The 191,386-nt window shown below is 66.1% G+C and carries 173 protein-coding genes, 2 tRNA genes, 1 pseudogene and 1 riboswitch (1 of these 177 cut by a window edge); of the genes and pseudogenes, 95 read left to right on the top strand and 81 right to left on the bottom strand.

Translation table 11 applies throughout. From position 1 onward, the window contains the following. The first annotated feature begins 49 nt into the window (after positions 1-49). Positions 50-1,582 (top strand): lipopolysaccharide biosynthesis protein, encoded by a 1,533-nt coding sequence (locus HDC35_RS12375; RefSeq protein ID WP_184647167.1) that lies wholly within the window; start codon positions 50-52, stop codon positions 1,580-1,582. On the opposite strand, the gene HDC35_RS12370 is transcribed toward HDC35_RS12375, so the two are convergent. Then, positions 1,567-1,992, bottom strand: a complete 426-nt coding sequence (locus HDC35_RS12370) for a CBS domain-containing protein (protein WP_184647165.1) — start codon at positions 1,990-1,992, stop codon at positions 1,567-1,569. The two genes, HDC35_RS12375 and HDC35_RS12370, sit on opposite strands and share 16 nt — an antisense overlap. Positions 1,993-2,118: 126 nt before the next feature. Here HDC35_RS12370 and HDC35_RS12365 point away from each other — a divergent pair, with 126 nt between their 5' ends. After that, on the top strand, positions 2,119-2,427 hold the full coding sequence (locus HDC35_RS12365) for a hypothetical protein (protein ID WP_184647162.1): 309 nt from the start codon (positions 2,119-2,121) through the stop codon (positions 2,425-2,427). Next, entirely contained in the window at positions 2,417-2,803 is a 387-nt protein-coding gene (locus tag HDC35_RS12360) for an acyl-CoA thioesterase (protein ID WP_184647160.1), read from the top strand. Before HDC35_RS12365 ends, HDC35_RS12360 begins: the two co-directional genes overlap by 11 nt. A 54-nt stretch (positions 2,804-2,857) precedes the next feature. Here HDC35_RS12360 and HDC35_RS12355 read toward each other — a convergent pair whose 3' ends face one another. From HDC35_RS12355 to hisS, 6 genes are all read right to left on the bottom strand, one after another. Beyond that, entirely contained in the window at positions 2,858-4,450 is a 1,593-nt protein-coding gene (locus tag HDC35_RS12355; protein ID WP_260397697.1) for a DUF4139 domain-containing protein, read from the bottom strand. A gap of 10 nt (positions 4,451-4,460) precedes the next feature. Next, on the bottom strand, positions 4,461-5,846 hold the full coding sequence (locus HDC35_RS12350; protein WP_184647158.1) for a DUF4139 domain-containing protein: 1,386 nt from the start codon (positions 5,844-5,846) through the stop codon (positions 4,461-4,463). Positions 5,847-5,923: 77 nt separating this feature from the next. Continuing rightward, positions 5,924-6,757, bottom strand: coding sequence for a DUF4167 domain-containing protein (locus HDC35_RS12345; RefSeq protein WP_260397716.1), 834 nt, complete (start codon positions 6,755-6,757; stop codon positions 5,924-5,926). 245 nt (positions 6,758-7,002) lie between these two features. Continuing rightward, on the bottom strand, positions 7,003-7,818 hold the full coding sequence (gene prmC, locus HDC35_RS12340; RefSeq protein WP_184647414.1) for a peptide chain release factor N(5)-glutamine methyltransferase: 816 nt from the start codon (positions 7,816-7,818) through the stop codon (positions 7,003-7,005). Position 7,819: 1 nt separating this feature from the next. Beyond that, positions 7,820-8,887, bottom strand: coding sequence for a peptide chain release factor 1 (gene prfA / locus HDC35_RS12335; protein ID WP_184647154.1), 1,068 nt, complete (start codon positions 8,885-8,887; stop codon positions 7,820-7,822). Beyond that, positions 8,887-10,134, bottom strand: a complete 1,248-nt coding sequence (hisS, locus tag HDC35_RS12330; RefSeq protein ID WP_184647152.1) for a histidine--tRNA ligase — start codon at positions 10,132-10,134, stop codon at positions 8,887-8,889. The genes prfA and hisS overlap by 1 nt, the downstream gene beginning before the upstream one ends. A gap of 95 nt (positions 10,135-10,229) precedes the next feature. Here hisS and HDC35_RS12325 point away from each other — a divergent pair, with 95 nt between their 5' ends. Together HDC35_RS12325 and ppa are read left to right on the top strand one after the other, a co-directional pair. Further along, a complete protein-coding gene (locus HDC35_RS12325; protein WP_184647150.1) occupies positions 10,230-12,164 on the top strand; it encodes a M61 family metallopeptidase in 1,935 nt (644 codons plus the stop codon). Between the two features lie 40 nt (positions 12,165-12,204). Then, positions 12,205-12,741 carry an inorganic diphosphatase gene (ppa, locus tag HDC35_RS12320; protein WP_184647148.1) on the top strand — a complete coding sequence of 179 codons (537 nt, stop codon included), beginning with the start codon at positions 12,205-12,207 and terminating at the stop codon, positions 12,739-12,741. Positions 12,742-12,781: 40 nt separating this feature from the next. On the opposite strand, the gene HDC35_RS12315 is transcribed toward ppa, so the two are convergent. The 5 genes from HDC35_RS12315 to HDC35_RS12295 all read right to left on the bottom strand — a co-directional run bounded on the left by HDC35_RS12315 (position 12,782) and on the right by HDC35_RS12295 (position 19,217). Continuing rightward, complete coding sequence (locus tag HDC35_RS12315) at positions 12,782-14,083, bottom strand: mechanosensitive ion channel domain-containing protein (protein ID WP_311770764.1); 1,302 nt, start codon at positions 14,081-14,083, stop codon at positions 12,782-12,784. Then, positions 14,080-15,285, bottom strand: coding sequence for a cystathionine beta-lyase (gene metC / locus HDC35_RS12310; RefSeq protein ID WP_184647146.1), 1,206 nt, complete (start codon positions 15,283-15,285; stop codon positions 14,080-14,082). Before metC ends, HDC35_RS12315 begins: the two co-directional genes overlap by 4 nt. Before the next feature lie 21 nt (positions 15,286-15,306). Further along, on the bottom strand, positions 15,307-16,644 hold the full coding sequence (gene chrA, locus HDC35_RS12305) for a chromate efflux transporter (protein WP_184647144.1): 1,338 nt from the start codon (positions 16,642-16,644) through the stop codon (positions 15,307-15,309). Positions 16,645-16,804: 160 nt separating this feature from the next. Continuing rightward, positions 16,805-17,647, bottom strand: a complete 843-nt coding sequence (gene sseA, locus HDC35_RS12300) for a 3-mercaptopyruvate sulfurtransferase (protein ID WP_184647142.1) — start codon at positions 17,645-17,647, stop codon at positions 16,805-16,807. A 199-nt stretch (positions 17,648-17,846) separates the two neighbouring features. Beyond that, positions 17,847-19,217, bottom strand: coding sequence for a hypothetical protein (locus HDC35_RS12295; RefSeq protein ID WP_260397696.1), 1,371 nt, complete (start codon positions 19,215-19,217; stop codon positions 17,847-17,849). Positions 19,218-19,336: 119 nt separating this feature from the next. Here HDC35_RS12295 and queF point away from each other — a divergent pair, with 119 nt between their 5' ends. Together queF and HDC35_RS12285 are read left to right on the top strand one after the other, a co-directional pair. Beyond that, complete coding sequence (gene queF / locus HDC35_RS12290; protein ID WP_184647140.1) at positions 19,337-19,807, top strand: preQ(1) synthase; 471 nt, start codon at positions 19,337-19,339, stop codon at positions 19,805-19,807. A gap of 87 nt (positions 19,808-19,894) precedes the next feature. After that, on the top strand, positions 19,895-20,305 hold the full coding sequence (locus tag HDC35_RS12285; protein WP_184647138.1) for a thioesterase family protein: 411 nt from the start codon (positions 19,895-19,897) through the stop codon (positions 20,303-20,305). Between the two features lie 21 nt (positions 20,306-20,326). Here the strand turns inward: HDC35_RS12285 and HDC35_RS12280 are convergent, their stop codons facing one another. Further along, positions 20,327-20,557 carry a hypothetical protein gene (locus HDC35_RS12280; RefSeq protein WP_184647136.1) on the bottom strand — a complete coding sequence of 77 codons (231 nt, stop codon included), beginning with the start codon at positions 20,555-20,557 and terminating at the stop codon, positions 20,327-20,329. Positions 20,558-20,638: 81 nt separating this feature from the next. Beyond that, the gene (locus HDC35_RS12275) at positions 20,639-21,925 is read right to left on the bottom strand and encodes a cytochrome P450 (protein ID WP_184647134.1); all 1,287 of its coding nucleotides are present in this window, start codon (positions 21,923-21,925) and stop codon (positions 20,639-20,641) included. 125 nt (positions 21,926-22,050) lie between these two features. Here HDC35_RS12275 and HDC35_RS12270 point away from each other — a divergent pair, with 125 nt between their 5' ends. Beyond that, positions 22,051-22,677, top strand: coding sequence for a bifunctional 2-polyprenyl-6-hydroxyphenol methylase/3-demethylubiquinol 3-O-methyltransferase UbiG (locus tag HDC35_RS12270; protein ID WP_184647132.1), 627 nt, complete (start codon positions 22,051-22,053; stop codon positions 22,675-22,677). Positions 22,678-22,728: 51 nt separating this feature from the next. Here the strand turns inward: HDC35_RS12270 and HDC35_RS12265 are convergent, their stop codons facing one another. The 5 genes from HDC35_RS12265 to hflK all read right to left on the bottom strand — a co-directional run bounded on the left by HDC35_RS12265 (position 22,729) and on the right by hflK (position 28,743). Continuing rightward, positions 22,729-24,324 (bottom strand): helicase HerA-like domain-containing protein, encoded by a 1,596-nt coding sequence (locus tag HDC35_RS12265; protein WP_409437951.1) that lies wholly within the window; start codon positions 24,322-24,324, stop codon positions 22,729-22,731. A 287-nt stretch (positions 24,325-24,611) separates the two neighbouring features. Then, the gene (locus HDC35_RS12260; protein ID WP_184647406.1) at positions 24,612-24,980 is read right to left on the bottom strand and encodes a VOC family protein; all 369 of its coding nucleotides are present in this window, start codon (positions 24,978-24,980) and stop codon (positions 24,612-24,614) included. A gap of 124 nt (positions 24,981-25,104) precedes the next feature. Beyond that, positions 25,105-26,598 carry a trypsin-like peptidase domain-containing protein gene (locus tag HDC35_RS12255; RefSeq protein ID WP_184647130.1) on the bottom strand — a complete coding sequence of 498 codons (1,494 nt, stop codon included), beginning with the start codon at positions 26,596-26,598 and terminating at the stop codon, positions 25,105-25,107. A 136-nt stretch (positions 26,599-26,734) separates the two neighbouring features. Next, on the bottom strand, positions 26,735-27,586 hold the full coding sequence (hflC, locus tag HDC35_RS12250) for a protease modulator HflC (protein WP_184647404.1): 852 nt from the start codon (positions 27,584-27,586) through the stop codon (positions 26,735-26,737). Then, positions 27,586-28,743, bottom strand: a complete 1,158-nt coding sequence (hflK, locus tag HDC35_RS12245) for a protease modulator HflK (protein ID WP_184647128.1) — start codon at positions 28,741-28,743, stop codon at positions 27,586-27,588. Before hflK ends, hflC begins: the two co-directional genes overlap by 1 nt. 91 nt (positions 28,744-28,834) lie before the next feature. Here hflK and HDC35_RS12240 point away from each other — a divergent pair, with 91 nt between their 5' ends. The 7 genes from HDC35_RS12240 (at position 28,835) to HDC35_RS12210 (ending at position 36,554) form a co-directional block, all read left to right on the top strand. Then, positions 28,835-29,812 (top strand): Mrp/NBP35 family ATP-binding protein, encoded by a 978-nt coding sequence (locus HDC35_RS12240; RefSeq protein WP_184647126.1) that lies wholly within the window; start codon positions 28,835-28,837, stop codon positions 29,810-29,812. Continuing rightward, on the top strand, positions 29,812-30,234 hold the full coding sequence (locus HDC35_RS12235; protein ID WP_184647402.1) for a CoA-binding protein: 423 nt from the start codon (positions 29,812-29,814) through the stop codon (positions 30,232-30,234). The genes HDC35_RS12240 and HDC35_RS12235 overlap by 1 nt, the downstream gene beginning before the upstream one ends. Positions 30,235-30,300: 66 nt before the next feature. After that, the gene (locus tag HDC35_RS12230; protein WP_184647124.1) at positions 30,301-32,589 is read left to right on the top strand and encodes a xanthine dehydrogenase family protein molybdopterin-binding subunit; all 2,289 of its coding nucleotides are present in this window, start codon (positions 30,301-30,303) and stop codon (positions 32,587-32,589) included. After that, positions 32,586-33,581, top strand: a complete 996-nt coding sequence (hemH, locus tag HDC35_RS12225) for a ferrochelatase (protein WP_184647122.1) — start codon at positions 32,586-32,588, stop codon at positions 33,579-33,581. The genes HDC35_RS12230 and hemH overlap by 4 nt, the downstream gene beginning before the upstream one ends. A 94-nt stretch (positions 33,582-33,675) precedes the next feature. Continuing rightward, a complete protein-coding gene (locus HDC35_RS12220) occupies positions 33,676-35,328 on the top strand; it encodes a DUF1963 domain-containing protein (RefSeq protein ID WP_184647120.1) in 1,653 nt (550 codons plus the stop codon). Between the two features lie 116 nt (positions 35,329-35,444). After that, the gene (gene phbB, locus HDC35_RS12215; RefSeq protein WP_184647118.1) at positions 35,445-36,167 is read left to right on the top strand and encodes an acetoacetyl-CoA reductase; all 723 of its coding nucleotides are present in this window, start codon (positions 35,445-35,447) and stop codon (positions 36,165-36,167) included. Positions 36,168-36,305: 138 nt separating this feature from the next. Then, a complete protein-coding gene (locus HDC35_RS12210) occupies positions 36,306-36,554 on the top strand; it encodes a ribbon-helix-helix domain-containing protein (RefSeq protein WP_184647116.1) in 249 nt (82 codons plus the stop codon). Here HDC35_RS12210 and HDC35_RS12205 read toward each other — a convergent pair. The 3 genes from HDC35_RS12205 to HDC35_RS12195 all read right to left on the bottom strand — a co-directional run bounded on the left by HDC35_RS12205 (position 36,539) and on the right by HDC35_RS12195 (position 43,788). Then, positions 36,539-37,396, bottom strand: coding sequence for a RimK family alpha-L-glutamate ligase (locus HDC35_RS12205; RefSeq protein ID WP_184647114.1), 858 nt, complete (start codon positions 37,394-37,396; stop codon positions 36,539-36,541). The genes HDC35_RS12210 and HDC35_RS12205 overlap by 16 nt on opposite strands. 175 nt (positions 37,397-37,571) lie before the next feature. Beyond that, a complete protein-coding gene (locus HDC35_RS12200) occupies positions 37,572-42,290 on the bottom strand; it encodes an NAD-glutamate dehydrogenase domain-containing protein (protein WP_184647112.1) in 4,719 nt (1,572 codons plus the stop codon). A 175-nt stretch (positions 42,291-42,465) separates the two neighbouring features. After that, positions 42,466-43,788, bottom strand: a complete 1,323-nt coding sequence (locus HDC35_RS12195) for a hypothetical protein (RefSeq protein ID WP_184647400.1) — start codon at positions 43,786-43,788, stop codon at positions 42,466-42,468. 324 nt (positions 43,789-44,112) lie between these two features. On the opposite strand from HDC35_RS12195, the gene HDC35_RS12190 reads away from it, so the two are divergent. Both HDC35_RS12190 and HDC35_RS12185 read left to right on the top strand, forming a co-directional pair. Continuing rightward, positions 44,113-44,553: a DUF983 domain-containing protein gene (locus tag HDC35_RS12190; protein WP_184647110.1), complete on the top strand. Its 441-nt coding sequence runs from the start codon at positions 44,113-44,115 to the stop codon at positions 44,551-44,553. Continuing rightward, a complete protein-coding gene (locus HDC35_RS12185) occupies positions 44,543-45,910 on the top strand; it encodes a PLP-dependent aminotransferase family protein (protein WP_184647108.1) in 1,368 nt (455 codons plus the stop codon). The genes HDC35_RS12190 and HDC35_RS12185 overlap by 11 nt, the downstream gene beginning before the upstream one ends. Before the next feature lie 7 nt (positions 45,911-45,917). On the opposite strand, the gene HDC35_RS12180 is transcribed toward HDC35_RS12185, so the two are convergent. The 5 genes from HDC35_RS12180 to HDC35_RS12160 are packed head-to-tail and all read right to left on the bottom strand — an operon-like array spanning position 45,918 to position 55,729. After that, positions 45,918-47,966 (bottom strand): glycoside hydrolase family 97 protein, encoded by a 2,049-nt coding sequence (locus HDC35_RS12180; protein WP_184647106.1) that lies wholly within the window; start codon positions 47,964-47,966, stop codon positions 45,918-45,920. Next, positions 47,966-49,609 carry an alpha-amylase family glycosyl hydrolase gene (locus tag HDC35_RS12175; protein WP_184647104.1) on the bottom strand — a complete coding sequence of 548 codons (1,644 nt, stop codon included), beginning with the start codon at positions 49,607-49,609 and terminating at the stop codon, positions 47,966-47,968. The genes HDC35_RS12180 and HDC35_RS12175 overlap by 1 nt, the downstream gene beginning before the upstream one ends. Positions 49,610-49,621: 12 nt before the next feature. Next, entirely contained in the window at positions 49,622-51,415 is a 1,794-nt protein-coding gene (locus HDC35_RS12170) for an alpha-amylase family glycosyl hydrolase (RefSeq protein WP_184647102.1), read from the bottom strand. Next, positions 51,412-52,929, bottom strand: coding sequence for a tryptophan halogenase family protein (locus HDC35_RS12165; RefSeq protein WP_184647100.1), 1,518 nt, complete (start codon positions 52,927-52,929; stop codon positions 51,412-51,414). Before HDC35_RS12165 ends, HDC35_RS12170 begins: the two co-directional genes overlap by 4 nt. 49 nt (positions 52,930-52,978) lie before the next feature. Beyond that, on the bottom strand, positions 52,979-55,729 hold the full coding sequence (locus HDC35_RS12160) for a TonB-dependent receptor (protein WP_184647098.1): 2,751 nt from the start codon (positions 55,727-55,729) through the stop codon (positions 52,979-52,981). A gap of 318 nt (positions 55,730-56,047) precedes the next feature. On the opposite strand from HDC35_RS12160, the gene HDC35_RS12155 reads away from it, so the two are divergent. Beyond that, a complete protein-coding gene (locus HDC35_RS12155; protein ID WP_184647096.1) occupies positions 56,048-57,082 on the top strand; it encodes a LacI family DNA-binding transcriptional regulator in 1,035 nt (344 codons plus the stop codon). A gap of 180 nt (positions 57,083-57,262) precedes the next feature. Beyond that, positions 57,263-58,774: an MFS transporter gene (locus HDC35_RS12150; RefSeq protein ID WP_184647094.1), complete on the top strand. Its 1,512-nt coding sequence runs from the start codon at positions 57,263-57,265 to the stop codon at positions 58,772-58,774. Here the strand turns inward: HDC35_RS12150 and HDC35_RS12145 are convergent. The 11 genes from HDC35_RS12145 to HDC35_RS12095 form a co-directional block, all read right to left on the bottom strand. After that, entirely contained in the window at positions 58,771-60,180 is a 1,410-nt protein-coding gene (locus tag HDC35_RS12145; protein WP_184647092.1) for an efflux transporter outer membrane subunit, read from the bottom strand. The two genes, HDC35_RS12150 and HDC35_RS12145, sit on opposite strands and share 4 nt — an antisense overlap. 11 nt (positions 60,181-60,191) lie before the next feature. After that, positions 60,192-63,383: an efflux RND transporter permease subunit gene (locus HDC35_RS12140; RefSeq protein ID WP_184647090.1), complete on the bottom strand. Its 3,192-nt coding sequence runs from the start codon at positions 63,381-63,383 to the stop codon at positions 60,192-60,194. Positions 63,384-63,445: 62 nt separating this feature from the next. Continuing rightward, positions 63,446-64,720, bottom strand: coding sequence for an efflux RND transporter periplasmic adaptor subunit (locus HDC35_RS12135; RefSeq protein ID WP_184647088.1), 1,275 nt, complete (start codon positions 64,718-64,720; stop codon positions 63,446-63,448). A gap of 405 nt (positions 64,721-65,125) precedes the next feature. Beyond that, the gene (locus HDC35_RS12130) at positions 65,126-65,746 is read right to left on the bottom strand and encodes a TetR/AcrR family transcriptional regulator (protein WP_184647086.1); all 621 of its coding nucleotides are present in this window, start codon (positions 65,744-65,746) and stop codon (positions 65,126-65,128) included. A gap of 49 nt (positions 65,747-65,795) precedes the next feature. Next, positions 65,796-66,176, bottom strand: coding sequence for an OsmC family protein (locus HDC35_RS12125; protein ID WP_184647084.1), 381 nt, complete (start codon positions 66,174-66,176; stop codon positions 65,796-65,798). A 276-nt stretch (positions 66,177-66,452) separates the two neighbouring features. Then, entirely contained in the window at positions 66,453-67,412 is a 960-nt protein-coding gene (locus tag HDC35_RS12120) for an ABC transporter ATP-binding protein (protein ID WP_184647082.1), read from the bottom strand. Beyond that, positions 67,409-68,443, bottom strand: coding sequence for an iron ABC transporter permease (locus HDC35_RS12115; protein WP_184647080.1), 1,035 nt, complete (start codon positions 68,441-68,443; stop codon positions 67,409-67,411). Before HDC35_RS12115 ends, HDC35_RS12120 begins: the two co-directional genes overlap by 4 nt. After that, the gene (locus tag HDC35_RS12110; RefSeq protein ID WP_184647078.1) at positions 68,440-69,678 is read right to left on the bottom strand and encodes an ABC transporter substrate-binding protein; all 1,239 of its coding nucleotides are present in this window, start codon (positions 69,676-69,678) and stop codon (positions 68,440-68,442) included. The genes HDC35_RS12115 and HDC35_RS12110 overlap by 4 nt, the downstream gene beginning before the upstream one ends. After that, positions 69,675-71,720, bottom strand: a complete 2,046-nt coding sequence (locus HDC35_RS12105; protein WP_184647075.1) for a TonB-dependent siderophore receptor — start codon at positions 71,718-71,720, stop codon at positions 69,675-69,677. Before HDC35_RS12105 ends, HDC35_RS12110 begins: the two co-directional genes overlap by 4 nt. A 385-nt stretch (positions 71,721-72,105) precedes the next feature. Next, a complete protein-coding gene (locus tag HDC35_RS12100) occupies positions 72,106-72,894 on the bottom strand; it encodes an SDR family oxidoreductase (protein WP_184647073.1) in 789 nt (262 codons plus the stop codon). After that, the gene (locus HDC35_RS12095; RefSeq protein ID WP_184647071.1) at positions 72,891-73,265 is read right to left on the bottom strand and encodes a nuclear transport factor 2 family protein; all 375 of its coding nucleotides are present in this window, start codon (positions 73,263-73,265) and stop codon (positions 72,891-72,893) included. Before HDC35_RS12095 ends, HDC35_RS12100 begins: the two co-directional genes overlap by 4 nt. A gap of 99 nt (positions 73,266-73,364) precedes the next feature. Here HDC35_RS12095 and HDC35_RS12090 point away from each other — a divergent pair, with 99 nt between their 5' ends. Next, positions 73,365-74,267, top strand: a complete 903-nt coding sequence (locus tag HDC35_RS12090) for a LysR family transcriptional regulator (protein WP_184647069.1) — start codon at positions 73,365-73,367, stop codon at positions 74,265-74,267. 163 nt (positions 74,268-74,430) lie between these two features. On the opposite strand, the gene HDC35_RS12085 is transcribed toward HDC35_RS12090, so the two are convergent. Next, a complete protein-coding gene (locus HDC35_RS12085; protein ID WP_184647067.1) occupies positions 74,431-75,105 on the bottom strand; it encodes a TetR/AcrR family transcriptional regulator in 675 nt (224 codons plus the stop codon). Positions 75,106-75,177: 72 nt separating this feature from the next. Then, positions 75,178-78,105: a TonB-dependent receptor domain-containing protein gene (locus HDC35_RS12080; RefSeq protein WP_184647065.1), complete on the bottom strand. Its 2,928-nt coding sequence runs from the start codon at positions 78,103-78,105 to the stop codon at positions 75,178-75,180. A gap of 226 nt (positions 78,106-78,331) precedes the next feature. Between HDC35_RS12080 and HDC35_RS12075 the strand changes: the two genes are divergently transcribed. Continuing rightward, the gene (locus HDC35_RS12075; protein WP_184647063.1) at positions 78,332-79,954 is read left to right on the top strand and encodes a carboxylesterase/lipase family protein; all 1,623 of its coding nucleotides are present in this window, start codon (positions 78,332-78,334) and stop codon (positions 79,952-79,954) included. Beyond that, positions 79,951-81,090: a serine hydrolase gene (locus HDC35_RS12070; RefSeq protein WP_184647061.1), complete on the top strand. Its 1,140-nt coding sequence runs from the start codon at positions 79,951-79,953 to the stop codon at positions 81,088-81,090. Before HDC35_RS12075 ends, HDC35_RS12070 begins: the two co-directional genes overlap by 4 nt. A gap of 44 nt (positions 81,091-81,134) precedes the next feature. Here the strand turns inward: HDC35_RS12070 and HDC35_RS12065 are convergent, their stop codons facing one another. Further along, positions 81,135-82,772, bottom strand: coding sequence for a carboxylesterase/lipase family protein (locus HDC35_RS12065; protein ID WP_260397693.1), 1,638 nt, complete (start codon positions 82,770-82,772; stop codon positions 81,135-81,137). Positions 82,773-82,966: 194 nt separating this feature from the next. Between HDC35_RS12065 and HDC35_RS12060 the strand changes: the two genes are divergently transcribed. Together HDC35_RS12060 and HDC35_RS12055 are read left to right on the top strand one after the other, a co-directional pair. Then, positions 82,967-84,562: a carboxylesterase family protein gene (locus HDC35_RS12060; RefSeq protein ID WP_311770768.1), complete on the top strand. Its 1,596-nt coding sequence runs from the start codon at positions 82,967-82,969 to the stop codon at positions 84,560-84,562. Then, positions 84,559-86,052 (top strand): MmgE/PrpD family protein, encoded by a 1,494-nt coding sequence (locus HDC35_RS12055; RefSeq protein WP_184647057.1) that lies wholly within the window; start codon positions 84,559-84,561, stop codon positions 86,050-86,052. Before HDC35_RS12060 ends, HDC35_RS12055 begins: the two co-directional genes overlap by 4 nt. A gap of 386 nt (positions 86,053-86,438) precedes the next feature. Here HDC35_RS12055 and HDC35_RS12050 read toward each other — a convergent pair. Then, positions 86,439-86,512: transfer RNA gene (locus tag HDC35_RS12050), tRNA-Cys, on the bottom strand. Between the two features lie 248 nt (positions 86,513-86,760). Here HDC35_RS12050 and HDC35_RS12045 point away from each other — a divergent pair. The 4 genes from HDC35_RS12045 to HDC35_RS12030 all read left to right on the top strand — a co-directional run bounded on the left by HDC35_RS12045 (position 86,761) and on the right by HDC35_RS12030 (position 89,907). Beyond that, on the top strand, positions 86,761-87,423 hold the full coding sequence (locus HDC35_RS12045; protein WP_184647055.1) for a protein-L-isoaspartate O-methyltransferase: 663 nt from the start codon (positions 86,761-86,763) through the stop codon (positions 87,421-87,423). Between the two features lie 34 nt (positions 87,424-87,457). Then, positions 87,458-88,948 (top strand): TolC family outer membrane protein, encoded by a 1,491-nt coding sequence (locus tag HDC35_RS12040; protein WP_184647053.1) that lies wholly within the window; start codon positions 87,458-87,460, stop codon positions 88,946-88,948. Positions 88,949-89,052: 104 nt separating this feature from the next. Next, the gene (locus tag HDC35_RS12035; protein WP_409437950.1) at positions 89,053-89,445 is read left to right on the top strand and encodes a DUF2497 domain-containing protein; all 393 of its coding nucleotides are present in this window, start codon (positions 89,053-89,055) and stop codon (positions 89,443-89,445) included. Between the two features lie 63 nt (positions 89,446-89,508). Then, a complete protein-coding gene (locus HDC35_RS12030) occupies positions 89,509-89,907 on the top strand; it encodes a hypothetical protein (protein ID WP_184647049.1) in 399 nt (132 codons plus the stop codon). 58 nt (positions 89,908-89,965) lie between these two features. On the opposite strand, the gene nudC is transcribed toward HDC35_RS12030, so the two are convergent. The 3 genes from nudC to HDC35_RS12015 are packed head-to-tail and all read right to left on the bottom strand — an operon-like array spanning position 89,966 to position 93,185. Then, positions 89,966-90,838, bottom strand: coding sequence for an NAD(+) diphosphatase (nudC, locus tag HDC35_RS12025; protein ID WP_184647048.1), 873 nt, complete (start codon positions 90,836-90,838; stop codon positions 89,966-89,968). Beyond that, positions 90,838-92,124, bottom strand: a complete 1,287-nt coding sequence (locus HDC35_RS12020; protein ID WP_184647046.1) for a serine hydrolase — start codon at positions 92,122-92,124, stop codon at positions 90,838-90,840. The genes nudC and HDC35_RS12020 overlap by 1 nt, the downstream gene beginning before the upstream one ends. Next, positions 92,121-93,185 (bottom strand): A/G-specific adenine glycosylase, encoded by a 1,065-nt coding sequence (locus HDC35_RS12015; RefSeq protein ID WP_311770763.1) that lies wholly within the window; start codon positions 93,183-93,185, stop codon positions 92,121-92,123. The genes HDC35_RS12020 and HDC35_RS12015 overlap by 4 nt, the downstream gene beginning before the upstream one ends. A 26-nt stretch (positions 93,186-93,211) precedes the next feature. Between HDC35_RS12015 and HDC35_RS12010 the strand changes: the two genes are divergently transcribed. The 4 genes from HDC35_RS12010 (at position 93,212) to HDC35_RS11995 (ending at position 98,877) form a co-directional block, all read left to right on the top strand. Continuing rightward, complete coding sequence (locus HDC35_RS12010; RefSeq protein ID WP_409437949.1) at positions 93,212-93,796, top strand: DUF721 domain-containing protein; 585 nt, start codon at positions 93,212-93,214, stop codon at positions 93,794-93,796. Positions 93,797-93,806: 10 nt separating this feature from the next. Further along, complete coding sequence (locus tag HDC35_RS12005) at positions 93,807-94,520, top strand: thioredoxin domain-containing protein (protein ID WP_184647042.1); 714 nt, start codon at positions 93,807-93,809, stop codon at positions 94,518-94,520. Positions 94,521-94,557: 37 nt separating this feature from the next. Continuing rightward, positions 94,558-95,298 (top strand): thioredoxin domain-containing protein, encoded by a 741-nt coding sequence (locus HDC35_RS12000; RefSeq protein ID WP_184647040.1) that lies wholly within the window; start codon positions 94,558-94,560, stop codon positions 95,296-95,298. A 135-nt stretch (positions 95,299-95,433) separates the two neighbouring features. After that, entirely contained in the window at positions 95,434-98,877 is a 3,444-nt protein-coding gene (locus tag HDC35_RS11995) for a chromosome segregation SMC family protein (RefSeq protein ID WP_184647037.1), read from the top strand. A 133-nt stretch (positions 98,878-99,010) separates the two neighbouring features. Here the strand turns inward: HDC35_RS11995 and ubiA are convergent, their stop codons facing one another. The 4 genes from ubiA to HDC35_RS11975 all read right to left on the bottom strand — a co-directional run bounded on the left by ubiA (position 99,011) and on the right by HDC35_RS11975 (position 103,279). Beyond that, entirely contained in the window at positions 99,011-99,919 is a 909-nt protein-coding gene (ubiA, locus tag HDC35_RS11990) for a 4-hydroxybenzoate octaprenyltransferase (protein ID WP_184647035.1), read from the bottom strand. A gap of 86 nt (positions 99,920-100,005) precedes the next feature. Continuing rightward, complete coding sequence (locus HDC35_RS11985) at positions 100,006-100,680, bottom strand: hypothetical protein (RefSeq protein WP_184647033.1); 675 nt, start codon at positions 100,678-100,680, stop codon at positions 100,006-100,008. A 20-nt stretch (positions 100,681-100,700) separates the two neighbouring features. Continuing rightward, entirely contained in the window at positions 100,701-101,285 is a 585-nt protein-coding gene (locus tag HDC35_RS11980; RefSeq protein WP_184647031.1) for a TadE/TadG family type IV pilus assembly protein, read from the bottom strand. After that, positions 101,282-103,279 (bottom strand): pilus assembly protein, encoded by a 1,998-nt coding sequence (locus tag HDC35_RS11975; protein ID WP_184647029.1) that lies wholly within the window; start codon positions 103,277-103,279, stop codon positions 101,282-101,284. Before HDC35_RS11975 ends, HDC35_RS11980 begins: the two co-directional genes overlap by 4 nt. Before the next feature lie 205 nt (positions 103,280-103,484). On the opposite strand from HDC35_RS11975, the gene HDC35_RS11970 reads away from it, so the two are divergent. From HDC35_RS11970 to HDC35_RS11955, 4 genes are all read left to right on the top strand, one after another. Beyond that, entirely contained in the window at positions 103,485-104,234 is a 750-nt protein-coding gene (locus HDC35_RS11970) for a 16S rRNA (uracil(1498)-N(3))-methyltransferase (protein ID WP_184647027.1), read from the top strand. Between the two features lie 226 nt (positions 104,235-104,460). Further along, positions 104,461-106,371: a proprotein convertase P-domain-containing protein gene (locus tag HDC35_RS11965; protein WP_184647025.1), complete on the top strand. Its 1,911-nt coding sequence runs from the start codon at positions 104,461-104,463 to the stop codon at positions 106,369-106,371. 2 nt (positions 106,372-106,373) lie between these two features. Next, positions 106,374-108,731: a hypothetical protein gene (locus HDC35_RS11960; RefSeq protein ID WP_184647023.1), complete on the top strand. Its 2,358-nt coding sequence runs from the start codon at positions 106,374-106,376 to the stop codon at positions 108,729-108,731. Between the two features lie 51 nt (positions 108,732-108,782). After that, positions 108,783-110,156 carry a glutamate--cysteine ligase gene (locus HDC35_RS11955; protein ID WP_184647393.1) on the top strand — a complete coding sequence of 458 codons (1,374 nt, stop codon included), beginning with the start codon at positions 108,783-108,785 and terminating at the stop codon, positions 110,154-110,156. Here HDC35_RS11955 and HDC35_RS11950 read toward each other — a convergent pair. After that, positions 110,153-110,431, bottom strand: coding sequence for a hypothetical protein (locus HDC35_RS11950; RefSeq protein WP_184647021.1), 279 nt, complete (start codon positions 110,429-110,431; stop codon positions 110,153-110,155). The two genes, HDC35_RS11955 and HDC35_RS11950, sit on opposite strands and share 4 nt — an antisense overlap. Between HDC35_RS11950 and HDC35_RS11945 the strand changes: the two genes are divergently transcribed. Beyond that, positions 110,430-112,688, top strand: coding sequence for a TonB-dependent receptor (locus HDC35_RS11945; RefSeq protein ID WP_184647019.1), 2,259 nt, complete (start codon positions 110,430-110,432; stop codon positions 112,686-112,688). The genes HDC35_RS11950 and HDC35_RS11945 overlap by 2 nt on opposite strands. A gap of 39 nt (positions 112,689-112,727) precedes the next feature. Here the strand turns inward: HDC35_RS11945 and HDC35_RS11940 are convergent, their stop codons facing one another. After that, positions 112,728-114,134, bottom strand: a complete 1,407-nt coding sequence (locus HDC35_RS11940) for an isoprenylcysteine carboxylmethyltransferase family protein (RefSeq protein WP_184647017.1) — start codon at positions 114,132-114,134, stop codon at positions 112,728-112,730. 230 nt (positions 114,135-114,364) lie between these two features. On the opposite strand from HDC35_RS11940, the gene HDC35_RS11935 reads away from it, so the two are divergent. After that, entirely contained in the window at positions 114,365-115,576 is a 1,212-nt protein-coding gene (locus tag HDC35_RS11935) for a M23 family metallopeptidase (protein WP_184647014.1), read from the top strand. Further along, positions 115,506-115,973 (top strand): polymer-forming cytoskeletal protein, encoded by a 468-nt coding sequence (locus HDC35_RS11930; RefSeq protein ID WP_409437948.1) that lies wholly within the window; start codon positions 115,506-115,508, stop codon positions 115,971-115,973. The genes HDC35_RS11935 and HDC35_RS11930 overlap by 71 nt, the downstream gene beginning before the upstream one ends. A 31-nt stretch (positions 115,974-116,004) precedes the next feature. Here HDC35_RS11930 and HDC35_RS11925 read toward each other — a convergent pair whose 3' ends face one another. The 3 genes from HDC35_RS11925 to HDC35_RS11915 form a co-directional block, all read right to left on the bottom strand. Then, entirely contained in the window at positions 116,005-117,756 is a 1,752-nt protein-coding gene (locus HDC35_RS11925) for a GGDEF domain-containing protein (RefSeq protein ID WP_184647012.1), read from the bottom strand. A 63-nt stretch (positions 117,757-117,819) separates the two neighbouring features. Beyond that, positions 117,820-118,128 (bottom strand): DUF1905 domain-containing protein, encoded by a 309-nt coding sequence (locus HDC35_RS11920; protein ID WP_184647002.1) that lies wholly within the window; start codon positions 118,126-118,128, stop codon positions 117,820-117,822. Further along, complete coding sequence (locus HDC35_RS11915; protein WP_184647000.1) at positions 118,128-119,636, bottom strand: YifB family Mg chelatase-like AAA ATPase; 1,509 nt, start codon at positions 119,634-119,636, stop codon at positions 118,128-118,130. The genes HDC35_RS11920 and HDC35_RS11915 overlap by 1 nt, the downstream gene beginning before the upstream one ends. Before the next feature lie 163 nt (positions 119,637-119,799). Here HDC35_RS11915 and HDC35_RS11910 point away from each other — a divergent pair, with 163 nt between their 5' ends. The 24 genes and pseudogenes from HDC35_RS11910 to HDC35_RS11800 all read left to right on the top strand — a co-directional run bounded on the left by HDC35_RS11910 (position 119,800) and on the right by HDC35_RS11800 (position 134,738). Next, positions 119,800-120,504: a TetR/AcrR family transcriptional regulator gene (locus tag HDC35_RS11910; RefSeq protein WP_184646998.1), complete on the top strand. Its 705-nt coding sequence runs from the start codon at positions 119,800-119,802 to the stop codon at positions 120,502-120,504. 61 nt (positions 120,505-120,565) lie between these two features. Continuing rightward, positions 120,566-121,000, top strand: a complete 435-nt coding sequence (locus HDC35_RS11905; RefSeq protein WP_184646996.1) for a VOC family protein — start codon at positions 120,566-120,568, stop codon at positions 120,998-121,000. A gap of 24 nt (positions 121,001-121,024) precedes the next feature. Further along, positions 121,025-121,441, top strand: coding sequence for a DoxX family protein (locus HDC35_RS11900; protein WP_184646994.1), 417 nt, complete (start codon positions 121,025-121,027; stop codon positions 121,439-121,441). Continuing rightward, positions 121,438-121,656, top strand: coding sequence for a DUF4287 domain-containing protein (locus tag HDC35_RS11895; RefSeq protein ID WP_184646992.1), 219 nt, complete (start codon positions 121,438-121,440; stop codon positions 121,654-121,656). Before HDC35_RS11900 ends, HDC35_RS11895 begins: the two co-directional genes overlap by 4 nt. A gap of 30 nt (positions 121,657-121,686) precedes the next feature. Next, a complete protein-coding gene (locus HDC35_RS11890) occupies positions 121,687-122,643 on the top strand; it encodes an alpha/beta fold hydrolase (RefSeq protein ID WP_184646991.1) in 957 nt (318 codons plus the stop codon). Positions 122,644-122,674: 31 nt separating this feature from the next. Beyond that, positions 122,675-123,349, top strand: coding sequence for a glutathione S-transferase family protein (locus HDC35_RS11885; RefSeq protein ID WP_184646989.1), 675 nt, complete (start codon positions 122,675-122,677; stop codon positions 123,347-123,349). A 31-nt stretch (positions 123,350-123,380) separates the two neighbouring features. Next, positions 123,381-123,677, top strand: a pseudogene (locus HDC35_RS19665) (DUF1428 domain-containing protein); the annotation flags it as partial. 69 nt (positions 123,678-123,746) lie between these two features. Beyond that, on the top strand, positions 123,747-124,100 hold the full coding sequence (locus tag HDC35_RS19660; RefSeq protein ID WP_260397712.1) for a DUF1428 domain-containing protein: 354 nt from the start codon (positions 123,747-123,749) through the stop codon (positions 124,098-124,100). A gap of 156 nt (positions 124,101-124,256) precedes the next feature. Continuing rightward, positions 124,257-124,808 (top strand): GFA family protein, encoded by a 552-nt coding sequence (locus HDC35_RS11875; RefSeq protein WP_184646985.1) that lies wholly within the window; start codon positions 124,257-124,259, stop codon positions 124,806-124,808. After that, positions 124,805-125,530, top strand: a complete 726-nt coding sequence (locus tag HDC35_RS11870; RefSeq protein ID WP_221438231.1) for a DUF899 family protein — start codon at positions 124,805-124,807, stop codon at positions 125,528-125,530. Before HDC35_RS11875 ends, HDC35_RS11870 begins: the two co-directional genes overlap by 4 nt. A gap of 21 nt (positions 125,531-125,551) precedes the next feature. Continuing rightward, the gene (locus HDC35_RS11865; protein WP_184646983.1) at positions 125,552-126,370 is read left to right on the top strand and encodes a VOC family protein; all 819 of its coding nucleotides are present in this window, start codon (positions 125,552-125,554) and stop codon (positions 126,368-126,370) included. Between the two features lie 2 nt (positions 126,371-126,372). Further along, positions 126,373-126,885 (top strand): VOC family protein, encoded by a 513-nt coding sequence (locus HDC35_RS11860; protein ID WP_184646981.1) that lies wholly within the window; start codon positions 126,373-126,375, stop codon positions 126,883-126,885. After that, positions 126,875-127,324 (top strand): hypothetical protein, encoded by a 450-nt coding sequence (locus HDC35_RS11855; protein ID WP_311770767.1) that lies wholly within the window; start codon positions 126,875-126,877, stop codon positions 127,322-127,324. The genes HDC35_RS11860 and HDC35_RS11855 overlap by 11 nt, the downstream gene beginning before the upstream one ends. Then, positions 127,324-127,977: a glutathione S-transferase family protein gene (locus tag HDC35_RS11850; protein ID WP_221438230.1), complete on the top strand. Its 654-nt coding sequence runs from the start codon at positions 127,324-127,326 to the stop codon at positions 127,975-127,977. The genes HDC35_RS11855 and HDC35_RS11850 overlap by 1 nt, the downstream gene beginning before the upstream one ends. Before the next feature lie 85 nt (positions 127,978-128,062). Then, the gene (locus HDC35_RS11845; protein WP_184646973.1) at positions 128,063-128,845 is read left to right on the top strand and encodes an alpha/beta hydrolase; all 783 of its coding nucleotides are present in this window, start codon (positions 128,063-128,065) and stop codon (positions 128,843-128,845) included. 139 nt (positions 128,846-128,984) lie between these two features. Then, positions 128,985-129,122 (top strand): entericidin A/B family lipoprotein, encoded by a 138-nt coding sequence (locus HDC35_RS11840; protein WP_184646971.1) that lies wholly within the window; start codon positions 128,985-128,987, stop codon positions 129,120-129,122. 224 nt (positions 129,123-129,346) lie between these two features. Further along, complete coding sequence (locus tag HDC35_RS11835; RefSeq protein ID WP_260397690.1) at positions 129,347-129,655, top strand: PGPGW domain-containing protein; 309 nt, start codon at positions 129,347-129,349, stop codon at positions 129,653-129,655. A gap of 101 nt (positions 129,656-129,756) precedes the next feature. Continuing rightward, positions 129,757-129,891, top strand: coding sequence for a 50S ribosomal protein L34 (rpmH, locus tag HDC35_RS11830; protein WP_184646969.1), 135 nt, complete (start codon positions 129,757-129,759; stop codon positions 129,889-129,891). Positions 129,892-129,920: 29 nt separating this feature from the next. Then, positions 129,921-130,265, top strand: coding sequence for a ribonuclease P protein component (rnpA, locus tag HDC35_RS11825; RefSeq protein WP_184646967.1), 345 nt, complete (start codon positions 129,921-129,923; stop codon positions 130,263-130,265). A 151-nt stretch (positions 130,266-130,416) separates the two neighbouring features. Further along, positions 130,417-130,629: a membrane protein insertion efficiency factor YidD gene (gene yidD / locus HDC35_RS11820; RefSeq protein ID WP_058804967.1), complete on the top strand. Its 213-nt coding sequence runs from the start codon at positions 130,417-130,419 to the stop codon at positions 130,627-130,629. 189 nt (positions 130,630-130,818) lie between these two features. Then, positions 130,819-132,573 (top strand): membrane protein insertase YidC, encoded by a 1,755-nt coding sequence (yidC, locus tag HDC35_RS11815; protein WP_184646965.1) that lies wholly within the window; start codon positions 130,819-130,821, stop codon positions 132,571-132,573. After that, positions 132,570-133,229, top strand: a complete 660-nt coding sequence (gene yihA / locus HDC35_RS11810; protein WP_184646963.1) for a ribosome biogenesis GTP-binding protein YihA/YsxC — start codon at positions 132,570-132,572, stop codon at positions 133,227-133,229. The genes yidC and yihA overlap by 4 nt, the downstream gene beginning before the upstream one ends. Before the next feature lie 118 nt (positions 133,230-133,347). Then, the gene (locus tag HDC35_RS11805) at positions 133,348-134,019 is read left to right on the top strand and encodes a glutathione S-transferase family protein (protein WP_184646961.1); all 672 of its coding nucleotides are present in this window, start codon (positions 133,348-133,350) and stop codon (positions 134,017-134,019) included. Positions 134,020-134,087: 68 nt separating this feature from the next. Then, entirely contained in the window at positions 134,088-134,738 is a 651-nt protein-coding gene (locus HDC35_RS11800) for a hypothetical protein (protein ID WP_184646959.1), read from the top strand. Here HDC35_RS11800 and HDC35_RS11795 read toward each other — a convergent pair. Beyond that, a complete protein-coding gene (locus tag HDC35_RS11795; protein WP_184646957.1) occupies positions 134,735-135,202 on the bottom strand; it encodes a cupin domain-containing protein in 468 nt (155 codons plus the stop codon). The two genes, HDC35_RS11800 and HDC35_RS11795, sit on opposite strands and share 4 nt — an antisense overlap. 120 nt (positions 135,203-135,322) lie before the next feature. Here HDC35_RS11795 and dapE point away from each other — a divergent pair, with 120 nt between their 5' ends. Next, positions 135,323-136,450 (top strand): succinyl-diaminopimelate desuccinylase, encoded by a 1,128-nt coding sequence (dapE, locus tag HDC35_RS11790; protein ID WP_184646955.1) that lies wholly within the window; start codon positions 135,323-135,325, stop codon positions 136,448-136,450. On the opposite strand, the gene HDC35_RS11785 is transcribed toward dapE, so the two are convergent. The 3 genes from HDC35_RS11785 to HDC35_RS11775 are packed head-to-tail and all read right to left on the bottom strand — an operon-like array spanning position 136,447 to position 139,028. Beyond that, entirely contained in the window at positions 136,447-137,019 is a 573-nt protein-coding gene (locus HDC35_RS11785) for a Smr/MutS family protein (protein ID WP_184646953.1), read from the bottom strand. The genes dapE and HDC35_RS11785 overlap by 4 nt on opposite strands. 7 nt (positions 137,020-137,026) lie before the next feature. Then, entirely contained in the window at positions 137,027-138,361 is a 1,335-nt protein-coding gene (locus HDC35_RS11780) for a murein transglycosylase A (RefSeq protein WP_184646951.1), read from the bottom strand. Between the two features lie 4 nt (positions 138,362-138,365). Continuing rightward, positions 138,366-139,028 (bottom strand): Tim44/TimA family putative adaptor protein, encoded by a 663-nt coding sequence (locus tag HDC35_RS11775; protein WP_184646949.1) that lies wholly within the window; start codon positions 139,026-139,028, stop codon positions 138,366-138,368. Positions 139,029-139,278: 250 nt separating this feature from the next. Between HDC35_RS11775 and secB the strand changes: the two genes are divergently transcribed. The 4 genes from secB (at position 139,279) to HDC35_RS11755 (ending at position 143,290) form a co-directional block, all read left to right on the top strand. Continuing rightward, on the top strand, positions 139,279-139,800 hold the full coding sequence (gene secB / locus HDC35_RS11770) for a protein-export chaperone SecB (protein ID WP_184646946.1): 522 nt from the start codon (positions 139,279-139,281) through the stop codon (positions 139,798-139,800). Positions 139,801-139,827: 27 nt separating this feature from the next. Next, entirely contained in the window at positions 139,828-141,405 is a 1,578-nt protein-coding gene (gene murJ, locus HDC35_RS11765; protein WP_184646944.1) for a murein biosynthesis integral membrane protein MurJ, read from the top strand. A gap of 13 nt (positions 141,406-141,418) precedes the next feature. Further along, the gene (gene trpS, locus HDC35_RS11760; protein ID WP_184646942.1) at positions 141,419-142,417 is read left to right on the top strand and encodes a tryptophan--tRNA ligase; all 999 of its coding nucleotides are present in this window, start codon (positions 141,419-141,421) and stop codon (positions 142,415-142,417) included. A 183-nt stretch (positions 142,418-142,600) separates the two neighbouring features. After that, positions 142,601-143,290, top strand: coding sequence for a DUF4136 domain-containing protein (locus HDC35_RS11755; protein WP_184646940.1), 690 nt, complete (start codon positions 142,601-142,603; stop codon positions 143,288-143,290). Positions 143,291-143,458: 168 nt separating this feature from the next. On the opposite strand, the gene tadA is transcribed toward HDC35_RS11755, so the two are convergent. After that, positions 143,459-143,914, bottom strand: a complete 456-nt coding sequence (gene tadA / locus HDC35_RS11750) for a tRNA adenosine(34) deaminase TadA (protein WP_184646938.1) — start codon at positions 143,912-143,914, stop codon at positions 143,459-143,461. A gap of 153 nt (positions 143,915-144,067) precedes the next feature. On the opposite strand from tadA, the gene rpmB reads away from it, so the two are divergent. Continuing rightward, positions 144,068-144,361 (top strand): 50S ribosomal protein L28, encoded by a 294-nt coding sequence (gene rpmB, locus HDC35_RS11745; protein ID WP_058802198.1) that lies wholly within the window; start codon positions 144,068-144,070, stop codon positions 144,359-144,361. Between the two features lie 57 nt (positions 144,362-144,418). On the opposite strand, the gene HDC35_RS11740 is transcribed toward rpmB, so the two are convergent. Then, positions 144,419-145,429 (bottom strand): esterase-like activity of phytase family protein, encoded by a 1,011-nt coding sequence (locus HDC35_RS11740; protein ID WP_184646936.1) that lies wholly within the window; start codon positions 145,427-145,429, stop codon positions 144,419-144,421. A gap of 163 nt (positions 145,430-145,592) precedes the next feature. Between HDC35_RS11740 and HDC35_RS11735 the strand changes: the two genes are divergently transcribed. From HDC35_RS11735 to cobU, 14 genes are all read left to right on the top strand, one after another. Continuing rightward, complete coding sequence (locus HDC35_RS11735; RefSeq protein ID WP_184646934.1) at positions 145,593-145,994, top strand: glycine zipper 2TM domain-containing protein; 402 nt, start codon at positions 145,593-145,595, stop codon at positions 145,992-145,994. A 189-nt stretch (positions 145,995-146,183) separates the two neighbouring features. Beyond that, entirely contained in the window at positions 146,184-147,287 is a 1,104-nt protein-coding gene (locus HDC35_RS11730) for a Ppx/GppA phosphatase family protein (protein ID WP_184646932.1), read from the top strand. Further along, the gene (locus tag HDC35_RS11725; RefSeq protein ID WP_184646930.1) at positions 147,284-147,994 is read left to right on the top strand and encodes an RlmE family RNA methyltransferase; all 711 of its coding nucleotides are present in this window, start codon (positions 147,284-147,286) and stop codon (positions 147,992-147,994) included. Before HDC35_RS11730 ends, HDC35_RS11725 begins: the two co-directional genes overlap by 4 nt. Before the next feature lie 13 nt (positions 147,995-148,007). After that, entirely contained in the window at positions 148,008-149,477 is a 1,470-nt protein-coding gene (locus tag HDC35_RS11720) for a S41 family peptidase (RefSeq protein WP_184646928.1), read from the top strand. A 33-nt stretch (positions 149,478-149,510) separates the two neighbouring features. Further along, positions 149,511-149,696: riboswitch (cobalamin riboswitch) on the top strand. 142 nt (positions 149,697-149,838) lie between these two features. Continuing rightward, positions 149,839-151,791: a TonB-dependent siderophore receptor gene (locus HDC35_RS11715; protein ID WP_184646926.1), complete on the top strand. Its 1,953-nt coding sequence runs from the start codon at positions 149,839-149,841 to the stop codon at positions 151,789-151,791. Then, positions 151,791-152,333, top strand: coding sequence for a hypothetical protein (locus HDC35_RS11710; RefSeq protein WP_184646924.1), 543 nt, complete (start codon positions 151,791-151,793; stop codon positions 152,331-152,333). The genes HDC35_RS11715 and HDC35_RS11710 overlap by 1 nt, the downstream gene beginning before the upstream one ends. After that, positions 152,333-152,740 carry a DUF1636 domain-containing protein gene (locus HDC35_RS11705; RefSeq protein WP_184646922.1) on the top strand — a complete coding sequence of 136 codons (408 nt, stop codon included), beginning with the start codon at positions 152,333-152,335 and terminating at the stop codon, positions 152,738-152,740. The genes HDC35_RS11710 and HDC35_RS11705 overlap by 1 nt, the downstream gene beginning before the upstream one ends. Beyond that, the gene (cobT, locus tag HDC35_RS11700; protein ID WP_184646920.1) at positions 152,737-153,753 is read left to right on the top strand and encodes a nicotinate-nucleotide--dimethylbenzimidazole phosphoribosyltransferase; all 1,017 of its coding nucleotides are present in this window, start codon (positions 152,737-152,739) and stop codon (positions 153,751-153,753) included. The genes HDC35_RS11705 and cobT overlap by 4 nt, the downstream gene beginning before the upstream one ends. Then, positions 153,750-154,319, top strand: a complete 570-nt coding sequence (locus HDC35_RS11695) for a histidine phosphatase family protein (RefSeq protein WP_184646918.1) — start codon at positions 153,750-153,752, stop codon at positions 154,317-154,319. The genes cobT and HDC35_RS11695 overlap by 4 nt, the downstream gene beginning before the upstream one ends. Then, on the top strand, positions 154,316-155,035 hold the full coding sequence (locus tag HDC35_RS11690) for an adenosylcobinamide-GDP ribazoletransferase (RefSeq protein ID WP_184646915.1): 720 nt from the start codon (positions 154,316-154,318) through the stop codon (positions 155,033-155,035). Before HDC35_RS11695 ends, HDC35_RS11690 begins: the two co-directional genes overlap by 4 nt. Beyond that, positions 155,032-156,000 (top strand): threonine-phosphate decarboxylase, encoded by a 969-nt coding sequence (locus HDC35_RS11685; protein WP_184646913.1) that lies wholly within the window; start codon positions 155,032-155,034, stop codon positions 155,998-156,000. The genes HDC35_RS11690 and HDC35_RS11685 overlap by 4 nt, the downstream gene beginning before the upstream one ends. After that, the gene (gene cbiB, locus HDC35_RS11680; protein ID WP_184646902.1) at positions 155,993-156,931 is read left to right on the top strand and encodes an adenosylcobinamide-phosphate synthase CbiB; all 939 of its coding nucleotides are present in this window, start codon (positions 155,993-155,995) and stop codon (positions 156,929-156,931) included. Before HDC35_RS11685 ends, cbiB begins: the two co-directional genes overlap by 8 nt. Then, positions 156,919-158,376, top strand: coding sequence for a cobyric acid synthase (locus tag HDC35_RS11675; protein WP_184646899.1), 1,458 nt, complete (start codon positions 156,919-156,921; stop codon positions 158,374-158,376). The genes cbiB and HDC35_RS11675 overlap by 13 nt, the downstream gene beginning before the upstream one ends. Next, positions 158,373-158,933, top strand: coding sequence for a bifunctional adenosylcobinamide kinase/adenosylcobinamide-phosphate guanylyltransferase (gene cobU, locus HDC35_RS11670; protein WP_184646897.1), 561 nt, complete (start codon positions 158,373-158,375; stop codon positions 158,931-158,933). Before HDC35_RS11675 ends, cobU begins: the two co-directional genes overlap by 4 nt. A 121-nt stretch (positions 158,934-159,054) precedes the next feature. Here the strand turns inward: cobU and HDC35_RS11665 are convergent. Both HDC35_RS11665 and HDC35_RS11660 read right to left on the bottom strand, forming a co-directional pair. Continuing rightward, positions 159,055-159,128 (bottom strand) — tRNA-Gly (locus HDC35_RS11665). Between the two features lie 61 nt (positions 159,129-159,189). Next, the gene (locus tag HDC35_RS11660) at positions 159,190-159,660 is read right to left on the bottom strand and encodes an Lrp/AsnC family transcriptional regulator (RefSeq protein ID WP_184646895.1); all 471 of its coding nucleotides are present in this window, start codon (positions 159,658-159,660) and stop codon (positions 159,190-159,192) included. A 97-nt stretch (positions 159,661-159,757) separates the two neighbouring features. Between HDC35_RS11660 and putA the strand changes: the two genes are divergently transcribed. Continuing rightward, entirely contained in the window at positions 159,758-162,853 is a 3,096-nt protein-coding gene (gene putA / locus HDC35_RS11655) for a bifunctional proline dehydrogenase/L-glutamate gamma-semialdehyde dehydrogenase PutA (RefSeq protein ID WP_260397688.1), read from the top strand. A 202-nt stretch (positions 162,854-163,055) separates the two neighbouring features. Here putA and HDC35_RS11650 read toward each other — a convergent pair whose 3' ends face one another. Together HDC35_RS11650 and HDC35_RS11645 are read right to left on the bottom strand one after the other, a co-directional pair. Then, entirely contained in the window at positions 163,056-163,748 is a 693-nt protein-coding gene (locus HDC35_RS11650; RefSeq protein ID WP_184646891.1) for a hypothetical protein, read from the bottom strand. 19 nt (positions 163,749-163,767) lie between these two features. Further along, positions 163,768-164,694 carry a tetratricopeptide repeat protein gene (locus HDC35_RS11645; protein ID WP_184646889.1) on the bottom strand — a complete coding sequence of 309 codons (927 nt, stop codon included), beginning with the start codon at positions 164,692-164,694 and terminating at the stop codon, positions 163,768-163,770. Between the two features lie 157 nt (positions 164,695-164,851). Here HDC35_RS11645 and gdhA point away from each other — a divergent pair, with 157 nt between their 5' ends. Genes gdhA through HDC35_RS11620 form a run of 5 tightly spaced genes read left to right on the top strand, consistent with a single transcriptional unit; the run spans position 164,852 to position 175,921 of the window. Continuing rightward, entirely contained in the window at positions 164,852-166,207 is a 1,356-nt protein-coding gene (gene gdhA, locus HDC35_RS11640) for an NADP-specific glutamate dehydrogenase (protein ID WP_184646887.1), read from the top strand. A 49-nt stretch (positions 166,208-166,256) separates the two neighbouring features. Beyond that, entirely contained in the window at positions 166,257-167,720 is a 1,464-nt protein-coding gene (locus HDC35_RS11635) for a multiheme c-type cytochrome (RefSeq protein ID WP_184646885.1), read from the top strand. A gap of 5 nt (positions 167,721-167,725) precedes the next feature. Next, complete coding sequence (locus HDC35_RS11630; protein ID WP_184646883.1) at positions 167,726-169,693, top strand: heme-binding protein; 1,968 nt, start codon at positions 167,726-167,728, stop codon at positions 169,691-169,693. Between the two features lie 3 nt (positions 169,694-169,696). Continuing rightward, positions 169,697-171,628: a hypothetical protein gene (locus tag HDC35_RS11625; RefSeq protein WP_260397687.1), complete on the top strand. Its 1,932-nt coding sequence runs from the start codon at positions 169,697-169,699 to the stop codon at positions 171,626-171,628. Then, positions 171,629-175,921 (top strand): hypothetical protein, encoded by a 4,293-nt coding sequence (locus HDC35_RS11620; protein WP_409437947.1) that lies wholly within the window; start codon positions 171,629-171,631, stop codon positions 175,919-175,921. 110 nt (positions 175,922-176,031) lie between these two features. Here HDC35_RS11620 and HDC35_RS11615 read toward each other — a convergent pair whose 3' ends face one another. The 3 genes from HDC35_RS11615 to HDC35_RS11605 all read right to left on the bottom strand — a co-directional run bounded on the left by HDC35_RS11615 (position 176,032) and on the right by HDC35_RS11605 (position 177,668). Next, the gene (locus tag HDC35_RS11615) at positions 176,032-176,436 is read right to left on the bottom strand and encodes a GFA family protein (RefSeq protein ID WP_184646881.1); all 405 of its coding nucleotides are present in this window, start codon (positions 176,434-176,436) and stop codon (positions 176,032-176,034) included. A gap of 79 nt (positions 176,437-176,515) precedes the next feature. Then, positions 176,516-177,211, bottom strand: a complete 696-nt coding sequence (locus HDC35_RS11610) for a YafY family protein (RefSeq protein WP_184646879.1) — start codon at positions 177,209-177,211, stop codon at positions 176,516-176,518. A 16-nt stretch (positions 177,212-177,227) separates the two neighbouring features. Beyond that, positions 177,228-177,668 (bottom strand): DUF6265 family protein, encoded by a 441-nt coding sequence (locus HDC35_RS11605; protein WP_184646877.1) that lies wholly within the window; start codon positions 177,666-177,668, stop codon positions 177,228-177,230. Between the two features lie 282 nt (positions 177,669-177,950). Here HDC35_RS11605 and arr point away from each other — a divergent pair, with 282 nt between their 5' ends. From arr to HDC35_RS11590, 3 genes are all read left to right on the top strand, one after another. Further along, on the top strand, positions 177,951-178,388 hold the full coding sequence (gene arr / locus HDC35_RS11600) for an NAD(+)--rifampin ADP-ribosyltransferase (RefSeq protein ID WP_184646875.1): 438 nt from the start codon (positions 177,951-177,953) through the stop codon (positions 178,386-178,388). A 91-nt stretch (positions 178,389-178,479) separates the two neighbouring features. Next, positions 178,480-178,941 (top strand): glycine zipper 2TM domain-containing protein, encoded by a 462-nt coding sequence (locus HDC35_RS11595; RefSeq protein ID WP_184646873.1) that lies wholly within the window; start codon positions 178,480-178,482, stop codon positions 178,939-178,941. A 74-nt stretch (positions 178,942-179,015) separates the two neighbouring features. Further along, complete coding sequence (locus tag HDC35_RS11590; RefSeq protein WP_184646871.1) at positions 179,016-179,834, top strand: ThuA domain-containing protein; 819 nt, start codon at positions 179,016-179,018, stop codon at positions 179,832-179,834. Here HDC35_RS11590 and HDC35_RS11585 read toward each other — a convergent pair. The 4 genes from HDC35_RS11585 to HDC35_RS11570 form a co-directional block, all read right to left on the bottom strand. Next, positions 179,831-180,229, bottom strand: a complete 399-nt coding sequence (locus HDC35_RS11585) for a DUF1801 domain-containing protein (protein WP_184646869.1) — start codon at positions 180,227-180,229, stop codon at positions 179,831-179,833. The two genes, HDC35_RS11590 and HDC35_RS11585, sit on opposite strands and share 4 nt — an antisense overlap. A 275-nt stretch (positions 180,230-180,504) precedes the next feature. Then, complete coding sequence (locus tag HDC35_RS11580) at positions 180,505-180,933, bottom strand: DUF1801 domain-containing protein (protein WP_311770760.1); 429 nt, start codon at positions 180,931-180,933, stop codon at positions 180,505-180,507. A gap of 7 nt (positions 180,934-180,940) precedes the next feature. Continuing rightward, positions 180,941-181,798: a TauD/TfdA family dioxygenase gene (locus tag HDC35_RS11575; protein ID WP_184646867.1), complete on the bottom strand. Its 858-nt coding sequence runs from the start codon at positions 181,796-181,798 to the stop codon at positions 180,941-180,943. Between the two features lie 73 nt (positions 181,799-181,871). Then, positions 181,872-182,747 (bottom strand): arylamine N-acetyltransferase, encoded by an 876-nt coding sequence (locus HDC35_RS11570; protein WP_184646865.1) that lies wholly within the window; start codon positions 182,745-182,747, stop codon positions 181,872-181,874. A 203-nt stretch (positions 182,748-182,950) separates the two neighbouring features. On the opposite strand from HDC35_RS11570, the gene HDC35_RS11565 reads away from it, so the two are divergent. Beyond that, on the top strand, positions 182,951-183,805 hold the full coding sequence (locus HDC35_RS11565; RefSeq protein ID WP_221438229.1) for a hypothetical protein: 855 nt from the start codon (positions 182,951-182,953) through the stop codon (positions 183,803-183,805). 93 nt (positions 183,806-183,898) lie between these two features. Next, the gene (locus HDC35_RS11560) at positions 183,899-184,483 is read left to right on the top strand and encodes a 2'-5' RNA ligase family protein (protein WP_184646863.1); all 585 of its coding nucleotides are present in this window, start codon (positions 183,899-183,901) and stop codon (positions 184,481-184,483) included. A gap of 10 nt (positions 184,484-184,493) precedes the next feature. Here the strand turns inward: HDC35_RS11560 and HDC35_RS11555 are convergent, their stop codons facing one another. The 3 genes from HDC35_RS11555 to HDC35_RS11545 form a co-directional block, all read right to left on the bottom strand. After that, complete coding sequence (locus HDC35_RS11555; protein WP_184646861.1) at positions 184,494-184,922, bottom strand: OsmC family protein; 429 nt, start codon at positions 184,920-184,922, stop codon at positions 184,494-184,496. Between the two features lie 53 nt (positions 184,923-184,975). Continuing rightward, the gene (locus HDC35_RS11550; protein WP_184646859.1) at positions 184,976-185,179 is read right to left on the bottom strand and encodes a DUF2061 domain-containing protein; all 204 of its coding nucleotides are present in this window, start codon (positions 185,177-185,179) and stop codon (positions 184,976-184,978) included. 72 nt (positions 185,180-185,251) lie between these two features. Then, positions 185,252-185,599 carry a DUF962 domain-containing protein gene (locus tag HDC35_RS11545; RefSeq protein ID WP_184646857.1) on the bottom strand — a complete coding sequence of 116 codons (348 nt, stop codon included), beginning with the start codon at positions 185,597-185,599 and terminating at the stop codon, positions 185,252-185,254. A gap of 114 nt (positions 185,600-185,713) precedes the next feature. On the opposite strand from HDC35_RS11545, the gene HDC35_RS11540 reads away from it, so the two are divergent. Next, on the top strand, positions 185,714-185,935 hold the full coding sequence (locus HDC35_RS11540; RefSeq protein ID WP_184646855.1) for a hypothetical protein: 222 nt from the start codon (positions 185,714-185,716) through the stop codon (positions 185,933-185,935). Between the two features lie 105 nt (positions 185,936-186,040). Here the strand turns inward: HDC35_RS11540 and HDC35_RS11535 are convergent, their stop codons facing one another. The 7 genes from HDC35_RS11535 to HDC35_RS11505 all read right to left on the bottom strand — a co-directional run. Next, positions 186,041-186,226, bottom strand: a complete 186-nt coding sequence (locus tag HDC35_RS11535; protein ID WP_184646853.1) for a hypothetical protein — start codon at positions 186,224-186,226, stop codon at positions 186,041-186,043. A gap of 154 nt (positions 186,227-186,380) precedes the next feature. Further along, a complete protein-coding gene (locus HDC35_RS11530; RefSeq protein WP_409437946.1) occupies positions 186,381-186,833 on the bottom strand; it encodes a YaiI/YqxD family protein in 453 nt (150 codons plus the stop codon). Between the two features lie 19 nt (positions 186,834-186,852). Continuing rightward, positions 186,853-187,134 carry a DUF427 domain-containing protein gene (locus tag HDC35_RS11525; protein ID WP_184646849.1) on the bottom strand — a complete coding sequence of 94 codons (282 nt, stop codon included), beginning with the start codon at positions 187,132-187,134 and terminating at the stop codon, positions 186,853-186,855. 16 nt (positions 187,135-187,150) lie between these two features. After that, positions 187,151-187,909: a sulfite exporter TauE/SafE family protein gene (locus tag HDC35_RS11520; RefSeq protein WP_184646847.1), complete on the bottom strand. Its 759-nt coding sequence runs from the start codon at positions 187,907-187,909 to the stop codon at positions 187,151-187,153. Beyond that, the gene (gene ung, locus HDC35_RS11515) at positions 187,906-188,619 is read right to left on the bottom strand and encodes a uracil-DNA glycosylase (RefSeq protein ID WP_184646845.1); all 714 of its coding nucleotides are present in this window, start codon (positions 188,617-188,619) and stop codon (positions 187,906-187,908) included. Before ung ends, HDC35_RS11520 begins: the two co-directional genes overlap by 4 nt. 112 nt (positions 188,620-188,731) lie before the next feature. After that, positions 188,732-190,567: a M2 family metallopeptidase gene (locus HDC35_RS11510; RefSeq protein WP_184646843.1), complete on the bottom strand. Its 1,836-nt coding sequence runs from the start codon at positions 190,565-190,567 to the stop codon at positions 188,732-188,734. A 76-nt stretch (positions 190,568-190,643) separates the two neighbouring features. After that, positions 190,644-191,386 carry the 3' portion of an alpha/beta fold hydrolase gene (locus HDC35_RS11505; RefSeq protein WP_184646841.1) on the bottom strand. The gene runs 10 nt beyond the window's last position, so only the last 743 of its 753 coding nucleotides appear in the window; its start codon lies beyond the right edge, outside the window; it ends in the stop codon at positions 190,644-190,646.

Below are 191,386 nucleotides of genomic sequence, written 5' to 3'. Positions count from 1 at the left end.
TTCAAAAGTTGTTCGAGGCGCCGGGAAGGGCCCTGGCCGGAAGGACGAAATGGTGAGTGAAAGCGCGGAATTCAAGGGTTCTACCCTCGACGGAGAGAGCAAGGAGGCCTTTGGAAGCCGCGTGAGGAGCGCGGTTATCTGGCGTTCGGGCAGCCAGATTCTGGCGCAGATCATCACCTGGGCGTCGACCTTGCTCGTGATTCGCCTGCTCGATCCGTCGGATTACGGCCTTTTTGCGATGACGCAGGTGGTTCTCGCCTTCCTCGCCTTCCTCAACGGCTGGGGATTCGCGAGCGCGTTGGTGCAATCCGATTCGATCGACCCGTTCCGAATCAGGCAGGCATTCGGCCTCCTTCTCCTCCTCAATGGCCTGCTTGCCGCGATCCAGTTCTTCGGCGCCCCGATCGCCGCGGCCTATTATGGGCAACCCATGGTCGCCGACCTCCTTCGCGTGCAGGCCCTGCTGTTTCTCGCAACGCCGTTTATCGCTCTCCCCGAAGTGATGATGAGCCGCGCGCTCGATTTCAGGCGCCAAGCGGTCGTCAATCTGGTCGCAGCGCTCGCGGGCGCGAGCACCGCGCTTGCGTGCGCGCTCGCGGGATACGGGGTGTGGACGCTCGTCTATGCGCCGCTCGCGATGTTCTGGACGCGCGCGATCGGGCTGACGCTCGTCGCGCGGCTGCTCGTCTGGCCGAGCTTCAACTTCAAGGGCTGCGGCCAGATCATCGGATTCGGATCGGCAGTTCTCTTCAGCCAGCTCTTCTGGCTGGTGCAAAGCCAGTCCGATATCTTCATCGCGGGCGGCCGATTCGAGCCCCATGCGCTCGGCCTGTATGCCGAGGCCCTGTTCCTGGCGCAGATCTTCATGGCGAAGTTCGTCCCCCCGCTGAACGAGGTCGCCTTTCCCGCCTATGCGCGAATCAAGACCGACATGCCCGCGGTGCGCTGGAGCTTCCTCAAGACGGTGCGCGTATTGATGCTCATCGCCGCGCCCTTTTACTGCGGGCTCGCGGTGGTCGCCGCGCCGATGGTCGAAACGCTCTTCGGCAGCAAATGGCTGGGCATGGTGCCCTATATCCAACTCCTCTCGCTCGCACTGATCCTGATGACGGTGCAGATCCTCTTCGCGCCCGTCACCAACGCGCTCGGCAAGCCGTCGATTTCGATGTTCACCGCGATGAGCGGGGCGATTCTTTTCCCCGTCGCCTTTCTGATCGGCGCCGAGTGGGGCCTGATCGGCATGGCCTGGGCGTGGCTGTTCGCAGCGCCGCTCCTGCTGCTCGCGACCGCGCGCCTGTCGGCTCCGCTGATCGGCGTAACCCTGTGGGACATCGCGCGGGCGATGCTTCCGGGACTCGCGCCCGCGCTCGTGATGGCGATCGGCGTCGGTTTCGCGGCCGAGGCGATCGCGCCGCTCGGCCTTACCGCACCGGTGCAACTCGCCGCGCTCGCGGCGCTCGGCATCGCCTTATATGGAGCGCTGCTCTGGATGCTCGAACGCGAGGCGATCGACGAGATGGTCCGATTGGTGTTGCGCCGCCGGCCGCCGGCCGAAGAGGCGCCGAATCAGGAGGCGATATAGTCGCGCATGGCCGAGGCTTCGGCCTCGATCCGGTCGATGCGATATTTGACGAGGTCGCCGATCGACACGAATCCGACGAGTCGCCCGTCGTCGACGACGGGAAGGTGGCGGATACGGCGCTGGGTCATTTGCGACAGAGCCCCAATGACGGCGGTTCGCGAATCGCAGGTGATCGGCGATTTGGTCATCACCTCGTCGAGCTGGCGGTCGAGCGCCTCCGGACCATAGGAAGACATCAGCCGGACAAGGTCGCGCTCGGAAAAAATCCCGACGATCGCCTCCCCTTCCATCACCGGCACCGCGCCGATGCGATGCTGGGCGAGGAGGTCGAGGACTGCGCGAACCGTGTCATCCTTGCGCGCCGAAATTATCGGGCCCGTGCGCCCGTGCAGGATCGCTCCGATCGTCATTCCATGCCGCTCCCATGCCGATTCTCTGGAGAGCGAAGCCTATCATGATTCGGAGCAAAGCCGAAACGCGCCACCCGACCCCATTCGCGCTTGGCCTTCCCCGCCCGCTGGTCCATGGAGACGCCCATGGTCAAACGCTCCCCGCTCGACGACGGCGCTACATCGAAGGTCGCCTGGGCACGCTATCGCCGCCTGATGAAGGGTATGGCGCTGGTGTCGCTGTTCGCGGTCGTCGGCGCGCTCGGCTGGCTGCGTATTTCCATGGGTGATCGATTGACCATCCATATGATCATCGCGACCGCCGCGGGCGTCGGCCTGTCGGTCTTGCTCGGCGCCGCGCTGATGGGCCTCGTCTTCCTGTCGAGCGGCAGCGGCCACGACGAGGCGATCGAAGACCCTTTCGAAGACGACCCGGATATGAACCATGACCGATAAGCCAGATTGCCCGCGCGACCCGATATTGCGCGTCGTCCCCCGCCCCGCCGACATCAATGCCAACGGGCATATCTTCGGCGGCTGGGTGCTCTCGCAAATGGATATCGCGGGCGGCATCGTCGCGGGGCGCGAGGCGCAGGGTGCGGTCGCGACGGTCGCAATCGAATCGATGGAATTCATCGCGCCGATCCTGCTGCGCGACATCATCTCGGTCTATGCGACGCTCGAACGGCGCGGGCGGACTTCGATGGGCATCAGAATCGAGGTGATCGCGACGCGCGACGGCGGCCGGACCGAAGAAAAGGTTACGGGCGGCCTCTTCACCTTTGTCGCGCTCGACGAGAATCATCGCCCGCGCGCGCTGCCGCCCGCCTGACCCGAATCGGTCGCGCAGCCCCTTTCGGGCAATGGCCGGCGCGAGGAGCCCAGTTTACCCGTTCGTCAGCTTCTGCCGAAAGATCTGGACGATGCTGTCGTTCGCGGGCACGCGCACGCGCCACACCCAGTTCGACCCGCGTCGTTCCCACCCGGCGGGTTCGGGATCGAGCGCGAAGGGAATCAGCATTTCCACCTCTGCATCGAAAGATCGCGCGTTGGTGAGCGTGACCTCCCACGTCCGAGATTCGCCCTTGGCGTCGCGATCCTTGACCAGCGCACGGAATTGGACCGCCGGGCTGCGGCCGATATCATAATCGACGCGCTCGTCCTTCGCCTTGTCGCCGATCGGTGCCTCGCCGACGAGCAGGCGACGACCCGCGACCGTCTCGAACACCGCTGCGGTACCAGCGGGAAGTGCGAGGCCGAGCCCGTCCGATTCGCGATTCTGGACGCGCAGCCGCATCACCAGCGGTTGCGGCGATCCATTGTCGTGCAGCGTGCCGGCATAAAGTTGTTCGACCGCGACCTTGTCCTTCACGAGCAGCGCGACCTGCTTCTGTCCCTTCGCCGACACATCGACACGAAAGGGAATGCGATAGAATTTGAGGTCGCCGAGGTCTTCGGCGGGCGGCGGCGGCGCGGGCGGTGGGGGTGGCGGAGGCGGAGGCGGAGGGGCCGCCATGGCCATCGCGCGGCGATCCACCCGGCTCGCGGTCACGACCACCTCTTCGGCAGCCATGCCATAATCCTGTTCGATCTCGATGATCGGCGGCAATTCCCATAAAGGGTGCGTGCTGGTGATATCCATCGGCCAGCATTTGAGCACCAGCGGCCCCGGCGCGCCGCGCGGCAGCGGCGGGCTGTACATTTTGTTCAGGCGGCCCGCGATGACGTTGAGCTGCGCCCCGGGAAAGCTCGTCACGCCGCCGTTCGCCACGGTGATCCAGCCGGTCATGCCCAGCGTCTTTCCGTCGGCGCCGCGGTCGGCGACATAATTGGCGGCCCAGTCGAATCCTTCGGCCAGATAGAGAAGCTGGATTGTCACCGTCCGCGCGGTCTTGCTTTCGACCAGCACCGACAGGGTCGGCTTCGCTGACAGATCCTTCGGCATCCGGGGATAGAGCATGCGTTCGGGAAGCCCCGAGCAAGCCAGCGCCTCGACCCCCGCTGCGGTCTGGAGAATCACGCCGCCGTTCGGGCCCGACTGGATCACCGCTTCCTGCTCCACGGTTTTGCCGGTCGCGATGTTCGTGCGGCGCAAGGTAACGCTGCGCTTCAGATAGGCGTCGACGAGGCCCGCCGGCGACAAGAGCCGCGCATCGCGGTTCTTTTCGATCACCCCGTCGGGAAACCCGCCGACCACCGCGGTTTCGGGGAGCAGGCCTTCGGCGACGCCTTCGAATCGCACCACCGAGGTTCCTGCGGGCAGCGTGACGGTGCGCGTTTCGGTGATGAAGGCGAAGCCCCGTGGCCAGTTCGGATTGATCGGCCCCGCGCCGCGGCCTGGCGCGCGATAGACGGTGACCGCGGCATCGTCGATCCTGGCCGATACGACGATCGGCGATCCGCCTTGCGCCGATAGCGGCACGGGCGCCGACAGCGCCGCGAGCGCCAGAAGCAGGGCCGGCAGGAAGCGATCGCGCATCGCGCGGCGCTCAGTAACGCGTGTCGAAGGTGGCGGTCAGTTCGGCCTTGCCGTTGGCCGGCACCGGCACCTGCCATTCGACGCGATCGGCCGATACGCGCTCTCCCTTCAGGCTTTCGTCGGCAATCCGCACATCCCCCCAGAGCCCGTCCTGCGCCACGAGCACGGTCACGGGCCCCGGCCGCGCGTTGCTGACCAGATATTTCATCTTGGTCACCCAGCGCGAATCGCCCTTGCGCGTGCGCGAGACAACGGTCGTCTGGACTTTCACGTCGAAGGCGTCGCCGGTGCGCAGCGACATCGCCGACCCCATCGGCGTGTGGTCGATGCGATTCTCGCCGATGAACTGCGGATCGCCGCGCGCGTCGCGCATATAGACGCGGATCGTTCCCGCGGGCAGCTGGTCGCCGAGCCCGCCCTGCCGCGAGGTCGAGAAGCGCAGCACGCTGGCGGTGCTCACCGGGTCGGTGCTGCTGCCCATCCAGCGGTTGACGAATTCATAGGTCGACTGCGCCGGCGCGCCCTTCACGTCGAGGAAGCTGACCTGTTTCTGCTGCGCGTTGGCGATCGTCGTGCGCGCTGCGAGCGGATACAGATAATAGTCGCCGAGGCGTTCGCGATCGTTCGATTCGGTCCCCGCCGAATCCATCGATCCCGTCATCTGGCGAAACCCGCCTCCGCCGCCCGGGCTGCCCGCCACCAGCAGCGTGCGCGCATTGTTGAAGGTCGTGCCCGTGCTGTTGGTCAGCGTGACCCAGCCCTGGATATCCATCGCCCCTTTCGCCGCGTCGAACAGCGCAACATAATCGGCGGTCCAGCCGAGATTGGGGGTCAGGTACGACAGCCGTGCCGGGATGGTGCCCGCGCTTGCGGCATCGACCGTCACCGACAAGGTCGGGCGCGCGCGCAGGTTCGGCGGCAGGCGGTCGAACACCGCGCGCACCGGCAGGCCGTCGTCGCGCAGCACCTCGATCCGTTCGCCGATCTGGAGCACGATACCGCCGTTGGCCGCCAGCACCTTGGCGCGCTCGGTCCGTTCGGCGCCGGTCGCGGGATTGGTGCGGACGAGGGTGATCGACTGGCCGACCGCCTTGTCCATCAGCTTGTCGGGGGTGAGCAGGTCGAAATCGAAATTCTGCTCGACGATCCCGATACCGGGGCCCGACAGCGTAACCGTTTCGGGACGGATCCGGGCCGACACATCGGAGAATTCGATGCGGTTGCGCCCGACCGTGACGCTGAGCTGGCGGTCGTCCTGCACCAGCGACTGGCCGTTGTTATAGATGGTGACGGCGACGTCACCCTGCGCATTTCCGGACGCGGCATCCTGCGCAAAAAGAGCGGTCGACGCGCCGCCGACGAGCAGCGGCAGACAGGCCAGAGCCAACACGCGCATAAAAACCTCCCCGCAGGATATGTCCCGCGGAGAGGCTATGTCATGCGAATCGTAAAAACCAGCGTGAAATCGCTGGCTTATTCGGCGGCTTCGACATCGGTGCCCCGCGCTGCGAGCGTGCGGCGGGTACGGCGCGGCTTGGCGGCCGGCGTTTCTGCCTCGGCTTCGCCATCGGCGCCGCGTTCGGGGCGGCCGATCGCGGGCGGAAGAACCGCCGTGTCGATCCCGGCATCGCCGTCGTCCGGGCCGGCTTCCTGACGCGGGCGACGCGCCGGGCGGCGCGGAGCGCGGGGCGCGCGGGGCTCTTCGACAACCGCTTCGCGCGCGGTGGCTTCGCCGCCGCCATCGCCATCGGTGCGACCCTCGCCCTCGTCGCGATTGCGAGCCGCCCGACCGCGCGACGGCTGGCGGTTGCCGCGGCTGTCGTCGTCGCGATCGGCGCGCGCTTCGCGGTTGGCCCGCTGGCCGCGGTCGCTGCGATCATTCCGGTCGCTGCGCTCGGCGCGGTCGTCGCCATTGTCGCTGTCGTTGTCAGCATCGATATCGGTGTCGGTATCGTCATGACCGTCGAAATCCTCGACCCCGCGAATCTCGCGGCTGCGATCGTGGCTGCGTTCCTGTCCGTTCGCGGCGGCCTTTTCTTCCTGCCGGGCGCGAAAATCGCTCACGACGCGGAAATAATGGTCGGCGAACTGGAGATAATATTCGGTCTGGACGCGGTCGCCGGCAAGCTGGGCGTCGCGCGCAAGATTGCGATATTTCTCGATCATCTGGGCGCCGTTGCCGCGCGCCCGGCTGTCGATGCGGTTGGCCTGGTCGACGCCGCCGCGCCCACCGGACTGCGACCGGTTGTTATTGTTGTTGCTGTTATTGTTGCGGCCGCGACGGCGACCGCTCTGTCGGTTGTTCATGTTCAACTGAGACATCCTGATAAGCTAATAAGCTACGCCAACCCCATTTTGGCCGACCGCGATATGCGCGTCGCGCCCGCGCTTCCTGCGCGGTTCCCTTTACCGCTTGCGCCGGACCCCACGGTCCGCACCAGCATCGTAAGTGGGAAGCAGACCGGCCGGACCATCGAGGGACCCCGGTCGGGTCTGTGAGCCGCCCCTACCGCGCTTTCGGGCGTAAACCAAGCAAATTCTTGCGGGGCCGGTCAGGCGCGGGTCAGCAAAAGCGCCCTGTCGCGGCGGCCAAGGTCCTGTTTGCATGCCACGGAAAGGCCCGCCGCTTCGGCGAGGTCGGATACCGATATGCGTTGCCGGTACCCGATTTCAAGTATTGCGACCCCGCCGCAGGTCAATAATCGGCGCAAATCGGGAAGGATCCGGCGATAATCGTCGAGCCCGTCGGCGCCCGCGAACAGCGCCCCTGCCGGTTCGTGATCGGCTACGTCCGGCATCAGCGCTTCGCTGTCGGCGATATAGGGGGGATTGCAGAGAATGAGGTCGAATGGCCCGTCGACCCCGGCAGCCCAGTCTCCGACACGGAAACGCGCCCGGTCGCCCATCCCGAGATCGCCGGCGTTCGTTCTGGCCCAATCGACCGCCTGCTGGGATTCGTCGATGCCGAGGCCCTGCGCCGCGGGCCATTCGGCCAATGCCGCCAGAAGCAATGTCCCGGGGCCCGAACCGAGATCGAGCACGCGCTTGGGCCCGTTGGCCCCGAAATAATCGATCGCCGCTTCGATCAGCGTCTCGCTGTCGGGCCGGGGGATCAACATCCCGGGACCGACCTTCAACCGGATCGTCCAGAAGTCGCGATGCCCGACGATATAGGCAACAGGCTCGTGCCGCATGCGGCGGGCGACCAGCGCGCCGAAATCCTGCGGCAAGGCAAAGCGCGACGGGTCGAGAAGCAAGGCCGGCCGCTCGACGCCCAGCGCATGCGCCATCAGCAGTTCCGCATCGAGGCGCGGGGTATCTGACACCGCCGCAAGCCGCTGCGCCGCCGCACGCAGCGCAGTCGCGATCTCAGTCACCCAGCCCCGCCAGTCGCTGCGCCTGATCCTCGGCGATCAGCGCGTCGATCAGCTCGTCCATTTGCCCTTCGATAATCTCGGGCAGGCGGTGGAGCGTCAGGTTGATGCGGTGGTCGGTCACGCGCCCCTGCGGAAAATTATAGGTACGGATACGTTCCGACCGGTCGCCCGACCCGACCATCGACTTGCGCGCCGACGCCTCGGCGCTGTGGATCTTCTCGCGCTCCAGATCATAGAGCCGCGCGCGCAGCACCTGCATCGCCTTGGCGCGATTCTTGTGCTGGCTGCGCTGGTCCTGCTGGATCACGACCAGGCCCGACGGGATATGCGTGATGCGGATCGCCGAATCGGTCGTGTTGACGTGCTGTCCGCCGGCGCCCGACGCGCGGTAGATGTCGATCTTCAGGTCATTGTCGTTGATCGCGACGTCGACCTCCTCGGCCTCGGGCAGCACGGCCACGGTCGCGGCGCTGGTGTGGATACGCCCCTGGCTTTCGGTCGCGGGGACGCGCTGGACGCGATGGACGCCGCTTTCGAACTTCAATTTGGCAAAGACGCCCTGCCCCGTCACCGAAGCGACGACTTCCTTGTAGCCGCCGACCTCGGCCTCGTTCGCCGAAATAACCTCGACCTTCCAGCCCTGTCCGTCGGCATAGCGGCTGTACATACGGAGCAGGTCGCCCGCGAACAGCGCCGCCTCGTCCCCGCCGGTGCCCGCGCGGATTTCGAGCATCGCGGCGCGTTCGTCGGCAACATCCTTGGGCAGCAGCTTGATGGCAAGATCATGCTCGGCGGCGGGCAGCGCGGTTTCGATCGCCGTCATCTCTTCCTCGGCCATCGCCTTCATTTCGGGGTCGGCGAGCATTTCCTTGAGCGACACAAGCTCGCCGCGCAGCCGCGTCACTTCGGCGGCGGCGTTCGCGACGGGTTCGAGCTCGGCGAACTCCTTCGACGCCGCGACGAAATCGGCGGGTGCCATATCGCCCGTCGCCATGCGCGCCTGCAGCGCGGCGTGCCGCTCGATGATGGCGTCGATCTGCTTGGAGGAAACGGAGGTCATCAGAGTGCGCTAATGATAGCGCTGCCCGATATTGTCAGCTCATCGTCGCCGCGAATATTGACGTAGGGCTCGCCATCGCGCGTTCCGATCGAAATCAGCGCGCGCGCAGGAATCTTGCCTGCCTTGTCGAAACGTTTGCGCGGCGAACCCGTCGCCACGATTTCGGTTGCAAAGCCCTTATTGCGAAGTGCGGCCAGCGCATTCATCGCGAACATCAGGCGGCCGTCGTCCTCAAGAGCAATCACAAAGTCGAGCCGGGTGTCGATGAGGTCGTCGGCGAGCAGCATCGCCAGCCGCTCGATCCCAGCCGCCCAGCCAACCGCCGGGGTCGGCGGCCCGCCCAGATTTTCGATCAGCCCGTCATAGCGACCGCCGCCGAGCACCGTGCCCTGCGCGCCCAGCCGGTCGGTCACGAATTCGAACGCGGTGTGGCGATAATAGTCGAGCCCGCGCACCAGCCGTGCGTTGCGTTCCCATGCGACGCCCGCGGCGTCGAGCCCCGCGGTGACGGCGCCGAAGAAATCCTGTGCCTCGTTCGTCAGAAACGCATCGATGTCGGGCGCGCTGTCGGCGATCGGGCGGTCGCGCGGATCCTTGCTGTCCAAAATCCGCAGCGGATTCTTGTCGAGCCGCGCGAGGCTGTCTTCGCTGAGGTCGGCCTTACGCCCCATGAAATGCTCGACCAGCGCGGCGCGCCAGGCGTCGCGGCTCGCGGCATCGCCGAGGGTATTGAGCGTCAGCGTCACCCCCTCGGCGACCCCCAGCTCCTTCAAAAGCTGGTCGGCAAAGACGAGCAGTTCGGCATCGGCGAGCGGGCTGTCGCTGCCCAGCACTTCGGCGTCCAATTGGTGAAACTGGCGATAACGCCCCTTCTGCGGTCGCTCGTAGCGGAACAGCGGGCCGTGCGTCGCCACCTTGAGCGGCGCGAACTGCTGCCAGCCATTGCTTATATAGGCGCGCGCGATGCCCGCGGTAAATTCGGGGCGCAGCGTGATCGATTCGCCGCCACGGTCCTCGAACGAATACATTTCCTTCGACACGACGTCGGTCGTTTCACCAAGGCTGCGCGCGAACACCGCGGTCGGCTCGATCACCGGCACCTCGATCCGCTTGTAGCCGTAAAGGCGGCGGACCCGTTCGAACGTCTCCACGACATAAGCGAAACGGTCGGCGAAATCGCCGAGCATGTCCTGCGTGCCGCGCACGGGTTGCGGAGTCGGGATTTTCGCGCTTTTGTCCTTGCTCATGGCGGCGGCGTCTAATGCTTTTTCGTCGAAAGGCAAAGCGTGCGTGCAGCGCCTTGGCTGGACCTTCGCGACATTTGGCGGCAGAGGTGCTCCTCATGAAAAAAGCCTTGTTCGTCGCAGCGACCGCCATCGCCGCCCCCGTCGCCATTTCCCCCGTTTACGCGCAGGAAGCAGTCAGTCGCCCGCAGCCGGTCGTCCAGCCGCTGACGATCCCGCTGCCCGCCGACAAGCCTTATCCCGGCACGATGACGCTGAAGGTCGATGCGACCGATGTCGCGCGCGGCATTTTTCATGTCCGCCAGACGATCCCGGTGGCGAAGTCCGGCAAGTTGACGCTGCTCTATCCGGAATGGCTGCCCGGCAAGCACGCGCCGCGCGGCGCGATCGCCGAAGTCGCGGGGTTCAAGGCTAGCGCTGCCGGCAAGCCGCTCGCCTGGACACGCCAGCCGACCGACGTCTATGCCTTCGATATCGACGTGCCGGCGGGCACGAAGAACGTCGAGATCGCGTTCGATTTCCTGTCGCCGACGCGCACGAGCGAAGGCCGCGTCGTCGTCACACCGGCGATCATGAATCTGCAATGGGAACAGGTCAGCCTCTATCCCGCCGGCTATTTCACCCGGAATATTCCGGTGCAGCTCGATGTGATGCTGCCCGACGGCTGGACGGGTGCATCGGCGCTCGACGGGCTCAAGGTAACGGGCAACCGCTACAGCTTTGCCGCCACCAATTATGAGGTGCTCGTCGACAGCCCGATGTTCGCAGGGCGATATTTCCGCAAATGGGACCTTGGCAACAAGGTAACGCTGAACGTCGTTGCCGACGAGACGAAATATCTGGAGGCCAGCCCCGACCATATCGCGCGCCACGCCGCGCTGGTGTCCGAGGCGGTCGCTCTGTTCGGCGTTCGCCACTTCGACCGCTATGAATTCCTGCTCGCGCTGACCGACGAGCTCGGCGGCATTGGGCTCGAACATCATCGCAGCAGCGAAAACAGTCGAAACCCCGACTATTTCACCAAATGGAACGATAATGACGCCGAACGCGGGCTGCTCCCGCACGAGCTGGTTCACAGCTGGAACGGCAAATATCGCCGCCCGGATAAATTATGGACGCCCGATTACCGCACGCCGATGCAGGACAATCTGCTGTGGGTTTACGAAGGCCAGACGAGCTTCTGGGACCTTGTCCTCGCGGGGCGCTCTGGAATGCAGTCGAAGGAGATGATCCTCGCCGAATGGGCGACCAACGCCGCCAATTACAGTACGCAGCCGGGCCGCGAATGGCGGTCGGTCGAGGATACGACGCTCGACCCGGTCATCGCGGCGCGCAAACCCAAGCCCTTTGCAAGCTGGTCGCGGAGCGAGGATTATTACAATGAAGGCAGTCTCATGTGGCTCGAGACCGACATGCTGATCCGCCAGGCGACGAACAATGCGAAGAGCCTCGACGATTTCGCCAAGACCTTCTTCGGCGGGCGCGAGGGCGATTTTGGGCAGGATACATATGATTTCGACGATGTTCTCTCCGCACTGAACGCGGTGCATCCGTACGACTGGGCGAAATTCCTGCGCGAGCGCATGCAGGCGCCGGGGCGCCCCGCGCCGGTCGGCGGGATCGAACGCGCGGGTTACAAGCTCGTCTGGCGCGACACCCCCAACGTCTTCGATCGCGACCGGATGGCGCAGGCAAAGAACGCCGACCTGACCCACAGCCTCGGCCTCGTCATCGACAAGGATGGCGTCGCGGGCGGTATCCTGTGGGACGGCCCGGCGTTCAGGGCCGACATCGTGAACGGCACCAAAATCGTGGCGGTCGACGGGCTGAGCTATAGCCGCGAGCGGATCGAGACGGCGATTCGCGCCGCGACCGACGGCAAGACGCCGGTACGCCTGATCGTCGAGCGCGGCGGCCGCTATCGCAACATCGATATCGATTATCACGGCGGGCTGCGCTGGCCGCACCTCGAAAAAACGGGGAGTGGCCCCGACTGGTTCGATCCGCTATTGGCGCCGCGCCGCCAGCTTTAAAAGATTCGGCGGAGAACAGAACAAAGGACTGAATTCTCCCATGCGCATCGACCTGATCCCCGCCGGCGACAGCCCGCCCGACAGCCTGAACGTCCTGATCGAAGTCCCGATCGGCGGCGAGCCGGTGAAATATGAATTCGACAAGGCGTCGGGCGCCTTGTTCGTCGATCGCTTCCTCCACACGCCGATGCGCTACCCCGCAAACTATGGTTTCGTGCCGCACACGCTGGGCGAGGACGGCGATCCGCTGGACGCCCTGGTCGTCGCGCGGTCGCCGATCGTCGCAGGCGCGGTGGTCAAATGCCGCCCGGTCGGCGTGCTGAAGATGGTCGACGATGCCGGCGGCGACGAAAAGCTGCTGTGCGTCCCCGTCAACAAGACCTTCCCCTATTATGACAAGGTCGCGACCTACAAGGACATGCCCGAAATCGTGCTGCAGCAGATCGAGCATTTCTTCACCCACTATAAGGACCTCGAACCCGGCAAATGGGCAAAGCTCAACGGCTGGGGCGACGTCGACGAGGCGAAACGCATCATTGTCGAGTGCATCGAACGCGCAAAGAAAAACGGTTTTTGACACGGAGGGCGCCCCGGCGAAGGCCGGGGCCGCCCCTTGCTCAGCCTTTGGGCTTTGCGACCTTCGCCGGCTTGGCATCGGGCATATCGCGAAGATGCACGTCGCGCTGCGGGAAGGGGATTTCGATTCCCGCGTCCTGGAACTTGTCCCAGATTCGCAGGAACACATCGCCCTTGATGTTGCCGAGCCCGCCCTCGGGATCGGTGATCCAGAAACGCACCTCATGATCGACGCTGCTGTCGCCGAAACCGGTGATCCAGCATACGGGCGCCGGTTCGGCGAGCACGCGTTTCGATTCCTTCGCGGCCTCGATCATCAAGGCCTGCGCCAGGCGGAGGTCGGTGTCATAGGATACGCCGATCGCGATCTTCACGCGCACCGTCCGGCTCGAATAGCTCCAGTTCTCGACCTCCTGCGTCATCAGATTCTCGTTGGGAATCAGATGCTCCTTGCCTTCGCGCGTGATGACCGAGACCGCGCGCACGCCGATCTTGTTCACCCAGCCAAAGCTGTCGCCGACAACGATCACGTCGCCCGGCTTGATCGAACGGTCCATCAGCAGGATAATCCCCGCGATCAGATTGCCCACGGTTTTCTGCAAGCCGAAACCGATCGCAAGGCCGAGCGCTCCGGAGAAGACGGCAAAGGCCGTGAGGTCGATACCGAGCAGATCGATGCCGACGAAAAAGGCGGCGACGACGATCACCACCGCCGAAATCTTCTCGATCAGCAGCCGCTGCGTCGGGTCGAATTTCTCGTTGCCGCGGATCACGCGCTTCAGCACCCGGTTGGCAAGCCGGACGAGCGTGAACAGGATGATGACCGTCAGCAGGATATTGATCGCGGTCAGCAGCGAGAAATGGCGCGCGCCGATCGAAAAGCCGAAGGCATCGAGACGGTCCTGGAGCGATTCGAGCCCGCCGACCGCACGCGACAGCATGACGACCAGCGCGACGAACGCGCCCGTCAGCGCCGCGACGTCGCCAAGCCCGACCCCGATCAGGATATTGCGCACCAGCGCGGCGACGCTCACCGCCAGTACGGTGTCGAGCAGAAGCAGCGCATAGGGGTCCCACGGCCATACCGCACCAGCAACCCCGATAACCAGCAGGACCGAAAGCCAGCCGAGCATCGGGCCCACACGCTGCGTCAGCGGTCCTCTCGCTTCGAACTCCTGCCCATGCAGCCAGTCCGAAATGCGCGGCCCAAGACGCTGTTTGACCAACCAGCCGGCGCCGAAGCCCAGCAACGCCAGCCCTCCGGCCATGCCGAGTTCGACCAGCTGCGCGTCGGCGAACGCGGGAAAGCCCATCCGCGCGAGGAGGTCATCGAGGCCGTTCACGGCCGGATCGCCGCAAGACCGCGTTCCAGATCGGCGATCAGGTCGGCGGCATCCTCGAGCCCGATCGACAGGCGAACGAGCGGATCGGGGTCGGACCATGTCGTCGCGGTCCGGATCTCCGCCGGGTTGCTCGGGACGACGAGGCTTTCATAACCGCCCCAGCTGAACCCGATCCCGAACAGCGACAGCGCCTCGATAAAGCGCACCCGGCCGGCATCGTCGGCGCCTTTGAGCGTGAAGCCCAACAATCCGCTCGCACCGTGAAAGTCGCGGGTCCACAGCGCATGCCCCGGATCGCCCGGCAGCGCGGGATGCAGCACCCGGCCGACTTCGGGCCGGGCGGCAAGCCAGCGCGCGACCGCAAGCGCGCTTTCGCCGTGCCGCGCGAGCCGGACGTCGAGCGTGCGCAGCCCGCGGAGCATCAGGGCGCAGTCGTCGGGCGACACCGACAGGCCCAATTGGTACGTCGCGCTGCGCAGCCGGGGCCAAATCGCCTTCGGCGCGGTCAGCGACCCCATCATCGCGTCGCTGTGCCCGCCGACATATTTGGTGAGGCTCATCGCCGTCACGTCGATGCCCATAGCCAGCGCGGGAAAGAGCAGCGGCGTCGCCCAGGTATTGTCGAGCATCGTCAGCACGCCGCGTTCGCACGCGACCCGGACGATGGCCGGAATGTCCTGCACCTCGAAGGTCAGGCTGCCCGGCGATTCGAGGAAGATCAGCCGCGTTTCGGGCCGGATCAGCTCGGCGACACCCGCCCCGACCAGCGGATCATAATAGGTCGTCGAGACGCCCATGCGCGCCAGCATGCCGTTGCAGAAGCTGCGCGTTGGTTCATAGGCACTGTCGACCATCAACAGATGATCGCCGGGCGACAGCAGCGCGAGCAGCCCCGCCGAAATCGCGGCGACGCCCGAAGGATAGAGCAATGTCCCCTCGGCCCCCGGCTCGAGGCCGGTCAGCGCGTCGGCGAGCGCCCACACCGTCGGCGTGCCGCGGCGACCGTAATAAAGCTTGTCGTGCGTCGCATGGCCGCGCGCCTTCAGGTCGGCGATATTGTCGTAGAGAATCGTCGAGGCGCGCCAGACCGGCGGGTTGACGACGCCCCCGCCGAGCCGCGGATCGCCGGTCCATTCGGGCCGGCGCCCGCCCTGCACAAGCCTGGTCGCGGGGCGGAAATTCTTGTCGTCGCTGCTGTTCATCCCCACCTTGTTAGCGGAGCGCTACGCAAAATCCAGTAGCGGCCCGCCGAGCCCGAGGATGAGCCCACCCGCCGCGCAGATCGCGAGCATCGGGATGATCCCGAGCCTGAAGCGGAAGAGCAGCAGAAAGGCGAGCGCCGACAGCAGCAGCGCAGGCCGGTCGACGCTGGCGAGCACCGGCAGGTCGAGCCCCCACGCTGTCGGCTCCAACTGGCGGAACAGCACGTGCAGCGCGAACCACAAGGACAGGTTGGCGATCACGCCGACGACCGCTGCGGTCACCGCCGCGAGCGCGCCTTTCAGTCCCGCGGCGCGTTCGAATCGGTCGATCCACGGCGCCAAGGCGAAGATCCACAGGAAACAGGGCGCGAAGGTCACCCACAGGGTCAGCAGCGAGCCAAGCAGCGCCGCGACGAACGGCGTGAAGGGCGCGGCGTCGCGCCAGGCCGCGAGGAAGCCGACGAACTGCGTCACCAGGATCAGCGGTCCCGGCGTGGTCTCTGCCAGCCCCAGCCCGTCGGCCATCTCGCCAGGGCGCAACCAGCCGAAGCCCGACACCGCCTCCTGCGCCATATAGGCGAGTACCGCATAGGCCCCGCCGAAGGTCACGACCGCGAGCTGCGAGAAAAAGGCGCCGATGTCCCACAGCACATGATGGCGGCCCAAGGTAACAAGGATCAGCAGCATCGGCGCGGCCCAGATCGTAGCCCACAGCAGCACCGCCGTCAGCGATTCGCGCCACGCCGACCGGCGCGGCGGCGCGGCGCCATCCTTCGCGGGCGCCAGCTTCATCCAGCCGGGCCGCCAGCGCGCCGCGGCCCAGCCGATGGCCAGCGCCGATATCACGACGATCGGGAAAGGCGCCGCAAAGGCGGCGAGCGCGACGAAGGAGGCAACGGCAATGCCGCGCAGCAGCGGCGTCTTGAGCGCGCGGCCCGCGATCCGCAGCAGCGCCTGCACGACGATCGCCAGCACCGCCGCCTTGATCCCGACGAACAGCGCCGCGAACCAGTCGAGCCCGGCCGCCGTCACATACATCAGGGACAGGCCGAACATCACCAGCGCGCCGGGGATGACGAACAGCAGCCCCGCCGCCAGCCCGCCGCGAAAGCCGTGCAGCCGCCAGCCGATCCACGTCGCGAGCTGCTGCGCTTCGGGACCGGGAAGCAGATGACAGAAGTTGAGCGCGTGGAGGAAGGTCGATTCATCGACCCAGCGCCGCTCGTCGACGAACTCGCGATGCATCAGCGCGATCTGGCCCGCGGGGCCGCCGAAACTCAACCAGCCGATGCGCGCATAGGCGCGAACGGCCTCGCCGAAAGCGGGTGTCTTGAGGGGTGCGTCGGAGACATCGGTCATCGGTCATGCTTCTCCATCCGGCTGAGCCGGGCGAAAAAGCAACGCTTGGGCGGGTACCTGACCGGGAGGTTGCCTTGCCCCGATGCCGCGACACTGAAGCCGCGGACCGGAGCAGGACAAGCCATAAAAAGCTGCGCGGCCGCGAAGCCGTGCTTCACGCTCAGGCGGCGCCGGTTGCCTTGGGGGTCGCCGGGTCGGCGCCCCATTCGGTCCAGCTACCGTCGTAGACCGCGACATCGTCCTTGCCGAGGAGGTGGGCGCCGAACGCCACCACCGTCGCGGTCATGCCGCTGCCGCAGGTCGTCACCAGCGGCTTGTCGAGATCGACCCCAGCGGCGTCGAATGCCGCCTTCAGATCGTCGCCGCGCTTCCACGTGCCGTCGGCGTTGAACAGCTGGCCATAGGGCAGGCTGCGCGAATTCGGAATGTGCCCGGGCGCGAGGCCGGGACGCGGGTCGCGTTCCTCGCCGGTGAAGCGCGCCGCGCCGCGCGCATCGACGACCTGTTCGGCGCCGCTGGCGACATTGGCGAGCATCTGGTCCTTGGTCCGCACCGCCTTGGCATCGCGCCAGACAGTGAAGTGGCGGTGGCGCAGCGTCTGCTTGCCCATTTCGAGCGCACGGCCCTCGGCCTTCCATTTGGCGAGGCCGCCGTCGAGCAGCGCGACATCGTGCGCGCCGAACAATTTGAGCAACCACCAGGCGCGCGCCGCGCTTTTCAGCGGGCTGTCGTCGTACAGCACGATCCGGCTGCCGTCGCCAAGGCCGAGCGATTGCATGCGGCTGGCGAATTTCTCGGCCGGCGGCGCCATATTTTCGATGTCAGAGGACGCATCGGTCAGTTCGGCCAGGTCCATGAAGACCGCGCCCGGGATATGCCCCGCCTCATATTCGGCACGCGCATCGCGCCCTTCGTCGGCCAGAAATTTCGTCGCGTCGACGACCCGAAGGTCCGATGCCCCCAGTTCGCGTTCCAGCCAGTCGGTTGAGACCAAGGCGTCCATGTCATGCTCCTGTTACGACCGTCCGGGAACCTGTTTGCCTGTCCCTCGCCCGGCCATCCTGCTGTGGCTGTGGGGCCATAACCCCCTATTCTTTCCGGGGAACAGTCAGCCTATGCCCCGGCCTGCGCTTTTTCAAGCGCAGTCAGTCCTGCCTCAGCCGATGCTGCACCGCAACAGAAAAGCGTGTCTTTTTGGGCCGCTACTGCGCGCGCTTGAGCGCCGTCGCGCGCGCGCCAGGATGGTCGACCCGGTAGGATGCACGGTCGAGCGGGAGTGGGGCGAGCTTTTCGCTACCGCCGCCGCCCTGTTCGCGGCCGAGCACGAAACTGCCGGCATTCTGCCCAAAGGCTTCGCCTTCGCCGTCCCAATGATAGGTCACATCGAACGCGATCACCGGAACGAGCATGGGCTTGCCGCCGATCATCAGCGGTTCGATCGCCGCGCGCGGCAGCATGACCTCGGTCGACAGGTCCTCCCCCGCGCCCACCGTCAGCGCGATATCGTCGCGCAGCACGCTGCCGCCCGCGCCGTCGAAGAATCGGGCGAGCACCGCTTCGGGCATCGCCGAGCCCTGCCCCAGCGCGACGCGGACCATCAGCCCCGTGGCGGGCAAATTGCCCTGGTTTTGCAGGTGGAGCGTAAATCCGACCGCGACATGATCGGACAGGATTTGGATGCTGTGCATTGTCAGCGTCATGCCGACGATGGCGCGCTGTTCTCCCGAAGCTCGCGTGACGAGCGGCGAGGCCGCGCGCGGCGAGCCCACATTGGAAGCCGCCCGTGCAGGCGCCAGGTCGGGCTCCGGCGCGGGACGCGGGGCGGGCCGCATGGCCGGGGCGACGGCGCGCGGCGATTGCGGCTGCGGCGGCTCGCCTGCGCCTTCGTCGGGGGCGGGGGCGGGGGCGGGGGCCGCCGCGACGGGGCGGCGGCGCCAATACCAGAAACCCGCGGCAAGCGCGGCAAGCGCCGCCAGCAACCACGCCCAGAGCGGCGTTCCCGCGCTGTCCCCCGTGCTCACGGCGTCGGGCAAGCTCTCTGCGGGCGCGTCATCGACGACGCGCGTCGCCGTATCGGGGGGCGCGGCGGTACCGGCCGCCTCCTCTTCCAGCGGCGGCGATGCCGCGCCGTCCGAGGTCGCAGGTCGCTCGCGGGTATCGGGGCCGGCATCGGGCGCCGCGCGCCTGGCCGCGGGCGATGGCGTGTCACGCCGCGCCGGCGCGGCCGGTTCGGCGGACGTCGTCGTGGCGGGCCGGGTCGTGGCGGGCCGGGTCGGCGCGACGCGCGGCGGCGCCGGGGTGGGAGCGGGCGCGGGGGTCGGCTGCGCTCCGGGGCGCTCGCCCGGCGCGATCGGCGGCAGGCCATTGTCGGCCGGCCCCTGAACGCCGGGCGTGCGGCCGTCGTCGGCGGGCGGCAGGCGGAAGTCGATCGGGCGCGACGAGGATGGCGCAGGGGACGGGTTCCCGTTTTCCTGCGCACCGGCGAGCGGCGCGGCGGCGACGCTTGCCAGCGCCAACGCCGCCAGCGGCCATCGCGCCGCCCCATGTCCCTGCCCCATCTTGCTGTCCGTCATTCTGCTTTAGCGATCCCGAATCATTCCTGCTGGGCCGGGGCCGCTGAATCGACCCTGAACCCGGCCGAGTCCGATATGTCGGCGGTGACATCGGCCGCGCTGCGCACTAGAGGCTTTCCATGACCGATTCCAGCCCTACCCCGCTCGCGCCCAAACATCTCGGCCAATCGAGCGAACTGCCCGTCGCGCCCGAGGCCGCGGTGCTCGACTATGTTCCCAACCCGCGCGCCGGCGAGCTGTATCTCGTCCGCTTTGCCGCGCCCGAGTTCACTTCGCTCTGTCCCGTCACCGGCCAGCCCGATTTTGCGCATCTCGTCATCGATTATGCGCCGGGCGACACGATCGTCGAATCGAAGAGCCTGAAACTGTTTCTCGGCTCCTTTCGCAACCATGCGGGGTTCCACGAGGATTGCACCGTCGGCATCGGACGCCGCCTGTTCGACGAAATGCAGCCCCAATGGCTGCGCATCGGAGGCTATTGGTATCCGCGCGGGGGGATTCCGATCGACGTTTTCTGGCAATCGGGCGCGCCGCCCGCTGGCCTGTGGCTGCCCGACCAGGGCGTTGCCCCGTACCGCGGGCGGGGCTGATAGGACAAGCGGCACCGGCGGGTGCCGCCTTAACATGATCGATAATTCATCTTTCCGTCACAGAATATTGACATTAGTGTCAGCGTTATGACCGCTACATCGCTTCCGCACGACCATACTATCGCCGTTGGCGCCGACCAGATCGATTTCATGGGACATGTGAACAACGCCCATTATTTGAGCTGGGTGCAGGAAGCGGTGCTGTCGCACTGGCGCCACATCGCGCCACCCGACGCGGTCGCGGCGCATCTGTGGGTCGCGCTGAAGCACGAGATCACCTATCGCCGCCCCGCTTTCCTCGACGACGAGGTCATCGCGACCGTGATCCTCGAAAGGGTGCAGGGTGCGCGCGCCTTTTACGAAACGATCATCAAGCGCGGCGAAGAGGTGCTGGCCGAAGTGAAGTCGAGCTGGTGCTGCATCGACGCCGAAACGCTCCGCCCGGCGCGGCTGGCTAGCGAAGTCGTCGCGCGCTTCTTTCCGGGCGAAAAGCTTTAGCGTCCCGCCCTTTCAGCGGGGTCAGGGGCTGACCGGCTCGTCGTCGTTATCGTCGATCACCAGCCAGATTCCGCCGGCGATAATCGCCAAGCCGAGGACAATCGCAATCCAGCTTGCGCCTTCGAGTTCGCTCGCGTCTTCGGTCGCGCTTACCGCGCTCGCGTTGATGGCGGGGGCGGCCGAAGCAACCACCGGGGTGACGATCATAGAAGTCGCCGCGAACGAAATCGCGGCCTTTTTGAGGAGAGACATGGCAGGTTCCTTTTACAGTCGGATAGGGAACGCACGCGCCGCGCGCTATGTTCCATCATTCCACCTGCCAGAGGCGTCGGCCTATCGCACGTCGAACCGGATCGGCAGGCGCTTGAGCCCGCCGACGAACACCGATTCGACCCGCGCCGGTTCGCCGGCCATTTCGAGGCGCGCCAGCCGCGGGAGCAATTCCTCCATCAGGATGCGCATTTCCATGCGCGCGAGATGCTGGCCGAGACAAACATGCGCGCCGAAGCCGAAGGCGATCTGCTGATTCTTCTCACGGTCGGGGTCGAAGGCAAAGGGGTCGCCGAATACGCCCTCGTCGCGGTTGGCGGAAACATAGTTCAGCATCAGCCAATCGCCCGCGCGGATCGTCTGGCCGCCGATTTCGACATCTTCCTTTGCGCTACGCATGAAATGCTGGACCGGGGTGGTCCAGCGGATCGCCTCTTCGATCAGCCCCGCCTTGTCGCTTTGCGCATCGCGAAACCGCTCGAAAAGCGCGGGATTTTTCGCCAATTCCATGATGGCGCCCGCGGTCGATGCGCTCGTCGTGTCGTGCCCCGCCGTCGCGATGATCATATAATAGCCGGCGAGTTCGCGGTCGGGGATCTGTTCGCCGCCGACCATCGCGTTCGCGATCACCGTCGCGATATCCTCGCGCGGGTTAGCGCGGCGATCGGCGGTCAGGGCGCCGAAATAATTTTCGAAATCGGCGATGACATGATGGAGCATCGCGATCGCCTGCTCGGCGCTGGTGATCGCTTCCCTGCTTCGATTGAGCTCGGGGTCGGTCGAGCCGAACAGCTGCTGCGTCAGCATCAGCATGCGCGGTTCGTCCTCGGGCGGCACGCCCAATATGTCCATGATGACGCGGAGCGGATAATGCGCCGCGACGTCGCGCGCAAAGTCGCATTCGGGCCCCGCGGCGAGCATCGCATCGACCGTCTCGCGGGCCAGCGTCCGGATGCGATCTTCGACGATCTTCAGATTCTTGGGCATGAACCAGCTCTGGGTGAGCAAGCGGTATTTCATGTGGTCGGGCGCATCCATCTGCACCAGCGAGCGGATCAGATGGCCGTCGTTGTTCGGCGTCGCGGCGCGCGCGATCGCCTCGCCGTCGCGGTTGGTCAGCACGGTCGGACGGATGCCGTTCGCGAATCGCTGGGGGTCGCGGCTGATCGCCATGATGTCGGCGTGTCGCGTCACCAGCCAGAAGGGGTCGTGATCGGGATTCTCCGCGATTGCCAGCGGCGCGTTCGCGCGCGCCCAGGCGAGCTGGCGGTGCAGCGGGTCCCATTGGCCATATGCGACGGGGTCCACGACGGCGGCGGCTACCTCTCCAGGCAATATAGGTTTTGTCATGCAACGAAGCTGCCGCAACGCGGGGCGCTTGTCGAGCCACTACGGAGGGCGGTAATGTCCCGAGCCGATGGCGGAGAAACACCGTCACCCGCGACGTCACCAACCACCGGGAGAGGAGCGCCAGGATGAGCACCGATCGGGACACCGTGCGGTCCTATGATGCGGTCGCAGCGGAATATGCCGCGGAGGCCGCGGCGATGCCCGAATGGGTCGCAGCGGAGATCGATGCCTTCGTGACCGGGCTCGGGGGATCGGGCCGGGTGCTGGAGATCGGAAGCGGCGGCGGACGCGATGCCTTCGCGCTCGAGGAGCGGGGGCTGAGCGTCCGGCGCACCGACATTGCGCAGGGTTTCGTCGACCTGCTTCGCAAGGGTGGGTACGATGCCGACCAGCTCGACCCGCTGAACGACAACCTCGCCGACCCCGAGCATCCCGGTGCACCCTATGACGCGGTCTGGGCGTGCGCCTGCCTGATCCACGTCGCGCGCGCGGATTTCGGCACGTTGCTTGGGCGGCTTGCCGCGGCAACCCGCACCGATGGCCGACTCCACGTCTCGGTTCGAGAGGGGGACGGCGAGACCATATCCACGGAGGGCAGCGCGGCAGCACCCCGGCGTTACGTCGAAACCTACTGGCGCGAGCCCGCCCTGCGATCCGCAGTCACGGACGCCGGCTGGATCGTCGACGAGATACGCCGGTGCATCGGAAGGCCCGGCGATGAATGGCTGAGCGTTCGGGCACATCGGGCATGACGCAAGGGTCGGCGACAGCAGCGAGGCTCAGCGCTATCGTCGCTGCGTCGCTCATTTGAACAGGCTACCCAAGATGCCGCGCATCAGCTGGCCGCCGAGCTTGCCCGCGACCTGCCGCCCGATGCTCGTTGCCGCCGAGCGCGCCGCCGACTGCACCATCTTTTCGGTCATCGACGGCTTCGCAGCTTCGCGCGCCGCGGCCTTTTCCAGCCGCAGCCGCTCGCGCTCTTCAGCGGCTTTCACCTTCGCCGCTTCCTTGGCCGCGACCGCCGCCTGCTTGTCAGCCTCGGCCTGCGCCTTCGCCTCGATCGCCGCGGCCTGCGCCTGATCGGCCTTCATCGCGAGCAATTCCTCGGCGCTCTCGCGGTCGACCGCGGTGTCATATTTGCCCTCGACCGGCGAAATCGACTTGATGATCGCGCGCTCCTTGGCGTCGAGCGGCCCGGCGCGTGAGCAGGGCGGCTTGATCAACGTGCGCTCGACCGGCGACGGCGCGCCGTCGGGCATCAACAGCGACACCAGCGCCTCGCCGACCTTGAGCTCGGTAATCTCGCGCGCGACATCGATCTTGGGATTGGGGCGGAAGGTGTCGGCAGCGGCCTTGACCGCTTTCTGGTCGCGCGGGGTAAAGGCGCGCAGCGCGTGCTGAACGCGGTTGCCGAGCTGGCCCGCGACATCTTCGGGAATGTCGATCGGATTTTGCGTGACAAAATAGACGCCGACGCCCTTCGAACGGATCAGGCGCACGACCTGTTCGATCTTTTCGGTCAGCGCGGGCGGCGCGTCGTCGAACAGCAGATGCGCCTCGTCAAAGAAGAAGACGAGCTTGGGTTTGTCGGGGTCGCCAATCTCCGGCAGCGTTTCGAACATCTCGCTGAGCAGCCAGAGCAGGAAGGTCGCATAGAGCTTGGGGCTCGCCATCAGCTTGTCGGCGGCGAGGATGTTGACATAGCCGCGGCCATTGTCGTCGCAGCGGATCATGTCGTGGATGTCGAGCGCGGGTTCGCCAAAGAAATGCGCGCCGCCCTGGCTTTCGAGCGTCAGCAATTGCCGCTGAATCGTGCCCACCGTCGCCTTGGACACATTGCCATATTTGGTCGTCAGCTCGTCGGCATTCTGGGCGCACCAGACGAGCATCGCCTGCAAATCGCCAAGGTCGAGCAGCAGCAGATTCTGTTCGTCGGCGACCCTGAACGCAATCGCCAGCACCCCCTCCTGCACCTCGTTCAGCCCCATCAGCCGTGCCAGCAACAGCGGCCCCATTTCCGAAATCGTCGTGCGGACGGGATGCCCCTGTTCGCCGAACAAGTCCCAGAAAATCACCGGATTGTCACGGTACGCCCATTCGGTATCGCCGATTTCGGCGGCGCGTTTCGAAAAGGGTTCGTGAACCTTCGCCATCGGGCTGCCCGCCATCGCCATGCCGGCAAGGTCGCCCTTGACGTCGGCGACGAACACCGGGACGCCGACCGCCGAAAAACCTTCGGCCAGCCCTTGCAGCGTCACCGTCTTGCCGGTGCCGGTCGCGCCTGCGATCAGCCCGTGACGGTTCGCACGCTTGAGTACGAGCGACTGCCGCGGCCCGTCCGCCGCACCGCCCCCGCCAAGGCCGATATAGATTTCGCTCACCGCGCTGCCGTCGCTCACCCACTGTCCTCCACTTCTGGTTCCTGTGAGGTCTAGAGTGGCGGGGCGGGACAGGCAATTGGCAATGGGATCGGGGTTGTCGGCAGAATGGCGGATGGCGAGCGGTCGCGGACATCAATCCTCCCTGTCCCGCAGGCATGGGGAGGTGGCAGCCCGAAGCGCCGACTGAAGGGCTATGGCGCGAGGCTGCGGCCCCTCCACCATCGCCTGCGGCGGCGGTCCCCCTCCCATGGCTTCGCCACAGGGAGGATATTAGCGTCCCCTCCCAACCCCAATGCCGCCGGGCGTCATCCCATGACGAAGGCGTTGAGTTTGTTGCCGTCGGGGTCGCGGAAATAACCGGCGTAAAAGCCCTCGCCGCGCGGTCCGGGCGGGCCTTCGCAGGTGCCGCCATGGGCGAGCGCGATGTCGTAGAGGCGATGGACCTGGTCCTTGTCCTTCGCTTCCAGCGCGACCATCACACCATTGCCGACCGTCGCCTCCTTGCCGTCGAACGGCTTGGTCAGGCCGATACCCGCACCGCCGCCGGGCTTGCCCCACGCGATGAAGCCGTCGAATTCCATCATGCGCGGCGTGGCCAGCTCGGCCGCAATCGCGTCGTAAAATACCGCCGCCTTGGCAAGGTCGCGGGTTCCCAAGGTTACATAACCGATCATCATCGCATCTCCCGACTCGGTATCCGGGAACATAATATGAACATATAGCGTCTGGCGCAACAAAAAGGGCGCCGGACCCAAAGGTCGCGGCGCCCCTTTTCGTCGGGCCGGCCGGACGCCGAACCTATTTGATGCGGATCGCGATGAAGGCCGAGGGGCCCCCGCGACGCAGGATTTCGAGCAGCACCGCGTCGCGGCCCGCCTTCTTCGCATCGGCGACCACCTTTGCCAGCGCCTCGCTCGACGTCACCGGCGTGCGATTCGCGGTCAGGATCGCGTCGCCGCGGCGCAGGCCCTTGCGGCCGGCATCGCTGTTCCCCGACACGGCGCCGATCACCAGTCCCTTGCTGCTCGCGTCGATCCCGACGGCGCGCGCGATGTCGGGGGTCAGCGGCTGCACCGCCATGCCCAAGCTGTTCTGGATCGTCTCGTCGTGCGCGCCCGACGGATCCTCGGGCATCGTCTGTTCTTCTTCGGGGTCGAAATCCGTGCCCGAGAGTTCGCTTTCGGGCGGGCGCGTGCCGACGACGGCGTTGAGCGTCATCGTCTTGCCGTCGCGCACGACCTCGAGCGGGATGCGCGTACCCGGTTTGGTGTTGGCGACGATGTAGGACAGCGTCTGCTGCGGCGTCACATCCTTGCCGTTGACCTTGAGCACGACGTCGCCGCGCTTCAGCCCGGCCTTTTCGCCGGCCTGGCCCGGTTCGACGCGCTGGACGAATTCGCCGCGATCCTTGGGCAGGCCGAGCGCCGAGGCAAAGTCCTCGGTCACCGGCGCGATGCCGATACCCAGATAGCCGCGCTGCGGCGCTTCGCCGGCGCGCAGCGCTTCGATCACGGGGATCGCGGCGTCGGCGGGAATCGCGAAATTGACGCCGATGTTGGCGCCGACGGGCGAAATCAGCATGTTGTTGATGCCGACGACATTGCCCTGCAGGTCGAACAGCGGGCCGCCCGAATTGCCGCGGTTGATGGCGGTGTCGGTCTGGATATAGCGGTCATAGGCGCCGCCCTGGCCGATATTGCGCTGGACTGCCGAGATGATGCCTGCGGTCACCGTCGAGCCGAGCCCGAGCGGGTTGCCGATCGCGACCACCCAGTCGCCGACGCGCGCCGGGCTGCCGTCGGCGAATTTGACGAAGGGCATGCCGGTCGCGTCGATCTTGAGCAGCGCGAGGTCCGACGCGACGTCGCGGCCGACGATCTTTGCCTTATATTCGCGCTGGTTGGTGAGCGTGACGGTGACTTCGTTCACTGCCTCGCCGCGCGGACCGCCGGAAATGACGTGATTGTTGGTGACGATATAGCCGTCGGCCGAGATCAGGAAGCCCGAGCCGCCGCCCTGCTGTTCCTGCGTGATCGGCTCGCGCGTCCCGGCAAAGGGATTGAGCCGGACGCCGAGCGTCACTTCCTGCTTGGTCGAGATGTTGACCACCGCGGGCTGCAGCTGTTCGACAAGGTCGGCGAAGCTTTCGGGGGCGCCGGCGCGCGGCACGGCGCGTGCCATCTCGCTCTTTTCGTTCTGCGCGACCTGCGCGCCGACGGGAGACTGGGTGACCAGCGCCAGCGCGGTGCCACCCGCCAGCAAGGCCGAAGTGATGCCATATACATAACGCACGATCGGTAATCCTCTTCGTTCTTCCAAAAACTCGATAACCCCGGCTGCGGCGGTCTGCGGCGGGCTGGCTGAACGGCGATTGAACATGAACGGGCCTTGAAGGTTCCGTTCATCGCGCCGTCCGCCGGCCCGATCGTCAATTTCCGCGGAAACGCCTCAGATATTCATTATCCGCCGACATGATGATCGACGTCCCGCCCTGGTTGTTTTCGCCGAGGAAGGTCTGCCGATAGCTTTGCATCGCACGGTAGAAATCATAGAATTCGGGGTCCTTGCCGAAGCTGGCGGCATAGATGCGCGCCGCTTCGCCGTCGGCGTTGCCGCGGATGATCTGTGCTTCCTTTTGCCCTTCGGCGCGGATCGAGATCGCTTCCTGCTGCCGCGCGGAGCGCATGCGGTTATAGGCCGCGATCAGCGTCGCGCCTTCGGGCAGGTCGGCGCGCTTGATCCTGACGTCGATGATCTCGGCGCCATATTTGTTCGCCTCGCGGTTCAGTGCGACCTGGATATTGTCCATCACCGCGCCGCGTTCGGGCGACAGCAGGGTCGCAAAGGTCCGCTTGCCCAGTTCGTTGCGCAACGACGAGCCGAGGATCGTCGCGAGCTGTGCCTGCAGCTTATCCTCGGTGCGGATCGCGGTGTACATGCGCACCGGGTTGGTGATGCGGAAGCGCGCGAAGGCATCGACCTGCAGCCGCTGCTGATCGGTCGAGAGCACCTGCTGGCGCTCCATGTTGATGCCGAGGATGCGCTTGTCGATATACTGGATACCATCGGTGAAGGGCACGCGCAGGACAAGGCCGGCGCCCGAGCGGCCAAAATCCTCGTTCGCCTTGTACCGGTTCACGGTGCGCTCGATTTCGCCGAAGCGCAGGATCAGCGCCTGCTTGTCTTCGGGCACGATCGCGAGCGACTGCGACAGGATGACGAGGATGGCGACGGCCGCGACGAGCAGGCGCACCGGATTGCGGAAGAACGAACCGAACATCATTCGCCTCCCTTCTGGACGGCTTCGGGTGCCTTGACCCGTTTCTGCACCTCGTTCAGCGGCAGATAGGGGGTCACCCCGCGCGCCTCGACAATCGTCTTGTCGACGTTCGACAACACCGTCTCCATCGTCTCGTAATAAAGGCGCTGGCGGGTTACGCCCGGCGCCAGCTTATATTGCTCGTAAATCTTGTCGAACGCCGCCGTATCGCCGCGCGCGCGTTCGAGCACCTGCTGCTGATAGGCGCGGGCAAGGTTGATCGCCGATTCGCGTTCCTGCCGCGCCGCGGTGACTTCCTTGAACGCCTCGTCGACCTGACTCGGCGGGTCGACCTGACGGATTGCAATGCCCTGGATCATCACGCCGGCGCGATACTGGTTGAGCAGTTCCTGCATACGCTGCTGGACCTGCGTTTCGATCTCGACACGGCCGGGACCGATCGCCTGGACAAGGTCGAAATTCGCGACCGTGGCGCGCATGGCGCTTTCGGCGACTTCGCGGATCGTGCCTTGGGGATCGGCGAGCTGGAAGACGAATAGTTCGGGGTCGCGCACCGACCAGCGAACCTCATAAGCGAGATCGACGATGCTCTGGTCGCGCGTCAGCACGAAATTCTCGTCGGTCGCATTGGGCGAACCGATCGCCATCGTACGGATCGCGCGGACGTCCTCCATCCGCACGCGCTCGATCGGCGCGGGCCAGGTCATTTTCACCCCCGGCCCGACGGTGCGCGAATAGCTGCCGAGCCGCGTTACCACGCCCTCTTTTTCGGGGGGGACGATGTGAAAGGAGGAGAAGACCACCCAGGCGACCACCACCGCGAGAACGGCCCATTTCCAGAATTTCGCCGAATCGCCGAGATTGAACTGGCCGCCGCCGCCCGATCCGCCGCCGCCGAAGCCGCCGCGGCCCTTGCGCAGCAATTCGTCGAGCGCCGACGGGCCACGCGGCTTCTGTCCGCGCCGCTGATCGACCGGATCGGGAGTCACCCACGGGTTGCGCGGGCCGGGGCGTTTGCCATCGCCCTTGCCGTCGTCGTCGCCCTTGCCGGGTCCGCTGCCCCACGGACTGTTCGCCATCTGGCTGATCTGATGTAAAAATCGCCGCAATCCCCCCGGACCGCGGCCGGCCATGCTGCCTTCATTGTCATTGCTCATCCTGCTTTTATAGGGGGCGCGGGCGCGATTAACAGGGGGGACGCACGAAAATGGCTGGCAATCGCCTTCGGCATGCCTATCTGGCCCGGACATGATCGATACCGCACCCCTCGCCAGCATCGCGGGCGAACTCGCCGAAGGCCGCACGTCGGGCCTGCGCTTTCTCGACGACAAGGGAACGCTTGCGATCGTGCTCGACGTCACGGGCCTCGCGACCGATGCCCGCAAACCGCTCGAGGACAAGCTGCGCGCCGGCCTGCTGGAACAAGCGGGCGTGACCGAGGTCCGCATCGCGATGACCGCCGAAAAGAAGGCGATGACGATCATCGCGGTCGGCAGCGGCAAGGGTGGGGTAGGCAAATCGACGCTGGCCGCCAACCTCGCGGTCGCGCTGCGCCGGCGCGGCGTCAAGGTCGGGCTGGTCGACGCCGACATCTATGGTCCCTCGCAGCCGCGCCTGATGGACAGCGAAAATGTAAAGCCCGAGGCGCGCGGGTCGAAGCTCGCCCCCGTCCAGAGCGCCTATGGCGTGCCGATGCTGTCGACCGGGCAGATCGCCCAGCCCGGGCAGGCGATCGCGTGGCGCGGTCCGATGGCGGGGCGCGCGCTCGAACAGCTCGTCGATGCGAGCTGGGGCGATATCGACACGCTGGTCGTCGACCTGCCCCCCGGCACCGGCGACGTCCAGCTGACGATGATCCAGAAGCACAAGCCCGCGGGCGCGGTGATCGTGTCGACGCCGCAGGACCTCGCGCTGATGGATGCGACGCGCGCGATCAGCCTGTTCCAGCAGGCCGAGGTGCCGATCATCGGGCTGGTCGAGAATATGGCAGGTTACGCCTGCCCGCATTGCGGCGAGGTCAGCGATCCGTTCGGCAGCGGCGGCGCAGAGGCGGCGGCGGAGACGATGGGGCTCGACTTCCTCGGCCGCGTGCCGCTGTCGATGGGGATCCGTCTCGCGAGCGACGGCGGCGTTCCGCCCGCGGCCGGAACCGATCCAACCGGTGAACCATTTCACGCGATAGCGGCAAAGGTCGCCGAATGGCTGGATGCACGAAAGGGCAAATGATGGCGATCAACGACGAAGGCGAGATCCGTGAGCTTCTGGGCCAGCCGCGCCGTATAGCGGTGGTCGGCGCCTCGCCCAACCCGGCGCGCCCGTCGAACGGCGTGCTCGCCTTCCTCGTCGCGCAGGGCCACGACGTGATCGCGGTCAATCCCGGCCACGCGGGCAAGACGATTCACGGCGCGCCCGTCGTCGCGACGCTGGCCGATGTCGAGCCGCCCGCCGAGATCGTCGACATCTTTCGCAACAGCGCGGACGCGGGCGCCGCGGTCGACGAAGCTATCGTGCACGGCGCCAAGGCGGTGTGGATGCAGATGGGCGTCATCGACGACGCCGCCGCGAAGCGCGCCGAGGCCGCGGGGCTGACCGTCGTGATGGATCGCTGCCCCAAGGTCGAAATCCCCCGCCTCGGTTTGCTGCGATAACGGGCCGCGCGCGGCGCCATCGAAAGCCTTTGCCTCGCCGACTCGCGCCGACTATCAGCAGCGGGCATGGTGGGCATTCGCGACACGGTTGGAAAAAAGACATCGCGCGTGCCGCAGGTCAACCGCCGTTCGTTGCTGGTCGGCGCGACCGCGGCGGGTGGTCTCGCGATCGCGTGGAGCCTGTGGCCGCGCGACTATCGGCCCAATCTGACCGCCGCGCCCGACGAACATGTCTTCAACGCCTTCCTGAAGATTGGCGACGACGGGCATATCGGCGCGATCGTGCCGCAGTGCGAAATGGGACAGGGCGTCACGACGCTGTTGCCGCAGATCATGGCCGACGAGTTGGGTGCCGACTGGCGGACGATCGCGGTCGAGACCGCGCCGATCAACCCGCTCTATACCAATACGCTGCTGGTCGACGAGGATAGCGCCGTCTTTACGCCGCGATCGGGGGTGCCCGATTTCGTGTCCGACGTGCGCAGCTGGGCGCGGCGCGAATGGGCGGTGCGCCACGCGGTGATGCTGACCGCCAACAGTTCGTCGGTCCGGATGTTCGAGGGGCCCTGCCGCGCCGCGGCGGCGCAGGCGCGCGCGTTGTTGATGATGGCGGCAGCCCGGCGTTGGGACACCGACTGGGAGGAATGCGACACGCAGGACGGCTTTGTCGTCTTCGGCCAGAAAAAACTGCGCTTCGGGGAGGTCGCGGCGGTTGCCGCCACGCTCGAACCGCCTGCCGAGCCGGTCTATCGCGCCAGCAGCGCCGATCCGCTCTATGGCAAGGACCTGACGCGGCTCGATCTGCCGGCAAAGATCGACGGGTCGGCCAATTATGCCGGCGACATTCGCTTGCCCGACATGGTGTTCGCCGCGATCCGTCAGGGCCCGGTCGGCGCGACGCGGCTGAAAGGCATCGACCGCAAATTGGGGATGGCGTCGCCCGGCCTGCTCCATGTCGTCACCCACGAACGCTGGGTCGCGACGGTCGCGCGCAACTGGTGGGCGGCGAACCGCGCGCTCGACCGCTTCGCCCCGGTTTTCGAAACCGAGGGCACGCCGGTTTCGACCGAAGGCATCGACAAGGCATTGAAAGCCGCACTGAAGGGCGATGGATACCGGATATCGGCCACCGGCGACGTCGCCGAGGCGATGACCGGGCGGACGAAAATCGCCGCCGAATATGCGGTCGCCCCCGCGCTGCACGCGCCCATCGAAACGCGCACCGCGACCGCGGCACCCGACGGGGAGCGGCTGCGCATCTGGGTCGCGACGCAGGCGCCGGCGCAGTGCCGCGACGCGGTCGCCGCCGCCACCGGCCTGGCGCCGGCCAATGTCGTCCTGTTCCCGATGATGGCGGGGGGATCGTTCGATGCGTGCCTAGACCACAGCGTCGCGGTGCAGGCGGCGATCGTCGCGCTCCAGATCAAGCGCCCCGTCCAGCTCGCCTGGTCGCGTGCCGAGGAAATCATGCGGCTGCCGCCGCGCGCACCCGCGCGCGCAAAGCTGACCGCGACGCTCAACGCCGCGGGCGGAATCGACGCGCTGGTCACGCGCATCGCGGTGCCCGCGACCAGTCACGAGGTCCGCGACCGCCTGTTCGACAATGCGCCCGCCGACGTCGCCCAGCGCGCCGCCGCGGGACGCCCCGACGCCGTTGCGGTCGAGGGCGCGGCGAGCAGCTATGCGATCCGCCATGCGGCGGTCGATCACTGCCCCGCCGACATCGGCCTGCCAACCGGACGCTGGCGGGGCAATGCCGACAGCTACACCGCCTTTTTCACCGAATGTTTCGTCGACGAAATGGCGGCGCGCGCGGGCACCGACGCGCTGTCCTATCGCATGGCGATGCTCGGGGAGGCGCCGCTGCTCGCCCGCTGCCTGCTCACCGCGACCAGCCTCGGCGGCTGGGAAGGCGGGCTGCCGGGCACCGCCCAGGGGCTCGCCTGCCATTCGATGCGCGGCAGTCATATCGCATTGATGGCGACCGCACGGCAGAGCGAGCGCGGATTGCAGGTCGAACAGCTTGTCGCGGTCGTCGACGCGGGGCGGCTCGTCAATCCCGCGATCGCGCACCAGCAGGTCGAAGGCGGGCTGATCTTCGGCCTCGCCGCGGCGGTCGGGGCAACCACCGATTATGCGGGCGGCGTCGCGACCGCGCGCAAGCTCGGTCAACTCGGCCTGCCGCGCCTGTCGCAGACGCCGCAAATATTGGTCGAGTTCATCGACAGCGACCGCGAGCCCGGCGGGCTCGGCGAAATCGGCGTGCCGGTCGTCGCGCCCGCCCTTGCCAATGCGATGTTCGCCGCCACCGGACGGCGCATCCGGCGCATTCCGCTGTCGGGGCATCCGTCATGACCCTCCCTTCCGGTCATCTGCCCGTCGCGGCGCCACGTATCGGCGTGCTGCTCGTCAACCTCGGCACTCCCGATGCGCCCGACGCTACCTCGGTTCGGCGCTACCTTGCCGAATTCCTGTCCGACCGCCGGGTCGTCGAAATTCCCCAATTGCTGTGGCAGCCGATCCTGCGCGGGATCATCCTGACCACGCGGCCGAAAAAATCGGCCCATGCCTATGCGCAGGTGTGGACCGACAAGGGATCGCCGCTCGCCGCCATCACGCAGGCGCAAGCCGAGGCGCTGCAGGCGGCGTTGGGCGAAACGGTGCAGCTGGCGCATGCGATGCGTTATGGAAAGCCCGCGATCGGCCCCGCCCTCGATAGGCTGATGGCCGAGGGATGCCGCCGCATCCTCGTCGCACCGCTCTATCCGCAATATTGCGCGGCGACGACCGCGACGGTCGTCGATGCGGTGGGCGCGCATCTCGAGACGCTTCGCTGGCAACCCGCGCTGCGCTTCCTCCCCCCCTATCACGACGATTCAGCCTATCTGGAAGCGCTGAAAGCATCGGTGGAAACAGGTCTGGAAGCGCTCGACTTCACGCCCGACGTGCTGCTCGCGAGCTTTCACGGCATGCCCGAGCGCACGCTGCACCTGGGCGATCCCTATCATTGCCAGTGCCGGAAGACCGCGCGCCTGCTGTCGGAAAGGCTCGGCCGCCCGGTCGAGGTCGCCTTCCAGTCGCGCTTCGGCCGCGCCAAATGGCTCGAACCCGCGACCGACAAGGTGCTCGAGCGGCTGGGCAACGACGGCAAGAGCGTCGCGATCTTCGCCCCGGGATTTTCGGCGGATTGCCTCGAAACGCTCGAAGAGCTGGCGATTCGCGGCAAGGAGCAGTTCGAGGCGGCGGGCGGGCGGCGATTCGCCTATATTCCGTGCCTCAACGCGGACGGTCCCGGCATGGCGATGCTCGAGGCGCTCGTCCGGCGCGAAACCGCGGGCTGGCTCTGACCGCCGCCGCTTACCAACTGTTTAGGTCCATGCGCTAAATTGATCCGATGTGGCGCCGAAAAGGTGTGGCGCCGCGCGATTCCGGAGGTACGTCATGAACCAGCTTCAATCGGCAGCGCTGATGCTCGCCGGCGCCGCGCTGGTCTTCGCGGCGATCCTCTTCGCGATCTGGTGGACGCGGCGTCCGCGCACCGCCCCCGCCGCGCCGCGAGTCCCACCCCCGCCGCGCGCGCCCGGTGAAAGCCGGCTGCCGAAATTGGCGCGCACCGCGAAACCCGCATATGAGGACGTCGAAATCGCGCCCGAACGGCTCGCGCGGATCCGCCGCAAGACCGTGCCGTCGCTGCTGGACGAGGACGCCCCCCGCTCCGACCCGGAACCGGTCGCCGATATCGAGCCCGAAACCATCGATGCGGCGCTGGATTCCGCGGCGGCGCAGGTCGAGGAGGAAGCGCAGCGCGCGTTTGACCCGGTCGGTACAAGCCTGTCCAAAGCGCCCGAAATCGAGGAGCCCGTCCGCGAGATGGGCGATCCCGAAGGGAGCGGCGCCGTGGATGCGGCCGCCGGGGCGGTAACGCTCCGCCTCGTCCCCCAGATCCCGCCGCGAGACGCCATCCTGACGACGAGCTGGCTGGGCGGCCGCCCGCGCCTCCCCCGGGGCATGGAATGGCCGGTGATCGCTGGCGAGTCCGCCATTTTCCTGGCGCAGGTCGACTGCACCGAATTGCCGCGGGATCTGTGGCAGGGGAGCGGTCCACGCGACGGCTCGCTCGCCTTTTTCATTCACCCGCGCAGCACCGACATGCGCGTGTTCCACCTCCGCGATACCGATGTCGCGCTGGCGCCGTCGGTGCCGCTCGACGAAAGCGCCGGCTGGTTCGGGCCCTATCCCGCCGATCGGAGCCCGGACGAGCTTGCCTGTTTTGCGGTGCGCGCCTTCCCCGAATGGCCGATCAACCTTGTCGCGGTTCGTCCCGGCGACGCCGACCCGCGCGATGCCGATACGACGGATGCAGCCGGCGATGGGCTGTTCGAGCGCGGCTATGACATTGCCGATCCGGCGTTTCATCCATTCGACTGGGGCAGCATGACCGCCATGGTCGCGCTGCTCGAAATGCGGCTCGACCGGCTCGAAACCGGCGCCGCGCCCGTCGCCGGCGAAGAAGGCGCGATAGCGGAAGCGGAGCATCGCGCGGCGATCAACCGCGAGGCACGGGCCCGCGCCGAAGAGATTATTGCGATTGTCCACGACAGCGCCGCACGCGATGCCTTCGCGCCCGGCGACGCGACCGCTGTGATGTCCGCGCTCCATGCGATCCGTTGGGCCAAGGCGGCGCATTCGGTCGATCCCGAAACCGGCGCCGCGCGGGTCGAAACGATCACCCTGCCGCTGACCACGCACCGGCCCGATGCCGACTTGTGGGTCCATGATTATCGGGCGATCCTGTTCGACCGCGCCAAACATGCCTGGTGCACCAACCCGAACAGCCTGTCGGCGCCCGCCCGCGCTTTCTTCGAACCGCGCTGGCGCGACCTCGCCGCACGCGAGATGGCGTCGATGGGCGGAGCCCCTTCGCTCACCGCAGACGGCCATGAGGCCGGCCACGACGCCGTGCTGATCGACCTGCCGACGAGCCGGCTGATGAGCCGCCGTTTCGGGACCGGTGGCCATCTGGTGGTGACGATCGACCGGGCCGCGCTGGCGGCCGGCGATTTTTCGGCACCGCGCGCCGCGGTGATCGATTGACGCCGCCCGACGCCACCGTCGCCTGAATAGCTTTGCGATTGACGTTCCGGTCAACTTGCAGCCGCTCGCCGCGCGGCCTAATCAAAATCCGATAACTCTGTGGGAGAGCTTGATTTATGGCACGCGTAGCAATCGTCACCGGGGGCAGCCGCGGTATCGGCGAAGCGATTTCGTTGAAACTGAAAGAACAGGGCGTCACCGTCGTCGCCAATTATGCCGGCAATGAGGAAAAGGCGCGCGCGTTCACCGAGCGCACGGGCATCGCCGCGCGCAAGTGGGACGTCGGCGACCATCAGGCGTGCCTCGACAATTGCGCTGCTATCGCCGACGAGTTCGGCGCCATCGACATCGTCGTCAACAACGCCGGCATCACGCGCGACGGCACGCTCGCGCGCATGAGCTACGACGATTGGGACGATGTGATGCGCGTCAACCTCGGCGGCTGCTTCAACATGGCCAAGGCGACCTTTGGCGGGATGGTCGAGCGCGGCTGGGGCCGCATCGTCAACATCGGCTCGATCAACGGACAGGCGGGGCAGTACGGCCAAGTCAATTACGCCGCCGCCAAATCGGGCATCCACGGCTTTACCAAAGCGCTGGCGCAGGAAGGCGCCAAAAAGGGCGTCACCGTCAACGCGATTGCGCCGGGCTATATCGACACCGACATGGTCGCCGCGGTGCCGCCGCAGGTGCTGGAAAAGATCGTCGCAAAGATTCCGGTCGGGCGTCTCGGACAAGCCGATGAAATCGCGCGCGGCGTCGCCTTCCTATGCAGCGAGGACGCGGGTTTCGTCACCGGATCGACGATGTCGATCAATGGCGGGCAGCATATGTACTGACGGGCCGAGGGCGCCAGCGGCGGCGTTCGCATCGGCGAACGGCGAGCGGCAACCGGTGGCGAAGCCACGGCCCGACACGGCCGGCGATGGTTGGATCGGCATCTCGACTTCGCTCGATGCGAACGGCTAAGGACAGGCATGGCGGACCGTCCCCTCCACCCACCGGTCAAGCGCTCGGTGACGATCGCCGGCCATCCGACCTCGATCAGCCTCGAACCGATATTCTGGGACGCGCTCGAAGCCGAAGCCGCGCGGCAGGCGCTGCCCGTCAACGCGCTCGTCGCGCGGATCGACGTCGAGCGGATGGAAGCCGACGCCCCGCCGAACCTGACCTCGGCGATCCGGCAATGGCTGTGGCGCAGCCGGTCCGGTCAGATGACGCCGTAAACCGCCGCCCCGAAGGCCGCGCCCTTGTCGGGGGCGTGGTGCAGGAACAGCGATGGTTCGATCAGTTCGAGTTCCATGATATGAAGCCTGCCCGTCGCGTCGCCGACCATATCGACGCGTGCGTAGACCGGCGGCGCGGGGGCGGCAGCCAGCGTGGCCACCGCCAGCGCCTGCGCCGCGTCACTCGCTTCCCATCCCGTCTCGCGCCCGCCAAACTGCTCCTGGACACGAAAATCGCCACTGGCAGGCCGCTTGACGATCGCGTGGCTGAATTTGCCGGCAAAGAAGAACAGCGAAAACTCGCCGTCGGTCAGGATGCCCGGCATCAGCGGCTGGACCAGACGGCGCTGGCCGAGCGCATCGGGGGGGATCGCGTCGTTCGCCGCAATCCGGTGCGTCCCATCGGCGCCGCCCGAGATCGCGGGTTTGACCACCACTTCATCGGCGCCGAGTTTGTTGCGGGCCGTGGCAAGGCTGGCATCGTCCAGCGCCGCGACCTCGACCGTCGGCACCACGGCGACGCCCTTGGCCGCCAGTTCGGTCAGATACGCCTTGTCGCTGTTCCAGCGCAACACGGGGACCGGATTGGCGACCGGCAGGCGGTCCGACTCCAGCCGATCGAGCAGCGCATACCAGGCCGCGACATCGCGTTGATAGCCCCAGGCGAACAGCGGCAGCACGAGGTCATGGCCCGCGAGGTCGCCGGGATCGGTCCACGCGCGCGGCTCGACGATCAGCCCGGCCGCGGTCAGCGCCGCCGCCTTGCGGGCAAAGGCGGGCAGCCACCTTTCTTCATAATCGGGCGCCGGGACGAGGATCGCGACGCGGGGCTGGAACGGCATGACGGGAATCTTCCTAGAGCCGCTGCCCTTTCAGGAGTGGCAGGTAATCCGTCCCCCGGGCAGATGACCTGCCACTGGGTTGGGGTGAGGCCTATCGGCGTAGCGTAAGGTCGATGGCCCTCACCCAGCTGCAAATAGGGTCGCTGCCCTCCCCTGAAGGGGAGGGCGTATTTGGTTACCGCGCCAGCAATCCGCGCGCCTGCCCGGCGATATGCGAGAGCATCGCGCCGTTGGGGTTCGGGATCATCCGCGCGCGGTCGACCGTGCTGCGGAACTGTTCGACGCGCGGTGCATGGTCGGCGAGCCATTTGGTCACCGCGGCGTCGAGGTCGCCCTTCGGCAGCCCGCCAAGGAAGGCCAGCCGCATCTGCTGGAAATCGCGCGCAAGACTGTTGACGAGCAGGCGCTCCCACGGGTCGGCGGGGCTCATATGCGCGGCCAGCGTCTGCGCCCAGTCGAGGCCGAGCGCTTCGCCCAAATGGGAGAAGGCGCGTGTCACCGCGACTTCGTCGTCGCCGCGCCGCTCGGCAAGATCGACGATGCCGATCGCGCCGTCGGTCTTGAACAGCCGGACGACCGCCGAGGTCAGTGTCTCGGGCGCCCCGGCGTCGAGCAATTGCTGCGCAAGCATGTCCCACTGGCGCTTGACCGAGGGGCTGAGCAGCGAGTCGACGCCCGCGGTCAGGCGATCGACGCCCGGCTCGAGCCGCGCCACGACCGGCCCGGCCTGCGACAGCGTCTGGGTGACGCGCAGCAGATCCGCCATCTGCGAGGCCATCGCCGACGCCGCCTGCGCGAAAAGCGACAGGCGAACGCCCTCGTCGATCTTCGCCTCGTCCAGAGCGTCCCAGATCGCCGGCATGTCGAGCAGGCGCTCGACCGCGACGAAGGCCGCGGCAATGTCGCCGAGCGCGCAGCCTTCCTCTTCGACCAGTTCGAAGGGATGGACGATACCCATGCGGTTGATGATGCGGTTCGCGATCTTGGTCGCGATGATCTCGCGGCGCAGCTGGTGGTCGGCGATCGCCTGCGCAAAGTCGCGCTGCATCTCGGCGGGGAAGGCCGCGGCGAGGTCGCTCGCCAGCGCCGGGTCGTCGGGCAGGCCGCTGTGTTCGATCGCGTCCTGCAGCGCGAGCTTCGCGGTCGAGAGCAGCACCGCGAGTTCGGGGCGCGTCAGCCCGCGCCCTTCGCCCGCGCGGCGCAGCAATTCGTCGTTCGCGGCCAGCCCCTCGACCTTGCGGTCGAGCCGGCCCGCACCCTCGAACGTTTCCATGATCCGCACCAGCGACGGCACCGCCGCCGATCCGCCCTTTTCGGCGATCGACAGCGCGAGCGCCTGGAGCCGGTTGTTCTCGAGCACAAGGTCGGCGACATTGTCGGTCATGCGGACGAGCAGCGCGTCGCGGTCGTCCTGGCCGAGCCGCCCTTCGGCCATTTCGCGGTTGAGCGCGATCTTGATATTGACCTCGTTATCCGAACAGTCGACGCCCGCGCTATTGTCGATGAAATCGGTGTTGATCCGCCCGCCGTGCGCCGAGAAGGCAATGCGCGCCGCCTGCGTGACGCCGAGGTTCGCGCCCTCGCCGACCGCCTTGACGCGCAAATCCTCGGCATCGACGCGCAGCGCGTCGTTGGCGGGATCGCCGACCTCGGCATTATTCTGGCTCGCCGCCTTTACATAGGTGCCGATGCCGCCGAACCAGAGCAGGTCGACCGATGCCTTCAGGATCGCCGAGATCAGCGAGCTGGGGTCGATTTCGCTGACCGAGAGGCCGAGCAGCGCCTGCACTTCGGGAGAGAGCGGGATGCTCTTCTGGCTGCGCGGAAAGACTCCGCCGCCCTTCGAGATCAGCTTCTTGTCATAATCGTCCCAGCTCGATCGCGGCAGCGCGAACATCCGTTCGCGTTCCTTCCAGCTTTTCGCGGGATCGGGGTCAGGGTCGAGGAAAATGTGACGGTGATCGAAGGCCGCGCACAATTTGATCGCCTTGCTGAGCAGCATGCCGTTGCCGAACACGTCGCCCGACATGTCACCGCACCCTACGACGCGGATCGTATCGGTCTGCACGTCGATACCCATTTCGGCGAAGTGCCGTTGGACCGAAATCCACGCGCCCTTGGCGGTGATCCCCATCGCCTTATGGTCATAACCTTTCGACCCGCCGCTCGCGAAGGCGTCGCCGAGCCAGAAGTCGCGCTCCATCGCGAGCGCGTTGGCGATGTCGGAGAATGTCGCGGTGCCCTTATCGGCGGCGACGACGAAATAGGGATCGTCGCCGTCGAGGATCGCCACGCCCTTCGGATGCACCACCGTGCCGCCGACCAGATTGTCGGTGATCGACAGCAGCGAGCGGATGAAGATGCGATAGCATTCGGTGCCCTCGGCGAACCATGCATCGCGGTCGAGCGCGGCATCGGGGAGCGCCTTGGGGTAGAAGCCGCCCTTCGCGCCGGTCGGCACGATGACGGCGTTCTTCACGCGCTGCGCTTTCATCAGCCCGAGGATTTCGGTGCGGAAGTCGTCGCGGCGATCGGACCAGCGCAACCCGCCGCGCGCAACCGGACCGGCGCGCAGGTGAATACCCTCGACGCGCGGGGAATAGACCCACACCTCGCGCCAGGGCAGCGGCTTTGGCAGGCCGGGGATCAGGCTCGAATCGATCTTGAAAGCCAGCGCTTCTGCCGCTGCGGGGGCGAAGGCGTTGGTGCGCAAGGTCGCGCTGACCACAGCGTGGAACAGGCGCAGGATGCGGTCCTCGTCGATCGATTTGATGTCGGCGAAATCGGCGAGAATCTCGGCTTCCAGCGCTTCGGCGCGCTTGGCATCGCGCGCCTTGGGGTCGTGCAGCGCGCGGAAGCGCTCGATCAGCGCGGCAGTAAGCGCGGGCGCGTGACGCAGTGCGCTGACTACCGTGTCCATGCCATAGGCCGAACCGCCCTGACGCAGGTAACGAAACCAGGCGCGCAGCCAGACGATCGCGCCCGGGTCGGTCTGGTTGGTGAGCACCAGTTCGTTGAACGCGTCATTTTCGGCGCGGCCGTCCAGAACCGCGGCGATCGCGCCTTCGAGCACCCCGGCGTAGGGAAGCAGCGCAAGTTCGTCGACATTGGCGGGCAGGCGCAGCGTGAAGTCGTGGATCACGATCGGCGGCTCGTCCTCGCCATCGATGCCCGACACGCGCGTCAGGCCGAGCGTCGTCGGAATTTCCTCGAGCACCTGGAAACCAAAATGTTCGAGCGCGGGGACGACGTCGGAGAGCGCGAGCGGACCCGCCGCGCTATACACCTTGAGCCGGAGCCGGTCGTCGCCGTCGAGGCTCTTGCGCGCAAGGCGCACGCTGCGCGGATTGTCCGCGTCGAGATCGCGCAGGCGCAATATGTCGCGCGCCGCTTCTTCCGGGTTATAGAGGTTGCGGTAGTTCGGCGGAAAGGTCGCCGCAAAGCGCGCCGCCAGCGCCGCGGCGCGGCCCGGGTCGCCGCGCTTCGCCAGCGCCGCCTCGACTTCGGGCTGCCAGCCGCGCACCATCTGTTCGAGCTGCGCGTTGAGTGTCTCGGTGTCGGGGACGACGCCGCCGCTGCGCAGGTCGAGCGTGTAACGCAGCAGCGCCGCGCCGCCATCCTCGAGCACCATCGTCCAGCCGATCACCCCCGCTTTCGCTTCGCGAACCAGCATCGCTTCCACCGCGATGCGGCGGCCGGTCGAGACTTCGTCGCGCGGCAGCCAGACGAAGGCGAACAGATGTCGGCCGAGCGCGCTTTGCACCATCACCAGCTTCGGCCGCGGCCGGTCGGTGATCGACATGGAGGTCAGCACCAGCTCTTCGAGCGAGGCGCTGTCGAACGCGATGAGCAGGTCGTGCGGCAGCGCGGTGAGCGCGTGCGCGAGCGCCTTGCCCGCATGACCCGACGGATCGAACCCGAATTTCGCCATCAACGCGTCGAGCTGCGCGCGCAGCACCGGCACCTTGGCGGGCGGCGTCGACAAGGCCTGGCTGGTCCACAAACCGGCATGGATCGACAGGCGCTCGACCTTCTTGCCCTTCAATTCGGGGACGATGACAAGGTCGAGCAACACGCGGCGGTGGACCGCCGACAAACGATTGGACTTGATCAGCAGCGGCGCCGGGCCGCCCCCCGTCTTGTTCTGGGCGTCGAACCAGGCGAAGGCGGCTTCCAGCGCCGCCGGTGACAAAAGCTGGCTGTCGCTGCTCTCGCTGATGCCGAGCCGATCCTGCGCCTTGCCGTCGCGCGTGCGCCATTCATGGCCGAGCTGGGTCATCGACCCGCCTTCGAACCAGCGCAACAGCTCGGCGCCTTCGCCCTCGACGCGCATCGCGGCGTCGGCAAGCATCGCCGCGCGCATCGCTCGCCAGTCGCGGACCGCGGCACGCACGTCGCGCAGCGCCGCCTCGAGCCCGTCGAGCAGGCGCCGGCGCGCGCGCGCGTCGCCGCGCTCGAGTTCCATATAGATCACCGACTCGCGCGCGGGACCTTCGCCCGCTTCCTGCAAATGGCCCTTCGCATCGCGCTTCACCGCGACGACGGGGTGGAGGATGCGGTGGACGACGAGTCCCTGCGCAGCGACCGCCTGCGAGGTCGAATCGACGAGGAAGGGCATGTCGTCGTTGATGATGGCGAGCCGCATCCGGCGGTCGGTGCCGTCGGCGGCGATCGGTTCGAGCAGCAGCGACGGGGTTTCGACGGCGCGGTCGAGCGCGGCACGCGCGGCGAACTGGCTCGCTTCGCTGAGCGCGGCCTTGTCCATATCATCGCCTTCGCCGGGCAGCGCGCTGCCGGCGAGCGCGGCCAGATAGGCAGCGGCGACTTTAGGCGGGATTTTGACGGTGGAGGTCGGCGTGTCCGTTTCCGGCGTGTCGGACGTAGTCTGAGGCATAAAGTGCAGCATCCCGAACCAAAGAGGGGGATCCCAGCCGACGATCGGCGGGGGTCCGTTCGCTGCCGCCCCTATGCGCCTGTGGCGCGCGCGGCTCAAGCCTCGTTCGCCGGGGCGCGTAAAAATATTTCAATTTTGGGATTGTCTGTTGCGTGAACGCTCCCAGCGCGCGGTATCAGCCGCCCGGCGCGATCGGCACCGCCTTTTTGGCCAGTTTGGCGACCAGCGCCGGGTCGTCGGCTGCCTTGGCGACGATCCCGATATGCCCCCCCGGCATCGCGCGCGCGATCAGCATCACGAATTCAGCCTCGCCCGCATCATGCTCCAGGATGACCGCAGGCTGCGCGCGGCGCAGCGCGTCCATCTTGGCGTCGGGGCGATCGGCGACGCCCGCGGGCCTGCGGCGCGCGCGCGCATCCTTGACCACCCCTTTGAGCCCGCCCGGATAGCGATCGAGATAGGCGGCAAGGTCGCCGCGCCCGATGCCTTCCTGCTTGGCGTGCCCCAATACGCAGGCATATTCGGCAAGGCGCGTCTTGTCATAGGTCGCGCCAAAAACAAGTTTCACGATCGGAGTCATCGGCGCGCGTTTCTGCGCCGCCAGCCCGGCGTCGTCGAGCAGGGCAGCAAAAGCATCGGGCTGGTCTTCGGCGGCAAGCGCGAAATCCCACGCCTTGCCGACCGCCTGGTAAAGGGCGCCGCGGCTGCGGCTGTCGGCGGCGATCGCCCGCTCGGCGGTTTCGCGCGCGACCGCCAGCCAGTCGGCCAGTTCGGCATCGTCGCCGGGCTCGGTCGAAGCAATCTCTTCGGCGATGGCGCCGGTATCAACGGCGGCGCCGTCGCCGAGCACGGCGAAGCCGGGGACCGCATCGTCGTCGAGATGCTCCGAATCGGGGCCGTCGGCCCATACGGGCACGGGCGCGGTCAGCGGCGCCGCGGTGCGCAGCGCCTGTTCGACCGACAATTGCAATTCTTCCGCCTGGCCAGCGTCAACCGCTTCCTTCCAGTTGATCACGCCCATGATGAAATCGATCGTGTCGTCGTCCGAGGAAAAGGGCAGCAAGATGCCGCGGTACATGATGGTGACGCCGCGATCGCTTTCGAACTCGGCTTCGAAACCGATCGGCGCGCGGTTGGCGATGATCTGCAGATAGTGGTCGGTCAGGCGCGACAACAGTGAGCGGCCGGGTATCTGGCTGATATAATGGACATCCTCGTCGATTTGCGACTCGGCGCGCAACCGCTCGCCCAGAAAGGCGATACCGGGATTGTCGACGCCTGCCGTGAAATCGAGCAGCACCGAATGCGGGCCGAAATCGGCACTGTCGAGATCGAGGTCCTCGACCGCAGGATAGGCGCGGGCGCCCAGCAGCGACGCCCAATAATTATAGGCGCGTACCTGCATCCGCCGTTCGTCGACGCCCACCGCGGCGGGCGCGTCGATCGCGCCGTCATCCTGGTCATGGCTGCCCGAAAGCAGGCCGCGCATGCTGTCCATCATTCATCCCCAGCCACAAATATCGGTAAATCCTATGCACCAGGACTGGTAAAAGCGGCGTAAACGATGCGCGGGACCACCCCATCTTTCGGCTTCGGCCGCGCCGGGCCGAAGGCCGGCCTGTGCGGACTGACAGACGGCGTCGCCGGACATTGCACAATGCCCGATTTTGCATGGCAAAATATGTTCAAAATTGCCGTATAAATGGCAGAATTTTCAAGTTTACCACATTAAACAAAAGAGAAAATCTATCTCTTCAAATTGTGATCGGTCGAATCCATAGTGCGATTTGCATGGCATACAATGTGCCTATTGGAGTCGAAAATGGCGATCGGCGATGTCGGCAGCGAAAAGCTGCGCTGGATTCTCTGGGCTGGCTGGCACGGGAAATGTCCCGAATGCGGCAAGGGTCCCATGTTTCGTTCGTGGCTGAAGCTCGCCGATCGCTGCGACCATTGCGGGCTCGATTACAGCTTCGCCGCCCCCGACGACGGCCCGGCCTTTTTCTCGCAATGCATCGTCGCCTTTCCGCTGACCTTCGTGATCGTCTGGCTCCAGATCGCCTATGACCCTCCGCTCTGGGTTCATCTGGTATTTTCGATCCCGGTCATGGTGATCGGTTGCGTCCTTCCCCTGCGCGCGATCAAGGGCTGGCTCGTCGCCTCGCAATATGTGAACAAGGCGCAGGAATCGGGGACCGAGCATTTGTGGGCAAGGCTGAACGCTCGCGCGCGGGGCGAGACGGACGAACGGCATGGCGATTAGCTGGACGCCCGACATAACGGGCGCCGCAGGTCCCAAATATAGAGCGGTGACCGCCGCGATCGCCGCCGCCGTCGCCAGCGGCGAGCTTCGCCACGGCGACCGCCTGCCCCCGCAGCGCGATCTTGCCGCGCGGCTCGGGATCGACCTCACCACCGTCACGAAAGCCTATGACCTTGCGCGCCGCCGCGGCCTGATCGTCGCGCGCGGCCGCGCCGGCAGTTTCATCGGTGAAGACGCGCGATCGGGACAGGTCGCCACCACAGCGCAGAACGACATTGCGATGAACAGCCCGCCGGTCGCCGAGGGTGCCGGCCTGCCGGAGGCAATGACGACCGCGCTGGCAGCGCTGGCGCAGGGCGGCAATATGGCGCGGCTCCACTATCAGCGGCCCGGCGGCGCGGCCGCCGACCGCGAGACCGGCGCCGCCCTGATAGCGCGCACCGGCCTGTCGTCCGACGCCGAACAGATCGTCGTCACCGCGGGCGGCCAGAATGCGCTGCACGCGATCGCGGCCGCGATCCTGAGGCCCGGCGACCGCGTCGCCTGCGGGCGCTTCGTCTACCCCGGCTTTCTCGCGCTGGCGCGGCGGATCGGCGTCACGCTCGTCCCGCTGGCGCGAATCGGCGCCGACACGCTCGAGGCGGCACACGCCGCCGCGCCGCTGCGCGCGCTGTACGTCGTCCCGACGAACGACAATCCGACCACGACGACCATCGCGACTGCGGAACGGCGCGCGATCGCGGCCTGGGCGCGCGAAACGGGGGTCCAGATCATCGAAGACGATGCCTATGGCCTCCTGCCCGATGCGCCGTTGCCCGCGATCACCAGCTTCGCGCCCGAAAGCGGCTGGTATGTCGCGAGCATGGCGAAAATCATCTCTCCCGCGCTGCGCGTCGGCTTCGTCCGCGCGCCGGGCGTCGCCGAAGCGATGCAGCTCGCGGCGTGCCAGCATGAAAGCACGGTGATGGCGCCGCCGCTCAACGTCGCGATGGTCTCGCTCTGGCTCGCCGACGGCAGCTTCGATCGGCTGGTCGGCGCGGTGCGCAAGGAAGCAGCATGGCGCCAGAAGCTGGCGCACACGGTGCTGGGCGACGGTCGCCACGCGGGTCATCCGCAGGGCTATCACCTGTGGCTCTCGCTGCCCGAAGACAGCAATCCCGACGTGCTTGCCGCCACGCTCGCGCTCGAAGGGCTGTCGGCGGTGGGGTCGGACCGCTTTGCCGTATCGGGGGACGTGTCCAAAGCGCTCCGCGTCTCGTTCGGCGGCACGATCGACCGCCGCACCCTGTCGCGCGCGCTGCACCGGCTCGCCGCCGGGCTCTGGGCGCCCGGCGGCACGGCCGGCCATATCGTCTAGCGCGGGCTCATTTTCCCGGATGCAGGCGGATCGCCGCGCCACCGCCGGGGGCGAGCCACAGCTTGTAGGTGTCGCCCTTCTTCACCTTGATCGTCTCGTACGCGATCCGGTGCCGCGCGTCGGTCAGATAGGTCGCACCCTCGCCGTCCTTCCACACGGTCGCGGTATAGCTTTTGCCCGCGTCGAGGAAATCGAAGCTCAGCGTCAGCGTGCGTTCGGTCGCGTCGTTGACCCCGCCGACATACCAGTCGGCGCTGCCCCGGTCCTTTCGCGCGAAGATCGCATAGTCGCCGACCTCACCCGCGATCAGCTTGCTTTCGGCCCAGTCGGCGGGGACCGCCTTGATGAATTCCAGCTCGCGCGGATGCGCCTCCAGGCTTTCGATGAAGTCGGCCGCCATCTGGATCGGCGAATAAATGGCGAGGTAAAGACCAAGCTGCTTGGCGAGCGTCGATGCGAACGGCGCCTTGTTCGATCCCTCGAGACCCAAAACTCCCGGCGTATAGTCCATCGGACCCGACAGCATCCGTGTATAAACCAGCGTCGGTTCATGGTCGGGGCCGCTGCCGAAGTCGCTCCAGGCATTATATTCCATGCCCCGCGCACCCTCGCGCGCGACCCAGTTCGGATAGGTGCGGCGCAGGCCCGTATCCTTTACCGGCTCGTGCGGATTGACCGCGACCTTATATTTCGCCGCGGTCTGCACGACCTTCAGATGATGCTGCACCTGGCGCTGGCCGTCGTGCCATTCCATCCGCGTTTCGCCCGGCGTGTCACCCGGCGCAATGATCCCGCCAGCGTCGGCGACATAGCCGGTCTTCACCGCCTTGACGCCGAGCCGGCCGTACAGCTTCATCGCATCGTCGAGCTGCGCTTCGTAGACCGCAATATTGCCGCCGGTCTCATGATGGCCGATCAGCGTCACGCCCTTTTTGCGCGCATAATCGGTGACGGCGTTGAGGTCGAAATCGGGATAGGCTTCGGTGAAGCTGTACTCATGGCCGTGGCCGAACCAGTTGCTGTTCCAGCCCTTGTTCCAGCCCTCGACGAGCACGCCGCCAAAGCCGTGCTTCGCCGCAAAGTCGATATATTGCTTCGTCCGTTCGGTCGTCGCGCCATGGTTCGGTCCTTCGGCCCAGCTCCACGGGCCGCGGATCATCCCCCACCAGATGCCGATATATTTCATCGGCTTGACCCAGCTGACGTTGCCGAGCTTGTTGGGTTCATTGAGGTTGAGTTCGAGATCGCTTTCGACCAGTCCCGCCGCGCCATCGGCGATGCGAATCGTACGCCAGGGCGTGTTGAACGGCAGGTCGCGGATCACGCGCGCGCCGCGCGACGAAGGCGCCAGCGTCGCGCGGAACTTGCGCCCTTCGACGCGTTTCAGCCACATGCCCGAATAATCGACCAGCGCCGCTTCGTGGAACGCCAGGTGCGTGCCGTCGGCGAGCCGCATCGTGATCGGCGTGTGCGCGGTCGCGACCGCGTCGATCGGCGTCTTCTGATACATCTGTTCGTAACGGTTCCACTCGCCGCCCGCGATCCACCAGGCGGTGCCTTCGGGGGCGATGTCGAATTCGGTGATCTCGTCGGCGATCTTCGCGGTCTTCAGCCCCGCCTGTTCGGGCAGCTCGTAACGAAAGCCGATGCCGTCGTCGAACAGGCGAAACCGGACGTTGATGGCGTGCCCCCCCCAGCTTTCGTGCTGGCGGAAACGGACGAGCAGTTCGTTGTGGCGGTCGCGCACGAAGCGGCGTTCGCCCCACGGCAGTTCCCATTGGCTGTCGGCGCTCGCCTTTTCGGCGCCCTCGATCGCAAAGCCGCGCTGCAATCCGACACCGTCGGTCAGCAGGAAGCCGAGCTTCGACGGCGCAATGAGCAATTTGCCCTTGCGCGACAAAGACCAGGTCGGCCGCTGGTCGGTATCGGTCGTGACCGTAAGCACGAGGCTGCCGTCGGGCGACGACGCGGTCTGCGACGGCCGGGCGTCCTGCGCCGCAGCGGCGGGGGACAGCGCGACCGTCAGCAGCGAAAGGGGGGCGAGCAGGCTGCGCATCAGTATTTTCCTTCAATTTTGAGCCAGAGGGCACCGCAAGGCGGCAGCGTAGCCGCCTCCGCACCGTTAAGCGCGATGAATAGGTCGCCGGCGGCGGTGTGCGCCGCAACGTCGATCGTCTCGCCGCCGAGGTTGAACAGGCAGCGGACATGCTGCCCGCCCGCGATCCGGTCGAAAGCGAGCAGGTCCCCCTCGGCGACCCAGCGCGCATCGCGCCCGATGCGCAGCGCCGGGCTCGCGGCGCGCAGCGCGACGAGCCGGCGCGTCAGGTTGAGCAGCGAATCCGCGTCTTCCTGCTGCCGGTCGACGGCAAGGTCGCGGTGCGAAGGCCCCAGCGGCAACCACGGATCGGCGGCGGAAAAGCCGGCATTGGTTTCGGCGGCCGCCCATGGCAGCGGCGTGCGCGCGCCGTCGCGCGACAGCGTCAGCGGCCAGTTCTTGAGCGCTTCGGGATCCTTCACCAGCTCGAACGGGATTTCGACCTGGTCTAGCCCCAGCTCCTCGCCATTATAGATGATGATATTGCCGCGCAGCGCACAGAGCAGCGCCATCTTCATCCGCGCAAAGGCGGCGGCATCGACGCCATCGGGCGTCCAGCGCGACACCGCGCGCGGCGCGTCGTGATTCTCGAACGCCCAGCTCGGCCAGCCGGTGCCCGGCGTGTCGGGCCATTGCTCGGCCGCCTCGCGCACCAGTTGCGGGGTCAGCCGGTCCGCGTAGAGAAAGTCGAAGCCATAGGCGCTGTTGAGCCGGCTGCTCCCCGCGGTGAACAGCTTCATCTCGCGCACCGCATCGTCGCCGCCGACTTCGGCGACGGTAAAGCTGCCGGGATATTCGTCGGTCAACGCGCGGATGCGTTCGAGGAACAGCGCGATGTCGGGATGCGACTGGTTATAGATTTTCTGCTGGAAATCGAACGGCCGGGTGCGGACCTTGTTCGACGGCGGCGCGGGCGGATTGTCGCGCAGTTCGGGGTCGTGCATCGAAAAATTGATCGCATCGATGCGAAAGCCGTCGACGCCGCGGTCGAGCCAGAAACGCACGACGCCAAGCAGCGCGTCCTGCACCGCGCGGTTGTGGACGTTGAGCTGCGGCTGGGTCCCGAGGAAATTGTGCATAAAATATTGGCCGCGGCGCGCATCCCACGTCCACGCCGGGCCGCCGAACACCGACTGCCAGTTGGTCGGCGGCGATCCGTCGGGCTTCGCGTCGGCCCAGACGTACCAGTCGGCCTTGTCATTGTCCCTGCTCGCGCGGCTTGTCGCGAACCAGCCGTGCTGGTCCGACGTATGCGCGAAAACAAGGTCGGTGGTGACTTTCAGCCCCAGCGCATGCGCGCGCGCCACCAGCGCGTCGAAATCGGCGAGCGAACCGAAGATCGGATCGACGCCTTCATAGTCCGAAATATCATAGCCGAAATCGTCCATCGGTGACGGATAGAAGGGCGACAGCCAGATCGCGTCGACGCCGAGCGACGCGATATAGTCGAGCCGCGCGGTAATACCCGCAAGGTCGCCGATCCCGTCGCCGTTCGAATCGGCGAAACTGCGCGGATAGACCTGATAGATGACGGCACCCTTCCACCATGGCGCTGCGGCCACGGCCGGGGTCGGGTCCTGAACAAGGGGCGGGTTCGTTGTCACGCTTGCTTTCGCTTATTCGCTGGCCTGGCAGATGATCGTGCCGAAGGCGGGGAGGGACAGGTGGAGGCTGCCCGGCGCGGCGGACGCGGCGGGGCAATCGCCGAGGAGCGCGGTAAAGCCCGCGCTTTTCATATCGATGGCAATATTCGCCGCGAGCGGCGCCGCCGACGTGTTGAAGGCGAGCAGCACTTCACGCCTCGTTTCGGGATCGAAGCGCGACACCGCGAGCAGGCCGGGCGTATCGGAAAAGGCGCGCACTTTCGTCGCGCCGCGCATCAGCGCGGGGGTCTTACGCCGGATTTGAGACAGCGCGGCGATATGGCGATAGAGCGGATGCGCCGTGTCGAAATTCGCTGCCGCCGTCGTCGCATCACTGCCGACCAGATCATTGTCGTTATAGGCCGCAACCTGCGACGCGAACATATCCTCGCGCGCGAGCTGGTCCTTGTCGTCGGAGACAAACCCCTGTTCGTCGCCATAATAGATCGTCGGAACGCCACGCAGCGTCAGCAGCATCGCGTGGCCGAGCATCGCCCGCGCCAGCAGTTCAGCATCGTCGGCATCCGGATTCGCCGCTTTCACGAACATCGCGAACCGTCCCATGTCATGATTGCCGAGGAAGATCGGAAGGCCGAGCGCCGCCCCCGCTCCGCCCTTGTAGAGCGTGTCGCCGTCGAACAGCCGCGCGAACTCGCCTGTCCCCTTCGTCCCGCTGACGGCGTCGATCGCCGCGCGCGCGAAGCCGAAATCGAGCACCGCGGGCAGGCCCGCCGCATGCGTGTACCAAGCGAGCGCACCCGGATCGACGGCGTCGACATAGACTTCGCCGAAGATGTGGAAATTGGGGATGCCGCGTGCCTTGGCGCGCGCCTGCATCGCGGGCACGAACGCCTGCCAGAATTCGGGGTTCACATGCCTGGCGGTATCGATGCGAAAGCCGTCGATGCCGAACTCGTCGATCCAGCGGCCGTAGATGTCGATAAAACCCTGAACGACGCGGGGGTGCTCGGTCGCGAGGTCGTCGAGCCCGGAGAAGTCGCCGTACAGCGCGGACTCGCCGACCCAGTCGCTATTGCCGCGGTTGTGATAATAGATCGGGTCGTTGAGCCAGGCGGGCACCTTCACCCGCTCCTCGCTCTTCGGCACCACCGGGGTATAGGCGAACGCCGGGTCGGTCAGCTTCTGCCAGTTCCCGGCGTCGACGACATGATCGCCGGCGAAACCCGGATTGATCGGCGCGCCCTTCACACCGCCGCGCCGGGAAAAAGGGTAATCGGCGAGGCTGCGGTAGCGGAAACTGCCGGAGGCATCTTCCTTGTAAGTAATGACATCGGCGGTGTGGTTGGCGATGATGTCCATATAGACTTTCATGCCGCGCGCATGCGCCGCATCGACGAAGACCTTGAACTCTTCATTGGTACCGAAATGCGGATCTACCTGCGTGAAGTCGGTGACCCAATAGCCGTGGTAGCCCGCGCTCTCGTCGCCTTTCGGGCCCTGCACCGGCTTGTTCTTGAAGATCGGCGCGAACCAGATCGCGGTCGCGCCCAGACCTTCGATGTAGTCGAGCCGCTTCGTGAGGCCGGCAAGGTCGCCACCATGAAAAAATCCCTTCGCGGTGGGATCATAGCCCGTCTGGAGCCGCTCGCCCTCCAGCCCGCCCTTATCGTTCTGGGGATCGCCATTCTCGAAGCGGTCGGGAAGGACGAAATAGATGACCTCCTCCTCGGGCGGGCGTGCGCGGTAGTCGGCGACAGGCGCAGCACCTGCAAGGCTCAGCGCGACTATCGATGCGAACAGGCTCATGCGGGGACTCCTGCCGCGCAATGCTGCGCGATATATTCTTCGTGGCCGGGCAGATGCGCGGCGGTGCGCGCGATGATCGTTTCGATATCGTCGAAAAAGCCCGCCAGCTCGTCGCGTGTCAGCGCGTCGGCCATAGGGTGATAGCCGCGCGGCACGATATTCTGGCCCGTCAGCACCTGGAACCAGCCGATTTCGACGAACAGCTCGTCGCCCTCGCGGACGATCTGTCCGTGCGAGCCGAACAGCTCGATCTTGGCCGCGAGCGTATCCGGAATGCCCATCTCGCGACAGCGGATCCAGAAGGGCGAGTCGCTACGCTGGTTGGCGTGATAGTGGAGGATGACGAAGTCGCGGATGCGCTCGTAATCGAAGCGGACGCGCCGGTTATAGGCATCGATATTGGCGGCATCGAAATCGAGACCCGGAAAATGGGCAAGCAGCTTGGCGATCCCGTTCTGGATCAGATGGATGCTCGTCGATTCGAGCGGCTCGAGAAAACCCGAAGCGAGGCCGAGCGCGACGACATTGGCGTTCCACGCCCGACTGCGCATCCCGGTGCGGAAGCGGAGCGTGCGCGGCTCGGCGAGCGGACGCCCCTCGATATTGGCGAGCAGTATTTCGGTCGCCTCATCCTCGCTCAGGAAATCGCTGCAAAAGACATGGCCATTGCCCGTCCGGTGCTGGAGCGGGATGCGCCACTGCCAGCCCGCCTGGTGCGCGATCGCCTGCGTATAGGGGCGCGCGGGCCCGGCATTTTCGCTCGGCACCGCAATCGCGCGGTCGCAGGGTAGCCAGTGCGTCCAATCCTCATATCCCGTTTCGAGCGTCTCCTCGATCAGCAGCGCGCGAAAGCCCGAGCAGTCGATAAATAGCTCGCCTTCGATCGCCGTGCCGTCTTCGAGCACCACGGCCTCGATATGGCCGCTTTCGCCGTTCCGCCGGACGCTGGCGATCTTGCCTTCGGTGCGCGCGACCCCGGCGCCTTCGGCAAGCTTGCGCAGATAGGCGGCGTAAAGCGCGGCGTCGAAATGAAAGGCATGGGCGATGCCGTCGAGGCTGGTATCGGGGATCCGCGGCAGACGCGCAAAGCGGTTCTGCCGGCCCGCGGTGGCGTTCAGCGAATAATCGCAAAGCGGGCCTGCAACGCCTTCGTTGCGGCCGCGGAGCCAATATTGCTGGAAGGGCAGCATGCCGAGGCTGCGGCCGATCTGGCCGAAGGCGTGCATATAGGTGTCGCCGATGCGGCCCCAGTCGTGGAACTGGATGCCGAGTTTGAACGTCGCGCCGGTTTCGCGGATAAATTCAATCTCGTCGGCGCCGATCAGCGCGTTGAACAGGCGGATCGCGGGAATTGTCGCCTCGCCGACCCCGACGGTGCCGATTTCGTCGCTTTCGACCAGCCGGATCGACAGATGGCCCATCGAGCGCGACAGCGCCGCAGCGGCCATCCACCCTGCGGTGCCGCCGCCGACGATGACGACCTTCGTGATGCGGCTGTCGCCCACGCTGCTCATACCTCCCGCCGGGAGCCGGCCGGACGTACTGTCCGGCCCGCTCCTCAAGTCAGAACTTGTAGGTGATACCCGCCATGAAGTTGCGACCATAATTCTGATAGTCGCGAATCTGGCGCGGGTCGTTGTTGTAATAGGTGACGAACGGCTCGTTGGTCAGGTTCGATGCCTGGAGCAGGATGCCGAGCCCTTCGAGCGCGCCGCTCTGGAAGGTATAGCCGACCTGCGCATCGACGACGAACTCGCTCTTCGCCATGAACATGTCACGCGCCAGGCTGATCGTCGAAACTTCGGCGAGGAACTTCGAACGATAGCGGCCCGACGCGCGCACCTGGAAGCCGTCCTTTTCGAAATAGGCGGTTCCATTGATGACCCATTTCGACAGGCCGGGCATCGAAATCGGATCCGCGCTGCCTTCGCGCACGCGACTCTTGGTATAGGAGGCGCTGCCGAGCACCCCGAAACCGTCGAGCGACGGGGTGAAGTTGGCGAAGGGCAGCGAGAAGGACGCCTCGGCACCATAGACGCGCCCGGCGTTGCCGTTCAGCCATTGCTTGCTAAGCCCGGCGCGCGTGCCGACGGTGCCGCCGTCGGGTACCTCGAAGTCCGAGAAGTCGAACGGATTGACCTGGCGATAGATGTAATTTTCAAGATATTTGTAGAAGCCGCCGATCGAGACATAGCCGCCCTGCCCGAAATATTTTTCGAGCCCGACGTCGATCGTGTCGGCCATCAGCGGACGCAGCTTCGCATTGCCGAGGTCGAGTGACCAGGGCGAGGCGTTGACGTCGGTGTTGTTACGCTTCGACGTATCGAAATTGACGCCGCCGCCGGGCTTGAGCTGGTCCATGCGCGCGCGCGCCAGCACGCGGGCGGCGCCGAAGCGGAGGAAAGCGTTGTCCGCAAACTCGACCGTCAGGTTCAGGCTCGGCAGGATGTCGGTATAGGTGTCGCCGTCGGTGACGGGCGTCGACTGGGTCACGCCGCCGACGACCTGCGCATAAAAGCTCAACCCCGTCTGGTCCGACCGGACGATCTGAACGCCGACATTGCCGCGGATCGGCGTGCTGCCCGTATCGGCGTCGAAATTCGCCTGGACGAATCCGGTCAGCACCTTCTCTCGGATCGTATAGTCGTTGAACACGCGCGCGGGATCGAAGCCGGCGCCGTCGGTCAGCGTGTAGTTGCCGTCGTTATAATAACGCCAGCTGTCGAACGCGACCATGCCGGGGATGCCGATGAAATCGAGCGATACCGGATCGTAGAGATAGTCGGCGGGCACCGCGGTATTCGCCGGATAATTTTCGCTCGTCAGGACGAAGCCGCGGTCGTCGAGGCTTTTCTTGCGGTCCGAATAATTGGCGCCGACGCGCACGCTGCTGAGTACGCCGTCCAGTTCCTGCGTCGCCTGCAGCCGCAGCGATTTCAGCTCGTCCTTGATCCGCGGCGTGTTGACGAAGCCGTCCTGGCAGTTGGGCACCGCGCCGCCGCAGCTGTTCCAGCCCTGCGGATCGGTGATTACGAACAGGTCGGGATCGGTATAGTCGAGCGAGGGGTCGAACATGATGCCGCCTTTGGGGCGCATCTCGAAACCGAGCGCGGTTTCGCGCGCGCCGACCCCCGCACCGCGACCGGTGCCGAGATAGATTTCGAGATTTTCCTCGGTCTTCTTGATCCGCGAATAGCCGAGATCGAGTTCGACCGTCAGCTTTTCATTGGGCTTGAACTGCGCGTTCCAGCCGCCCGCGATGATCGTCGAGTTGCGGTGAACGACGTCGTTGCGCATCACCGCCTCGGTCCCCGTCCACACGCCCTTGGTCACCAGGCCGTTCTCGATCGTGAAGCCCGGCTGGAGCGTCGAATTCCCCCAGAAGAGCGGAAATTCGATCCCGCGCAGCCGCTGCTCGTCCTTGAACTTCGACCAATAGCCGTCGATCGTCGTGTGGAACTTGTCGCTCGGTTCCCATTCGACGACCGCCATCACGCCGTCGCGCTTCAGCTCGTTCGACTTCACATAGGGCTTGGCGCCGCCGATGATGAAGGCGGTGTTCGTGCCGTCGGTCGCCTCGGGATAGCCCCACGCGTTGAAGCGCTCTTCGGCGGTCGGCGATTGCATGCGCGCATAGCCGATCGCCCAGCCGAGCGTACCGTCGGCATTCTGGTCGATGTAGGAGATGTTGGCGCGATAACCCTTGTTCGAAATATCGGGGTTGAGCTTGCCGAGATCGTTGATTTCGAAGCGAGCGCCCGCCGCGATCGCGCGCTTGCCGTAAGCGAGCGGACGCACCGTGCGCATGTCGATCGTCCCGCCGAGCGCCTGTCCGATCAGCGACGCGTCGGGCGTCTTGTATACGACTGCGCCGTTCAGCAGCTCGGACGGATATTGGTCGAGCTCGACGCCGCGGTTGTTGTTCGCCGAAACCTGTTCGCGGCCGTTGAGCAATGTCGTCGTGAAATCGGGCGCGAGGCCGCGGATCGACACGACATTGGCGCGGCCGTCGAGGCGCTGCGTCGCAAGACCCGGCAGGCGCGACAGCGATTCGGCGATCGAGAGGTCGGGCAGCTTGCCGATATCCTCGGCCGAGACGACCTCGACGATCGAGGTGCTGTTCTTTTTCGCCTGCACCGAATTGTTGATCGCGCCGCGGATCCCGCTGACGACGATCTCTCCTTCGGCCGGCGACTCGTCGACGGGCGCGGCGCCGGCGTCCTGCGCCATCGCGGTAGCGGGCAGCAGAACGGTCAAGGCAAGGCCGAGCGCGATGGCGCTGACACCGCGGTTCAGATTGTTCGGCAAGATCATATGTGGCTCCCCTGGCACGGACGGGTGGTCTTGACCCATGCGCCGGGAGGGGGACGCAGCGCGTCCGTCAGGTTCCTCTCCGACATGTGGGCTTTCCCATCTTGAGCCTCGCAATTGAAACCAATCCCGCCGCGCCGCCATAGGGTATACGTATACGCATAATATGCAGCCTGGCGGACTGTCGCCCGAATGAACCATTTTCGGCGCCGAAAACCGAGGCGCGCGGCGCGGTTCAAATGGTTGGCATCGACCGGACCAATCGCTAGTCTTCGGTGGCTGCGACGGCGATCGACGAGCCGCCGCGCGAGGGAGAGAGACATGGGGCGCCAGCCCTCGTCCAAGCCGACGAGTTTCGACATCGCCTATCTGGCCGGCGTCTCGCAGCCTACCGTGTCGCGTGCGCTGCGCGGCAGCAAATCGGTGAGCGCCGCAACGCGCGCCAACATCGAACGCATCGCGCGCGAACTCAATTATACCGTCGACAAGAACGCCTCGAGCCTGCGCTCGCAGCGCACGCACACACTCGCGCTGCTCTTCTTCGAGGATCCGACCCCCGACGAATCGATGATCAACCCCTTCTTCCTGTCGATGCTGGGGTCGATCACGCGCGAATGCGCGCGGCGCGGATATGACCTGTTGATCAGCTTCCAGCAGATGCATAACGACTGGCACGTCGCCTATCAGGACAGCCACCGGTCCGACGGGATCATCCTGCTCGGCTATGGCGATTATCAGCTTTACCTCTCCAAGCTCGAACATCTGGTCGAAATGGGGACCAAGTTCGTCCGCTGGGGTTCGGTTTCGGAAGAAGGCATCGGGCTGACGGTCGGGTCGGACAATGTCGGTGCGGGCGAACAGGCCGGCGCGCATCTGGTCGAGATCGGACGGACCAGGATCGCCTTCCTCGGCGATGCGTCGGACCACGCCCCCGAATTTCAGGACCGCTACGACGGGCTGTGCCGCGCGATGCGCGCCGCGGGTTACGAGCCCGACCCCGCGCTCCAGCGCGATGCGGTGTCGACCGAAGACTCGGGCTATGCCGCCGCGAACGCGCTGCTCGCGAGCGGAAAGCCTTTCGATGCAATCTTCGCGGCGAGCGACCTGATCGCGATCGGTGCGATGCGCGCGCTGACCGAAGCCGGGCTCAAGCTGCCCCACGACGTCGCGATAATCGGCTTCGACGACATCCCCGCCGCCAGCCTGACCTCGCCGACGCTGACCACGGTGATGCAGGATTTGAAGGGCGCCGGTCCCTTGCTCGTCGACGCGCTGCTCAGCCGGATCGAGAACCGAGCCGTGGAGCAGCGGATATTGCCTGCGCGGCTGATCAAGAGGCAGAGCACCGCGGTGTAGACGGGGACGGCCGCTTTGGTGTGGGGAGCAAGCCCCTCGTGCACCCCGGCAACGATCGTTCAACACCCGACCTTCCACGCATTCGTATAACCAGCCGCGCCGTGCTTGCCCTTGCGTACCGAGGCTGCAACACCCGGCGCGACGGGAGCCGCGACCGACGGCCTGACGGGGAGACGCGTGATGGACAAGCCGAAGCAGGGCTTTGCAGGGCTGTGGAATATCAGCTTCGGCTTTTTCGGAATCCAGATCGGTTTCGCGCTGCAAAATGCGAATATGAGCCGCATCTTCCAGTCTTTGGGCGAGGATATCGAAAAACTCCCGGGCCTGTGGGTCGCCGCCCCGCTTACCGGGCTGCTCGTCCAGCCGGTCATCGGCCATATGAGCGACCGAACATGGCTCGGACGGCTTGGCCGTCGCCGCCCCTATTTCCTCGCTGGCGCGATCCTTGCCGCGATCGCGCTGTTCGTGATGCCCGAAAGCCCGGCGATCTGGTTCGCTGCGATGATGCTGTGGATTCTCGACGCCTCGCTCAACATCTCGATGGAGCCCTTCCGTGCCTTCGTCGGCGACATGCTGCGTCGCGACCAGTACAGCGCCGGCTATGCCGTGCAGACCGCCTTCATCGGCGCCGGCGCGGTCGTCGGATCGCTGTTCCCGACGCTGATGGAAGCGCTGGGCGTCGCCAATGTCGCGCCGTCCGGCCAGATTCCCGACACGGTCCGCTATGCCTTCTGGTTCGGCGGAGGCGCGCTGTTCCTTTCGGTGCTGTGGACCGTCGTCACGACAAGCGAATATGATCCCGCGACGATGGCAAGGTTCGAGGCGGAGGCCGGGGCGCATGAGGCCCCCGCGATGCGCGCGCTTGCGTCGCACAGCTATGCGGGCGGGCTGGCCTGGATCGCCGCAGGTATCACGACGATTCTGATCCAGATCGAGTTTGCCCTGCTGCGCGAGGTGCTGCTGCTCGGCGCACTGCTGATCGGTTATGGCGTTGCCAGCCTGTTGGCGATCGCGCTTGCCCGCGCAGGCAATGCGCAGAATATGCTGTCGAGCATCGTCGGGGATTTTGCGGGGATGCCGCCGCTGATGAAGCGGCTCGCGCTGGTCCAGTTCTTCAGCTGGTCGGCGCTGTTCATCATGTGGATCAACACGACGCCGATCGTCGCCCAATATCATTTCGGCGCGACCGACGCCGCGAGTGCGACCTACCAGCAGGCGGCGAACTGGGTCGGCGAATTGTTCGCGATCTACAACGCCGTCGCCGCGGTCGCGGCGCTGACCCTGCTTCCCTGGCTGTCGAAACGCATCGGGCAGGCACGCACGCATATCGTGGGGCTCGTCTGCGGTGCGATCGGTTACGCCAGCGTCTTCGTCCTGCGCGATCCGGTGCAGTTGATCGCAAGCGAAATCTTCATCGGCATCTTCTGGGCGTCGGTGCTCGCCATGCCCTATGCGATGCTCGCGTCGAGCCTGCCGCAAGCGAAGCTGGGCATTTACATGGGCTTGTTCAACGTCTTCGTCGTGATCCCCCAGTTGCTCGTCGCGACGGTCATGGGGTCGATCATGCAGGCCTTTTTTCCAGGCGAGCCGATCTACACGATGGCGTTTGGGGCCGCGACCTTGCTGATCGCCGCGCTCGCGATGCTGCGCGTCGTGCCGCTGACCGTCGCGGCGCGGCCGGTCGAAGCCTAGCTCGACCAGCCGCCCGCAAGCGCGCGGAACAGCGCGATCTGGCGGCGCGAGATCTGCCCGTCCTGTTCGGCGAGCGTCGCTTCGGCTTCGGCGAAGGTGCGTTCGGCGTCGAGCCATTCGAACGAATCGGACGCGCCTTCCTCGCGCTTGGCGCGGACGATCCGCGCTGCGCGTTCGGACTGGTCGCGCGCCGCGCGCAGTGCCTGCCTTTGTTCGAGCGCGCGCGCGTAGGAGGAGAGCGCGGTCTCCGTCTCCTCGAGCGCGCGCAGCACGGTGCCGTCGAACTCGGCGAGCGACGCCTGCGTGTCGGCCTCGGCCGCCGCGATCCGCGCGCGCGCGGGTTCCTGGTTCGGGAAGGCCCAGTTGAGCAAGGGCCCGAGCAGCCAGCGGACCGGCCCGCCGCCGAATATGTCGCCGAAGCCCGTACCCGTAGAGCCCGCCGAGCCGCCGAGCGTGATGCGCGGGTAAAGATCCGCCGTCGCGACGCCGATGCGCGCCGTATCGGCGGCAAGGCGGCGCTCGGCGGCGCGAATATCGGGACGGCGCTTGAGCAGCGCCGCCCCATCACCGACCGGGACGGGATCGGTGATTTCGAGGCTGATGTTACGGTCGCCCGCGATCGCGGGGAGCGCAGCGGGCGCGCGACCGGTCAGAGTCGCGAGGCGGAACAAGGCCGCCTGCCGCTCGGCCTCGATAGCCGGAATTTCTGCGGAGCGCTGGTCACGGAGCGTCGTGATACGCGCGAGGTCGAGCCCCGTCGCCATCCCGACGTCCTTGCGCCGCTGGGTCAGTTTCACCTGCTGGTCGAGCAGGCTGACGATCCGCCGCGCGACGTCGAGCCGAGCCGCGCCCGATGCGGCGTCGGCATAGGCCTGCGTCGTGTCGGCAGCGACGATCACCCGCACCGCGTCGGCATTGGCCTCGGCGGCTTCGGCATCGCCGCGCGCGGCCTCGACCGAACGGGTGACGCGGCCGAACAGGTCGACTTCGTAGGACACATTGGCCCCGACATCGACGGTCCAATCCTCGCGATCCGCGCCGGGGAGGCGCTGGCCCTCGGGGCTGCGGCCGTAATTCGCGCCGGCGCCGATCGCGGCCTGCGGCAAACGGTCTGCGCGTGCACCGCGCAGCGATGCGCGGGCGCGGGCGATGTTGGCGACTGCGACGCGCACGTCGGTGTTGTTCGCGAACGCATCGGCGACGAGCCCGTCGAGTACGGGATCATTGTAGAGGCGCCACCAGTCGGCGGCGACCGGATCGAGCGACACGGCGGAGCTGTTCGCCGAGACGAATGGCCCGGCCGCAGCGGGGGCCGACGCCGATTGCGGCGCCTTGTAATCAGGCCCGACGGCGCAGGCGGCGAGCGCGAGCGCCGACGCCGCGGTGAGGATGTTGCGGAGGGTCATGGCGTTACTCCTTATTCCGCCGGAACCGGCAGCCCGGTCCCGTGGTCGTCCGACCCGCGCCGCGCGCGCCGCGCAGCCGACCATTGGCTGAGAGCGCGCGCGACGACGTAGAAGGTCGGGGTGAAGATGAGGCCGAACGCCGTTACGCCGAGCATGCCGAAGAAGACCGCGGTGCCGAGCGCCTGGCGCAGCTCCGCCCCTGCCCCGCTGGCGATCAGCAGCGGCACCGCGCCGAGGATGAAGGCGAAGCTGGTCATCAGGATCGGGCGCAGGCGGTCGCGCGCGGCGCGCACCGCGGCGTCGATCGGCGACAGACCATCTTCTTCTTCGGCCTGCTTGGCGAATTCGACGATCAGGATCGCATTTTTCGCGGCGAGCGCGATGAGTACGACGAGCCCGATCTGCGTCAGCACATTATTGTCCATGCCGCGCAAATTCACGCCGATCATCGCCGCGAGCAGACACATCGGCACGATGAAGATGATCGCCAATGGCAGCATCAGGCTTTCATATTGCGCGGCGAGCACGAGGAAGACGAAGACCACCGCGAGCGCGAAGACGATGCCCGCGGTATTCGCCGCCGCCTTTTGCTGAAAGGCGATCCCCGTCCATTCGGTGCCGTAGCCGGCGGGCAGGTTATCTGCCGCAAGCTTTTCCATCGTCGTCAGCGAGGCGCCCGACGATGAACCCGGCGCGGTATCGCCGTCGATCTCGACTGCGGGGAAGAGGTTGTAGCGCGTAACGCGATACGGCCCCGTGCGGTCCTCGAAATTGGCGACCGACCCGATCGGCACCATTGCGCCCGAGTCCGACCGCGTGCGAAGGTTCGCGATGTCGGCAACGGTCTGGCGATAGGGCGCATCGGCCTGTGCGGTCACGCGATAGGTGCGGCCGAGCAGGTTGAAGTCGTTGACGAAGGCCGAGCCGAGATAGACCTGCAAGGCTTCGAACACGCGTTCGGGCGGGACGCCGAGCATATTCGCCTTTGCGCGGTCGATATCGGCATAGACGCGCGGGTTCGACGGGTCGAAGAAGGTGAAGACATTGGCAAGCCCAGGGGTCTGGTTTGCCTTGCCGATCAGATTGTTCGTCTCGTTCGCCAGCGCCGCATAACCGTTCCCGCCGCGGTCCTGCAGGATCATCCGGTAACCGCCCGCCGAACCGATTCCCTGAATGAGCGGCGGCGGGATGACCACGATCTGCGCCTCGGTGATATCGGCCGTGCGCGCGCGCGCCTGGTTCATGATGTCCTCGAAATCGACGCCGAGTTTCTTGCGCTCCTCGAACGACTTGAGCGGGAAGTAGGCGGCGGCCGAGTTGGGCGCGAGCGTTTGCGAAGGGCCGTCGAAGCCCGCGAGCATCACCGAACCGAGGACGCCCTCGACCGGCAGCACGCGCGATGCGACCTTTTTGAGCACCGCATCGGTCCGCTCGACCGAGGCACCCGCGGGCAGCTTGGCGACGACGAGGAAATAGCCCTGGTCCTGCGCCGGAATGAAGCCGGTCGGCGTCGCCCAGAACAGGCCTGCGGTCGCGGCGATGAGCCCCGCATAGGTGACCATCATCTTCTTCGGTGCGCGCACCAGCCGGTCGGTGAGCCGCGCGTAACCGTTGCTGAGCCGTTCGAAAGCCTCGTTGAAGCGTTCGCCCGCACGGTGGACCCGCGCCATCAGCCAGCCGTCGGCCTGCGCCGGGGCGTGCGGCTTCAGCAGGATCGCGGCGAGCGCCGGCGACAGCGTGAGCGACAGCACCAGCGAGATGATTGTCGCGGTCGAGATCGTCACCGCGAACTGCTGGTAGAAGGCGCCCGACAGACCCGTGAGGAACAAGGTCGGAACGAACACCGCGCAGAGTACAAGCACGATGGCGACGAGCGCGCCCGAAACCTCGTCCATCGACGTGCGCGCGGCTTCGAGCGCGCTCATCCCTTTTTCGAGATTACGTTCGACATTTTCGACGACGACGATCGCATCGTCGACGACGATGCCGATCGCGAGCACGAGCCCGAAGAGCGACAAATTGTTGAGGCTGTAGCCGAACGCCGCGAGCACCACGAAGGTCCCGATCAATGATACCGGGATCGCGAGCACCGGAATGATCGCCGCGCGCCACTTCTGCAGGAACACCAGGATGACGATGACGACGAGGAACACCGCCTCGATCAGCGTTTCCATCACCGCGTCGATCGACTGGGCGATGAATTCGGTGGGGTTGTAGATGACCCGATATTCCAGTCCCTTGGGGAAATTCTTCGACGATGAGGCCATTTCGGCCTCGACCGCTTCGGCGGCGGCGAGCGCGTTCGAACCGGGGCGCTGGAACACCGCCATGATGACCGTCGGGTCGCCCGAAAGATAGGTGTTGCTGTTATAATCCGACGCGCCCAGCTCGACGCGCGCAACATCCGACACGCGCACCTGCCGCCCGTCGGCATCGCTGCGAATGACGATATTGGCGAAATCCTTGGGATCGGTCAGGCGGCCCTGCGTTTCGACGCTCAGCTGGAAATCGCTGCCATTGGCATAGGGCGGCTGGCCGAGCGTGCCCGCGGCGACCTGCACATTCTCACGCCGGAGCGCGGCGACGATCTCACCCGCCGTTAGGTCGAGTGCGGCGGCGCGGCCGGGATCGATCCACACGCGCATCGCATAGTCGCGCGCGCCGAACAGGCGCACGTCGCCGACGCCGTCGATGCGGGAGAGGCGATCGCGAAGCTGGGTCAGCGCATAGTTGGAGATATAGACGCGATCGAGCGACTTGTCGGGCGAGACGAGGTTTACGACCATCAGGAAGTCGGGCGAGGTCTTGCGCGTCACGACGCCGAGACGCTGCACCGTTTCGGGCAGGCGCGGGGTCGCGATCGCGACGCGGTTCTGCACCAGCACCTGCGCGGCGTCGAGGTCGGTGCCGATCTTGAAGGTCACTGTAATGGTGACGACGCCGTCGCCGGTCGACTGGCTGCTCATATAGAGCATATTGTCGACGCCGTTGATTTCCTGCTCGATCGGCGCCGCCACCGTGTCGGCGACGGTTTCGGCCGATGCGCCAGGATAGGTTGCGGTTACCGTGACCGTCGGCGGGACGATGTCTGGATATTGCGAGACGGGCAGACCGATATAGGCGACCGCGCCGACGATGGTGATGATGACGGCGAGCACGGCAGCGAAGATCGGCCGGTCGATGAAGAAGCGTGATAGGCGCATGGGAGAGCCCCTGTCTGAAAACTGTTCCGGTTACCCCCTCCCGCAAGCGGGAGGGAGACAAGTCACTTCGCGAAGGTCGCCTGCGCCGACAGGGGTTCGTTCGGGCCTGCCGCAGCCTTTTCGGGCGCGGCGGCGGCGGCGATCTTGCCCACCTTGGTCACCGCCTTGGTGCCAGGCCGCGCGAACTGATATCCGTTGATGACGACCTGGTCGGCCGGGGCGAGGCCCGAACGGATGACGCGCAGTCCATCGACGTCGGGACCGATTTCGACCGGCTTTGCCGCGACCATGCCGTCCTTCCCGACGACGTAGACGATCTTGCGTGCCTGATCGGTCTGAACGGCCGCAGCAGGAACGAGCAGCGCGCGCGTCGTCCGGCCGGTCGACAGCCGCATGTTGCCGAACATGCCGGGGGTCAGGAACATCTCGGGGTTGCGGAAGCTGGCACGCGCGCGGATCGTTCCCGACCGCGGATCGAGGCCATTGTCGGTGAAATCGAGCTGGCCCTTCCAGCGATAGTCGCTTTCGTCCTGCAAGCGGACTTCGACCGCCGCACCCTTGTCGCCGCCTTCGCGCTTGGTCTTCAGGAACAAGGCCTCGGACCCCTGGAAGGTAAAGTAGACGGGGTCGAGCGCATTGATCGTGGTCAGCAGCGTGCCGCCGGCATCGCCCGCCGACACGAGATTGCCCGCGTCGATCTGGCGGTCCGAGATGCGGCCGGAGAGCGGTGCGCGGACGGTAGTGAATTCGACGTCGAGCGCGCGCGCCGCGATGCGCGCGTCGGCGCCCGCCAGCGCCGCGTTGGCGGCATTGACCCGCGCGCGAAGCCGGTCGATCTCGCTCTGCGAAACCGCCTCGATATCGACGAGGCGATTTGCGCGATCGAGTTCGAGCTTTGCCAGCGCGAGGTCGCTGCGCGCGCTCGCCGCCGAAGCCCGCGCCTCGGCGAGCGCCGCGCGATAGGGCCGCGGATCGATGGTGAAGAGCGGCTGCCCCTTGCGGACGATCTGGCCGTCGGTGAAATGGATCGCGGTGATCGCGCCCGAAACGCGCGGGCGCACTTCGACTGCCTTCGACGCTTCGAAACGGCCGATATATTCGTCCCACAAGGTCACGTCGCGCGCGATGGGCACGGCGACGGTGAGCACGGGCGCGGGCGCGGCGGCGGCTTGCGGCGCACCGTCGCGCAGCAACCACCAGGCGCCGACGATCAGCACGAGGAACGCGCCTATCCACGCGGCGCGGCGCCCGCGCCCGGGATGGAGCAATGTCTTGAGTTCGCGGCGGACCTTCGCGTCGGCGGGGTCGAGTCTTTCGATCGGCGTATGGACGGTCATGAAATGCCCTCTTCTTTTCTTTCCTATCGGCTGCCCGCGCTCCGGGGGAGAGGGAGAGGGGGCGCGGGCAGCCGATGCCGGAAGCGCAGGCTCCCGGCTGATGTCACACATGGTCCTTGTTGCCGGAGCGCCCCTGCTGAGAGGACGACCGCCCCGTCCCGCCTCACGCATCCAATGCGCGCACGGGGTCCCTGTTTATATCTTGCCGGCGAACACCTTCCGGTGCCCGACCGGGGCAAGGCCCGCTCCCGGGAAATGAATCGATGATGAAAGCTCCGGCCGCCGCACGGTCTGCGTCATGCGGCGGCCGGTCTCGGGGGAGAGCCTCTTTGTATACTGGATGGTATATAAGTCATGTTGCGCTGCGTCAAGCGCATTCTGTACCGAGCAGTAAAATTAATTCTATCAGCGCCCCGGCCACAGCTTCAGGCTGGTTTCGACCAGCCGCTGAAGCTCGGCGCGCGTCGCGCCGGCACCAGCCTGCACCGACATGCCCTGATTGACCGCAGTCAGGAAGGCGGCGAGACCCTCCGCGTCGGTGTCGGGCGGGAAGTCGCCCTCCTCTTTCGCGCGCGCAAAACGTTCGAGCATCGCGCGCTTCGCCGCCGCGCCGCGTTCGAGCACGGCCTGGCGGATGCACTCGGCCTCAGCTCCGCACGCCACCGACGTGATCACGCCGAGGCAGCCGTTCGGATTTTCGGGGCAGGTGTACATGTCGAGCGCGCCGTACATCAGCCGCTCGGCAACGCCGCGCGCGGTCGGCGCGTCGAGCGCGGCGCGCATATAATCGATCTTCTCGCGCTCATAGAGGTCGAGCGCCTTGTTGAAGAGCGCTTCCTTGTTGCCGAACGCCGCGTAAAGACTGGGCTTGGTGATCCCCATCGCTTCGGTCAGGTCGGCCATCGATGCGCCCTCATAGCCTTTCGACCAGAAGACCCGCAGCGCCGCCGCCAGTGCCGCATCGACGCAGAATTCGCGCGGACGACCCTTGTGCGGCGTGGCAGCGGAGGCGGTGTCTATTTCCATAACGGCTGGTATATAAGTGGTGGATCGCAACTTGTCCAGTGGCCGCCGGTCAGGCGAGCCGCGTGTCGATCGGCAGACCGCCCTTCAGCGTCAACGTCACCGGCGTCCGCTCGGCAATGTCGGCGAGGCGGGCCATCTGTTCGTCGTCGAGCCCGGCGATGGTCAGCACGCGGTCGATACGAAGGCCGTCCTTGTTGGCAAGCCGCAATCCCACCTCAACCGATTCGAGCGGCCAGCCCTTCCGGTCCGCATACATGCGCAGCGTGATCGCGGTACAGGCGCCAAGGCCGGCGAGCAGGAAGTCATAAGGCGCGGGCCCCGCATTCTTTCCACCAAGCCCCGGCCCCTCGTCGCCGACCAAGGCATGGCCGCTTACATCAATTTCGGTGCGATAATGATCCTTGCCGATGCGAGCGGTTCCATGAGCCATGACGATCCTTTCCGACGGGGCGGTCGTCGACCCTATTCCGGGTCGGGGCCGAACCACAAGCCGAAACCCCGGACGAGGATGCGCGCATCTTCGTCGCGTGTTGGGCGCCACGCGCGCAAAGGCGACCTCAGGAAAGCCTGACGGCTGGCGCGCCTGCCTCAGACGCGCCGTTCGATCTCCAGCCCGACGACGCGCGGGGCTTCGAGCGCGCCATCGACGGTGCCATCGCGCCCGAATGTCAGGTTTTCGAACCCCAGCCCACCGAGGCGCCCCGCGTCATAAGCGTTCCACGATCTCTAGCATCGCTGCAATAGTGGCCGCACGCTCTGCGCCGACCGACCAACCGTCACCGTCGACCGCGACGTGGACAGGCGCGGCGGCGTCGATCGCATATCCACCGCGCTCGAGGGCACGGCGCGTCCACGCGGCGCGAACACCATCGCCCTCCAGCGCAACGCGCCGGCTCGCCGGGCGCCGCAGCTCGAAATGGCCGGCGTCTTCGTCGAAGCGCACGCCATCGGCCGCAAATATGCGCGCGAAGTCGCCTGACAGGATCAGATCTTCAGGGGCACCGTCGAGCAACTTCGTGCCATCATAGAGCCACAGCCGATTGGCACAGCGCAGGGCAAGCTCGAGTTCATGCGTCGAGATGACGATCGCATAGCCTCTCTGCTCCGCCAGCTCGCCGAGCAGCGCGAAGAAGGCGACGCGGCGCGGCACGTCGAGAAAGGAGGTAACCTCGTCGAGGAGCAAGAGGCGCGGCTGCTGAGCGAGCGCACGCGCGACCATGACGCGCTGCCGCTCGCCGTCGGAAAGGCTCGCGACAGCGCGGTCGCGAAACGCCGCGGCGCCAACGAGCGCAAGCGCCTCGTCGATAATCGCGATATCTTCGTCCGCCAGCCGCCCCTGCCAGCCCGTGTGGGGATATCGGCCCGCTGCCGCGAGTTCGAACCCGGTCAGATAGCCCGTCTGCGGTCGCTCGGTCAGGACAACGCCGAGCCGCTGTGCCTTCTCGCGCGCCGAAAGACCGGCCAGCGGATCGCCACCGAGCCGGATCGACCCGGCCAGCGGCGCGAGAAGACCGGCGAGCGTGCGCAGCAGGGTCGTCTTGCCCGTCCCGTTCGGTCCGACCAGCGCGACCACATCGCCCGGATGGAGATCGAGCGACAGCCGGTCGGCCACGAGGCGGCCGGGATAGCCGATCGCAAGCTCCTCGGTGGAAAGGACCGCGCTCATGCCGTGGCTCCGAACAGCGCGTGGCGCCTGAGGAGGACCCAGAGCACGATCGGGCCGCCGATCAGGCCGTTGACTGCATTGAGGTGAAGAAGGTGGCGCGCCCAGGGGAGGTGGGTGATGAGATCGGTCGCGAGCGCCAGCGCGCCGCCGGCCAGCGCCGCCGCCGGCAGCAAGATCCGGTGATCCTCGGTCTGCAGCACCCCGCGCGCGGCGTGGCCGGCGATCAGGCCGAGGAAATTGATGGCGCCGCAAAAGGCGGTGACGGTCCCGACGAGCAGCGCCACGACGCCGAAACAGGCATAGCGCAGCGCCTTCAATGGCACGCCGAGGCTCTGCGCATAGGTGTCGCCGAGCATGAGGATGTTGAGCGGTTTGGCGAGCGCCATCAGCAGAAGGAGGCCCAGGCCGCAGGCCGGAAGCAGGATGACATGCTGCGCCCAGGTTACCCCGGCGAAGCTCGCATCGTCCCAGCCCTTGAAAGCCGAAGCCTGCGTTTCATCGATAAGGTGGAGCGAGAGACTGATCAGCCCTGCCGCGATATAGCCGAGCATGAGACCGGAGAGCAGCAGCGTGACATTGTCGACGCGGCGCGCGAGCAAGGTGAGCAGGCCCATGACGAGGATCGTCCCCGCCGACGCCGCGACGGCTAGACCGACGTCGCCGACGAGACCGTAACTTTCGGCAAAAGCCGGGCCGGCCAGCCCGGTGGCGACGACGAGCAGCGCCACGCCGAAGCGGGCGCCATGCGCGATACCGAGAACGAAGGGATCGGCGAGCGGATTGCGGAACAGCGTCTGGAGCATCAGTCCGCACGCGCCGAGGCTCGCCCCGCCGACGAGCGCGGCGAGCGCGCGCGGCAGGCGATATTCGCGGACGATATGGCCCCAGCCTTCCTGCGCGATGCTGCCGCCGGTCAGGCTTGCAGCGATCGCATCGATCGGAATATCGACGACGCCAAGCGCCAGCTCGGCGAGGAAAAGCGCGGCGATGAGCCCGGCTATGACGAGCGTGAAAGGAAACGGCCTGATCATGCCGGGCCTCCGGGGATTTTGCGAATGAAGCGCTGACGCGGCGGCGCCGCGCCCAATTCGGGATGGAGAATGGCGATCATTTCGGCGAGCGCATCCTGCGGCTCGGTCATGCCCTGGTCCGACCAGCTGTTCGCGAACGGCCCGACCTTGCCGGCGTCGAACCAGTAAACGCGCCCGCCGCGCACGGCGCGAAGCCATGCGAGACGTGGATGATCGCGGCGCAGCGTCGCCATGTCGACCGCCCCCGGCATGAAATTGCCGAGCCACACGTCCGCGCTCGCGGCCCGGTCGAACAGCTTCTCCATCGGAGCGTAAGTGAGGCTACCCGCGACAGGATTGTCGTGCCAGGCATGGCGGCCGCCGGCATCCTCGATCATGCGATAGAGCTGGTTGCGCCCGCCCGCCTGGCTCCACTCGTCGCGGCTCTCGGGATAGCCGAGTTGGACGAGCGGCCGCGCCTCGACATGGGCCGCGAGCGCTTGCAGTTGCGCATAACGCGCCGCGCGCGCGTCAAACAGCTGGTTGGCGCGCTTCTCGAGATTGAAGAAGAGCGCGAGATATTTGAGCCACTCGGCGCGCCCAAGCGGGGTCGGTTCGGTATGGTCCGACTGCGGCGCCGAGACGACGCCAAGGCGTTTCAGCAGCGGGTGGATATTGGCGTCGGGATAGGCCGAATAGAAGGTGAAGAAGAGGTCGGCGCCGAGCGCCGCCGCCTGTTCGCCATTGCCATGCTGCGCGGCATAGATCGGGATTGTCTCCCCTCTTTCGATCCGCGCAGCGATCGCCGGAATCGAGACGTTGCGCGTCGGAACGCCCTTCAGCCGGTCGTCGATACCGAGCAGTTCGGACGCGCCGAGCAGCGACACATTGGCGGTCGCGAAATCGCGCACGGGTATTTCGACAAGCGTGTCGCGCGGGCCGAGCTCCGGCACTGGCGTTCCGCACTGGACGAGGACGAGGCGCAGCACCTCACGCGTGTCGACCGAGGGCGTGAAGGTCACGCGTTTCCAGTTGCCGTGATATTCGACCTTGAGCTGGGCCGAATGGCGGAAGGTCGCCTTGTCAGGAAAATAGTCGGTACCCGCTCGATAATCGGCAACGCAGCCTGCCGTGAGATTGGCGGCGGGATGCGCCCCGACCGCGACCGCGCCGCGCGCGGTGGGCTCGCGCATCGGGATCGGCGCGCAGGCGGCGAGCGTCGCGAGCGACCCGAGCACGAGGAGAACTAGCCTCACCGGCCGCCGCCGAAGCGGTAGGAGAGGCTCGCCGTGACGGTGCGCGGCGCGCCGGGATAGAGCGGAATGAAGGCGCCGCCGCTGTCATAATAGAATTTGTCGAAGAGGTTGAGCACATTGAGCTGCGCGCGGAGCGGCCCGAACCCGGCGTCGAATTCATAGGCGAGATTTGCATCGACGCGCGTGTAGGCGGGCAGCAGGATACTATTGTCGGTGTTGCCTGCGCGGCTCCCGATATGCTGGATCCCGAAGCCAGCGCTTGCGCCCTTGAGGGCGCCAGCGAAATCATAGGTCGTCCAGAGGCTCGCCGAGTGCCGCGGCGCGTTGACTAGCCGCGCGCCCGGCGTCGCGAAGCTGTCCTCGAGAATCTTTGCATCGAGCCAAGTGTAGTTCGCGATGAGCCGCCACTGCGGCGTCAGGACGGCGGGGACTTCGACCTCCACACCGCGCGAGCGCGACTTGCCGATCTGGATCACGAGATCGAAATCGACCGGATCGGAGACCGCGACGTTGCGGCGGGTGATGTCGAAGAGGGCGAGCGTCGGCGTCAGCTTGCCGCCGAACAGCTCGGCCTTGGCGCCGACCTCCCAGCTTTCCCCGATAAGCGGCTTGGGCAGCGAACCGTCGCGAAGGCGGCCGACGTCGACCTGCGCGCGGAACGAGCGCGCCCAGCTTCCGTAGAGTGAGAGCGCGGGCACGGGCGTCCAGGTGAGGCCGGCGCGCGGCGAGAACGCCCCGCGCTTCGTCTCCCCCTCGCCCGTTCCGGCCAGATAATCGCGATTGCGAAGTTCGTTCCAGTCGTAGCGTCCGCCGACGAGGAGGCGCCAATTGCCGAGCTTCAGCTCGTCCTGCGCATAGATGGCGGCGGAATCGCTGTTCCATACGCCGTCGGAAACGAGCACCGTGGGATCGGCGCGCTGTCCATAGACCGGGTTATCGAAGTCGATCGGGATGTTGACGCCGAAAGGCGGGTTGCGGACATCGAACCGCCAATGATCATAGCCATATTCGACGCCGACAAGCGCCTTGTGCTCGACGGCGCCGGTCGTGAACCGTGCATTTAGCTCGCCCTGCGCGGTCAGATCGGTCTGCCGGTCATAGGCAAGACTGGTGCGGCGATTGACCTTCGGATCGGCTGGATCGGCGCGGCTGACCGGCGGAAAGCCGAAGGCGTAATAATAGCTGTCCTTGGTAAAGTCCGAATAGCCGAAGGCAAGGCGACCCGAGAGTGCATCGGAGAAGCGATGATCAACGAACAGGCTCGCGACGCCGCCCTTGTTTGTGTAGCGCGCATCCTCCTCCCCGAACTGCCGCTCGCGCGGCGCTTCGAGGAACAGCGGATCGTTGGCGAAGCCCCGGTTGGTCGCGGTCGAAGGCTTCCATTGCAGCACCGGAGCGACGAAGGTGTCGCGCGAAAAGGTGAAATCGCGAAAGCCGTCGCGGTCGTCGTGCGAGACGTTGACGCGAAGACCCACCGTGTCGGACAGCGGGACCGAAAAATCGCCCGTCAGCCGCAGCTGATCGAACGAACCATAGAGCGCGCTGACCTCGGCGAAGGGCTCGTCGAGCGGCTTCTTGGTCACGAAGTTGACCACGCCGCCGGGCTCGAAGCGGCCGTAAAGAGCCGAAGCGGGGCCCTTCAGCACCTCGACCTGTTCGAGATTCTGAAGCTGCTCGTCGGGCGCGTAGGCGGAGCGGCGCAGCCCGTTTTTCAGATTATAGGGTGTGATGAAGCCGCGAACATAGAAACGGTCGTTGCTCGCCCCGAAACCCACCTGCGGGCTGAACCCCGGCACATAGCGCAGCGCCTCGCCGATCGTGGTAATGCCGCGGTCACGGATCAGCTCGCGCGTGACGACCTGCACCGAATAGGGCGTCTCCTTGATCGGCGTGTCGGACTTGTTCGTCTGGGGTGCGACCGTTGCCCGATATCCCTGTTCGCGTGTGCCGAGCACGACAATCTCCGCGTCAGCCTCCGACTGCGCAAAAGCGGCCGCCGGTGCGCCGAGCGCGGCGCCGGCAAGCAAGAAACCCCGAAACATTCATTCCCCCATCAGCCAACTTCGCTCCGCCCACCTTCCGAGCGGCCGAATCACGATATATGATATCATCTCATTGATGAACTTCGACTCGGTTGTCCAGAGCGGTCGCGCGGACCACTAAAAGACTATTCCCTCTTATGGCCGGTTTACGGATCGGTCGCTTTTGCTTTGCAAGCGTCCCATAGCGGTCGTTCGCCGCATCGCCCGTTTAAACTTGTTCCTTGGGCCAAGACTAACAGGAAATGCAATCAGCGCGCGAACATAGTCGTCGAGTAAGTTCATCCGGGCGAATTAAAACGATTGAACTTCCGGTTGATTCCACTCGTGACCGAAGCTCGCGGTTTCCCGCCGCCCGCAACGAATTGCGAACATCGGGGTAGAGACCTCAGATGGTTCGGACGGTGCCGCCGTCGATCACGAACTCGGCGCCGTGGATCGCAGCTGCGCGATCGGACGCCAGATAGGCGATGAGATCGGCGACCTCATGGGGCTCCGCCGGACGCCCGATCGGTATCCCGCCCAGCCCATCGAGTACAACTTGCCGCGCATCCTCGATCGTGCCGCCATTGGCAGCCCGCAAACGCTCGAGCATGCGAACGGACGCCTCTGTCATGATCCAGCCGGGGGAGACGCTGTTGACCCGCACGCCCTTCGGCCCGAGCTCCTTCGAAATCGACTTGCTGTATGTCCGGAGCGCGGCCTTGGCGGCGGCATAGGCGGTGGTCGATTCGGGAAGGGGCAGGATCGACTGGATGGACGTGACGTGCACCACCGCGCCCGAGCCACGCTCAATCATCTGCGGAACGAGGAGGCGGTCGAGGCGGACGGTAGCCATAAGGTTCAGATTCAGCTCGGCGAGCCAGTGCTCGTCCGCCAGGGCGGCAAAGCCTCCTCCCGGAGAGGACGAGCCTCCGATCACATGGGCGAGGATATCGACGCCGCCCATGCGCGCGAGCGCCGCTGCCGCCAGCATTTCTCCCCCCTCGGCCGTCGCGAGGTCCGCCCGGACGAACTCGACACCGCCGATGGGCTCGGGGTTTCCGCGGGCGGCTGTGACCACCTGCGCGCCGCCCGCTAGGAAGCGATCAACGGTCGCGCGGCCAAGCCCCTTGGTGCCGCCACTGACGACCACGCGCTTGCCCATAAACTCGGATGGATCAGCCTGGATGCTCATAGCGTGATCTCCAGCGTCCTGATGGCGTCGTTTTCGAGCGTGAAGCCATAAATGAAACGGATCGGGCTTCCCTTGAAGTCACCATGGGCAGGTCCTTCGAGCACGAGCTTGACCTGTTCCCAGCGGACACGTTCCGGCGTGAAGATCGCCTTCACGGCCACGACTTCCTTTTCGAACAAATTTCTAAGTTCGGCGTGGCCCTCATAGCGGCGCCCGATGTCATAAAGAACCGCATCGGACGCGAAGGGTTTCAGCATGCCGTCTACATCCAGACGCGCGTTGGCCTGGATATAGTCGGCGACGGGTTTGGGTAACGACCTGACGAGCGCGTCGGCGTCGCTGCCCTGATCGGCGTGGGCACTGGTCCGCATGACGTGTCTCCTTCGGTTTGGCTTGCCTCGATATTAGGGATCGGCCACTATTCTAAGAAGTGGGTCAATCGTGGATGAGGCAATGAAGGATCCGGGATAATGTCACGATTGGCGCTGCGAGATTTCGACGCTGTGCTGGCTGTCGCGCGGCGCGCATCCTTCAGGCAGGCAGCCATCGATCTCGGGATGTCAACGACCGCGCTCAGCCACATGATCGCGCGGATCGAAGCCGAGCTGGGCGTGCGCCTGTTCAACCGTACGACGCGAAGCGTCGCATTGACCGACGCGGGACGGGTCTTCGTCGACCGCATCGGCCCCTCGCTTCAGGATGTACGCGAAACCATCGAAATCGTCCGCGAACGCCGCGCAACGCCAGCAGGCACACTGCGCATCAACGCCCCGCCCTTCGCCGCCCGCTCGCCCGTCTTCACGAATCTTCTTCTGGAATATTCCCGCCGCTATCCGGACATGCATCTCGATCTGGTGACTGAAGGACAGTTGCGCGACATCGTTGCCGAAGGCTTCGACCTCGGTGTTCGCGTCGCGTCACTGGTGCCATCCGAGATGATCGCGCTTTCGCTCGGCGAGCACCAGCGCTTTGCCGTAGTCGCCTCGCCCTCCTATCTGGCGGCACGATCGCGACCGCTGGTGCCGACCGATTTGCTCAGCCACGCCTGCATACGCGTCCGCCTCCCCGATGGTTCGCTCTACCGCTGGCATTTCGAGAAGGACGGCGACACGGCCCAGGTCGAGGTGAGCGGTCACATGACCTTCGATGATCTTCCGTTATCGCGCGCCGCCGTCCGGGCAGGCCTCGGCATTGGTTTCTTTTTCGAACAGGATGTTATCGCCGATATCAAGGAAGGCAGGCTGGTCCGCCTGCTCGAAGACTGGACGCCGCCCTTCCCCGGGCTTTGCCTATATTACCCAGGGAGGCGTCACCCTTCAGCCGGCCTTTCCGCATTCTTATCGCTGGCGCGCGAAATGGCGAAAAGGGATTAACGAGGGTGGCCGCGAGGAGACTGACAGCTTAAACGGAGCGAAGCTCTGACGCCCGGAACGTCTCAATGTTCTTCGACGCCCCACGCAGAGCGCGGTCGGGGCCCCGGCCCTCGGCTCCTCGAACATCTGCATGCAAGGCGTGTCGAAGCGCTGCCGCGAGCGCCTAACCGGCGGACTCCGCCTGCATTCGCTCGATCACCCGATCCTTGTACCACCGAAGTAAGTCATACGCGGCCTCGACGTCCGCTCTGTCCTTTGCAAAAAGCAGCTCGATCGCCAGTCCGCGCATCGCGGCCTGGTGGAGTGTGTGCATCGCCTTGACGAGCGGCTCGGTGGTAATGCCGGCGGACTTGGCGATGCGTAGCGTGCCGTCATATTGATAATCGTCGAGACGCTGCGCGACATCGGGAAGGCGGCCTGCCAGTTCAGCGTCCCCGCGCGATGCCATCATGATTTCGAGCAGCGTCATTTCCTCGGCTCCCTGCGAGGTTTCCCACGTTGCCCCCGTCAATGCGCGAAAGCGTTCGATGCCGCTCTGAACCTCCATCAGCCGGGCCTTGCGCTGTTCGTGGAGGCGGCGGCTGACATCTTCGGCCACGGCAACGATCAGGTCGGTTTTGGTTGGGAAATGGTGCAGCATGCCGCCGCGGCTGATCTTCGCCTCTTCGGCCACGCGGATGGTGGTCGTCGCGGTATAGCCGTCGCGCGACAGGCATCGGATAGCCGCATCGATCGCGCGGCGGCGTGTCTCTTCCGTGCGTTCCGCCTGGCTGCGACGGCGGCGAGGCTGAGCCTTATCACCCTCTTGGGTTCGGGAAGCGTTCGGTGTGTCCAACATCGTCATTCCATGCCACAGCGCGACGTTCGATCAAAGCGTTGAACACGCCGCCTCCCGCCCCCCCCCTTTCCATCAAAAGCGCGCTGTTGCGCCGATGAAATAGCGTCGGCCGATCACGTCGTAGGTCGATGTCGGGGTAACCGACGGTCCGCCGAATTCAGGTGGCTGCTTGTCGGTGAGATTCGTGACGCCGCCGCGGAGCTCGAAGCCCTCATTCACCTTGAGCCGCCCGATCAGGTCGAAATAGCTAACCGCGGGCACGCCGCTCGCGGTGCCGTCCGGGGTCGCGACATTCGAAGAGTTGCTCATCTTGCCGAGATAACGCCAGCGAAGCGACAGAGAACCGGTGTCGCCCGACAGACCAAGCGTCGTCACATGTTTCCATGCGGGGTGTGTCGACGAAAATCCATCGATCTGCGCATTGCCAATCGTCCCGGCATAATCATAGGTGGGCTCCGTCGCGACCGACTGGATCTTGTAGTCGAGGACATAAGTCACTGCGCTATTGAACGAAAGCGTGCCGAAGCCCCGGACGTCGATCGCGGCGTCGAGTTGGAAGTCGAGGCCCGACACCTTGTATTTGGCAAGATTGAACAAGGGTTCGTCGATCGAAGCGAGGATACCCGACGCATCGCGCTGAACCAGCCCGCAATAGAAATTATTCGCATCATAGCCGGCATTCTCGCCGGTGAAGTTGAAGCATTGCTGGAGCGCGATCGGGCTGGTGACATAGCCGATCGCGTCATCGACGCTGATCGTGTAATAATCGACCGAGACGGAGAAATTGCGGAATGCCGGGCGCATGAAGTCCGGCTGGAACACCGCACCGATGGTGTAGCTGTCCGCGGTTTCCTCTTTCAGGTCAGGATTGCCGACACGGAAGGCGGCGTTCGCCGAGCCCGAATAGCTGTAACCATCGACGAGGTTGGCCGGCACGCCTTGCGCAATACACAATGCGCGCACCTGCGCCGGATCCACGCCTTCGATCTCGCCCTTTCGGGCGCGACCATTGACGTCGCACGGATCACCGCCGCCCGCCGAGGCGAGACCGATCACGCCAGTCGCGCCCGATTTCGGCGAGAAGAGATCGCCGAGGCTTGGCGCCCGGATCGCGCGCGAATAGCCGCCGCGGATGCTTAGCCCGCGTACCGGCGACCAGTTGGCGCTCGCCTTGTAGGTGTGAACGCCGCCGATCCGGTCGTAATCCGAATAGCGATAGGCGAGGTTGACATCGAGCTGCTCGAAAAACGGTCGGTCGCTAAGGATGGGGAACAGCAGTTCGCCATAAATTTCCTTCACCGATATCGAGCCGCCCGACGACAGTGCACCCGCGGTGCCGAGCGCTTCGGGTGCGGTCGTCACGCCGGGGGTCGCCGTCGGCGTCGGGCTGTTGCGCGGATCTATATCGGCGGTGTAGCTGTTCTTGCGATATTCAGCGCCCACGGCAAAGCCCGCCGCGCCGCCCGGCAGGTCGAACAATTCGCCGGTCAGATTCCCCTGCAGCACCGTCTGGCTATAATGATAGCGGTTGGTGGTGCTGAAGGTCAGATAATCCTGACAGGATTTCGATGTGTCGGAAAAGCCGAACGGATCATAGCCGCCGGCGCAGAGGCTGGCGCCGCCGTCAGCGGCGTTCACGACCGCGTTGAAGCGCGACCGGCTGACCTGATTATGCGACGTCGATCCCTGATCGGTCTCGCCATAGCTGGCATAGATGTCATAGCGCAGCGATCCGCCGAGCGAGCCCTTGAACCCGCCGAGCAGCTGATAGACGTCATAATCTTCCTCGACGCGCAGGCGCCCGATCCGGCCGCCATTGAAATAATAGGTGATCGGCGCGTTGGGATTGGGGCGCGCGTTGACGAGGGTGCGCAAATCGCCCGTGATAAACGGATTGTCGGCGCGGATCATGATCGGCTGCACCACCGACTGGGTCACGCCGACGCTCGCCTGCTGTTCGGCCTTGTAGGTCGCGTAATTGACCTGCGCATAGGCGGTGACGCCATCCGAAATGTCGAATTCGCCGCGGGCGAAGCCGGTATAGCGCTTGAGCGGCAATTGCACCGTCGAATCGAGAAGCGATCGCTGTCGCACGACATTATCCGACACCAGATAGCCGGTGCTGGCCCTGTCACGCAGGTTGATCGCCCCCGTGCGGCCGATAAGCGTGCGGTCGGAGTTCAGAAGGAAGCTGCTCGACGTCGGCGGAAGCGCAGTACCATAGCTGTCGCGAAACAGGCTGCGATAGGCGGCGACATTGGCCGGCGACCCGAAGCCGAACGGGTTCGCGCCGACCTGGATGATCAGGCCGCTGGTCGGTGTGGACGTACCGTTTTCATTGTCGAAGAAGCGGCGGGCGTTTTGCGACGCCGTGTCGCGCTGAAGATAGGATGCCGACAGGAAGAGCCGCGCCCGGTCGTCGGCGAAACCGCCGCCCCAGGTCACCGATCCGCCGTAGGTCGCAGCATCGCCCAGGTCGGATATTCCGGCGTCGGCCTGCAATTCGAGCCCGCGGAAACGGTCGTTGAACTTGAAATTGACGACCCCGGCGATCGCGTCGGACCCATAGACCGCCGAAGCGCCGCCGGTGATGACCTCGACGCGCGAGATGAGGGCGGGCGCGATGGTGTTAAGGTCGATCGCCCCCGACGTATCGGAGGGCTGGAGCCGCCGGCCATCGAACAGAACAAGCGTGCGTGCGGCCCCCAGGCCGCGAAGGTTGGCGTTGGCGCGGCCGCCCGACGAGCCTGCGCCCGAGCCGCCCACGGCCGACGTCTGGCCATTTTGCGTTGCCTGGAACTGAGGAAGCGCATTCAGCGACTGTTCGATCGTCGCGGGCCCCGAATCCTCGATGAATTCCTCGCTGATCGTGGTGATCGGGCTTTCGGCGGTGAAGTCGCGGCGCGCGATGCGCGATCCGGTCACGACGATCGCTTCGTCGCTGACCGCCTCGGTCCCCTGAACCTCGGGGACGATTTCCTGGGCCCAGGCCGGATGCACGGCCACTCCCATGCAAGCGCTGCAAAGCAATAAGGCGCGATAACCCGTCATCCCATCTCTCCCTGTTTTCCGGACGCCTCTCCAGGGGCTCCGTGATTGCGATGTGCGAGAGATATTAAGAACAGTCAAGATTGTTTGTAAGTTGCACATCGGCTTGCGGTCCGATAGGATTTCCCCAAAATGCGGCCATAAAAACAGGCCGCGCCAAATTTTGGGGAGAGATATCATGATGATAGAAGAGATGCGCCCGTCGCGCCGAATGCTGCTTTTAGGCGCGGGTTCGACCCTGCTCATCCCCCGAATAGCATCCGCCCTCACCGCCAGCGCCGCGCGCGTCACGACCGCGCAGGGCATCGTCCAAGGCTCCGAGTCCGAAGGCGTCACCATCTTCAAGGGGCTGCGCTATGGCGCGAGCACCGCCGGAGCCGGCCGATTCCGCGCGCCGCGCCCGCCCCTGTCGTGGGACGGCGTTTTCGACGCCACAACCTATGGCGACCAAGCGCCGCAGGTGCGCTCCATGCTCGCCGATCCCGGCCCGATGAGCGAGGATTGCCTGCGGATCAACATCTGGACGCCGCGCGCCGACGCGGGTCGGCGTCCGGTGATGCTGTGGCTCCACGGCGGAGGGTTCGAGGCCGGGTCGGGTTCGGCGCAGCTGTATGACGGCACCAATCTGGCGCGGCGCGGCGATGTCGTCGTCGCCACGATCAACCACCGGCTTAATGTTTTCGGCCATTGCCACCTGGCCCAGCGGTTGGGGAGCGATTATGCGGTATCGGGCAATGTCGGCTTCCTCGACCTGCTCGCGGCGATGCGGTGGGTGAAGCAGAATATCGCGGCCTTTGGCGGCGACCCCGAGAATGTCACCATCTTCGGTCAATCGGGCGGCGGGCGAAAGGTGAGTCTCAGCTACGCCTCGCCCGCGGCGGAAGGGCTTTTTGCCCGCGGCATCGTCCAGAGCGGATCGCACCTGCTCGTTCAGACGCCCGAGCAGGCCGACCGGCTCACGGGGCTGCTTCTCGCCAAGCTCGGCTATGCGGACGGCGCGGCGGAAAAGCTGCTTTCGGTTCCGGTCGAGGAATTGATCGCGGCGCAGCGCGAGGCGATTGGCGAAGCGGGCTATCGCTTCGAACCCGTGCTCGACGGGATCACGTTCACCGAACAGCCGTTTCTTCCCGCCGCCCCGCGCTGGAGCGCCGCCAAGCCGATGATGCTGGGATCGACGCGCACCGAATTGTCGGCGCAACTCGGCGCGGCGGAACCGCGGCTCTATGACCTTCCAGAAGCCCTGCTTCCCGCGGCGATCGGACGCTTCGTCGGGCACGACAAGGCGGCGGCCGCGATCGACATTTTCCGCAAGGCGAACCCCGATGCGCCGGCGCCGGAAATTTTCTTCGCCATCGCCTCGGCGCGCGCTTACGGCCGCGACGCGACATTGATGGCCGAAGCCCGGACACGCGCACCGGCGGCGGGACCGACCTGGCTCTACAAGCTCGCGTGGCGCTCCCCGGCCGAAGGCGGACGCCGCATCACGCCCCACTCGCTCGACCTGCCGTTCGTTTTTGACAATGTCGCGGCGGGGGCGCGGCTGGCAGGACCACCCACCGACGCCACGCGGGCGATGACCGACGCGATGGCGAACAGTTGGATCGCCTTTGCGCGCAGCGGCAATCCCGACAATCCCCCAATCCCCCATTGGACGCCCTATGATCTGGAGAAGCGCACCACGATGATCTTCGACGTGCCGCCGCGAGCGGAAGCAGACCCCTGGCAGGAGGAAAGAATGTTCATGGATCAGTTCGAAACGACGCAGGGCACGGCCGGGCGCTATCGGGGACTCGCCGAATGACCGGCGATCTGTCGCGCCGCTCGCTGCTCGGCGGCATCGCGCTCGCATCAATGGTTCCGCTGGCAGGTTGCGCCTCTTCGCGCGCGCTGTCCTCGCGTGCTACATCTTCGCGTTCGATGGCTGCGGGCGACTGGCCCCAGGGCAATCCGGCCGACTTCGGCCTTGATCCCGCAAAGCTCGACGTCGCGGCGACGCGCCTGGCGGCCGAGGGCGAGCGGCAGGGTCTGGTCATCATCCGCGACGGCAGGCTGCTGTTCGAACGTTATTGGGCGAACGACTATCACCGCGCCGAACCGACGTGGCGCAACGTGTCCTTTTCCTCCGGCAAGAGCTGGGGATCGACGATGGTGGGCCGCGCGGTGACTCAGGGGCATCTGTCAGTCGGGAACCTTGCGACGAAATATGTCCCCGCCGAACGGACCGGGCTCCATCCCGACACGACCATCCGGCATCTGCTGACGATGAGCAGCGGCGGCTCGCTCGTCACCAAGCCCAGTTCGAAGCCGCCCCGGCGTCTCGACGACAGCAGCCCGCCGGGAACCCCGGACGAATATCGCCGTTCCGCGGGGCATAGCGAGGAGCGCGGTGCGCCCGCTGGCTATGGCGTTTCCATCGCCCCCGGCAGCCGCTTTTTCTATGACGGCGCGGCCGCGGACCATCTGGCCGAAATCATCTCGGCCGCGACGGGCACGCCAAGCTATGATTATATGATGCGCGAAGTGCTGGCTCCGCTGGGTTGCCGCCACACCGATTATCAACCCGAAGGGATCGATTCCAACCGCGATATCCGCATCGGCGGTTCGATGCTGATTTCATGCCGCGACTTGGCGCGGCTGGGCCAGCTCTACCTTAACGGGGGGCGCTGGGACGGCGATCCGTTCATTGACGCAAATTATATTCGCGAAGCGATTTCGCCGTCCGAGCGCAATCCCTCTTATGGCTATCTGTGGATTCTGAACCACGAAGGGCGCGTCGCCAATGCGCCCAAATCCATGTTTTTCGCGGCCGGGGCGCGCGGCCAATATTGCTTCGTCCTGCCCGAACAAAGGCTGGTCGTGGCAACGATGGGATTCGGCAAGGCGACGCTGGAAACCGCCGAGGCATGGGACGCACTCGGCCCCGCCCTGCTCGCTTAAAGACAGCCTGCGGCGACGGATGACCGTCGCCGCAGGGCAAAGGATTATTCCGCTTCGGCGCCCCGGCGCGGCGCGGCGGGGATGCTCTTCCAGAATTCGCGATGCTTGCCGCGCGGATCGCTTTCGACCCGCATCTCGGTATCGAGGATCAGCGTCGCGCGCCGGGTGGTGTCATAGGCCGGCCATTCGGGCAGGCGCGCATTATTGGGATTACCCGTGGCGGCAAAATTCGCCCAGACCGATGCGATGCGATCGGCCATCTGGAGGCTGTCGGCGCTGGGACCGTTAAGGGCGCCGCGAATATTGTGCAGGCTGGGCGCCACGTCGATGCCGTGAACCGCGCCATAGCGGCCGCCAAAGGCAGGACTCGGCCAAGTCCACAGATAGGACCAGACGGGAGCCCCGCCCTGCTTCGCCTTCAGTTCCGCCTGGGTAAAGGCGCCGACGCGATAATAGCGATCGCTGTCCATCCGCGCGGCCAGCAGGAAGGGCTTCGCCTTCGGATCCTCGCCGCGATAGAGCGCAAGAAGGTCCGCCGCACGGTCGCCGGCGCGTTCCTTTGCAAAGGCGGTGAGTTGATCTTCGGTCATGCCGAAATTCATCATGCGATAGGCGCGCTCGTCGAGCGCCGTCGAAATGATCATCGGCACGTCGCGCGACACTTCGGGGGCATCGGGATCGAAGGGATGACGCGGCAGGGCGATGCCGTCGATCACAGGCGCGAAAGCGCCGGGGGCCTCGCCGCGCGCGCGGTCCGCGGCTTCCAGCTTGGCCTGGGTCTCCAGCAGCGTCTGAAACGGGATTTCCTGTAGCTTGCGGATGTTCTTAGGCCCAACCTCCAGTGCCTTGATAAGACGGGCGGCATTGGCGGTCGCCATTTCGGCGGGCATCATGCGCAGCGCCGATCCGCTCATTACGCCCGCGCGGTGGAACAGTCCCTTCGCGGCCGGCATCGCCATCAGGGTGCTCGTCTTTGCGCCGCCGCCCGACTGGCCAAACACCAGCACGCGCGAAGGATCGCCGCCGAATTCGGCGACATTCTCTTTCACCCAGCCCAGCGCCGCGACAATATCTTGCATCCCGACCGACCCCGACGAGGCGAAATCGGCGCCGCCCGCTTCAGCGAGATGCAGGAAGCCGAACGCACCCAGCCGGTGCGTTACCGAGATGACGACGGAATCGGAAAAGCGGGCCATCTGCTCGCCGTCCATGCCGGTCGAATTGCCCGAACCCCCGTAGAATCCGCCCCCGTGCAGCACGACGATCACCGGCTTTTTCGCCGTCGCCGACAGCGCGGGCGTCCACAGGTTGATCGACAGATTATCCTCGCCAGGACCCGAGGGTTGCAGGTCCATCATGATCAGGTCGGCATAAGCGAAACGGCGATCGGCAGGGACCTGAGGCGGCGCGTCCGAATAATGAAGCGCGTCACGGATGCCCGCCCATTTCGCGACTGGCTGCGGCGGCATGAAGCGGTTGCGGCCGCCGGTCGGCGCGCCATAGCGAACGCCCTTGAACACTGCGATCCCGCCGGACATCATCCCGCGAAGCTTGCCCTGCGCCGTATCGACGACCGGAAATATTTCGGCGCCGCGCGCAATGCCAGCGGCGCCCATGAGCGCGCCCGCGGCAAAGCTCATCCCCAGAAAATGGCGGCGGTTGGCATGTGAAGGATAATTCATTCCGGCTCTCCCATATCGATGGCGCAGCGTTGAATCGCTGGCCTTTTGTCGCCTCTTCTTGCGCCGCCCCCGCGCCTGAATCAAGAAACAATCTTGACTGTTGGTAAGTTAACCCCGAGTCTGGAACCAGATCGCCGATATGGCGGCAGCGAATCTGGGGAGAGCGATAGATGATAGGAAATGTCCGACATTTGGTGTTGATCGGAAGTCTGGCGCTCGGCCTTGCCGCTTGCGCCGCTCCGACGGCAAACGGCGGCGGTCCCCGTCCTGCGGTCGATTCCACGCCGCTGCTCTCGACCAGCTATGGCCCCGTTCGCGGCCAGCGCGAGGATGGCGTCGCAATATTTAAGGGGGTGCGCTACGCCGCTTCGACCGAGGGTTATCGGTTCCAGCCCGCGCGCGCGCCGCAGCCCTGGTCAGCTCCCGTCGACGCGCTCGATTATGGCAATGACTGTCCGCAGGCCGATGGCGGCGACGTCCCGCTCTTCACCTCCTGGGCTAATGATCGCCCGCGCAGCGAGGATTGCCTGTTTCTCAACGTCTGGACGCGCGGTCTCGGCGACGGCGGCAAGCGGCCGATCATGGTGTGGCTGCACGGCGGCGGCTATCTCGCCGGATCGGGTTCGAGCCATGGCTATGACGGCGTGCGCCTCGCGAACCGCGGCGATGTGGTGGTCGTCACGATCAACCATCGCCTGAACGGATTCGGCCATCTTTATGTCGCGGGCCTGTCGGGCGATGCCAAATATGCCGATTCGGGCAATGTCGGCATGCTCGACATCGTGCGCGCGCTGGAATGGGTGCGCGACAACGCCGCGGCCATTGGCGGCGATGCCGGAAATGTGACGATCTTTGGCGAATCGGGCGGCGCCGCGAAAGTGTCGACGCTGATGGGCCTTACCCCGGCAAAGGGTCTCTTCCATCGCGCGATTGCCCAGAGCGGCTCCATGTCGCTGGCCGGCTTCGAACCCCCGCTGGCGACAGGAATTGCCAAGGATATTCTGGCGGCATCGGGCCAGCCGACGGTCGAGGCGCTGGCCGCCATGCCCATGGAGGATTTCATCGCCGCCATGCGCAAGTCGCGCACCCGTGGCGGGTTGTTCCAGCCGGTCGTCGATGGCCGTTCGCTGCCGCGCCATGCCTTTACCCCCGATGCGTCGCCCCTGTCCCGGAACATCCCCTTGCTCGTGGGCACGAACCGGACCGAGATGCGCCTGCAGGCGGGGCTCGCCGATCCGCACAATTTCGACCTGAGCTGGGAGGAATTGCCGGCCCGGCTGAAGCCCTTCCTCGGCGGGGTCGATGCCGCCCCGATCATCGCGGGCATGCGGCAGGCCTTTCCGGCCAGCGATGCCAGCGACATCTTTTTCCACGTCGCGACGCACCGCAATTATCGCAAGACCGCGATCACCCAGGCGGAGCGCAAATCGCAGGCGGGCGGCGCGCCTGTCTGGATGTACCGGCTCGATTGGGCCACTCCCGTCGATGGCGGCAAATGGCAATCGCCCCATGCGCTCGACATCGCCTTTGTCTTCGACAATGTCGCCAAGTCGCTGTCGATGACGGGCAGCGGGCCAGAACAGCAAAAGCTCGCCGATCTGATGAGCGACGCATGGATTGCCTTTGCCCGCACGGGAAATCCGCAGACGCGTGCGCTTCCGCAATGGCCGACCTATGATCCGGCGCGCCGCGCGACGATGATCTTCGACGTGACCCCGCGCATCGTCGACGATCCCGACGGGGCCGAGCGCGAACTGCTCGCCACCCTGCCCGAAGGACGCGGCCGATGAGCGGGATGACGCGTCGCGGCGCAATAGCGGGACTGGTTGCGGGCAGCGCCATGGCGCCGATCATCGCCAAGGCTCAATCGCGAACGGGCGCGCCCTCAGCGGCGGCGGAGGCGGCGGCGGCGGCCACGCCGTTTCGCCCGGTCACCCCGGCGCTCACCGAATATATCGCGGGCGCGCAGACGGCCGCCGTTCCGGAGCCGGTGCGCGAACGGGCGCGCATGCATATTCTCGACACCCTTGCCTCGATCGTCGCCTGCCGCGATCTGGAAGCGGGGCGTCTTGGCCGCGCTTATGCGCTTGGCGCGGGCGGCAAGGGCAGCTCGACAATTTTGGGGACCACCGGGCGGGCGGGCATCGTCGATGCCGTTTTCGCGGGCGCGATGGCGGGCCACGCCGCAGAGATCAACGACTTCATCCCCTCGGCCTATGTCCAGCCGGGACCCTCGATCGTCAGCGCGGCATTCGCGCTGGCCGAGGCCCGGAACCTCTCCGGGCGGCAGGTCACCAACGCCGTGATCGCGGGATATGAACTCGCGGGCCGCATGCCCAAAGCCATCGGCACCCCCGCCCTGTTTCGCGCCGGGATCGCGAACCATGGCATCGGGCCGGTTTTCGGCACCGCAGCCGCCTCTTCGTCGCTGATGGGACTGAAACCCGAAGCGATCGCGCATGTGCTGAGCTATTCGGCGCAGCAGGCATCGGGCTCGTGGCAGTGGCTGCTCGATGTCCGCCATGTCGAAAAGGCCTTTGTGTTCGCGGGCATGGGTGCGCGCAATGGCCTGCAATCGGCGCTGATGGTCGAAACCGGCTTTACCGGCGTGGCGGACAGCCTTGATGCCGAGGGCGGATGGCTTCGCTCGCCGGCGTTCGAAAAGGCCGACCGCGCCTATTTGGTCGACGGCCTGGGAACCCAGTTCGAACTCGATCACGCCGCCTTCAAGCGTTACCCCACCGGCGGGCCGACCCAGCCGGCGGTCCAGGCGCTTCTCGAACTGCGCAAGCAAGTGAAGCCCGAAGAGGTCACGCGCATCCTGATCGAAATGCCCGGCCGCGCCGACGCCTTTGCCGGCGCGAAAATGCCTGCGCTGAACCTGCCCTATATCGCCGCGCTGATCATGATCGACGGACGGCTGGATTTCACCGCCGTCCAGTCGCTCGAGAGAATGCATAATGACCCGAAGATCGATGCATTTCGGAAATTGGTGCAGGTAATCGAGGACAAGGCCCAGGAAGCGCCCGATGGCGAGGCGCGGGTCGAATCTGCCCGGGTGACGATCGAACGGAATCGTAAGCCGAGCCTCGTGAAGTTCGTACCCTATGTTACCGGCTTTCCATCGCACCCCATGGGACTGGACGAGTTGGAAGCGAAGACGGGCGAATTGCTCGAGCCTCTCCTCGGGCGTACGAGAAGCCGGGACATCATCGCCAGGTTGCGCGGATTCGAGGATGAGAGCGATGTGCACAAACTGATCGCCTTGATTGCCAGATAGAGGCCCGATTCATCTGCTCGTCGGTCAGCCAATCAACCGTTCAAGATTCGGCTTCTCATCGCGAGCATGAATCAAAGCCGTCAGTCCAAATCAATGTGTCCTGACCCAACCGGCGAAGCTTGCTGCGGTGCGGATTGATCTGAAGATATAACCCCTTCGCACCTGGGACCTTGCAAGGCTTTTCTCGGGGCTTGGCATTCCGGATCTCGGCATCGGTCAGCGCCACTTGGGGACCTCATGGATTCTGGGACAATCCCTGCCCCGAAATAGGGGCCCCAACAGCCACAAACGCGCGCAATGAGACCATCACCGGCAGTCAGTGAATGCCCAACAAATAGCAGAAAAACGGTGATTTCACCCATCAGCAGCCATCTGCTGACAGGATATGGAGGCCCGAGCCGGAATCGAACCGGCGTATACGGATTTGCAGTCCGCTGCGTCACCACTCCGCCATCGGGCCTCACGCCGAAAGCCGTGGCCGCGGATGCGGACGGCCGGGTGTTGAACGGCGCCGCTAGTGAGGGGCTTTGGGCACATTGTCAAGGATTCGCCGGAAGCTCTGCTCGCGATGCGGGGTTGGCGACATCGGCGTTGCCAGCTATGCGCGGCGGCAGTATGGCACAGGGCTGTATTACTATTGCAATACAGCATGGCTTCGGTTAGGGCTGTGGTGCAAAGGTTGAGGCCCCAGGGAATCGGAAAAGGCTGATGGCGACCAAGTTTAGCGAATTTACGGCCGCGGAGATGCGTCCGGCAATGATCGACAGCCAGCTCAGGACGAACGATGTCATCGACCCGGCGGTCGTTGGGGCGATGGCGGCGGTGCCGCGCGAAGCATATGTGCCCGCAGCGCTCGCCGGCGTCGCTTATATGGACAGGGCAATCGCGCTCGGCCACGGCCGCGTGCTCAATCCCCCGCTTGTCACTGGCCGAATGCTGGTCGCCGCGGCTGTTCGTCCGGGGATGCGGGTGCTGCTCGTCGGCAGCGCCACCGGCTATAGCGCGGCATTGCTCGCGCTGATCGGTGCCGAAGTCCATGCGCTTGAGGAAGAGGGCGAATTGATGGCGTCGGCACAAAGCGCCGTAAACAACGCCAATATCCACTGGGCCGAAGGGCCGCTGGCCGCCGGTCTGCCCGACGCCGCACCCTTCGACCGCATCATCATCGAAGGCGCGATCGACATCCTCCCCGAAACGCTCGCGACGCAGCTTGCCGAAGGGGGCCGGCTGGTCGCGGCGCGCCGCGAAGGCGCGGTCACGCGGTTGGTTCAGGGGGTAAAGGCCGGCGGTGCGCTTCCGCTGCGCAGCTTTGCCGACATGGACGTTGCCCCGCTGCCCGGCTTTGCGGCGCCGGCGGGTTTTCAATTCTGACGCAATTTCTCCCCTGTTGCAGGCTGATATGACGATGCGCGATACCAACAAGACACAGTTTCGCCGGACGCGCTGGCTCGTCGGACTCGCGGCGGGGGCGCTGGCGCTGCCCGCCGCGTCGCACGCCGAAACGCTGCAAGGGGCACTGGCCAAGGCCTATGAAAATAACCCGACGCTGACCGCAGCGCGCGCGGGCCAGCGCGCGAACGACGAGAATGTCCCGATCCAGAAGAGCTACGGCCTTCCCGACATCGGAACGCAGGCGACCTATGATGAAAATCTTATCGTTCCGGGCAACAGCTTCAACGCGCCCGCACGCTCGCTGAGCGCGGGCGGCCAGCTGACGGTTCCGCTCTATCAGGGCGGGGCGGTACGCAACGCGGTACGCGCGGCCAAATATCGCGTCGAGGCAGGACAGGCCGATCTACGCGCGACCGAAGCGAGCATCTTCTCGCAGGTCGTCGGCGCCTATATGGACGTGATCCGCGATCAGGCGATCGTCCAGCTCAATCAAAAAAATGTGTCGGTCCTCCGCACCAATTTACAGGCGACGAGCGACCGGTTCGAAATCGGCGATCTGACCCGCACCGATGTTGCCCAGTCCGAAGCGCGGCTGGCGCTCGCCGAGGGCGACCTGCGCACCGCCGAAGCCAATCTGATCTCCAGCCGCGAAACCTATATCCGCCTGGTCGGCGATGCACCGGTCGATCTGGAGGCGCCGCCGACGCTTCCGAACCTGCCCGGCACCGCCGAAGAGGCCGTCGCGGTCGCGCTCAACAGCAACCCCGACATCGAATCGGCGAACCAGCAGGTCAACGCATCGAAAGCCGACATCGGCACCGCCAAATCGTCGCGCGCGCCCAAAGTGTCGGCGATCCTGAACGGCGGCTATAATAATTATCTCGGTTCGCTCGACAGCGGCGTTCCCGGCGTCAGCGTGACACAGGAAACCTCCAGCGCCGCGGCGGGCGTGCAGGTCACGCTGCCGATCTTCACCGGCGGGCGCCGTTCGGCGCAGGTCCGCCAGGCACAGTCACGCAGCAGCCAGGCGATGGAACAATATATCGAAGTCGAACGCAGCGTGATCGCGCAGACGCGCGGCGCCTACGCCGCTTGGCAAGCAAACGAGCGGATCATTGCCGCAACGCAGCAAGCGGTCAGCGCGAACGCGCTGTCGCTGGAAGGCGTGCGCGCCGAAAACAGCGTCGGCACGCGCTCGATCCTCGATATTTTGAACGCCGAGCAGGAATATCTGAATACGCAGGTCCAGCTCGTTTCGGCACGGCGCAACAGCTACGTCGCCGCCTTCTCGGTGCTCGCCGCGATGGGCAAGGCCGAAGCGCGCGACTTGGGGCTCGAGGGCGGCGCGCTTTACGATCCCGAAGTCAATTACAGGCGCGTAAAGGGCGAGCTGTGGGACTGGGCCGACGATCCGGCGCCGCAACAGGTCGCGACCGACACGCGCACCGTTCCGCCGGCAAATGCCGGCGTTCCCGAAGGCCCGCCGTCGCTGCCGCCGCAATAAGGATTGGCAAAAGCCGCCCCGAATCGGTAAGAGGCGCGTTAACCATCCGGTAAGCGCGATGGTTTAGGGGGTTGGTTATGGGCGATATGTCGCGGGAACCGTCGATGGAAGATATCTTGTCGTCGATTCGGCGCGTGATCGCTCGCGATGAAGCGCCCGGTAGCGCACGCGAAATTCGCGTCCCCGAAGCCGACGACATCCTCGACCTTCAGGACGAAGAAGACCGCGCCCAGGCCGATCGTGCGGACGACGAGCTTGTCTCCGAAGCCAGCGCCGATGCCGCGCGCCAGTCGCTCGACGCGCTGACCGCCGCCGTAACGCCCGCCGTCGCCGCCGCGACCGTCGCAGCGCCCACGGTGGCCGGCCGTACGATGGAAGAGGTCGTGCTCGACGCGCTTCGCCCGATGCTCAAGGAGTGGCTCGACGCCAACCTGCCCTCGCTCGTCGAAGCGATGGTGGCGAAGGAAATCAGCCGGATCACCGGCAAGAAATTCTGAGCCTCGCGATCTCCGCGCCTTGCGGCAGGTTTCGACCGGTTGCGGACATAAGCCCAACCTGGGATGCTGATCGCAATGGCTAATCTAGGTAGTCAATGGAGTCTCTCTAACCCGGGACGCGACGCGCTTTTGGTGTGGCTTGAGCCATGGGCTGAAGAGTTTGTTGTGCCAGCTAGATCAACCGTCGCCATGAGAGCTGCTAGTGGTCGCGCCGTTGGCGAGATTGAATGGACCCTCGATCATCTCATCGTGTGGGCAAGTGCTCCAACTGTAGAGGTTTTTATCGATGGCGTGCTCCAAGATTCTGGTTCGGCAACGATCCCTATTCCTGAAGGTTTGACCAAGGGAATGCTCAATATCCTTTTCGCTGGCCAACCCGCCGCTCGCCTTGGTGGCGCGCATGTAAATGTGGATGAGCGAGTATCACTGTGGGGTTGTATCACGAATCGTCTACGCTGGTAGATTGCGTGCGCAGGCAGCATGCGGGGCTCCCCATCCCAAAGCCGTCATTGCCCTCGCCCTATAAACCCGCCCAATCCTCCAGCAAATGCCGCGCGATCGCCAACGACGGGGGCGCCATGAACGGCGCGGCCATATCGCCCGCCAGCGCCGCGCGCACCTCGGCCTTGTCGACCCACATCGCCGCCTCGATCTCGGTCGTGTCGAGCGTGAGTGCGGGATCCTTGGCGGTCGCGCGGCAACCGATCATCAACGACGAGGGAAAGGGCCAGGGCTGGCTCGCCACATAGGCGACATCCGATACGCGGATACCCGCCTCTTCCCACAATTCGCGCGCGACGGCTTCCTCGAGCGATTCGCCGGGCTCGACGAACCCCGCAAGCGCCGAGAAGAAGCCCGGCGGAAAGCCGCCCTGCCGTCCGACGAGGACGCGGTCCTCGCATTCGGCAAGCATGATGACGACAGGGTCAACGCGCGGGAAATGCTCGGCGCCGCACGCACCGCATTTGCGCCCCCAGCCGCCGCGGAACAGCTCGGTCGGCGATCCGCACACCGCGCAGAAGCGGTGCCGCGCGTGCCAGTCGACGAGGCTGCGCGCGCCGCCATAAAGCGCCGCCTCCTCGCCCGCGAGCAGCGGCAGCAATCGCATCACCGTGCGCGAACGCGCGTCGATGCGCACCCCCGCGGGCGCTTCGCGCACGAAATGCGGAACCCCCGCCTCGTCGATGCCGAGCAGCATCGGCGCGCGTGTGTCGGCGGGATCGAGCGGCTCCCAACGCAGCCCGCCGCTTGTCCCCGGTACGAAATCGATCCCGTCGAGCGCGAGGCAACGCGCGCGCGGATCGGCAACCGCGGCGGCGAAGGCCTCTGCATTCGTGCGCAGCTGGTCGGCGCGGTCGAGCCGCGCGCCGGTGAAACCGAGCGGAAGCGACATCAGGCCATCACATCCTTGAAGAAGGTCTCGCCGAACTTCGACTGGAAAGGCACGGCGTCGGACGGCATGATCTGCGTATAGCCGGCCGCGCGATAACCGAGCTTACGATGGACGAAACCGATCGTTCCCGCTGCGCCCGCCCAGCCGAAAATGCCCTCGCCGCCCGGCGAGGTCGGCAGCGACACGCGCCCGCCCGCGCCAAAGCCCTGCCCGTCAATGAAGGTCCCCCTGCGATCGACGCTGTCGGCGATCAGGTTCGACATCGCGAGCCGCGCGGTTTCGGGCTTAATTACCCGCACGCCGCCGGTGGCGCCTTCACCCAGCAGCATCGCAAGGAAGCGGTCGTAATCGCGCGCGCTCGAAACCAGCCCGCCGCCGCCATAGGGGATTGGCGGCGGGTCGAGATAGATCGAGCTGGTCGCCGGATCGACCGGCAACAGCGCGCCGCCCATCGGTGCATAATTGGTCGTGAACCGCCCGACATCGCGCTGGGCGACCCGAAAGCCCGTGCTCGCCATCCCCAGCGGGTCGAAGATGCGCGCCTTCAGGAAAGCATCGAACGCCTGGCCCGACACGACTTCGATCAACCGCCCGGTCAGGTCGAGGCTGACCGAATAGCTCCAGCGCGTTCCGGGCTCGTAAACGAGCGGCAGCTTCGCCAGCCGGTCGGCAAATTCGGCCAGGCTGGGCGCGGGTTTCGTCGTCGGCACCCCCGGAATCGGCAGGCGGCTGACCTGCCCGCCAAAGATGCCCGCATCGTCATAGGCCTTTTTGATCGGGCCCTTCTGCATGATGCCATAGCCGAGACCCGCCGTATGGGTGAGCAGTTGGCGCACCGTGATCGGCCCCTTGGCCGGGCGAACGTCGGTGATCGAGCCATCGGGGACATTCTGCACCGTCATATTCGCAAAGGCGGGAAGGAAATCGGCGATCGGCTGGTCGAGCGTCATCTTGCCGTCTTCGATCAGCAGCATCGCAGCGATGCCCGTCACCGGCTTGGTCATCGAATAGAGACGCCACAGCGTGTCGGGGCCGACCGGCACCGCATCGCCGATCGACTGGACGCCCGCGCCGAAAAAGGCAGCCCCCTCCTGCCCCTTGCCGATCGCGGCGAGCGTGCCGGCCAGTTCGCGGCGATCGACGAAGCCCTTGATGAAGGCGTTGGTCGCGGGATAGAGCGCCGCGCCGTCGACTTTCCATGCCAGCGCCGCGCGCGGCAGCAACGCACCCGCACCCGCCAGCGCCATTCCACCCATCAGCGCGCGGCGTGACACCATCATGTTCATGCGTCTCTCTCCAGCATCTTGTCGGTCAGTTTGCGATAGAGCGTCGGCAGCCCGGCCGCGTCAAGGCCCGCGATCGGCCACCAGCCGCCTTCCGTTGCGGCATCCGGGGCTTCCGAGGCCCCCTCGGCGGGGGGTTCGCGCCGCACCAATGCCAGCGTCAGGTCGAAATGGGTGAAACCATGATCGACGCTGACGATTCCCGACTCGGCCGGCCGCACGTCGGTCCAGTCGCCGCCGGGTAGCGCACGCATGCCGCCGAGCATGCCCTTCGCGGGACGCTTGACCAGCCATATCCTGCCGTCGACTTCGATCCAGTGCGCCAGCCCATAGCGATGCGGCTTCGTCTTTTTCGGCGGCTTGACCGGCAGGCGCTCGATATCGGGCCGCCCACGCGCGCGGCAGTCGGCCATCACCGGGCAGATCGCGCAGGCAGGTCCGCGCGGCGTACAGACGGTGGCGCCAAGGTCCATCAGAGCCTGCGCAAAGTCGCCCGGCCGCGCCGCCGGGACGAGCGGCGCCAGTGTGGCCCGTATCTCGCGCTTTGCCATCGGCAACGGCGTTTCGATCCACCGGTGACGGGCAATCACGCGCTCAATATTCGCATCGACCACCACCGCGTGCTGCCCGAATGCGATCGCCGCGACCGACGCCGCGGTATAGTCGCCGATGCCCGGCAGCGCGCGCAGCGCGGCTTCGCTGTCGGGGAAATGCCCGCCATGATCGGCAACGACGGCGCGCGCACAGGCGAGCAGGTTGCGCGCGCGGGCATAATAGCCAAGCCCCGCCCACGCCGCCATGACATCGGCATCGTCGGCCGCAGCTAGATCGGCGACGGTCGGCCAACGTTCGGTAAAGCGGGCGAAATAGCCCGCGACCGCCGCAACGGTCGTTTGCTGGAGCATCACCTCGGCAAGCCAGATACGATAGGGATCGCGGGTTTCGTCGCTGTTCGGCGCGATCCGCCAGGGCAGGTCGCGCGCGGCGCGGTCGTACCAGGCGAGGAGCCGGTCCGCGAAGACGTCGGCGATGGTTGCTGCGATGCTCGAAGTCTGGACGCTCACCCCTCGCCTATGGCATGGCACCCGCCATGACGAAAGACGCAGGCGAGGATCGGCCGGCCAAAAAGGCAAAGGCCAAGACTGGGGCCAAGACCGGGGCGAAGGCCGCGAAGGCGCCGGTGCGCGCCTATGAACGCCCGCGCGGCGGCGAAGCGCGCATGATATCCGACCTCGTTCCAGAAATCGGCCGCGCCGCGTTCCGCAAATTCGGCTTCATCCAGGCGTCGGTAGTCAGCCGCTGGCGCGAGATCGTCGGCGACCGGCTCGCCGACGTCACGCAGCCAGCGATGATCCGATTTCCTGCTGGGCAAAAGGCGGGCGGGACGCTGCACCTGACGATCAGCGGGGCGCACGCGCCAATGCTGCAACATGTCGCCCCCGACATCGTCGCTTCGGTCAATCGCTTCTTCGGCTATGCCGCGGTCGCGCAGGTCCGCATGACGCACGGCCAGGTTACGCCGGCCGCGCCCGTTCAGCCGCCGGCAATGCTGAAACCCGTACCCGCCGAACTGGGGGACAGTTTACGCGACATCGGCGACCCGGAACTGCGCACCGTGCTCGAACGCATGGCAGCCGGGCTCGCGACGCCGCCCAAGCTGCCCCGTATCAGATAGGGTGTATTTCATGTCCGCTTTTGACGATCCGCACATCGATCGCCGCGCCGCGGTCCTCGCAATTTCGGGCGCCGCGCTGACATTGCTCGCCGCGACCCCCGCCAGGCCCGCCTGGTCGGCGACCGTTACGACCAGCCCGATCGGCGCCTTCCTCGTCGGCAACCCCGCGGCGAAGGTGAAGCTGGTCGAATATTTCAGCTACACCTGCCACGTCTGCGCCGATTTTGCCAAAGCGGGCTCGCTACCGCTGAAGACCGGCTATATCGACCGCGGCCTGATCCTGTTCGAATATCGCAACCTGGTTCGCGATCCCGTCGACATGGTCGCGGCGCTGCTCGCGCGGGCGGGCGGCGCCAAGGGCTTCGCGGGCAATCATCAGGCCATCTTTGCCGCCTTCCCCGCCATCATGGACAAGGTCCAGAAAGCGAGCGAGGCGCAAAAGAAAAGCTGGCTCGAAGGCGACACTGGCCAGCGCGCGCGCAAGATCGCCGCTGCCACCGGCCTCGTCGCGCTGATGCGCGGCCGCGGCTATACGCAGGCACAACTCGACGCCGCGCTCGACAGCGAAGTCGCGCAGGCCGAACTTACCGGCATGACCAACATCGGCCTCAATGCCGACCGCGTCACCGGCACGCCAAGTTTCTTCGTCAACGGCCGCAACGCCGAAGTTACCACCTGGCCCGCGCTCAAATCCAAACTCGACCTCGCGCTCAAGGCTTCCTAAAAGCCCCCCATTCCCGTTTCCGTGGAGAAAGACAAAGATGAACGCATCGCTTCGTATCGCCCTTCTGTCCTCGCTCGGCGCGTTCGCACTCGCCAGCTGCGGCGGCGGCGCCGACGACCCCGCCAAGGAGCAGGAGGTAGTCGCAAAGGTCGCACCGCCCGCCGGCAAGAGCTGGTCGCAAGTCGTACGCGTCGAAGGCGACGGCGTCGTCATGGGCAACCCCGACGCGCCGATCAAGCTCGAGGAATTTGGCGCCTTCACCTGCGGCCACTGCGCGAAGTTCGCGCAGGATTCGCACGAGGAACTGAAGCGCGACTTCGTCGACACCGGCCGCGTTTCGTACAAGCTGACGCCCTTCATGCTGCACCCGGTCGATGCGATCGCCGGCGCGATCGTCAAATGCACCGGGCCCGACCGCTTCTTCCCGCTCGCCGACGCGACCTTCATCGAGCATGAAGCCTTCATCGCCGGCGCATCGAAACCCCAGCCGGGGATCGAGGAAGCGACGAAGCTGCCGCCGGCACAGCGCTTCACTGCGCTCGCCAAGGGTTGGGGGATCGACCAATTCTACCAGCAGCGCGGCGTCCCCGCCGCGACGATCCAGCAGTGCCTCGGCAAGGTCGAAAATGTCGAAGCGATCGAAAAAGGCACCAACGCCGGGGTCGAAAAATATCAGATCACCGGCACCCCGACCTTCGCCATCAACGGCCAGGTCGTCGAGGGTGTCGCCTCTTGGGGTCCGCTGCGCGACCGCCTGCGCACGATGGGCGCGCGCTGACGCTGAAATGAGCGAGGGGCAGGCAAATCCTGCCCCTTGCGACTCCCCCCGCCACGCGGCATGACGGCTTCATGGGGGATATGTGACACCAAGGTTGCACCAGCTCCGATTCGTTAAGCTGCCCGGACCTATCCCGTGCAGATAAAGCGGCTGCGCCTGACCGGTTTCAAAAGCTTCGTCGAACCCACCGAACTGCGCATCGAGCCGGGGCTGACCGGCGTCGTCGGGCCCAATGGCTGCGGCAAGTCGAACCTCTTGGAAGCGATCCGCTGGGTGATGGGCGAATCTTCGCCCAAATCGATGCGCGGCGGCGGGATGGAGGATGTCATCTTCGCCGGCACCTCGTCGCGTCCCGCGCGCGATTTCGCCGAGGTCGCGCTCCACTGCGATACCGAGGGCGCACTCGTTGCGGGGCTGTCGGATTCGAACGACGGCGACGATCTGGAAGTCATCCGCCGCATCGAACGCGGCGCGGGAAGCGCCTATCGCGCCAATGGCCGCGACGTGCGTGCAAAGGACGTCGCGCTGATCTTTGCCGACGCCGCGACCGGCGCGCATAGCCCCGCGCTCGTCAGCCAGGGCAAGATCGCCAACGTCATTGCCGCGAAGCCCACCGACCGCCGCGCGATGCTCGAAGAGGCGGCCGGGATCGCGGGCCTCCATGTGCGGCGCAAGGATGCCGAGCAGAAGCTGCGCGCGACCGAGACCAACCTGACGCGGCTTTCCGAAATCGTCGCCGATATGGAAGTGCGCGCCAATGCCCTCCGGCGGCAGGCGCGGGCGGCGGAGAAATACAAGAATCTCTCCGATGATATTCGCATTGCCGAGGGGCGGCTGATCTATGCGCGCTGGCGCGACGCCGCCGCCGCCGCCGATCAGGCGCGCCGCGACGCCGATGCGGCCGAGGCGGCGGTCAAGACCGCGCAGGACGAACTCGAAACCGTGACGACAGCGCAGGTCGAGGTCGCCACCCGCGTCGCCGCAGCACGCAGCGATGCGCAGGCACAGCGCGAGGCGCTCGCCGAGGCGACCGCAACCCAGGTGAGATTGCAGGGCGAAGAGCGCGCCGCGCTTCAGCGGCTCGAGGATCTGGCCGCGCAACAGCGGCGCATCGCCGACGACCGCGCGCACGAAGGCGAGCTCGCGCGCGAAGCCCATGCCGCGCTGACCGCGCTCGACGCCGAAACCAAAAAGCTCGCGCAGGACATCGCCGGACACGATGCCGGCAAGACCGCGCTCGCCGACGCCAGCCTCGCCGCGCAGGCCCGCCTTCGCGACGCCGAAGTCGCGCTTGCGCAAGCGCGCGCAAAAGCGGCAAGCGAGGCGGCCGACCGGCGCATCGCCGTATCGGCGGTGGAAAGCGCCGAAGCCGCGGTGCGCCGCGTGGCGAACGACAAGACGCGCGTCGACGCCGATCTGGCCGCGCTCGGCGACAGCGCCGCGCTCGCCGCGAAGCACGCCGACAGCGTGAAAGCCGCCGACGCGGCCGAAAGCGCGATCGCCGCCGCCGAAAGCGCGCTGCAGGAGGCCGAGGCCGATCGCGAGACGACCGCCGCCGACCTCGCAGGCGTCGAGGCGGGGCTGGCCGAGGCGCGCGCCGCGCTTGCCGCGCTCGATGGCGAGGCGACGACGCTCGAACGCGCGCTTGCCGCCGCGCGCAGCGACGAGGGCCGCATCCTCGATCAGCTGCGGGTTGCGCCGGGTTATGAAGCCGCACTCGCCGCCGCGCTCGGCGACGACCTCGACGCCGGCACCGACAGGGATGCTCCGCGCAGTTGGCGCGGCGCCGACAAGGGGGGGGACGATCCGGCGCTTCCGACCGGCAGCAAGGCGCTGGGCGAGTTCGTCCAGGCGCCCGGCGCACTGGCCCGACGCCTCGCACAGGTGGCGGTCGCCGAAACCGACGAGGATCAGCCGCTCGCGGTCGGCCAGCGCCTGGTCACCCTCGACGGGATGATGCGCCGCTGGGACGGTTTTGCCACCCGCGGCGACGGCGCGACCGCGACCGAGCGGCTGCAACGCCAGAACCGCCTCGAGGCGCTTGCCGCGCAGCGGCCGCAGATCGAACTCGGCGTGCAGGAACTGAGCGACCGGCGCGACGCCGCGGCCGCGAAAGCCGCCGCGCTGACCGAAGCCGCTGCCACGGCACGCAAGGCGCTTGCCGCGGCCGACGAAGAACGGCGCAACGCGTTGCGCGCTGCCGACCAGGCGCAAGCTGCGCTCGATCGTCACCGCGACGCGGCCGCCCTGTTCGACCGCCGCCTCGCCGAAATCGCCGAAGCCGCGAAGGAAGCCGCCGACGCGCTGGCGGTGCAGCAGGCCGTTCTTACCGCGCTTCCCGACGACAGCATTGCGCGGGCGGCGCTCGACGCCGAGGAACAGGCGACCGAACGCGCGCGCGCCGACGCCGGCACCGCGCGCGATGCCCTGGCCGCGCACGAACGCACGCTCGCGTCGCTGAGCGAACGGCAGGCGGTCGTCAGCGCCGAAATCAAGAGCTGGAAAGCGCGCGCCGGCGAAGCCGCACGCCGCGTGACCGAGATGGACAAGCGCGCCGAGGCGCTGGCGGCCGAGGCCGCCAAGCTTGCCGATGTGCCGGCGGAACTTGCCGAACAGCGCTGCGCTGCCGAAGCGCAGCAGGCGGCGCTGCGCGACAAGGTCGCCGCCGCCGAAGCGCAGGAGCGCGCCGCCGAGGCCGCTCTCCGCGAAGCCGAAACCGCATTGAACGCGATCCGCGAGCGCGTCGCCGGCGCGCGCGAAACGCGCGCGGGCGCGGTGGCGCGCTCTGAAAACGCCGAACTCCGCCGCATCGAGATGGGGCGCCTGTCGGGCGAACGCTTCGAATGCCCACCGCCGCTCCTCCCGCAGAAGGCAGGTTTCGAGAGTGCGAGCGTCGGCGATGCCAACGCCGAATCGGCGCAGCACGACCGGCTGATCGCCGACCGCGAACGGCTGGGCCCGGTCAACCTCGTCGCCGCCGACGAACTCGTCGAACTCGACACCGAGCGCGAGAAGAGCGCCGCCGAGATCGAGGAACTGACGCAAGCGGTCAATCGTCTCCGCGGATCGATCGGCAGCCTCAATCGCGAGGGCCGCGCGCGCCTGCTCGCGGCGTTCGAGGCGGTGAACGGCCATTTCCAGCGCCTCTTCACAACGCTGTTCAACGGCGGCCAGGCGCATCTCGAACTCGTCGATTCGGACGACCCCCTGGAAGCGGGGCTCGAAATCATGGCGCAGCCGCCGGGCAAGCGGCTCGGCACGCTCACCCTGCTGTCGGGCGGCGAACAGGCGCTCACCGCCGTCGCACTGATCTTTGGCCTGTTCCTCACCAACCCGGCGCCGATTTGCGTGCTTGACGAGGTCGACGCGCCGCTCGACGACGCGAATATCGAGCGCTTCTGCGACCTGCTCGACCGGATGAGCCGCGAAACCAACACGCGCTACCTGATCGTCACGCACAATGCCGTGACGATGGCGCGCATGCACCGCCTGTTCGGGGTGACGATGATCGAGCGCGGCGTCAGCCGTCTCGTCTCGGTCGATCTTGGCGGCGCCGAGGAACTGCTCGCCGCCGAATAATCCTCCCTGCGGCGAAGCGGTGGGGACGGGGAGTGCGGGCGGCGGTGCAGGGCCGCGACGATGCGCTGTCAGCCCCCCGTCAGCGGCCGTGCCGCTGCCACCCCCCATGCCTGCGGCACAGGGAAGGATCGATTCAGCGCGCCATCCCCACCACCAGCATCGCCGCAAAGACGAGCAGCCCGGCAAAGCGGTTGCTGCGGAATTTCGCCAGTGCATCCTCGCCGCTCGCGGGATCGAGTGTTACTACCTGCCCGGTCAGCTGCACCGCCGCGGGGATCAGTGCCACCAGCACCAGCGGGTCGGGCCGCACCGCCCACAGCGCGCCGCCCCAGCAGCCGAGCGCCGCGGCATAGCAGAGCGCGACCCCGCTCTTCACCTGCCCGCCCATCGCGCGCGCGCTCGATTTGACGCCGACGAGCATATCGTCCTCGATGTCCTGCAAGGCATAGATGGTGTCATAGCCGATCACCCACGCGATGCAGCCGGCATAGAGCAAGGGCAATGCCATTCCCTGCGCCCCGCCCACCGCGACCCACGCGACGAGCGCGCCCCAGCTGAACACCAGCCCCAGCCACGCCTGCGGCCACCAGGTGATGCGCTTCATGAAAGGATAGGCGGCGACGAGGATCAGGCTGGCGAGCGCGACGATCTGCGCCGGGCGCGGCAGCTGGACGAGCACCAGCAGCCCGACGAGCGCGAGCAGCGCCGTCCACAGCCCGGCATTCCGCACCGACACCGCCCCGCTCGCCACCGGTCGCGACGCGGTGCGCGCGACTTTCGCGTCGAGGTCGCGATCGACGATATCGTTATAGACGCACCCCGCCCCGCGCATCGCGATCGCGCCGAGCAGGAACCACAGCAGCAGCGGCCAGCGGCTGAGCGCTCCGCCGCCGAGCGCGACGCCGAACGCGCACGGCCAATACAGCAGCCACCAGCCGATCGGCCGGTCGAATCGCGCCAGCAGCGCATAGGGCCGGGTCGCGGCGGGCAGCAGGGCAACGAAACCGCGAAGCTGGCTGTCGGGAGGATGGGTGGCAGTCATCGGCAGCGGCGCATGTAGCAGCCGGTGCGGCCGCGATAAATGCCCGATTGGCAATCCGCGGTTATCGGCGGTTCAGGGTCCTGGCCCTAGGTGCAGACCGACTTGATCCCCGGGCCATGAACCTTGCTGAGGTCGCGCGATTCGCGGATGTTGAACGCCGCCGTCGAACGGATTGTCCGCGGGCCCAGCCACGAACCGAACGCCAGCGGCTGATATTCATAGACGATTTCCACGAACATGACCGCCGTACCGGCCGCCGCGGTGACTTCGCGGCCCTCCGGGCCCATGCCCTTGAAATCGGTGCCGGTCTTGCCCTTGCCTTCGAGGCCATAGCTCGACGCTGCCTTGAGGTCGCCATAGCAGCGCTGCCAGTGAATCCATTGGCCGCCCTCGGGATTGCGTTCGAGGCTCGACAGGATGATGCGTCCATGTTTCTTGAATTCGAGTCCCCTCGCCTGTTCCTCGACACCCGTGAACACCTCGTTGATGTCGAGTTCGCGGATCTGCGGCAGCGACAGCGACGTACCCGCCGCGATGCGCGAGGCATTGTCGGCGGCGCTGAGGCCGATCTGGCTGATCCGCGTGTTGGCGAGCGTCAGATAGGCCATTTCCAGCCCCCCAAAACCGAGGAGCACGAGCAGCGGCACGGCAAAGGCCATTTCGATGATGACGGTTCCGCGCGTGTCGCGGGCCAGCCGGGCGCGGCGCGCAAGCCGCGCCGGAAGCGCGCGGGCGCGGGTCAGGATGGTCTTCAGTCGCATGGAAGGCTCCGTTCCGATCGTCATGTCTTCACGCAGATATTCTTGCTGGTCGACGTATTCGCACCATAGGGCTGGTTGCGCAGCACCGACGTCGCGGTCAGCGTCGTTTCCTTCGGCTGGCCCAGCATGTGCCAGACCGGCAGGATGCGATCGAACTTCATCTTGACCGTGTACAGCACGACATCTTCGGCGCTGCCGTTGCCGTCGCTGCCGACATCGTCGTCCAGCCTTCCATTATTGTTGAGGTCGTCGAAGCAATAGCCCGTGTCGTTCGGCACCGCGACCTCGGGATCGCCGATCTGGTCGAAGCTTTCATAGGCCTTGCGCTCGAAGGTCAGGTCCGCGTCCTTGAACACATTCTGCACCTGCTGTTTGACATTGTTGTCGAGCGCAACCTGGTTGCCCGCATTGATTTCGAGCGTCGCGTCGCGCGCAGCATTGGCGACCGCGCCCTGCAACACCTGGTTGGCGTACATCTGCCAGCTATAGTCGAACAGCCCCATCACCAGCAGCAGGAAGAAGGGCCCGGCGAGCGCAAACTCGATGATGACGTTCGCGCGCTGGTCGCGGCCAAGCCGGCGGAGCAGGATGAGCCGGCGCATCATTCGGCCAACCGCAGTTTGGAAATCTGGCGCGCGATCGCCTGGAAATGATCGTTCAGCTGCGACGCATTGTTCGCCTGATATGCCTTGCCCGACGACGCGCATTTGGTCAGCTGGTCGTTGAGCGTCACGCCGAAACCGACCACCCAGACCGTGATATTCTTGGCCTTGGCCTTTTCGCACAGTTGCAGGAAGCGGTTGTTGTGCCGCGCGGTCAGCGATGAATCGCTTGTGCCGCCGACGCGCTTGTCCTTCCATTCATACCCCTGGAACGACAGATTGCCCATGTTTGCCGACATTTCGCCGTCGGTCATGAAGATGATGTGGCGGCTGATCGGCCGGCCGTTCGGCGCGGCGGCATTTTCGTCGGAGAACATGCCGTCCGCCGACAACAGCCGCACACCCCACACCATGCCCGCGTCGTGATAGGTACCACCGACCGGCTGGAGCGAATTGATGTAGCTGTTGAAGCTCGACCGGTCGTTCGCCGTCTGTGTCGTCAGCTTCATCGCCGCGGCCGGGCACACGCCCCAGCCGTTCGACCAATATTTCGAAAAGCGCTGCCAGCTTCCGTTGGTGCTGCCGTCGCCGCTGACGCTGCTGCTGTTCACGGTGACTTCGCTTGCCGACGAGGGCGTGCTTCCCGGGCCGCTGGCAAAGGGGAAGGCGATTTCGGGCACCAGCAATTGCCATTTCGTGATCGGGTCGCTGCCCGGTGCGGTATCGACATCCATGTCATAGGCGGCGTTTGGCGCGGTCTCGTTCGGACCGAACGCCTCGGTCCCGCGCTCGATGACACACCCGCCCCAGGTCGAAAAGATCTTCGCGCCCGAATCGCCGGTGTCATTTTCGAACGACGATCCGCCCTTGGCCTGGGCAACGTCGAAGTTCCGCTTCTGGTAGATATATTTATTGTCGAAGACGAGCGTCGGGGTCTCGGTCACCGTGGTCGTATGCGTCCGGGTAAAGGTCGCGGTGCGGCGTTCCAGCGCACAATAGGCCTTAACATTCCAGCTGCCGGGTTTCCATCTATAGCGGTGCGTATAATAGCGATAGGTCTGGCTCGTGTCGTAAGTGGTGACGCGGTTGCCGTCGCTGTCGACATATTGGTTGGTCTGGTTCGCCGACGGGTTGCCCTGCGACGTCGGCGTCGTATCGGCGGGCGGCGTTTCGGATTCGCACGTCGACTGGCCGTAGTTGGTGCTGTTCAGCGTCGACCAGCTGCCATAGCTGGTCGTGCCGTTCTGATAATCGTCGTCTTCCTCATAAGACGGGTTCGAATAGACCGTCTTCATCTTCGCCGAACGCGACCACAGCTCGGTATTGTCGGCGAGCCAGGCCGGATTCTTGTCGTAGAGGATCTTGCCGACATTCGCCGCCGAGCTGTACGGCACGACGCCGAAACGCAGCCGGCCGTCGCCGATCTGCGCGCCCGTCATCGTGTCGAAAAAGTCCATCGTCGCGGTCTTGAGCGCCGAAATGCGGTTGACCGAGTCGCCCGAATTGGTCTGCGCCATCGACCCCGTGACGTCGAGCACCATCATGATGTCGGCGTTCGAGATTTCGAGCTTCGCGGTACAATTGGCGGTCAGGTCGAAACCCGGGTAGGCGAAGATCCGCATCACCGCGGTCGGCAAATAGGCGCGCGCGGTGCCGACGACGCTCGACGGGCCCGATGCCTGCGACGCGAAGCTCACCTGGCTGCTGCCATATTTGTCGGTGGAATAATTATAGTTGAACATCTTGTTGGCTTCGGCCTTGGCCGACGCCGAATATTCGGTGCCGGTCATGGCGCGGCGCCCCGCGAGCACGCCCGCGTCGCAAGCCTGCTGCAAGCGGAGCTGCGCCATATAGCCGCGCCCGATATCGATGCCCGACCCGACCATGGCCACGACGGGCACAAGCGCCGCCGCGGTCAGGAAATAGACGTTGCCGCGCCGGTCGCGCAAAAGATTGCTAGCGCCCAGCCGCAGCCGGCTGAATACGGTCCCTCGCATAGTCTAACCCCTCTTGGTCCAGACACGCGGCCCACTCAGATGCGTGGCTGGCATCGTTGCACTAGGGGGAAACTGCTTACCAAACCGCTAATCGGAGGGGCGGGCATATCGCCTCGAAACGGCCGATCCGACCCGGATCGGGACAGCTTCGCCCCCCGCAAGGCAACAGATGCGCAAAATTTCGCGGTCTGCTATCGCCCCTCTCATGCCCGCCACGCCCGCCTGGCCGCCCGCCAGCACGCCCCGCCTGTTCGTCGACCAGCCCCTGGCGCTCGATGCCTCCGTAGCGATCGACGGCAATGCCGCGCACTACCTGCTGGGCGTCATGCGAATGAAGGCCGGCGATCCGGTCCTGCTGTTCGACAATCGCAGCGGCGAATGGCTCGCGATCGTTGCCGAGACGGCGAAACGTTCGCTGACGCTGCGCATCGATCGCCAGACCCGCGACATCGAGCACGTCCCCGACCTCTGGCTGTGCTTCGCGCCGGTCAAGAAAGCGCGGCTCGACTGGATCATCGAAAAGGCGACCGAACTCGGCGTCGCCCGGCTTCAGCCCGTCATCACCGAGCGCACGATCGTCGAACGCGTCAAGCAGGAACGGCTCGAGGCCCAGATCGTCGAAGCGTGCGAGCAATGCGGCCGCACCGCGCTCCCGGCGCTGGCCGACCCCGTCAAACTGCCGCAGCTGCTCAAAGGCTGGTCGGCGGACCGCACGCTGCTGTTCGCCGACGAGGCGGGAGGCGCGCCGCTCGCAGCGGTTGGCGCGCCCGCACCGGCGGCGATCCTGACCGGGCCCGAAGGGGGCTTTACGGCGCGCGAGCGCGATATGCTTCGCGCCCATTCCGCGGTTCGCCGCATCGCGCTCGGCCCGCGCATCCTGCGCGCAGAAACCGCGGCGATCGCCGCCGTCACCCTGTGGATGGGCCAGCATGGCGACTGGACTGGCAGGGAATAGGCACAGCCCGGGGCGACGCAGCCGCCTTGGGGTGGTGAGCCGGCATAGCCAAGCTTCGCCTACCCCCCCCCAAACTGTCCCACCCGCGCACAGAATTGACGCTAACCCACCGATTTTAACCCGATATTAGCTATCCGCAGCGCATAAGGGCGCCATGCAACGGCGGGACCAGAGCCGATACCGCTGGCGTGGGGGCCAGTGTTTGCAGTCTGTGCGGGTATGTCTCATGCTCGTTTGGCTGGCGTTGACGCTTGCCAGCAATCCCGCCGCCGCACAGACGACCACCAGCTACGGCAATACAACGACCGGAACGATCAGCGAAAGCGCGACGCCGTGCACCAGCCCGATGGTGCGCAATTTCACCGTCGCTGCCAATGCGCAGGTCACCGACGTCGATATCGGGGTCCAGCTGACGCATACCTATCGCGGCGACCTGCGCGCTACGCTCGTGTCGCCCTCGGGCACCGTGGTCAATCTCATCACCAATATCGGAACGAGCGCCGACAATCTGAACGTCCTGTTCGACGACAGCGCGGCGGCGAGCATCACGACGCATACGACGAACGATGCGACCGTCGCGGCTCCGCCCTATCAGCGCAGCTTCCGCCCGCAAGGGTCGCTCGCCGACTTCAACGGCGAAGACGGGACGGGCATCTGGCAGCTGATCATTTGCGACTCGCTCAACGGCGACAGCGGCGCCTTCGCCCGATCCGACCTTTTGCTGACGACGGTTCCGCTCACGCCTTATGCCGACCTGTCGCTGACCAAATCGGTCAGCAACGCCGCGCCGGCATTCGGTGCCAGCATCAACTACGTCCTCAGCGTGACCAATGCGGGCGCGTCGCCGCTGACCGCAACCGGCGTTACGGTTCAGGACACGCTGCCCGCCGGTTTCAGCTTCACCGGCGCCTCGGGCTTCGGCAGCTATAACAGAGCGACCGGCGTGTGGACCGTCGGCAGCATTCCGCCGGGGGTGACGCGGACGCTGACGATCAGCGGCACCGTCGCCGCGACGGCGGGCGCCAGCGTGACCAACATCGCCGAAATCAGCGCCTCCGCCGCCTTCGATCCCGACAGTTCGCCCGGCAACGGCACAGCGGGGGAGGACGATTATGACAGCGCGAGCTTCACCGTGTCGGGCACGCGCATCGCCGGAACGCCGCCGACGCTCGTCTGCCCGGCGGGCACGACAATCCACGACTGGGACAGCGTCAGTTGGGCGGCGGGCACGACGAGCGGCAGCCAGCCGCTCACCGCGATCGGCACGGCGAATTTCAATATCGCGATCAGCGGCGGCGCCTTCCTCAGCAATGCGACCTATGGCGGCCAGTCGCCGGCGCGGCAGAATGTCGTGACCGGCGGCTTGTCTCCCGCGCAACATTCGATCTTCCAGCTCGTCGATTTCACCAGCCAGGCGGGTATCGTCACCTCGACGATCACCCTTCCCACCGCGGTTCCGGGCGCGCAGTTCCGTCTGTTCGACGTCGACTACGCCTCCGGCCAGTTCGCCGACCGCGTGACGGTCACCGGCACGTATAACGGCGCGCCCGTCTATCCGCTCCTCAACAACGGGACCGCCAATTACGTCATCGGCAACAGCGCCTATGGCGATGTCCTGTCGGCCGACGGCAGCCCGGACGGTACCGTCGTCGTCACCTTCCAGGCGCCGGTCGACAGCATCACCATCGAATATGGCAGCCACGCCCTCGCCCCCGCCAACCCCGGACAACAGGGCATGGCGCTGCACGACATCAGCTTCTGCCGACCGGTGGGCGATCTCGCGATCGCGAAAACGAGCAGTATCGTCAGCGATCCGGTGAACGGGACCACCAATCCCAAGGCGATCCCCGGCGCGATCATGCGCTATTGCCTGCTGGTCACCAACAATGGCAGCGCGACCGCGACCGGGATCGACGTGGCCGATCCGCTGCCCGCGACGCTGGCTTTCGTCCCCGGCTCGCTGCGCAGCGGGACGAGCTGCGCGGGCGCCACCACGGTCGAGGACGACAATGCCGCCGGCGCCGACGAAAGCGATCCGTTCGGCGCCGCCTTCGCGGGCACCAGCGTTTCGGCGTCGACCGCCTCGCTCGGCCCCGCGGCGGCGATGGCGCTGGTCTTTAACGCGACCGTGAACTGACGATGTGGTCCCGCCCGACCGCCGCGCTCGCCGCCTGCGCGCTCGTCTTCGGCGCGGTGCCGGCCGCGGCGCAGCGCGTGATCGTCAATCCCTCGTTCGAATCGAACAATCCGCAGGGCGCGGGCGGCGCCAATTACGAAATTTACGCCAATGGCTCGGTGCCCGGCTGGGAATCGACCTCGGGCCAGATCGAGCTGTGGGATTCGGGGTTCAACGGCGTCCCCTCCCATGACGGATCGGTCCACGCCGAAATGAACGCGCATAACCCGGGCGCGCTCTACCAGAATATCTGCATGGTCAGCGGCGAGCCGATCGGCTGGACCTTCGCGCACCGGGCGCGCAGCGGCGGCCCTGCGACGCAGACCGCGCGCTTCCAGATCGCAAATGGTTCGGGCACGCTGATCCAGAACCTCGCGACCCAATCGTCGACCACCGCGAACCAGGTCTGGAATGTCAACAACGGCAGCACGACCTACAGCGGCGCGTCGGGGGTGCAGCGCGTCCAGTTCGTCACAACCGATGCCGGCAGTATCGGCAATTTCCTCGACGACATCCGCATCACGCTCAATCCCTTCGTCGAGCTGTCGACCGCCAGCGCCTCGGGGGTCGAATCGATCGCAAGCGCGAATCTGCCTCAACTGCGCGTCAACGGCACGCTCTTTGCCGCACGCACGGTCAATGTCAGCATCAACGGAGGAACCGCGACGCGCGGCAGCGACTATACGACCCCGAACGGCGCCGCGAATTTCACGGTGACGCTGCCCGCGGGGACCTATACAAACACGCTTGTGCCTTTGGGCATTAGCATCACCGACGATACCGGCACCGAGAGCAGCGAGACGATCGAGATCGCGTTGACCGGCGGTACCGGCTACACGCTGTCGAGCACCACAAGCTGCGGCGGCACGGCGGTCACCGCCGCAACCTATACGATCACCGACAATGATTCGCCCGTCGTCCTTGCCAAGGCGTGGGTCAACGGAATCGCGGGCGATGCAGTGAATCTTTCGATTGCGGGCGGCTTCCTGCCCGTCGGCGGCAGTTCGGCCGTCGGCGGGGCCAGCAGTAACGCGACCAGCATCGCGGTCGCGGGAAGCACGCTGACGCTGACCGAAAGCTTCGCCAGCGGCAGCGCCGCCAACTATAATTCCAGCCTCGAATGCCGCCGCAACAGCGACAATGCCATCGTCGCGACGTCGGGCAGCGGCCTCAGCCGCACCGTCACCATGCCTTCGGGCAGCGCGCTCACCTGCACCTGGACGAACAGCCGCAAGTCGGCGACGCTGGTCCTGCGCAAGACATGGACCAATGCGAAGCTCGCCGACGCCGCCACGCTCGCCACCACCGGCCTGATCAACAATGCCAGCTTCCTGTCGGTCGCCAACGCCGCGAACGAAACCGACACCAACGCCGCGGTCACGGTCTATGCCGCCGAGGCGGCAACGCTGTCGGAAAGCTTCTCGGTCGGCAGCGCCGCGCATTATAATGCCGCGCTGGCGTGCACGGGCAATGCCGCCGCGCTCGCGGGCAATCTGCTGACCGTGAGCGCCGCCGACACCGCGATTATCTGTACCTTCACCAACAATCGCATCGCGCAGCAACTCCGTCTCGCCAAGGCATGGAGCGGCGCAACGGCGGGACACAGCGCCGCCGCGACGACGAGCGGCGGCACCGCGAACGCCAGCTTCGCCTCGACCGCGCCCAATGCGGCGACGGGCAGCTATGTTACCATGCGCGCGGGCGACACCGTCACCTTGCCAGCCGAAACATGGGGCGGCGGCGCGGTCGCCGCGCTTTATAATGCAAGCGTCGAATGCGTCGGCGGCAGCCCGCTTGCCAACGGCCCGACCGGGCGCACGCTGACGATCGCGGGCAACACGATGCCGACGACCTGCACCTACACCAATGCCTATGTGCTGCCGCTCGCGATCGCCAAGACCTCGCTCGCCTACAGCGACCCCGTCAACGGCACGGCCAACCCCAAGCTGATCCCCGGCGGTCTCGCCACCTACACGCTGACGGTCACCGCGCCGGCGGGGACACAGGCGACGGCGGGCAGCGTCGTCGTCACCGACGCGGTCCCCGCGAATCTGGCACTGTTCGTCGGTACCTTCGCCCCCGGGCCCGGCCCGGTGCGCTTCGCGGCGGGCGCGAGCGGGCTCAGCTATGGCTTCACCAGCCTCGCGAGCACCGCCGATAACCTGGAATTTTCGAACGATGGCGGTGCCAGCTGGACCTATGCACCCACCCCCGATGTTCAGGGCGTCGACCCCGCGGTAACGCATGTGCGCGTCCGCCCGCAGGGGACGATGGCACCGGGATCGAGCTTCGCGATCGAGCTGCGTGCGATGGTCGAATAGGGGCGTTCACAGCCCGATTGCATTCTATACCGGATAGTCTAAATGCGCGAAATGAGCACGCGCACCGCTTCGGACAGCCACGATCCCATCGTCGAAAACCGCGACCAGCTTGCGGCCCCCATGATCAAGGGCGAAAAACCCCGCGAACAATGGCGCATCGGGACGGAACATGAGAAATTCGTCTATCGCACCGCCGACCACCGCGCGCCCTCCTATGACGAACCCGGCGGCATCCACGACCTGTTGATGGCGCTCACGCGCTTCGGCTGGGAACCGGTGATCGAGGGCGGCAAGGTCATCGCGCTCGCCGGCAGCGACGGCACGGTCAGCCTCGAGCCTGCGGGGCAGTTGGAACTGTCCGGCGCGCCGCTCGAAAATCTCCATCAGACCTGCGCCGAAACCGGTCGGCATTTGAAGCAGGTGAAAGAGGTCGGCGCCGAACTCGGGCTCGGCTTCCTCGGCCTCGGCATGTGGCCCGACAAGACGCGCGCCGAACTGCCGATCATGCCCAAGGGGCGCTACAAGATCATGCTCGAGCATATGCCGCGCGTAGGCGGTCTCGGCCTCGACATGATGCTGCGCACCTGCACGATCCAGACCAACCTCGATTATGCGAGCGAGGCCGACATGGTGCAGAAGTTCCGGGTATCGCTTGCGCTCCAGCCGCTCGCGACCGCGCTCTTCGCCTCCTCGCCCTTCACCGAGGGCAAGCCCAACGGCTATATGTCGTACCGCAGCCATATCTGGACCGACACCGACCCCGCGCGCACCGGCATGCTGCCCTTCGTGTTCGACCAGGGCTTCGGCTACGAACGCTATGTCGACTATATGCTCGACGTGCCGATGTATTTCGTCTTCCGCGACGGCAAATATATCGACGCCGCGGGGCAGAGCTTCCGCGACTTCCTGAAGGGCGAACTGCCCGCGCTACCCGGCGAGAAGCCCCGCCTCTCCGACTGGACCGACCATCTGTCGACCGCCTTTCCCGAGGTGCGGCTCAAGAGCTTCCTCGAAATGCGCGGTGCCGACGGCGGCCCGTGGAACCGCATCTGCGCGCTCCCGGCGCTGTGGGTCGGCCTCCTTTACGACCAGGGCGCACTCGATGCCGCTTGGGATCTTGTGAAGGGTTGGAGCATCGAAGAACAGCAGGCGCTCCGCGACGCGGTGCCCAACGAAGGCCTCGACGCCCCCGCGCCCGGAGGCGGCACGGTCGGCGAACTCGCGCATCGCGTCCTCGATATCGCCGCCGCGGGCCTCGCGGCGCGCGGCGAGGTCAATTCGATGGGCGACAATGAAGTCGGCTTCCTCGAACCGCTCCGCCGCATCGCCAAGAGCGGCAAATCCCCCGCGCACGACCTGCTCGACCGCTACGAAGGGCCGTGGGGCGGCGATTTGTCGAAAATCTACGATGAGCTGAGCTTTTAAAATCCACCTCGCCAGTCCCGCGAAAGCGGGAGCCCGGCCCAAATAAAAGCCGACGCGGCAGCGCCGTATCGCACGGTCGTCACTGGGTTCCCGCTGTCGCGGGACTGACGAAGGAAGGCATAATCCACGCGCGCAAAAGTGCAGCAAATGCGCAACACTGCTGCCACGAAAGTCAGCGGCGCGCGCTTCCGCGATTGATTGCGCACGCGCGGAAAGCCAAAGAGCGGTTGTTTTCGCACCTCTCCCATCGTCACATCTTTCAGGAAGCTCGCCATGCGCCACTTTCCTTCCGCTATTGCTATAAGCTTTGTCCTCGCCGCCGGCAGCTGGGCCGCCCCCGCTGCGGCACAGGAAGCCCCCGCCGCCGAAGAGGGCGGTCTCGGCGACATCGTCGTCACCGCGCAGCGCCGCGAGGAAAGCCTGCAGGACGTGCCCGTTGCCGTCTCGGTGCTGGCGGGCGATACGCTCGGCGCGATCACCTCGACCGGGTCGGATGTCCGCGTGCTCGCGGGCCGCGTTCCAAGCCTGAACATCGAAAGCTCGTTCGGCCGCACCTTTCCGCGCTTCTATATCCGCGGTCTCGGCAACACCGACTTCGACCTTAACGCGTCGCAGCCGGTCAGCCTCGTCTATGACGACGTCGTCCTCGAAAATCCGATCCTCAAGGGCTTTCCGATCTTCGACCTCGACCGCGTCGAAGTCCTCCGCGGGCCGCAGGGCACGCTGTTCGGCCGCAACACGCCGGCGGGCATCGTCAAGTTCGACACCGTCAAGCCCGGCAAGACCGGCGGCTACGCCCGCGTCTCCTATGGCCGCTACGGCACCAGCCAGGTCGAAGTCGCGGCGGGTGCCGCCGACGACAATGGCTTCTCGGTCCGTCTTTCGGGTATCTACCAGCATCGCAACGACTGGGTCGACAATATCGCGACCACGGACAAGAATGATCTTGGCGGCTATGACGACATCGCCGCACGGCTTCAGCTGCAATATGAAAATGGTCCCTTCACCGGCCGTGTGACCGGGCAGGTCCGCGTCTATGACGGTTCGGCGATCATCTTCCGCGCCAATACGCAGCTGCCGGGCAGCAACAAGCTCGTCGGCCTCGGCGGCGCGGGCACCGAATTCGAACGCGACAAGGTGTGGCAGGACGGGATCAATTTCCAGAAGCTCAACACCTATAACGTCGGGCTGAACCTCGAATATGATTTCGGGCCGGTGACGGCTTACTCGATCACATCCTATTGGAACGGCAATTTCCGCAGCCGCGGCGATATCGACGGCGGCTTCGGCGCGGTCTTCCTGCCCGAATCGGGCCCGGGCCTCATCCCGTTCCAGGCGCAGAGCCAGGACAATGTGCCGAGCCTCGACCAGTTCACGCAGGAGTTCCGCGTCGCGTCGAACAACAGCGGCGGGCTCGGCTATCAGTTCGGCGCCTTCTATTTCGACGAAAAGCTCGACATTTCGAGCTTCGAGTTCGGCGGCCCGACCGACGCCACCCCGTCGGCAATCGCGATCCAGCGCCAGGACAGCGAAGCCTATGGCATCTTCGGATCGGTCAATTATGAATTCGACAATGGCTTCAAGCTGCAGGCCGGTGCGCGCTACAATCATGACACGCGCGATTTCGTCGCCTCGCGCCCCGTCGAGACGCGCCCCGACTTCGTCGTCAACCCGAACACGCCGGTTCCGCCGCAGGCCGCCAAGGTCAAGGGCAAGCTGCTGACGTGGGACGCCAGCGCGACCTATGAAGCGTCGGACGCGGTGACGCTCTACGCGCGCGTCGCGCGCGGCTATCGCGCGCCGTCGGTGCAGGGCCGCCTGACCTTCTCGCGCGTTATCTCGACCGCCGATCAGGAAGAGACGATGTCCTATGAAGCGGGGATCAAGACCGCCTTCCTCGACAACCGTGTCCGCTTCAACCTGACCGGCTATTATTTCGACACCAAGGATCTTCAGCTGACCGCGGTTGGCGGCACGTCGAACGTCGCGAGCCTGCTTAACGTCGATGCAAAGGGCCATGGCATCGAAGCCGAGTTGCAGGCGGCCCCCGCAAAGGGCCTGACCTTTTCGGTCGGCGGCGCGTGGAACATCGCCGAGATCGACGATGCCAATGCCTTCGTCGCGGGCTGCGGCTCGGCGACGCCGTGCACGGTGCTCGACCCGCCGCGCGCCGGCAGCCCGGGCATCTTCTCGATCGACGGCAACCAATTGCCGCAGTCGCCGAAATGGACGCTCAACGCAACGGCGGGTTATGAAATCCCCGTCGGTGCCGGCGCGATCTATGCCTTCACCGACTGGTACTACCGCTCGAAGGTCCAGTTCTTCCTCTATCGCTCGGTCGAATTTTCGGACGACAAGCTGATCGAGGGCGGCGTCCGCGTCGGTTACAAGACCGACCGCTTCGACATTGCCGGCTTCGTGCGCAACATCACGGGCGATGAATCGCCGACCGGCGGCATCGATTTCAACAATCTGACCAGCTACGTCAACGAACCCCGCATCTACGGGATCGAGGCAGGCTTCAAATTCTGACGCATGACCTGGCCGCGCGGGAGGTTTCTCCCGCGCGGATCAGGCGACCGGCCCGACGCGCGGATCGGGCTCCAGCCGGACCAGCGGGCGCTTGCGGCCCGTCAACCTGGCGAAGAAGCGCGGGACCAGCGCATTGTCCTGCGCCCAGTTCCAGTAGGCGACATAGGCGGGATCGGCGAGGAGATGCTTCTCCTCGGTCTTGGCGCGCCAATAATAGACGCCGCTGACGAGGCCGAGCAGCACGACGTTGCGCGCGCCCTCGACCCAGCCCCCTGCGGTGACGAGGAAGGGGAGCGAGCCGACCCACCAGCTCAAATTCTTGGAAATATAGGCCGGGTGGCGCGTATATTTGTACGGCCCGTGCGTGATCACGCCGCGGTGCGTCAGGTTCGAAAAGCGAATGCCAAACGCCATCGTCGCCCAGCTGTAGACCGCGGTCAGGCCGACGAGCACGATCCCCCAAAGGATCATCAGAAGGTCGTGTCCTTGGAGCCAATAGCCCCAGTCCGACCCGTTCACTTGATAGTCGAGCGGGCCGCCGTTCATCAGGATGAAGGGCGGGTAACAGACGAGCGCGGCGACCCATGCCATGCCATAGGGGTTGGCGGTGCGGATATGCGCGTCGAGCGGCTTCAACGTCAGGATATAGCCGACGGTCGCGATATGGACGTCGACCAGATAGAGGAAATTGATCGCCCAGATGCCGGTCATATAGGGGTTCGCGAACACCTCGCTCATCGGCACCGTGACCAGTGAGGAGAAATTCCCCGGCACGATCGACAGCATGAAGGCCGTGAAAAACCCTTTCACCGCCCAGGCGCGCAGGTGATGGCCGATCGCGCGGCCATCGACCGGCTGCCCCGGTGCGATCAGCCAGCGGCCGAATTGCCAGCATCCGTCGCGCGGTTCGACCATGCGGCGGTCGAGCCACAGCATATAGGGCACCGAGACGAGCAGCAGCCAGGGCGCAACCGTTTCGAGCAGGTTCATCGAAAAGGCGTAATTGCCCTCCCAATAATAGCGCATCGTCGCATAGATGAGCGCGATCAGCCCCCAGGTCGCCCACATGCCGGCGAGCTTGGTCAGGCTGATATCGATCGTTTCGCGCCACGGACGGCGCAGCGACCAGTCGATCCCCGTCGACGGATTGCGGTGCACCTTGTCGACCAGCACCGACCACAGCACCATCGGCAAGCCGCAGGCGAGCACGCTCGCGATCGCCGAACTGGGCCCGTCCATCCGCCCGCGGTCGCCCCAGTCGATTCCGAGGAAGGCCGCGATGTCGGGCGCGAAACGGGCGATCGACAGATAGGCGACAAGCCCCGCCAGCCCGACGATACCCACCCCCGCGCTGACCGCCGAGCGCGGCCGCGCGCCGGCCTTTGCGAGCGGGTCGATCGCCGATTCGGCGGGACCGGAAGGAGCGGATTCGGCCATGATATTCATCCGCTTAGACCTAGCCAAAAATGGTAAGCAAGCCGTCAATGAATTTGGCCGATTCGCGCGCCATTTACTGCATAAATGGCAGCATTCGCCCATCTTGACACCGTTCACCGCATGATGGGTTCGACTCGCCCCGACTCGCAGCCCAAAGATTCGCGGAGTCGCGATCTCGCTGATAAGGCGCCATCCAAGTCGGGGCGGAGGGCTCCATAAAACTAAGACGGGGTCGTGACTTGTCTTCCAAAACGACGGGCCTGCGCCACTGGCGCCAGCGCGTATCCGCGCTGTTCCAGGACCATGAAATCTTCGTTCGCACGCACGGGCATGTCCGCTTTCTGCGTGTCAGTGCCGTCTGGCAAAAACGCGTTGCCCTGATCGCGGGGCTCGTCCTGCTTGCATGGGCGGGCGCGACATTGGCGGTGCTCGTCAACCAGTTGCTCACGGCCGACGAGCGGGCAGCCGTCGCGCAGCAGCAGGCCGCCGCTGCGGCGTCCGAGGCGCGAATCGCCAAATATCGCGACCGCGTCGCCGAAACCGCTGCCGACCTCGAAGAACGCCAGGCGCTGCTCGAAAGCGTCGCCGAAACCCATTTCGGGATCGATCCGTCTGCCGTTCCTGCCGAAGCCTCGACCAAGGCCGACGGCCACACCGCAACATCGACCGTGCCGATCAAGACGAGCGCGATCAACCCCGACTTGCCCCCCGAAGCGCGGGTCCTCGCGCGCCTCGAAGCGCGGCAGGAAGCCTTTTCGGCGCGCCTGCTCGCGGCGGTTCGCGGCCGGGTGACAAAGGCGGAAACCGCGGTCGCTGCGCTCGGCCTAAACCCCGATGCGCTCGTGCGCAGCGCCGCGGCGGGTCGTGGTGGTCCGTTCATTCCCTACCGCGGCCGGATGGGTAAGGCCAAGGCGCTCGGCCCAAGTTTCGCCGCGCTCGACGGCGCGCTGTTCCGCATGGAAGTGCTCGAACGCACGCTCGTCGCGGTGCCCTCGGGCAACCCCGCCAACGTGCTGATGATGTCGTCGGGCTTCGGCTATCGCCGCGACCCGTTCACGGGCGCTGGCGCAATGCATGCAGGCCTCGATTTCCGCGGTCCGATCGGCACGCCGATCCTTGCCGCCGCGCCCGGCCGCGTCAGCTTCGTCGGCGTCAAATCGGGTTATGGCAATGTCGTCGAGGTCGATCATGGGCAGGGAATCTTGACCCGCTATGCCCACTTGTCGGGTTTCACCACCAAGGTCGGTACGCAGGTTACCGCGGGCCAGCAAATCGCCAAAATGGGCTCGACCGGCCGTTCGACCGGCAGCCACCTGCATTTCGAAGTCCGCCTGAACGGCGAAGCGGTCAATCCACGCAGATTTCTGGAGGCAAAAGCCGATGTTCTCGAAGTCAAAGACGACGCCCGACAGCGAGTCGGTTCCGTCGCTGCCGCCCGCGGTGCCCGCTAAGATGGCGACCGGCGCACGTCACACGACCTTTTCGATTCTGGGATCGGATGTCGTCGTCACCGGCAATGTGGCCGCCAGCGTCGACCTGCATGTCGACGGCAAGATCGACGGCGACCTGAAATGCGCCAACCTTGTCCAGGGCGAGGCGAGCGAGATCAAGGGATCGGTCGTCGCCGAGACCGCGAAGATCGCCGGTCTGCTCGACGGCGCGATCGAGGCCAAGACGCTGATCGTCCACGCGACCGCGCGAATCACCGGCGACGTGACCTATGAAAATATCACGATCGAAAATGGCGGCAAGGTCGAGGGCAAGCTGAGCCATCGCCGTCACGGTGCGGCCGCCGCCAAGGCGCCGCCGCCGCTCGAGGTCGTCGAAAACAAGGCGGTCGGCATCTGACGCCGCGCCGCGGGCGTCGTACACGCGGCCTTCAATTCGAAATGGCGACCTCGCGGTCCTGCGGTGCGCCCGGTCCGTCGCGGTGCCGCTGGACGACGACCCTGTTCCGACCACCGTGCTTCGCATCGTAGAGCGCTCCGTCGGCGAGCCGGTAAAGCTGCCGGAAATCGCACGCGGGCCGGACCTCGGCGACGCCGACGCTGGCGGTAACCAACCGGTCGCCGATCGCGTCGCTATGATCGCATCCGGCAATGCCGCGCCGGATGCTCTCGGCGAACCGGCTGAGAATGATCCCCTCCATTCCGACCGTCAGCAGGCCGAATTCCTCGCCGCCCAGCCGCGCGACGGTGCACATCGGACCTTCCCAGCGCGCGATCCGCTGCGCGATGCCGCACAGCACGACGTCGCCGGCATCGTGACCATGGATGTCGTTGATCGACTTGAACCGGTCGATATCGACGAGCAGCAGGGCGGCAGGCAGGTTATCGGCGCGCGCGCGTTCGAGCAGCGGCGTTACGCTTTCGACGAAGCCGCGCCGGTTGGGCAAGCCGGTGAGCGGGTCGCGCCGCGCGAGCGCCTGTGCCTGTGCCTCGGCGCTCAGCGCATGATCGCGCTCGATCCTGAGGTGCGCCAGCCGGCGCGTCGCCGCAGCGGCCAGCCACAGCGCTTGCCAGGTCGCCGCGACGAGTATCAAAAGCTTGGATCCGCCACCCCAGAAGCCGTCATCGACATCGACGATATGGATGAAGGCAAGCATCGCCATCGGCAGCCCCCACGCCGCCAGGAAATCGCGCGCCTCGATCGATCCGCGGCGCCACGCCCAGCCGAGACAGATCGTGACGACCAGCAGATCGGCGATAACGACAAGGCCGAGACTATCGGCAAGCAGGCCGAGGCTGCTGCCGCGGATCAGCGCGAGCGGTATGCCCGCAAGCCCGACCCCGACACCAAGGGCCAAGGCCGTGGTCCTGAGCCACGCCGGCGCCGTGCCGCGATCGATCGCGGTCGCGGCGCTGACGGTTGCCAGCGCGATTGCAAGACAGGCGAGAAAAGTGCAGATTTGCGCAGTAACGGTTCCCGCCATGCCGGGCAGCAGCGCGAGATGGACCTGTGACCAGAGCCCGCCCCACAGCAGCATCGTTCCCGACCAGGCGGCTTGCCATGCGAGATATTGGCGGCGCACCGCAAAGGCGAGCGACAGGCTGTAGATACAGCTGACCAGCAACAGCGTCAGCGCCGCGCCGACCGCCGCAGCCATGCCTGCGGACTGCATCCCCGCCTCGCCGGTCGAAAGGATACGCGCGCGGACGAAGCGATGGCTCGAAAGACCATCGAAGCGCATGGTGACCGCGGTCAGTGCCACGTCGCGATCGGGAGCTTCGAACAGGATTTGACCGCCGGCCCGCCAGTGCGGCCCATAGTCGCCCGCGCGCACCTGCTGCCAGCGCGTCGCGCCGTCGGCATAGGAAAAGGCGACGGCCAGCCGGTCGAAACGCGATTGATGGACCATCAGCGCGATGTCGCCGCGCCGGGCGGCGGCTCCTTTGAGCGGCGCGCGCAGGAAGAGACTCCCCTGCCGATAGCCCGTAGGTGCTCCGCTGCATGAAAAGCGGATCGTCGACGCGATCGCGTCGGGCCGGTCCACGCCGCTTGTCGCATGACACAGGCTGCGATCGATATCGAGCGTCGCGGCGGCCGCCGGAACCGCCCACAAGGCAAGCGCAAGAAGCGCAAGGCCAAGCCGGCCGCACACCTGCCCCAAAATGTCTCCCGCCCCGGTCATATCCGCCCTATCGCACCAAAAGCTTAGAAAAAATATATTGCCATCGCGGAAAATCACGCGATTTCACCGCCGGTCGGCGCGTCCGATCCGCATGCTGACGTCGATCCGATCGCCGATACCGACCCCCTCGGCGCGCTGCACCGCAACCTTGAGGGGCAGCAGATAGCTTCCGTCGCGCGGGAAAAGCGAGGTCGTGAATTCGGTTTTGCCGACCGTCGCCACGACGGGCACAACGCCCCAGCCATAGCTTTCCGAAAGCGCGGCGTAGCGTATCTCGGCGACAAGATCGTCGGGGACCGCGGCAAACAGAAAGGGCGCGGGGCCCCGCCACTCGATGATCGCCGCGTCGAACCGGATGGGCTTTCCCGACATCAGTTTCTCGGCGCCTGCCGGCGATAGCTCAGCGCCTCGGCGATATGGATGCGCCCGACGTCGGCTGCCCCGGCAAGGTCCGCGATCGTCCGGGCGACCCGCAATATCCGCGTGTAGCCGCGTGCCGACAGCCGCATCGCTTCCGCCGCCTGCGCGAGCAGCTTGCGTCCCGGCTCGTCGGGCGTCGCCACCGCATCGAGCAGGTCGCCGTCGATTTCGGCGTTGGTTCGCGCCTTGTGCGCCGCATAGCGCGCCGTTTGCACATCGCGCGCCGCCGCGACGCGCGCGGCGACTTCGGCGCTGCCCTCGGCCGGCGGCGGCAGGACGAGGTCGGCAGCGCTCACCGCCTGCACCTCGACATGCAGGTCGATGCGGTCGAGCAGCGGCCCCGAGAGCTTCGCCTGATAGTCGGCGGCGCAGCGCGGCGCACGGCTGCATGCGAGCGCCGGGTCGCCGAGGTGCCCGCAGCGGCACGGGTTCATCGCCGCGACGAGTTGCACGCGCGCCGGGAAGGTCACATGCGCGTTGGCGCGCGCGACGCTGACCTCGCCCGTTTCGAGCGGCTGGCGGAGCGAATCGAGTACGCCGCGCTGAAATTCGGGCAGTTCGTCGAGGAACAGCACGCCGAGATGCGCGAGGCTTACCTCGCCGGGGCGCACGCGCAGCCCGCCGCCGACGAGCGCCGGCATCGACGCCGAATGATGGGGACTGCGAAACGGCCGGGCGCGAACGAGGCGCCCGCCCTCGAGCGTTCCCGCGACCGAGGCGATCATCGACACTTCGAGCGCTTCGGCGGGAGTGAGGTCGGGAAGAATGCCGGGCATGCACGCCGCCATCAGCGACTTGCCCGCACCCGGCGGCCCCGACATCATCAGGTTGTGCGCGCCCGCCGCGGCGATTTCGAGCGCGCGCTTCGCGGTCTCCTGCCCTTTCACCTGGCGCAGGTCGGCGGTCCGCGCCGGGATTTCGATCTCTCCGGGTATCGGCGGCGCGAGAGGTGCATGGCCCTTGAAATGATTGAGCAGTGCGAGGAGGTCGGGCGCGCCCAATACTTCGACATTGCCCGCCCAAGCGGCCTCGGGCCCCTGCGCGGCGGGGCAGATCAGGCCGCGCTCTTCGCTTCCAGCATGGATCGCGGCGAGCAGCACGCCGGGCGACGGCGCAACGCGCCCGTCGAGCCCGAGTTCGCCGACCACCACATAGGAAGCGAGCGTCTCGGCATCGATCACCCCCATCGCGCCCAGCAGCGCGAGCGCGATCGGCAAGTCGTAATGCGAGCCTTCCTTGGGCAGGTCGGCGGGGGAGAGGTTGACCGTGATGACCTTGGGCGGCAGCGACAGGCCGATCGCGGCGATCGCGGCGCGGACGCGCTCGCGGCTTTCGCCCACCGCCTTGTCGGGCAGGCCGACAACGACGAAGCGCGGGACGCCCGGCGTGATCTGGCACTGCACCTCGACCCCGCGGGCTTCGATGCCGAGATAGGCTGTGGTTGAAACGATCGCGACCATATCCCCCCCGGAACTGCGCCGATGTGCCCCCTTTGTTCCAGCTCCTCTTTAGGCGAAGCGGCGGGAAGGTCGAGTCTTTTTCGGACGTTGGCGAAAGTGTCGCGCAGCGTCGGCTCCGATTGCAGATTTGACAACATACCAACTAGTCGGTATGTCGATTCGCATGACGACGAATCAGCCTCCTTCGGTCCCGGCAGCAACCGCCGCCCGCGACGCCGCCCGGGCGGGCGGCGGCACCCCGGACCAGCGCGCGCCGCGCGGCAGCGCGCGGGCAAAGCTGATCGCAGCGGCGCATGCGACGGTGCGGAGGCAAGGCTATTCGGCGACGACGGTCGACCAGATCTGCGCCGCTGCCGGCGTGACCAAGGGCGCCTTCTTTCATCATTTCGCGTCGAAGGAAGAGCTGGCGGTGGCGGCGGCCGAGGGCTGGACCGAGCGCGCGCGACCGATGTTCGAGCTGGCGCCGCATGTGAAGCTCGACGATCCGCTGGATCGCCTGCTCGGCCATATCGATTTCCGCCTGTCGATGCTCGACGGACCCACCGAGGATTATACCTGCTTCGTCGGCACGATGGTGCAGGAAGCCTATGCGACGAGCGACCGCATCCGCGCCGCGTGCGAGGCGAGCATCAATGCCTATTGCGAGGCGCTCGCCCCCGACATTGCCGCGGCGATCGAAGTTTACGGCGCGCCCGAAGATGTCACCGCGATCGGCCTCGCGCAGCATGTCCAGTCGGTGCTGCAGGGCGCCTTCGTTCTGGCAAAAACGACGAACGACCCGGCGATTGCGCGCGGCACGGTCACCCATTTGAAGCGTTATGTTCGGATGCTGTTCGGGCGCGGAGGTGCCGGATCACGCGACAGGTAATTGCAGCCGCGCGCCGCCCACGCTGCCGTTCAAACCCCCACTACCCCCCAGGAGAGAGTAGATGCCCCAGATGATTTTCGTGAACCTGCCGGTCACCGACCTCGACAAGTCGAAGGCCTTTTACGAGGCGGTCGGCGCGGTCAACAACCCGGCCTTCACCGACGACACCGCCGCCTGCATGGTGGTCGAGGAAGGGTCGATCCACGTCATGCTGCTGACGCATGAAAAATGGGCGACCTTCACGTCGAAGGCGATCCCCGACGCGCACACGACGGCGCAGGTGCTGCTCTGCGTGTCGGCCGACAGCCGCGAGGAAGTCGACGGACAGGTCGACAAGGCGGCCAAGGCCGGGGGCAAGGCCGACCCGACCCCAACGCAGGATTTCGGCTTCATGTACGGCCGCAGCTTCGAGGACCCCGACGGCCATATCTGGGAAGTGATGTGGATGGACCCCACTGCGATCCCGACCGACGCCCCGGCAGAAGCCACGGCATAACGAGCGCATAGGGAGGAGGAAGAGATGACCGACGCAGTCCCCGCCAAGGGTCAGGCGATCGCAGGCCATGTTTTGAGCGGCCTTGTGATCCTTTTCCTCCTCTTCGACGCCGGGCTCAAGCTGGTGTCGCCCGAGACGGCGATCAAATATAGCCCGCCGGGCCTTGGCTGGCCGCTCGACGTGCCGACGATGACGATGCTCGGACTCCTGCTGCTGATCCCGACTTTGCTTTACATCTGGCCGCGCACCGCGATCCTCGGCGCAATCCTGATCACCGGCTATCTCGGCGGCGCGATCGGCACGCATGTGCGGATCGGCAGCCCGCTGTTCAGCCACAGCCTGTTCGGCGTTTATCTGGGCGTCATGCTGTGGGGCGGCCTGTGGCTGCGCGATTCCCGCGTCCGCGCGTTGATCCCCTTTTCGAAAGCAGCCGCGGCATGAGCTTCCAGGCCTATCTCGACAATGTCGAAGCCAAGACCGGAAAATCGGCGGACGCGCTGCAAGCCATCGCGATCGACAAGGGCCTTGCCGACGAAAGCGGCCTTGCCCCCGGCGTCAAGCCCGGCGCGATCATCGACTGGCTGAAGCGCGATTTCGATCTCGGCCACGGGCACGCAATGTCGATCGTCGCCTATTTCAAAGGCAAACGGAGCTAGGCTCCGTCTTACACAGAAGAGGATGGTTCGATGACACGGCGCTCTCCCCTCCCCAGGCTCGCCTCCGCCTTCGCCCTGGTCGCTGCCGCAGCGACGATCGCGGCCGCAGCGCAACCGGCGGCGGCGCAAATCGCCGGCGCAAGCCACCCAACCGCAAATGCCCCGCAAACGGGGCAGGTCGATGTCGCCGGCGCGGCGATCCATTATCAGCTATATGGCGACGTCCAATCCGGCCCTACCCCGCTGCTGATCCTGCACGGCGCCTTCATGTCCGCCGATGCGATGAAGCCGCTGATCGGCGCGCTCGCCGCATCGCGGCCGGTGATCGCGGTCGATGCGCGCGGTCATGGCCGGTCAGGCGGTGTCGATACGCCGCTGAGCTATGACCGGATGGCCGACGACGCCGCCGCCGTGCTCGACAAGCTCGGCGTCGAAAAGGCCGACGTCCTCGGTTACTCGATGGGCGGCTCGACCGCGGTCGCGCTGGCGGTGGGGCATCCCGACAAGATCGGCAAGCAGGTGATATTGTCGGCGACCTCGCGGCTCGACGGCTGGTATCCCGAAGTGCTGGCGGGCATTTCCAGACTGACCCCCGAAATCTTTGCGGGCAGCCCGATCGATGCCGAATATCAGCGCCTGTCGCCCGCCCCCGACAAATTCCCGAAACTGGTCGCCAACATCAAGGCGCTCGACGCGACGCCCTTCGGCTGGTCCGACGCCGCGGTGCAGGCGATCGCCGGCAAGACGATGGTAATCATCGGCGACGCCGACGGCGTCACGCTCGACCATGCGGTCGAGCTTTTCAAGCTGCGCGGCGGCGGCGATGTCGCCGCGGCGACGCAGGGCTTCCTGACCGCGGCGCCGAAGGCGCGGCTCGCGATCCTGCCTGCGACCTCGCACATCGGGATCATGGGCGAAATCCCCGCGATCGCGGCGATGGTCGTGCCTTTCCTCGACGACAAGGCGCCGCCGCCGCCGTCCTTCTGATCCCCAGCAAGAAAAACGAGAGGAGTTCCCCATGCCCGTCAATCCCGACAGCAGCCTTGAAGTCACCGCCTTCGACTGGGTCCCCGATTTCGCGCGCGGCTATGTCCGCGACCTGCGCCCGCGCTGGGCGTGCGAGGAAATCGGGCTCGACTATGCCGAACATCTGATCAGCGCGATCAACCGGCCCGCCGACCATTTCCTGTTCCAGCCATGGGGTCAGGTGCCGGTACTCAACGACGGCGGCATCCGCCTGTTCGAAAGCGGCGCGATCCTGCTCCACCTCGCCGAGAAGGATGCGCGGCTGATGCCCCGCGACGCGCAGGCGCGCGCCAACACGCTCGCGTGGCTGTTCGCGGCCTACAACAGCGTCGAGCCGATGCTGTTCGAACTCGGCAATGTCGATATCTTTTCGACCGACGAGGAATGGGCGAAGCTGCGCCGTCCGAGCCTGATCGAGTTTATTCAGGGCCGGCTCGGCCGCCTGAACGACGCGATCGGCGACAAGGATTATCTGACGGGCGAGTTCACCGTCGCCGACATCGCGATGGCGACCGTGCTGCGCGAAGCCGTCGAGGCCGGGCTGATCGCCGAGCAGCCGCGGTTGCAGGCCTATCTGGACCGTTGCCTCGCCCGCCCCGCCTTCCAGCGCGCGATGGACGCGCAACTGGCCGCCTTCAGCGAAGAAGCGGGTCCTCCCGCCGCCTGAAACCCCCTCCCACCCCCCAAGGAGAGACAAGATGACCTATGTAGAAGGATTTGTGGTCGCGGTGCCGACCGCCAACAAGGAAGCCTATCGCAAGCATGCCGCCGACGCGGCGCCCCTGTTCAAGGAATTCGGCGTCGCGCGCATGGTCGAATGCTGGGGCGACGACGTCCCCGACGGCAAGGTCAACGATTTCAAGGGCGCGGTGCAGGCCAAGCCCGACGAAACCGTCGTATTCAGTTGGTTCGAATATCCAGACAAGGCGACGCGCGACGCGGCGAACGAAAAGATGATGGCCGATCCGCGCATGCAGAGCATGGGCGAAGCGATGCCGTTCGACGCGAAGCGCATGATCATCGGCGGGTTCGATTCGATCGTCGACGATGCCGCCGACGGCAAGATGGGTTATGTCGACGGATATATCGTTCCCGTCCCCGACGGCAACAAGGACGCCTATCGCACGATGGCGCAACAGGCGTCCGAAGTGTTTCGCGATTATGGCGCGACGCGCGTCGTCGAGGCGTGGGCCGACGATGTCCCCGACGGCAAGGTAACCGACTATGCCCGCGCCGCGCACAAGAAGGACGGCGAGAGCGTCGTCTACAGCTGGGTCGAATGGCCGAACAAGGAAACGCGGGCCGCCGGCTGGGAAAAGATGATGACCGACGAGCGGATGAAGCACGACCCGGAAACCAATCCGTTCGATGGCGCGCGCATGATCTATGGCGGCTTCGCGCCGATCGTCGAGGCGTGATGCTCCGATCCTCCCTGTGCCGGAGGCATGGGGAGGTGGCAGCGGCGCAGCGCCGACGGAGGGGCTCGCGACGCACTGCCTCAGCCCCTCCACCATCCTTCGGATGGTCCCCCTCCCCATCGCTTCGCGACAGGGAGGATCACTGGGAGAGAGCCGATGTCCGATATACAAAAATCCGAATACCGGATCGCCGCATGCCAATGCGGCACGGTGAGCCTCGAACTCACGGGCAAGCCGATCGTCGCGGCGACCTGTTACTGCCATAGCTGCCAGCAGGCGGGGCATGCGTTCGAAGCGCTCTCCGGCGCGCCCGCCGTCGTCGGCGCCGATGGCGGCACGCCCTATGTGCTGATGCGCAAGGACCGGCTCGCGTGGCTGTCCGGGTCCGACCGGCTGAGCGAGCACCGGCTGAAGCCCGAGTCGCCGACGCGGCGCTTCGTCGCGCGATGCTGCAATGCGCCGATCGCGCTCGAATTCACCAAGGGGCACTGGCTCAGCGTCTATTCCGACCGCATCGCCGCCGAAGCGCGGCCGGCGGCCGAAATGCGGACAATCGTCGGCGACCGGCCCGCGGGCGTCGACCTGCCCGACGACATCCCCAATTACCGGACACCGTCGGGCAGGTTCCTCTGGCGGCTGCTGAAGGCATGGGCGGCGATGGGCTTTCGCGCCCCGCCGATCGAGGCAACGAAAGGATTTGCGCGGTGACGGCTATCGAACATCTGTCTTTCCCGAACGAAAGCGCCGAATATCGGGCCGCGCGCGCTGCGCTGCTCGCCGACGAAATCGCGCTTCGCCGCCAGATCGAGGCGGTCGCGGCGAAGCGCCGCGCGCTGCCGCCGGGCGGCGCGGTGCCCGAGGATTACAGTTTCGAGTGGATCGGCGCGCATCAGCGCCCCGAGCGGGTGAGGCTGTCCGCGCTGTTCGACGGCAAGCCGAGCATCATCCTGCAAAGCTATATGTTCGGGCCCGAGCGCGACAAGCCGTGCAACGGCTGCACCCATATGCTCGACGCGATCGACGGCAGCGCGCGCCATGTCGGCCAACGCGCGTCCTTCTATGTCGTCGCCAAATCGCCGATCGCGCGGCTGGAGGCCTGGGCGAAGCAGCGCCGCTGGCCGCACCTTATCTTTCTGTCCGACGTCGACGGGCGCTATTCGGCCGATTATTTCGGCGACACGTCGAAACTGGGCGACGCCAAGCGCGTCGAGCATGGCATGAAGCCCGGCGAGAATTGGGACGAGACGATCTTCAACGTCTTTCGGCGCGACGGCGAAACCATCCGCCATTTCTGGGCCAGCGAGATGGCCTATGCGCCCGAGGATCCCGGCCAGCACCACCGTGCGGGCGATCTGGTCGATCCACTGTGGGGCTTGCTCGACATGACGCCCGAGGGGCGCGGCGACTGGTTCCCGAGCCTGACTTACTGACACCAACCGAGGAGAAAGACGATGAGCGAAGCATCGAACTTCATCTGGTACGAACTGATGACCCCCGACCCGGCCGGCGCGGCGCGCTTTTACGGCGCGGTCACCGGCTGGACGATCGCGTCGGAGCGCGATCCCGCGGCGGGCGCGATGGATTACCGCATGATCGTACGCGCCGACGGCGGCCATGCGGGCGGCGTGCTCGCGCTGAACGCCGACATGCTCGCAGGCGGGGCGCGGCCGGGCTGGCTCGGCTATCTGCATGTCGCCGACGTCGACAAGGCGATCGACGCGATCGAGGCCGACGGCGGTGCGGTGCACATGCCCGCGACCGACCTGCCCGTCGGGCGCATCGCGATGGTCAGCGACCCGCAGGGCGCGCCCTTCTATATCATGGACCCGATCCCGCCCGAAGGCGGCGGCGAGAGCGACGTGTTTTCGGTGACCGAGGCGCAGCATGTCCGCTGGAACGAACTGGCGACGAGCGATCCCGATGCCGCCATCGCCTTCTATAAAAAGCATTTCGGCTGGGGGCAGGAAGGCGCGATGCCGATGGGCGAGCTTGGTTCCTATCGCTTCATCCAGCGCGGCGATGTCGGGCTGGGCGCGGTGATGCCGCTGATGGACGGTTATCCGGCGCCGGTGTGGAATTTCTATATCGGCGTCGACGACATCGACCGCGCACGGGGTGCCGTGGCCGCGAACGGCGGCACGATCACCAACGAACCGATGGAAATCCCCGGCGGCGAATATGCGATGAACGCGATCGACCCGCTGGGCGCGGCCATCGGCTTCGTCGGCCCGCGCAAGGCTTATTCCCCCAAGAAAAATACAGGAGAGTGACGATGACGAACCAACCGACAAGCCAGCCCGTGAGCCTGTGCCTCTGGTACGACAGGGATGCCGAGGAGGCGGCGAATTTCTATGCCGCGACCTTCCCGAACAGCAGCGTGGGCGCGGTCCACAAGGCGCCGGGCGATTTCCCCGGCGGCAAAAAAGGCGACGCGCTGACGGTCGATTTCACCATACTCGGCGTCCCGTGCGTCGGGCTTAACGGCGGCCCGATCTTTCCGCACAGCGAAGCCTTCTCCTTTCAGGTCCACACCGACACGCAGGAGGAAACCGACCGTTACTGGAACGCGATCGTCGGCAATGGCGGCAAGGAAAGCGCGTGCGGCTGGTGCAAGGACAAATGGGGCCTCAACTGGCAGATCACCCCGCGCGTGCTGACCGATGCGACGATGGGCGGCGATCCCGAAGTCGCGAAGCGCGCGTTCGACGCGATGATGACGATGAAAAAGATCGACATCGCCGCGATCGAGGCGGCGGTGCGGGGCGAAGAAATTGGTGCGGCGTAGCCCGGCGCTCTTCGCCTGGGCGCTCTGCGGCACGCTCGACATCGCCTATGCGATGGTGTGGAGCGTGCTCGCGGGCGGCAGCGTCGGCGGCATGCTGCGCGGCGTTGCCACAGGGCCGTTCGGCGACGGCGCCGGCGATTGGGGCTTCGGCGGCGCGATCGCGGGGCTGGCGACGCATTATGCGATCATGGGCGCGATGGTCGCGGCGTGGTTCTTCGCCCTGCGGCGCTGGAGCGCGCTCACCGCATGGCCTTGGTGGCTGACGGGCACGCTCTACGGCCTATTGCTCTATATCGTCATGAACGGCGTAGTGCTGCCACTGCGCTTCGGAACGCCCTTCCCGCCGACCGACCTCGTGAGGGGCGCCATCGCGCTCTTCCCGCATATTTTCTTCGTCGGCTGGCCGCTTGCCTTGCTGACGCGCAAGGATACCCGTTGATGCTGATTTTCTATGGCCACCCCTTTTCCTCCTACACGTGGAAAGTGCTGATCGCGCTGTACGAAAAGGGGATCGGATTCGACTATCGCTCAGTCGATCCCGCCTTCCCCGACCATATGCCCGAGTTGAGGGCGCATTGGCCGGTCGGGCAATTCCCGCTGCTCGTCCACGACGGCGTGCCCTGGTTCGAATCGTCGATCATCATCGAATATCTCGACCATCTGACGCCCGAACCGCGAATGATCCCGCAGGATTTCGAAGCGGCACTGAAGGTGCGGCTGTTCGACCGCATTTTCGACAATCATGTGATGGGCCGGATGCAGGCGGTCGTCGCCGACGCGATTCGCGGCCCCGAAAATCATGTCCCGGTCATCGTCGAACAGTCGAAGGCGGCGCTCGATACCATCTATGGCTGGCTCGACGGCGAACTGGCGGGCGGCGGCTGGGCGACGCTTTATGGCTTCAGCCTCGCCGACTGCGCGGCGGCCCCGTCGCTCTTCTATGCCGACTGGGTGCACCCGATCCCCCAAAAATACGAGAATCTGCGCGCCTATCGCGCGCGGCTGCTTGCGCATCCGAGCATATCGCGCTGCGTCGAGGAGGCGCGGCCGTACCGCGCCTATTTCCCGCTCGGCGCCCCCGATCGCGATTGAAGGCGGGCGTCCCGAAACGGGGTTAACGGGCCGCTGACATTGCCTGTTTGCCGGTTGATCATCGCGCCCGCGCGAAGGCGGGTTCATGGTTGCGCCGTCCGCCTTGCTCCGCACGCTCATCGTCGCCGTTTTCGCGGCGGTGCTGGCGTTCGCGCCGGCGCACGCGCAGCAGGTGGTGACGATCACCACGACGACGGTGACGTGGACTTATACCGACGACAGCGACGGTGACGACGCCGACTATATCGACGAGGATGCCGCGCTGCTCGACGACGAGGCGCTCGCCGAAGAGGCCGATTTCGCGGCGGCGCGGCGTTACGCACCCGCGCCGACGCTCGCGACGCTCGGCCATGCGAAAGCGCGCTTCGGGCCTTTCGCGGTGATCGACGGCGCGACCGTCCGCATGGCGGGCGACGTCACCTCGGCAACCCCGCGCCAGTTCGCGGCGATGCTCGCGGCCTTTCCGGGGCTCAAGCGGCTCGAGATGGTCGACTGTCCGGGCAGCCTCGACGAGGAAGCAAACCTGATCCTCGCGCGCGCGATCCGGCGGCAGGGCATGGAAACGGTCGTCCCCGCGGGCGGATCGATCCGATCGGGCGCGGTCGAGCTTTGGCTGGCGGGCACCACGCGCCGCGCGGCACCCGACGCCGAATTCGGCGTGCATAGCTGGGCTGACGAATATGGCCGCGAGGCGAACGACTATCCCGCGAGCGACCCCGTCCACGCCGAATATCTGGGCTATTACCGCGAAATGGGAATGGACGCCGCGAAGGCACGCGCCTTTTACGCGCTGACCAACGCGACCCCGTTCGACGACGTCCGTTACCTGACCCGCGATGATATGGCGCGCTTCGTCGCGCTCGACTGAACAGCGTCGCCGCGCCTTTTCCCGGCCTGACGATCATTTCGAACGCTTCGGCTAACGTGACGCCGGCGCAGCGGAACAATCGCTGCGCACAGCCGTTCCGCCTCAATAGAGGGTGGTTCGCCCTCGCTGTCGGAGAGACATGATGAAAAAGCTTCTGACAATTTTCGCAATTGGCAGCTCGATGCTGCTGATGTCGGCCTGCAACACCGTCGAAGGTGCCGGAAAAGACGTCGAGTCCGTTGGCGACTGTGCCGACGGAGTTAAAGGCAACTGCTAGGCGCCCACCGTACGCGGCTTGCGGAGTTGGCGTGTATCGGCGTCAGGTGATCGGACTGATCGACCGGCATTGCCACACATGACATCGTCATTCCCGTCAAAGCGGGGATGACGATGATGGAAAACGGCAGCTTGCCCTGCAAAGTCTGCGTTCGCCATTTCATCGACCGCGCTTCAAGCTGCTTTAGCCTTGTAACACGCCGCCCGCTGCCCCACATCGCCCTCATGGCGAAACGCAGCCTCTATCAGCGATTGCGGTCGAACGCGCACATGCGCACCGCGCTGTTCGCGCTCGGCATCCTGCTGATGATCACGGGCGTCGCGATCGGGCCGCTACCCGGCCCCGGATTCCTGATCGTCTTTCCGCTGGGGCTGATGCTGTGCCTGCAAAACAGCGCTTGGGCGAAGCGCGCCTATGTCCGCTTCAAATGGCGCCACCCCCGCTATGGCGACTGGGCCGACCGGATCATGCGCCGTGTCAGCGCCGCGCGGCGCCGGGCGCGGCGTGCGCTGGACAAGCTAGATGGCGATTGACTTTCCACCGACTCTTGCTTATCCGCGCCTCCAACAGTGGCCGCCCACGCTTGGCGGCCCTTTTCTGTTGCAGCATTTGACGAGATCTAGGGAAAACCGCGATGAAGCGCACCTATCAACCGAGCCGCCTCGTGCGCAAGCGCCGTCACGGCTTCCGCGCCCGCAAGGCAACCGTCGGCGGCCGCAAGGTTCTCACCAACCGTCGCGCCCGCGGCCGCAAGAAGCTGTCGGCCTGATCGCCAACGCTTCGCCGCCAGCGCGTCTGGTGCGAACGCTTTCGAAACGTAGCGAATTTCTGGCCGCGAACCGCGGCCTTCGCTTTCCCATGCCCGGCTTCGTCCTGCTCGTCCGTCATCGCGGCGACGAAGAGGAGGCGCTGGGCATCGGCTATACGGTCAGCAAGAAGGTCGGCAACGCGGTCACGCGCAACCGGATGAAGCGGCGCTTTCGCGAACTCGCGCGCGCCGCGCTTCCCGAATCGGGCATATCGGGCGCCGACCATGTGCTGATCGGCCGCCCCGGCGCCAACGACATGCCGTTTGCCGAATTGGGCGAGCATCTCGATTCGGCGCTGAAACGCGCGGCGAAGAAGCTGGCGGCGAAGGCGTGACCATTCCCTCCCTTTCTTTTTATCGTCACCCCGGACTTGATCCGGGGTCCATAGTCACGGCCGTTGCATGGACCCCGGATCAAGTCCGGGGTGACGAAGGGAGAAAAGCGGCGATCACGGGTGAAGTTGCGCAGTTTTCCGGGCTATTCCCATGATCGCGAAATTGCTCATCCTGATCGCGCGCGGCTGGCAGCTCGGCCCGTCGCGTATCCTGCCGCCGACCTGTCGTTATGCACCGTCGTGCAGCGCCTATGCGATCACCGCGCTCCGGAAATATGGTGCGATCAAGGGTGGCTGGCTGGCGACAAAGCGGCTATTGCGCTGCCATCCTTGGGGAGGCCATGGCTACGACCCCGTCCCTTAGGCTGTATCGCCATTCCGCCCATGGCGGCCTGCAAATGGCGGATTCCCGGGCTTCCGGTGCTCACGTACTGATCGTACGCTGCGCTCCGGGTCCCGAGAATCCACCATTTTCGGCTCACCACGAGCGAAATGACGACACAGCCTAGACGGCCCATCCCGACATTTTTGACACGAAGAGAGACCGAAGAGCGTGGACGACAAGCGGAACATGATCGCGGCAATTTTGCTGTCGGTGGCCATTTTGATCGGCTGGAATTTCGTCTCCGAGAAATTTTTCCCGACGCCCGACAAACCCGACGTGACCAAAACGGTCGCGGGCGCCAACGGCGCTCCCGCCGCAACACCCGCGACGCAGGGCCAGCCGAGCGCGCTGCCGGCACCGGGCGCGCCCGCAGCAGCCGCGCCGCAGGCAATCCGTCCGGTTGACGCGGTGCTTGCCGAAGGGCAGCGCATTCCGATCGAGACTCCCGCGATCAAGGGATCGATCAACCTTGTCGGCGCGCGTGTCGACGACATCACGCTCAGCAAATATCGCCAGACGATCAAGAAGGATTCGCCCGCTGTGCGCCTGTTCGCGCCCGGCGGGACGCCCGCAGCCTATTTCGCGAGCCTCGGCTGGTCGGCGCAGGGCATCGCGGTACCGAACGCCAATACGGTGTGGACCGCGAGCGGGACCAAGCTGACCCCGACGACGCCGGTGACGCTGAGCTGGGCGAACACGACCGGCCAGACCTTCCGCATCGAATATAGCATCGACGCCGATTATCTGATCACGGCCAAGCAGACGATCGCTAACACCGGCGCCGCGCCGGTGAGCGCGAGCAGCTTTGCGCTGATCGACCGGCTCGGCAAGCCGACCGACCCGCACGAGCAGGACAGCTGGACGATCCACGTCGGCCCGACCGGCTATCTCGACGGCAAGTCGGTGTTCGACACCGACTATGACGATGTTGAGGAAGCGCCGAACCGCACCGTGCGCTATAACTCGGCGGGATGGCTCGGCTTTACCGACAAATATTGGCTCGCCGCGATCGTGCCGGCGAAGGGCGAGCGCGTGACCGCCGCGATCAGTTCGCCCGCCGCGAACAATTACCAGACGCTTTTCGCGCGCGACTTTACGCAGGTTGCGCCGGGCAAGCAGGTGTCGACCACCAGCCGCATCTTCGCTGGCGCCAAAGAGGTCAGCATCCTGTCGCAATATCAGGATGACCAAGGCATCACGCGCCTGTCGAACGCGATCGACTGGGGCTGGTTCGAATTTTTCGAGGTGCCGATCTTCAAACTGCTCGACTGGCTGTTCAGGCAGGTCGGCAATTTCGGCGTCGCGATCATGGCGCTGACCTTGATCATCCGCCTCTTGATGTTCCCGATCGCCAACCGGCAATTCTCGTCGATGGCGCAGATGCGCCTCGTCCAGCCGAAGATGAAGGCGCTGCAGGAGCGCTATAAGGACGATAAGCCGAAGATGCAGCAGGAGCTGATGAAGCTCTACAAGGACGAGAAGATCAATCCGCTCGCCGGCTGCCTGCCGATCGTCATCCAGATCCCGATCTTCTACGCCCTCTACAAGGTGCTGATGCTGACGATCGAAATGCGGCACCAGCCGTTCATCCTGTGGATCAAGGATCTGTCGGCGCCCGATCCGCTGCATATCCTCAACCTGTTCGGCCTCCTGCCCTTCACCCCGCCGTCGATCCTGTCGATCGGCGTGCTCGCGGTGATCCTCGGCATTACCATGTGGCTGCAGTTCCGCCTCAATCCGCAAGCAACCGACCCCGTGCAGCAGCAGGTGTTCAAGATCATGCCGTGGCTGTTCATGTTCATCATGGCGCCGTTCGCGGCGGGTCTGCTCCTCTACTGGATCACCAACAATATCCTGTCGATCGGACAGCAGCAGTGGATGTATCGCAAATTCCCGGCGCTGAAGGCGGCGCCCGCGAAGTGAGCGGCGTCGAAGCTGATCCGGGGACCGATCCCGATCGGGCCGAGCGGGCGCGCAAGCTGTTTTCGGGGCCGATTAGCTTCCTGAAATCGGCCCCGGCGCTTGAGCATCTCCCCGCGCCGTCGATGCCCGAAATCGCTTTTGCGGGACGGTCGAATGTCGGCAAATCGTCGCTGCTCAACGCGCTCACCAACCGCAACAGCCTGGCGCGCACGTCGGTGACGCCGGGGCGAACGCAGGAACTAAATTATTTCGATGTCGGCGAACCCCTGGTGTTCCGCCTCGTCGACATGCCCGGCTATGGTTTCGCCAAGGCGCCAAAAGATGTCGTCCGGAAATGGCGCTTTCTGATTAACGATTATCTGCGCGGCCGCGCGGTGCTGAAGCGCACCTTGGTGCTGATCGACAGCCGTCACGGGATCAAGGACGTCGACCGCGAAGTCCTCGAAATGCTCGACGTGGCGGCGGTGAGTTACCGCATCGTGCTGACCAAGGCCGACAAGATCAAGGCCAGCGCGCTCGCCGAGGTTCAGGCCGCAACCGAGGCGGAGGCGCGCAAGCACCCCGCCGCGCACCCCGAGGTGATCGCGACGAGCAGCGAAAAGGGGCTGGGCATCGCCGATCTGCGCACCGCGGTGCTGGAGGCGGTCGAGAGTTGATCCGCTCCCCTCCCGCTTGCGGGAGGGGTTGGGGGAGGGCATGTTACCTTCCGAACGGGGTCTGGACAGGCCCTCCCCTCGCCCCTCCCGCAAACAGGAGGAGGATTTTGGAGACCCCATGAAATTATTCATCGGTAACAAGGCCTATTCGAGCTGGAGCCTGCGCGGCTGGCTCGCGGCGAAGCACAGCGGCCTGCCCTTCGAGGAAGTCACCGTCCCGCTTTATGACGAGGATTGGTCGAACCGGCGCGAGGGCGACGAATTTGCGCCGTCGGGCGGCAAGGTGCCGATATTGTGGGACGGCGACGATATCGTCGTGTGGGACAGCCTCGCGATCGTCGATTATCTCAACGAAAAGACCGGCGGGACGAAGCATTTCTGGCCCGCGGACATGGCGGCGCGCGCGATGGCGCGGTCGATGGCGGCCGAAATGCACTCGAGCTTTGCCGCGCTCCGCCGCAACCACAGCATGAATATCCGGCGCATCTATCCGGCGGCCGAACTGTCGCCCGAAGTGCAGGCCGATGTCGCGCGTATCTTCCAGATCTGGGCCGAGGCGCGCGCGCGGTTCGGCGGCGAAGGCGATTATCTGTTCGGCGACTGGTCGGCCGCCGACATCATGTTCGCGCCGGTCGTGACGCGCTTCGTCACCTATTCGATCCCGCTGCCGCGCTTTGCCGCCGCCTATGCGCAGGCGGTGATCAGCCATCCGTGCATGCAGGAATGGATCGGCGGCGCGCAGGCCGAGGATTGGGTGATCGAGCAGTTCGAAGGGCCGATCGAAGGTTGAAGCGAAGCTGGCGCGGCAATGAACCGGGCGTTCAGGACAGGTCGCGGCCTGCCTGCTATTCGGGGGCGATGACGAAACGCCCAATCGCCTCGCTCGCCGTCCTCGCCCTCGCGCTTCCCGCGGCCGGGAGCGCGGCGATGCCGGGCGCCCAAAGCTGGGAAATCGGCCCGGTCATCCGCGGCAAGAATTATTCGCAAGGGATGCCCGCCGCGCCCTATCCGACACGCGGCGGTGGCTGGGCTTTCGATTTTCCGGCGCCCGATGCCGCTGCCGGGCACGTTCATTATGTCACTTTCGACCCGGGATCGCTGCGCGGCAAGTCGCGGCTCGTCGTGCGTTACCGCATCGACGCGGCACCCGGCACCCGCTTCGTGCCGCAGCAATATCCGGACCGCACCGCGACCGTTGCGCTCTATATGCAGCGCCGCGGCGATAGCTGGACCGCGAAGGGCGCATATCGATATTATCGCTGGTATGCGCCGGTCGCGACGATGAATGCGCTCGCACCGGGCGAGGCCGAAATGATCGTCCGGCTCGATGACCCCGACTGGAGTTCGGTGATGGCCGACCGCGCCTCGACCCATCGCGCGGCGATGGATGTCGCGCTCGACGATATGGGCCGGATCGGGCTGGTGTTCGGATCGGCGGGCGGACGCGGGCACGGCGTCTTTGCGACGCGCCCGGCCCGCTTTACCTTGCTGAGTTTCGAGATACGCTAGGGAATCCGGCTGGTCGGATAAGGCGTACCGTCCTTGTGGAAATAGCCATCGGGCGTGAAGATCATGTCGATGTCCGAATAGCCGCCCCCGGTGTCATGTTGCTTGCCGCCGCCCAGCGCGACGAAGACGCAGTCGGCGTCCGATTCGTTGATCAGGTGATGGCCGTTGGTGCTGCCCTTCGGCCACACCGCGATGTCGCCCGCGCGCATCGGGTGGCGCCCGTCATCCTCGACCAGCACCGCCTCGCCCGAAATCATCACCAGCATCTCGTCCTCGCCATCGTGCCAGTGGCGCTGCGACGACCAGGCGCCGGGTTTGAGCACGACATGGCTCGCGGCAAAATCGCTGAGCCCCGTCGGCGGCGCGAGGCGGCGGTACCAGCGGCCTTCGACGGGCGCGTCATAGGGTGCGGGATAGCCGGTGACATTGGTTTGCGGGATGGCGTCGAGATCGAGCTTGGGCATGGCAGTCCTCCTTCCTTCAATTTGCCGTTCGCATCGAGCGAAGTCGAGATGCCCCGCGCCAATCGCGCCAAGACGAATGGTGTCTCGACTTCGCTCGACACGAACGGATAAAGGGGTGCCATGAATATCGATCCCGTAGAACTGGCCAAGGCGCTGATCGCCGCGCCCAGCGTCACTCCCGCCATGGGCGCCGTGTTCGACGCGCTCGAGGCCGCGCTGGTACCGCTCGGCTTCACCGTCGAGCGCTTCATCGACGGGGTCGAGCCCGACGGGCCGGTCGAGAATCTGCTCGCGGTCCGGGCCGGGAAGGGGCCCAAGCATTTCGGCTTTGCCGGGCATCTCGACGTCGTGCCGCCGGGTGTGGGCTGGACGGGCGATGCCTTTGCGCCAGAGATTCGCGGCGACCTGCTCTACGGCCGCGGCGCGGTCGACATGAAGGGATCGATCGCGGCCTTCGTTGCCGCCGCCGCAGCGACGCCCGCCGACGCGGGCACGATCAGCCTGATCATCACCGGCGACGAGGAAGGCCCCGCGATTTTCGGCACGCGCGCGCTGATGGAGCATATGGACGCGCGCGGCGTGAAGCCCGACATGATCGTCGTCGGCGAACCGACGTCGGTGAACCGCCTTGGCGACATGGTGAAGATCGGGCGGCGCGGGTCGGTCAATATCTGGATCGACGTGCCGGGGACGCAGGGGCATGTCGCCTATCCGCACCTCGCCGACAATCCGATCCCCAAGCTGGTCAAGATATTGTCGGAAATCGATTCGGTCAGCCTCGATGCCGGCACCGACTGGTTCCAGCCGTCGAACATCGAATTCACCGATATCGAGGTCGGCAATGGCGCGACCAATGTCATCCCTGCCTCGGCGCGCGCGCGGCTGTCGATCCGTTTCAACGACCGTCATAAGGGCGCCGAGTTGGTCGCGATGGTCGAACGGATCGCGCATGAGGTCGAACCGGCGGCGAAGGTGTTGGGCAAGATTTCGGGCGAGGCCTTCCTGACCCCGCCGGGCGCGCTGTCCGGACTGGTCGCCGAAGCGATCCATGCCGAAACCGACCTGACGCCCGAAATGTCGACGACCGGCGGGACATCGGACGCGCGTTTCCTCCACGCTTTATGCCCCGTGGTCGAGTTCGGCCTGACCAATGCGACGATGCACAAGCTCGACGAGGCGGTGGCGGTCGAGGACCTGCACACGCTCGCCGCCATCTATCGCGGCATTTTGATGCGCGCTTTCCTCTAGTCGTCGCGCCCGCGGCGCAGGATCACATAGACTGCGCCCGCGCCGCCGTGGCTGATATGCGCGGGGCGCAGCGCGACGATCTGGTCGGCATGGGGCGAATAGGCAAGCCAGTCGGGCAATGACGCGCGGATCGCGCCGCGCGGCCGCGGGTCACCGTGCATCACCGGCAGGCGGTCGGCACCGGGGCGCAGCCGCCCCGCGACGACAAGCAGCACGCGCGCGCCGCGCAGCAGCGCGCGGCCGATCGCATCGTCGAGCAGCGCCTGCGCCGAGGCGAGCGTGTGGCCGTGAAGGTCGATGCTCATGTCGGGGCGTACGAGCCCCTTGCGCAGGCGGCGGTCCCAATGACCGTCGAGCGTCGCCGCCTGGTGCGCCCGGCGCGGCGGCGGCAGCTTCGTCGGCGCGGCGCGCGGCGCGGCGGCAGGGGCAGCGGTGCTGCGCGGGGTTGGCTTAGGCGGCTTGATCGTCGGCGGAGAGACGGGCGCTCGCGGGGTTTTCACCAGCGGCTTGACCGTCGCCGCGACCTTTTTCCACAGCGCGCTTTCGTCGGGGTCGAGGCGGCGCGGCATCGCGCAATCAGCCGGCCGGGATCAGCCGCGCGATGCTGGCGCGCGGGAGCAGCAGCAGCGCCGAACCGCGCGCCGACATGCCGCCGGCGATCGCGCGCGCTTCGTCGCCTGCGCCCCAGAAGCTGTCGAAGCGGTTCGCGCCCTTGATCGCGCCGCCGGTGTCCTGCGCAATCCACAGTCCATTGGGTTCGGCGCGGTCGAGCGACAGAAAGACGGGGGCGCCCAAGGGCACATATTTGGGATCGGCGGCGACGCTCGCGCGGCCGGTTACCGGAACGCCCAGAGCGCCGAGCGGGCCGGGGCCGGTGATCTCGCGGAAAAACACCCAGCTGGGATTTTCGTTCATCACCGCGGCGCCGCGCACCGGGTCGGCGCGCAGATAATCGAGGATGCCCTGCATCGAGGCCTGCCCGCGCTGAAGTTCACCGCGATCGAGCAACAGCTTGCCGATGCCGACATAATCGCGGCCGTTCTGGCTGTCGTAGCCGATGCGCATGACACTGCCGTCGGGCAGCCGCAGCCGGCCCGAACCCTGCACCTGCAGGAAGAAAAATTCCGCGGCGTCGGCCGCCCAGGCAAGTTCGAGCCCGCGCCCCGCGAGCGCCCCACCCTCGATCGCCGCGCGATCGTAATATCGCACGAAATTGGGGCCCTCGGCGCGCCCACGGATCTTGCGCCCTTTAAGGTCGTCGGCGAACTGGCCAAGATCGACTTCGACAAGGTCCGCGGGACGGCGATAGACGGGAACGTCATACCCCGGCTGCTTTGTGCGCGATGCCGCGATTTCGGGTTCATAATAGCCGGTGACGAAGGCGGCGCCCGCACCGACCTGAACCGTGCCGAAATAGCGGGTGAAGAAGGCCGAAGCGTCTGCATCCTTCCAGTTTTTCGCGGCGCTGCAACTGTCCGCCCAGTCGGCGCCCCGCGTCAGGCCGCTAGCATCGGTGCGGCGCTGGACCGAAGGGCAGCTGAGCCGGAAGGCCTTGAGCGCGGCGGACGCCTGTTCGGCGGTAACGCCGAGCGCGGCGAAGTCGGGGCCGGCGATCACGCCGCTGGCCGCAGCAGTTGTCGCACCGGCGGGCACGGCGGGGGCGGGAAGCGGTGCGCGCGGGGTTGCCGGGATCGGTTTGGCCGCGGCGCCAGGCTGTTCCGACGGACGCGGCTGATAGGGGCGCGGCGCGGTGGTCGGGCGCGACGACGACGTTGGGGCAGCGGCACCGGGGCGGGTTCCCCCCGCATCGGGAATCACCGATGCGCAGCCCGACAGCAGCGGCAGCGCGGCACAGAAGGCGAGCCCGAAAATGCGCGCCCGGCGCGCCCCGGGCGTCAGGTCGGCCGGCATCGGGTCAGGCGGCTTCGATTTCGTCGAGCAGCCAATTGGGATCGCTGCTGCCGATCTGGCGGCGGAAGGTCCAGAGGTCGTCGGTCTGCGACGCGTCGCTCATCGACCCGGCGATCAGCTTGCCGTCGGCATCGTGGGTAACCGCGCTGATGTCGGCGCGATACCGCACCGTGATGCGCGCTTCGTTCCGGTCGAGGTCGACGGCCGTGATCTTGGCCGAATCGATTCCGATCAGGCGATTGTCGAGCGTTTCGCCGCGCGCCGCGCGCGCTTCGATCGCCGCGACAAAGGCTTCGTAGCTGTCCTTATCGCAAAGGTCGCGCAGCGTGTCGCGGTCGCCCTTCCAATAGGCTTCCGAAATCATACGATAGGCGGCCTCGGCCCCTTCCATGAACCGCCCGGCATCGAAACTGCGGTCGGTCGCGAGCAGCTGGCGCAGCCCGGCCTCGGCGGCAGGTTCATAGACCAGCCCCGACGCATCGGGCGCCGCGGCGAGCATCGAAGGCGGCGTGTCGCCGTCGTCGAGCCGGACCGGCGGCGTGGTGCTGCGCTCGCGCGGCAGCACGGGTTCCTGTTCGTGCCCCGTGCGCTTGCCGAGGACCGAGTAGAGCCGCATGCCGAGGAAAGCGGCAATCATGGCGAGCAGGACGATCGAAAAAGCGGTCACGGGCAACAGTCCAATGCGGATGGCGGAAACATCTTGTCTGATACATAGGCGATACGCCGCCCATTTTCAAATAGCCATGGCCGCTGCCGGGCGGCAGGTCAACGGCCAGACGCCCTCTGGATCGCGGAGTTACGCCCCATTGTGCTGGCAGCCGGGCGCTGCTAAGCGCCGCGGCAACCGTCCGCCGCGGCCCTTGCACGGTCTGCGGCCCGGATTTTGTTTCCATCTTACCAGCGAAAGCATCTGCACCATGGCCGACGAGACCAGCGCCGACATCAACAATCCCGCCTTGCAGCCGAACGGCGAAGACACGAGCCCGGCGATCGGACTGATTTCGCAATATGTGAAGGATTTGTCGTTCGAAAATCCGAACGCGCCCGCCGTCTATCAATGGCAGGACGCCCCGCAGGTCGACGTGCAGTTCAATATCGCCGCCGAAAGCGTCGGCGAAAATCTGTTCGAAGTGACGCTGAAGATCGACGTGACCTCGAAAACCGACAGCGGCACGAGCTTTGTGATCGACCTGAAATATGCCGGCCTGTTCGGCGTCCGCAACGTTCCCGAGGACCAGTTGCAGCCCTTTTTCCTGGCCGAAGCGCCGCGCATCCTGTTCCCCTTTGCCCGCCGCGTCGTCGCCGACGCCGTGCGCGACGGCGGTTTTGCGCCGCTGCTGCTTGAACCCATCGATTTCCACGGCTTGTTCATGCAGCAGGTTCAGGCGCAGGCCGAAGCCGGGGAACTGGGTGACACCGTGCCGGTTGGCCAGGCATAACCTCGATCCGGCGGGTAGGCTGACCCCATGAGCGGCCTGCTCAGAAGCGTTGGGACGATCGGCGGGCTGACGATGGTCAGCCGCATCTTCGGCTTTGCGCGCGACATGCTGCTCAGCCGCATCCTCGGCGCGGGCGGGGTCGCCGATGCGTGGCAGCTGGCGTTCCAGCTGCCCAACATCTTTCGCCGCCTGTTCGCCGAAGGCGCCTTTGCCGCCGCCTTTGTCCCGCTGTTCAACCAGCGGATGACCAAAGAGGGCGACCATGGCGAGGCGCGCGCCTTTGCCGATGCAGTGCTGGCGGTGCTGATCCCAATCCTGATCGTGTTTTCGGCGCTGCTGCTGATCGTCATGCCGTGGGTGATGGGCCTGTTCGCGAGCGACGCGTTGCAGGCCGATGGCGAAACCTTTGACCTCGCGGTCCTGATGGCGCGTGTCGCCTTTCCTTATCTGGCCTTCATGAGCATCGCGACCTTGTTCGCGGCCATCCTCAACAGCCTGTCGCGCTTCGCCGCCGCTGCCGCCGCGCCGATCCTGCTCAACATCTGCCTGATCGGCGCGCTGCTGCTCGGGCTCGCCACCGGCGACGGTAGCGAAGCGGCGAAGGCCGCGACCGGGCTCTATCTTGCGATTTCGGTGTCGCTGTCGGGGCTGTTCCAGCTCGGCTGGCTTTATTACTGGATCCGGCGATCGGGTTTCCGGCCCGCGCTGCGCCGTCCGCGCCTGACCGCAGATGTGCGCGAGATGGGGGTGCTGATCCTGCCCGCGGTGTTCGGCGCCGGCGTCTATCAGATCAGCCGATTCATCGACCTGTTCTTCATCGCCTCGCTCCCCGACAAGAGCATCACCTATCTGGCGATGGCCGACCGGCTCAACCAGCTGCCGCTCGGGATCATCGGCATCGCGCTCGGCACCGCGATCCTGCCCGCGCTGTCGCGCTTCGTCGCGCAGGACGATCGCGACGGCGCCTTCCGGCTGCAAAGCAATGCGGTCGAGCTCGCGATGCTGCTCACCGTCCCCGCCGCGGTCGCCCTGTTCGTTGCGGGGCCCGCGATCACCAGCGCCTTCTATGTCGGCGGGCAATATAGCGCGGCCGACGGGCTCGCGACCGGCGCGGTCGTCGGCGGACTCGTCGTCGGCCTGCCCGCCTATGTGCTGGTCAAGGTGCTCGTCCCCAATTTCTTCGCGCGCAAGGACACGCGCACGCCGGTCTGGACAGCGGCGATTTCGCTCGCGGTCAACATCGGCCTGAACCTGTTGCTGATCCCGCGACTGGGGATCGTCGGGCTCGCGCTGGCGGGATCGATCGCCGCCTGGTGCAATGTGGCGATGCTGTACGCGATCCTGCACCGCAAGGGGCTGTTCCACCTGTCGGGCCGGGTCGCGGGGCGGATCGCGCGCATCATCCTTGCCGCGGCGGCGATGGCGGCGGCGCTCCATTACGCGATCCCGCTGGCGGGCGACGCTTTCACCGCCGGCGTGTTCGAACGGATCGCGGCGCTGGGGGCGCTCGTCGCGGCGGGCGCGATCATATTCTTTGGTTGCGCCATGCTGTTCGGCGTGGTCAATCGCGACACCGTCGGCCAGCTGCGCCGGCGCACACTTTAACAGGATAATCATCATGCGGACGCTATCGGGCATCCAGCCCACCGGAAACTTGCACCTCGGCAATTATCTGGGCGCGATCCGCAACTGGGTGCGCATGCAGGACGACATGCCGGGCGAGAAGCTCTATTTCCTAGCCGACCTGCACGCGATCACCGTCCACAACGACCCCGCCGAGCTGACCGCGAACACGCGCGAGATGGCGGCGGCGCTGATGGCGGCAGGGATCGACCCCGCGAAGGCGATATTGTTCAACCAGGCGCGCGTGCCGGCGCACGCCGAACTCGCCTGGCTCTTGTTCTGCACCGCACGCATCGGCTGGTTGAACCGGATGACGCAGTTCAAGGAAAAGTCGGGCAAGAACCGCGAAGGCGCGAGCGTCGGGCTCTATGCCTATCCGGTCCTGCAGGCCGCCGACGTCCTGCTCTATCAGACGACGCATGTCCCCGTCGGCGACGACCAGAAACAGCATCTGGAGCTGGCGCGCGACATCGCGACCAAGTTCAACCTCGACACCGGGACCGAGACCTTCACCCTGCCCGAACCGACAATCCCGGCCGCCGCGGCGCGCATCATGAGCCTGCGCGACGGGTCGGCGAAAATGTCGAAATCGGACCCGAGCGATGCGAGCCGGATCAACCTGGTCGACGATGCCGACACGATCATGGCGAAGATTCGCAAGGCAAAGACCGACCCCGAACCGCTGCCGTCGGAGGCCGCGGGACTCGACGGGCGGCCCGAGGCGAAGAATCTGGTGTCGATCTATGCCGCGATGGCCGACGAAAGCGTCGACCAGGTGCTCGCGCGCTTTGCCGGACAGGGCTTCGGCGCGTTCAAACCCGCGCTCGGCGAGTTGCTGGTCGAGACGCTGCGCCCGATCGCGACGCGGCTGACCGAGCTCAAGGCCGATCCGGCGGCGATCGACGCGGCGCTGGAGGCGGGCGCGGCGCGCGCTTCGGCCCTCGCCAAGCCAACCCTCGACGCCGCCTATACGGCGCTGGGGCTCTGCCGCTGAGTTCCACGCCGCTTGGGCGCTGTTCCGCGAGCGGAAATCCTTGTTTCCGCGTCTCCCGTCCCCATATCGGGAGATGGAACCGCCCTGCGACGAAACGGGTTCAACCAAGGTTAAGTCGCAGCGGCATAGTCTATGGTATGATCGCGCAACAGGTATGCGCACCCGAATCACGGAGCCAAGACGATGAACAAGATCAATTTCCGGCGACTGGCGCTGGCCGCCATGACGGGCGCGGCGCTTGCGCTCGCGGGCTGCGCGACGCCGTTCAAGGCCGATGTCGCGCGCTTTCAGTCGCAGCTTCCCACGCCGCAGGGCCAGAGCTTCGTCGTCGAGGCGGGCAACCCCGCGCTACAGGGCGGGATCGAGTTCGGCCAATATGCGAATATGGTGGCGGGCGAACTGACGCGCTACGGCTATCGTCCCGCGGCGAACGGCGAACGCGCCGACCTGATCGTGCGCATGGATTATGGCGTGGACAAGGGCCGCGAACGCGTCGTGTCGAGCCCCGGCTTTGGCGACCCCTGGTACGGCGGCTATTACGGCCGCGGCTTCTATCGCCCGGTGATCGTCACCGGCCGCGGCGGGCGGCGCTATGTCTATGGCTATCGCGATCCGTTCCTTTGGGGTGGTTTCGGGCCGAACTGGGGCTATAACGACGTCAGCAGCTACACCGTCTACACCAGCGGCCTCAACCTCCAGATCAATCGCGCCGCCGACGGCTCGCGCCTGTTTGAAGGCCATGCCGAGGCGCAGTCGCGCGACAACAACCTGCAGACGATCGTCCCGAACCTTGTCGAGGCGATGTTCACCGGCTTCCCGGGCAATTCGGGCGAACGCGTGCGCATCACGGTGGCACCGCCCGAAAAGGGCTGAGGATTCTGGATCCAACAACTGGCCCGCCTTCCGAAAGGAAGGTGGGCCTTTCGGGTTTGAAGGGGGCGACGTCGGCTGGCGAGCGATTACAGCCGCCGCCGCCGACTCCGCGCGCGCGCGCCGATCAAGCGCTATCGTCCGCCCCGATCCCAGAGCGGACATCGGCGGTCACCGCCGGGCGGCAAAAAAATCGCGAAGCAACGCCGCGGCTTCCCGTTCGCCAATGCCGTCGTAAATCTCCGGCCGATGGTGGATCGTCGGTTGCGCAAAGGTGCGCGGGCCGTGAACGACCGCGCCGCCCTTCGGGTCGTCGGCGCCATAATAGAGCCGCGCGATCCGCGCATGGGCGATCGCACCCGCGCACATCGCGCAGGGTTCGAGCGTGACGTAGAGGTCGCAGCCATCCAGCCGTTCGTTGCCGAGCTTTGCCGCCGCCATGCGAATCGCGACGATTTCGGCATGCGCGGTCGGGTCGTGCGATTCGCGTGGGCGGTTATGGCCTTCGGCGACAATGACGCCATCCTTGACGATCACCGCGCCGACGGGCACTTCGCCCCATTCGGCGGCGATGCGGGCCAAGTCCAGCGCGCGACGCATCGGTTCGGGGAGCGGAAACGAGGGCATAAAGCCGCCCTATTCGCTTGACGAATCTCCGGCAAGCCGATAAGCGCGCGCCTTTCCCGGCTCACTCCGGTCTTCTGCTCCCCGTTTTACGGGAAGTGCCCGGACGCCGATCCGAAATTTTTTTGACCCAGTTATTGGACAAGGACGAAGACGATGTCGCGCATCTGCGAACTGACCGGCAAAGGCCGCCAGGTTGGCCACAATGTCAGCCACGCCAACAACAAGACCAAGCGCACCTTCCTGCCCAACCTGCAGAATGTGACGTTGCTGTCGGACGCGCTCGGCAAGGGCGTGAAGCTGCGCGTATCCACCCACGGCCTGCGCTCGGTCGAGCATAATGGCGGCCTCGACAACTGGCTGCTCAAGGCCGGCGACGACCAGCTGTCGGCAAACGCCCGCAAGGTGAAGAAGGAAGTCGCGAAGAAGCTGGCCGAAAAGGCCGCTTAAGCGCTTTCATCTGGTGGAGGAGCGGGCTGAAACCGTTTCAAGGTCACCAAAACGCAATCAGGCCGCCGGTTTCCGCGCGGCCTTTTTGCTGTCCGGGACCTTTCGGGGCGGCAGGTCGACGAGCTGGAATTGCAGCAGCAGGCTGCGCTGCCAGACGTTGAAATTATCGTCGGCGACAAGCCACAGCAAAGTGCGGCCGCCTTCGACCGAAACCGCCGCGCCTTCGTAATTTTCGGCGAGCGGCACGGGAACGCGGCCGATCGTCCGCGCACGAACCACCGCGTCCTTGGCGATATCGGCCGGGTCGAGAATCGCGAGGATCGTCGTGAACACGGGATCGAACCCCAGCCGCCGGTGGACCAGCAGGATGCGCCCGTCGGGAAGCGGCGCGGCATCGCTGACGAGCCCGCGTCCGTCCGAATCATAGAGGAAGCGAATCGGCGCCGCCCCCGGCTCGGCGGGATCGCCGGTAAAGAGCAGCGCCTCGCGCCCGCGCGGATCGTCGTCGGCATCCTCCGAAAAAACGACAGTCCGACCGTCGGCGAGCCGGGCCATCGCTTCGGGCCCGCGATTCGCGGGCCAGCGCGAGCCGGGCAGCTTGCGGCGCGCCTCGATCGCCGAAAGATCGGGATCGATCCGCCATATCTGGTTGATCCCTTCCAGCGCGATCCACACGCGCCCGCTCGCCGGGTCGCGCGCGAGCGCTTCCGAATCGACCATCGCCTTGCGCCGGGGGCGTCCGTCGGGGGTCGGCAGCGCGTCGATCCGCACGTCCGAAACCGCTCCGTCCGCGCCGATGCCGAGACGGGTCCAATAGCCATTGTCGCCAACCAGCAGGAAGCCGCCCGGGCCGGTGCGGGCGAGCGCCGAAAAGCCGCCGAACCGGCTGTGCGGGCTTTCAAGCCGCCAGCCGCGGACGAATCGCATTACGCCTGCATCCTGCGGCGCGAAAACAAGCGGGCGCGCGGTGGCGCGCTGCGTCAGGTCGATCGCTGGATAGCGAAAAGCCGTGCCCGGCACCGGACCGAGGAAAAAAAAGATCAGGGCGGCGAAAAACAGGCGGCGCATCGGCCGGGGGTTACGGCCGAGCCGCCGGAAAGGGAAGCATTTCGGCGCGGCAAGCTGAACGCCAGCCAACAAGGATGTTCAGGCTTCGCTCAATGCGATGGGCCCATAAGCAGTTCATCGACAACGCCCAGAAGGGCCCAACGACGAAAGAAGGAGAACGACGATGAAAAAGATGGTGACTCTCTCGATCGCCGCCCTGATGTCCACCGCGACACTGGGCATCGCGACCCCCGCCGCGGCGCAGAACGGCTATTATGACCGCGACGGCTATTCGAGCTATTACAGCGGCTACGACCGCGACGACCGTCGCTATGACCGCCGCGACCATCGCCGTTACGACCGCCGCGATTATCGCAACGATCGCCGTTATTACCGGGGCGACCGCCGCCATTATCGCCAGTGCGACAACGGCACCGGCGGGACCGTGATCGGCGCGATCGCAGGCGGCCTTGCCGGTCATGAAATCGCCGGCCGCGGCGACAAGACGGTCGGCACGATCATCGGCGGCGCCGTCGGCGCCATCGCCGGCCGCGCGATCGACAAGGGAAATGACGGCTGCCGTTAAGGGGCAGACCCGATCCCCAACAAGTTCCTTCCCTCCTTCCCCGTCCGGCCCTGCGCCGGGCGGGGTTTTTCTTGCCCGCAGCCGCCATCGGGAGGAGGCCTTGCCATAATCGCGGGGGAAGCCTAGGCTCCGCGCCAAGTGCACGTTCGCGGTCTTGCGGACGCGTGAGCAGAACAGGTTATACTAGCCATGCGGCAAATGGCAGCGCCATCAGGGCGACCGCCGCGACCGGATTCAAGGACGGGCCCGGCGGCGAAAGGACGAAACAGGGCAGGCGGCGACGCGCGACCGGTGCCGGTCATCCGTCCGCGCAGCTATGCCGCGATCGACCTTGGCACAAATAATTGCAGGCTGCTGATCGCGAGACCGCAGGACGGCGAGCTGGTCGTGATCGACGCCTTTTCACGCATCGTCCGTCTCGGCGAAGGCCTGCACGGCACCGGCCGGATCAGCCAGGCGGCGATGGACCGGACCGTCGCGGCGCTGTCGATCTGTGCCGACAAGCTGCGCCGCCGCCACGTGTCGCTGTCGCGCGCGGTCGCGACCGAAGCGTGCCGCCGCGCCAGCAACGGCCGCGAACTGGCCGAACGCGTCCGGCGCGAAACGGGTATCGTGCTCGACATCATATCGGCGGCCGAAGAAGCCAAGCTGGCGGTGCTCGGCTGCCACAATCTGATGGAGCCCGGCGAGGGTCCTGCCCTGATCTTCGACATCGGCGGCGGATCGACCGAGTTGATGCACGTCGATGTGACCGACCATGACGTGAAAATCCGCGACTGGGTCAGCGTGCCGTGGGGCGTCGTGTCGCTGACTGAATATGCCCCCCTGCCCGACGACAGCCTTGCGGCGCGCCAAGCCGCCTACAGCCGCATGCGCGACGTCACGCGCGATGCCTTTGCCGCCTTTGCCGCGCGCGCCGAACGCTTTGCCGGCCAGCCGCTGCGGCTGCTGGGCACCAGCGGCACCGTCACGACGCTTGCCAGCGTGTTCCTGAACCTGCCGCGATACGACCGGCGCGCGGTCGACGGGCTGGTCGTACCCGCCGACGCGATGCGCGACATCAGTCGCCGGCTGGCCGATGCGAGCATCGCCGACCGCGCCGAAATCGCGTGCATCGGGCGCGAGCGCGCCGACCTGGTCGTCGCCGGCTGCGCGATCCTCGAAAGCATCATCGACCTGTGGCCCGCCGCGCGCGTCGGCGTCGCCGACCGCGGCATCCGCGAAGGCATCTTGCGCACGCTGGCGATGCAGGGCCGCGACATTCCCGTCACGCGCCGCGAGTATCGCAAATGAGCGGCAGCGGCGGAAAGGGCGGCGGCCGCGGCGGGCTGCACGTGCGCGTCAAGACCGCGAAGCGGCGCAGCGTGTCGTCGACGCGCTGGCTGCAACGGCAATTGAACGATCCCTATGTGCGGCGCGCGCAGGCCGAAGGCTATCGATCGCGCGCCGCCTACAAGCTGATCGAGCTCGACGAGAAATTCGGTTTCCTCAAGAAGGCGCGCGCGGTCGTCGACCTGGGTATCACGCCGGGCGGCTGGTCGCAGGTCGTGCGCAAGGCGAACCCCCGCGCGCGCGTCGCGGGGATCGACCTGCTCCATTGCGAGCCGATCGAAGGTGTCGAAATCCTGGAAATGGATTTCATGGACGATGCGGCGCCCGATGCGCTGATCGAGGCGCTGGGCAGCGCCCCTGACCTCGTCATTTCGGATATGGCGGCGAACACCGTCGGGCATCAGCAGACCGATCACCTGCGCACCATCGGGTTGGCCGAGACCGCTGCCGATTTCGCGGTCCAGAACCTCGTGCCCGGCGGCGCGTTCGTCGCCAAGGTCTTCGCCGGCGGCGCCGACCGCGAGCTGCTGACGGTCCTCAAACAGAATTTCACGACGGTAAAGCATGCCAAGCCGCCGGCGAGCCGCAAGGGATCGCCCGAGCTTTACGTCATCGCGCAGGGCTTCAAGGGCCGCGGCGATCGCCAGGGGGATCAATCGATAGAATGAGCCGGGGGAGACTATGATGGGTCGGTCGAAACAGTCGGTGGCTGCAGTAACGCTGGCCGCGCTGATGCTCGCATCGTGCGGCGGCGGCGGCGGTTCGAGCGGCGGGGGCGGCGGTCCGGTCACGGTCACTCCGACGCCCTCACCCACACCTACGCCGACCGGCAACTGCAACCTGTCGACGCGCCAGGCCTTTGCCAAGGCGGTCATCGACGAATGGTATCTGTTCCCGGGCGACGTCGCGACCGGAGTGAACGCGGCAAGCTATGGCGACGTCGAATCCTATATCGACGCGCTGGTCGCGCCGGCGCGGGCGCTCGGCAAGGACCGTTATTTCACCTACATCACCTCCATTGCCGAAGAGAATGCCTTTTTCTCGAGCGGGTCGAGCGCGGGTTTCGGGGTTCGCATGGCCTATGATCCGGGCGCCCAGGAAATCGCAGTGATCGAGGCCTATGAAGGCGCTCCGGCGCTGGCCGCCGGCATCGACCGCGGCACGCGGATCATCGCAATCGGGACGAGCACCGCGAATCTACGCAGCATCGGCGCGATCGTCGCGGCCGAAGGCACGGCGGGCATCACCGACGCACTTGGACCGAACGACCCGGGCGTTACCCGCGTGCTGCGCATCAACAATTCCGGCATGGTCAGCGATGTCACCGTCGCCAAAGCCGACTATGAACTCGACCCCGTCTCCGACCGCTATGGCGCCAAGATCATCGCCGAAGGCGGGCGGAACTATGGTTATATCAACCTGCGCACCTTCATCTCATCGGCCGACCCCCAACTGCGCGCCGCCTTCCTGAATTTCCGCAATCAGGGCGTCACCGACATCGTCGTCGATTTCCGCTATAATGGCGGCGGACTGGTATCGACCGCCGAACTGATGGGCGACCTGCTCGGCCGCAACCGCAATTCGAGCGAAATATTCTCGCAAACGCGATTCCGTCCGTCGAAGGCGGCCGAGAACGACGATGTCCATTATTTCGCCGCCCGGCCCGAATCGATCGCGCCGACGCGCATCGCCTTCATCGGGACCGGTTCGACCGCGTCGGCGAGCGAACTGGTGATCAATTCGATGCTGCCCTATCTGGGCACCAACATGACGCTGGTCGGCAGCAACACCTATGGCAAACCGGTCGGCCAGGTCGCGCTCGACAAGGCCGAATGCGACGACCGGATGCGCGTCGTCGCCTTTGCGACCGGCAATTCCACCGGCCAGAGCGACTATTACGACGGGCTGGCATCGAAGATCCCGAACAGTTGCGCCGCCTTCGACGATCTCGCCTTTCCACTTGGCGATCCGCGCGAATCGTCGCTGCGCACGGCGATCGATTTCCTCGCGGGCAATGCGTGCACGGTTCGGATCGCAGACGCCAGCGCCGGCGCAGCCGCGCGCAGCCGGTCTGCGGCACCGGTCGCCCCCGAAATTCTGATGCCCTACCGGCCCAGCGCGGCGCAGCGCGAATTGCCGGGGCTATTCTAGCGGCGATTGACCGCGGCCACCGAATGGGGCTATCGGCCGCGGCAAGCGACAGGTTCCCCGGCGACGGGGATTAATAGGGAACGGGAAAACCCCGGCTGCCCCTGCAACTGTACGCGGCGAGCCATCGGCCATATGCCATTGGGATCCCAAGTCCCGAGAAGGCGGCCGACCGGCGCTGACCCGCAAGCCAGGAGACCTGCCCGTCGCCGTCGTCTTTCGCGCGGACAGGGTGTGCCGGGCGGACGGGGGTGAACCCGCATGACGACAAAGCTGGCTGCGCAGGTGCGCGGGCGATGTCGTGCGTCCCCAAAGGACGAGCCATCGGCCGCGCGCATGGCGGCATTGTCGATGGGTTTGTCCAATGTTCAAAGTTATTTACCGAAGTTCGATCTGCCTCGCCGCCGTCGCGGCTTCCTCCACCGCCTCCGCCGACGAAGCGGCGCATGCTGTCGCCTCCGATGCCGACAGCATCGTCGTCACCGCAACACGCGCGCCGCTGACGCTCGACGAGATCCCGTCGTCGGTCGCGGTGCTCGACAAGGCGGCGATCGACCGCGCGCAGGATATCGGCGTCACCGAACTGCTGCTCCGCACGCCGGGGATCAGCATTTCGCGCAACGGCGGCTACGGCACCTCGACCTCGCTGCGCATCCGCGGCGCCGAGTCCGAGCACACGGTCACGGTGATCGACGGGGTCAAGCTCAACGATCCGTCGTCGACCGGCGGCGGCTTCAACTTCGCCAACCTGCTCGCGGGCGACATCGACCGGATCGAGGTGCTGCGCGGGCCGCAGTCGATCCTGTGGGGCAGCCAGGCGATCGGCGGCGTGGTCAACATTGTCACCGCGTCGCCCGCGAAGGAACTCGAAGGCAGCTTCGACCTCGAGGCGGGGTCGCGCCAGACGGTGAGCGCGCGCGCCGCGATCGGCGGTCGCACCGGACCGCTGAACTGGCGCCTCGGCGGCCAGCGCTTTACCACCGACGGCATTTCGTCGCACGCCAAGGCGTTCGGCGGGACCGAGCGCGACGGCTATCGCAATACCAACGTCTCGGGCCGCGCCGAACTGGCGCTTGCCGACAATATCAGCGCCGAAGTGCGCGGATATTATTCGAGCGGCCGCGTCGAGTTCGACGGGTTCAACACCGACAGCAACGACTTCGGGCTCAACAAGGAGTTCGTCGGCTATGCGGGGCTCAATTTCGACCTCGTCGACGGGCGCTTCCGCAACCGGATCGCCTACGCCTATACCGACACCAACCGCGACAATTTCAACCCCGACCGCGCGCGGCCGCGCAGCTTCGAGGCCGACGGCAAGAACAAGCGCTGGGAATATCAGGGCAGCTTCGACGTCAGCGACCGCATCACCGCGATCTTCGGGGCCGAGAATGAGCGGTCGACCTTCCGCAGCCGTTCGCCTTCGGCGTCGCTCGCCACCCCGCTTCCAGACTTCGTGCGCGGCAAGGCAGAGATTACCAGCGTTTACGGCCAGCTCAGCGTCGAGCCGATCGAGGGGCTGACGCTCAACGGCGGCGTCCGTTACGACGATCACGATCGCTATGGCGGCCAGACTTTGTTTGCGGCGGGCGGCGTGTGGCGCCTTTCGACCGGCACCGTGCTCCGCGCGAGCTATGGCGAGGGGTTCAAGGCGCCGGGGCTCTATCAGTTGTTCAGCGAATATGGGAATGTCGGGCTCGATCCCGAGGAAGCGCATGGCTGGGAAGCGGGGGTCGAGCAGCATTTGTTCGAAAATCGGCTCGTTGTCGGGGCGACCTGGTTCGACCGCACGACGAAGAACCAGATCATCTTCAACAGCTGCACCGACCCCGACGACCCGCTCTGCACCATTCCGGGCAGCAATCCGCCGGTGCCGCGCTTCGGCTATTATCTCAACGTCGCGCGCAGCGAGGCGCATGGCATCGAGGGCGCCGCGGCGTTGACGCTCGGCGGGCTGACGGTGGACGGCAATTACAGCTGGATCGTCGCCGAGGATCGTTCCGAAGGTAGCGCCAATTTCGGCAACGCGCTGCCGCGGCGTCCGCGCCACAGCGCCAATGCATCGGCAAGCTATGCCTTCGGCTTCGGATTCGAACTTGGTGCCGCGCTACGCTGGTCGGGCAAAAGCTATGACAATGCGAGCAATGCCCAGCGGCTCGACGATTATATGCTCGTCGACCTGCGCGCCGAATTTGCGCTGTCCGAAGCGGTGACGCTGTTCGCGCGCGCCGAGAATATCTTCGACGAGGAGTATATGACCGCCTATCGTTACGGCGCGCTCGGCCGCAGCATCTACGCCGGCATCAGGGGGCGTTTCTGATGGCGGCTTTGTCGAACCGGAGCAGATCGGGGCTGTGGGTCGCGCTGCTCACCGCGGCGAGCAGCGTGACGACGCTCGCGCTCGGCTGCGCGACGCCCTTCCCCTCGCTCGCGGCGCTCGCGGCGGTGCATTTGCGCCGCCGCGACGGGCTGGCGCTGATGCTGCTCGCCTGGACGGTCAGCCAGCTCGTCGGCTTCCTCCTGCTCGGCTATCCGCGCGACGGCAGCACGCTCGGCTGGGCGGCGGGGCTCGGAACCGCGGCGGTCGGATCGGCGCTCGCGAGCTATGCCGCGCTCGGCGCACTCCGATACCGATCGGTCGCGGCGCGGCTCAGCCTCGCCTATGCGGCGGGATTTACCGCGTTCAAGGCGATCATCCTCGGCTGGGCGCTCGTCCTCGGCGGGCTGCACACCGCGATGGCGCCCGACCTGCTCGCCGAGCAGTTCGTGCGGAACGCCGCGATCCTGATCGGGCTTTACGCCCTCTATCGCGCCTTCGTCGCGGCGGGCGTTCCCGCTCCGCCGCAAGCAGCTACCGTCTGATGCTGACGCGCGTCGATCCTGGTCCCGCAGTCGTGGTGTGCAACAGCTGCCGCCACAGCCGCGAGGCGCAGGTCGACGCGGCGGGCCTGCGCGGCGGCGCGCAGCTCGTCGCCGAGCTGAAACGGCTCAAGGATGCCGAGCCGCGCTACGCCGGGATTGCGGTGCAGGAGATGGCGTGCCTCTTCGCCTGCCAGGATCATTGCACCGTCCACCTGCGCGCGCCGGACAAGATCGGCTATGTGCTCGGCCGCTTTCGCGGCGACGCGGAATCGGCGCGCGCGATCCTCGACTATGCGGTCCATTATGCGGCGAGTCCGCACGGCCGCGTCGCCTATTCGCTGTGGCCCGAGGGCATCAAGGGCCATTTCATCGCTCGCACCCCGCCGCCAGGATTTGTCGCCGAATGACCAGCTTTTCCTCGATCGCCGCCTTCGAGGCCGCACTCGCCGACCTTCGCGAACCCGACGCCGGTGCCGTCGCCGACGCGCGGGTGCGGCAGGCCAAACTCACCAAGCCGGCGGGGTCGCTGGGCCGGCTCGAAGATCTCGCGATCTTTTTTGCCGGCTGGCAGGGCCGCGCGCGGCCACACATCGACCGCGCGCGCGCCGCCATCTTCGCAGGCAATCACGGCATCGCCGTCCACGGCGTGAGCGCCTTTCCGCCGAGCGTGACCGCACAGATGGTCGCCAATTTCGAGAGCGGGGGCGCAGCGATCAACGCGCTGTCGGAGGCGGCGGGGCTCGAGCTGGCGGTCGTCGCGCTCGACCTCGACCGGCCGACCGCCGATTTCACCGCCGCACCGGCGATGACCGAAGCCGAATGTCTCGACGCGCTGAACCGCGGCGCGGCGGTGGTCGAGCCCGATCTCGACCTGCTCGTGCTCGGCGAGATGGGCATCGGCAATTCGACCGCCGCCGCCGCGCTCTGCGCGCGCAGCTTCGGTGGCGACGCGGCCGCGTGGGTCGGTCCAGGGACCGGCGTCGATGGGCACGGCGTCGGGCGCAAGGTCGCCGTGATCGAACGCGCGCTTGCCTGCCACGCCGGTGCACCGCGGTCGGCGTTCGAAACGCTGCGCCGCGTCGGCGGTCGCGAGATCGCAGGGCTGGCGGGCGCAGTCCTCTGCGCGCGCCAGCTGCGCGTGCCGGTGCTGCTCGACGGCTTCATCTGCACCTCGGCCATCGCCCCGCTCGCGGCGGAAAATCCCGCGATCACGGCACATTGCATCGCGGGCCATTGTTCGGCCGAACCGGGACATCGACGCCTGCTCGCCCTGCTCGGGCTCGACCCCTTGCTGGCGCTCGACATGCGGCTGGGCGAAGGCAGCGGCGCGGCGGTCGCGGCGAATATCGTGCGCAGCGCGCTCGCCGCGCACGAGCGGATGGCGACCTTTGCCGAGGCCGCGGTGTCGGCATCGCTGTGACCGGCTTCGCGCTCCACCTGCTGCGCCACGGCGCGCCCGCGATGCCCGGCCTGCTGATGGGGCGAACCGACGGTGCGCCGACGTGCGAAGGAATTGCGGGGTGCGCAGCGCAGGCGGAAAGCCTCGATTTCGAAAGCCTGATCGCTTCGGACCTGCGGCGCTGCCGCGCGGCGGGCGAGAAGATCGGGCGGGCCGCCGGGCTGTCGCTCGCGATCGACCCGCGCTGGCGCGAACTCGATTTCGGCGACTGGGATGGCCGGACTGCGCGCATGATCGACCGCGAGGCGCTGGGCCGTTTCTGGGACGACCCTGACGCCAATCCGCCGCCCGGCGGCGAGTGCTGGTCGGCGCTCGTTTCGCGCGTTTCTGCCGCCATCGCCGATCTCGCGCCCGTGCCGACGCTGGTCGTCACCCATGGCGGCGCGATGCGCGCGGCTTTGCATATCCTGTGCGGATTCGAGCAGCGCCAGACTTGGGCGTTCGACCTGCCCTATGCGTCGCTGCTCTCGCTCAACGTCTGGCCCGGCGAACGGCCGAGCGCTCAAATCGCGAGGCTTTGCGCATGAAGGGACTGATCGTGGCGATCCAGTTCCTGACGCGGCTGCCGACGCCGCGCATCACGGTATCGGGCGACGAGTTCGCCGCGTCGATGCGCTGGTTCCCGGCAGTCGGGCTGATCGTCGGCGTGCTCGTCGCGGGTGCGGGCTGGGCGGGCGCACGGATCGACCCATGGACGGGCGCGCTCGCCGCGCTGATTATCTGGGTCGCGGTCACGGGCGCGCTGCACCTCGACGGGCTCGGCGACATCGCCGATGCGAGCGGCGCGGCGCACAAGGACCGCAAAAAATTGCTCGCCGCGCTCGGCGATCCCCATTCCGGCAGCTTCGCCGTGGTGACGATCGGCTTGCAACTGATCGCGAAGCTCGTACTGCTCCACGCGCTGATTGAGCGCGATGCGTTCGTCACCGCCCTGCTCGTTCCCTTCGCGGCGCGGATCGGCCCGCTGATCTGGTCGCGCACGCTGCCCGATCTGCACGCCGGGCTGGGATCGCGCTTTCGCCATGCGGTGCGCCCGGTCGATTTCGCGGCATGGGCCCTCCTGCTCGTTACCGCGGCCTGGGCATCGCCGTCGCTGCTCGCCGCACCGCTGGTCTTCCTTGTCTGGGGCTGGTGGCTGCTGCGCCGGATCGGGGGCATTTCGGGCGACGGGCATGGCGCGGGGATCGAGATCGGCGAAAGCCTGCTGCTGGCCGCCGCGCTGCTGTGGGCGCATCTGGCATGAGCGATCCATGGACCTGGCACGGCGGGGGCATCGAGGCCGCAAAGCACCATTTCGGCGACGGCGACTGGATCGACCTGTCGACGGGCATCAATCCGCATCGCTGGCCCGGAGCCGCCGCAATGACGTTCGACTGGCAGCGGCTGCCCGACCCGGAACATCTCGCGCGGCTCGAACGCATCGCCGCGGACTATTTCGCCATCGATCCGCGCCATGTCTGCGCGGTGCCTGGCAGCGAGATCGGGTTGCGCCTTGTCGGCAGGCTGATCGGCGGCGGGGCGTGCCATGTCGCCCCGGGCTATCGTACGCATGGCGAGATGGTGTCGGGGAGCCTTGCGATCGGCTGGGCGGAAGCGCCCGATACAACAGGAAATCTGATCCTCGCCCATCCCAACAATCCCGATGGACGTGCCCTGACGCACGATGCAGTCGTCGAATGGCTCGAACATCGCACCGGCTGGCTGCTCGTCGACGAGGCCTTCGCCGACACCGATCCGGCGCTGAGCGTCGCGGCGTCGGTCGCCGACGGCAAAAGGCTGATCGTCTTTCGATCCTTCGGCAAATTCTTCGGCCTCGCCGGGTTGCGGCTCGGGTTCGTTCTGGCTCCGCAAGCGTTGGTCGCGGCGCTGCGCGAGCGGCTGGGCGCGTGGCCCTTGTCCGAAGCGGCGATCGCGATCGGCACCGCCGCCTATGCCGATGCCGGCTGGATCGAAGCGACGCGGCGGCGCCTGCCCGGCGACGCCGCCGCGCTCGATGCCGTGCTGGCGCGGCACGGCTATCGCGCGTCGGGCGCGTGCCCGCTGTTTCGCCTGATCGAAACCGATGATGGCCGGGCCTTGTTCGAGCGGCTTGCCCGGCGCGGGATCCTCGCCCGCCCCTTTGAAGATCAGCCGCGCTGGTTGCGCCTCGGGCTGCCCGCCGACGCCGCCGCGCTGGCGCGGCTCGACGCGGCGCTGGGCCATGGCTGAGCCCGTCGCGCTCACCGCGCTCGCGCTCGACGCGGCGTTCGGCTGGCCGGATGCGTTCTATCGCCGCATCGGCCACCCGGTCGGACTTTTCGCGCGGATCGTCGCCGGCTGCGAGGCGCGGTGGAACCGGGCGAGATATGGCTTCGCAACGCGCCGCGCGCTGGGCATATTGACGCTGCTTATCCTGCTATTCGTGGCGGGCGGCCTCGGCATCGCGATCCAACACCTGCTCCTTGCGACCCTCCGCGATTGGACGTGGATCGGCGTCGCGATCCTCGCCTGGCCGGCGCTCGCGCAGCGCAGCCTGTTCGATCATGTCCGCGCGGTCGGCGAGCGGTCCGACGCGGGCGACCTCGCGGGCGCACGCGATGCGGTCGCGATGATCGTCGGCCGCGATACCGCCGAACTCGACGAAAACGGCGTCGCGCGCGCCGCGATCGAAAGCCTTGCCGAAAGCTTTTGCGACGGCGTCGCCGCGCCCCTTTTCTGGCTGCTGCTGCTCGGGCTGCCGGGCATATGGGCGTATAAGGCAGTGAACACCGCCGACAGCCTGATCGGCCACCGTGAGGCGCGCTGGCGCGCGTTCGGCTGGGCGGCGGCGCGGTTCGACGATCTTGCGAACTGGATTCCGGCGCGGCTGGCGGGCGTGCTGATCTGCGTCGCGGGCGGCGGCGGATGGCGCATCCTGTGGCGCGACGCGCGCAAACACGCCTCGCCCAACGCCGGCTGGCCCGAAGCAGCGATGGCCGGCGTGCTGGGGCTTCGGCTCGCGGGGCCGATCGCCTATGACGGGGTGATGCACGACAAATCATGGATCGGCGACGGGACAGGCGAAGCGGGCGGGGAAGAAATCGACCGCGCGCTCGCCGTCTATCGCCGCGCGTGCCTGATGCTGTGGCTGGTCGCGGGAGGTGCGGTATGGCTGCGCTGATGCTGCAAGGCACCGGCTCCGATGTCGGCAAGTCGGTGCTTGTCGCCGCGCTTTGCCGCGCGCTGGCTCAGCGCGGGCTCACGGTCCTTCCCTTCAAGCCGCAGAATATGTCGAACAATGCGGCGGTCACCGCCGACGGCGGCGAGATCGGGCGCGCGCAGGCATTGCAGGCTATCGCGTGCCGCGCCGAACCGCACAGCGACATGAACCCGGTGCTGCTGAAGCCGCAGGCCGACCGCACGTCGCAGTTGATTGTTCATGGCCGCGTGCGCGGCACGCTGGGCAGCGGCAATTTCCGCGAAGCGCGCGGCGCGCTGATAAACGAGGTGCTCCAAAGCTATCATCGGCTGCGCAGCCAGTGCGACATCGTGATCGTCGAGGGCGCGGGATCGCCCGCCGAGATCAATCTGCGCATGGGCGATATCGCGAACATGGGCTTCGCGCGCGCCGCCCATGTGCCCGTCGTGCTGATCGGCGATATCGACCGCGGCGGGGTAATCGCGTCGATCGTCGGCACGCGCGCGGTGATCGATCCGCAAGATGCGGCGATGGTCCGCGGCTTTCTGATCAACAAGTTCCGCGGCGACCCGGCGCTGTTCGACGACGGCTATCGTGCGATCGAGCAGCGGACCGGCTGGCGGGGGCTCGGCGTCATACCGTGGCTGCGCGCCGCGGCGCGTTTGCCGAGCGAGGATGCGGTGATCCTCGAGCGTCCCGCCGACCCGCGCGAGGGCCGCCGGATCATAGCTTGCCCGATCCTGCCGCGCATTTCCAATTTCGACGACCTCGACCCGCTGAAGCTCGAACCGGGGGTCGAGGTCGTGATGGTGCCGCCCGGCCGGCCGATCCCCGCCGAGGCCGCGATGATCATCCTCCCCGGATCCAAGGCGACGATCGCCGACTTGGCCGCGCTGCGCGCCGAGGGGTGGGATATCGACATCAGGGCGCATCACCGGCGCGGCAGCATCATCGTCGGGCTGTGCGGGGGATATCAGATGCTGGGGCGGCGGATCGCCGACCCGCTGGGCATCGAGGGCGCGGCCGCCGAAGTCGAGGGGCTTGGGCTGCTCGACGTCGAAACGACGCTCTCGCCGGCGAAAGTCCTTCGGCCTGTGCGCGGCAGGGCGTTGGGTGCCGCGGTGGAGGGATATGAAATGCATATGGGCGAAACCGGCGGCGGTGCCGCGGCGCGACCATTCGCGCTGCTCGACGATGGCCGCAGCGACGGCGCGGTGAATCGCGACGGCAACGTCATGGGAACTTATCTCCACGGCCTGTTCGCGTCCGCCCGTCTGCGCCGCGCGCTGCTCGCACGGATCGGAGTCGCGGGCGGCGGGCGGGACTATGCCGCCGATGTCGATGCCGCGCTCGACGAAATCGCGGCGGAATTTTCCGCCCACGCCGATTTGGGTGCGCTACTGCGCATTGCAGGGGTCGGCGCTTGAGCGGGTCGTCGCTGTTCGTCATCGGCGGCGCGCGGTCGGGCAAGAGCCGCTATGCGCAGACGCGCGCCGAAATGGCAGGGGACCTCCCGGTCTTCGTCGCGACAGCCGAAGCGTTCGACGACGAGATGAAGGACCGAATCGCGCGGCACCGCGCCGACCGCGACGCGCGCTGGCGCACGGTCGAAGCCCCGCACGACCTGTCGGGCGCCATCGACGCGTTGAACGGCGACGGCGCCGTGATCCTTGTCGACTGCCTGACGCTGTGGCTGTCGAACCTGCTGCTTGCCGACGCCGACCTCGCTCGCGCGGGCGAGGAATTATGCGACGCGATCCGCCGTTTCCAAGGCGTGATCATCCTCGTATCCAACGAAGTCGGCATGGGGGGCGTGCCCGGTAATGCGCTGGCACGGCGCTTTGGCGACGCCGCCGGGCGGCTCAACCAGTCGGTTGCGGCGATCGCCGACGAGGTCGTCCTGCTCGCCGCCGGCCTCCCCCTCATCCTCAAAGCCGACACCAGCGCCGCCGCGCGGCACGTGCAGGGTCGGGGCCCGCTCTAGCCGCCCTTTTTCGCGGCGATATGGGCGCCGGAACGGGGGCGCTCGGGCGGATCCCGTCGCTTGCCCGCAATCGTCGCGCTCGCCATCGGCAAGCCGGTCCCGGGCGCATTCGATAGCGGGATGGAGCGGGTGAAGGGAATCGAACCCTCGTCGTAAGCTTGGGAAGCTTCTGCTCTACCATTGAGCTACACCCGCGTCGGAAGCGCGATTGGCACAGGCGCGGGCGGCGGTCAATCTCCTGCATCGCCGGCCTGCGTCAGCGCGCCGCTTCGCGGATCGTCTCCATCGCGACGAAGGTCGAGGTGCTCGCCACATGCGGCAGGCTCGAGATTTTTTCGCCCAGCACGATGCGATAGCGGCGGATGTCGGGGGTGCGGACCTTGAGCAGATAATCGAAGCTGCTCGCGATCATGTGGCATTCCTCGACCTCGGGGATTTTCCGCACCGCATGGTTGAATTGCTTGAGCGCTTCCTCGCGCGTGTCCGACAGCTTGACCTCGGTGAAGGCGACATGGTCGAGCCCGACCTTGGCCGGATCCACGATCGCGCGAAAACCGGTGATCAACCCGCTGTCGACGAGGCGCTTCACGCGCTGTTGGCACGGCGTTTTCGAAAGCCCGACCTGCACCGCCAGGTCGGTGAAGGTGATCCGTCCGTCGCGGCCCAGAATCGCGAGGATCCTGCGGTCGAAATCATCCAGTTCGCCTGCATGTGAGGAATTTTTCATGCATATCGACTAGGATATGCTCAAACCTTGGTCAATTCATATATCATTTGCTGCAAATCAAGTCGTATCGACTTCGGCCAATATGGTAGAAGCCGCCATGATCCAGAGCCCCGACCGCGCCGCCATCCGCGCCCTCGCCCGCCGCAGCGAAGCCGACATCGTCGCCGAGCTGCGCGCCATCCTCGCAACCTCTTCGGCGAGCGTCGATGCCGTGACGCGCCGCGGGCTCGACCTGATCCGCAAGGCGAAGGCCGAGGGCGAGCGCGAGACGCTCGTGGCGCAGTTGATGAACCGCTATCGCCTGTCGACCGAGGAAGGCGTCGTGCTGATGTGCCTTGCCGAGGCGCTGCTGCGCGTGCCCGACAATGCGACTGCCAATGCGCTGATCCGCGACAAGATCGCCGGGCGCCACTGGACGGATGGCGAAGAGGAGGACAGCCCGCTGATCGTCGCGCTGTCGTCGCGCGGGCTTTCGCTTGGATCGGCGACGCTGATGCTCGATGCGATGGGCAGCAAGGCGAATCCGCTCACGCTGATCAAATCGATGGTCCGCCGTTCGGGCGAGCCGGTGATCCGGCAGGCCGCGCTCGCCGCGATGAAGATGCTCGGCCAGCAATTCGTGATGGGCGAGACGATCGATGCGGCGGTCAAGCGCGCGAACAAGGAGAAATCCGAACTCGCGAGTTTCGACATGCTCGGCGAGGCGGCGCGCACGGCGGAGGATGCGCGGCGCTATTACGAAAGCTATGCGGGCGCCATCGCGCGGATCGGCAGGGACGCGAAACCGGGCGACCCGCACGCGAACCACGGCATTTCGATCAAGCTGTCGGCGCTCCATCCCCGTTATGAATATCTGCAGGCGGCGCGAGTCCAGGGCGAATTGATCCCCCATGTCATCGAACTCGCCAAGGCGGCGCGCGCGGTGAACATCCCGCTGATGATCGACGCCGAGGAAAGCGACCGGCTCGAGCCGCATATGGATGTGTTCGCGGCGCTGATCGATGCGGGCATCGCCGACGGCTGGACCGGGCTCGGCATCGTGATCCAGGCTTATCAGAAGCGGGCGCCGGCGGTGATCGACTGGCTCGCCAATCGCGCGCGGACGCGCGGGGTCAAGCTGTCCATGCGCCTCGTCAAAGGGGCCTATTGGGACACCGAGATCAAGCGCGCGCAGATGCTGGGCTTAGGCGATTTCCCGGTGTTCACCGCGAAACTCCACACCGACCTCAACTATATGCGCTGCGCACAGCTTTTGCGCGACTGCCAGGATTGCATCTATCCGGCGTTCGCGAGCCATAATGCGATGACGCTCGCTTTTGTGTCCGAATTGTTCGCAGGCGCCGATTACGAGCTACAGCGGCTGCACGGCATGGGCGAGGGCGCGCACGACGCGCTCGTCGCGCTGTTCCCGCCGCCGCGTCCGGTGCGCGTCTATGCGCCGGTCGGCACGCACCGCGACCTGCTCGCCTATCTCGTCCGCCGCCTGCTCGAAAACGGCGCGAACTCCAGCTTCGTCCACCAATTCTCCGACCCCGGCGTCACCGCCGAACAGCTCGCGGTCGATCCGCGCAGCGTCGCCAGCGTGGCCTCGACCGGTATCGCGACCGGCCTCGGCCTGTTCGATCCGGTGCGGCGCAATTCGCGCGGTTACGACCTCGGCGAGCCCGGAATCCCCGAGGCGCTCGTTTCCGCGATCGGCGCGGCGCGGCGCGGCGACCTCGTCGCGGCGCCGATCGTCGGCGGGGTGGCGCGCAGCGGCAGGGCCGAGCCCGTGCGCAATCCCGCGACGGGGGCGGTTGTCGGGCAAGTGGTCGAGGCCGATGCGGCGACGGTCGCCGATGCGGTCGCTGCCGCGGGCCAGGCGCAGGAGGACTGGAGCCTTGCCGGCGGGGCCTTCCGCGCCGAACGGCTCGAACGCGCCGCCGACCTGCTCGAAGAGCGGGACGCGTTGTTCCTCGGCCTCGCGATCGACGAGGCGGGCAAGACGCTCGTCGACGCGGTCGCCGAGGTGCGCGAGGCAGTCGATTTCCTGCGTTATTACGCCGCGCAGGCGCGCGCCGACTTCACCTATCCCGTCGCGCTGCCCGGTCCGACAGGCGAGCGCAACGAATTGATGCTCGAGGGCAAGGGCGTGTTCGTCGCCATCAGCCCCTGGAACTTCCCGCTCGCGATCTTCCTCGGACAGGTGTCGGCGGCGCTCGCCGCGGGCAATGCCGTGCTCGCCAAGCCCGCCGAACAGACCCCGCTGATTGCGCACGCCGCGGTCGAGTTGTTGCTCGAAGCGGGTATTCCCGGCGACGTGCTCCATTATCTCCCCGGCCGCGGCGAAAATGTCGGCGCGGCATTGACGAGCCATGACGACATCATCGGCGTCGCCTTCACCGGATCGACGGAGGTCGCGCGGATGATCAACCGCAGCCTCGCCGGCCGCGACGGCCCGATCGCGACGTTGATCGCCGAGACCGGCGGCGCGAATGCGATGATCGTCGATTCGACCGCGCTGCCCGAACAGGTCGCGCGCGATGCCGTCGCCAGCGCCTTCCAGTCGGCGGGCCAGCGCTGTTCGGCGCTGCGCCTGCTCTGCGTGCAGGAAGATGTTGCCGAAACGATGATCGAAATGGTCGCGGGCGCGATGGCAGAGCTCAACGTCGGCGATCCGTCGATCCTTGCGACCGATGTAGGCCCGATCATCGACGAAGAGGCGCGGGCGAACATCGCCGCCTATGTCGCCGAAGCGCGCGCGGCGGGCCGCGTGATTGCAGAGGCCGGGCGGACGAACCTGCCGGCCGAGGGCCATTTCGTACCGCCCACCCTGATCCGGCTCGACCATGTCACCGACCTGAAGCGCGAGATATTCGGCCCTGTCCTCCACGTCGCGACATGGAAGGGCGGCGAGCTCGATGCGCTGATCGATGCGATCAACGCGTCGGGATACGGCCTGACGCTCGGCGTCCACACGCGCATCGACGGCGTAGCGGCGCATATCGCGGCGCGGGCGCAGGTCGGCAACGTCTATGTCAACCGCAACCAGATCGGCGCGATCGTCGGCTCGCAGCCCTTTGGCGGCCGCGGGCTGTCGGGAACCGGCCCGAAGGCCGGCGGCCCGCATTATCTGCATCGCTTTGCAGAGGAAAAGTCGATCAGCACCGACATTACCGCGGCCGGCGGCAATGCGGCGCTGATGGCAGGCTAGCGCAAAGAAAAGGCGCGGGTCGATGGCCCGCGCCGTCCGGTCCGGCTGACCGCGAGGCCCGATACAGAGTGGACGGCTGTCCCGGGCGATACGTCCGAAAGCGACTCGCGGCGCTTTGCCGCGGCGACCTTATGTTCTGGTTCCCCCCGCAGCCCCGCCATCATATCCTTTGCCCAGCGATGTGCCAAGCGATTCGCGAGGCTCAATTGGCCCGGCCGTCGGTCGCGTTCAGCCGCTCGGCGATCCACCGCGTGCGTTGCAGCAGCGCCGCCCCGCTGTTCGGTTTCGCCGGGTCGTCATAGGCATAAACGAACAGGATCTGGCCAGCGACGACGGTGCCGCAGCCGCCGACCGCGATCGGATAGGATGCCACCGCGCTGCGAACCTCGAGTTCGCCGCCCATATAGATGCAGACCGCATCGGCGCCGCGCGGCCGGATCTCGCCGCTGAGGTCCACCCTGGTGCCCAGCGCGGTCGACAGATTATCGCCGGCCTTGCCGATCTCGGGCCGAGTCGCGTCGCCGCTCTGATAGGCCGGCAGCTTCAGCTCCTCGGTCATCAACGCGATAAATTCGGCCCGCTTCATCGCGGGCGGCTGGGCATGCGGGGACTTGACCAGATAATAGTCGTATTTGGTGCCGCCGGGCTTGTTCCGCTGGTCGCAGCGGATCAGCATCGCATGGGTCCGGTTGTCCCGGTCGCCCTTCGCGAGCATATCCGCCGCCGCCTCGTCGGCCCCGGTCGGCAGGCAATAACCGTCGGGAATGACACCCTTGACCGGCACATCGCCAAGACGGATCGACAGCGGATCGGCGGCGTGGCCGGCCCCGGGCAACAGCGCCAAACCGACCGCGAGCGTCGCCGTCGCCGCGGCGCGAATCGTCTTCACCTTCATTTCTTTCCCCCTCGACAAGTCATGCCCCCGGCACACCCAATAATTGCGCCTGCGCTTTCAGCCGCGCTGCCGCCGCCGGATTGGCGGCAATGCCGTCCTTCAGCGCCTGCGCAGCCTTCGCCGTCTCGCCAAGCGTCATGCGGCTGCGCATCAGCATGATCCAGCGGTCGACGTCGGTCGGATCGGCCTTCAGCTTGGCCTCGAGGCCGTTCACCATGCCTTCGATCATCGCATCCTGCTGTCCCTTGGGCAGCTGCGATGCGGCTTCCATGTCGGCGCGGCTCGGGCCCGGGATCGCGCGGGCCGCCACCGGCATTTCATTCGGCGTCAGCGGTCGCGGCTGCGTCGCGGCTAGCCGGGCGGCAACGTCGATCTTGTGGATCTGCCCAACCTGCTCGATCGTGCGGCGCAGGTCGGCCTCCCACGGCGCGCCCTGCGGCGTGTCGGCGAGCAGCGCGAACCAGTCGTCGATCGCGCCCTTGTGATCGCCGCCGATGTCTTTCTTCACCGCAAGGAAATAGCGCGCACGCGGGTCTTTGGCGTCGAGCGCGATCGCCTTGTCGAACGCTTGCGATGCGGCGGCGGGCATCGGGTCGCCGTCGCTGCCCATCACCCGCGCTTCGCCCAGCGCCGACCATAGTCCGGCCGACTCGGGCGACAAGGCAACCGCTTTGTCATATGCGGCGGCGGCACCGACAAAATCGCCGAGGTCGAATTTGGCGGCGCCGAGTGCGGTCCAGGCTTCGGTGCTGTTCGGCTCGCGCCGCGTGCGCGCCTCCAGTTCGGCGAGCTGATCGGTCGGTGCGGCTGCCGCCTGCACTGCGGGATCGGACGCCTCAGGGCCGGAATCGCGCCAGATTGCATAGCCCACCGCCGCCGCCAGCAGGATGAAGGCCGCAACCAGAATCGCGCGGTTGGTCCCTGTCATGCCCTTGCTCTCGCTCATTTTCGCCCCTTTTGCGCGCGCCGCGAAAAAGTACGGCCTGTGCGCGCTGTCATATTGCCTTTGCTTCGCGATGGTGTAGCCTTCGGCATACGAGGTCGGTCAACGATAAAATCGTCAGGGGTCGCACCGGCTTTCCCAGTCATCAGGGGAGGGGTGCATGGCAATTTCGGATCACGTCGATTTTGCGACGTTCATGGAAGGCGTGAAAAAGCGCAACCCGGGGCAGCCCGAGTTCGTGCAGGCGGTGCAGGAAGTGTCCGAGGACATTTTCGACTTCATCGCCGACAAGGAAGAATATCACGCGCAGCAGATTTTGCGCCGCATCGCCGAACCCGACCGGGTCGTGTCTTTTCGCGTCTGCTGGGAAGACGACAACGGCAATATCCGCGTTCAGCGCGGCTGGCGCGTCCAGAACAACAATGCGATCGGCCCGTATAAGGGCGGCATCCGTTTCCACCCGAGCGTGACCGAAAGCGTCCTCAAATTCCTGGCGTTCGAACAGACGTTCAAGAACGCGCTGACCGGGCTGCCGATGGGCGGCGGCAAGGGCGGGTCGAATTTCAACCCCAAGGGCAAGAGCGTGCGCGAGATCATGCGCTTTTGCCAGAGCTTCATGACCGAGCTCTATCGCCATATCGGCGCCGACGTCGACGTGCCCGCGGGCGATATCGGCGTCGGCGGGCGCGAAATCGGCTTCATGTTCGGCCAGTATAAGCGGATCACCAACGAATTTACCGGCGTGCTGACGGGCAAGGGGCTCGAATGGGGCGGCTCGCTGATCCGCACCGAGGCGACGGGCTATGGCGCGGTCTATTTCCTCGCCAACATGCTCGCCGCGAAGGGGCAGGATCTTGTCGGGAAGACGGCCGTCATCTCGGGTTCGGGCAATGTCGCGACCCACGCGGCGGAGAAGATCGTCCAGCTCGGCGGCAAGGTGCTGACGCTGTCCGATTCGGGCGGCTTCATCCATGATCCCGACGGCATCACGCAGGAAAAGATCGACTGGGTCAAGGCGCACAAGACGCACCGCCGCGGCCGGATCGAGGAATATTGCGAGGCTTATAAATCGGCCAGCTTCACCGCGGGCAAGACGCCGTGGGGCGTGAAGTGCGACGTCGCGCTGCCGTGCGCGACGCAGAACGAACTGCTGGGCGACGACGCCAGGGCGCTCGTCGCAAACGGCTGCATCGCGGTCAGCGAAGGCGCGAACATGCCGACCAACCTCGAAGGCGTGCATGTCTTCAAGGATGCAAAGATCATGTTCGCGCCAGGCAAGGCGGCGAATGCCGGCGGCGTCGCTGTATCGGGCCTCGAAATGAGCCAGAACAGCGGTCGTCGCAGCTGGAACGAAAGCGAATTGCAGCAGATGCTCAAGGACATCATGGACGGCATCCACGCGCGCTGCCTGACCTATGGCGACCGGGGCGACGGCTATATCGACTATGTCCGGGGCGCGAACATCGCAGGTTTCAAGAAAGTGGCCGACGCGATGCTGGCATTCGGGGTAGTGTAATCGGACCAAGGCGTAGAGGCGCCGGGTTGGGGGTAAAGGGGTTCTGCGGATGACGATGCACGCTGGAAAGGAGCGCGCCGGTCGACCTCGGGCGGCGTTGGCCGCCCTTGTTCCCGCGCGCACGGCATTCGCCGTCCTCGGGGCGATGCTGCTGGCGCTAGCGATTGCGGCGTTCGCCTTCGCTCCCCCTGCCCGCTCGCAAGGCGAAAGCGGCGCGCGCTATACCGGCGTTGCCTCCTGCGCGGGATCGACCTGCCACGGCCGGATGGAAGGCGACGGGGTCGTCGTTCGCCAGGATGAGCTGATGCGCTGGCAGGAGCCATCGAGCCCCGGCGGCGCGCACAGCCGCGCTTGGGCCGTTCTCAACAACAACCGCAGCCAGTTCATCGCGCGCAATCTCGGCATCGGCGATCCCGCCAAGGCGCAAATGTGCCTCGGCTGCCACAGCACCGCCGGCACCGCGCGCGCGGTCCCGGCAGAAGATGGCGTCGGCTGCGAATCGTGCCACGGCGCAGCCGGCGGCTGGCTTGCGAGCCACTATGCCGGGGTGGGCACCAACGCCGATCCCGACCGCGAAATGCGGACCAAGCATCTCGCCAACCTGTCGGCGGGGCTGAAGAAGCTCGAGGACCCCGTGGTCCGCGCGGGCGTGTGCGTCGATTGCCACTTCGGATCGGCGGCGGACGGCCAGTTCGTCACCCACCGGATCATGGCGGCCGGCCATCCGCGCATTTCGTTCGAGCTCGACCTTTTCTCGTCGCTCCAGGCGCATCATCGGGAGGACGCCGATTATGGCTGGCGCAAGTTCGGCGCCGCGAACCGGCGCACCGACCATGTGCAGATGTGGGCGGTCGGGCAGGCGACCGCGATCGAGCGCAGCCTTGCGCTCTTCCAGACGCGGCGCGGGACCGAGGGGATGTTCCCCGAATTTTATTTCCTCGACTGCCACAGCTGCCACCGCCGCATCTTCGACCAGGCAAAGCCGGTGCGCACCGGGCTCGACAATCCGGGGCGAAACCTGCCCGAAGGCATGCCCCCCTATAATGACGAAAATCTGATCATGCTCGCCGCCGCCGCGCGGCTTGCCGCACCCGCACTCGCCGACCAGCTCGCGGCGCGCACCGCCGCCTTCCACAAGGCGATGGCGACCGACCGCCAGAGCGCGGTCGCCGCCGCGGCGCAGCTGTCGCAGACGGTCGCGGCGCTCAAAGGCGCGTTCGCGTCGCGGAGCTTCTCGGGCGCCGACGCCTTTCAAATGGTCGACGCGATTTCGGCAAAGGCGACCAGCGATCGCTACACCGACTATTCGGGATCGCAGCAGGCGGTGATGGGGGTCGATACCTTGCTCGACGCCATGGTGTCGTCGGGGCGCATCACCGTCGGCGCCGCCGCCGGTATCCGCGGCGATATCGACCGCGCCTATGCGGCGGTAAAGGACCCCAACGCATACAAGCCCTCGGAATTCCAGGCGTCATTCGACAGCGCGGTCCGCGCGATCGGGGCGCTGCGGTAGAGATCATGCAAAGCAAGACCCACCTCTTCCGTTCGGCCGCCTTCGCCGCGATAGGGGCGCTGCTGCTGACCTCGTGCGGCGGCGGCGGAGGCGGCGGCGGTACGCCGACCCCGACGCCCACACCGACCCCGACACCTGCGCCGACGACGGTTTACGCCCCGCCCGCCGCCGAAGCGCTCACCACGGCCGACGTGGAGCGCGTGCTCGCGCAAGCGATATCGGAGGCGCAGGCGCGCGGCCTGCCGTCGGTGATCGCGGTGACCGACCGCGTCGGCAATGTGCTCGGCGTGTTCCGCATGAACGGCGCGCGCGCGACCGCGACGACCTCGCCCGCACCGAACGGCGTGAACATCGACGCGCAGAATGTCACCTTCCCGGCCGAGGGCGGCGCGATCGCGAAAGCGGTGACCGGCGCGTATCTCTCGAGCGGCGGCAACGCCTTTTCGACCCGGACCGCAAGCCAGATCGTCCAGGAACATTTCCCGCCGGCGCCGACCACCGTCGGGCTCGAAAGCGGGCCCCTGTTCGGCGTGCAGTTCAGCCAGCTGCCGTGCAGCGACCTGTCGGCGCGCTTCGGCGCGCCCGGCGCGGCGGCGCTGATCGGGCCCAAACGCTCGCCGCTCGGCCTCGCCGCCGACCCCGGCGGATTGCCACTCTATAAAAATGGCGTGCTTGTCGGCGGCATCGGCGTAATGGGCGACGGCGTCTACGGCAGCGATCCCAACATCCTCGACATCGACAATGACGCCGAGGAGTTCATCGCGCTCGCGGGCACGCGCGGGTTCGAGGCACCGGGCACGATCACCGCCGACAAGATCACCGTCGACGGAACGAGCCTGCGCTTTTCGGACGCGACCTTCGCCGGGGTGATGTCGAGCGGCGGCGCCAGCTTTGCGAGCCTCAACGGCAGCGCCGGCAACCTCGTCGCGGTGATCGGCTACGCCAATGCCGCGGTGACGGCGGGGATTGCCTATGGCACCGAAGCATCGGGCATTCGCGCCTCGACGCCGGCCGAATTTTCGAACCGCGACGCCTTTGTCCTGACCAATGGCAGTGGGACGAACCGCTATCCGATCCGGGCCGGAACCGACAGCGCGACCAACAGCGCGCCGCTGACGCAAGCCGAAGCGCGCGCGGTGCTCGAAGAGGCGTTCACGGTGATGAGCCGCGCGCGCGCGCAGATCCGCCGCCCGCTCGACAGCCGCGCCCAGGTGACGATCAGCATCGTAGACACGCACGGCGCGGTGCTCGGCATCGTGCGATCGCCCGACGCCCCGATCTTCGGCACCGACGTCAGCTTGCAGAAAGCGCGCACGGCCGCCTTCTTCTCGGGCGCCCAGGCGGGAAACCAACTCGGCGCCAATGCAAGCGCCGACGTCCGCCAGTTCGTGCCCGCCCTGCGGACCTTCCTGAACGATCCCGCCGCGCTGACGGGCACGATCGCCTTCGCCGACCGGTCGGGCGGCAACCTGTCGCGCCCCTATTTCCCCGATGGCGAAGTCGGCCGCCCGCACGGCCCGCTGTCGCGCCCGATCGAACAGTTCAATCCCTTCTCGACCGGGCTGCAATCGGCCCTCATCATCGGCAATCTGGGCGCGCATCTGGGTTTCGTCTCGGGCGCCAGCCCCACCGACACGCCGGCGCGCTGCACGACCTTGCCCGACGTCGCGCCGGGGCAGAACCGGTTGCAGAACGGCATCCAGATCTTTCCCGGATCGGTCCCCATCTATCGCGGCAACCAGCTGGTGGGCGCGATCGGCGTGTCGGGCGACGGTATCGACCAGGACGATATGATCAGCTTTCTGGGCACCCATAATGCCGGGACGCGCGTCGGTATCGGCAACGCGCCGAAAAATATCCGCGCCGACACCATCGTCGTCAACGTCGGCGACGGGGTGCGCCTGCGTTATATCAGCTGCCCCTTCGCTCCGTTCCTCGATACGGCGCAGCAAAATGTCTGCGACGGGCTTTAGGCGATGATGACGGGGGGCAGCCTTTGGCCGGTCATCGCGACACTCGCGGCGCAGGGCGCGCCCGGGGCCGAAGCATTGCCGCCGCCCCCCGCGCCCGAAGGGCCGCCGGTCGCGGGCGACGCGGCGCCGTCCGAACAGCCGGGCGAAGAATTGATACCGCCGCCGCCGCCGGTCGATTGGCAGGACATGGTCAAGGACGACCTGGTCACCCAGATTATCGAGGGTCGCCGCCGGCCCGGCTATCGCCCCGACCTTCCCGACGCGCTGACGCAGGAGAATGTCGGCGCGCTGCGCCCGCCGCCGCCGCAGGCCTTTCCGGGCATGGAGGACCAGCTGCCGGTTCCCGACCGCTGGCGCCTGATCGAGACTTTGGGCGTGGTCAAGGAACGCTGGTTCGACCCCTATCACCAGAATACGTACAAGGGCGACCGCGCGATCGACCGCAGCAAGGTCAAATGGCTGCCGATCAAGGGCGACGACTGGTTCTTCGTCGCCAATGCGGTGTCCGACACCGTGTTCGAACCGCGCACCTTCCCGATCCCCGTCGGCGTCCAGACGACCGAGCGGCCGGGCAGCCTCGACGTGTTCGGCAAGGACCGCAGCTTCGTCTTTGCGCAGACCTTCATCGCCGGCGCGGCGCTGATCAAGGGATCAACGGCATTCAAGCCGCCCGATATCGAATATCGCGTCACGCTCGCCTGGCAGGCCAATTATGTCGACGTGCCCGAACGGCGCGTGCTCGACGTGCGCCCGTCGAAAGCGAGCCATCGCTACGACAGCTTTCTCGGCGTGCAGGAACTGTTCGTCGACAGGCATCTCGGAAACACGTCGGATCGCTATGATTTCTACTCGATCCGCCTCGGCATCCAGCCGTTCCAGAGCGACTTCCGCGGTTTCCTGTTCAACGACAGCCAGCTCGGCATCCGCCTCTTCGGCAACCGCGACAACAACCGCTTCCAATATAATCTCGCGGCCTTCTGGCGGCTCGAAAAGGATACCAACAGCGGCCTCAACGACATTACCCAGACGCCGCGCAGCGACTTCATCTTCACCGGCAACCTCTATCGCCAGGATTTCCCGGTCGTCGGGCTGACCAGTCAGGTCAGCGTCACTTACAATATGAACCGCGAAAAGAACGACGTGCAGATCGACCATAATGGTTTCCCGGTGCGCCCCGCGCTGCTCGGCGACCTGCGCGGGCGCGAATATGACGTCGTCTACCTCGGCTACAGCGCCGACGGACGTATCGGACGGATCAACCTCACGGCGAGCTTCTATGCCGCGCTCGGCGAAGACCGGAACAGCTTTTTCACGAGCAAACCCGCCGAAATCCGTGCGGGTTTCGGCGCGATCGAACTCAGCTACGACCAGGACTGGATGCGCTTCCGCCTGTCGGGGCTCTACGCGACCGGCGACGGCGATCCCTATAACAACACCGAGGGCGGGTTCGACGCGATCTTCGAAAACCCGATCTTCGGGGGCGCCGACACCAGCTACTGGATTCGCCAGACGATTCCCTTCGCGGGCGGTGGGCGCGCGATTGCGATCAACGGCCGCAACGGCATTTTGAACTCGCTGCGCTCGTCGAAGGAGGAGGGACAGTCGAACTTCAACAATCCCGGCACCGTCTTCATCGGCGCGGGCGCCGATTTCGACCTGACCCCCGAATTTCGCGTCAGCACCAATCTCAATCATCTCTGGTTCGAAAATACGTCGAGCCTGCAGGTGCTGCGCAGCGAAGGTTCAATTCCCAAGGATATCGGCTTCGACCTGTCGCTCGCGACGATCTGGCGCCCGAAAGCGACGCAGAACATCGTCGGCCGTCTCAGCGCCGCGGTGTTGCTGCCCGGCAAGGGGTTCAAGGATCTGTTCGACAACAAGAAAAAGAATGACGCCTATGTCTCCATCCTCGCCAATGTGATTTTGAGTTTCTAGATGCTGCTGCGCAAACTCTTCGTTCTGCTCGCTTTCGTGACGATGTGCGCCGCCTTCGGCGCGAGCGTCGGCCGCGCCGCGGAGGAGGAGAAGCCGCTCAAGATCGAATATCGCTTCACCCCGCCCGCACCGCGCGAGCAGAGCGACGCCGAGGTGAGCGCGAAGTCGGAAGGCTGCTACAGCTGTCACACGCGCACCGACCAGCCCTCGATGCACGCGACCCCCGCGGTGAAGCTCGGCTGTACCGACTGTCATGGCGGCGACGCCAGCCAGCGCGGGACACCCAGCCTCGGCTACCGGCATCCGACGAACAAGGCGGCGATGAAGCTCGCGCACCCGCAGCCGACGCTGCCCGGCGCGTGGCACGACAGCTCGGCGAACCCCGAGCGCAGCTATACTTTGCTCAACAAGGAATCGCCCGAATTCATCCGCTTCGTGAACCCGAGCGACTATCGCGTCGCGCGCGAGGCGTGCGGCGCGTGCCACCTCGAGGTGATCGAGGCGACCGAACGGTCGATGATGTCGACCGGCGCGATGCTGTGGGGGGGCGCGGCGTATAACAATGGCATCGTCCCCTATAAGAATTATATTTTCGGCGAGGCTTACACGCGCACCGGCGAGCCCGCGTGCATCCTGTCCCCCTCCTCGCGGCTGACCGCCGAGGAGTATAAGGAAGCCTGCAAGCCGAGCTTCGGTTTCGACAAGATATTGACCGACGAGGAAAAGAAGCGCGGCGCGCTCGCCAAAATGTACCCGCTGCCGCGCTGGAGCGTGCTGCCGCCGGGCGACGTGTTCCGTGTGTTCGAGCGCGGCGGGCGCAACATCAACACGCAATTTCCCGAAATCGGCCTGCCGAACCCGACGGGCAGTATCCAGCGGCTCGAAGAGCCGGGACGTCCCGACCTCAAGCAATCGAACCGCGGTCCCGGCACGGGCCTGCGCGTCTCGATCCCCGTGCTCAACATCCACAAGACACGCCTCAACGACCCGCTGTCGTGGTTCATGGGGACGAACGACCAGCCGGGCGACTATCGCCATTCGGGCTGTTCGGGCTGCCACGTCGTCTACGCCAACGACCGCGAACCGCGGCACAGCCTGACCTATGCGAAGTTTGGCCGCGACGGCGAAACGGCGACGGTCGATCCGACGATATCGGAGAAAAAATGGAAGCCCGAAGGCGGATATGGCAAGGACGGACACGGCGCCGACGACGGCCATCAAGCCGGTGGCGGTCATGGCGCGCTGATCGACCCCGCCGATCCGGACGTTCCGGCACGCCCCGGGGCCCCGGCGCGCGGCGAATCGGGCCACCCGATCAGCCACACCTTCACGCGCGCGATCCCGACCTCGCAGTGCATGTCCTGCCACATGCACCAGCCGAACATCTTCCTGAACTCCTACCTCGGCTACACGATGTGGGATTATGAATCGGACGCGCCGCAGATGTGGCCGGGACCGGATAATACGGCGCCGCGCCCGCCGGGGATGAGCGACGAGGAATATCGGAAGAAATACAAGCAGCAGCGCTATCCGACCGCCGCCGAAGTGCATCAGGTGCTCGAACGCAACCCGGAAGCAGCGGCCGCCCGCGGGCTGTGGGCCGACGTCGAATTCCTGCGCGACGTCTACGACGTCAACGACAGCAACAAGGATACGCAGTTCGCCGACTATCACGGCCATGGCTGGAATTTCCGCGGCATCTTCAAACGCGACCGGAACGGCAACCTGCTCAACGCCGACGGCAATATGTCGACCTATGGCACCGACACGGCGAATATCGTCGACCCGAAGGACCCGGAAAAATGGCGCAAGAGTTGCGCCAGCTACAGCGACGAAAAACAGCGCGAACTCTGCCTCGCCAGCGCCGATCCCGAACGACCGGGAGTCGAGGGCAAGTTCGTGCCGCCGGGCCTGAATCCCGGCAAGGCGGTCCATATGATGGACATCCACGCCGAAAAGGGGATGCAATGCGCCGACTGCCATTTCGCGCAGGACAGCCACGGCAACGGCTATATCCAGGGCGAGGTCGCGAACGCGGTCGAAATCGGTTGCAAGGATTGCCATGGCACCGCCGATGCGCTGCCGAACCTGCTCACCTCGAACGTCGCCGCGCGGCCGCAGGGCAATAATCTGGCGCTGCTGCGCAATCCAGATGGGCGCCGCCGCTTCGAATTCCAATATAATGACGATGCCGAGGTGATCGGCCTGATCCAGCGGTCGATCGTCGACCCCAAGCTCGAATGGCAGGTCAGCCTGGTCAAGCAGGCGGTGACTCCAGGACCGCATTTCAATGCCAAAGCAGCGCGTGCGAAGCTGATGGCGCGCGCGGGCAGCGAGGACGGCAAGTTCGAATGGGGACCGGGCGTCGCGAAGGAAGATCGCGCGCACGGCGACGACAAGATGACCTGCTTCACCTGCCACCTCAGCTGGACCACCAGTTGCGGCGGTTGCCATTTGCCCATCGAGGCCAACTGGAAAACCAAGATGCACCATTTCGAGGGAGAGGAGACGCGGAACTTCGCGACCTATAACCCGCAGGTGGCGCGCGACGAAATGTTCCAGCTCGGCCGCCACCAGCTCACCAAGCCCGGCGAGCCGGGTCCTGACGGCGAGGTACGCGGCATCATCACCCCGGTGCGGTCGACCTCGGCGCTGGTGCTGTCGTCGACCAATATCAACCGCGAGCGCATCTATGTGCAGCAACCGCCGATCAGCTCGGCGGGCTATTCCAGCCAGGCCTTTGCGCCGCATTTCCCGCACACTGTCCGCCGGTCTGAAACCAAGCAGTGCAGCGACTGCCATTTGTCGGCGAACGACGACAATAATGCGATCATGGCGCAGCTGAACCTGCTCGGCACCAACTTCGTCAATTTCGTCGGCCTGAACGTCTGGTCGGGACAGGAAAACAGCTTTCAGGCCACGCGCGTCACCGAATGGGACGAGCCGCAGGCGGTGATCGGCAGTTACCTCCAGAAATATGCCTATCCCGACTATTGGAAGCTGCACGTCGACCAGAATGGCCGCGAGCTCAAAGACTGGGTGCGCGGCAAGACCTTCGACAAGAAGCTCTCGGGCGAAACCCATGCGCTCGAGGAATTCGCCAACATCGTCCAGGGCACGGGCGGGCGGGTAAACTGCCTGCAGCAGCGCGGCGAATATATGTTCGTCGCCGAAGGCAAGGGCGGCTTCCGCGTCTATGACGTCGCCTCGATCGGCAACAAGGGCTTTTCCGAACGCATCGTTCGCGCGCCCTTCTCGCCGCTCGGTCACGACACGCATGTGAAGACGAAGAATGCAACCTGCATGGCGATCGCGACGACGCAGCCGATCAGCGTGTCGCGCAACGAGAATATCGTGAAAAATTTCCCCGAGAACCACGAACAGGTGATGCACGATATCTATCGCTACGCCGTCATCACCGACAGCGTCGAAGGACTGATCCTCGTCGATATCGACACGATGGCCGACGGCGAGTTCCGCAACAACCAGCTGAAACGCGCGCTGACGTGGAACGAAGGCAATGTTCTTGCCGGCGCGCGCCATATCACGCTCGCCGGCAGCATGGCCTATATCACGACCGACGCCGGGCTCGTCGTGCTCGACCTGACGGCGCCGCTTGCGCCCAAGGTCACGGCGCAGCTGCCGCTGGCCGACGCCCGCGCGAGTGCGCTGCAATTCCGCTATCTGTGGGTCACCGATGCCGAGGGCGTAAAACTGTTCGACGTCACCAATCTCGCACAGCCGGTTGCGGTGCCGCAGGGCACGGTACGCTTGGCCAACGCGCGTAAAATCTACCTTGCGCGAACCTATATGTATGTCGCGGCGAAGCAGGACGGGCTGGTCATCGTCGATGTCACGCACCCCGCCGCGCCGGTCGCCTGGCCGGGGCTGACCTTTGGCGGCGCGCTCAACGATGCCGAGGACGTCATCGTCGCGTCGACCAACGCGTCGCTGTTCGGCTATGTCGCCGACGGGCGGAATGGCATCAAGGTGCTCCAGCTGACCAGCCCCGACAATCCGGGGCTCTACGGCTTCTCGCCCAAGCCGACACCCGAACTGATCGCCTGGGCCAAGACGCCGTCGCCCGCGCTCGCGCTGTCGAAGGGACTCGACCGCGACCGCGCGGTCGACGAGACGGGCGGCCAGATGGCGGTGTTCGGCCGCCTCGGCTCGCGCCCGTTCACGCGGCCCGAAATGGAGAAGCTGTTCCTGAACAGCAAGGGGATGGTCTACAAGGTCCGCGATGCGGTTGACGAAAGCGCGTGGCGGCCGCCGCTGCTTTACGCGAACTGAGCCGACGGCGGCGGGTTTCGGAGTCGCAGGGAAGCGCTGGGCAATTCCAGGATGACGAAGGGACAGAAGCGGCAGCCTCCGACCCCCCCCCTTTTCCGCCATCCGGCCCCTCACATATGCGCGGTCACCGTCGGCGGATTCCACCAATTATTTCCCGCGCCGTCCATATGCGTCACCGGCAGCGCCGCCATCTCGGCCGGCGTCAGGTCATCGAGGCACGCGATCGACACCGAATAATAGGCGCCGCCAATTTCTTCGACATAGCCATGGCCAAACGGCGATACGCCGCACGTCTTGCAGAAAATATGATGCGCGCTGTTCGACCCGAACTGATAATCGCCGAGCGCCGCGGGATCGGTCAGCAGGCGGAACGCCTCGGGCTTGATCTGCGCGCTCCAGTTTCTTTTCTTGGTGCAGATCGAGCAATTGCACTTGCCCGTCCCCGCGTCGAGGTCGAGTTCGGCCTCGAACTTGACGGCGCCGCAGTGACACGAACCATGATGGGTCTTGATCATCTTCATCCTCCGGTCTGGCGCGCCGTCCGCCGGCGTCGCTCACCCGAAGGGCTTTAGCGCGTGCCCCTGACACATCGTGTCAGGAGGCTGCGTCCAGCCCGCTCTGCCGCCACCAGTCGGCCATCAGCACCGCGCGCCGCCGCCCGAACCCGGCTTTACCGATCCGCGCCGCGGCGATGCGGTCGATGCGGAAACTGCGGAAATCCTGCCGCAGCAGGCACCAGGCCGCGATGATCTGCTTGTCCTCGAAATAGGCGAGCGCCGCGGGCCAGATCGCGCGCGTCGTCGCCTTGCCGCGCTCGTCGGCATAATCGATGTGCAGCACCTTCTCGGTGCGCATCGCCTCGCGCACTGTCGCGAGCAAGGGCGCGTCGGTTTCGCGCCAGCGGCTGTTCACCGGCCACAGCCCCGCCTCGTCGATCCGCCGCTTGAGTTCGTCGGGGCTTGCCGCCGCGATCTTGGCGAGCGCCTGTCCCGCCGCGCGCGATAGCGATCCCTCCTGCCGGCCCTCGACCCAGCGCGCGCCCAGCACCAGCGCCTCCAGCTCCTCAGGCGTGAACATCAGCGGCGGCAGGAAGAAACCGGGGCGCAGCACATAGCCGACCCCCGCCTCGCCCTCGACCGGCGCGCCCAATGCGATCAGCGTCTGGATGTCGCGATAGAGCGTGCGCACCGACACGCCCTGTTCGTTGGCGAGCGCTTCGGCGGTCACCGGCCGGCGGTGGCGGCGCAGTGTGTCGATGATCGCAAAGAGCCGCGCCGTCTTGTCCGCCATGATGCCCTGTCCCCGCTCAGCGCCGCCGATAGGTCCAGCGCCGCGGCTTCGACCCGTCGATCGCCGAGATCGTGGCGGTCAGCGTGTCGCCGTCGCGGACATAGGCGATGCGCTGCGGATAATCATGCGCCGGATTTTCGAAAATCGCGCTACTTACCTCCTGCCGCACCAGCCGGAACGCCACCGGCGCGCCGCCCTGCGGCATCGCGATATAGGCAATCACTCCGTCGCCGTCCGCCGCGATGCGGATGAACTCATATTCGCGCAATTCCTCGCCGCGCCCCGACCGGCTATGCCCCAGCATCACGCCGCCGCGTGGGGCCGTCCAGCTTTCCTCGGTCCAGCGGCCGTCCGCCTCGCTCGCCCAGTCGCCCGCGAGCCAGCCGAGGTCGTCGACGTGCGCCGCCGGACTCGCCGCAACCAGCACGATCGCCAACACCGCCGCGATTACCCGCATGAATCTCTCCTCGCCCTTCACCTATCACCCGTGGCGGCACGCCGCCAACCTCTCCGCCGCATCCGCCTCGACACATCGCCGCGCAGCCGATAGGCTATGACGGTTACCGGAACGGGAGTGCCGACGACGACACCTTCAGCCCGCGCGTGTCATCCAAACCACCCAGCAGGATGGCATGATCGTCTCTGAACTCTTCGCCCCCGGCAAGGCCGGCGAACCTGCCGCCGAGGTGAACTGAAAGGACGTCCAGGCGATGCTGCGCGCGATACGGAACGAATATTGATGGACGACACCTCCGTCGGCCCCGACCCAACCGGCCCCGATGCCGGTGCGACCTTCTACCACGGCACGCGCGCCGACCTTGGCGTCGGCGACCTTCTCGCCGCGGGCTGGACGGGCAATTACGCGGCCGGCAAGCCGCTCTCGTGGATCTATTTCTCCGCCGCGCTCGAATCTGCAATCTGGGGCTGCGAGCTTGCCGCCGGGGACGGACCCGAGCGCATCTATATCGTCGAGCCCACCGGCGACTGGTTTGACGACCCCAACCTCACCGATCAGAAATTCCCCGGCAACCCGACGCGCAGCTACCGCAGCCGCTCGCCGCTGCGCATCGTTGGCGAGGTCCAAAGCTGGACCCCGCACGCGCCGGAGGTGCTGCAGGCGATGAAGGACGGCCTCGCGAAGCTGAAGGCCGAGGGCAAGGATGTCATCATCGACTGACCGCTCGGAACCTCGTCCCCGCTCGCGGGTCTATTAACCAGAGGGGCAACGAGCCTGCCCGCGCTCCGGCCCGGCACGCGACCACGGAGTGATGTCGATGAACAAGCTGATAATCCTGCCCCTTGCCGCCGCAACCGCGACGCTTGGCGCCTGCGCCTCGACCGGCGGCTATGGCGGCGGTTATGACGACGGCGGCTACGGCTATTATGACCGCAGCTATTACGACCAATACGGCCGCTACGATTACGATCGGCCCGATCCGCGTCATGGCGGCTATTATGCCGATAATTATTATCGGACCGACCGCCGTTACCGCGAACGCCGCCTTTCGAACGACGACCGCATCTATCGCGGGCGCGACGGCAAATATTATTGCCGCCGCAACGATGGCTCGACCGGGCTGATCGTCGGCGGTGTCGTCGGCGGCATCGCCGGCAACGTCATCGCACCGGGCGATTCGAAGACGCTCGGTACCGTGCTCGGCGCGGTCGGTGGCGCGGTCGCGGGCCGCGCGATCGAACGCAGCGGCAACGACGACGTACGCTGCCGCTAAAAAGCCGCGGCGCGGCGGCTTGCGAAGGTGCACCGGTGTCCCTAGCATTCGCCCGATAACATCGGGAGAATGAAATGATCGCCGCAGCCAAATTCGCCGCCGCGCTGCTGCTGTCCTTCCAGGGGGCGTCCGCCGGGGCGCCCGATCCCCGCCGCCCGGCGCCAACGCTCGACAGCGTGCCCCCCGCGCTACCGGCACTCACCCGGCCGGCGGTGCTGATCGTCAGCAAGACCAATGGCTATCGCCACGACAGCATCGTCCAGGCGGTGCCGGCGATCGAGGCGCTGGCGATGGCGCGCGGATGGAGCAGCTTTGCGACTGAAAATGCCGCGGTGTTCAACCCCGAAAGCCTTGCGAAATTCGACGTCATCGTCTTCGCCAACGCCAGCGGCGACATCTATACCCAAAAGCAGCGTGCCGCCTTTCAGGCCTATCTTGCGCGCGGCGGCGGCTTTGTCGGCCTCCACAGCGCCGGTGACGGCAGCCACCCCGACTGGTTCGTGCGGCTGCGCGGCAACGGCAATTTCACCGGCCACCCCGGCGGCGCCGACCAGTTCCAGACCGGCACCCTCATCGCCGCCGACCGCAGCCATCCCGCGACGCGCCACCTCCCCGCAACCTGGCCGTGGACCGACGAATATTACAGCTGGGACGCCCCGCCCGCCGCCGACGCACACATCCTGCTCCGCCTTGACGAAACGACGATGCGACTCGAACCGAAGTTGCAGATGGGCGACCATGCGCTCGTCTGGTGGCGCTGCGAGGGCCGCGCGCGCGTCTTCTATTCCGCGCTCGGGCACCGGGCAGAGGCATGGAGCGACCCCGCGCATATGAAGATGGTCGATGGTGCGATCGCCTGGGCGGCGCGCAAGGAAGGGGCGGGCTGCGATTAGGCCTTTTTCGGACGCGCCGGTTTTGCCAGATTGGCTTCGACCGCCGCGCGCACCAGCGCCTTGAACGCCGTCTCGTCGACCGCGTCACCCTCGAACAGGTCGATCGCGCGTCGCACGTTGCCGTCGAGACTCGAATTGAACAGCTTCGCGGGGTCAGCGAGCGCCGCGCCTTTGGCAAAGGTCAACTTGACCTTGTCCTTATAGGTCTCGCCCGTGCAAAGGATGCCGGCATGTTCCCACACGGGCACGCCCGCCGGGTTCGACGGCTTTTGCCATTTAACCGTCTCCTCGACGTCCGGGTCGGCGGCATGGATCAGCGCGCGCAGTCTGGCCAGCATGTCGCCGCGCCAGTCGCCCAGCCCAGCAATCTTCGCATCGATCCGTTCCGCCGTCATATCGTCCCTTGGGGTCAGGACCCGTCAATTCCGCGCTCGAGGCTTGAAGCGATTTTGCTCCGGGCGAGGAGAAAAGGTGAAGGAATATATCAATATTTCAAGACTTTTCGACAAAGCCATGGGTGAAATCGGTCCAAAACCCTAAGGGACGCCGAAACGGCTTCGATCTCAGGTTCGCGTGGTCTTGCGGGTAGCGATGCTGCCCACTGCATCCGCCCGAGCCCGATAACTTCGCCATTTCGACGCCTCGAACATGGAATTAATGGGTCCTGATCCTACATCTTCTCACCCGGCAGCGCCGCCGCCTGTTTCACCCAGTCGGCGAACGCCGCTTCGTCGATCTTGTCATCCTCATGGATGTGGAAATAGCGCGTGTCGCCGCTTTTCGACGCAACCGGCGGGACGGGCTTCAGCGACTGCCCTCGAAACAAGGCGACCTTGATATAACGCTCGAAGCAATGAACGCTCAGGAACCAGTGCGTCGGCTCCTCCCCCTGCCCCGGCGGCCCATAGAATGGCGAGTTCCATTTGACCGCCTTTGCGACGCCGGGAACCGCCTGTTCGATCAACCGGTCGAGCCGTTTCCACACGTCCGACTTCCACCCCGGCATCGCGGCGATATAGGCCTTCACCGGCGCGTCGCCATAGCCCTTCGGAATCTGCGGATTACCACCCGACAGCAGCACGGTTTTCGTGTCGGCCACCGGTCCCTCAGCGCTCGTCGCGATAAAAGGGACGGTCGCCGGCGATCGTCACCCGCTCCATCCGCCGCACCGCCGGGAAATAATCCGACGCCGCATAATGCTGCGCGGCGCGATTGTCCCAAAAGGCGATCGATCCCGCGCGCCAGCGGAAACGGCACTGAATTTCGGGGACTGCAGCCTGCGCGTAAAGATGCGCGAGCAGCCACTCGCTCTCCCTTGCCGACACACCCTCGATATGGCTGGTGAAGGCGGTGTTGACGTATAGCGCCTGCTCGCCCGTTTCTGGATGGGTGCGGACGACGGGATGCAGTTGCGGCGGATATTGTTCGTGCAATTCCTCCATGCTCTTGCCCAGCCTTTTGGCAAAGACGCGCGCGATGTCGTGCACGGCGCTCAGCGAGCGGCACCAGTCCTGCATCGCAGGCGACAGGCCGCGGAACGCCGCCGCCATGTCGGCGAACAGCGTGTCGCCGCCGACCTCGGGAACCTCGATCGCGCGCAGGATCGACCCGAGCGACGGTTCGGCGCGCCAGGTGACGTCCGAATGCCAGAAATTCTCGCGCCCGCGCGAATCGGGACCGTGCGCGATGTGCAGCACTTCGCGGTTCGGCTGGTCCTTCGGCGTCGCGGGATGGATTTCGAGCGGCCCGAAACGCCGGGCAAAGGCGATATGCTGTTCGGGCGTGATGAACTGGTCGCGAAAAAAGACGACCTTGTAGGCGAGCAGCGCGGCGCGGATTTCCGCGATGGTCGCGTCGTCCTGCTCCTCCGCCAGGTCGATTCCCGTAATCTCGGCGCCGATCGACGGCGCCATCGGCGCGACCTTCAGCCGCTCGAAAACCCGCTGCGTTGCAACCCCGGCCATGGCATCCGCTCCTGCTGTTATCTTGTCGGAACATGAGAAAGCCATGGCGGCGGCGAGTCAAGCCGCGGTTCGCCTAACCGGCGATCTCGGCGGTCGCCGCCCGTTCGATCGCGGCGCGCCAGTGAGGCCGCACCGGCAACAGGAAAATCTCCGACAAGGCGCGCGCGATCTCGTCGGCGCCCAGGTAGCGGCGGTCGATGCGGCCGTCGGCAAGCCGCACCGTCAGCCGGTTGTCGCGCAATCCGTAACGCGCCTCGGCGGTGGTACGCGCGGCGATCAGCTGGTGGCGGAAATGCGAGGCGGGATGCGCCGACGTATACCAGTTGCCCAGCTCGTAATCGATTGCCGGCGGCGGCGTGTCCTCGATCCGGTACAGTGTCCGCCATTCGCCGTCGATCGACAGTGCGACCTGCCATTCGGCCCCGTGCCGCACGACGCGATAGCTTTCGTGCGCCGTCGGCTGCGCCTCCTCGCCGTCCATCGCCAGCGGCTGCGGCGGCACCGCCGCGCCGAACCCGACGTCGGTCAGCCAGCGCCGCCCGCGGAGCGTCACGCGCACGACCATATGCGTGCGCGGCGTCGGCGGCGCGTCGTCGGGCAGCATCCAGCGCACCCGGCCCAGCAATCCCTCGGCTTCGAACCCGATCGCGTGCAGCACGCGCAGGAACAGGCTGTTCTGCTCGAAGCAATAGCCGCCACGCCGCTGCCCGATCAGCTTGGCGTCGACCGCGTCGGCGCCGATATCGATGCCTGCGCCGGTCAGCGCGTCGATCGCCTCGAACGGGATCGCCGCGATATGCGCCGCCTGCAAGGCCGCGAGCACCTCCAGCGTCGGCGCCAGCGGCCCGCGATATCCGATCCGGGACAGATAGCGCGGCAGCAAAGCGGTAGCGGCCGCATCATCGGTATCGATGGCATCGGACGCAGGCGTGGCGGGATAGTGCAGCATGGACAAAAGCTCCGTTCGCGAATCAACTGTCCGGCGCTTATGAAAGTTCAAGCCCGGTTGAGGTCAAGCACGGATCGCGCAAATCCCTCCCACGCACAAAGCGCTTTCATCTTCGGAACTTGGTGATTGCAGGTCGCCCGTCGCTGGGGCAGACCTGCAGGACAAGATAAGGTCGCAGACCGTATAATCGTCCAGGAGCCCCTATGCGCACCAACATCGCTATCCGCCTTGCCGCCGCGCTCGCGCCGGCGGCCATCCTCGTGTCCGCCGGCACCGCCAACGCCGCGACCTGCGAGGAGGCTTTCGTCAAGAAAGGCAATCCCATCACCGGGCTGCGCTTCACCGCCGCGGTCACCGTCGCCGACCTGCCGCCCGCAATCGCCATCGGCCAGATGCGCGGGCTCGTCGCGGCCAAGGGTTATGACATCATGGCCGACGAGGCCGAATATGGATCGATGCTGATCGAACAGCCGATGACCGGCGGCGCGCGCGCCTTTCCGATCCAGATCACCGCGACGCAGACCGGCGGCATCGGCACCGTGGTGATGGAGGCGAAGCTGCGCGCCGGCCAGGCGGTCGGCAGCGACGCCGCGAAAACCGAGATGTGCGGCATATTGAACCAGGTGCAGGGCGGCAAGGCCGGCGCCGTCGCGGCCAAGAAGGGCGCGGCCGCGACCACCGTCGCCGCAGCCCCGTTGAAAATCAGCGCGCTCGGCTTCTCGCAGCAGGTGTCGAAAGATACCGAACGCAACGCCGCGGGCGTGCTCACGCGCTACAAGGGCAAACAGTTCACGATCGACGGCTCGGTCGCCTATGTCACCAGGGACGGCAAGGATTTCCGCGTCGGCTACAAGGTTCCCGACCCGTGGGAACAGGCGATCCGCCTGCCGAACCAGGCGCCGTTCAAGACCGACATCGTCTGCTATATGGCACCCGGGCAGGCCGCCTATTCGCTCCAGCTCAAACCGGACAAGGGCATCAAGCTGACCGGGACGGTCGAGGATTTCGACGAATATAAGCATGTGATCTGGCTGAAGGACTGCCGCCCGGCGCAATGACGGGCAGGCAGGCGGTCGGTGGCAGGAAGGATTCGACACCCGTCAATCATGAGAACATAATAGGAACATTGATCCGATTCGGAGGAATGGACGATGGACCCGATGTTCCGTTATTTTCTGGGGTTTCAGGTGGCCGCCGATCGCGCCGGCTGGCTCGCGCGCCAGTTGCCGCCCGTGTCGGGCGACCTGTTCGCGGGGCTCAAGCCGCAAAATTATCACCTCACGCTCTGCACGATCGCCCAAACCGCCGAGGCGCAGCCCTTCCTCCTCAGCCGCGTCGCGGCGGCCTTTGCATCGGGACTCCCCGCAGCGAGCCATATTCCCTTCGGCCGGATCGTGAGTCGCGATGCCGGCGCCGAGCTCACCACCGTCGGCAGCGTCGGCGGCGTGCGCCATCTTTACGACCGCATCGTCACGCTTCTGGCCGTGCAGGGGATCGAGCCGATGCATTGCAAGTCGGGGCTGCGGCCGCACATCACGCTCGGCTATGGCGCGTGCGACTTCGACCCGGTGCCTGTGACATGGAACTGGACGCCGCGCGAACTCGTGCTGATCGAAAGCCATGTCGGCCACGGCCGCCACCGCGTCCTGCAAAGCTGGCCGCTGCTTGCGCCCGCGCAGGGCAGCTTCGGCTTCATGGACGACGCATTGCCCCCGCCGCTGCGTTACGCGGCCTAGGGTCCTGCCCCTAGCTCTCGAGACTGTGTTCGAGCGTGATCTCGCAGTTCAGCAGCTTCGACACCGGGCAATTTTTCTCCGCCTCGGCGGCGATCGCGGCGAATTCGCCGGCGTCTATGCCGGGCACCTTGCCGGTCAGCGTCAGCGCCGATCTGGTGATCGTGAAGCCGCCGTCCTGCTGCTCGAGCGTCACCGCCGCGCTGGTTTCGAGCGTGTCGCCGCTATAGCCCGCGCGCGCAAGCCCGAACGACAGCGCCATGGTGAAGCAGGCTGCATGCGCCGCGGCGATCAGTTCCTCCGGGTTCGTCCCCGGCTGGCCCTCGAAGCGCGTCCCGAACCCATAAGGCTGCTTGTCGAGCACCCCCGACCTGGTCGTGATCGACCCCTTGCCCTCCTTGCCGAAGCCTTCGTAGCGGGCGGATGCGCGGTTGACGGTCATGCTCATATCTCCTTCGAGGGGCAAAGCGGAAAGGGCGCCGGGACTCGCGGTCCCTAAGCGGCGAGCAGCTTACGCCGCGCACCGGCGCGCTTCCACGCCTTTTCATGGAAGAAAAATGCGACGGCATTGATACAGGGCTCGACGATCGCGATCCCGCCCGCGAGCGCGACCGATCCGGTCAGCACATAAGCGACGCTGAACCCGATCGTCAGGTGGATCGTCAAATAGGTGAAGGTCTTTATCAGGTCGGTGGGCATGGCCCGTCTCCAGCGTTGCGAACCTCGAAAATTTAAGAATGATTCGCAACAAGTGCCAGAAAGCGGTTTCGGTCAGTCTGATCGATTTTTCCGCTGTACCCCCGCACGGTCGAGTTCGGGGCCCAGCCGGCCGGTCAGCCACAGCCCCCACATCTTGAAATCGGCGGCGAGGCTCCACAGCGGATAGGTAAAGGTCGCCGGCCGGTTCTTCTCGACCCCGAAATGCGCAATCCATGCGAAGAAATAGCCCGCGACGGGCAGCGCGATCAGCCACCCCCAGCGCCCGCTCAGCACGGCAGCGACGGCGATGAGCACGACAAGGCTGGTCCCGACATAATGGAGTGCGCGCGTCGATGCCTTGCTATGCTCGCGCAGGTAAAAGGGCCAGAAGTCGGCGAAGCTCGTATATAGCCGGGACATGGGAAAAAGATGTCGCGGACGCGCCGCGCGGTCAAGCCGCGCTGCGATTTCCCCATGGCCGCCGCCCGATATCCTGTTACGCTCGCCGGCAGAAAGACAAAGGGGAGGAATTTCATGAAAAAATCGACGCGCGCCTTGCTCGGGCTCGTCCTGCTCGACCTGATCGTCGTCGCGGGTGCATGGTGGATGATCGACCGAACGCAAAGCGGCGCGTGGAACTCGAACGATCCTGCCGGATCGATCACGATGGTGACGACGACCGCGGGCATGCTCGTCGGCGTGATCTCGGTCGTGCTGCTGCTCGCCTTCGTCGCGCACCGCCGCGCGGGAAACTAGCGCCCCGATCGCGACAGCCCTCCCGCCCGGGTCGCGGGGGCGGAAGGGCTGCGGCGTGGGACCGGTCTGGTCGAACCGGCCCCGATGCGAGTGGTGCGGGTCGCGTCAGCGCGCCGCGGCTTCGCGCACCTTCTGCACGGCGGGAAGCAGCAGCCCGATCAAGATCTGAAAGGGGTTCGAGGTCACCGTCATGCCGCCCTGCGCGGGTTGCGCCGACTGCGCCATCGCGGGGGTCGCCGAAGCGAGGAGGGAGAGGGCGAGCACGGGTGCGAAAATCATCTTCTTGGTCATGGTCATTTCCTTTCAAATCGGTTCGGATCTTTTGAAACTGGCTCGGGGCGTCCCCGATGACCCGCTTATGCCGCGCGACCGGGCGCGCCGCGGTGATCGCGGTCACTGGCGCGAATAATTTTCACAAGCCACTGAAAAGAAAGAAAAGAAAATTCTATCCGCGCTTCAGCCGGACCAGCGCGGCATCGAGCGCCTGCAGGAATTGCGAGCGGTCGGCTTTCGAAAATGGCGGCGGCCCGCCCATATTCTCGCCCATTCCTGAACGCAGGTCGGCCATGATCGCGCGCGTCGCGATCGCGGGGCCGATCGACGCCAGGGTGAAGGGCTTGCCGTTCGGGCCGATCACGATCGCGCCCGCTTTCAAGGCGCGGTCGGCCAGCAAGATGTCGGCGGTGACGACGATGCTCTGCGGATTCGCGGCTGCGGCGATCCAGTCGTCGGCGGCATCGAAGCCGTCGGACACGGTGATGCGCTCGACCAGCGGATGCTCGGGCACGCGCAGCCGGCTGTTGCTCACGACCTTCACCGCGACCTCGTGCCGCCAGGCGACGCGATAGATTTCGTCCTTCACCGGACAGGCGTCGGCATCGACAAGGATCTGGATCATAGGCGTCATGGGCCGAAGGTCAGCCGACCTCGACGCCTTTCCAGAAGGCGATGCGATCACGGATCGCCCCGGCCGCCTCCTTGGGGTCGGGATAATACCAGGCGGAGTCCCTGTTCACCTCTCCATCGACGGTGACATGATGATAATGCGCCAGCCCCTTCCACGGACAGATGCTCGTCGTGGCGCTGTCCGACAACACGCCCGCATCGACCGCATCGCGCGGGAAATAATGATTGCCCTCGACGACGACCGTATCGTCGCTGTCGGCGATCACTGCGCCGTTCCATCGTGCCTGCACCATCGATCCGCCTCCAGCGTCAGCCCGCGATCCCATCCCACACCAGCTTGGCGCCAAGCAGGACCATCAGCAGGTAGATGATAACATAGAAACGCGCGCCATCGATGCGCTTCAGCCAGCGCACGGTCAGCAAGGTCGAACCGATCGCCAGCGGCATCAGCAGCAGCGCGGCGACCAGCACCGCGTGCGGAAAGGCGCCGAGCGCGATATAGGCCGGCACCTTCATCCAGTTGATCGCTGCGAACAGGATCGAGCTTGTGCCGACAAAGACAAGGTGTGGCAGGCGGCGCGGCGTTACCCACATCTGGAACGGCGGCCCGCCGGCATGCGCGATCTGGCTGGTGAATCCCGTCGCGACCCCGAACAGGCTGCCGACCCAGCCCGGCGAGGTCGATGCCGCGACGACGCGCCCACCGCGCTCGACCCACAGCCGGTAAAGCCCGAACGCCAGCGTGATCGCGCCCAATGCCGCCATCAGCTTCGCCTCGTCGACACGCTCGGCATAAAGATAGCCCGCCGCGATGCCGACGGCGGCGCCGGGCAGCATCCACGCGATCACCCAGCCGTCCCACGTCTTGCGGAACGACCAGACGCTGACGACGTCCTGCACGATCAGGATGGGGAGGAGCAGCGCCGCGGCGATCGTCGGCGGCAGCACCAATGCAACGAGCGGGGTCGCGAGCGCCCCGACGCCCGACAGGCCGCCCTTGGCGAGTCCGAGCAGGATCACCGCGGCGACGACCACGATCAGCGTCAGAGGGTCGGAGAGCAGGTTCATGCGTCGGCGGCGTCCACCGTATCGGGCAATCGCCAGTCGATGCCCCCGCGCCCCTGCGCCTCCAGAAATTCATTCGTCTGGCTGAACGGCCGCGAGCCGAAAAAGCCGTTATGCGCCGACAGCGGCGACGGGTGCGGCGCGCGCAGCACCAGGTGCGGGCTTCCGGCCGCCAGCCCCGTGACATTCGCGGCCTTTTTCTGCGCATGGCTGCCCCACAGGATGAACACCTTGGGCGCCGGGTCGGCCGCGACCGCCGCGACCGCCGCATCGGTGAATTTTTCCCACCCCTTGCCCTGGTGCGACGCCGCCATGCCGCTCTCGACCGTCAGGCAGTTGTTGAGCAGCAGCACGCCCTGCTCCGCCCAATGCTTCAGATTGCCGTGCGGTGCGGGCGGGATGCCGAGGTCGCTGCGCAACTCCTTATAGATATTGACGAGGCTGGGCGGCGTCCGCACCCCCGGCTGCACCGAAAAGCACAGCCCATGCGCCTGCCCAGGGCCATGATAGGGGTCCTGCCCCAATATCACGACGCGCACCTGCTGCGGCGGTGTCGCGTCGAGCGCGGCGAACCAGTCGCGCGGCCGCGGAAAGATCGTCTTACCCTTCGCGCGCTCGTCCGCGAGGAACTGCTTGAGCGCCGCCATATAGGGCTGCTCGAACTCGCCGCCGATCGCCGCGAGCCAGTCGGGATGCAGTTTGACATCGGCCATGCCCGGCCTTCACCAGACCCGCGCGGGCTTGTCCAGCCCCCTTGCCCGCAGTCCCGAACACCAGGGGCCGAAGGTGTCACCCCCCGGCCCCTCGATTGTCGCTTTGCCGCTTTTACCAGCCCGACGGCTTGCCTTTATTCTGTTCGTCGAGCCACGTTTTCAGCGGCGCGAAATAGTCGGCCATCGCCTTGCCCGACATATCGCGATTGCCGGTAAAGGCTTCGAGCGCGTCGGGCCAGGGCTTCGACGCCCCCATTTCGAGCATCGCATTGAGCTTCGCGCCCACCTCCTTGTTGCCATAGAAGGAACAGCGGTGGAGCGGGCCCGTCCATCCCGCCTGCTTGCACGCGGCTTCGTAGAATTGGAACTGCAGGATGCGCGCGAGGAAATAGCGCGTATAGGGCGTGTTCCCCGGGATATGATATTTCGCCCCCGCGTCGAATGCATTGGCGGGACGCTCGCCCGGCGGCACGATGCCCTGATATTGGGTGCGCAACTGCGTCCACGCCTGGTTGTAATCGGCGGGCTTGATCGTGCCGTCGAAGACGCCCCAGCGCCAGCGGTCGACGAGCAGGCCGAACGGCAGGAACGCCACCTTGTCCATCGCCTGACGGAGCAAAAGGCCGATATCCTTGTCGGCGCTCGGCACCTTCGCCTTGTCGAGCAGCCCGATGTCGACCAGATATTGCGGCGTGATCGACAGCGCGACGAAATCGCCGATCGCTTCGTGGAAACCGTCGTTCGCGCCGTTCAGATAGAGGAACGGCTGCTTGTTATAGGCGCGCTGATAATAATTATGCCCCAACTCGTGATGGATCGTCGTGAAGTCGTCGGCGTTCACCTTGATGCACATCTTGATGCGGATATCGTCCTTGTTGTCGATATCCCACGCCGACGCGTGACAGATGACCTCGCGGTCGGCGGGTTTCAGGAACTGGCTGCGCTTCCAGAAGGTTTCGGGCAGCGGCGCCATGCCCAGCGACGAATAGAAATTCTCGCCCGCCTTCACCATGTCGATCGGCGTCTTGCCCTGCGCGGTGAGCAGGTCGCCCACGTCATAGCCGAGGTCGCCGGCGCCCGCGGGGGCGACGAGCGGATAGATATTGCCCCATTCCTGCGCCCACATGTTGCCGAGCAGGTCGGCGCGGATCGGGCCGGTCTTGGGCTGCACCGCATCGCCATATTTCTCGTTGAGCTTCCAGCGGACATAGGTGTGGAGCGCGAGATAGAGCGGCTTCACTTCCTGCCACAAACGCTCGGTCGTCCTCGCGAATTCCTCGGGCGACATGTCGTAACCCGACCGCCACATCGCGCCGGTGTCGGCAAAGCCCAACTCCTTCGCCCCCTCGTTGGCGATCGCCACCATGCGGGCATAATCGTCCTTCATCGGCGCGCCGACATTATCGTGCCAGCTCGTCCACATTTCGGCGAACTGGGCGGGCGTGTTCTCGAGATTGCCCATCTCGGCCTCGATGTCCGAACCCGAAATTTCCTTGCCGTTCAGCGTGCCGCGACCCTTGCCATATTGCGACTGGAGATCGGTCGCGATCTGGTTGAGTTCGGTCGCGGCGCCGGGCTTGGTCGGCGCGGGAAGGACAAGGCCGGTGCGCAGGATGTCGAGCTTGCGCTTGGTATCGGCGCTCAGCCCCGGCACATCCTTATATTTGGCGGCTTCCAGCGCATATTTGACCGATTTTTCGGTCCCCACAGCGTTGATCCGTGCCGCCATCGCATCGGTGTCCTCGGTGATATAGGTCGCGTTGACCCAATTCACCTGGCTCGCCTCGACCGTATAATCGAACAGATCCTTTTCGGCGGCGGCGATAAAGGCGTCGGCATCGGCCGCGGTCGGCGCTGCGGCAGGCTTGGCGGGGGCCGCCTGCGCAAGCGCAGGGGCTGCTATCGCGAGCGACAGGGCAAGCGACAGCGTCGAAATCATGGCTTTCATGGGGTGCGTCCTCTGAATTATTCTGAATACGCTCTGTGGCGCGATACGAACAGCTTGGCGCCCGCCGCGCGCCGGGTCAAGCCGTCAGGAACGCCGCGATCGCCTCGCCCAGAGCGGCTTCGGTCACGCTCGACATATGCGTGCCCGGAACCGTCGCCAGCCGCGCGTCGGGCAGCGCCGCGACCAGTTCCTCCGCCGAACCATTGTCCTGGTCCTGCTCGCCGCAGACGACGAGCGTGGGCATCGTCAGCGCCGCGAGCATCGCGGGCGTCGTGTCGGTAAAACTGTCGAGCAGGTACCCCGCCGCGATACGATCGACCTTCATCGTCTTCATGAACTGGATCGACAACCAGGTGTCGTCGCCGCGCTTCGCACTTTCATATTCGGCAATCACGCGCTTGAAAAAGCGCCCGCGCCGCTGCCAGCCCGCCAGTCCCGCAAGCCCCATGCCGCCAAGGATCAGCCGGCGCGGCCTCATCCCCGCGACGACGGCGCGCGCGCTCGTCCGCGCGCCGAGCGAAAAGCCGCCAAGGTCGAAATCGCCCAGGCCGAGGTGCGCGACCAGGTCTTCAAGATCATGTACCAGCACGTCGGGCGGGTAAAATTCCGCCTCGTGCGGCGCGTCGCTCGCCCCGTGGACGCGCAGGTCGGGCATGATCACGCGATAGCCTTCGGCGGCGACGCGCGCCGCGGTGCCGAATTTGATCCAGTTGACCTCGGCATTCGAAAACAGCCCGTGGAGCAGGATGATAGGCGCGCCCTCGCCCGTCGCGCGCCACGCCAGCCGCACGCCGTCGCGCGCCTCGAAAAATTGCGGTT

The organism is Sphingopyxis sp. JAI128 (assembly GCF_014207235.1).
In the GTDB taxonomy this organism is placed as follows: domain Bacteria; phylum Pseudomonadota; class Alphaproteobacteria; order Sphingomonadales; family Sphingomonadaceae; genus Sphingopyxis.
This window is presented reverse-complemented; position numbering and strand designations above follow the sequence as displayed.

What these genes read in the sequence shown, in the direction of transcription:
- HDC35_RS12375 (WP_184647167.1), top strand. Translation starts at nt 50, where the DNA reads ATGGTGAGTGAAAGCGCGGAATTCAAGGGTTCTACCCTCGACGGAGAG.
- HDC35_RS12370 (WP_184647165.1), bottom strand. Translation starts at nt 1,992, where the DNA reads ATGACGATCGGAGCGATCCTGCACGGGCGCACGGGCCCGATAATTTCG.
- HDC35_RS12365 (WP_184647162.1), top strand. Translation starts at nt 2,119, where the DNA reads ATGGTCAAACGCTCCCCGCTCGACGACGGCGCTACATCGAAGGTCGCC.
- HDC35_RS12360 (WP_184647160.1), top strand. Translation starts at nt 2,417, where the DNA reads ATGACCGATAAGCCAGATTGCCCGCGCGACCCGATATTGCGCGTCGTC.
- HDC35_RS12355 (WP_260397697.1), bottom strand. Translation starts at nt 4,450, where the DNA reads ATGCGCGATCGCTTCCTGCCGGCCCTGCTTCTGGCGCTCGCGGCGCTG.
- HDC35_RS12350 (WP_184647158.1), bottom strand. Translation starts at nt 5,846, where the DNA reads ATGCGCGTGTTGGCTCTGGCCTGTCTGCCGCTGCTCGTCGGCGGCGCG.
- HDC35_RS12345 (WP_260397716.1), bottom strand. Translation starts at nt 6,757, where the DNA reads ATGAACAACCGACAGAGCGGTCGCCGTCGCGGCCGCAACAATAACAGC.
- prfA (WP_184647154.1), bottom strand. Translation starts at nt 8,887, where the DNA reads ATGACCTCCGTTTCCTCCAAGCAGATCGACGCCATCATCGAGCGGCAC.
- hisS (WP_184647152.1), bottom strand. Translation starts at nt 10,134, where the DNA reads ATGAGCAAGGACAAAAGCGCGAAAATCCCGACTCCGCAACCCGTGCGC.
- HDC35_RS12325 (WP_184647150.1), top strand. Translation starts at nt 10,230, where the DNA reads ATGAAAAAAGCCTTGTTCGTCGCAGCGACCGCCATCGCCGCCCCCGTC.
- ppa (WP_184647148.1), top strand. Translation starts at nt 12,205, where the DNA reads ATGCGCATCGACCTGATCCCCGCCGGCGACAGCCCGCCCGACAGCCTG.
- metC (WP_184647146.1), bottom strand. Translation starts at nt 15,285, where the DNA reads ATGAACAGCAGCGACGACAAGAATTTCCGCCCCGCGACCAGGCTTGTG.
- chrA (WP_184647144.1), bottom strand. Translation starts at nt 16,644, where the DNA reads ATGACCGATGTCTCCGACGCACCCCTCAAGACACCCGCTTTCGGCGAG.
- sseA (WP_184647142.1), bottom strand. Translation starts at nt 17,647, where the DNA reads ATGGACGCCTTGGTCTCAACCGACTGGCTGGAACGCGAACTGGGGGCA.
- HDC35_RS12295 (WP_260397696.1), bottom strand. Translation starts at nt 19,217, where the DNA reads ATGACGGACAGCAAGATGGGGCAGGGACATGGGGCGGCGCGATGGCCG.
- queF (WP_184647140.1), top strand. Translation starts at nt 19,337, where the DNA reads ATGACCGATTCCAGCCCTACCCCGCTCGCGCCCAAACATCTCGGCCAA.
- HDC35_RS12285 (WP_184647138.1), top strand. Translation starts at nt 19,895, where the DNA reads ATGACCGCTACATCGCTTCCGCACGACCATACTATCGCCGTTGGCGCC.
- HDC35_RS12280 (WP_184647136.1), bottom strand. Translation starts at nt 20,557, where the DNA reads ATGTCTCTCCTCAAAAAGGCCGCGATTTCGTTCGCGGCGACTTCTATG.
- HDC35_RS12275 (WP_184647134.1), bottom strand. Translation starts at nt 21,925, where the DNA reads ATGACAAAACCTATATTGCCTGGAGAGGTAGCCGCCGCCGTCGTGGAC.
- HDC35_RS12270 (WP_184647132.1), top strand. Translation starts at nt 22,051, where the DNA reads ATGAGCACCGATCGGGACACCGTGCGGTCCTATGATGCGGTCGCAGCG.
- HDC35_RS12260 (WP_184647406.1), bottom strand. Translation starts at nt 24,980, where the DNA reads ATGATCGGTTATGTAACCTTGGGAACCCGCGACCTTGCCAAGGCGGCG.
- hflC (WP_184647404.1), bottom strand. Translation starts at nt 27,586, where the DNA reads ATGTTCGGTTCGTTCTTCCGCAATCCGGTGCGCCTGCTCGTCGCGGCC.
- hflK (WP_184647128.1), bottom strand. Translation starts at nt 28,743, where the DNA reads ATGAGCAATGACAATGAAGGCAGCATGGCCGGCCGCGGTCCGGGGGGA.
- HDC35_RS12240 (WP_184647126.1), top strand. Translation starts at nt 28,835, where the DNA reads ATGATCGATACCGCACCCCTCGCCAGCATCGCGGGCGAACTCGCCGAA.
- HDC35_RS12235 (WP_184647402.1), top strand. Translation starts at nt 29,812, where the DNA reads ATGGCGATCAACGACGAAGGCGAGATCCGTGAGCTTCTGGGCCAGCCG.
- HDC35_RS12230 (WP_184647124.1), top strand. Translation starts at nt 30,301, where the DNA reads ATGGTGGGCATTCGCGACACGGTTGGAAAAAAGACATCGCGCGTGCCG.
- hemH (WP_184647122.1), top strand. Translation starts at nt 32,586, where the DNA reads ATGACCCTCCCTTCCGGTCATCTGCCCGTCGCGGCGCCACGTATCGGC.
- HDC35_RS12220 (WP_184647120.1), top strand. Translation starts at nt 33,676, where the DNA reads ATGAACCAGCTTCAATCGGCAGCGCTGATGCTCGCCGGCGCCGCGCTG.
- phbB (WP_184647118.1), top strand. Translation starts at nt 35,445, where the DNA reads ATGGCACGCGTAGCAATCGTCACCGGGGGCAGCCGCGGTATCGGCGAA.
- HDC35_RS12210 (WP_184647116.1), top strand. Translation starts at nt 36,306, where the DNA reads ATGGCGGACCGTCCCCTCCACCCACCGGTCAAGCGCTCGGTGACGATC.
- HDC35_RS12205 (WP_184647114.1), bottom strand. Translation starts at nt 37,396, where the DNA reads ATGCCGTTCCAGCCCCGCGTCGCGATCCTCGTCCCGGCGCCCGATTAT.
- HDC35_RS12200 (WP_184647112.1), bottom strand. Translation starts at nt 42,290, where the DNA reads ATGCCTCAGACTACGTCCGACACGCCGGAAACGGACACGCCGACCTCC.
- HDC35_RS12195 (WP_184647400.1), bottom strand. Translation starts at nt 43,788, where the DNA reads ATGGACAGCATGCGCGGCCTGCTTTCGGGCAGCCATGACCAGGATGAC.
- HDC35_RS12190 (WP_184647110.1), top strand. Translation starts at nt 44,113, where the DNA reads ATGGCGATCGGCGATGTCGGCAGCGAAAAGCTGCGCTGGATTCTCTGG.
- HDC35_RS12185 (WP_184647108.1), top strand. Translation starts at nt 44,543, where the DNA reads ATGGCGATTAGCTGGACGCCCGACATAACGGGCGCCGCAGGTCCCAAA.
- HDC35_RS12180 (WP_184647106.1), bottom strand. Translation starts at nt 47,966, where the DNA reads ATGCGCAGCCTGCTCGCCCCCCTTTCGCTGCTGACGGTCGCGCTGTCC.
- HDC35_RS12170 (WP_184647102.1), bottom strand. Translation starts at nt 51,415, where the DNA reads ATGAGCCTGTTCGCATCGATAGTCGCGCTGAGCCTTGCAGGTGCTGCG.
- HDC35_RS12165 (WP_184647100.1), bottom strand. Translation starts at nt 52,929, where the DNA reads ATGAGCAGCGTGGGCGACAGCCGCATCACGAAGGTCGTCATCGTCGGC.
- HDC35_RS12160 (WP_184647098.1), bottom strand. Translation starts at nt 55,729, where the DNA reads ATGATCTTGCCGAACAATCTGAACCGCGGTGTCAGCGCCATCGCGCTC.
- HDC35_RS12155 (WP_184647096.1), top strand. Translation starts at nt 56,048, where the DNA reads ATGGGGCGCCAGCCCTCGTCCAAGCCGACGAGTTTCGACATCGCCTAT.
- HDC35_RS12150 (WP_184647094.1), top strand. Translation starts at nt 57,263, where the DNA reads ATGGACAAGCCGAAGCAGGGCTTTGCAGGGCTGTGGAATATCAGCTTC.
- HDC35_RS12145 (WP_184647092.1), bottom strand. Translation starts at nt 60,180, where the DNA reads ATGACCCTCCGCAACATCCTCACCGCGGCGTCGGCGCTCGCGCTCGCC.
- HDC35_RS12140 (WP_184647090.1), bottom strand. Translation starts at nt 63,383, where the DNA reads ATGCGCCTATCACGCTTCTTCATCGACCGGCCGATCTTCGCTGCCGTG.
- HDC35_RS12135 (WP_184647088.1), bottom strand. Translation starts at nt 64,720, where the DNA reads ATGACCGTCCATACGCCGATCGAAAGACTCGACCCCGCCGACGCGAAG.
- HDC35_RS12130 (WP_184647086.1), bottom strand. Translation starts at nt 65,746, where the DNA reads ATGGAAATAGACACCGCCTCCGCTGCCACGCCGCACAAGGGTCGTCCG.
- HDC35_RS12125 (WP_184647084.1), bottom strand. Translation starts at nt 66,176, where the DNA reads ATGGCTCATGGAACCGCTCGCATCGGCAAGGATCATTATCGCACCGAA.
- HDC35_RS12120 (WP_184647082.1), bottom strand. Translation starts at nt 67,412, where the DNA reads ATGAGCGCGGTCCTTTCCACCGAGGAGCTTGCGATCGGCTATCCCGGC.
- HDC35_RS12115 (WP_184647080.1), bottom strand. Translation starts at nt 68,443, where the DNA reads ATGATCAGGCCGTTTCCTTTCACGCTCGTCATAGCCGGGCTCATCGCC.
- HDC35_RS12105 (WP_184647075.1), bottom strand. Translation starts at nt 71,720, where the DNA reads ATGTTTCGGGGTTTCTTGCTTGCCGGCGCCGCGCTCGGCGCACCGGCG.
- HDC35_RS12100 (WP_184647073.1), bottom strand. Translation starts at nt 72,894, where the DNA reads ATGAGCATCCAGGCTGATCCATCCGAGTTTATGGGCAAGCGCGTGGTC.
- HDC35_RS12095 (WP_184647071.1), bottom strand. Translation starts at nt 73,265, where the DNA reads ATGCGGACCAGTGCCCACGCCGATCAGGGCAGCGACGCCGACGCGCTC.
- HDC35_RS12090 (WP_184647069.1), top strand. Translation starts at nt 73,365, where the DNA reads ATGTCACGATTGGCGCTGCGAGATTTCGACGCTGTGCTGGCTGTCGCG.
- HDC35_RS12085 (WP_184647067.1), bottom strand. Translation starts at nt 75,105, where the DNA reads ATGTTGGACACACCGAACGCTTCCCGAACCCAAGAGGGTGATAAGGCT.
- HDC35_RS12075 (WP_184647063.1), top strand. Translation starts at nt 78,332, where the DNA reads ATGATGATAGAAGAGATGCGCCCGTCGCGCCGAATGCTGCTTTTAGGC.
- HDC35_RS12070 (WP_184647061.1), top strand. Translation starts at nt 79,951, where the DNA reads ATGACCGGCGATCTGTCGCGCCGCTCGCTGCTCGGCGGCATCGCGCTC.
- HDC35_RS12065 (WP_260397693.1), bottom strand. Translation starts at nt 82,772, where the DNA reads ATGAATTATCCTTCACATGCCAACCGCCGCCATTTTCTGGGGATGAGC.
- HDC35_RS12055 (WP_184647057.1), top strand. Translation starts at nt 84,559, where the DNA reads ATGAGCGGGATGACGCGTCGCGGCGCAATAGCGGGACTGGTTGCGGGC.
- HDC35_RS12045 (WP_184647055.1), top strand. Translation starts at nt 86,761, where the DNA reads ATGGCGACCAAGTTTAGCGAATTTACGGCCGCGGAGATGCGTCCGGCA.
- HDC35_RS12040 (WP_184647053.1), top strand. Translation starts at nt 87,458, where the DNA reads ATGCGCGATACCAACAAGACACAGTTTCGCCGGACGCGCTGGCTCGTC.
- HDC35_RS12035 (WP_409437950.1), top strand. Translation starts at nt 89,053, where the DNA reads ATGGAAGATATCTTGTCGTCGATTCGGCGCGTGATCGCTCGCGATGAA.
- HDC35_RS12030 (WP_184647049.1), top strand. Translation starts at nt 89,509, where the DNA reads ATGCTGATCGCAATGGCTAATCTAGGTAGTCAATGGAGTCTCTCTAAC.
- nudC (WP_184647048.1), bottom strand. Translation starts at nt 90,838, where the DNA reads ATGTCGCTTCCGCTCGGTTTCACCGGCGCGCGGCTCGACCGCGCCGAC.
- HDC35_RS12020 (WP_184647046.1), bottom strand. Translation starts at nt 92,124, where the DNA reads ATGAACATGATGGTGTCACGCCGCGCGCTGATGGGTGGAATGGCGCTG.
- HDC35_RS12010 (WP_409437949.1), top strand. Translation starts at nt 93,212, where the DNA reads ATGACGAAAGACGCAGGCGAGGATCGGCCGGCCAAAAAGGCAAAGGCC.
- HDC35_RS12005 (WP_184647042.1), top strand. Translation starts at nt 93,807, where the DNA reads ATGTCCGCTTTTGACGATCCGCACATCGATCGCCGCGCCGCGGTCCTC.
- HDC35_RS12000 (WP_184647040.1), top strand. Translation starts at nt 94,558, where the DNA reads ATGAACGCATCGCTTCGTATCGCCCTTCTGTCCTCGCTCGGCGCGTTC.
- ubiA (WP_184647035.1), bottom strand. Translation starts at nt 99,919, where the DNA reads ATGACTGCCACCCATCCTCCCGACAGCCAGCTTCGCGGTTTCGTTGCC.
- HDC35_RS11985 (WP_184647033.1), bottom strand. Translation starts at nt 100,680, where the DNA reads ATGCGACTGAAGACCATCCTGACCCGCGCCCGCGCGCTTCCGGCGCGG.
- HDC35_RS11980 (WP_184647031.1), bottom strand. Translation starts at nt 101,285, where the DNA reads ATGATGCGCCGGCTCATCCTGCTCCGCCGGCTTGGCCGCGACCAGCGC.
- HDC35_RS11975 (WP_184647029.1), bottom strand. Translation starts at nt 103,279, where the DNA reads ATGCGAGGGACCGTATTCAGCCGGCTGCGGCTGGGCGCTAGCAATCTT.
- HDC35_RS11970 (WP_184647027.1), top strand. Translation starts at nt 103,485, where the DNA reads ATGCCCGCCACGCCCGCCTGGCCGCCCGCCAGCACGCCCCGCCTGTTC.
- HDC35_RS11965 (WP_184647025.1), top strand. Translation starts at nt 104,461, where the DNA reads ATGCTCGTTTGGCTGGCGTTGACGCTTGCCAGCAATCCCGCCGCCGCA.
- HDC35_RS11960 (WP_184647023.1), top strand. Translation starts at nt 106,374, where the DNA reads ATGTGGTCCCGCCCGACCGCCGCGCTCGCCGCCTGCGCGCTCGTCTTC.
- HDC35_RS11955 (WP_184647393.1), top strand. Translation starts at nt 108,783, where the DNA reads ATGAGCACGCGCACCGCTTCGGACAGCCACGATCCCATCGTCGAAAAC.
- HDC35_RS11945 (WP_184647019.1), top strand. Translation starts at nt 110,430, where the DNA reads ATGCGCCACTTTCCTTCCGCTATTGCTATAAGCTTTGTCCTCGCCGCC.
- HDC35_RS11950 (WP_184647021.1), bottom strand. Translation starts at nt 110,431, where the DNA reads ATGGCGAGCTTCCTGAAAGATGTGACGATGGGAGAGGTGCGAAAACAA.
- HDC35_RS11940 (WP_184647017.1), bottom strand. Translation starts at nt 114,134, where the DNA reads ATGAATATCATGGCCGAATCCGCTCCTTCCGGTCCCGCCGAATCGGCG.
- HDC35_RS11930 (WP_409437948.1), top strand. Translation starts at nt 115,506, where the DNA reads ATGTTCTCGAAGTCAAAGACGACGCCCGACAGCGAGTCGGTTCCGTCG.
- HDC35_RS11925 (WP_184647012.1), bottom strand. Translation starts at nt 117,756, where the DNA reads ATGACCGGGGCGGGAGACATTTTGGGGCAGGTGTGCGGCCGGCTTGGC.
- HDC35_RS11920 (WP_184647002.1), bottom strand. Translation starts at nt 118,128, where the DNA reads ATGTCGGGAAAGCCCATCCGGTTCGACGCGGCGATCATCGAGTGGCGG.
- HDC35_RS11915 (WP_184647000.1), bottom strand. Translation starts at nt 119,636, where the DNA reads ATGGTCGCGATCGTTTCAACCACAGCCTATCTCGGCATCGAAGCCCGC.
- HDC35_RS11910 (WP_184646998.1), top strand. Translation starts at nt 119,800, where the DNA reads ATGACGACGAATCAGCCTCCTTCGGTCCCGGCAGCAACCGCCGCCCGC.
- HDC35_RS11905 (WP_184646996.1), top strand. Translation starts at nt 120,566, where the DNA reads ATGCCCCAGATGATTTTCGTGAACCTGCCGGTCACCGACCTCGACAAG.
- HDC35_RS11900 (WP_184646994.1), top strand. Translation starts at nt 121,025, where the DNA reads ATGACCGACGCAGTCCCCGCCAAGGGTCAGGCGATCGCAGGCCATGTT.
- HDC35_RS11895 (WP_184646992.1), top strand. Translation starts at nt 121,438, where the DNA reads ATGAGCTTCCAGGCCTATCTCGACAATGTCGAAGCCAAGACCGGAAAA.
- HDC35_RS11890 (WP_184646991.1), top strand. Translation starts at nt 121,687, where the DNA reads ATGACACGGCGCTCTCCCCTCCCCAGGCTCGCCTCCGCCTTCGCCCTG.
- HDC35_RS11885 (WP_184646989.1), top strand. Translation starts at nt 122,675, where the DNA reads ATGCCCGTCAATCCCGACAGCAGCCTTGAAGTCACCGCCTTCGACTGG.
- HDC35_RS19660 (WP_260397712.1), top strand. Translation starts at nt 123,747, where the DNA reads ATGGGTTATGTCGACGGATATATCGTTCCCGTCCCCGACGGCAACAAG.
- HDC35_RS11875 (WP_184646985.1), top strand. Translation starts at nt 124,257, where the DNA reads ATGTCCGATATACAAAAATCCGAATACCGGATCGCCGCATGCCAATGC.
- HDC35_RS11865 (WP_184646983.1), top strand. Translation starts at nt 125,552, where the DNA reads ATGAGCGAAGCATCGAACTTCATCTGGTACGAACTGATGACCCCCGAC.
- HDC35_RS11860 (WP_184646981.1), top strand. Translation starts at nt 126,373, where the DNA reads ATGACGAACCAACCGACAAGCCAGCCCGTGAGCCTGTGCCTCTGGTAC.
- HDC35_RS11850 (WP_221438230.1), top strand. Translation starts at nt 127,324, where the DNA reads ATGCTGATTTTCTATGGCCACCCCTTTTCCTCCTACACGTGGAAAGTG.
- HDC35_RS11845 (WP_184646973.1), top strand. Translation starts at nt 128,063, where the DNA reads ATGGTTGCGCCGTCCGCCTTGCTCCGCACGCTCATCGTCGCCGTTTTC.
- HDC35_RS11840 (WP_184646971.1), top strand. Translation starts at nt 128,985, where the DNA reads ATGATGAAAAAGCTTCTGACAATTTTCGCAATTGGCAGCTCGATGCTG.
- HDC35_RS11835 (WP_260397690.1), top strand. Translation starts at nt 129,347, where the DNA reads ATGGCGAAACGCAGCCTCTATCAGCGATTGCGGTCGAACGCGCACATG.
- rpmH (WP_184646969.1), top strand. Translation starts at nt 129,757, where the DNA reads ATGAAGCGCACCTATCAACCGAGCCGCCTCGTGCGCAAGCGCCGTCAC.
- yidD (WP_058804967.1), top strand. Translation starts at nt 130,417, where the DNA reads ATGATCGCGAAATTGCTCATCCTGATCGCGCGCGGCTGGCAGCTCGGC.
- HDC35_RS11805 (WP_184646961.1), top strand. Translation starts at nt 133,348, where the DNA reads ATGAAATTATTCATCGGTAACAAGGCCTATTCGAGCTGGAGCCTGCGC.
- HDC35_RS11800 (WP_184646959.1), top strand. Translation starts at nt 134,088, where the DNA reads ATGACGAAACGCCCAATCGCCTCGCTCGCCGTCCTCGCCCTCGCGCTT.
- HDC35_RS11795 (WP_184646957.1), bottom strand. Translation starts at nt 135,202, where the DNA reads ATGCCCAAGCTCGATCTCGACGCCATCCCGCAAACCAATGTCACCGGC.
- dapE (WP_184646955.1), top strand. Translation starts at nt 135,323, where the DNA reads ATGAATATCGATCCCGTAGAACTGGCCAAGGCGCTGATCGCCGCGCCC.
- HDC35_RS11785 (WP_184646953.1), bottom strand. Translation starts at nt 137,019, where the DNA reads ATGCCGCGCCGCCTCGACCCCGACGAAAGCGCGCTGTGGAAAAAGGTC.
- HDC35_RS11780 (WP_184646951.1), bottom strand. Translation starts at nt 138,361, where the DNA reads ATGCCGGCCGACCTGACGCCCGGGGCGCGCCGGGCGCGCATTTTCGGG.
- secB (WP_184646946.1), top strand. Translation starts at nt 139,279, where the DNA reads ATGGCCGACGAGACCAGCGCCGACATCAACAATCCCGCCTTGCAGCCG.
- murJ (WP_184646944.1), top strand. Translation starts at nt 139,828, where the DNA reads ATGAGCGGCCTGCTCAGAAGCGTTGGGACGATCGGCGGGCTGACGATG.
- trpS (WP_184646942.1), top strand. Translation starts at nt 141,419, where the DNA reads ATGCGGACGCTATCGGGCATCCAGCCCACCGGAAACTTGCACCTCGGC.
- HDC35_RS11755 (WP_184646940.1), top strand. Translation starts at nt 142,601, where the DNA reads ATGAACAAGATCAATTTCCGGCGACTGGCGCTGGCCGCCATGACGGGC.
- tadA (WP_184646938.1), bottom strand. Translation starts at nt 143,914, where the DNA reads ATGCCCTCGTTTCCGCTCCCCGAACCGATGCGTCGCGCGCTGGACTTG.
- rpmB (WP_058802198.1), top strand. Translation starts at nt 144,068, where the DNA reads ATGTCGCGCATCTGCGAACTGACCGGCAAAGGCCGCCAGGTTGGCCAC.
- HDC35_RS11740 (WP_184646936.1), bottom strand. Translation starts at nt 145,429, where the DNA reads ATGCGCCGCCTGTTTTTCGCCGCCCTGATCTTTTTTTTCCTCGGTCCG.
- HDC35_RS11735 (WP_184646934.1), top strand. Translation starts at nt 145,593, where the DNA reads ATGAAAAAGATGGTGACTCTCTCGATCGCCGCCCTGATGTCCACCGCG.
- HDC35_RS11730 (WP_184646932.1), top strand. Translation starts at nt 146,184, where the DNA reads ATGCGGCAAATGGCAGCGCCATCAGGGCGACCGCCGCGACCGGATTCA.
- HDC35_RS11725 (WP_184646930.1), top strand. Translation starts at nt 147,284, where the DNA reads ATGAGCGGCAGCGGCGGAAAGGGCGGCGGCCGCGGCGGGCTGCACGTG.
- HDC35_RS11720 (WP_184646928.1), top strand. Translation starts at nt 148,008, where the DNA reads ATGATGGGTCGGTCGAAACAGTCGGTGGCTGCAGTAACGCTGGCCGCG.
- HDC35_RS11715 (WP_184646926.1), top strand. Translation starts at nt 149,839, where the DNA reads ATGTTCAAAGTTATTTACCGAAGTTCGATCTGCCTCGCCGCCGTCGCG.
- HDC35_RS11710 (WP_184646924.1), top strand. Translation starts at nt 151,791, where the DNA reads ATGGCGGCTTTGTCGAACCGGAGCAGATCGGGGCTGTGGGTCGCGCTG.
- HDC35_RS11705 (WP_184646922.1), top strand. Translation starts at nt 152,333, where the DNA reads ATGCTGACGCGCGTCGATCCTGGTCCCGCAGTCGTGGTGTGCAACAGC.
- cobT (WP_184646920.1), top strand. Translation starts at nt 152,737, where the DNA reads ATGACCAGCTTTTCCTCGATCGCCGCCTTCGAGGCCGCACTCGCCGAC.
- HDC35_RS11690 (WP_184646915.1), top strand. Translation starts at nt 154,316, where the DNA reads ATGAAGGGACTGATCGTGGCGATCCAGTTCCTGACGCGGCTGCCGACG.
- HDC35_RS11685 (WP_184646913.1), top strand. Translation starts at nt 155,032, where the DNA reads ATGAGCGATCCATGGACCTGGCACGGCGGGGGCATCGAGGCCGCAAAG.
- cbiB (WP_184646902.1), top strand. Translation starts at nt 155,993, where the DNA reads ATGGCTGAGCCCGTCGCGCTCACCGCGCTCGCGCTCGACGCGGCGTTC.
- HDC35_RS11675 (WP_184646899.1), top strand. Translation starts at nt 156,919, where the DNA reads ATGGCTGCGCTGATGCTGCAAGGCACCGGCTCCGATGTCGGCAAGTCG.
- HDC35_RS11660 (WP_184646895.1), bottom strand. Translation starts at nt 159,660, where the DNA reads ATGAAAAATTCCTCACATGCAGGCGAACTGGATGATTTCGACCGCAGG.
- putA (WP_260397688.1), top strand. Translation starts at nt 159,758, where the DNA reads ATGATCCAGAGCCCCGACCGCGCCGCCATCCGCGCCCTCGCCCGCCGC.
- HDC35_RS11650 (WP_184646891.1), bottom strand. Translation starts at nt 163,748, where the DNA reads ATGAAGGTGAAGACGATTCGCGCCGCGGCGACGGCGACGCTCGCGGTC.
- HDC35_RS11645 (WP_184646889.1), bottom strand. Translation starts at nt 164,694, where the DNA reads ATGAGCGAGAGCAAGGGCATGACAGGGACCAACCGCGCGATTCTGGTT.
- gdhA (WP_184646887.1), top strand. Translation starts at nt 164,852, where the DNA reads ATGGCAATTTCGGATCACGTCGATTTTGCGACGTTCATGGAAGGCGTG.
- HDC35_RS11635 (WP_184646885.1), top strand. Translation starts at nt 166,257, where the DNA reads ATGACGATGCACGCTGGAAAGGAGCGCGCCGGTCGACCTCGGGCGGCG.
- HDC35_RS11630 (WP_184646883.1), top strand. Translation starts at nt 167,726, where the DNA reads ATGCAAAGCAAGACCCACCTCTTCCGTTCGGCCGCCTTCGCCGCGATA.
- HDC35_RS11625 (WP_260397687.1), top strand. Translation starts at nt 169,697, where the DNA reads ATGATGACGGGGGGCAGCCTTTGGCCGGTCATCGCGACACTCGCGGCG.
- HDC35_RS11620 (WP_409437947.1), top strand. Translation starts at nt 171,629, where the DNA reads ATGCTGCTGCGCAAACTCTTCGTTCTGCTCGCTTTCGTGACGATGTGC.
- HDC35_RS11615 (WP_184646881.1), bottom strand. Translation starts at nt 176,436, where the DNA reads ATGATCAAGACCCATCATGGTTCGTGTCACTGCGGCGCCGTCAAGTTC.
- HDC35_RS11610 (WP_184646879.1), bottom strand. Translation starts at nt 177,211, where the DNA reads ATGGCGGACAAGACGGCGCGGCTCTTTGCGATCATCGACACACTGCGC.
- HDC35_RS11605 (WP_184646877.1), bottom strand. Translation starts at nt 177,668, where the DNA reads ATGCGGGTAATCGCGGCGGTGTTGGCGATCGTGCTGGTTGCGGCGAGT.
- arr (WP_184646875.1), top strand. Translation starts at nt 177,951, where the DNA reads ATGGACGACACCTCCGTCGGCCCCGACCCAACCGGCCCCGATGCCGGT.
- HDC35_RS11595 (WP_184646873.1), top strand. Translation starts at nt 178,480, where the DNA reads ATGTCGATGAACAAGCTGATAATCCTGCCCCTTGCCGCCGCAACCGCG.
- HDC35_RS11590 (WP_184646871.1), top strand. Translation starts at nt 179,016, where the DNA reads ATGATCGCCGCAGCCAAATTCGCCGCCGCGCTGCTGCTGTCCTTCCAG.
- HDC35_RS11585 (WP_184646869.1), bottom strand. Translation starts at nt 180,229, where the DNA reads ATGACGGCGGAACGGATCGATGCGAAGATTGCTGGGCTGGGCGACTGG.
- HDC35_RS11575 (WP_184646867.1), bottom strand. Translation starts at nt 181,798, where the DNA reads ATGGCCGGGGTTGCAACGCAGCGGGTTTTCGAGCGGCTGAAGGTCGCG.
- HDC35_RS11570 (WP_184646865.1), bottom strand. Translation starts at nt 182,747, where the DNA reads ATGCTGCACTATCCCGCCACGCCTGCGTCCGATGCCATCGATACCGAT.
- HDC35_RS11565 (WP_221438229.1), top strand. Translation starts at nt 182,951, where the DNA reads ATGCGCACCAACATCGCTATCCGCCTTGCCGCCGCGCTCGCGCCGGCG.
- HDC35_RS11560 (WP_184646863.1), top strand. Translation starts at nt 183,899, where the DNA reads ATGGACCCGATGTTCCGTTATTTTCTGGGGTTTCAGGTGGCCGCCGAT.
- HDC35_RS11555 (WP_184646861.1), bottom strand. Translation starts at nt 184,922, where the DNA reads ATGACCGTCAACCGCGCATCCGCCCGCTACGAAGGCTTCGGCAAGGAG.
- HDC35_RS11550 (WP_184646859.1), bottom strand. Translation starts at nt 185,179, where the DNA reads ATGCCCACCGACCTGATAAAGACCTTCACCTATTTGACGATCCACCTG.
- HDC35_RS11545 (WP_184646857.1), bottom strand. Translation starts at nt 185,599, where the DNA reads ATGTCCCGGCTATATACGAGCTTCGCCGACTTCTGGCCCTTTTACCTG.
- HDC35_RS11540 (WP_184646855.1), top strand. Translation starts at nt 185,714, where the DNA reads ATGAAAAAATCGACGCGCGCCTTGCTCGGGCTCGTCCTGCTCGACCTG.
- HDC35_RS11535 (WP_184646853.1), bottom strand. Translation starts at nt 186,226, where the DNA reads ATGACCAAGAAGATGATTTTCGCACCCGTGCTCGCCCTCTCCCTCCTC.
- HDC35_RS11530 (WP_409437946.1), bottom strand. Translation starts at nt 186,833, where the DNA reads ATGATCCAGATCCTTGTCGATGCCGACGCCTGTCCGGTGAAGGACGAA.
- HDC35_RS11525 (WP_184646849.1), bottom strand. Translation starts at nt 187,134, where the DNA reads ATGGTGCAGGCACGATGGAACGGCGCAGTGATCGCCGACAGCGACGAT.
- HDC35_RS11520 (WP_184646847.1), bottom strand. Translation starts at nt 187,909, where the DNA reads ATGAACCTGCTCTCCGACCCTCTGACGCTGATCGTGGTCGTCGCCGCG.
- ung (WP_184646845.1), bottom strand. Translation starts at nt 188,619, where the DNA reads ATGGCCGATGTCAAACTGCATCCCGACTGGCTCGCGGCGATCGGCGGC.
- HDC35_RS11510 (WP_184646843.1), bottom strand. Translation starts at nt 190,567, where the DNA reads ATGAAAGCCATGATTTCGACGCTGTCGCTTGCCCTGTCGCTCGCGATA.